Genomic DNA, 230686 nt, shown 5'->3' on the forward strand with positions numbered 1-230686 from the left:
GCCGGAGCGTTGTCGCCGACGGAGCCGGCGGACGCCACGGCCAGGGGAAGTGCGAGGACGAACGCCACGACGCCGACCAGCGCCATGAGACGAACCCTTCGAGGGTCGGCCCCGCCGCGCGGCGGCGTCGAGGCCCCGTGCCCCCCAGAATTGCGCTGCATGGTGCGGACGATAACGAGCCTGGGCGGGCGCGCGGTTCACCGCGCGCCGGACGCCCCTACAACTCGGGTGCGCTCACACCCGTACGAGTGAGTGCTTCGACGACGGCGTCCACCACGGCCTCCACACCTGGTACCCAGGGTGCGGCCGAGCCGGGCAGCGGAGCGCGCTCCCAGCGGATCTGGCCCTGGCCGGTCTCGGACGGCGGCAGTGCGATGTATCCGCCGTCGCCGTGGAACCGCAGGGAGCCGGGGACGAAGTCCTTGGCGTAGAGCAGCTCGCCGAGCTGCTCCATCGAGTACGGGGCGACGAGGATCGCCCAGCGGGTGGGCGACGCGACGACCGGGCCGAGGCGCATGCCCGCACGGTCGAGGGCATCGAGAGCGCGGGCCGCGGCGAGAGCCGGCAGGCTCACCGCGCACGGGGCGCTTCCCCCGGTGGCCAGCACGATGGGCGCCGAGGGCCGGTTGCCCCACCACCAGCGCACCATGCGCTCGTCCGTGGTGGCCGCGAGGAGGCCGGGGTCGAAGGGATGGGCACCGGGCACCGTGCACTCCGGGTCGGGGCATCCGCAGCGGGCACGCCCCTGCGGGTCGGCCGCCACACCCGGGAGAACGGGCCACTGCCATGAGGTCGCGAAGGTCAGGGCCGCGCTGAGCATCTCAGGCCTCCCCTTGTCTCGCCTGGACAGGAGCCTGCGTCGCCTTCCGAGGATCTCGCGCATGAGCGCTCGTTCCTTTCCGTTGCACGCCTGGCAACACCGAGGATCACATCACACCATGTGTCGATCTCTTCACTGTGCGTACCTGCTGGCGCATCACACCCCTGCTGGAGACAAGGGGAACCCCTCTGGGCCGAGCATGTGGCTGCGTCCGCGCCCACACTGCGTACATCCAAAGCATGGGCATGGCGTGGGGTGGCGGCGCCTGGCGTTTTACGTCCCGCAGTATTTCTTGCCGCCTCCGCCACGGGAGGATGGGGCACGGTCGTCAGTGGTTAAGACGCCCGGGTCCGTCGCCAGGTTCCGGGCGGATCTCAACCGCCCCTGGCCTTCACCGAGTACGTACCCACCACGACCGCTGTGACGCTCCGTCGAACGAGGCCAGTCGACCTCAATAAGCCGTTACCCGAGTCAGTTTTAGGCCAACTTAGTTTTCCCGCAAGGGTTACCGCCGGTCTCATGGACACCAGGAATCCCAGCAGGACAATGCTGGACATCTCCTCACGAGTGCGTGTACATGTGGAGACACTGCTAGCGGCGCAGAACTACATGGGGGTTTGCGATGCTAACGAGCAAAACGCACCGGCCGGAAAGCCGGACGTCATGAACGCCCCTCACCTTCCGAAAGTGGCCGGAATCGATTCAACGGTTCCCTCGCCCGCACACACTGTCGCGCCCGCGCCTGCTCCCCCGGGTGCCGCCTCGGTCGCGCCGCCCACCGGTCCCGGAGCCGTTCTCCAAGATCGACTCGCGGGCTGGGTCTCGGATCTCACCACCCTCCACGAACTCACCGAGCGGCTGGCGCGCACGTCGACCCTGGACGAAGCGCTCCAGGAGCTGCTGCGCGCCGGAGCGGCCCTCGTGGGCGCCCGGCGCGGCCTCGTCGTCATGGAGCCGGGCGACGGGCTGGGCCCCGACACCACGATCGGCCTCGGCCTCGCCCGCGCGGACCTCGGTCACATCGAGACGGTCCCGCGCAGCTCCATGTCGTACGGGAAGATCCTGGACGGCCTGCCGGGCGGCGAGGGCGAGATCGCCCAGCCGGACCTCCTCTCGGAGGACGGGCTCGACCCCCGCCACCGCGAGGTGGCCGCACGCCTCGGCTACGCCGCGAGCTACGCCCTCCCCCTGACCACCGAGGCCGCGGGCCGGCTGGGCGCCGCCGTCTGGCTCTACGACGAACCCGCGGAACCGGTCGAGCGGCAGCGCCACCTCATCGGCCTGTACGCCCGGTACGCCACCGAGCACCTGGCGCGGCTCCTGGAGCTGGAACGCACGCGCGCGTGCATGACGACGATCTCCGCGGAGCTGCTTCCCCCACGGCTGCCGCGGGTCTCCGGCGTCCAGCTCGCCGCCCGGCACCGCACCGGACCCCGGGGCGGCGGCGACTGGTACGACGCGCTGCCGCTGCCCGACGCCGCGCTCGGCCTGGCCGTCGGCTCGGTCACCGGCTCGGGACCCAGCGCGGTCGCCGCCATGGGCCGCCTGAGAGCCTCCCTGCGGGCGTACGCGGTGATGGAGGGCGAGGATCCGGTCGCGGTGCTCTCCGACCTGGAACTGCTGCTCCGGCTCACCGAACCGGCCCGCTCGGCGACCGCCCTGTTCGCCTACTGCGAGCCCGCCCTGCGCAAGCTCACGCTCGCCGGGGCCGGCCACAGCCCGCCCCTGGTCATCGGCCCGCGCCGTACCGAGTTCGTCGAGACCTCCCTGTCGGCGCCGCTCGGGATGCTCGCCTGCTGGGAGGCCCCGAGCGTCGAGATGACCGCCGAACGCGGCGAGACCGTGCTCATCTACACCGACGGGCTGCTGCACCGCACGGGGGACCCGATGGACCGCGCCTTCGCGCGACTGCACGCGGCGGCGGCCGGGGTCCCGAAAGCCGTGCGGGACGACCCCGGGGCGATCGCCGACCACGTCCTGCGCACGGTCCTGCCGGACGGTCTCGACGAGGCGGACAGCGACGAGGACGTCGTCCTCCTGGCGGCCCGCTTCGAGTGAGCGCACGGACACCTCGTGTAACAGGCCTTCCGGCCCTGGGCCCCCTTCAGAGCGACCGTACGATGGAGGAGGTCCAGAGTCGTATCTAGGAGGCAGACCGTGTCGGAGGCGCTCACACCGGAGACCCCGGAAGCCGTGCTTGACGAAACCGCTGACGAAGCGGGCGAGGAAGAGCCCATCAAGCAGCGGAAGAACGGCCTGTACCCGGGCGTGTCCGACGAGCTCGCCGACAGCATGAAGTCCGGCTGGGCCGACACCGAGCTGCGCGGCCTCACGCCGATCGCGCAGGCCGAGTACACCGCCGCCCGCCGTGCCGCGCTCTCCGCGCGCTTCCCGGGCGAGCGCCTGGTGATCCCGGCGGGCAACCTGAAGACCCGCTCGAACGACACGGAGTACCCCTTCCGTGCCTCCGTCGAGTACGCGTACCTCACCGGCAACCTCACCGAGGACGGCGTCCTCGTGCTGGAGCCGGCCACCGAGGGCCACAAGGCGACGATCTACCTGCTGCCGCGCTCCGACCGCGAGAACGGCGAGTTCTGGCTCTCCGGCCAGGGCGAGCTGTGGGTCGGCCGCCGCCACTCCCTGGCCGAGGCCGAGCAGCTGTACGGCATCCCCGCCTCGGACGTCCGGGAGCTGCCCGCCGCCCTGTCGGAGGCCACCGGTCCCGTACGCGTCGTGCGCGGCTACGACGCCGCCGTCGAGGCCGCGCTGACCGACAAGGTCACCGCGGAGCGCGACAACGAGCTGCGGGTGTTCCTCTCCGAGGCCCGCCTCGTCAAGGACGCGTTCGAGGCCGGCGAACTGCAGAAGGCCGTCGACTCCACCGTCCGCGGCTTCGAGGACGTCGTGAAGGTCCTCGACAAGGCCGAGGCCACCAGCGAGCGCTACATCGAGGGCACCTTCTTCCTGCGCGCGCGGGTCGAGGGCAACGACATCGGCTACGGCTCGATCTGCGCCGCCGGACCGCACGCCTGCACCCTGCACTGGGTGCGCAACGACGGCCCGGTCCGCTCCGGCGACCTGCTGCTCCTCGACGCCGGCGTGGAGACCCACACGCTCTACACCGCCGACGTGACGCGCACCCTGCCCATCAGCGGCACGTACACGGAGATCCAGAAGAAGATCTACGACGCCGTGTACGAGGCTCAGGAGGCCGGTATCGCGGCCGTCCAGCCGGGCGCCAAGTACCGCGACTTCCACGACGCCGCGCAGCGGGTGCTGACCGAGAAGCTCGTCGAGTGGGGCCTCGTCGAGGGTCCGGTCGAGCGCGTCCTGGAGCTCGGTCTGCAGCGCCGCTGGACCCTGCACGGCACCGGCCACATGCTCGGCATGGACGTCCACGACTGCGCCGCCGCCCGCACCGAGACGTACGTCGAGGGCACGCTGGAGCCGGGCATGTGCCTGACCGTCGAGCCGGGCCTGTACTTCCAGGCGGACGACCTGACCGTGCCCGAGGAGTACCGCGGCATCGGCGTCCGCATCGAGGACGACATCCTCGTCACCGAGGACGGCAACCGGAACCTGTCGGACGGCCTGCCCCGCCGGTCGGACGAGGTCGAGGCCTGGATGGCGTCCCTCAAGGGCTGACATAGTGCCCCACGAGGGCTGATACGAGACTGCTGGCCGGGTGCCCTCCAGGGTGCCCGGCCATCGGTGTGTCCGGGGGTGGGCGGCTCCCGGAGTGCGGTGGCCCGCGGGCGGACCGGTGCGCCCGCGGGTTTTCGGTGTGCCTAGGGGGGCGGCTTTTCGTGGACGACGACTTCTGGTCCGGCGTCGGGGTGGATCTGCATTTGGAGCCGGACGCGGCGGCCGGGCGCAGGGCGGGCCTGGAACGGGCGCTGCGGGACGCTGTCCGCGCCGGGCGGCTCGCCCCGGGGACCCGGCTGCCCGCGACGCGGCGCCTCGCCGTCGAACTCGGCCTCTCCCGGGGCACGGCGAAGGCGGCGTACGACCAGCTCGTCGCCGAGGGCTATCTGACGGCCCGACAGGGTTCGGGCACCGAGGTGGCGTCCCTTCCGGCCGACGGCCCCCCGACGGACGTACGGGCGCCCCACGCGCGTGCACCCCGTTTCGATCTGCGCCCCGGCAGTCCGGACGTCGGCACGTTCCCGGCGGCGGCCTGGCTGCGGGCACTGCGCCGCGCGATCGCCACGGCCCCCTCCCTCGCGTACGACTACGGGGACCCGCGGGGCCGCATCGAATTGCGGACCGCCCTGTCGGGCTACCTGGGGCGGGCCCGCGGGGTGATCGCGCCTCCCGAACGGATCGTCATCACCTCCGGCTACGTCCAGGGCCTCGCCCTCCTCACGCGCGTCCTGGACGGTGGGACGGTGGCCATGGAGGATCCGGGGCTGCCGTTCCACCGGGATGTGGTGCGCAAGGCAGGCGGCACCGTGGTGCCCCTGCCCGTCGACGAACACGGCGCCCGTGCCGACCGGTTGGAGACCCTCGGCGCGGACGCGGTCGTCGTCACCCCCGCGCACCAGTACCCGACCGGCGTCACGCTCCACCCGGAGCGGCGGCGGGCGCTCACCGACTGGGCACGCGCGCGGGACACGCTGATCATCGAGGACGACTACGACGGGGAGTTCCGCTACGACCGGCAGCCGGTCGGCGCGCTCCAGGGCATGGCACCGGGCCATGCCGTCTACCTCGGGACCGCCTCCAAGACACTGGGCCCCGCCCTGCGCCTCGGCTGGATGGTGCTGCCGCCCCAACTGGTCGATCCGGTGGCCGACATCAAGCTGCACAGCGACCACCACACCGAGTCCATCGGCCAGTTGGCGCTGGCGGAGATGATCGTCAGCCACGCCTACGACCGTCACGTGCGCGCGTGCAGGCTCCGCTACCGGCGTCGCCGGGACCAGCTCCTCGACCGGGTGGGGGCGCGCAGGAGCGTACGGGGGATCGCCGCGGGACTGCACGCGTTGGTCGAAGTGACGGACGAGGCGGAGGTGCTGGCGCGCGCGGAGGAGGAGGGGCTGGCGGTGGGACGGCTCGGCGACCACTGGCACGGAGCGGGCGACGGGCGCCCGCAGGGCCTGGTCGTCGGGTACGGGACGCCGAGGGAGCGCACGTATCCCGAGGCGCTGGAGGCACTCGGGCGGGTTCTGGAGGGGGCGGGTCCCGCGGGCCGCGCGGGCGGGTCGGTCGGAACGGCGAGCGCCGGGGCGTTCTGATCCGCGGCCCGTCGGGGGGAGGGTGCGTCCGAGCCGAGACGCCCTGACCGGCCGGGGGCCCAGGACACTGAACCGGGGGCTTGGCCCGGGGCATCACCCGGTCGAGACGCCGTGCCTCGACGTCCTCGGCTGCCCGGGGCGCCAGCACCGAAGGACCGAAAGACCGAGAGACCGACGGACCACCTCGATCCGGGGCTCTCGGTCCGGCCCCTCGGCCCGGGGCCTCGGTCCAGGGCCTTGATGCGGGGCCTCGGCGGCCGTCCGCAGGATCTGACGAATGTCATGGGCGACCCGTGAATTGGGTCATGAAAAGGCGTGAGGAATGGGCCTGCCGAGCGGTCCATCCGAGCCGTAGCGTCGACGACATGACGACTCGCGACGCACGATCCGCAGAGCGCTCGGCCGTGAAGGGGAACGGAGCGCGCCGGGTGTTTCCGCCCGCCGGGCCGCAGCGGGTGCTCGCTCTCGCGCAACTGAGCAACTCCGTGGGTGACGGCGCCTACTACGTGACGTCCGCGCTCTACTTCACGCACGTCGTGGGGCTGTCCGCCGAGCGGGTCGGCCTCGGGTTGACGGTGGCGTGGGCGATCGGCTCGCTGGTGGGGGTGCCGCTGGGCCGGCTCGCCGACCGGCGCGGGCCGCGCGGCACCGCTGTCCTGCTGGCACTCGCCACCGCCACGGCGGTCGCGTCCTTCCTGCTCGTCCGCGGATTCCTCCCCTTCGTCCTCGCGGCCTGCGCCTACGCCTCGGCCCAGTCGGGACTCGGAGCCGCGCGCCAGGCGCTGCTCGCCTCCCTGATACCGGCCGGCGCGCGCACCGGACTGCTCGCACACCTCCAGTCGACGCTGAACGCCGGTCTGGCGGTGGGCGCGGGCCTCGGCGGTCTCGCCCTGCACGCCGGGACCCGGTCCGCCTACCTCGGGGTGTTCGCGCTGGACGCGGTGAGTTTCCTGGTGTGCGCAGCCCTGCTGCGGCAGTTGCCGTCGGTCGAGCCCGCCCGGGTGGAGCGGACGGACGGGAGGCTCGAGGCCGGTCGCGCCGGCGAGAGTCCTCGGGACGGTCGGGGCGGGCGCAGCGGTCGGGGGAGTGAGCGGGGCTCGGCGGACGGTGTGCTGCGCGACCGTCCCTACGTGCTGGTCACGTTCCTCAACACCGTGCTGTTGCTGCGGATGCCGCTTCTCAGTCTCGGCATACCGCTGTGGATCACGGAGCGCACCGAGGCGCCCGCCTGGCTGGTCTCCGCGTTGTTCGTGCTCAACACCGCGGCGGTGATGGTGTTCCAGGTGCGGATGGCCCGCGGTGTGACGGGACTCGTCACGGCGACCCGCTCGATCCGGCGGTCCGGGCTCGTGATGCTGGCGTCCTGCACGGTGTTCGCCCTGTCGTCCGGCGTCTCCCCCTGGATCGCGGCTGCCGTCCTCGTGGCGGGTGCGGTGCTCCAGGTCGTCGCCGAGATGCAGCACTCGGCGGGCTCCTGGCAACTCGCGTTCGACCTCGCCCCCGCCGACCGCATGGGCGAGTACCAGGGTTTCTTCGGCACGGGGGTCACGGTGGCGCGGACCATGGGCCCGCTCGTCCTGACGGCCCTGCTGGTCGGTTGGGGGACGCCGGGCTGGCTGTTGCTCGGCGGCCTGATGCTCGGTGCGTCGTACGCGATGGGCCCGGCGACCCGGTGGGCTGCCTCCCGCAGTTCGGTGCGGCCGGAGCGGCCGGCCGGCGCCGATCACCGGGAGGCGGCCGGACGGGAGGCGTCCGAGAACGCGCGCCGAGAGGGTGGGCGGGAGTTCCGGAGGGGTGAGGTGGGCCGTCGAGAGGGCGGGGTGCGCCACCCGAAGGGCGGGAACCGGATGCGGCTCGCGCCGGCCGGCGCCGCCGGGGCGCAGGGCGCGGAGTGCTGAGCGGAGGACCGCGCTGCTAGGCAGGCAGCAGGGAGGGGGAGTTCCTCCACTTGAGGATCTTGTCGAAGCTGACCACCGCGCCGCCCGGACCCGGGTTGTTGCCGAACTGGACGTGGTCGGCGAGCTCCTGGATCAGGCCGAGGCCCCGCCCGTGTTCGGCGTCCTGGTCGGCGGGGCGCAGTGCGGGGCGGGCGGTCCCGCCGGGGAAGCCGGGGCCGGAGTCGCTGACCTCGATGCGGCACTGGTCGCCGTCGAGGTAGGCGGTCACCCGGTACGCCTCGCCGGCGGCGCCCCGCGCGGTGGCCCCACCGTGCTCGACGGCATTGGCGCAGGCCTCGGTGAGGGCGACGGAGAGGTCATAGGAGACGTCGGGGTCGACACCGGCGCTCTCCATCGTGCCGAGCAGCAGACGTCGGGCGAGGGGAACGCTCGCAGCCTCGCGCCGCAGATGGAGTGACCACCAGATGCTCATGCTCCAGCCTCCCGGCCGCGGCTCGACGTACCGATACGTATTGCCGCAAGCACCCGTGCGCAATCGCATACGTCCGAGGACGGCGCCCATACGGCGGACGCGCGAGTGCCGGAGGCCGGTGTATGCGGTTGCGAGTCGACGTACGGAAGTTCGTGTTCCGGTCCAAGGCGGCGTTGCGGACAGAGCGGTCGTACCTCACCTTGTGGACCTGCCGTGGGTGACGGGTGGGCCCAGTGCGATGATGAGCCCGCCATGACTGCCCCCCACCAGCGTTCGGCGCCCTCCGGAGCCGACCTCCGGATCCTCAGGGCCGCGGTGTTCGCCGCGGTCTGTGTCGCGCTGGCCGCGGCCGGTCATGGCATCGCCTCCTGTGCCGTGGTTCCGCTGTGGACCCTGGGCGTCGGCTTCCTCGTGGTGTTCACCGTCGCCGTCACACTGGCGGGGCGGGAGCGCGCGCTGCCCGGCATCGTGGCGGTCCTCGCGGTCGGCCAGACGGCGTTGCACACGCTGTTCGGGTTCAGCCAGCACGCGGGCGCCACGGCCAGCGGTTCCATGGGCTCGATGACATCGAGCATGCCGGTGTCGGACGCCACCCTGGTGGCCCGGGCCGCCCGCCTGGTGTGCGGTACGACCGCCGCGGCGATCAGTCCCGCACACGCCCAGAAGCTCCTCGCCGACGCGCGGCTCGATACGGGCACGGGCGGCATGACGGCGTCCATGGGGCATGCCACGGACGCGGTGCCGGTCGGCGGCGACGTCGCGATGCCGATGCTGCCCTCCCTGCCGATGCTGCTCGGCCACGTCCTCGCGGCCGTCGCCGCCGGATGGGTGCTGCGCCGCGGCGATCTGGCGCTGCTCCGCCTCATGCGGCTGTCGGCGCAGGGTGTCGCCGAAGGGGCGCTCGTACGGTCGTTGCGCGCCGCTCTGACGCTCGTACGCGCGCTGCGCACGGGCCTTCAGGGGGCGCCCGAGATCGCCCGCCCGCGTCGTAGCGCGCCCCGTACGCTCCGCGCTCCGCGGACGACCGCCCTCCAGCACACAGTGGTCCGACGCGGACCACCCGTCTCCGCTCTCTCCCTCGCCGCCTGACACGACGCGCCACCTCACCGAGCCGGCAGCCCGAAGTCCCCACATCCAGGGACATATCGGGCCTCCCGGACTCTCCCGGAGGGACGCGGTCGTGCCGCACGCGCGCGTACCCGCCGGGTCTCCCGGGCGCGGGCCCACCCCGCACCGGAACGCCGAGGCGTTCGCGCGTCCCCTTCGTCATCGAACTGAGAGTGGAGTGTTCCCTTCCATGAAGGCTTCTCGTATCGCCGCCGTCGGCACCGTCGCCGCCTCGGCCGTTCTCGTCCTGTCCGCCGCGCCCGCGTTCGCGCACGTCAGCGTCTCGCCCGACGGAGCGGCGGCCAAGGGCGGCTACGCCGTCGTGAACTTCAAGGTTCCTAACGAGCGCGACGACGCCTCGACCACCAAGCTCGAGGTGAACCTCCCGACGGACCACCCGCTCGCCTCGGTCATGCCGCAGCCGGTGCAGGGATGGAACGTCGAGGTCACCAAGTCCAAACTGGACAAGCCGGTGACCCTGCACGGCGAGAAGATCGACGAAGCCGTCACCAAGGTCACCTGGACCGCCGACGGCAAGGGCATCCAGCCGGGCTTCTTCCAGAAGTTCCCGCTCTCCGTCGGCGCGCTGCCCGAGGACACCGACCAGCTCGTCTTCAAGGCGATCCAGACGTACGACAACAAGGAGGTCGTGCGCTGGATCGAGCCGCAGAAGGAGGGCGCCGAGGAGCCGGAGAACCCGGCGCCGGTGCTGGCCCTGTCGGCCGCGACCGAGGACCACCACGGCTCCGCCGGTGCCGAGGACGCCTCCGACACGGAGAAGTCCGACGGCGCCGCGAAGGACACCGACCAGGCGGCCGCCTCCTCGGACGGCAGCGACACGACCGCACGGGTTCTCGGCGTCGTGGGCATCGTCGTCGGCGCGCTGGGCGTGGCGTACGGCGTGTTCGCCAACCGTCGGCGTACGAACGCCTGAGACGCCGCTCGGCGTCCGAGGCACTGAGACACACCCGCCTCGGTGCGCACCGGAGGGCCGCGGGAACGCGGCTCTCCGGACGGGTCCGACTCGGCCTCCGGCCGGTCCGGCACGGCTCTCCCGCCCTGCCGGACCTGGCCCTTCGGCCGCGAACGACCCCCGGTGCGCGCCAAGGCACTCACATCTGGGACATTTTTCTATGCGCAAGAAGACGTACGCGGTGGCCGCCCTGTTCGCAGCCGCCGCTCTGACCCTCTCCGCCTGCGGCAGCGGCGACGACAGCAACAAGCCCGTCGCCGACGTGTCCGTCGCCGCCGACTCGGGCAAGGCCGCGACGGTCCTCGACCAGCCGTTCGAGAAGCCGGACCTCGTGCTCACGGACACGAACGGCAAGAAGTTCGACCTGCGCGCGCAGACCAAGGGCCGGCCCACGCTGGTCTACTTCGGCTACACGCACTGCCCCGACGTCTGCCCGCTGACGATGAACAACCTGGCCGTCGCCAAGAAGCAGCTGCCCAAGGCCGAGCAGGACAAGCTGCGCGTCGTGTTCGTCACCACCGACCCCGACCGCGACACCCCCGCGGCGCTCCGCACCTGGCTCAAGGGAATCGACTCCGACTTCATCGGCCTGACCGGTGACTTCTCCACCATCCAGGCCGGCGCCCGCACGCTGGGCATCTCCATCGAGCCGACCTCGAAGGACAAGAACGGCAAGCTCGTCTCCGTGCACGGCACCCAGGTCATCGCGTTCTCGCCGAAGACCGACGGAGGCTATGTGCTGTACGGCGAGGACGCCACGGTCGACGATTACACCAAGGACCTTCCCAAGATCGTCGAGGGGAAGAACCCGTGAGGCGCCGTCCCGGCCGCCCGGCCCGGCCCCTGACTCTCGGCGCCCTGGTCATAGCCGCGGCATTGACGCTCGCGGGCTGCGGCTCGGGCGACGGCGACTCCTCGGGTTCGCTGTCCTCCTCGGGCCGGCCCGACCTCAGGATCACCGGCGCCTACATGCCCGCCCCGAGCATGGCCACCATGGCGGCGGGGTTCTTCACCGTCACCAACTCCGGTGGTGCCGACCGGCTGACCTCCGTCACCAGCGACCTCTCGGACGACGTGACGCTCCACTCCACCAAGGACGGCGCGATGGAGGAGGAGAAGTCCTTCGCCGTGCCCGCCCACGGCACCCTGGACTTCGCGAGCGGCGGCAACCACCTCATGTTCGCAAAGCTCACCCACAAGCCCCGGGAGGGCGAGAAGGTGGCTCTGGAACTGCACTTCGCCACGTCCGGCACGGTGAAGGTCTCCATGCCGGTGAAGTCCGCGACCTACAACCCCGACTCCGGGCACTGAGGGAGGCACTACCGTGACACCGACCATCGCCCCCCGCTTCCGGACCCTCCTGCTGCTTTTCCTCGCCGTCGCCGGCGCACTCCTGGCGGGCGCCGCGCCCGCTTCCGCGCACGCCGCGCTGACCGGGAGCGATCCGCAGCAGGGGACGGTGGTCGCCGAGGCACCCACGCAGATCTCGCTCACCTTCTCCGAGCAGGTCTCGATGAACGACAGCTCGCTGCGGGTCCTCGACCCCAAGGGCAAGCGGGTCGACACCGGCGGTCCCAGCGACCTGGGCGGCAGCACGTACGGCGTGAAGCTCCACGCGGGCCTGCCCGACGGCACGTTCACCGTGACCTACCAGGTGGTGTCGGCCGACAGCCATCCCGTCTCGGGCGCCTTCACCTTCTCCATCGGCGCGCCCTCGCAGACCTCCGTCGCCGCGTCGGGCCAGGACGTCGGGGGCGGAGTGGTGGGCTTCCTCTACGGAGCCGGCCGCTACTTCTCGTACGCCGGGTTCATCCTGCTCGTCGGTGGCGCCGCGTTCGTGCTGGGCTGCTGGCAGCGCGGGTCCGGGGTGCGGCCGGTGCAGCGTCTCGTGGTCGCCGGCTGGCTCACCCTGACGGTCTCCACGCTCGCCCTGCTGCTCCTGCGCGGTTCGTACGTCGGGTCCGGCAAGGTCGGCGACATCTTCGACCTGAATCTGCTCGCACAGGTGCTCCAGACCAAGCCTGGCGCCGCGCTGGTCTCGCGGCTGCTGCTGCTCGCCGCGGCGGCCCTGTTCATCGCCGTGCTGTTCGGCGCGTACGCCAAGCGGGACGAGGACGCGCGCGCGGCCGCCGAGGCACTGGCCGTCGCCACCAGGAAGGCGAACGGCACCAAGAGCGGCCGGGCCAAGGGAACGCGCACCAAGGCTGCCGGGGCGAAGTCCGTCGGCGCCAAGGCGACCGGCGGGAAGACGGCGATCACGAAGACGCCCGCCCCCGAGTCCGCCGAGGAGACGGACGGGACGGACCTCACCCCCGATCCCGCCACGGAGGCGGCCGACCTGGCCGCCGAGAAGAAGGACCTCACCTTCGGACTCGCCATCGGCGGGGTGGTCGTGGCGGCGGGACTCGCCGCGAGCTGGGCCATGGCCGAGCACGCGTCCACCGGTATACAGGCGGGCATCGCCATGCCCGTCGACGTACTGCACCTGCTGGCCGTCGCCGTCTGGCTCGGCGGCCTGACGACCCTCCTGGTGGCCCTGTTCCGGGCACCGGCGGCGGAGCAGATCGAGGCCGCGGCCGTCCACCGCTTCTCCCGCCTCGCGTTCGGGAGCGTCCTCGTCCTGGTGGCGACCGGCGTCTACCAGTCGTGGCGGCAGGTCGGCTCCTGGGCGGCGTTCACCGACACGACGTACGGGCAGCTGCTGCTCGTCAAGATCGGTCTGGTGGCCGTGCTCGTGGGCGTCGCCTCGATCTCCCGGCGCTGGACGGGCGGGCTCGCGGAGGCGGTTCCCCGGGCCGTCGAGGCCGCGCGGGCGGAGCAGCGGCCGGCACGCAGGACGCCCACCACCGTCCCCGCCGACTCCCGGCGGGCCGCCCAACTGGCCCGGCAGCAGGCCGCCGTGGACACCGCGCGCGCCCAGCGCGTCCGCGACGCCGATCCGAACCGCACCGGCCTGCGCCGCTCGGTCCTCGCCGAGGCGGCCGTCGCGGTCGTCCTGCTGGCCGTCACGACCGCGCTGACGACCACCGAGCCGGGGCGCACCGAAGAGGCGGTCCAGCAGGCCAAGGGCGCCGCCGCCCAGCGGTCCGGCCCGCTGTCCCTGAAGATCCCCTTCGACACGGGCGGCCAGGACGGCAAGGGCACGGCCGAGGTCACGTTCGAGCCGGCCCGGGTCGGCGGCAACGAGATGCACGTCTTCGTGGTCCGCCCCAACGGGAAGGCCTTCGACGTGCCCGAGGTGAAGCTCGCCCTCACCCTCAAGGCGAAGGATGTCGGCCCGCTGCCCGTGACGCCCGACCGGATCGCCACGGGACACTGGTCGGCGAGCGATGTACAGATCCCCATGGCGGGCGACTGGAAGATCGCGGTGACCGTGCGCACCTCGGACATCGACCAGGTCACCGTGAACAAGAACGCGCAGATCGGCTGAACCTGACCATGGCTGACCAGTCCACTCCCGGGACGTCCTCCGGCGCCCGCGAGGACGCCTCCGCGAAGGACGACTCCCCGAAGACCTCCCGAGCGACGGCTCCGGAGGCTTCCGCCGGTCCCTCGGAGCCGGCGGCCTCGTCGGAGACCCGCTCGGCGGGAGTCATGTCGCGGCGCCGGCTGCTCGGAACCGCCGGTGCGACAGGGCTCGCCCTCGGCGCGGGCGGGGCAGCCGTGGGCTACGCCGCCGCCCCCTCCGCGGACAAGGCCGTTCCGCTGGCTTCGGTGGGCATGGACACGGTGATGTTTCACGGGAAACATCAGCCCGGCATCACCACCGCCCTCCAGGCGCGCGGCCATCTCGTCGCCTTCGACCTGGCGGCGGGCGCCGGCCGCCGGGAGGCCGCCGCCCTGCTGCGCCGCTGGTCGGCGACCGCGGAGCGGCTGATGGCGGGCGAGAGCGCGAGCCACGACGACACCGACGTCGCCCTCGACGCGGGCCCCTCGTCCCTGACCGTCACCTTCGGCTTCGGCCACAGCTTCTTCGCGCGTACGGGTCTGGAGAAGCAGCGCCCGGTCGCGCTGGACCCGCTGCCCGACTTCTCCTCCGACCGTCTCGACAAGGGGCGCAGCAACGGCGACCTGTGGGTGCAGATCGGGGCGAACGACGCCCTCGTCGCCTTCCACGCCCTGCGCGCCCTCCAGAAGGACGCGGGCAGCGCGGCACGGGTGCGCTGGCAGATGAACGGCTTCAACCGGTCCCCCGGCGCCACCGCGTCCCCCATGACCGCACGCAACCTGATGGGGCAGATCGACGGCACCCGCAATCCGAAGCCGTCCGAGCCCGACTTCGACGGGCGCGTCTTCGTGCCCGGCTCGGGCGACCCGGCCTGGATGGCGAACGGCTCGTACGCGGTCGTACGCCGGATCCGGATGCTGCTCGACGACTGGGAAAGGCTCTCGCGCAAGGCGCAGGAGGACGTCATCGGGCGGCGGAAGTCCACCGGGGCACCGCTCAGCGGCGGCACCGAGAAAACCGCGATGGACCTCGACAAGACCGACGCCGACGGGAACCTGGTCGTCCCCATCAACGCGCACGCCCGGATCACCCGGCCCGACCAGAACGGCGGTGCCACGATGCTGCGCCGTCCGTTCTCCTTCCACGACGGCATCGACGCGGACGGGGTGCCCGACGCCGGGCTGCTCTTCGTGTGCTGGCAGGCCGACCCGTTGCGCGGCTTCGTCCCCGTCCAGCGCAAGCTCGACCGTGGTGACGCCCTCTCCGACTTCGTCCGGCACGAGTCGAGCGGCCTGTTCGCGGTGCCGGGCGGAGCGGCGCGCGGGGAGTACGTGGGGCAGCGGCTCCTGGAAGGCTGAGCGACCCGGTCCGGTTGGCGTCCACCGGGCGCCCTGCACACCTACCGTCCGCCGGGCGTTCGGCACAGCAACGGTCGTCCGGTCGTCCGGTGCAGGTCCCGTCGGCCCGCCCACCCGGCACAGTTCCCCGCGTCCGGTCCGGCGGGCCGGGTGGATTCACCCCTGGGTGCCCTGTTTCCACAGGGGTGAGCCTCGTGGGACGAGGCCCATTAGGGTGACGGTATGTCGGCGACGCGCTACACCTATCTCGGCCCCGAGGGAACGTTCACCGAGGCCGCCCTCCGCACGCTTCCGGAGGCCGCGACGCGGGAGCTGGTGCCGATGGTGTCCGTGCCGGCCGCGCTCGACGCGGTGCGCGGCGGCCAGGCTGCCGGCGCGCTCGTCCCGATCGAGAACTCGGTGGAGGGCGGGGTCACCGCCACGCTCGACGAGCTGGCCAAGGGCGACCCGCTGATGATCTACCGCGAGGTCGTGCTGCCGATCGCCTTCGCCCTGCTGGTCAGGCCCGGCACCACGCTGAAGGACGTCAAGACGGTCACCGGGCACCCGGTCGCCCAGCCCCAGGTGCGCAACTGGCTGGGCGCACACCTCCCGGACGCCCTGTGGGAGTCGGCCGCGTCGAACGCCGACGGTGCCCGGCTGGTCCAGGAGGGCCGGTTCGACGCGGCCTTCGCGGGCGAGTTCGCAGCGGCGACGTACGGTCTCGAACCCCTGGTCACCGAGATCCACGACGCGGCGAACGCCGAGACCCGTTTCGTCCTGGTCGGCCGTGCGGCCAGGCCCGCTGCCCCGACCGGCGCCGACAAGACCTCCGTGGTCATCTGGCTCGGCGACGACCACCCCGGCGCCCTGCTCGAACTGCTCCAGGAATTCGCCGTGCGCGGCGTCAACCTGATGCGCATCGAATCCCGCCCCACCGGCCAGGGCATCGGCAATTACTGCTTCTCGGTGGACGCCGAGGGACATATCACCGACCGCCGGGTGGGAGAGGCGCTGATGGGCCTCAAGAGGATCTGCCCCCAGGTCCGCTTCCTGGGTTCGTACCCGCGTGCCGGCGTCGCACTGAAGGACGTCCGGCCTCTGCGGCCGGGGACCTCCGACAGCGAGTTCTCCGCCGCGTCGGACTGGCTGGCGCGCTGCCAGGACGGCCGTTCCTGACCGACGCGGACCGGCACATACCGTCCGGCCGGCAGCCCCCGGTTCGACCGCGGGACCGGCATGCCCCGGTGTCCCCGCACGTCGAGGGGCCTCCACGTCCTGACCGGCCGATCCACACCCGTCCGGGTTTCCCTCCCCGGTCCTACCTGCCTATTTTCGCCATCCACAGGAGTTATCCACAGGCGCGCTTCTCGACCTGGGGACAAGTCGACAACGAAGCACTACATCGTCGACAAATCGGCCTACAGCACGCAACTTCCTCCACAGGCCCACAGGTCACCCTTCGTCCACCCTTTTCCATTGATCAACTCTATGGAGCGAATCATTTACACCCGAAAGTGGGTGTACGGAGGGTTTGAACCGGGAATTCCTCATCCGCAGAAGTGGGCTCGGAATGATCAATTCCGGCATCCACAGATCTCCCACACAGCCTGTGGATAACTATCTCGACTCCCAGATTCCTGTGGACAACCGGATCCCAAGTCCCGCCTCCCGCAAGGAAATCCAGTCAACCGGCGCCCGGCCGCCTGCCCCGTTTCAGGGAGTAAGACCCTTTCATTGACGATGAGCGATGATCAAGAGATTCGGTCCGGCATTTCACCCATAACGTGACAGACCTCACGCGCCGGAATATCGAGTCGTTCGCCGGAAGCACGCACCGGTAGCCTTGTGGGGTGATTGACCTTCGCCTGCTCCGTGAGGACCCCGACCGTGTTCGCGCCTCCCAGCGCGCCCGTGGAGAGGATGTCGGCCTCGTCGACTCCCTTCTCTCCGCCGACGAGCGGCGCAGGTCGTCCGGCGTCCGCTTCGATGAGCTGCGTTCCGAGCAGAAGTCGCTCGGCAAGCTGATCCCCAAGGCCTCTCCCGAAGAGCGCGCCGAGCTGCTGAAGAAGGCCGAGCAGCTCAAGGCCGACGTCAAGGCGGCCGACGTCGAGCAGCACGAGGCCGACGAGGAGGCCAAGCGCCTCCTCCTCCAGCTCGGCAACGTGGTGCACCCCGACGTCCCGGTCGGCGGAGAGGAGGACTTCGTCGTCCTCGAGACGCACGGCACCATCCGCGACTTCGCCGCCGAGGGCTTCGAGCCCAAGGACCACCTGGAGCTCGGCGAGTCGCTGGGCGCCATCGACGTGGAGCGCGGCGCCAAGGTGTCCGGCTCGCGTTTCTACTACCTCACGGGTGTCGGCGCGCTCCTGGAGCTCGCCCTCGTCAACGCGGCGATCGCGCAGGCCACCGAGGCCGGCTTCGTCCCGATGCTGACCCCCGCGCTGGTCCGCCCGCGCGCCATGGAGGGCACCGGCTTCCTCGGCCAGGCCGCGGAGAACGTGTACCACCTGGAGAAGGACGACTACTACCTGGTCGGCACCTCCGAGGTCCCCCTCGCGGCGTACCACATGGACGAGATCCTCGACGCCGACCAGCTGCCGATGCGCTACGCCGGCTTCTCGCCGTGCTTCCGCCGCGAGGCCGGCACCTACGGCAAGGACACCCGCGGCATCTTCCGCGTGCACCAGTTCGACAAGGTCGAGATGTTCTCGTACGTCGACCCCGCGGACGCGGAGAACGAACACCGCCGTCTCCTCGACTGGGAGAAGCAGTGGCTGACCGGCCTCGAACTGCCCTTCCAGGTGATCGACGTGGCGAGCGGCGACCTCGGCTCCTCCGCCTCGCGCAAGTTCGACTGCGAGGCGTGGATCCCGACCCAGGGCAAGTACCGCGAGCTGACCTCGGCCTCGAACTGCGACGGCTTCCAGGCCCGGCGCCTGTCCGTCCGCATGCGTGACGGCAAGAAGGTCCAGCCGCTGTCGACGCTGAACGGCACGCTGTGTGCCGTGCCGCGCACCATCGTGGCGATCCTGGAGAACCACCAGCTCGCCGACGGATCGGTGCGGGTGCCCGAGGTGCTGCGCCCCTACCTGGGCGGCCGTGAGCTTCTGGAGCCGATCTCCAAGTGACCGGTACCACGGGGTCCACGGGCCCGTCCGAGACCACGGACGGGCGGACCTTCCCGTACAAGCTCGTCGCGACCGACCTCGACGGGACGCTGCTGCGTTCCGACGAGACGGTCTCGGCGCGTACGCGTGAGGCGCTCGCCGCGGTCACCGCGGCGGGCGCGGCGCACATCGTCGTCACCGGGCGCGCGGTGCCCTGGACGCGCCACATCCTCGACGACCTCGGCTACCGGGGTCTCGCGGTCTGCGGTCAGGGCGCCCAGGTGTACGACGCGGGGGAGCACCGCCTGCTCACCTCGGTGACGCTGGACCGGCAGCTCGCCGGTCTCGCGCTCGCCAAGATCGAGGCGGAGGTCGGCCCGCTGCTGCTCGCGGCGAGCCGTGACGGACTCGAGGGCGAGGTGCTCGTCGGCCCCGGCTACCGGGTGCAGGACGGGCCACTGCCGGTCGTGCCCATCAGGGACGCGGCGGACCTCTGGTCGGCGCCGCTGAACAAGGTGTACGTCCAGCACCCGACGCTCTCGGACGACGAACTCGCGGCCGTGGCCACCGAGGTCGCGGGCGGGCTGGTCGGCGTCACGATGGCGGGCGCGGGGATAGTGGAACTCCTCCCCCTCGGACTCTCCAAGGCGACGGGGCTGTCACTGGCGGCCCGCCGCCTCGGCGCGAAGGCCGTGGACACCATCGCCTTCGGCGACATGCCGAACGACATCCCGATGTTCGCGTGGGCCGCGCACAGCGTGGCCATGGCCAACGCCCACGCCGATCTCAAGGCGGTCGCGGACGAGGTGACGTCCACGAACGAGGAGGACGGCATCGCGGTCGTACTCGAGCGATTGCTGCCGCGGTCCTAGCGGATCCCGTGCGGTGCCGGCAGTCCGCGGTGACGACCGCGGGAGTCGCCATGCCTGACGAGTACTGTCACGACGTTCCGCGTGCGCGGTGCCGCACGCGGAACGTGTTGCGGAGGATGCGCGGATCGAACGCGCGCGGGGTTTCACCCCCGACCACGGCTTAGCAAGCCGGTGCCTTCCCACTCGGCCAATCCTCCGGGTGGGCGGCCCGCGCGACACGCGCGCTCGAAGCGGCCGCCCCGGGCAGCCCCCCGTGCGGAGCGGGTTCGACGGAGGGGTAACTACTCCGGAACCCGCCGCGGGCTGCCCTGTCGGGAGCTCGACGAACTGCTCCTGATGAACATCGTCGCGCTCCTCTCCCAGAGTGTGGCGCCGGACGGCTCCGGCGGTGGGGACACAACTACTGTGCCCGTCGGCCGACTTGGGCGCCACTGGTTAAAGGCCGTCGCCCGAGGGACCGACCGCGGGTCTCACCTGCGGCGCCATCTGCGCCGACGGCTCTTGCTGAAGAACCATCCCGCGGGCGGCTCGTCCGAACGCCACGGTTCCGGTTCGGGTCCCTCCGCGCGCCAGCGCGCGGCGAGCATACGGGCCCGCGCCGAGGGTTCCGCCGTCTCAGCGGCCCGGACGAAGCTCTCGTCGAGCACCAGGTCGTCCCACTGGTCACCGGCCGCGTCCCCGGGTCGGTCTCCGGCCTGATCGTGGCCGTCACCTCGCGGTTCCTCTGCTGCCATCCCCGTTCCTCCTGGCCGTACGTCCTCGTTCGCCCAGTCTGCCCGGACCGAGGTGAAGCCCCCGTCAAGAAGAACCGTGACGGAAAAGAGGCTCCCCGCGCGCGCGTGCCGTCGATCGGCGGCACGCGCGCGGGGAGCCTCTTTTCGCGGTTCGGCGCTCCGTTCCGGCGTTCAGCCGGTGCCGGGGACTCCGTCCTCCGCGGTCACAGCGGGTGGCTCACTCCTCGCCGGCCAGGGTCAGCGACCGCAGCCGCTGCCCGGCGTACCAGGTGGCGGCGACGGTGACCACGACCAGCAGGACGGTCGCGGTCGGCAGGCCGACGTCCGAGGTGACGAGGTCGCCTCCGGTCACCTTGTGGCCCACGGCGAGCGCCCACTGCTGGACGCTGAGGGTGCGCGCGCCGGAGACCAGTGAGCCGAACAGCGCCTCCCAGACGAGCGCGTAGACGAGTCCGAAGACCACGGCGTGCCGGGTCACGGTCCCGAGGAGCAGGAACATCGCGGCGTAGGCGATCGAGGCGACCAGCGCCGCGACGGTGTAGGCGACGGCGATCTGCTGGCCGTTGCCGTTGAGGATCATGCCCGCGATGAAGGTGGGCACCGCCGAGAACGCCATGGTGACGGCGATCGCGACGATCAGCTTGGTGAAGATGATCGTGGGCCGCTTCAGGGGCTTGGCCAGCAGGTACACCACCGAACCGTCGTCGATCTCGGGTCCGATGGCGCCCGTGCCGGCGATGACGCCGATGATCGGCACCATCGTGGCGAGCGCGAACCCGCCGAGCAGGTCAGAGGCCACCTGGTCGTCGGCACCGGAGAAGCTGCGGACAGCCACCGAGATGACGATGAGCAGGACAGGCAGGATGCCGAGGATGAGGGCCCGGCGGCGGCCGAGCAGGCCGCGGTAGGTGAGCCGGGCGACTGTGGGGTCGTACATCTTCGGCCTCCTACGCCGCGACAAGATACGAGAAGACGGATTCCAGGGACTCGTCGGACGGCGACACCGTCAGCAGCCGGATGCCGTGCTCGCGCGCGACCTTGGGCAGCAGGGCGGTGAAGCGGCCGAAGTCCACGGCCTGGATGCGCAGCGCGCCCTCGGCCAGGTCGACCTCGATGCCGGACGTCGACGGGTCGGCGATCAGTGCGGCGGCCAGCAGACGGTCGTCGCTGGAGCGGATGAGGTAGCGGTGCGGGCGGTCGGTCATCAGGCGGCGGATCCGCCGAAAGTCGCCGCTCGCCGCGTGCCGTCCGGCGACGATCACCTCGATGTGGGAGGCGAGTTGCTCGACCTCTTCGAGGATGTGGGACGAGAACAGCACCGTGCGGCCCTCGTCGCCCATGCGGCGCAGCAGGTCCATGAGCTGCATGCGCTGACGCGGGTCCATGCCGTTGAACGGTTCGTCGAGCAGCAGCAGCGACGGGTCGTGGACCAGCGCGGACGCCATCTTCACGCGCTGCCGCATGCCCTTGGAGTATGTGGAGATCTTGCGGTCCTGGGCGTACTCCATCTCGACGGTGGCGAGCGCCCGCTGGGCGGACTTCGCGCCGAGGCCGTGCAGTTCGGCGTTGGCGACGACGAACTCGCGTCCGGAGAGGAAGTCGTACATCGCCTCGCGTTCGGGGACGATGCCGATGTGCCGGTAGATGTCCTCGTTGCGCCAGGTCGGGCGGCCGTCGAGCGTGACGGTGCCCGTCGACGGAGCGAGGAAGCCGCCCATCATGTTGATGAGGGTGGACTTGCCGGCTCCGTTCGGGCCGAGCAGGCCGGTGACGCCGGGGCCGATCGTCATCGTGATGTCGTTGACCGCCACCACGTTGCCGAACCAGCGTGAGACGTGGTCGATGTTGAGGGTGGTCACAGCCCGACCTTTCGGTAGCGGCGCATCAGGATGCCGTAGCAGCCGGCGATGAGACCCAGGACGACGACGAGGTAGACGACGCCCTGGCCGGACGAGGGGCCCACCTCGCCGGGGAAGGCGGAGGAGGCGCCCAGGAAGGCCGTCTGCACGCCGTCGATGAGCGTGATGGGCGAGAAGAGCCCGAGCCAGGGGACGGCCCCGCTGCTGGACTGCTCGAAGGCGATGGCCTGGACGGTGGAGACCGCTCCGTAGGAGATGGTCAGCGCGGCGATGACGGCCGCGATGCCGAAGCCGCGGCGCGGGGTGACGGCCGAGATGACCAGTCCGATGCCGGCGAAGAGCAGCGAGAGCAGCGCCACGGAGACCAGCCCCTGTCCGAAGCCCTTCGTCTGGTCGGCGAAGTCGAGCTTGGCGAGCAGCGCGCCGACGTAGAGCACGATCAGCGGGGCGGCCGTGAGGATGAACAGGGCCGAGGCGAGCGCCGCGTACTTCGCGCGGACGTAGTCGGCGGTCTCGATGGGGCGCGAGAAGTACAGCGGCACGGTCTTGAAGCGCAGGTCGCGGGAGACGGCCTGGGGGCCCTGCGAGGCGACGTACAGGCCGATGACCGCCTGCATGATCACCGCGTAGCGCGTGTAGTCGACGGGGAGGTCCTTCGCCTTCGTGGCGACCGCGACGGCCACCATGATCAGGGCGGGGACGCAGATCACCACGAAGAGCAGCATCGGCAGGACCTTGGACTTGACCGAGCGGCCGAGTCCGTAGGCGCCGCGCAGGGACTGCGAGTAGAGGGACCGGCGGGCGTAGGCGCGGCCGAGGCGCGGGCCGTCGTAGTTGCGATAGCCGATGTTGTGGATGCGGGACTGCTCACCGGGCTGGGTGAGGGGCTGCTCAACTGCCATGGCCGACCGCCTCCTTCCGCTGGTCGTCGCCGGTGCGCGGCTGCGTGCCCGCCGCGCGCTCGTCCTTGGTGCGCTGTTCGTCGCTGTCGTTGAAGACCTCGGCGATGTGGTGCCTGCGCTGTTCCATCCGCACCAGGCCCAGGCCCAGGTCGGCGACCAGGTCGCGGACGAGGTCGTAGGTGTCCTCGCTCTCGGTGGTCAGCAGCAGGATGTGTCCGGCGCCCGGCAGGCCGCTGCCGTCGTGCGTCTCGATCCCGCGCGCGTGGAGCGCCTCGCGGACCGCGCGGGTGCCGTCCGGGTGCTCGTCGTTGTCGGTGACCTCGATGGCGAGGGTCGTGGTCGTCTGGGTGAAGTCCGTGGTGGAGCTGGAGCGCAGCAGCTTGCCGCCGTCGACGACCACGACGTGGTCGCAGGTGCGTTCCAGTTCGCCCAGCAGGTGCGAGGTGACCAGGACCGAGATGCCGAAGTCCGTGTGGATGCGGCGGATCAGTCCGAGCATGTCGTCGCGGCCGACCGGGTCGAGGCCGTTGGTCGGTTCGTCCAGGAAGACCAGCTGGGGGTCGTGGACGAGGGCCTGCGCGAGTTTCACGCGCTGCTTCATGCCCGTGGAGTAGCCCCCGATGGGGCGGTACCTCTCCTCGTAGAGCCCGACGTGGCGCAGGGTGTCCGCGGTGCGCTCGCGGGCCGCGGCCGGCGGGAGCCCGGACATGCGCGCCATGTGGACGACGAACTCGGTGGCCGAGACGTCGGGCGGCAGGCAGTCGTGCTCGGGCATGTACCCGACCCGCTCACGGATGGCGGCGCCTTCGGTGGCGACGTCGAGGCCGAGCACGCGTGCGTGGCCCTCGGTGGCGGGGGACAGACCCAGCAGGATCTTGATCAGTGTGGACTTGCCGGCTCCATTGGCTCCGACGAGTCCGGTCACACCGGGCCCGACGTCCACGGAGAGCCGGTCAAGCGCGGTCACCCGGGGGAACCGCTTGCTCAGGCTTTCGGTCGCGATCACAGTCACGATTCGAAGGTAGTGGCGCAGACCACAGGGGTCGTCAACCCGTGGAGGTGGATCCGTGTCAGCCTCCAGGCGTACGGGTCCTTAGGGGTCCCCCTGAGGTACACCTACCGCGCGCCGGTTGTCCACATCCGTCCGGTTGTCCACAGGCGGGGCACCCGTCTATTGACGTGGCCTCTAACAACTGTCACATTCACCAGTGTCAAGTTACGGGCACGTACCGCAGTCGGTGTGGACAGGGTGGGGCGGTGGCATGACGACGGCAGTGGCAGGCGAACTCTCCGTGGAGCTGCGGGGGTTCAGAGAGGTGCAGCGGCTCGCCTACGAGTGCGCGGAGGCGGTCGCGGCCCAGCTGAAGCCCGGCGTCACCGAGCGCGAGGCGGCGCGGATGCAGCGGGTCTGGCTGCGCGAGCGCGGGGTGCGGGACTGGTTCCATCTGCCCTTCGCCTGGTTCGGCGACCGCACGGCGTTCGTCGGTTTCCGGGTCCCGCTCCAGTTCTTCCCGACCAACCGCCGGCTGGAGCCGGGGATGCCCTTCATCCTCGACATGGCTCCGGTGTACAAGGGCTGCACGGCGGACATCGGCTACTCGGGCTCGCTCGGGCTGAACCCGGTGCAGGACAGACTGCTCGCCGACCTTGAGGCGCACCGGGAGCTGATCCTGCGCGAGGTCCGCGAGCGGCGGCCGCTGCGCGAGATCTACGAGGACGTGGACCGCCTCATGGTCCGCCAGGGGTATGCCAACCGGCACCGCGCGTATCCGTTCGGCGTGATCGCGCACAAGGTGGACCGGGTGCGGGAGCGGCCCTGGTCGCCGCGCCTGTTCGGGTTCGGCACGCAGTCCCTCAAGGGGCTGGCGAGCGACGCGCTGCACGGGCACCGGGACGGCTGGTCTCCCCTGTGGTCGCCCTACACCTTCTCCGACCACCCGCCCCACCCGGGGCTGTGGGCGGTCGAACCGCACCTCGGGTTCCGGGGTACGGGCGCGAAGTTCGAGGAGATCCTGGTCGTCACCGACTCCAGGGACCCCGAGCAGAGCGCGTTCTGGCTCGACGACGATCTGCCGCACGTGCGGCGCTGGACGGAGGACACGTGAGTCTCGTGGGCGCGCGCGAGCGCTGGGTGCGGACGGGCGGAATCGAGCTGTGCGTCGCCGAACTGGGTGACGACAGGCAGCCGACGGTCGTGCTCGTGCACGGCTATCCGGACTCCAAGGAGGTGTGGTCCGAGGTGGCCGTCCGGCTCGCCGACCGCTTCCACGTCGTGCTGTACGACGTCCGGGGCCACGGCCGTTCGACGGCGCCGCAGCCGCTGCGGGGCGGGTTCACGCTGGAGAAGCTGACGGACGACTTCCTGGCGGTCGTCGACGCGGTCAGCCCCGACGAACCGGTGCACCTGGTGGGCCACGACTGGGGTTCGGTGCAGTCCTGGGAGTTCGTCACCGTCGCACGCACCGAGGGCCGGATCGCGTCCTTCACGTCGATGTCCGGGCCCTCCCTCGACCACTTCGGCCACTGGATCAAGCAGCGGATGAAGCGGCCCACGCCCCGCAGGGCGGCCCAGCTCGTCGGCCAGGGAGCCAAGTCCTGGTACGTGTACATGCTGCACACTCCGGTACTGCCGGAGCTGGCCTGGCGCGGTCCCCTGGGCAGGCGCTGGCCGAAGATCCTGGAGCGGGTCGAGAAGGTGCCGGCGGGCGACTACCCGACGGCGTCGCTGCCCACCGACGCGGCGCACGGCGCATGGCTGTACCGCGACAACGTACGGCCCCGGCTCAGCCGCCCCCGCGACGACGCGTACGCGCACGCGCCCGTGCAGCTCATCACGCCTCTCGGGGACGCCTTCCTCTCCGAGCGCCTCTACGACGGGCTGGAGGAGTGGGCTCCGCGGCTGGTGCGCCGCACGATCCCGGCCAAGCACTGGGTTCCGCGCACGCGCCCCGACCAACTGAGCGCATGGATCACCGAGTTCGTGACGGCCAACGAGGGGCGCGATGCGGGGATACCCGCGCCCGCGACCGTCGCCGGCGGCCGGTACGCCGAGCGGTTCGGCGGCCAGCTGGTGCTGGTCACCGGGGCGGGCAGCGGCATCGGCCGGGCCACGGCGTTCGCCTTCGCGGAGGCCGGTGCCCGGGTGGTGGCCGTCGACCGGGACGCGGAGAGCGCGGCCCGCACGGCGGAGATGTCCCGGCTGATCGGCTCTCCCGCGGCCTGGGCCGAGACCGTCGACGTCTCGGACGAGCAGGCCATGGAGAAGCTCGCCGAGAAGGTCGCCACGGAGTACGGCGTGGTGGACGTGCTGGTGAACAACGCCGGCGTCGGACTCTCCGGCTCCTTCTTCGACACCACTCCGGAGGAGTGGAAGAAGGTCCTCGACGTCAACCTGTGGGGCGTCATCCACGGCTGCCGCCTCTTCGGCAAGCAGATGGCCGACCGCGGACAGGGCGGTCACATCGTCAACACCGCGTCGGCGGCGGCGTTCCAGCCCTCGAAGGCGCTGCCCGCGTACAGCACCTCCAAGGCCGCCGTCCTGATGCTGAGCGAATGTCTGCGGGCCGAGCTGGCCGGCCAGGGCATCGGCGTCTCGGCGATCTGTCCCGGCCTGGTCAACACCAACATCACGGCGACCACACGCTTCGCGGGAGTCGACGCGGCCGAGGAGAAGCGGCGCCAGAAGCGGTCGACGCGGCTGTACGGACTGCGCAACTACCCGCCGGAGAAGGTCGCCGACGCGATCCTGCGCGCGGTGGTGCGCGACGAAGCGGTGGTTCCGGTCACTCCGGAGGCGCGCGGCGCCCACCTGCTGCACCGCTTCGCGCCCCGGGCCCTGCGCGCGATCGCCCGGCTGGAGCCTCCGCTGTGACCGGCCGCGCGCCCGGAGACGGCTCGACGGCTCCTTCAGAGGGGAGGGTCCATGGACAGACCGGCCGGTAGCCACGGGGACGAGGGGCGCCACGCGATCGCCCCGCGGCGGGTGTCCTTCGACTGGGAGGACACCCCGCTGCACTGGATCCCGGACGAGCCCACCGCGACCCACGTGATCAACGTGCTGCATCTGCTGCTGCCCGCGGGGGAGCGGTGGTTCGTGAAGGTCTTCAAGGAGGCGCTGCCCCTGGTCCGCGACCCCGAACTCCTCAAGGACGTGAAGGGGTTCATGGGCCAGGAGGCGACGCACAGCGTGCAGCACGCGTACGTCCTCGACCACCTCGCCGCCCAGCGGCTCGACACCGCCGACTTCACGAAGTACGTCGACTTCCTCTTCGAGAAGCTGCTCGGCGACGAGCCGCCCCGCGGGGTTCCGATCCCGGCAGAGGAGTGGCTGCGGTTCCGGCTCTCGGTGATCGCGGCGATCGAGCAGTTCACGGCGGTGCTGGGCGACTGGGTGCTGGCGGCGGAGGGACTCGACCTCGCCGACGCCGACGAGGTCATGCTGGACCTGCTGCGCTGGCACGGCGCGGAGGAGGTCGAACACCGCGCCGTCGCCTTCGACATGTACCAGCACTGCGGCGGCGAGGGTGCCGCGCGGTACGCCCGCCGGCTCGCCGGCATGGCCGTCACCGCGCCGATGATGCTGTACCTGTGGGGCTGGGGCGCCGCCTACCTCATCCGCCGAGACCCCCGGCTGGCCGGGCGCCTGCGCTACTCCCTCGCCGAGCACAACAGAGCGGTCCGCAAGGGTTTGCTGCCCACCTGGCGGGAGCTCGGCGCGGCCGTGCCGCGCTATCTGCGGCGGTCCTATCACCCGTCGCGGGAGGGCTCACTGCGCAGGGCGGTGGAGTACCTCGCACAGTCCCCGGCCGCACGCTCGGCGCTGGGCGCGATGACCCGGGCGGCGACGGCGTAGGACCCGGCGGGGTGGACAGGCGAGAGGCGGCGGGGGAGACACGTACGGCGGGAGGGCGGAGAGATGAGTGAGGAGCCGGGCGGGGCGGCGTACCGCATAGAGGACCTGGCGCACCGCAGCGGAGCCACGGTCCGTACGATCCGCGCCTACCAGGACCGGGGGCTGCTCCCCCGCCCCGAGCGGCGCGGCCGCGCCAACGTGTACGCGAACGCCCATCTGGCCAGACTGCGGCAGATAGCCGACCTCCTCGACCGCGGCTACACGCTCGCGTCGATCAAGGAGCTTCTGGAGGCGTGGGACGCGGGGCGGGGACTCGGCGGTGTCCTCGGGCTGGTCGCGGAGGTCGACGGACCGTGGACCGACGAGGAGGCCGCGCGGATCTCCCGGGCGGAGCTGGACGAACGGTTCGGTGGACGTCACGACGACGCGGCAGTGGCGGACGCGGTGGAACTCGGCGTCCTGGAACCGGTTGCGGGGGACGAGGACAGCTTCCTCGTGCCGAGCCCCCAAGAGCTCTCCGCCGCAGCGGAGTTGCACAAGGCAGGTGTCCCGCTGTCGGCGATCTCCTCCCACCTGAGGGAGTTGAGGGGACAGGTCGAGCACATCGCCTCCCGTTTCCTGGAGTTCACCACCGAGCACGTCTTCGCGCGCTACCTGGGGGAGCATCCGCCGAGTGACACGGAAGCCGCCGAAGCCGCCTCGCTCGTCCGACGGCTGCGACCGCTCGCCCAGCAGACGGTGGACGCCGAACTGGCGCGGGCCATGCGGACGTTCGCCACACGCCACCTGCGGCAGCACCTGGCCAAGGAAGAACCTCCGGAGCAGCGGAAGGAAATGCGTGCGGTGGAGATACCGGTCGGCACAATGCGCGCTGTGGAGAGGCTCGTTGGCGCGGAGCAGGCGGCCGAATTCATCACGGCCGCCACCGAACGAGAGCTGCACGCACGCTCCTTGGACCGACTGACCGCAAATCACATTAATGACAGCATTATTGACGAAACGCCATAAAAGACGGGCCTGTTGTCCACAGAACGATCAATCCCCCTGTGGATAACAGGACTTGGTTGTGGATCAAACCTCAGAGCCAAAATCACCTGCGTGATCCGCCTCTCGCCAGGCACGCTGGACGCATGAAGGAACAGAACGAGGAGCGGTCCGCTGATCCGACGGTCGGACCAGCGGATGAACCGATGGACGCCAGACGCACCGTGAAGGTGTCCAAGTACTTGTCGAAGCACCTGCGGCACCAGCCCGAGCGGATCGGTCTCGCCCTCGGCGAGGGCGGCTGGATCGAGATCGACACCCTGATCGCCGCCGCGGCCGCGCACGGCTTCCGGTTCACGCGCGACGAACTCGACCATGTGGTGGCCCACAACGACAAGCGGCGCTTCGCCGTGGAAGGCACCCGGATCAGGGCCAGCCAGGGCCACTCCGTGGAGGTCGACCTCGGCCTGCCCGAGGCGACACCGCCCGCGTACCTCTACCACGGGACCGTCTCCCGCACCCTGGACGCGATCCGTGCCGAGGGCCTGCGGCCCATGAACCGGCACGCCGTGCACCTCTCCGCCGACCGGGAGACCGCCACCCGCGTAGGCGCCCGCCGCGGTCGGCCCGTCGTCCTCTCCGTGGACGCCGCCGCCATGCGCCGCGACGGCCACGTCTTCCACGTCAGCGCCAACGGTGTGTGGCTGACCGAGGCCGTGCCCCCGCGCTACCTGCGGTTTCCCGGCCCGCACTGAGACCGGCACCTCGGGGACCGCGCCCTGCGCGACAGGGAGACGCCGTCCCCGGGATGCGAACCCGCCGGATACCGGCACGACACGGACCGCCGTGCGGGGCGGCCTCCCCGGGTCCGGGTCCGCGGTCACGTCCCGTTCCGCTTAGGCTCGATTCATGAGTCTGCGTCTGAGCACCGTGATCCTGCCCCACGTCCGCTGGCACGAAGGCGGCCGTGCCACCTGGCAGCGCGCGGAGCAGCTCGGCTTCCACACCGCGTTCACCTACGACCACCTGTCCTGGCGGACGTTCCGCGAGGGCCCGTGGTTCGGAGCCCTCCCGACGCTGACGGCCGCCGCGGGTGTCACCGAGCGGCTGCGGCTCGGCACCCTGGTGACATCACCGAACTTCCGCCACCCGGTCCCCCTCGCCAAGGAACTGATCTCCCTCGACGACATCTCGGACGGCCGGATCACCCTGGGCATCGGCGCGGGAGGGTCCGGCTTCGACGCCACCGCGCTCGGCCAGGACCCCTGGACCCCCCGGGAGCGCGCCGACCGCTTCGGTGAATTCGTCCCGCTGCTCGACCGCCTCCTCACCGAGGACTCCGTCTCCTACAGCGGCAACTTCTACTCGGCGCACGAGGCGTACGACATCCCCGGGTGCGTCCAGCGCCCCCGGCTGCCCTTCGCGGTGGGGGCCACCGGGCCCCGCGGGCTGAAGCTCGCCGCCCGCCACGGCCAGGCCTGGGTGACCACGGGCGACCCCAAGCTGTACGAGACGGGCACCCCGGACCAGTCGGTTCAAGCCATTCGCGGACAGATCGACAAGCTGGCCGACGCGTGCGCCGGAATCGGCCGGGACGTGGCGGAGCTCGACAAGATCCTGCTGACCGGCTTCACCCCCGACCGGGCCCGACCGCTGGAGTCCGTCGACGCGTTCGTCGACTTCGCGGGGCGGCATGCCGCGCTGGGCTTCACCGACCTCGTGATCCACTGGCCGATCCCCGACTCGGACTTCGCCGCCGACCAGAAGATCTTCGAGCGGATCGCCATGGAAGCGGTCGCACAGCTCCCCTGAGGCCCGTCGCAGCGCTCCCGCCCCCGTCGCGCCGTGCACGGTCCCGACGGGCTGTAACCGCCCTGGTGAGGACGGTAACCACTCAAGTGTGCGGACCGCCGCACGACCGTGCGCGCATATGCGGGAGAATGGGCGCGTGACCTCAGCGACTCGCCGGCCCGAGACTCCGGCCTCCACCGTCCCGACCCGGCTGATCGCCACGGACCTCGACGGCACCTTGTTGCACGACGACAAGACGGTGTCGGCCCGCACGATCGCCGCCCTCGCCGCCGCCGAACAGGCCGGCATCGAGGTCTTCTTCGTCACCGGCCGCCCGGCCCGGTGGATGGACGTCGTCAGCGACCACGTCCACGGGCACGGCCTGGCGATCTGCGGCAACGGCGCCGCCGTGGTGGACCTGCACGGCGGCCCCGGCGCCCACCGATTCGTGAAGGTCCGTGAACTGGCCCCGGACATCGCCCTCGACGTCATCCAGCTCCTGCGCGCCGCCGCGCCCGGCACGGTGTGCGCCGTCGAGCGGACGTTCGGCCTCCATCTCGAACCGGGCTATCCCCTGATGCACATGGAGCCCCCGGAGATCGTCTCGCCCGCCGAGAAGCTCCTCGCGAAGGACGCGCTCGACGCCGACCAGCCCGTGCTGAAGGTGCTGACGTTCCACCCGGAGATGGACCCGGACGACTTCCTCACCGTCGCCCGCACCGCCATCGGCAGCCGGGCCAACGTGACCCGGTCGAGCCCCAGCGCACTCCTGGAGATCAGCGGCCCCGGCGTCTCCAAGGCCAGCACCCTCGAACTGTGCTGCGCCGAGCGCGGGATCGCCCCCGAAGAGGTCGCCGCCTTCGGTGACATGCCGAACGACGTCGAGATGCTCACCTGGGCCGGGCGCTCGTACGCGATGGGCAACGCCCACCCCGCCGCCGTCGCCGCCGCCTCCGGCCGCACCGCCCCGAACAACGAGGACGGCGTGGCGATCGTGATCGAGCGGATCCTGGCGGAGCGGCTGTAGCCCTCCTCCGCCGGCCGCGGGTTCCGGCGCCGGTCGGTCGCCGCCGACACCGAGCGGCGCGCCGCGGCAGCGCGGCTTGACGTCCTTGCCGGCGCGGGGCGCGGGGCGCCTGGCGCGGGCCGCGGCGCTCGGCTTCGGCGAGGGCGGTCCTGTCGGACGGGCGGCGCCAGGGCCGCCGCCTGCCGGAGTCCGGTGGACCTACACGACCACCCCGTGCTCGGCCAGCCACGGCACGGGGTCGACCGCCGAGCCCATCTCCGGGGTCACCCGCACCTCGAAGTGCAGGTGCGGGCCGGTCGAGTTGCCGGTCGTGCCGGACTGAGCGATCCACTGGCCGACCGCCACCTGCTGGCCCTGGTCGACGGTCACCGCGGCGAGGTGCGCGTACTGCGTGTAGTAGCCGCCCGGGTGCTCGATCACGATCTCGATGCCGAAGGCTCCGCCGCAGGTCACCTTCACCACCCGGCCCGCCCCGGCCGCGCGCACCGGCGTGCCGATGGGGACGGCGAAGTCCTGCCCGGTGTGACGGTTCGCCCAGCGGTCGCCCCCGCTGCCGAAGCCCGCTGACAGTTCGTACGTCTCCACCGGTGTGACCCACGCACGGGTCGAGTCCGGCGCCGGCTGGTCGAGCCGGACCGCGCCCCGGCAGGCCCCCGCGGCCACCGAGGCGTCCGCCTGGCTCTGCAGGGTCGACCGTGCCTCCTCCAGCTTCGCCTGGATGGCCCCCTTCATCCTGGCGAGTTCGCCCGTCCGTTTCTCCAGCGCCTGCCACGCCGACCGCGCCTTCTCCTCGTCGGCGGCGAGCCGTTCCTCCGCACGCCTGCTCTTTCCGACGGAGTTTCCGACGGCCAGGTCGGCCCGCCAGATGGCACGCTGACCGCGCATCAGGTCGTCGGGATCCTTCGCGAGGAGGATCTGCGCGGTGTAGGGGAGGTCGCCACCCTGCCGGTACTGGGCGCGTGCGATCCGGCCCAGGTCCTCGTGCAGCACCGCGATCTCCTGCCGCTCCCGCGTCAGCAGCTCTTCGGCCCGCTCCGCCCGGCCGCGCTGCGCCTCCGCGTCGAGCCGCCCCGCCTCGTACTGCCGCGTCGCCACGGCGGCGTCCTCGTACAGCCGCGCCACCTGCGCGCTGACACCCGGTTCCGCGCCGTCGCCCTCGGCCACCGCCGGACGGGCCACGACCATCGCGGCCGCGCACAACAGCGCGGGGACGAGCAGGGGATGGCGACGAGGAGAGCGCATGGAAGCGATCGTGTCCCGCCCCGCCGGACCCGGCCTGTTCTAGGGGTGCACCCGGGGGACGGACCGTCACCAATGGCTCAGCGACGGGGTGGCACGGGAGTCCATCGCAACGCCCCCTGTGCGTAAGGGCGATCAGTGCGGCACCTGCCACACCACCGTCGTACCGCCCCCGTTCTCACCCAGCCCGGGCCCGTACCAACTCGCACCGCCCAGCGACTCGGCGCGCCGCTTGAGGTTCCTCAGGCCACTGCGCCGGCCGCCCTCGGGGATGCCTACGCCGTCGTCCGCGACCGAGAGGCGCACCGCGGGTCTCCCGTCCGGCAGCACGACGTTCGCGTCGACCGTGACATCGATGCGAGACGCCCCTGCGTGCCGGAAGGCGTTGGACAGGGCTTCGCGCAGGGCGGCGATGAGGTTCTTGCCGGTGAGTTCGCCGACCACGGTGTCGACGGCGCCGACGAAGCGGTGGCCGGGCTTGAAGCCAAGGGGGACGGCGGCCATGTTGATCTCGCGCAGGACGCGGGTGCGCAGGCCCGACGGCACCTCGGCGGGACCCTGCTGGAGGGCGAAGATGGCGGTGCGGATCTCCTGGATGGTGATGTCGAGTTCGTCGACCGCCTTGCCCACGCCCCGCTGCACCTCGGGCACGTTCGACCGGCGCTGCGCGCTCTCCAGCATCAGCCCGGTGGCGAACAGCCGCTGGATGACGAGGTCGTGCAGGTCACGGGCGATCCGGTCGCGGTCCTCGTAGACCGCGAGCCGTTCCCGGTCGCGCTGCGCCTCGGCCATCATCAGCGCGAGGGCGGCCTGGGAGGCGAACTGCGCGGCGAGGGTCCGTTCCGACTCGGAGAACGGGCGCTCCCCGCGGCCCCGGGGGGTGACGAGGGCACCGACGACCCTGCCGCCGCTCTGCAGGGGGAGCAGCATCGCCGGCCCGTAGGCACGGGCGAGATCCGTCAGCATGCGCGGATCGGTGGCCGCGTCCTCGACGAACACCGGCTCGCCCTCGCGGAGTTCCGCGACCACCTGGCTCTCCGGCGGGACGACCACGCCGAGAGCCTTCGAGGGGTGCTCCGAGGCGACGGCGACGATCTCCAGGCCGCCGTCCTCGGCCGGCAGCAGCACGATCCCGGCGGCGGATCCGGAAAGCCGGCGTGCCTGTTCGGCGACGACCTGCAAGGCGTCCTCGGCATCGCCGCCGGCCAGCAGCGCGGTGGTCACGGCGACCGAGCCGTCGATCCAGCGCTCGCGCTGCTTGGCCGCCTCGTAGAGCCGGGCGTTGCCGATGGCGATCCCGGCCTCCGTCGCCAGCACCCGGACCATGTTGAGGTCGTCGTCCCCGAAGGCACCACCGCCGCGCTTCTCCGCCAGGTAGAGATTGCCGAAGATCTCCCCCTGCACGGTGATCGGCACCCCGAGGAAGCTGCGCATCGGGGGATGGTCGGCGGGGAAACCGCACGAGCGCGGGTCCTCCGCCAGATTCGTGAGGCGGACGGGATCGGGGTCGTGGACGAGCGCTCCCAGTAGTCCCTTGTGGCCGTCGGGGAGCCGTCCGATGCGCTGCGCGGTCCCGTGGTCGACGCCGTGGAAGACGAAGTCGGTGAGTCCGTGGCCGGTCTCCGACACGACGCCGATGGCCGCGTAGCGCGCGTCCGTGAGGTCGGCGGCGGTCTCGCAGATCCGGTCCAGCGTGGAGTGGAGTTCCAGTCCCGACCCGACCGACCGCATCGCCTCCAGCAACCGCGGCACCCGGGCGGCCAGCTCGGTGTCCGGGCCACCGGGGCCGGAGCCGGACCCGGCTGTCCAGCCCGGCACGCCGGTGCCGTCGTCCGGAGCGGGAGAAGCGGAAGCTGCTGACATGCTCCGAGCCTAGTTAGTCCCATTTGCCAGGGAAAGTCGGCCCCGGGCGGCGGCGTTGTCCAGGATCACCCGGGAGCGTCCCGGACCGCCCGGAGTCGGCGGTGGCTCGGCAGCGCGTCACCCTCCCGGCAGGGGGAGGAAGTAGGCGCCCTTCCCGAGCCGCCCCCGACAGCCCGGGGCGCGGTCACCTCACCACCGCACCCACCAGCAGATCTCCGGCGGTCTCCCGCTCCACCATCTCCCGCAGCGGTCCCTCGACGGCCGACAGGTCCGCGAAGGGCCCGCGCTGGACCACCGCGCCGTCCGCGAGCACGATCACCTCGTCCACCGCGTCGAGCCCGGCGAGCCGGTGTGTGATCAGCAGTGTCGTACGGCCCTCGGTCGCGGCCAGCAGATCGGCGGTGAGCGCGTCGGCCGTCGCCAGGTCGAGATGTTCCGCCGGTTCGTCGAGAACGAGGACGGGGAAGTCGGCGAGGAGCGCGCGGGCGAGCGCGAGCCGCTGGCGCTGGCCACCGGACAACCGCGCCCCGTGCTCCCCGATCAGCGTGTCCAGGCCGTCCGGCAGTCCGTCCACCCAGTCGATGAGCCGGGCCCGCCCGAGGGCGTCGCGCAGTCCGGCCTCGGTCGCGTCCTTGCGGGCGAGGAGCAGGTTCTCGCGCACGGTGCTGTCGAAGAGATGCGCGTCCTGCGCGCACAGTCCGACGAGGCGCCGCACAGAGTCCCCGTCCATGCCGTACGCGTCCACGCCGCCCAATGTGTACGTCCCCCCTTCCGCGTCCAGGAACCGCAGCAGCACCTGGGCGAGCGTCGTCTTGCCCGCCCCGGAGGTACCGACCACGGCGATCCTGCGGCCCTCGTCCAGGGTCAGATCGAGACCGGCCAGCGCGTCCCGGTGCTGTCCGGCGTGGCGCGCTCGCACCCGTTCCAGCCGCAGCGGGAAGGGCGAGGCGGGCGCCTGTCGCGGCTGCTCCGGTTCCCGTACGGGATCAGGGGCGTCCAGCACCTCGTACACGCGCTCCGCGCTCTTGTGCACCCGTTGCCGGTACTGCACGGCGAGCGGCAGCCCCATGACGGCTTCGAAAGCGGCCAGCGGGGTGAGGACGACGACGGCCATCAGGACGCCGTCCAGCCGTCCGGCGGCGACGGCCTGGGCGCCGACAAGCGCGGTGGCCGCGACGGTCAGGCCGCAGACGAGCGCGGTGAGTCCGTCGCCGAGGGCGGTCGCGGTCGCGGCCCGCGAGGAGATCCGCGTCAGGACACCGTCGGCCCGCCGGGTTTCGGCGGTGCGGGCGGGCAGGGCGCCCGCGACGGTCAGCTCGGCGGTACCCGTGAGCAGGTCGGTCACCTGCGTCGCCAGCGCTCCGCGGGCGGGAGCCAGCCGTCGCTCGGCGCGGCGTGCCACGGCGCCGGTCACCAGGGGCACACCGGCGCCGGCCGCCAGCAGCCCCACGGCGAGAGCCGCTGCGGCCTCGGGCAGCAGCCAGGCGGTGAAACCGACGGATACGGCGGACACCATGACCGCCGCTCCGGCGGGCAGCAGCCAGCGCAGCCAGTAGTCCTGCAGCGCGTCGACATCGGCGACGAGCCGCGACAGCAGGTCGCCCCGCCGGGTGGTGCGGAGCCCGGCGGGCGCGAGACGTTCCAGGCGCCGGTAGACGGCGACCCGGGTGTCCGCCAGCATCCGCAGCACGGCGTCGTGGGACACGAGCCGCTCCGCGTAACGGAACACCGCCCGCCCGATGCCGAACGCCCGGGTGGCGGTGACCGCCACCATCAGATAGAGCACCGGCGGGTGCTCGGAGGCCCGCGAGATGAGCCACCCGGAGGTCGCCATCAGACCGACGGCGCTTCCCAGCGCGAGGCTGCCCAGGAGCAGGGCGAGCGCGAGCGGCCCCCGTCGGGGAGCGGCCATGGCCCGGACGCGGGCGAGGACGCCACCCTGACTGCTCGGCACCGGCGTGGTCCCGTCTCCGGCCGCCCCGACAGGAGCAGTCGGTTCGATGCCCCGGGCCGCCTGCACGCCGGCCCCGAGGAGGGCGAGGTCCGTGGCCGAGTCGGTGACCAGCCCCGCGAGCCGGTTGTCCTCGGGCGGCGCGGCCTCCAGACGGATCACGCGGTCCGCGACCGCGAGCAGGGCCGGCCGGTGCACCACCAGGAGTACCGTGCGCCCGACGGCGAGACGCCGAACCGTCTCGACGACCTCCGCCTCCGTCGCTCCGTCGAGCGAGGCGGTCGGCTCGTCGAGGAGCAGCAGGGGCCGGTCCGCGAGGAACGCCCGGGCCAGCGCGAGGCGTTGGCGTTGTCCGGCCGACAGGCCGGCGCCGTCCTCGCCGAGAAGGGTGTCCGCACCGTCCGGGAGCGCGTCGACGAATCCGGCCGCGCCCGCATCGACGAGAGCCTCGCGTACCGCCGCGTCGTCCGCGTCGGGGCGGGCCAGCCGTACGTTCTCCGCGATGGAACCCGCGTACAGATGCGGTCGTTGCGGCACCCAGGCGATCCGGGAGCGCCACTCCGTCAGGTCCGCCGCGGAGAGATCGACTCCCCCGGCTCGCACCCGGCCCGCGGTGGGCTCCACGAACCCGAGCAGGACGTTCAGCAACGTCGACTTGCCCACGCCGCTGGGTCCGACGAGGGCGACCGTCTCACCGGGCGCGACGGTGAAGGAGACGTCCGAGACCGCGTTCGTGGAGCGTCCCGGGAACCGCACGGTCACACCCTCGAAGCCGATCTCCCCCGCCGGTGCGTGCAGCGATCCGACGGCCGGCGCGGGGGTCTCCAGTACCGCGAAGATCTCCTCCGCGGCGGCGAGCCCCTCGGCGGCGGCGTGGTACTGGGCCCCCACCTGGCGCAGCGGCAGATACGCCTCGGGCGCCAGGACGAGGATGACGATCCCCACGTACAGGTCCATCTCGCCGTGGACGAGCCGCATACCGATGGTCACGGCGACGAGGGCGACCGAGATGGTGGCGAGCAGTTCCAGGGCGAAGGAGGAGAGGAAGGCGATCCGCAGCGTCCGCATGGTCGCCTGCCGGTACTCGCCGGTGATCTTCCGGATCGACTCGGCCTGCGCCTTGGCCCGGCCGAAGACCTTCAGTGTCGGCAGTCCGGCGACGACGTCCAGGAAGTGCCCGGAGAGACGCGACAGCATGCGCCACTGGCGGTCCATCTGCGCACGGGTGGCCCAGCCGATCAGGACCATGAAAAGGGGGATCAGGGGAAGCGTGCCGACGATGATCACCGCCGACACCCAGTCCTCGGTGACGATGCGCGCCAGCACCGCGACGGGGACGACCACCGCGAGTCCGAGTTGCGGCAGGTAGCGCGAGAAGTAGTCGTCGAGGGCGTCGACTCCCCGCGTGGCGAGGGCGACCAGCGAACCCGTCCGTTGGCCGCTGAGCCACCCCGGGCCGAGAAGTGCGGCGCGTTCCAGCAGCCGCCCCCTCAGCTCGGACTTGACCGCGGCACTCGCCCGGTGAGCGGCCAGCTCGGTGAGCCAGGCCACCACGCCCCGCCCGATCGCGACCGCCACCAACAGCACGATCGGCGAACGGAGTTCGGTCGCCGACAAGCCGTGCTGGAAGGCGCCCACCACGACTTCGGCGATGAGCATCGCCTGGGCGATGACCAGCGCCGCTCCGACGGCACCCAGCACCACGACCGCCAGCAGGAAGAGGCGGGTGGCTCGGGCGTAACGGAGCAGACGCGGATCGATTGGTTTCACGTGAAACACACCCTTGGCTCATCAGGCATGTTTCACGTGAAACACGCCCACTACGTCGGACTCAGTGCGACACATCCGCGGCGATGTGGTGCGTACCGATGCGCTTGCGGAACACCCAGTAGGTCCAGCTCTGATAGAGCAGGACGATCGGCGTGGCGATGCCGGCACACCAGGTCATGATCTTGAGGGTGTACGGGCTCGACGACGCGTTGGCGACCGTGAGGCTCCAGTCGTCATTGAGCGAGGACGGCATGACGTTCGGGAAGAGCGTCAGGAAGAGCATCGCGACAGCAGCCACGATGGTGACTCCCGAGAGCATGAACGCCCATCCCTCCCGGCCCGCGTTGACCGCCACCAGCGCCGCGACGAGTGCGACAACAGCGACGATCAGCGCGGCCAGCGATCCGCCGTCACCGTTGTCGGCCTGGGTCCAGAGCAGGAAGGCCAGCGCCAACAGCGCCGTGACCAGGCCGAGTTGCATGGCCAGCTTGCGGGCCCGCTCACGGATGTCACCCACCGTCTTCAGTCCCACGAACACCGTGCCGTGGAAGGTGAACAGGGTCAGGGTGACCAGGCCGCCGAGAATCGCGTACGGATTGAGCAGATCCCAGAAGTTGCCCACGTACTCGAAGTTCCGGTCGATCTTGACCCCGCGCACGATGTTGCCGAACGCCACACCCCACAGGAGCGCCGGGATCAGCGAGGTCCAGAAGATCGCGGTCTCCCAGTTGCGCTGCCAGTGCTCCTCGGGCCGCTTCGCCCGGTACTCGAAGGCGACACCGCGCACGATCAGGCAGACCAGGATGATCAGCAGCGGCAGGTAGAAGCCGGAGAAGAGGGTGGCGTACCACTCCGGGAAGGCCGCGAAGGTCGCGCCGCCCGCCGTGAGCAGCCACACCTCGTTGCCGTCCCACACGGGACCGATCGTGTTGATCAGCACCCGCTTCTCGGTACGGTTCCGGGCCAGCAGCTTCGTGAGGATGCCGACTCCGAAGTCGAAGCCCTCCAGGAAGAAGTAGCCGGTCCACAGGACCGCGATGAGGACGAACCAGACGTCGTGAAGTTCCATGACTCAGCAGCTCCCTGGGCCTAGTAGGAGAAGGCCATCGGCTTGTCGGCGTCATGGGAGTCGCCGCCGATCTTGGTGGGCGGGTTGAGGTCGGCGTCCGTCAGCTCGGGCGGCCCTGCCTTGACGTACTTCACGAGCAGCTTCACCTCGATGAAGGCGAGGATCGCGTAGAGCGTCGTGAAGACGATCATCGACGTGAGGACCTCGCCCTGCGAAACGGTGGGGGAGACCGCGTTCCGGGTCTGCAGAACGCCGTACACCACCCAGGGCTGACGACCCATCTCCGTGAAGATCCATCCCCAGGAGTTGGCGATCAGCGGGAAGCCGAGGGTCCAGATGGCGATGCGCCAGGCCCAGGTGGTCAGCTTCGGACCGAGTGCCTTGCTCTTGAAGAGGACGAGATGCGGCACCTCGTCGTCACCGACCCTCAGATGCTGGGGGAGCATGAATTTCTTGCGGGTCACCCAGAGTCCGAACAGGCCGATCACGAAGGACGCCATGCCGAAGCCGATCATCCAGCGGAACGCCCAGAAGGTCACCGGAATGATGGGCCGGTAGTCGCCGGGGCCGTACTTCTGCTGTTCGGCCTTGTTGGTGTCGTTGATGCCCGGGACGTACGAGTTGAAGTTGTCGTCGGCGAGGAAGGACAGTATCCCCGGGACGGAGAGTTCGACGGAGTTGTGGCCCTTGCTCACGTCTCCGTAGGCGAAGATCGAGAACGGTGCCGAGTTCTGGCCGTCCCACAGCGCCTCCGCGGCGGCCATCTTCATCGGCTGCTGCTTGAACATGACCTTGCCGAGCAGGTCCCCGCTGACCGCCGTGAGCAGGCCCGCGATGACGACGGTGACGAGGCCGAGCCGCAGCGACGTCTTCATGACGCCGATGTGCTTCTTGCGGGCCAGATGGAACGCGGCGATGCCCACCATGAAGGCGCCACCGGTCAGGAAGGACGCCGTGAGCGTGTGGAAGGCCTGGGTCAGCGCGGTGTTCTGGGTCAGCACGTGCCAGAAGTCGGTGAGTTCCGCACGCCCCTTCGCCTTGTTGATCCGGTAGCCGACGGGGTGCTGCATCCACGAGTTGGCCGCGAGGATGAAGTACGCCGACAGGATCGTGCCGATCGAGACCATCCAGATGCAGGCCAGGTGGATCTTTTTCGGGAGCTTGTCCCAGCCGAAGATCCACAGCCCGATGAACGTCGACTCGAAGAAGAAGGCGATCAGGGCCTCGAAGGCCAGCGGCGCGCCGAAGATGTCGCCCACGAAGCGTGAGTAGTCGGACCAGTTCATGCCGAACTGGAACTCCTGCACGATGCCGGTGACGACGCCCATCGCGATGTTGATCAGGAAGAGCTTGCCCCAGAACTTGGTCGCCCTGAGGTACTTCTCGTTCTCCGTCCGCACCCAGGCCGTCTGCAGGCCGGCGGTGAGCGCGGCGAGCGAGATCGTCAGGGGGACGAAAAGGAAGTGGTAGACGGTGGTGATACCGAACTGCCATCGCGCCAAAGTTTCCGGCGCCAGAGCCAATTCCACGTCGCAGTCTCCTTACGTCACCGTGGTCACAGCGGCAGTTTGCCCGCTTCATCACGGACATCACGGGAGCAACCAGGACACGTTTGTGAACGCGTTCACATTCACAAGCAATTATGACGCATGCCCGTTCGAGCTTTGACACGTGGGGGTCCCTCAGCGGGAGCGGCGGCCACGATCTTGATCGCCCTGACGGATCGGCGCACGGGCCGGGGCGCGGACCGGGACCTTACGCCGAAGATCACGCACACGACGTATCCGCCCCGATATCGGACAGAACCGGGCCCGCCCGGAACGAGCCCGGGCCGCGCGGCCGGGCGAGACGAGCCGCTCCCCGGAGGAGACGGATGCGGATGCGGGGACGAGGACGACGGCCACCGGCCACCGGCCACCAGCCACCAGCCACCAGCCACCAGCCACCAGCCACCAGCCACCGGCCACCGGCCAGGAAAACGCGGCGGGGACGGTATCGGCACCCGCCGTTACCGTCCCCGCCGCGATGACGACGCCTACAGCTCCTGGCGGAACGCCTCACACGCCTTGACGAAGATGTCGTTCGCCTCGGTCTCGCCGATGGTCACACGGACGCCCTCGCCCGCGAACGGACGCACGACGACACCCGCCTGCTCGCAGTGGGCCGCGAAGTCGACCGTCCGCTCCCCCAGGCGCAGCCACACGAAGTTGGCGTGCGTCTCGGGAACCGTCCAGCCCTGGCCGCGCAGGGTGTCGACCACCCGGCTGCGCTCGGAGACGAGGGAGCCGACCCGGCCGAGCAGCTCGTCCTCGGCGCGAAGGCTCGCCACTGCGGCGTCCTGCGCCAGCTGGCTCACGCCGAACGGCACGGCCGTCTTGCGCAGCGCGGCCGCCACCGGCTCGTGGGCGATCGCGAAGCCGACCCGGAGGCCGGCCAGACCATAGGCCTTGGAGAAGGTGCGCAGCACGCAGACGTTCGGCCGGTCGCGGTAGATCGCCACGCCGTCCGGAACCTCGACGTCCCGGATGAACTCGCGGTACGCCTCGTCCAGCACGACGAGCACATCGCTCGGCACCCGGTCGAGGAAGCGCTCCAGCTCGGCCCGGCGCACCACGGTGCCCGTCGGGTTGTTCGGGTTGCAGAGGAAGATCAGCCGGGTCCGGTCCGTGATCGCGTCTGCCATCGCGTCCAGGTCGTGCACCTCGTCCGGCGTGAGCGGCACCTTCACTGAGGTCGCGCCGGAGATCTGCGTGATGATCGGGTACGCCTCGAAGGAACGCCACGCGTAGATGACCTCGTCGCCCGGTCCGCTCGTGGCCTGCAGCAGCTGCTGCGCGACGCCGACCGAACCGGTGCCGGTCGCGAGGTGGGATACCGGGACGGCGAAACGGTCCGCCAGCTCGTTCATCAGCCCGGTGCACGCCATGTCCGGGTAGCGGTTGAACGAGTCGGCCGCGGCGGTGACGCTCTCGATGACACCGGGCAGCGGCGGATACGGGTTCTCGTTGGAGGACAGCTTGTAGGCCACGGCACCGGTCGCGGCGGGCTTGCCGGGCTTGTAGGTGGGGATCCCCGCCAGCTCGGCACGCAGCTTGGGGCTCGTCTCGCTCACCGCAGTCCTCCTCGTGACCACCAGCGGCTCAGACCGCCACCGGCTACCAATGCTTCTCACCTTATGAGGATTCGGCTCCTGTGCGAATGGCCTGTGGACAACCGGGCACCGTGCGGCCTTCCCCGCAGCGATCCACGCGGAAAGGGGCGCCGCCCGGGGTGCCGTCCGAAACGGCCGGGCATCCGTGTACGAAGGTGTACGAATAGGGGGGCGCGTCGGCGTTCATCACATGCGCCGGTGGCCCGCGCCGTGGCGCGCATCCCTCGTACAGGTGAGTTGAGACCTCTTCGAAACATGGCCCACTTGGCAGGCCCATGCGCGTGGACAAGTCACGTACTGGCATTGGATCGTTCAACTACCTTCCTTTCCAAGGAAGTTAGCGCTTTTTGACCATGCAGAAACGTGCCTGTCAACGCGTGCATATGCGTCCGCACTACCCCACCGCATGAGCCCTACTATCGGCTCGCCATGACAGCAGCAGGGAAGCACCAGGTGAGCCGGGCGGAGACCACCCGCCGCGGCGGTCGGCCGGGCCGGGCGGGTATCAGAGACGTGGCCGCGGCCGCGGGGGTCTCCATCACGACCGTGTCCGATGCCCTCAACGGCAAGGGCCGGCTCCCGGACGCCACCCGACGCCATGTCCGCGAGGTCGCCGACCGACTGGGTTATCGCCCGTCCGCGGCGGCCCGAACCCTCCGTACCGGCAAGTCCGGCCTGATCGGCCTGACCGTGACCACCTACGGGGATGAACCTTTCACCTTCACCGAGTTCGCGTACTTCGCCGAGATGGCGAGAGCCGCCACCTCGGCCGCACTCGCGCGGGGATACGCCCTGGTCATCCTCCCTGCGACCTCCCGCCACGACGTGTGGTCGAACGTGGCCCTGGACGGAACCGTGGTCATCGACCCGTCCGACCAGGACCCCGTCGTCAGCGAGCTGGTCCGCCAGGGCTTACCCGTCGTCTCCGACGGCCGCCCGGCCGGAGCCCTCCCGGTCACCGCCTGGGTGGACAACGACCACGAGGCCGCCGTCCTCGGCATCCTCGACCACCTGGCCGCCGCCGGCGCGCGCCGCATCGGCCTGCTCACCGGAACCACCACGGACACGTACACCCACCTCTCGACCACCGCCTACCTGCGCTGGTGCGAGCGCGTGGGCCAGGATCCGGTCTACGAGGCCTATCCGGCGCACGATCCGTGCGCGGGAGCCGTCGCCGCCGACCGCCTCCTCGCGCGGCCCGACCGCCCCGACGCCGTCTACGGTCTCTTCGACCCGAACGGCACCGACCTGCTGGCCGCCGCCCGCCGCTACGGCCTGCGCGTACCCGACGACCTGCTCCTGGTGTGCTGCAGCGAGTCCACGGTCTACGCCAGCACCGAGCCGCCCATCACCACCCTCTCCCTCAAACCGCGCAGAATCGGCACGGCCGTCGTCCAGCTGCTGATCGACGCCATCGAGGGGGTCGAATCGGACCAACCGGTCGAGCAGGTGATACCGACGGAGCTCATCGTGCGGACCTCGTCGCAGCGCAGGCCGCCCCGGACGACGGTCAGCCCGCCCCGATCACCCGAAGAGGGCTGACCCCGAAGCGGCAAGGGCGGGGAAAGCCCCGCCCAATTCGGGCGAAAACCACGGTGGACCGGCCTCCTGTTCCGATTCACCACCCCTGGGTCATCACATGGCGCGATCCGCATTCCTATGATGGGCGGACGACACCGCGGGCCGCTGCGACCAGGCAGTCCGAACAGGTGCAGATGCGGCGCGATGGTGGTGGAGGGGTCGATGACTCAGGGGGCCGGTCAGGGACCCGAGGTGACGCGGACGGCGACGTTGCGCGACTTCCGCGTTCCCGCTTACGTCCACGAGACCGGTCCGTACGCGCAGAACACGCCTCAGGGCGAGGGCGCGGGACCCGTCGGGCAGTCCGGGCTGTACCCGTCGGGGGAGCCCGCGCCGTACGCGGTCATGGACTCCACCGAGGACTTCCCGGGCGAGTTCCCGGGAGAATTCCCCGAGGGATACACGCCCACTCAGCGCGATCTGCCGGTCATCAACCGAGGTGACACGGTTCAGGTCTCCGTCGACCCGGCGGCCGCCCCGGCACCCGAAGAGGGCCCCGGGCCGCTGTACGTCGTCGGCGACGTGCACGGCTACCTCGACCAACTGGTCGCCGCGCTCCAGGAGCAGGGTCTCCTCGACGCCGCGGGCAACTGGTCCGCGGGCACCGCGCGTCTGTGGTTCCTCGGCGACTTCACCGACCGCGGCCCGGACGGCATCGGCGTGATCGACCTCGTGATGAGGCTCTCCGCCGAGGCGGCCGCGGCCGGCGGCTACTGCAAGGCGCTCATGGGCAACCACGAGCTGCTCCTGCTCGGCGCCAAGCGGTTCGCCGACACCCCCGTCAACTCCGGCGCGGGCACCGCCACCTTCCAGGCCGCCTGGCTGCTCAACGGCGGCCAGAAGACGGACATGGACCGCCTCCAGGACCACCACCTCCAGTGGATGGCCCGCCTCGACGCCATGGAACTCGTCGACGGACACCTGCTGGTGCACTCCGACACGACCGCCTACCTCGACTACGGCGACTCGATCGAAGCGGTGAACGACACCGTCCGCGAAACCCTCACCCGCAACGACGCCGACGAGTGCTGGGACGTGTTCCGCAAGCTCACCAAACGCTTCGCCTTCCGCGACGACGGCGGCTCCGAAGCCGTCCGCGAACTGCTCGGCACCTACGGCGGCAGCCGCATCGTCCACGGTCACAGCCCCATTCCATACCTCCTGGGCGAGGTCGGCACGGAAGAGGGCGAGGACAACACGGGCCCCGTGGTCGAGGGGCCGCACGTCTACGCCGACGGACTCGCCATCGCGATGGACGGCGGAGTGACCATGGCCGGAAAGCTACTGGTTCAGCAACTTCCGCTGGATATCTGACCGTTCAGCGGGCAGGCGTCCCCCGGGTGGAGCGCGTCGGCCAGGGGCCAATTTCTGGAAACCCCCTGTCACGGCGTGCCGTCACCGCTCTACCATCGGCTTATCCGTAGCAGGCTCCCCTCCGTTTCTGCCCAACGGCTCGTCAGCGTGCGAGCCATCAGCCCTACGGAGCATCGGGGGATGCAGATGAACAGCGTTCCGCAGCACCTGCTGAGCGAGGACCGCCAGGATTTCGAGCGGATCCTCGATGAGGCGCTGCGCTCCGCACCACACCGCCCGGAACTCGCCGCTGTCGGCCAGCGGCTCAATCTCGAACAACTGCGCACCATGGCGCTCAACGCCACCGCCCTCATCACGACGGCCGCGGCGGACGAGTACGCGCACTACGTGAAGGCCCGCGAGGAAATGCGCCGCCCGGTGGCGTCCACCTCCGTCGTGAGCGAGGAGACCGGCTCTCCGGAACCCGGCGCCGGAGCGATGGGACTCGCCGCCACCGTGGGGGAGGTCACCGAGACCGCGGGTGCCGGCGCCATCGCCGTCGTCGCGGTGCTCGCCCCCGTCCTCGCCGGGACAGCCGCGGCGATATTCCTGCTCGTGGGCTACATCCTCAAGATGCTCAACCCCGAGCCGGCCATCGCCCAGACCCTGCTCACCACCGGATGGGTCTTCGGCGCGGTCACCGCGGCGGCGATCCTCGTCGCCGCGGCCGGACTGCTCCTGACGGCCCTGCGCAACAGTTCGTCCTCGCTCCTCGCGGGAGCGGGCGGCGAGGTGACCGAACAGGTCGCCCGGGCCAGGGACGCCTGGCACGACGCCCTGCTGGAGCGCGGCATCCTGCCGTTCTTCCGGGAGGCCCTCGCGGATCCGGGCTCGGTGGCCCTGGACCGCGCCACACCGGCGCCCAGCCGCATGCCGCACCTGGGCTACGACCGGCCGGGGTTCAGCAGCCCCGACGGCGGCCCCGCAGCCGGTCCGCGCCCGAGCTTCTCCAGCCCGGACTTCTCGAGCCCGGACTTCGGGGGGCCCGAACACCAGCCCGAGTGATTCCGGACGGTCGACGGCCGGAACCACGGGAGAAGGGCCCGCGCAGGCGCGCGGGCCCACAAGGCTGCCCGGGGCGGGTGACGGCCGGCCTCCGACGCCCCGCCACGTCCTCTCAGACGATGCCGAGTCGCCGGGCCTCGCGCATCCAGGACGGAAACTCGGACAGCAGCCGGTCGTAGAGCTCCGCGTCGGGTACGTCGCTGATGTCGTCGACGGCGAAGAAGCCGACGTTGTCGACGCGCCGGCCCGGCAGGGTGTCGAACCGCTCCAGCACTCCGTAGTTGGAACGCCCCAGCCCCACGAACTGCCAGAAGACCGGCTCGTCGACCGCCTCGCGCAGCTCGGTCTCGATCTCCTTGTTGCGGTAGACGCCGCCGTCGGAGAAGAACAGCACCAAGGTGGGGGCGGCGGCGGGGTGGTCACGGACGTACGACCGCACCTCCGCGATCACCTTCTGCTCCTCGTTCTGGATCCCCACCGCGCGCATGTCCACCTGGCCCGGCAACAGACCCTTGCGTGGCTTCTTGCGGCGGAACAGCGTCAGTTCACCGACCCGGACATGCCGCTGCAGCCACTCCGGCAACTCTCCCAGCGCGAGGTCCGGCAGCCGGGCCGGATTCGAGGCGAACGTCCAGGCCTGCATCTCTCCGTCGTCGTCGAGCTGCGCGGCCACCGCGGCCATCCGCTCCACGACATCGGCCACGACCCCCTTCGAGTACAGGAAGGACATGGACCCGGAGGCATCCAGAACCAGGATGACGCGCGCCGTCACCCCCTCCGCCCCGTGCTTGCGCAGGCTGACCGCCACCTGCTCCTTCCGCAGGGAGAGCCGCTTGCGCATGTCCACCGGAAGCTGCTCCTCGCCCTTGACCAGCCGCGGAGCGGTGGCACCGGCCGAGGCCGGTGCCACGGGCGGGCGGGGCGGTACCGGAGGGGCGGACGGCGACGCAGCGCTCCCGTACGGCGAGCCGACGGGCGGAGGCGGGGCGGCCGGCCCGGCTGCCGGCGCGGGCCAGGTCGCGGCGACGTGCGGAGGTGCCGGAGCCGCGGGAGCCGGCGGGAACGCGGCGGCGGGCGTGGGGGCTGACGTGGGCGTCGAGGACGCCGGCGTCCCGGTGGCGTCCGGCTCCTCGTCCACGCTGATCCCGAAGTCGGTTGCCAGACCCGCGAGTCCGGACGCGTACCCCTGACCCACCGCGCGGAACTTCCACTGACCGGCCCGCCGGTACAGCTCACCGCCGATGAACGCCGTCTCCGTCGTGGCCTCCATCTCGAACAGCGCCAGTTCCCTGCCCGTCCCTGCGTCGAGCAGCCGAAGCCGCAGACCGGACAGCCCGCCGAAGGTGCCCCCGTCCGCCGAGGCACCGAGGACGACCCGCTCGATCCCCGGTTCCAGGGACGCCAGATCCACTCCGACGGTGTCCGTCGTGGCGCCGCCGTCCCGCCGCTTGCCCAGATGACGTACGGAACCCGAGGCGTGCTGGGGCTGGTTGTAGAAGACGAAGTCACCGTCGTCCCTCACCCGGCCGTCGGCGCCGAGCAGAAGTGCCGAGGCATCGGCGTCCGGCGCGCCGGGGCCTCCGGACCAGCCGAGCTCGACCTGTACCGCGTCGACGGCGACGGGAAGGTTGCCGCCCTTGCTCATGGATGTCGCTGTCATACGCCCAGTCTGCCCAGAGAACCGCGCGCCGGGCCCGCCCGATGCACAACCAGGTGCACGCGCCTTCGTCCTTCGGCCCGTCTCCGCCTGGAGCGCTTACGCCGGCCCCGGCCGCGTCCGCTCGGAGCGGGACCCGCCTCAGCCGGACCTGGTCGCGTCCGTTCGAAGCGGTCCCGCCTCAGAAAGGGCTGGTCGCGTCTGTCGCGGCCCGTACGAACGCGCGCAGCCGCTCGGTGGTGTTGGCCTCACTCCAGATCAGCCCCCTCTCGATCGGCGGCGCGTCAAGCAGGGGCACGTAGGCGACATCGGGCCGGGGGTAGTACTGCCGGGAGTGGTCCCCCACCGGCAGAACGCCCCGCCCCATCGCGACGAGGGTCAACATCTCCGAGAACGACTCGCCGACCGGACCCTTCGGAACAGGTCTGCCCGACGGGGTGCGGTCCGGCGTACGGTCCCGCTTGAACCCCGCCGAGGTCACGTGCGGGTACTGCACGACGGGATACTCCGCGAGCACTTCGACGGACACACCCTTCTCGCGGGCGAGCGGATGACCGGCGGCCACGGCGAGGACTCGTCTCTCCCGCAGCAGCGCGGGCCCGCAGGCCATCCCGTCGAAGGGGTACGACGCGAGCAGGACGTCGATCGAGCCGTCCACCAGACTGGCCCGCGAGTTGGCCAGCTGGACCTCCCGCACGTCGACACGGCACTCCGGGTGGCGCTCCCCGAACAGCGCGACCGCCCTGAGCAGTGCCGGTGCCGTCCACTCGCCGAGGAAGGCGACCCGCAGCTCCCCGGAGACCCCGCGGCTGGCGTCCTTCGCCCGCCGCAGCGCCTCGTCCATCGCCGCGACCAGGGGCACCAGGTCGTCGGCCAACCGGCGTCCGATCGGGGTGAGCCGGACCGAGCGGCTGTTACGTTCGAACAGCGCGCCGCCCACCTGACGCTCGACCTTCTTGATCACCTGACTGACCCGTCCGGTCGTGATCAGCAATCGCTCGGCGGTGCGGCCGAAGTGCAGCTCCTCGGCCAGGGCCAGGAAGGTCTCGATCTCCAGCCGCTCCAGCACGATTCCTCCCGGCGTTAAATCTCGCTCAACGGTCGTACACCGATCCTGCCTTGATGGCGGCTGCCGTACGGCGGATCGTAGAAGGCATCATCACGGCCTTTCGGGACAATCCCGGCCGGTCCCCCGCTCCTCACCCTTCGCCTGAGCCCCTCCCAGGGGCTCCCTCCTGAACGGGAAACCGCATGACTGCCTCGGACATCACCTCCTACCTGGACAAACTCGACGGTCCGCTGCGCGAGATCGCCGACAAGATCCGCCCCGTCATCGACTCCGCCCTCCCCGAGGCTTCCGGCGCCCTGTGGCACGGACACCCCACGTGGAGCCTCGGCGACAGACCCGGCCGGACACCGGTCTGCCTGCTCAAGGCCTATACGTCCTACGTCACCTTCGGTCTCTGGCGCGGTCAGGATCTGGCCGACCCCTCGGGGCGGCTGGTGGCCGGGGCCCGCCGAATGGCCTCCGTGAAGATCAGCCGGGTTGACGAGGTCGACCCGGCCCTGTTCGCCGAGTGGCTCCGCCGCGCCGTGGCACTGGAGACGTCATGAGCTCCGTGCGCGTGAAGGCCTTCGACCACTTGGTGCTCACCGTCGAGGACGTCGAGCGTTCCCTGGACTTCTACATCGGTGTCCTGGGTCTGGAACCGGTCCGTGTCGCCGAGTGGCGGATCGGTCAGGCCCCGTTCCCGTCGGTGCGGGTCACCGAGGAGACCATCATCGACCTGGTCGCCGGCGCCCGGGGGGAGGCGAACGTCGACCACATCTGTCTCGCGGTGGAACCGCTGGACTGGGACGAGGTGGTCGCCGCCGGTACCTTCACCGTCCTCGACGGCCCCGCCCCGCGCTTCGGCGCCCGGGGCACGGCCACCTCGCTCTATGTCCGCGACCCGGACGGCAACACCGTGGAACTGCGCTGGTATCCGCAGGACGCCCAGGCATGACCGACCGACACCCACCGACTGCCGCTGGGCTGCCCGCCAGCCACGGCCCGGGGCTTCGACTCCCCGGACCATGACCCACGGGGCAGGTCAGTCGGCCAGGGGCAGATAGACGCGGTTGCCCGCCTCCGCGAACTCCCGCGACTTCTGGAGCATGCCCTCCGAGATCTCCGCCTCCGAAGCACCCGCGGCCTTGTCGCCACCGAACCGTTCGTTGATGCTCTGGCTGATCTTCATCGAGCAGAACTTCGGTCCGCACATCGAGCAGAAGTGGGCGGTCTTGGCCGGCTCGGCCGGAAGAGTCTCGTCGTGGAACTCCCGCGCCGTGTCCGGATCGAGGGCCAGATTGAACTGGTCCTCCCACCGGAACTCGAAGCGGGCATCGGACAGCGCGTCGTCCCAGTCCTGCGCACGGGGGTGGCCCTTGGCGAGATCGGCCGCATGAGCGGCGATCTTGTAGGTGATGACGCCGGTCTTGACGTCGTCACGGTTGGGCAGCCCCAGGTGCTCCTTGGGCGTCACGTAGCAGAGCATGGCCGTGCCCCACCAGGCGATCATGGCGGCACCGATGCCGGAGGTGATGTGGTCGTACGCGGGCGCGACGTCGGTGGTCAGCGGGCCGAGCGTATAGAACGGAGCTTCATCACAGATCTCCTGCTGAAGGTCGATGTTCTCCTTGATCTTGTGCATCGGGACATGTCCCGGGCCTTCGATCATCGTCTGTACATGGAAACGCTTCGCGATCGTGTTGAGTTCCCCGAGCGTCCTCAACTCCGCGAACTGGGCTGCGTCGTTGGCGTCCGCGATGGAGCCGGGCCGCAGACCGTCGCCGAGCGAGTAGGTGACGTCGTACGCGGCGAGGATCTCGCAGAGTTCCTCGAAGTTCTCGTACAGGAACGACTCCTGGTGGTGTGCGAGGCACCAGGCCGCCATGATCGAACCACCGCGCGAGACGATGCCGGTCTTGCGGTTCGCGGTGAGCGGCACGTACGCCAGGCGGACACCCGCGTGGACCGTCATGTAGTCCACGCCCTGCTCGGCCTGCTCGATGACCGTGTCCTTGTAGATCTCCCAGGTGAGCTCCTCGGCACGGCCGTCGACCTTCTCCAACGCCTGGTAGAGCGGCACGGTTCCGATGGGCACGGGGGAGTTGCGCAGCACCCACTCGCGCGTGGTGTGGATGTTCCGTCCGGTGGACAGGTCCATGACAGTATCGGCGCCCCAGTGGGTCGCCCAGGTCATCTTCTCGACCTCCTCCTCGATGGAGGAAGTGACCGCGGAGTTGCCGATGTTGGCGTTCACCTTCACCAGGAACCGCTTGCCGATGATCATCGGCTCGATCTCGGGGTGGTTGACGTTCACGGGCAGTACCGCCCGGCCTGCGGCGATCTCCTCGCGCACGACCTCCGGTTCGACGTTCTCCCGGATGGCGACGAACTCCATCTCGGGGGTGATCTCACCGCGGCGGGCGTACGCGAGTTGCGTGACCGCCTGCCCGGAACGCCCCCGTCGGGGCTGACGCGGCCGCCCCGGGAAGACGGCGTCGAGGTTGCGCAGACCGCCGCGCGGCGACGTGTGCTTGATCCCGTCGTCCTCCGGGCGGACGGGACGGCCCGCGTACTCCTCGGTGTCGCCGCGCGCGATGATCCAGTTCTCCCGCAGCGGCGCCAGCCCCCGGCGGACATCCGTGTCGATGCTCGGATCGGTGTACGGACCGGAGGTGTCGTACAGCGTCACGGACTGCCCATTGGTCAGGTGCACCTGACGGACCGGCACGCGCAGATCGGGGCGCGTGCCCCCGACGTACCCCTTGTGCCAGCCGATGGACTTCCCGGCCTCGTCGTCCGGAGACGGCGACGAAGTGCCGTCCGTCTGGCTGGAGGCAGGCGTGCGTACGTCCTTGTTGGTCATGAGACCTACTCCCTACGCCGGCATTACCCGGTAACAGGTTCGGCGGTCGACGCAGCGGCTTCCGTTCGCCGATGTTTCATGTGAAACATCGCGAAGACGGAGGTCAGCGCCCTCTCAGCCCGGTGCTCCGAGCTCCCGCGTGTGCAAAGGTGACTCCACGCTAGCGTCATATCTGGCGCGGTGAACAGGGGGCCCTTGCCGTTCTTGCGATGATCGGTCGGTGACGACGACCCAGCAGCCCTCGTTCCCACCGTCCGAGCCGCCTCGCCGGCCGGGCTCCGACGACGGCCGCGGACGTGGTCCCGGCAACGGTCGCGGACGCGGGGCTGGACCGGCCGAGGGTCAGGGATACGGGCACGGTCCGGGACCCGGAAACGGTCCGCGTCCGAGACCGGGCGGGGGAAACGGCGACTCAGGTGACGGTGACCCGCAGGGGCAGGACCTCGGCCGGGGCCGAGGCCCGGGAGGTGGGCAGGGTCCTGGAGACGGGCACGGGCACGGCCCGGGCGGCGGCCATGGACAGGGCTCGGGGGGTGGGCACGGCCACTCGCACAGCCACAACCACGGCCCGGCGGCGCCCGTCTCGAAGCATCTGCGCAAGGTCATCGCAGCGGTGCTGATCCCCTTCGCCGCCGCGGTCGCCGTGGGCCTCGTGGTGCTGTGGCCCGGTGGCGCACCGGCTCACGAGCGCTCCGGTGTCGGCTTCGACCGGCAGACCCAGAACGCGACGGTCACCAAGATCGTCCAGGTGGACTGCAAATCCGTGAACGCCTCGGGGGAGACGCCGACCGGCGACACCTCCACGGCCGAGGGCTCCTCCGCGCAGCAGCAGGCGACGGGCGAGTGCAAGCGGGCGACCATCCGGATCGACACCGGCAAGGACAAGGGCCGTACGTTCACGGAGATCGTCCAGCCGGACCAGTCACGGCAGTTGCATCAGGACGAGAAGGTCATCGTCGCCTATGAGCCCTCGGCCCCGAAGGACCTCCAGTACTCGGTGACGGACGCGAACCGAAAGCTGCCCCTGACGCTTTTGGCGGGCCTGTTCGCCGTGGTCGTCGTGGTGGTGGGACGGATGCGCGGCGTCATGGCGCTGGTCGCCCTGGCCATCAGCTTCATGATCCTGAACTTCTTCATCCTGCCCGCGATCCTGCAGGGGTCGAACCCCCTGGTCGTGGCGGTCGTCGGCTCCAGCGCCATCATGCTGATCGCCCTCTACATGTGCCACGGACTGTCGGCCCGAACATCCGTCGCTGTGGTGGGCACCCTGCTCTCCCTGCTGCTGATCGGCATCCTGGGCTCCGTCTTCATCGAGTGGGCGGTCCTGACCGGCAACACGGACGACAACACCGGTCTGATCCACGGCCTGTACCCGTCGATCGACATGAGCGGTCTGCTGCTGGCCGGGGTCATCATCGGTTCGCTCGGTGTGCTCGACGACGTGACGGTGACGCAGACGTCGGCTGTCTGGGAACTGCACGAGGCGAATCCCACGATGGGCTGGCGCGGCCTGTATCGGGCGGGCATCCGGATCGGCCGGGACCACATCGCGTCCGTGGTCAACACGCTCGTCCTGGCGTACGCGGGTGCCGCACTGCCTCTGCTGCTGCTGTTCTCGATCGCGCAGAGCAGCGTGGGGACCGTCGCCAACAGTGAACTGGTCGCGGAGGAGATCGTGCGCACGCTGGTCGGGTCGATCGGTCTGGTCGCCGCGGTGCCGGTGACGACCGCGCTGGCCGCTCTGGTGGTCGCGGCGGACCGTGAGGGGGCCCCGGCCGTCTCCCTGGAGCCCGCGGGCGCCAAGATGCCGGCCCGGAGCGGGAAGGGCCGTCGCCGCAAGCGCTGAGCCGTCCCCGACGATCGTGTGGACCCGGCTGTCCGCGGCGAGCTCCCCGCTGAGGAAGCGTTACTCCGCCCGGGGCTGACGAGGTTTCAGCCTGCGCTCTGCTCCTCCGCCAGAATGCGGTCGAGCGCGTCGTCCAGGTAGGTGTCGAACCCGTCGAGAGACCGCTCCTGACCGAGCGGCACGAGCTTGTCCGTGCGGTCGAGGAAGGCGACGAGTGGCGCCGTTCCCGACCGGAACAGGGCGTGGTCGGAGCCGACCTGAAGCCGGATCAGTACTTCGCCGAACGCCTCGGGGTCGGCCGGCGCGATGTGCACGTCGCCGTCACCGCATGCCCTGCCCACTCCGTCGATGAGCAGCTCCCGCCCGAACGCCCAGGTCACCGGCGCGTCGCCGGGGAGGTGGAACGTCAGCCGCACGGCGTACGGATCACGGGTCTCGTAGCGCAGTTCCACCGGAATGCGGAAGGACAGCTCCTCGGACACGAGGAAGCTCATCATGACTTCTGCCTGCACCGACTCGCGCATCGTCTACCCCGTCGTTCGCTGTCACCTGGCCAGGAATCGTCCCCCTGACACAGCTGAAATATTGCTCAACGTGCACGACAGATCACAAGGAGTGAGTTTTCAGATACTGATAGAGATGCCGAGTGACCCCAGGACCAGGCCGATTTCACTCTGCAACTTTCGCGTCGCGAGGAGCAGTCGGTCGGCTTGGTGAGAGGGCAGGGAAAGGCCGATTGACCCGGCAGTACTGCCCACGGTGATCGGGATCGCGGCGCAGACGGCGCCCAGCGCGTACTCCTGCCGCTCGATCACCGGTTCCATGCGCCCGGTCCGTTCGAGGCGGCGCAGCAGCCGGTCTTCGTCACGCACCGTGTACGGCGTGAGGGACTGCACGGGATACCGGGAGAGGTGGTCGCGCCGCGACTTCTCGTCCAACTGGGACAGCAGGCACTGACCGATCGCGTGCGCGTGTCCGGTCTCGCGGAAGTCGGCCCATTCCTCGACCGCGGGGTTCGCGGGATTGTCGGCGACACACATGACCTCGATCTCGCCCTCACGGTAGATCGCGTAGTAGACGGGGGCGCCGACCGCGTCACGCCAGCGGGCGAGTGTCTCGCTCACCGTGCTGCGACGTTTCTGCTGGGCGCCGCTGCTGCTCAGGCGTTCGGCGGCGTCCCCGAGGAAGAACAGGCCCTTGTCGCGGCGCAGATAGCCCTCGTGAACGAGGGTGCGCAGCAGGTGGTACGCGGTCGGCAGGGCGAGTCCGGCTTCCCGGGCGAGCTGTTTGGCGGGGGCACCCTGGTCACGCGAGGAGACCGCCTCGAGCAGGCGCATGGCCCGCTGCACCGAGCCGATCAGCGTGGTGGGGTGCGGGTCCAGGGGGGCGACTTCGGGCTCCGGAGCAGGGACGCGCGGGGTGCGTACCGCTCCGGACACCGCGGCGGGGGGCGTGGGGGCCTGCGGACGTACGCCCCTCATGGGCGCGTCCGTCGGCCTCGTCCGCGGTGCGGGGGATTCCGCCGTCGGGGCGCGCGGAGTGGTCTGGTCCCTCAGAGAGACCGAGGTGCCCGGCGCCGACCGGGACACGGGCGTCTCCCCCGGAGACGTACGCGGTTGCACCGGAGGGACACGAGCGCCCGTAGGCTCGCCCGATCGCTGAAGGGGTGGAGCGGCGGATGGTGCGGGTGCGGTGTCAACCGTGGCCAAGGGGCACTCCCGAAGCGCGAGGAGGACCGCCCGTGCGGGGGAACACGGGAGGGGTGTGCGCTGCCCGCGGGAATCGACACCCGCGTCGAATTCCGGACTTTAACCGTCAGCCGCCGCTCAGAGCCGTCCTCGCCGGAAACTTCCCCCGCCCGAGGGAACCTTGGGTTCCCTTTCCCCCCGCACCGTTACCGATCGGCTGCCCGCCCACACCTCACCAGTCGCTGCGCGAGGACGAACTCGACATGAACTTCCGCACGATGTAGATCAGTCCGCCGACCAGCGCGACGAAGACGAGCAGCTTGAAGAGCAAGCCGATGACGAAGCCGACGACGCTCGCTATCAGGCCACCGAACACCACCAGTGCGATCACCGGCACCGCGACCCACTTCACCCACCACGGCATACCGTCGAAGATCTCTCGCATCGTCTTTGTCCTTGCCTCTTCTCGCCCGTGGTCCCAACATCGGGATGCCGATTCCGGGTTCTCTGATGTCCTGCGTCGATGCTAGGTCGCCGAAGGGGCCGCACGGGGGCCTCGCGCCCCTTGTCCTCCCCTGACCGTCCCCCTAGGGAACCCTGAGACTCCGGGTCAGCTCTCGGGGGGAGAGAACATCACCAGGACCCGGAGGTCCTCGGTGATGTGGTGGAATTTGTGGGCGACGCCGGCGGGCACGTACACGACGCTGCCGCGTGCCACCGGGGTGGTCTCCAGGCCGACGGTGATCGAAGCGCGACCGCTCACCACGAAGTACACCTCGTCCTGGGCGTGCGGGTTCTGGGGGTCGTGCTCCCCCGCGTCGAGGGCGTACAGCCCGACCGACATGTTCCGCTCCCGCAGGAACTGCAGGTACGCCCCGTCGTTGGCGGCGCGTTCCGCCTCCAGTTCGTCCAGCCGGAATGCCTTCATCGTCCTCGTCCGCTGTCGTGCACCGCGGGCCTTGTCCACAGCCGCTACGTGCTTGTCGATCTCGTCTGCCACGATCAGACACATGAAGAATTTCGTAGTCAAGACGATCGCCAACGCAGGGGCCCTGGCCGTCGCCGTATGGCTGCTCGACAAGATCACTCTGACGGGCGACAGCACAGGCAAGAAGATAGGCACCCTGCTGCTCGTCGCACTGGTCTTCGGACTGGTGAACTTCCTGGTCAAGCCGGTCGTGAAGGTGCTGACCTTCCCGCTCTTCATCCTCACGCTGGGCCTGATCACCCTCGTGGTGAACGCCTTGATGCTGCTGCTCACCTCATGGCTCGCCGACAAGCTCGACCTGAGCTTCCACGTGGAGGGCTTCTGGACCGCCGTCCTCGGCGGGCTGATCATCTCCGTCGTGTCCTGGGCGCTGAACGTCGTCCTGCCCGACGGCGACGACGACTGAGAGAGCCATGTCCTATCGCGTCTGTTTCGTCTGCACCGGCAACATCTGCCGGTCGCCGATGGCGGAGTCCGTCTTCCGTGCCCACGTCACGGACGCAGGGCTTGCCGAACTGGTCGAGGTCGACAGCGCGGGCACGGACGGCTGGCACGAAGGCGATGGCGCCGACGAGCGCACGGTCTCCGTCCTCGAGGCCAACGGCTACCGGAGCGACCACGCGGCCCGGCAGTTCCAGGTCTCGTGGTTCTCCCGACTCGACCTCGTCGTGGCGCTCGACCTAGGCCACTTCAGGGCACTGCGCCGGCTGGCACCGACCGCCGAGGACGCCGAGAAGGTCCGTTTGTTCCGGTCCTACGATCCCGCGGCGGGCGACGCCCTGGACGTCCCCGATCCGTATTACGGACATATGGACGGCTTCGACGCATGTCTTGAGATGGTGGAGGCGGCGAGCCCAGGACTGCTCGCCGCGGTACGAGAGCAAGTGGAAGGACGAGCGGCATGACGTCTGGGGATTTCGTCACGGGAGACGGCGCCGGCGCGGCGGGGCAGGGCGAGGGCACCGCTGCGCGGGGCGACGGCACCAGGGCGGTACGCGCCGGCCTGCCCGAGCCCGTCAAGTACGAGCCGACACTGCCCGGTCCGGTCTTCGCAGCACACTTCCATCTGCCCGGTGAACCGACCGGCCCGTACACCTACGGCCGCGACGAGAACCCCACGTGGACGCTCCTGGAGCGGGCCATCGGCGAACTGGAGGCGCCCGGGCAGGGCGGCGTCGAAACACTCGCCTTCCCGTCGGGCATGGCAGCCATCTCCGCCGTGCTCTTCTCCCAGCTGCGCGCCGGCGACGTCGTCGTGCTGCCCGACGACGGCTATCAGGTGCTGCCGCTCGTGCGCGAACAGCTGACGGCGTTCGGTGTCGAGGTGCGCACCGCGCCCACGGCCGGGGACGCCCAGCTGGAGCTGCTCGACGGGGCGAAGCTGCTCTGGATCGAGACACCGTCCAACCCGGGGCTCGACGTGTGCGACCTCCGACGCCTCGTCGAGGCCGCCCACGCGCAGGGCACCCTCGTGGCCGTCGACAACACGCTGGCCACCCCGCTCGGCCAGCGCCCGCTGGAGCTCGGCGCCGACTTCTCCGTCGCCAGCGGCACCAAGATGCTCACCGGACACGGCGACATCCTGCTGGGGTACGTCACCGGACGCGACGCCGCCCTGATGGCTCCCGTCCGACGCTGGCGCAAGGTGGTCGGCGCCATCCCCGGCCCGATGGAGGCCTGGCTGGCCCATCGTTCGCTCGCGACGCTGCAACTGCGCGCCGACCGGCAGACCGCCAACGCCCGGACGATCGCCGAGGCGCTGCGGGACCGGCCCGAGGTGACCGGGCTGCGCTACCCCGGACTGCCCGATGACCCCTCGTACAAGATCGCTTCACAGCAGATGCGTCGGTTCGGCTGTGTGGTGTCCTTCACGCTGCCCACGCGTGAGCACGCGGACCGTTTTCTCGACGCGCTGACCCTGGTGGACGACGCCACCAGTTTCGGCGGGGTGCGGTCGACGGCCGAGCGACGTGGGCGCTGGGGCGGGGACGCGGTCCCGGAAGGCTTCATCCGTTTCTCTGCGGGCGCCGAGGATCCGGAGGACCTGGTAGCGGACGTGCTGCGGGCTCTGGACGCATCCGCGGAGTAGGAAGAGCGTGACGGCGGGATCAGTAGGCCCGCCACGGACGACGGACGGTCCGAGCCTCCCCCCTCGTGGCTCGGACCGCCCCGGTTCTGCGCGCGAAGAACCGCGCGCACAAGGCTAGTTGACTCTGTGTCAGTGTCCAATCACGGTAGCGACAGAGGCCTATCGACTTATTTATAGTTGGGGCTCGCGCGGAGGTGCTGGGAGGGGAGGGGCACCATGGACTTGGCCTTGCTGCGCACTTTTGTGACGGTGCACCGGGCCGGTTCCTTCACTCGTGCCGCCGCACTGCTCGGGCTCTCGCAACCGGCCGTGACCTCACAGATCCGCACACTGGAGCGGCAGCTGGGGAGGCCCCTGTTCCTGCGCCAGGCCCGCGGGGTGACCCCCACGACGATCGGCGACGAACTCGCGCACAAGGCGGCGCCGCATCTCGACGCGCTCGTCGAGATCGCCGAGACCGGCCTCGACGAGGACTCCCACGTCCGCACGCTGCACCTCGCGGGGCCTCCTGAGTTCACCGCCGAGCGGGCGCTGCCCGCTCTCACGGAACTGACCGGGGAGGACGGCCAGGGATTCGCGTTGCGGGCCTCGTTCGGCAACGCGGAGGAGACCCTGGAGGGACTCGGGGCCGGACATCATGATCTGGCCATCACAACAGCCCGTCCACGGGGTGCGCTCCTCACCGCGACTCCGCTCTGCGACGAAGAACACGTCCTGGTCGCCGCCCCGCGCTGGGCCGCCGAGGTCGGCCCCGGCAAACTCCGCCGCAAGGGTGCCCGCGCGCTGGAGGACGTCCCCGTCGTCGAGGTCCACGAGTCGTTGCCGCTCGTCGCCCGCTACTGGGCCTCGGTCTTCGACTGCCGTCCGGCTTCGTCGGGCATGGTCGTCGTCCCCGATCTGCGAGCCGTCCTCGCCTGCGCCGCCGCGGGTGCCGGCCTCGCCGTCCTGCCCGCCTATCTCTGCTCCGACGCCATCGCACGCGGTGAGGTCGTTGCCCTTCTCGATCCCGCGGTGCCGCCCCTGCGTACGTACTTCCTCGTCGTCCGGACGGGCACGCTGGCGATGCCGCACATCGCACGCGCCCACGAGTGGCTGCTGCGAGCGGCCGCCGACTGGAGCTGAGAGCTCGGTTCGCCCGGGACCCCGCGCAGGACTTCCGGAGGTTTCACGCGAAATCGCGCCCCGGTGATGTTTCACGTGGAACCAGCCGGGCCACATTCCTCCCATGACCGTCCGACCCGTGGTCAAGCGCACCGCCCGTGCCGTTCTGCTCGATGGTGACGACCTGATCCTGATCAAGCGCACCAAACCCGGCGTCGATCCCTACTGGCTCACCCCGGGCGGCGGGGTCGAGCCGGAGGACACGACTGTCGTCGAGGCGCTCCACCGCGAAGTGCACGAGGAACTCGGGGCCAAGATCATTGACGTGGTCCCCTGTTTCGTGGACACCGTCGAGCACATCGGCGACGACGACGGCGCGACCGGAGTGAAGGTCCAGCACTTCTTCGTCTGTCACCTGGAATCCATGGATCCGTCCCTGCGGCACGGTCCGGAGATGGACGAGCCCTGTGGCGAGTACGAGATCGTCCGCGTCCCGTTCACCCGGGTAGGCATCGCTTCGGTCCATCTCGTTCCGCTGTCACTGAGGCACTACCTCGACGGGAACATCGAGGGCGTGCGCGCCATGCACGCACCGGACCTGGGCTGATCCCTGGCAGACGGCGTCGGGTCAAGGCCCCGTCGGTCAGTCGCCGGCCGCAGCGACGAGTTCCTCCACCGAGTCGTGGCGGATACGGTCCGACGGGATACCGATGTCCCTGAGCGCGTCGACACCGCTGCGGATCATGCCGGGCGGACCCGAAAGGTACGCGTCGTACTCGTTCCACGGCCCGTACTCACGCACGACGTCCGGCAGCTGCAGATGTGCCTGCTGGTCGACGACCGGGCGCACCGCGAGCCATGGGTGGCTCTGCTGGAGCCGCAGCATGGTGTCGATGTCGTACAGGTCGTGGTCGGTGCGTGCCCCGTAGAAGACCTCGACGCGGCGTCGGTGCCCGTGCTCGGCGACATCCTCGACCAGTGCCTTGATGGGCGCGATGCCGGTGCCGCCCCCGAGGCAGAGCAGGCCGCTGTCGGTGGTGTGGTCGACCGTCATCGAGCCGGACGGAGGGCCCAGCCGGACGACGTCACCGGGCCGGGCACGGTGGACGAGCGCGTTGGAGACCCAGCCGGCCGGTACCGCCTTCACGTGGAACGTCAGCAGCCCGTCGGAGCGGGGGGCCGAGGCGAAGGAGTAGTGGCGCCAGACCCGCGGCCACCACGGCGTCTCCACGCTCGTGTACTGGCCGGCGAGGAACGGATAGGGCTGGTCGGGCCGGACGGTGATGACGGCGACATCCGGTGTCCTCAGGTCGTGGGACACCACCTCGGCGTACCACCACGCGGGAGCCCGCAACTCGTCGGCGGCGGCCGCGTCGATCATGACCTGGGAGATCGTGGTGTACGTGCGCACCCAGGCGGCCTCCGTCTCGGGATCCCAGACGGCCGCGGCGTAGTGGCTGAGCGATCCGATGAGGCACTCACCGACGGCCGGGTAGTGCTCGGGCCGCGTCCCGTACTTGCGGTGTCCGCGTCCGAGGTTTTGCAGATACGCGACGAGGACATCGGTGTTGTCGATGTGCTCGGCGGCGGTCAGGAGCGCCTTGAGCAGGCGGTCCCGCTGGGTGTCCATCGCCGCGGGGAAGAGAGGGCGGAGCTCCGGGTGACGCACGAAGAGCAGCGCGTAGAAGTACGACGTGACCTTGTCGGCGACCGGGCCGACCTCCGCCATGGTCCGGCGGACCAACACGGCGTCAGGAGAGGGCCGACGCGAGGCGGCGGGCTGCGCCGCCGCCAGCGGCTCGGGCCGGGCGACCGGCATGGGGGCGCCGTGGAACGGCTGTGTGGCTCTGTCTCCGGGCCCAGAGCCCTCTGAGGGCCGTGGAGCGTGTTGCTCCGGCTGTCCGGCACCGGAGCGGTGCCGGACGCCTTCGTGAGCGGGCTCCGGCTCGAACCGCTGCGCCTCCGGCCGCGCCGGCGGCGCAGGACCCTCCTCGGGCGGTGCAGAGGGCGCAGGACGCGCCCCGGACAGCGCCGACTCGTGCGGGCCCAGAGTGCGGTGGGGCGTCCCGTCAGCTCGCGCCGTAGCAGGAGTCCCCGAGCGGGACGCCGGTGCCGCACCCTGCCGAGCCATGGCTGTCTCGCCTGTGGATATTCGTTCCTGCTCGGACGTTTCCCGCTCAGGGGCCGTCTGCTGGGGGGCGGCTTGCACCTGTTCCTCGGGCGCCGCGGCCGAACGGCCCATCGGGCGCATCGCGGCCAGCCGGCGGCCGTCCGACGGCGCCTGGTCCCCACTGGGAGCCTCGGGCTCCTTGCGTGGAGTGAACCAGCCGCCCCCGCCGTTGCCGCCTGAGGTGCCGTTGTCGGCCGACGTGGTGGTCGGAGCGTCCATGTTCTGCCTCGCCTCGAACATCTTTCGGTCGGTCTGCGCACCTCCACGATCGGAAGATGCCTGCTTTCCCCCCGCAGACGGCGTGTTCTCTTTCCCGGTTCAGTTCCGTTGTCCCAATGCGGCCACATTGAACCTGGATTCCTGCCCAGCATGGACAAGTAAGGAGAGAATGTGACATTGGCCGCAGTGCTCTCACCGCAGCATCCCACTGCGGGTCGACACCCGACCGCATAACGGAAAATACGGGTCTTCGATCTCTCCATCCCGTTACGCTGCTTTGGCCTGCGTTCGTTCCACCACGACGGGTACACATGTCGGTGGACGCGAACCGGAGTCGACCATACCGGCAGTAGCTCCCCGCACAAGTCCCCTCTTCGCTCTCCGCGAATCCACGGACGCCGGACCTGCCAATTGCCTCAATTACCGTGCTCGGTAGCCCAATTGATAGGTGTCCCACAGATTTCGGCTCGCGGACGAGGGAGCGGTGGGACCGCACGGATGCCGCCGCGCAATGGCCGCGACGGACAGCGGGACGATGCCCAAAAGGCCCGCCTGACGGGAGTCACCACAGACCGGCGCAGTCGATTCGGCTCCTCCCGAACCCTTCACAAAGCCGGTTCGCGATCTGCACCTTCACCGCAGAGCTGAGGACCTTCGCCCAGTGGCGCACAGCCGGACGTTTCACGTGAAACTCACCTGTGCGGTGGCCACATGCGGCCCGCCTGAGCGTCCGAACTGGCATGTCTGGGCATGGCTCTGGTCACCGAGCGGCGTGCACGAACGCATCGGGCGGACGACTGCTGCCCCAGTCGTCACCGGGGTCCCTGACCTGCAGGGTGACCGGACGCGTCGCTTCGCACCGTTCACGGCTGTCCGCCCGGAACTCGCCCGACGTCATGACAGAAGTGCCGGACCCCCGCACATGTGGGATCCGGCACTTCGGGTCTGCAGAGCGCCCGGAAAGACGCTGCGGCACCGTGAGGTCAGACGAGTGCCTCGACGGCGGTGACGGCGAAGCCGTGGTCCTGGTCGGGCATGCCGCCGCCGACCCCGACCGCGCCGATCAGACGGCCATCGCGGTGCACGGGCACACCACCCGCGATGAAGAGCAGGGGACGGTCGAGCGCGGTCGGCAGGGTGTGGAAGAGACCACCAGGCTGCACGGCTTCCACCAGATCGGCGGTGGCCGAGTTGAGCTGAAGGGCCGTGTAGGCCTTGCGGGTGCTGGTCTCTCCCGAGATCAGCACGGCCTGGTCGTCGCGCCGGAAGGCGAGCAGGTGTCCGCCGGCGTCGAGGACGGTGACGCTGACTCGCACACCGGCGGCCTCGGCGGCACGCCGGGCCGCGGTGACGAGGGCCTCGGCGTCCTCGATGGTCAGGGGGGTGACGGCGGTGACGACGGTACTCATCGGGGTTTCTCCTTGTGGGGGCGTGCTGTTCGGGGTGTTGAGGAACTGCTGAGTCGAGGCATCCCTGGGACGGCCCTGGCCCAGGGCGGCTCGATCTCGGTCAGGAGTGGACGGCGGTCCGCTGATCGGCGGGAGTCCCGCCGGCGACGACAGTGCCGGGGGCGGACGCCCGCCGCTCCAGAGCGGCCGAGAGGACGGCGAGGACGAGTGCGCCTGCGGCGAGGGCCGCGCCGACCCAGTTGGGGGCGGTGTAGCCGAGACCGGCGGCGATCACGATCCCGCCGAGCCAGGCCGACAGGGCGTTGCCGAGGTTGAAGGCACCGATGTTCACGGCCGAGGCAAGCGTCGGGGCGCCGTGTGCCTGGTCGAGCACGCGCTTCTGCAGCGGAGGAACCGTCGCGAAGCCGAGGGCACCGATCAGGGCGATGGTGACGGCCGCGAGGATCTTGTTGTGTGCGGTGAAGGTGAACAGCGCCAGCACTACCGCGAGGCCACCGAGCGACACGTAGAGCATCGGCATCAGGGCACGGTCGGCGAACCTGCCGCCGACGAGGTTGCCGCCGACCATGCCGAGACCGAAAAGGACGAGCAGCCAGGTGACCGATCCGTCGGCGAAGCCCGCCACATTCGTCATCATCGGTGCGATGTAGGTGATGGCGGCGAAGACCCCGCCGAAGCCGAGCACGGTCATCGCCATGGCGAGCAGTACCTGGACGTTCTTGAACGCGGCCAGTTCATGGCGCAGGTGCACGCCCTCGGGCTTCGGCATCTCCGGGACCAGCTTGGCGATGCCCAGCAGCCCGACCAGTCCGAGCACGGCGACGCCCGCGAACGTGACCCGCCAGCCCGCGGACTGACCGATCAGCGTGCCCAGCGGGACACCGACGACGTTGGCGATCGTGAGACCGCTGAACATCATCGCGATCGCGCCGGCCTTCTTCTCGGGCGCGACGAGTTCAGCGGCGACCACCGAGCCGATGCCGAAGAACGCACCGTGGGCGAGGGAGGCGACCACCCTGCCGACGAGCATCAGGCCGAAGACCGGAGCCACGGCGGAGAGCAGGTTCCCGAGGACGAACAGCGCCATCAGCGCCATCAGCATGCGCTTGCGGGACACCTTCGTACCCAGCGCGGTCATGATCGGCGCGCCGATCACCACTCCGAGCGCATAGCCGGTGACCAGCAGTCCGGCGGTGGGAATGGAGACGCCGAAGTCTCCGGCGACCTCGGGCAGGACGCCCATGATGACGAACTCGGTCGTTCCGATTCCGAAGGCCCCGATCGCGAGGGCCAGAAGCGCGAGAGGCATGGTGGGGTACACCTTCCAGAAGATTGCAGGAGCGCTTTACGCGCACCCACAATAGTTGCAGACGCGGGCTATACGCAACAGCGGGCTATTGCGTCCGTGCTCTATCCTGTTTTCAGCCGCCCCGGGACGGAGGAAACGTCATGACAGCCACGGACCCCGCGCTCACCGCCCTCGCTCAGGGATGGTGCGCCCTCTCCTTGCTGCACGGGAGGATCGAGGCGCACATCGAGCGGGCCCTGCAGGCCCATCACGGACTCAGCGTGCGCGAGTACTCCCTGCTCGACGTGCTCAGCCGACAGCACGACGGTGAGGGCGGTCATCTGCAGATGAAGCAGGTCGCGGACGCGGTCGTGCTCAGCCAGAGCGCCACCACCCGCCTGGTCACCCGGCTCGAGGACCGAGGGCTGCTCGCCCGCTATCTCTGCCCGACCGACCGCCGAGGCATCTACACGAACGTCAGCGAGGCGGGCCTGGATCTGCTGGCCGCGGCACGGCCGACCAACGACGTCGCGCTTCGCGAGGCGCTCGACGACGCCGCCGAGGTCCCGGAGCTGGCACCGCTGGTCCGCGTCGTGGAGTCGGCGAACGCGCCCGTACAGCCGATGTCGTCAGCGGGCGTGCCCTCGTAGGGTGCGCTCATGGCAGATCTTGAAATACGAGCCGCAGTCGCCGACGACGTGCCCGCCATCGTCGCGATGCTGGCCGACGACCCACTGGGAGCGCGGCGGGAATCGCCCGACGCCCTGACCCCGTACCTGGATGCTCTGAAGCGTCTGAGTGCCGACCCGAACCAGCACCTCGTCGTCGCCGTCCGCGAGAGCCGAGTCGTCGGCACTCTGCAGCTCACGGTGATCCCCGGGCTCTCCCGGAAGGGAGCGACCCGCTCGATCATCGAGGCCGTTCGCGTTCACGCCGACGAACGCGGCAGCGGTCTCGGAACACAGCTCATCGAGTGGGCGATCGATGAATCACGCCGTCAGGGCTGCCAGTTGGTCCAGCTCACCTCCGACTCCTCCCGCGCCGACGCCCACCGCTTCTACGAACGGCTCGGCTTCGAGGCCTCCCACGTCGGCTTCAAGCTCGCCCTCTGACCCGAGGAGCCGGGGCGCACCTGAGCGCGCCCTCGTGGGCGCCGTAGGGCACATGCAGCGGCACGGAGGCAGTTTCCGCAGCTCACCTACGCGTGGAGGTGGCCTGTTTCACGTGAAACAGGCCACCTCTACGACAACGGTGGCTACTTGATTCCTCGCCAGCCGGCCGCGTCCACTCCACCGGGCACCTGAGCCTCCTTGTCGTACGGCTGACGCGTGAACACGAACGACCCGAGGTCCAGGTGGCTCACTGACCCGTCATCGCGCCGGACGGGCTGTAGAAGCTCGCCCGCGTAATAGCCGTCGAGCCCGGTCCACGTCCCGTCGCCGTTCGCCCTGAACCGGGCGCCACGGCCGATCCCCGACAGCGGCTCCAGCACCAGCCCGCCGGTCGCCGGCACCCGCAGGCCAAAGGGGTGCGTCCCCCAGTACCACTGACCCGCGAGTTCCAGAACCGCCCGGTCGACCTCGGCGATCGGCCGCCAAGGCTCGGGAATCCGCGGTTCGGCCTCCGCGACGATCCGCACCAGATCGGCGGCGACGGCGAACGTGGGAGGTCCCGAGGTGCAGTTGGACAGCACGACGGCCGCCACGTCGTCGTCCACGCTGATCACCAGCCCGGCAAGGAAGCCCGGCAGGGATCCGGAATGCCCGACGAGGGTCCGTCCGTCACGATGCAGGATCTGCATCGCGAGCCCGTAGCTGGTTCCCACAGCCAGGTCCGCGGTCTCCGAGGGAGCCGCGGGCGTCCGCATCTCCCGCACCGACTCGGCGCTCAGGACCCGGTCGTCACCCTCGATCAAGAAGGCGGCGAAACGGGCCAGGTCCCCCGTGGTGGACCAGAGCTGCCCTGCCGGAGCCATGCGCCCGAGGTCCTCCGTGGGCTCGGGCATCATCACGTCGGCCCAGGGATGGACCGCCCAACCTCCCGCGTGCGGGGCTTGCGGGTCTCCACTCGTACGGTGCAGGCCGAGTGGTTCGAGTACTTCGCGGCGCAGCACGTCCTCCCAGGGGGCACCTCGTACCTCCTCCACGAGGGCCCCGAGCAGCGTGTAGCCGGGATTCGAGTAGTGGTGGCGTCGGCCGACCGGATGCCGGAACGGCTGCTCGCCCAGCACATCGGCCAGATCGGGGCGGAGCGATCCGGGTGTGCGTTCCCACCAGGGTGCGGGCGACTCGGCCGCCAATCCGCCCGTGTGCGCGAGCAGTTGGGCGATGGTGATCTCCCCCGCGCCGGTACCCGAGAGATGCTTCTCCAGCGGGTCTCCGAGGTCCAGGAGACCCTCGTCCCTCAGCCGAAGTACGAGCACCGCCGTGAACGTCTTGGTGATGGAGCCGATCCGGTACTGCACGTTCTCGTCCGGCCCGTGACCGTCCACCGAAGTCCGCGCTCCGTGCCACACCGCCTTCCCGCCGCGGACCACCGTCGCGACGAGTGATGGCGCCCGCCCTTCGCTCTGCGCGACGGCGATGCGATGCAGCAGGGCTCGGCGTGTGCGGGGGAGCAGATCGTCCTGAGGTGTCGTCATGGCACCAGTCCACCCGTCCTGTCACCGGACGTCGAGCGGATTTGTCCGGCGTGGCTCCGCCGGCCTTCCGGATCAGGTCTGCGCCATGTCCACGAAGCGGGAGTAGTGACCCTGGAAGGCCACCGTGATCGTGGCGGTGGGACCGTTACGGTGCTTGCCGACGATGATGTCCGCCTCGCCGGCGCGCGGTGACTCCTTCTCGTACGCGTCCTCGCGATGGAGCAGGATGACCATGTCCGCGTCCTGCTCGATGGAGCCGGATTCACGCAGGTCGGAGACCATGGGCTTCTTGTCGGTGCGCTGCTCGGGACCACGGTTCAGCTGCGACAGCGCGATCACCGGCAGCTCCAGCTCCTTGGCGAGGAGCTTCAGGTTTCGCGACATGTCCGAGACCTCCTGCTGACGGCTCTCGGAACGCTTGCCGCCCGACTGCATCAGCTGGAGGTAGTCGATGATGACGAGCTTCAGGTCGCTACGCTGCTTGAGGCGGCGGCACTTGGCGCGGATCTCCATCATCGACAGGTTCGGGGAGTCGTCGATGTAGAGGGGAGCAGCCGACACGTCCGGCATACGGCGGGCCAGTCGGGTCCAGTCCTCGTCGGTCATCGTGCCGGACCGCATGTGGTGCAGAGCCACGCGAGCCTCGGCGGAGAGCAGGCGCATCGCGATCTCGTTGCGGCCCATTTCGAGCGAGAAGATCACGCTCGGCATGTTGTGCTTGATCGAACAGGCCCGGGCGAAGTCCAGCGCGAGCGTCGACTTACCCATGGCGGGACGAGCCGCGATGATGATCATCTGGCCCGGGTGCAGACCGTTCGTGAGGGAGTCGAGGTCGGTGAACCCGGTGGGCACACCGGTCATCTCCCCCGAGCGCGATCCGATCGCCTCGATCTCGTCGAGCGCGCCCTCCATGATGTCGCCGAGCGGCAGATAGTCCTCCGTGGTGCGCTGCTCGGTGACGGCGTAGATCTCGGCCTGGGCGCTGTTGACGATCTCGTCGACGTCCCCGTCGGCCGCGTATCCCATCTGGGTGATGCGGGTGCCCGCTTCGACGAGACGCCGGAGGACCGCGCGCTCGTGCACGATCTCCGCGTAGTACTCGGCGTTCGCCGCGGTCGGGACGGTCTGCACCAGCGTGTGCAGATACGGGGCGCCGCCGACCTTGGTGATCTCGCCGCGCTTGGTGAGCTCGGCCGCGACCGTGATGGGGTCGGCGGGCTCGCCCTTCGCGTACAGGTCGAGGATCGATCCGTAGATCGTCTCGTGCGCCGGCCGGTAGAAGTCATGACCTTTGAGGACCTCGACGACGTCGGCGATGGCGTCCTTCGACAGGAGCATGCCGCCCAGGACGGACTGTTCGGCGTCCAGGTCCTGCGGCGGAACGCGCTCGAACGACGAACCGCCGCTCTCCCACGAACCGTTGTCCCGATCGCGGTCGTGCTGCTCGTCCCGGCCTCGGCCGCCGCTGCCGCGCTGGCGGGACGAAGGCAGACGATCACTGGGACCACTGTCCGCCCAGGGGTCGTCCAAGGGCTCGGAAATACTCACCGAGCCACCTCCTCCCGTCCGCCGGAGCGGACCTAGCCGTGCCCCTTATTTCTACGGCACGGCACTGACAACTGAGCTGCCCAACTCCGGTTCTCACGCGTCGGTTTTGCGTGGATTCCGAGGACGGAGGAGAGAACGGGCGCCGCACCACGTTAGGCCCGCGGGCACCGTCAGCCAATCTGGTTATCCACAGGCCATGTGGACGACGGCCCTGATGCTGTGGAGAACCCCACAAAACCTGTGCACGACTCGGTGGACAGCCCTGTGAACAAGCCCTCACCTCTTTCACAGAACCAGCCCTGACCTGCTCATTTACCGTCCACCGGTTGTGCAGAAGAAAAACTTTTCCTGCCGGATCAAGATCGGCTCGAACGGTCCGCGGCGACACGCCGAGCGAGGCCGACAGTAAGGGTCCTTTGGGGATTGCATCTCTTACCTGTGGAAGATTAGATTGGTGCTCATGACACAGGCTCCAGCGGCACCCCGGACCGCCCGGCGTCGGCATGACCGAGAGATCGTCGCGCTGGCCGTCCCGGCCTTCGGTGCACTCGTCGCCGAGCCTCTTTTCGTCATGGCCGACAGCGCCATCGTCGGCCATCTGGGCACCGCGCAACTGGCCGGACTCGGCGTCGCCTCCGCGCTGCTCATGGCAGCGGTCGGCGTCTTCGTCTTCCTCGCCTACGCCACCACAGCCGCTGTCGCGCGACGCGTCGGCGCGGGCGATCTCGGAGCCGCGATCAAACAGGGGATGGACGGCATCTGGCTCGCCCTGCTCATCGGTGTGGCCGTCATCGTCGTCACGCTCCCCGCGGCGCCTTCCTTGATGGCACTCTTCGGCGCCTCCGACACCGCGGCTCCGTACGCAACGACATATCTGCGGATCTCGGCGTTCGGCATTCCCGCCATGCTCGTCGTCCTCGCCGCAACAGGGGTGCTGCGCGGACTTCAGGACACCAGGACTCCGCTGTATGTCGCCGTCGGTGGCTTCGTCGCCAACGCGGCTCTCAACGGACTCCTCGTCTATGGAGTCGGCCTCGGTATCGCCGGCTCCGCCTGGGGCACCGTCATCGCTCAGTGGGCCATGGCGGCCGTCTACCTCTACGTCGTCGTGCGAGGTGCCCGGAAACACGACGCGTCCCTTCGACCGGATGCCGACGGTATACGCGCCTGCGCCCAGGCTGGGGCGCCCCTGCTCGTCCGCACTCTGTCGCTCAGGGCGATCCTGCTGATCGCCACCGCGGTCGCCGCCCGGCTGGGGGACGCCGACATGGCCGCGCACCAGATCATCCTGTCGCTGTGGAGTCTGCTTGCTTTCGCTCTCGACGCCATCGCCATAGCGGGCCAGGCCATCATCGGACGCTACCTGGGCGCGGGCGACGCAGACGGTGCCCGCGAGACATGCCGACGCATGATCCAGTGGGGCATCGCCACCGGTACCGTCCTCGGTCTGCTGGTCGTGGCGACCCGCTCCGTGTTCCTTCCGCTGTTCAGCGGCGACACGGGTGTGCAGGACACGGCGCTGCCGGCCTTGGTGGTGATGGCTCTCGTGCAGCCGATCTGCGGCGTTGCCTTCGTGCTGGACGGAGTCCTGATGGGCGCGGGGGACGGCCCGTATCTGGCGCGCGCGATGCTGCTGACACTGGCGGTCTTCGCCCCCGTCGCGTTGCTCGTCCCCGTACTCGGCGGCGGGCTGACCGCACTCTGGGGCGCCATGGCACTGATGATGGCGATGCGCATGGTGACGTTGTGGCTGCGTTCCCGTTCGGGCCGCTGGATCGTCACGGGCGCAACACGCTGACGACGCCGACCGCGTCGTCGTTTCACGTGAAACGACGACGCGTTTCACGTGAAACACCAGAAACGCCATGCTCCGTCACAGGTGGGTCGCTCGGTTTCTCTCGGCTTCTTCCACGATCCGATCGCAGCAACGCAGAAAGGGCCGCACCCCAAGGGGTGCGGCCCTTCTCTCAGCTATGCCGAGCGCTGCACTCAGGCAGCGACGACCTCGACGTTGACCTTGGCGGCAACCTCGGGGTGCAGACGCACGGACGTCTCGTGGGCGCCCAGGGTCTTGATGGGCGAGCCCAGCTCGATGCGGCGCTTGTCGACCTCGGGGCCACCGGAAGCCTTGATCGCCGAAGCGACGTCGGCCGGGGTGACGGAACCGAAGAGACGACCGGCGTCGCCGGAGCGAACGGCCAGGCGGACCTTGACACCTTCGAGGCGGGCCTTGATCTCGTTGGCCTGCTCGATGGTGGCGATCTCGTGGATCTTGCGAGCACGACGAATCTGCTCGACGTCCTTCTCGCCGCCCTTGGTCCAGCGGATCGCAAAGTTCCGCGGGATCAGGTAGTTGCGAGCGTAGCCGTCCTTGACGTCGACGACGTCGCCCGCGGCACCGAGGCCGGAGACCTCGTGGGTGAGGATGATCTTCATTTGTCGGTCACCCTTCCCTTATCGCGCGGTGGACGTGTAGGGCAGCAGCGCCATCTCACGGCTGTTCTTCACAGCCGTGGCGACGTCACGCTGGTGCTGCGTGCAGTTGCCGGTCACGCGGCGGGCACGGATCTTGCCGCGGTCGGAAATGAACTTCCGCAGCATGTTCGTGTCCTTGTAGTCCACGTACGTGACCTTGTCCTTGCAGAAAGCGCAGACCTTCTTCTTCGGCTTGCGCACAGGCGGCTTCGCCATGGTGTATCTCCTGTGTGATCAAGAAGTGGGGGTACGACCCACCCTCGGCCCGAGGGCCTAGAAGGGGGGCTCGTCCGAGTAGCCGCCGCCGGAACCGCCGGCACCGCCGGAGTTTCCGCCCCAGCCGCCACCGCCACCGCCGCCGCCCTGGTTGCCACCGGCGGGAGCGCCGGTCGCCCAGGGGTCGTCGGCGGGAGCGCCGCCGCCCTGCGGAGCGCCGCCGGAGCCACCGCCCCAGCCACCGCCCTGCTGGCCGCCGCCACCGCCGTAACCACCCTGGCCGCCCTGGCCACTTCGACCCGTGGTCTTCGTGACCTTGGCCGTGGCGTTCTTCAGGCTGGCGCCGACTTCCTCGACGTCCAGCTCGTAGACCGTGCGCTTGACGCCCTCACGGTCCTCGTAGGACCGCTGCTTCAGCCGGCCCTGCACGATGACGCGCATGCCTCGCTGGAGCGACTCTGCGACGTTCTCCGCCGCCTGACGCCAGACCGAGCAGGTCAGGAACAGGCTCTCGCCGTCCTTCCACTCGTTGGTCTGACGGTCGAAGGTGCGGGGAGTGGACGCGACACGGAACTTCGCGACCGCCGCACCGGAAGGGGTGAAGCGCAGCTCGGGGTCGTCGACAAGATTGCCGACAACCGTGATGACGGTCTCGCCTGCCATGGGGGTACCTCTCGGCGGGTTTGCTGCTGGCTGCTGGTGCTGCTACTCGATGCCCGAGATCAGCTGAGCTGGAAGCTCAGTGGGTCTCGGGACGGAGGACCTTGGTCCGGAGGACCGACTCGTTCAGGTTCATCTGGCGGTCGAGCTCCTTGACGACCGCAGGCTCGGCCTGCAGGTCGATGACCGAGTAGATGCCCTCGGGCTTCTTCTTGATCTCGTACGAGAGACGACGACGGCCCCAGGTGTCGACCTTTTCGACCTTTCCGGCGCCCTCACGGACGACGGAGAGGAAGTTCTCGATCAGGGGGGCGACAGCGCGCTCCTCCAGATCGGGGTCGAGGATGACCATCACTTCGTAGTGACGCATGTGGAACCCACCTCCTTTGGACTCAGCGGCCACGGTCGTTCCGTGGCAGGAGGGTTGTGATGCGTACGCAACGGTATCGGCCGCCACTGACAATCGGGGTCCCCGTCGGTGAAACCGAGCGGCAATCCCTGTCGTGACCTGGCCATGAGCCTGGGCAGACACCGGTGCAGACGGTACAGACTACCTGCACCCTGCCTTCCGGTTGAAATCCGACCGGGTTGACCCCCAGTCTGTACACATCGGGTGTGTATGGCGCTACGATGCGCCGCCTTCCGCAGGAGGTGCCTTATGGCACAGGTATTGCGACCGAACACCACCGGCTCACTCTTCGCCACGGACGGCAAGCCTCATCCCCTCCAGGACACCTTGCTCGCGGTCACGCTGGTGCTCGGGATTCTGGCGTTCGTCACGTCGATGTTCCACAGCCTCCATCTGGTCAGCTCGTGGGCCGGCCTCGTCGGGATCCTCACCGGCGCCTACGGGCAGTTCATCTCCGTGACGACCCGGGAGCGCTTCGGACTGATCCTGGGACTCGGTCTCGCGGGGGTCGGTTTCTACCTCGGTCTGGCCCATGGCGGCCTCTTCGGTGGGACGTTCTGAGTCGAACGTCCGTTTTCCCCTGACCCCGGGACGCTCCACGCTCTCTTCCCGGGGCTCAGGTTCCATACGGCCAGACGGGGCGCTCGCAGGGCGCAGTAGGCTTCGGCGCGAGAGCCGGAGCCCTTGTACCCATGGGGACACACCAGCCCGAGGAGCGCCCCTAATGAGCCTGACCCTGAGGACCATCAGCCGTGAGCAGCATCTGGCGTACATCCAGAGCCTGCCCGCGGCCAGTCACATGCAGGTCCCCGCATGGGCAGACGTAAAGGCCGAATGGCGCTCCGAGAACCTCGGGTGGTTCGACGACCGGACCGGCGAGATGGTCGGCGCGGGCCTGGTGCTCTACCGCCAGCTGCCCAAGATCAAGCGTTACCTGGCCTACCTTCCCGAGGGCCCGGTCATCAACTGGTTCGCGCCGAACCTGGACGACTGGCTGCAGCCGATGCTCGCGCACCTCAAGCAGCAGGGCGCCTTCTCCGTGAAGATGGGCCCGCCGGTGATCATCCGGCGCTGGGAGGCCACCTCCATCAAGGGCGGCATCCAGAACCCGGACGTGAAGCGTCTGCGCGACATCGAGGCCGACTTCATCGAACCGCGCGCCTTCGAGGTGGCCGACAAGCTGCGCCGCATGGGCTGGCAGCAGGGCGAGGACGGCGGCGCCGGCTTCGGTGACGTCCAGCCCCGCTACGTCTTCCAGGTGCCGCTCGCCAACCGTTCGCTGGAAGAGGTCCACAAGAACTTCAACCAGCTCTGGCGCCGCAACATCAAGAAGGCCGAGAAGGCCGGCGTCGAGGTCGTCCAGGGTGGCTACCACGACCTGGAGGAGTGGCAGCGGCTCTACGAGATCACCGCGGTCCGCGACCACTTCCGACCGCGCCCCCTGTCGTACTTCCAGCGCATGTGGACGGCCCTCAACACTGAGGACCCGAACCGCATGCGGCTGTACTTCGCGCGTCACAACGGCGTGAACCTCTCCGCCGCGACGATGCTCGTCGTGGGCGGCCACGTCTGGTACTCCTACGGCGCCTCGGACAACATCGGTCGCGAGGTCCGGCCCTCGAACGCGATGCAGTGGCGCATGCTGCGCGACTCGTACGCTCTCGGTGCCACGGTCTACGACCTGCGCGGCATCTCCGACTCGCTGGACGAGACCGACCACCTCTTCGGCCTCATCCAGTTCAAGGTGGGCACCGGCGGCGAAGCCGCCGAGTACCTCGGCGAGTGGGACTTTCCCCTCAACAAGCTGCTCCACAAGGCGCTCGACATCTACATGTCGCGCCGCTGAGCCGACCCGGAACACGTGCCGGGCCCCCGATCGGGCCCGGCACCTCCCCATCGGCCCGAGAAATCAGCGACAATTCGCTTTCGTACCTCTGAACACACGGCAGCCACGAGAAAGGTTCCGGGACCGGCCATGGCGCTCACGCTCTACGTCGACACCGCGCGCTGGCGGGCACACCACAAGCAGGTGTCCGAGCAGTTTCCGGGGCTGGTCCCCGTCTGCAAGGGCAACGGCTACGGCTTCGGCCACGAACGGCTCGCGGACGAGGCCACCCGCCTGGGCTCGGACATCCTCGCCGTGGGCACCACGTACGAGGCCGCCCGGATCAAGGACTGGTTCGGCGGCGATCTCCTGGTGCTGACGCCCTTCAGGCGCGGCGAGGAGCCCGTGCCGCTGCCCGACCGTGTCATCCGGTCGGTGTCGTCCATCGACGGCGTCTACGGCCTCGTGGGAGCCCGCGTCGTCATCGAGGTCATGTCCTCGATGAAGCGGCACGGTGTGAGCGAGCAGGACCTGCCGCATCTGCACGCCGCGATCGAGAACGTGCGACTCGAGGGTTTCGCCATCCACCTGCCGCTGGACCGCACAGACGGCTCGGACGCCGTCGAGGAGGTCATCGGCTGGATGGACCGCCTCCGTGCGGCCCGCCTGCCGCTGCACACGATGTTTGTGAGCCACCTCAAGGCGGACGAACTCGCGCGGCTTCAGCAGCAGTTCCCGCAAACCCGCTTCCGCGCCCGCATCGGCACGCGGCTGTGGCTGGGGGACCACGAGGCGACCGAGTACCGCGGAGCCGTTCTGGACGTCACGCGCGTCTCCAAGGGCGACCGCTTCGGCTACCGGCAGCAGAAGGCCGCCTCGGACGGCTGGCTCGTCGTCGTGGCGGGCGGTACGTCGCACGGAGTGGGCCTGGAAGCCCCCAAGGCGCTGCACGGCGTCATGCCGCGTGCCAAGGGCGTCGCGCGCGCCGGCCTGGCCACGGTGAACCGCAACCTCGCGCCGTTCGTCTGGGCGGGCAAGCAGCGCTGGTTCGCGGAGCCCCCGCACATGCAGGTGTCGATCCTCTTCGTGCCCTCCGACGCCTCGGAGCCGAAGGTCGGTGACGAGCTCGTCGCGCACCTTCGGCACACTACGACGCAGTACGACCGGGTCGTCGAGCGCTGACAGCGGGATCGGTTGCTATCACTCCGACTCATGTGAAAGGCCGTACACGGGCTCCGTGTACGGCCTTTCACCTGCCCTCTCGACCCTCCCGGGTCTGTTCGCTCAGAGCGAACCACCTTCGGGAGGTCCGCTCCGGGCACCCCATTCGACCGGAGGCTGACCGTCGAAGTGCGCCGCATGCCGCGGCGGGTGGGCCGCGGCGCCCAGGACGAACACGTCCTCGGCGCCGTCCAGGATCCCGCCAGAGGGATCGTCGTCTCCGGCCCGCCGCACCACGTCGCGTTCGGGCATGAAGATGTCCCGGATCACCACCGCGCAGAGGTAGAGCGTCCCCAACAGGTGCACGGCGATCGCGACTTGGTACCCGTCGGTCGGTAGACCCTTGTGAGCGTCCCCGCTGGTCGTGTACGCGAGGTACATCCAGATCCCCAGGAAGTACGCGACCTCGCACGCCTGCCAGATCAGGAAGTCCCGCCAGCGCGGCCGTGCCAGCGCGGCGAGAGGGACGAGCCAGAGCACGTACTGCGGCGAGTAGACCTTGTTCGTCAGGATGAAGGCCGCGACGATCAGGAAAGCGAGCTGGGCGAACCGGGGCCGACGGGGTGCGGTGAGCGTGACGGCGCTCAGGCCCGCGCACAGCAGCAGCATCATGATCAGCGCCCAGGTGTTGGCCGTGTCGGGAGTGATCGTGATCTTCAGCCACTGCGAGATGAACAGAAAGACCGAGCCGAAGTCGACCCCACGCTCCTGGCTGAAGGTGTAGAACTTCGACCACCCTTCGGGCGCGAAGTACATGACCGGAAGGTTCACCACGAGCCAGGCACCGACGGCCCCGAGAAGGGCTGTTCCGAACTCCCGCCACTTGCCGGCCCGCCAGCACAGCAGGAAGAGCGGGCCGAGCACGAGGAACGGATAGAACTTGGCGGCCGTGGCGAGCCCGACCAGGATGCCGAAGGCCAGCGCGCGTCCCCGCGACCACATCAGCATCGCGGCGGCCAGGAGGGCCACAGCGAGGAGATCCCAGTTGATGGTGGCCGTGAGCGCGAAGGCGGGCGCGAGGGCCACCAGGAGGCCGTCCCAGGGGCGCCGCCGGTGGGTGCGGGCGGCACACACGGCGATGACTGCCGCGCACACCATGAGCATCCCCGCGTTGACCATCCAGTAGATCTGCTCCTGGTCCTGGATGCTCCCGCTTCCCGGAGTGAGCCAGGCCGCCACCTCCATGAACACGCCGGTCAGTACCGGGTACTCGAGGTAGTCCATGTCGCCGGGGAGCTTGTCGAAGTAGGGCACGAGCCCGTCGGCGAATCCGCGGCCCTGATAGAGGTGCGGAATGTCCGAGTAGCACGCGTGCGTGTACTGCGAACTGGCTCCGAAGAACCAGCCTCCGTCGTAGCAGGGCAGCTTCTGGACCATGCCGAGGGCGAACATGCCGATCGCGATCAGGGCGACGACCCGCACGGGCGTCCACCAGGACGTCCCGAGCAGGGCTCGCCGCCCGATGGGACCGCCGATCAGTTCGCTGCCGCTGGCGGCGACCTCGTCATCCTTGGTCGGCCGCACCAGCTCCGGCTCGTGCGCGCTCACGCGCGTCGTCTCTGCACTGGGCATGCCGCACATCCTGCCGTACGTGTCCAGGAACGCGCTGAGGGCCGCCGCACCTAATCGGTGCGGCGGCCCTCGTTTCACGTGAAACGGTGTGTTTCACGTGAAACACACACGGTGACGACTATCCGGTGCCTCCGAAGAGGCCCCCGCCATTGCCGTTGCCTCTGTTGGTCCCGTCAGTCGCGGACTCCGTCGGCGTTGACGTCACGCCTCCGTCGGTGCCTCCGTTGTCGGTGCCACCGTTGTCCGTCCCGCCGTTGTTGTTGCAGGACCAGTCGAACTTGCCACAGGTCTCACTCGTCGAGGGCGAGGGTGACGTGAGCGTGGGGGTCGGCGTCGGGGTCGGCGTCGGGCTCGGCGACTCGCTCTTGCTGACCGTCGGGGTCGGCGTCGGGCTCGGGGTGTCGTTGAGCACCGTGCCGATCTCTTCGGGCTTCGGGAAGTGTGCCGCCTTCTGTCCCTTGAGAGCCACTTCCATGTAGTCCCGCCAGATCTGCGACGGGAACGAAGCACCGTGGATGGTCTTCTCGCCACCCGTGCCGTACATCTGCAGGAACTTGCGGTTCTTCTTGGTCTCGTCGTCGTCCAGGCGGTACATGCTGATCGCCGTGGACAGCTGCGGGGTGTAGCCGACGAACCAGGCGGACTTGTTGCCGTCCGTCGTACCGGTCTTGCCCGCCACCTCGCGGCCCTTCAACTGGGCGTTGGTGCCGGTGCCCTTCTCGACCACGGTCTTCAGGACGTCGGTGACGTTGTCGGCGACCTTCGAGGTGAAGGCTTCCGTGGTCTTCTCGACGTCGTCGTGCTGGAAGACGTTGCCGTCCTTGTTCGTGATCTTCTCGACCGAGTACGGGTCACGCTGCTTGCCACTGGCGGCGAACGTGGCGTACGCGCCGGCCATGCGAATCGCGCTCGGCGACGAGGTACCCAGAGAGAAGGACGGGAACCTGGAGCTGGCGAGACTGGATTCCTTGATGCCAGCTCGCAGAACAGAGTCCTTCACCTTGTCCAGGCCGACATCCATGCCCAGTTGCACGTAGGCGGAGTTGACGGACTCGCGCATCGCCTCACGCAAGTCGATCTTGTAGCTGGGCGGGTTGTACGACTGCTGGCCGTCGTTCTGCTGCAGCCACTCCTTGCCCTTGTCGTCCTGCCAGTCGGTCCCGTTGTAGTCCTTGATCTTCAGCTTGTTCTTGCCGCTGTAGAGACTCTTCGGGGACACGATGGTGCGGTCGTCCTGGGGCTGGTCCTCCGGCCCGTCAGGATTCCTGGCACCCCAGGTCATGGCCGCCGCGAGAACGAACGGCTTGAACGTGGAGCCCACCTGAGCACCGGTCTGGTCGGCGTTGTTGGTGAAGTGCTTGGTCGCGTCCGAACCGCCGTAGATGGCCTTGATCGCGCCGGTGGCCGGGTCGACGGATGCTCCGCCGAACTGGACGTATTTGTCCGTCTTCGGGCGCAGCTTCTCCTTGATGTTGGCCTTCTGCACCTTCTTCACCGAGGCCTCAAGGGCGTCGATCTTCGCCTTGTCGAAGGTCGTGTGGATCTCGTAGCCGCCCTGCCGAAGCTTGGTCTCGGTGATTCCGGTCTTGTCGCTGTTGTTCACGATGTACGAGTTGGCCAGGTCGACCAGATAGCCGATCTGCCCGCCCAGTGCCGCGTTGGACCGCGGGCTCTGGACTTTGGGGAACTTCTCGTACTTGGCGCGTTCTGTCTGGCTCAGGCGCTCGTCCTTGACTTCTTCGTCGAGGATCCACTTCCAGCGGGCCTCGGCACGCTTGCGGTTGGCCTCCGCCGTGGCGGCGGGGTCGATCGACGGTGACCCCGCGGGGTCGTAGTACGTGGCGCCCTTGAGCACGGCTGCCAGGAACGCGCACTGACTCGGGTTCAGCTTTGTGGCTTCCGTGTCGAAGTACGCGCGCGCGGCGGCCTGGATGCCGTAGGCGTTACGTCCGTAGTAGGCCGAGTTCAGGTAGCCGGCCATAATGTCTTCCTTCGGCACCGAGGCACCGACCTTGACGGAGACGAACAGCTCCTTGAACTTGCGGGAGATCGTCTGCGACTGATCGTCCAGCATGGCGTTCTTCACGTACTGCTGGGTGATGGTGGAACCACCCTGCGTCTGACCGCCCTTGGCCATGTTCACGAAGGCTCGAGCGATACCCATGGGGTCGACACCACTGTCGGACTCGAACGTCTTGTTCTCGGCCGACATCACCGCATAGCGCATCTCCTTGGGAATCTGCGCGTACCCGATGATCTGGCGGTTGGTCTCACCGCCCGTCGCGACCATCTGCTCGCCGCTCGCCCAGTAGTAGACGTTGTTCTGCGCGGTCGCGGTCTTGGCCTCGTCCGGGACACCGACCAGGGCGTACGCGACACCTGCTACCGCGACAAGGCTGCCGCAGAAACCGATGAAGAGGCCCGTCACGAGCTTCCAGGACGGCACCCAGCGCGCGGCTCCGTACTTGCCGGCGCGCGGGTAGTCGATGACGCGCTTCTTGGAGGGTTCGGGGGCGCGGCCACGACCGCGTCCCGGCCCGCCGGGTCCCGGAGGACCACCACGTCGGCCACCCCCGCCTCCAGGGCCGCCGGGGCCGCCACGTCCGGCGCCGTCGGCGGCACGGCGGCGGCCGCCGCTGCCTTTCTGCGCGGCTCGCCGTGCCTCGGCACGACTTCCGTACGGGCGCTCTTCACCCCCCGACTCGTATGAATCGGAAGGAGACCCGGTGGCGCCTCGCGGTGCCGCGCGGCGGCCTGCGGACGGGTCGGGCTGACCGCGTCGGGCCGCGGCACGCCCGCCGCCCTGCGGCTGCGACGGTTTGCGACGGTGCTCGCTCATCGAACGATTACTCCTCGGGCAGGCGCACCTTTGCGCGCCTGGAAACGGCGGCTGGTTTCCGGTCCCCCCGAAGTACGGATGCGGTCGATCGCGCATTCACCCGTACTGCACCGAAGACGATGACGTCCTCAGTCGTCACTCGGTTCCCGGTGGTGTGCATGCCGCACAGACTACGCACCGTCAAAACCCGCCTAGCACCGAAGTTCACCCCAAATCAGGCAACTTGCTTCGTATGAATCAGTGATGTGACGCCGTTCACCCTGACCCCTCTTGTCGCGACCGCAGAGGCGTTCTATCGTGCTGATGTATCGAGTCGATACATCAGCACGACATAAACGTCGCGCTGACGAGGCAGCGACAGGGAGGAGGCGACGATGAGCCGGCGTGCCGGGATCCTCGAGTTCGCCGTACTCGGCCTGCTCCGCGAGTCTCCGATGCACGGCTATGAGCTGCGCAAACGACTCAACACATCACTGGGTGTGTTCCGTGCCTTCAGCTACGGAACGCTCTACCCCTGCCTCAAGACGCTGGTCGCCAACGGCTGGTTGATCGAGGAAGCGGGATCCACACCCGAAGACGCTCTCACGGCAACACTCGCGGGACGTCGCGCCAAGATCGTCTATCGATTGACGGCGGAAGGTAAGGATCACTTCGAGGAACTTCTCGCGCAGACGGGTCCCGACGCCTACGAGGACGAGCACTTCGCTGCTCGCTTCGCCTTCTTCGGGCAGACGTCACGCGATGTGCGCATGCGCGTACTGGAAGGTCGCCGCAGCCGTCTGGAGGAGCGCCTCGAGAAGATGCGCGCCTCACTGGCGCGCACCCGAGAGCGCCTCGACGACTACACGCTTGAGCTCCAGCGCCACGGAATGGAGTCCGTGGAGCGCGAAGTGCGCTGGCTGAACGAGCTCATCGAGAGCGAGCGAGCCGGACGGGACATCAAGACTTCCGCCTCCGAAGGCTCCGCTCAGCAGGACAACACATCTGGAGAGACGGGCGGCCTGCCCCGGCACCGGGACAGCACCCGGCCGGATCCGTCCGACGACACCGTCACGTGAGACCCATTCGGGGTTTCACCGATACACACAGGGAGCAACCGGAATGGGTTCGGTTCGCGTAGCCATCGTCGGCGTGGGCAACTGCGCCGCCTCGCTGGTTCAGGGCGTCGAGTACTACAAGGACGCCGACCCGGCGGCCAAGGTCCCCGGCCTGATGCACGTCCAGTTCGGCGACTACCACGTCGGTGACGTCGAGTTCGTCGCCGCGTTCGACGTCGACGCGAAGAAGGTCGGCCTCGACCTCTCCGACGCCATCGGTGCCAGCGAGAACAACACCATCAAGATCTGCGACGTCCCGAACAAGGGCGTCACGGTCCAGCGCGGTCACACCCTGGACGGTCTCGGTAAGTACTACCGCATGACCATCGAGGAGTCCGCCGAGGCGCCGGTCGACGTGGTCCAGGTCCTCAAGGACAAGCAGGTCGACGTCCTGATCTGCTACCTGCCCGTCGGTTCCGAGGCCGCGGCGAAGTTCTACGCCCAGTGCGCCATCGACGCCAAGGTCGCCTTCGTCAACGCTCTCCCGGTCTTCATCGCCGGCACCAAGGAGTGGGCGGACAAGTTCACGGAGGCCGGCGTCCCGATCGTCGGCGACGACATCAAGTCCCAGGTCGGCGCCACCATCACGCACCGTGTGATGGCGAAGCTGTTCGAGGACCGCGGTGTCCGCCTTGAGCGCACGATGCAGCTCAACGTCGGCGGCAACATGGACTTCAAGAACATGCTGGAGCGCGACCGCCTCGAGTCCAAGAAGATCTCGAAGACGCAGGCCGTCACCTCGCAGATCCCCGACCGCGACCTGGGCGAGAAGAACGTCCACATCGGTCCGTCGGACTACGTGGCCTGGCTCGACGACCGCAAGTGGGCGTACGTCCGCCTCGAGGGCCGTGCCTTCGGTGACGTCCCGCTGAACCTGGAGTACAAGCTCGAGGTCTGGGACTCCCCGAACTCGGCCGGTGTCATCATCGACGCCCTGCGTGCCGCGAAGATCGCCAAGGACCGCGGCATCGGTGGCCCGATCCTCTCCGCGTCGAGCTACTTCATGAAGTCCCCGCCGGTCCAGTACTTCGACGACGAGGCCTTCGCCAACGTCGAGAAGTTCATCAAGGGCGAGGTCGAGCGCTAAGCACAGCTCTTCGTGCTTGCTGTCGAAGGTCCCCGGGCACTGTGCCCGGGGACCTTCCCCGTATGTGAGGCTGTGCCCCATGGCTGTCGTGCGTGACGTGCGCGTCCTCCTGAGCTTTCAGGGGTTCAGACGCCTGCTCGCCGTACGGCTGCTGTCGCAGGGCGCAGACGGCGTCTTCCAGGTCGCGCTGGCCACCTACGTCGTCTTCTCCCCGGAGAACCAGACCTCCGCAGCCTCCATCGCCTCCGCGATGGCGATCCTGCTGCTTCCGTATTCACTCATCGGTCCCTTCGCGGGTGTCCTGCTGGACCGGTGGCGGCGGCGGCAGGTTTTTCTGTACGGCAATCTCCTGCGCACGGCCCTCGCGTGCCTGACAGCCGTTCTGATACTGAGCCATGTCCCCGACTGGCTCTTCTACGTCTCGGCGCTCTGCGTCACCGCGGTCAACCGCTTCGTCCTGGCCGGGCTGTCTGCGTCACTGCCCCGCGTCGTCGATGCGGATCGTCTGGTGCTGGCCAACTCCCTTTCTCCCACCGCCGGAACGTTGGCCGCCACGACGGGCGGAGGAATCGCTTTCGTCGTACGGCTGCTCGTCGCGGACTCCGACGCGGCGGTGGTCCTCGTAGGAGCCTCGCTGTACCTCTGCGCCGCCCTCGCCGCCGCCCGCATCGCTCCGGAACTCCTCGGGCCTGATCGCGAGTTGCTTCACCCGCGTATCGCCAAGGCGCTCGCCGGCACCGCACGCGGCCTCGCCGCAGGCGTACGTCACCTCGCCCAGCCCCCGCGACGGGAGGCGGCCTGGGCTCTGATGGCGATGACGTTGCTGCGCTTCTGCTACGGCGCCCTGACCGTCATGCTGCTGATGCTCTGCCGCTATGCCTGGGCGTCCGGATCGGACGACGGGCTCGCTCTCCTGGGAGTCGCGGTGGGCGTCTCGGGGGCGGGTTTCTTCGTCGCCGCCTTGGTGACGCCCTGGGCGGCAGGGCGGCTGGGCCCCGGCCGCTGGATCGCGGTCTGCGCCGCCGGCGCCGCGGTCCTGGAGCCCGCTCTCTGCCTTCCCTTCGCACCAGCACCGATGCTGGTCGCCGCATTCATCCTGGGAGTGACCACTCAGGGCGCGAAGATCGCGACGGACACGATCGTGCAGTCTTCGGTGGACGACGGCTTCCGCGGCCGGATCTTTTCTGTCTACGACGTCCTGTTCAACGTCGCGTTCGTGGGAGCGGCCGGAGTGGCCGCGCTGATGCTGCCTTCTGACGGCCGGTCGACTGCCCTGGTGGTGACGGTGGCGGCAATCTACGCGGGCATTGCGGCAGCTATGGCCCGCTTTGAACTCCAGTAAGTGTCACATCAGTGCCACAGAGCCAATCCTGGCTACTGCGTTGTCACTGGGGCCCGATAACTTATGTGCGTCTTATACGCACCACGCGCCAGCGTTCCAATGGGGGGACTCCCAGTGACCACACCGCCGCCTCAGGGCCAGAACCCGTTCGCTCAGGGCCAGCAGCCTTACGGGCCGCCGCCCCAGGGGCAGAACCCGTACGCCCAGCAGCCTCCGCAGGGCTACCCGCAGCAGCCCGGCCAGCCCGGCTTCCCCCAGCAGCAGGCCGCAGGCTTCGCCCCGGTGCCGCCGCAGCAGCGGAAGCGGGGCTTCAAGCAGTACCTGCGAATCGGCATCGTCGTCTGTGTGGTCATAGCCGCTGGCGTGGGCTGGCTGACGAGCCGGCACGACGCGGACACAGCCAAGGTGGGTGACTGCATGAGCATCAGCAACCCTGACAGCTCCACAGACCCGGGCCTGAAGGTCGTTGACTGCGGCAACTCCAAGGCGAAGTACAAGGTGGCGCAGAAAAAGAGCGACAACTCCGGCTGCGACCGCACCAAGTATGCCGAGTACACGGAAACGGGTGGCAGCGACGACTTCACCCTCTGCCTGTCGGAGTACTCCGCGAAGTAGGTCCTTCTCCAACGCGAAGGGGCGGTGTTTCACGTGAAACACCGCCCCTTCGCGTTGTCCGTCGGCGATGTTTCACGTGAAACATCGCCGACGGGCTCGTCAGGTCTGCTCGGCCCACCACTCCTTAAGTGCCGCTGTCGCCGCTTCGTGCTCCATCGGGCCGTTCTCCAGGCGCAGCTCCAGCAGGAACTTGTACGCCTGGCCGATCGCGGGACCCGGTCCGATGTCCAGGATCTCCATGATCTGGTTACCGTCGAGGTCCGGACGGATCGCGTCGAGTTCCTCCTGCTCCTGGAGTTGGCCGATGCGCTCCTCCAGGCCGTCGTAGGCGCGGGAGAGGGCGGCGGCGCGGCGCTTGTTCCTGGTGGTGCAGTCGGAGCGTGTCAGCTTGTGAAGGCGACCGAGGAGCGGGCCGGCGTCCCGGACGTAGCGCCGCACGGCTGAGTCCGTCCACTCGCCGGTGCCGTAGCCGTGGAAGCGCAGATGCAGCTCGACCAGACGTGAGACGTCCTTCACGAGATCGTTCGAGTACTTGAGCGCCGTCATCCGCTTCTTGGTCATCTTGGCGCCGACGACCTCGTGGTGGTGGAACGACACCCGCCCGTCGTTCTCGAAGCGACGGGTCCGCGGCTTACCGATGTCGTGCAGCAGCGCGGCAAGCCGGAGGACCAGATCGGGTCCCTCCTCCTCGAGCGCCATCGCCTGTTCCAGGACGATCAGCGTGTGCTCGTAGACGTCCTTGTGCCGGTGGTGCTCGTCACTCTCCAGCCGCAGCGCGGGAAGCTCGGGCAGCACATATTCGGCGAGGCCGGTGTCGACGAGCAGGGTGAGGCCCTTGCGGGGGTGCGCCGACAGAATGAGCTTGTTCAGCTCGTCCCGTACGCGCTCCGCCGAGACGATCTCGATACGTCCGGCCATGTCCGTCATGGCCGCCACGACCTCGGGCGCCACCTCGAAGTCGAGCTGTGCGGCGAACCGCGCCGCCCGCATCATGCGCAGCGGATCGTCGGAGAAGGATGCCTCCGGAGTGCCGGGGGTGCGCAGGACGCGTCCCTCCAGGTCCTCCAGGCCTCCGTGCGGGTCGATGAACCTCTTCTCCGGCAAGGCCACAGCCATCGCGTTCACCGTGAAGTCGCGACGGACGAGGTCCTCCTCCATGGAGTCGCCGTAGGACACCTCGGGCTTGCGCGAGGTCCGGTCGTACGCCTCGGACCGGTACGTGGTGATCTCGATCTGGAACGTCTGCTCCACATCGCCCACGCGGGCGTCCTTCTGAGCCCCCACGGTTCCGAAGGCGATCCCGACCTCCCACACGGCGTCCGCCCACGGTCGGACGATCTTCAACACGTCCTCGGGCCGGGCGTCCGTCGTGAAGTCCAGGTCGTTGCCGAGCCGGCCGAGGAGCGCGTCCCGGACCGAGCCGCCCACCAGGGCAAGCGAGAACCCCGCCTCCTGGAAACGGCGGGCGAGCTCGTCGGCGACAGGGGACACCCGCAGCAGTTCACTCACCGCGCGGTGCTGCACCTGACTCAGGGCGCTGGGATTGTCTTCATTGGCGTTCGGCACAACAGAAAAGGGTACGTGGCCGGGACGCCGGGAAGCGCCTCCATAAATCTTGTACCGCCGTCCTCCATTTCACGGGCCCAGATAGGCCCACATACAGGACAGTCGGCGCTCTCCGCCGATCTTGTGGACCACTCCGCGGCACTTCCCCTCGGCGCGCATCGTTACCATGCGTGGACGCACATTCCGACGACCACTGACGACGACGAGGACGGGCGAGCGCGTGGCCGAGGCGGCAGACTTCCAGGGGACGAGTCCCTCACCTGCCCGTCGGTGGCTCCGGCGCAGCGGTGTACTGCTGGCCGGGACGCCGTTGCTGGCCGGGCTGCTCCAGCTACCCCTCGGCGCGCCCGCACAAGCCGCCGAGAAGGCCTCTGTGGCCGATGCCGCGAGCTCGGGCGGGGTGGACATCAACATCGCGTCCCTGAGCCCCAGTGCCCCCACGGACGGCGACACGGTCACCGTCTCCGGTTCGGTCACCAACAGGAGCAAGCAGACCGTCACGGATGCCCACGTGGGTATCCGTGTGGGCTCGTCCCCCCTGACCACGCGTTCCGCCATCGACACCGCCGCGAAGCTCACCAGCTTCCAGCCCGGCCTCGACGCGGCCGAGGTCGGCGGGAAGTACGTCGAGAAGGTCGCCCGGCTCGCCGCGGGCAGCTCGCAGAACTTCAGCATCTCGGTTCCCGTCAAGGATCTCGATCTGGGGGACGACGGGGTCTACCAGCTGGGTGTCTCCCTCACGGGCCGGACGACGGCCCAGCAGTGGGACCAGGTGCTCGGCATCAAGCGGACGTTCCTTCCGTGGCAGCCCGACGCGGCGGACACGAAGACGAAGACGACGTACCTCTGGCCGCTGATCTCCTCGGTCCACCTCACGGCTGAGACCGGTTCGGACGAGCAGCAGACGCGTGTCTTCAAGAACGACGACCTGGCCAAGGAGATCGCCCCGGGCGGCCGGCTGGACCAGCTCCTGTCGCTGGGCAGTGGGCTCGACGTCACGTGGGTGCTGGACCCGGACGTGCTGGCCTCGGTCGACGCCATGAGGGGCGGCTACCGCGTCCAGCAGCCCGACGGCAAAACTGTGGCGGGGAGCGAGAAGAACCGCGAGCTGGCCAAGGCCTGGCTCGACAGGCTCGAGAAGACGGTCCAGGGCCAGAAGATCGTCGCCCTCCCCTTTGCCGACCCCGACATCGCGTCCCTCGCCCACAGCGGCAAGGTCACCGGTTCCCTCAGCCGCCTCAAGGACGCCACCGACGTGGCTTCCAAAACGGTCGAATCGATCGTCCACGTGAAGCCCAGTACGGACTTCACCTGGCCTGTGGACGGAGCGATCGACCCGTCGATCGTGAATGTGGCGACCTCTGCCGGGGCGGACAAGGTGATCGCCCGCAGCGACAGTCTGCAGGAGACGGGTGGGCTGGCGTACACGCCCAGCGCCGCCCGCCCCATCGGGGGCGGCACGACGGCCGTCGTCGCCGACGAGCGGCTGTCGACCGCGTTCCAGGGCGACATGCTGAAGGCCGGCAACTCCACACTCGCCGTCCAGAAGTTCCTCGCTCAGAGCTTGATGATCAACCTTCAGGACGCGAACCAGCGCAGCATCGTCGTCGCGCCGCAGCGTATGCCCACGGCCAGCCAGGCACAGTCCATGGCCGCGGCCCTGAGGACGCTCCAGCAGGGGAACTGGTCGGAGTCCCAGGGGCTGGCGGCTGCAGCCAAGGCCAAGCCGGACCCGGGCGCCACCACGCGAGTTCCCTCAGCCTCTTCGTACCCGCGCGCCCTGAAGAGTCAGCAGCTGCCGGCCTCGGCCTTCGACTGGATACAGGGCACGCAGACCAAGCTCGACAAGTTCCAGGTGATCCTGACCGACAAGTCACGCGTGGCGACGCCCTTCGGCCTGGCCATGAACCGGGGGATGTCGACGTCCTGGCGCGGCCGCCCCGCCGAGGGCAAGGTCTTCCGCGACGCTGTGGACTCCTACCTCGACGGACTCACCGGGCTGGTGCATCTCATCGAGAAGTCGGACGCGAAGCTCTCGGGCCGTAGCGCCACGATCCCCGTGACCGTCCAGAACAACCTGGTCCAGGGTGTCGACCACCTCACGCTGCGCCTCACGTCCATGCAGCCCACCCGCCTCAAGATCGGCAACGGGCCGTTCGACGAGAAGCTGATCAAGGTCGCTGGTGAACACAGCCAGTCGGTGAAGTTCACCACCTCCACCAAGGCCAACGGCCCGGTGAAGGTCGTCGCCCAGCTGTACACGGAGGACGGGCAGCCCTACGGCGCCGCGGTGCCCTTCGAGGTCAAGGTCACGGAGATCACCTCCACCGTGATGCTCGTCATCGGTGGCGGCGTCCTGCTCCTCGTGCTCGCCGGTTTCCGGATGTACACGCAGCGCAAGCGGGCTGCGGCGCAACAGGCCGAGCAGGGACCCGAGGATGGTCCCGAGGCCGAGGGCGTGAACAAGGACACCGATGGCACCGTAGAGACTGGGGACGCCGAAGACTCCGAGGCCGGTCAGGAGATCACGACCGGCCCGAAGTCGGGGGCTGACGACCCGGGGCACCCGAGTGACCCGACACCGGACACCGCTCCGGAAAGCGCCGACCCGTCCGGCACGGGTGAGAGAGTGGACCGTTGAGCGATGTCGTGGCCGGTGGGCCCGGGGACGATGAGGTGGGGTAACCATGAACGCGCCGTACGACGGTGACCGCGGTCAGGGCGCGGGACCCTCGGGTTATCCCGAGGAGTACCCGGACCAGGACGCGGGCCGCTCCGGCTACCCCGAGGGCACGCCGGAGCCGGGCCAGATGCCGCCGGGACATCCCGCGGACATGTATCTCCAGGACGCCTACGACCAGGATCCCTACCGGGAGCAGGACCTCTCGGCACAGGACCCGGTGGCCGAGGCGCTCTACGACCGCGCCGCGCACCCTCCGCCGCCTCCTGGCTCGTACTACCCGCAGCAGCCGCTCTACGCCCAGCCGCCCACGCCGCAGTACGCCCCCGACCCGCGGGTGTGGGCCCAGACGCCCCCTCCCGAACCCTCGGGACCGACACGGCACCTGCCGTACGGCGACGACGCCCGGACCACCCAGTACGTGGGGGTGGACGACCTCGTCACCCAGGCCGGCGAGGAGCAGCATGAGCCCGACGCCTTCGCGCACCTCTTCCGCGACCAGCAGCAGGGTGGCGTCCGTAACGCCTACGCCGCGTCCTCCGTCCCGGCTCCGGCACCCGAAGCGGCTCCGTCTGTCGCCGAGCCTCCCGTGGCCCCGCCGCCGGCTTCGGCCGCGAAGTCGGGTGGCCGGGCCTCGGGCTTGCTGAAGTCCAGCGCGGTGATGGCGGCGGGCACCCTGGTGTCCCGTCTCACCGGCTTCGTCCGCACCATGATCATCACGGCGGCTCTCGGCGCGGCGACGCTCGGTGACGCCTGGACCGTGGCGTACACGCTGCCGACGATGATCTACATCCTGACGGTCGGCGGCGGACTCAACTCCGTGTTCGTGCCGCAACTGGTGCGGTCCATGAAGGAGGACGACGACGGGGGTGAGGCCTACGCCAACCGCCTGCTGACCCTCGTCATGGTCGCTCTCGGCGTCATCGTCACCGCGGCGGTGTTCATCGCGCCGCTGCTGATCCAACTGATGTCGGACCCCATCGCGAGCAACGCGGCCGCCAACAACGTGGCGGTCACCTTCGCCCGCTACTGCCTGCCCACGATCTTCTTCATGGGCGTCCACGTGGTCATGGGCCAGATCCTCAACGCCCGCGGGAAGTTCGGCGCGATGATGTGGACTCCGGTCCTGAACAACATCGTCATGATCTTCACCTTCGGGACGTTCCTCTGGGTCTACGGCACCGCGCGGCACTCCGGCATGACGGTGAGCAACATCCCGCCGGACGGCGTCCGCCTCCTGGGCATCGGCACCCTGCTCGGCCTCGTCGTGCAGGCCGGGGCGATGGTTCCCTACCTGCGCGAGGCGGGTTTCCGGTTCCGTCCGCGCTTCGACTGGCGTGGTCACGGCCTCGGGAAGGCCATCCATCTGGCCAAGTGGACCGTGCTCTTCGTCCTCGCCAACCAGGCGGGCGTCATCGTCGTCACCCAGCTCGCGACCGCGGCACAGAAGGCTTCCGGCAAGGGCGGAACAGGCATCCTGGCCTACTCCAACGCCCAGCTGATCTGGGGCATGCCGCAGGCGATCATCACGGTGTCCGTCATGGCGGCCATGCTTCCGCGCATCTCGCGAGCGGCCCATGACGGTGACCCGGGTGCCGTCCGCGACGACATCTCGCAGGGTCTGCGGACCTCGGCAGTGGCGATCGTCCCGGTGTCCTTCATGTTCATCGCGCTCGGCATCCCCATGTGCACCCTGCTGTTCGGTTCCAGCGGCCTCCAGGCCGCCGAGTCCCAGGGCTACGTGCTCATGGCCTTCGCGCTCGGCCTGATCCCGTTCTCGGTGCAGTACGTGATCCTGCGCGGTTTCTACGCCTACGAGGACACGCGCACCCCCTTCTACAACACGGTCATCGTGGCCGGCGTCAACGCCGCCGCGTCCGCTGTCTGTTACGTGGTGCTGCCCGCACAGTGGGCCGTCGTCGGCATGGCCGGCGCGTACGGCCTGGCCTACGCCGTGGGCGTCGGAGTGGCCTGGCAGCGCCTGCGCAGGCGGCTCGGCGGCGACCTGGACGGCGCGCGCGTGCTGCGTACGTACGCGCGTCTCTGCCTCGCGTCGATTCCGGGTGCCGTAGTGGGCGGGGCCGTCGGCTTCGCGGTCACCCGGGTTCTCGGACACGGAGCGATCGGCTCGATCGCGGCGCTCGTCACCGGAACGATCGCCCTGCTGGGCGTGTTCTACGTCGCGGCGCGCAAGATGCGTATCGAAGAGCTCAATTCAATGGTCGGAATGGTCCGCGGGCGCCTGGGGCGCTGAGGCGGGGGTACGCGCACAACCATCGTCCGTCGCCGCGTGTCGTGCATAGCGCCGGACTGTGGGCACAATTGGTTTCTGCGTCGGACAGTGCGCAACGGATGGGGAGGCAGGGACGACGGTGGCGGAACGGAGCACGTCTGCCGTCGACGTGGCAGACAACAGCGGTGACGAACCGCTGACCGCTAAGGCGGGCCAGTCCACGTCCGACGGGGTGGCCCAGGACCGGGAGCGGGAAACGGACAGCGAAGAGGCACAGGGGAGTGGCGGGACCGAGAGTCCCGGGAAGGCCTCACCGCCCGAACTGCACAGTGGTCACAAACTCGCGAGGCGCTATCGCCTCGAAGAGTGCGTCACCCGTCTGGACGGCTTCAGCAGTTGGCGTGCGGTGGACGAGAAACTCCGCCGTGCCGTCGGTGTCCATCTGCTGCCCGCCGACCATCCGCGGGCCCGTTCAGTACTCGCGGCGGCCCGTTCCTCGGCCCTGCTGGGCGATCCCCGCTTCGTCCAGGTCCTGGACGCGGTCGAGGAGAACGACCTTGTCTACGTGGTCCACGAATGGCTGCCGGACGCCACGGAACTGACCGCACTCCTCGCCGCGGGCCCTCTCGAGGTGCACGAGGCCTACCAGATGGTCAGTCAGGTCTCCCAGGCGATGGCCGCCGCGCACCGTGAGGGGCTCGCGCATCTGCGGCTCACGCCGGGTGCCGTGCTCCGCACGTCGTCCGGTCAGTGGCGCATCCGCGGGCTCGCCGTGAACGCTGCCCTGCGGGGTATCAGTTCCGACACCCCCCAGCGCAGCGACACCGAGGCGCTCGGTGCACTCCTGTACGCCTCGCTCACCCAGCGCTGGCCGTACGAGAACGATGCCTACGGCCTCTCGGGGCTGCCCAAGGACGTCGGCCTCATCGCACCCGACCAGGTGCGCGCCGGAGTCCACCGCGGCCTGTCGGAACTCGCCATGCGCGCGCTCGCCAATGACGGGGCGACCGCCTCCCGGCACGAGTCGCCGTGCACGACGCCGGAGGAGCTGGTGAAGGCGATCAGCGAGATGCCCCGCATCCGCCCGCCGGAGCCCGCGTTCACCGCCCCGCCCGAGTACCAGCGCACGTCGTACCAACAGGGCACCTACGGCCGCCAGGGTCCCCCCGGCGCCCCCCAGCCCGTGGCGGCGCCGCCCCCACCATTGCAGAGCCGTACCGGCAAGGCTCTCAAGTGGGCCGTGTCCGCGCTGCTCATCGCCGCGCTGGGACTGGGTAGTTGGCAGCTCGCCGACGCCCTCATGGACCGGGGCAACAAGTCCGACGACACCAAACAGACGCACACGACCGACGGCAACGACAAGAACGGCGACCAGACCAGGCCGGTCAGGCCGATCAAGATCCAGAACGCGCAGGAGTACGTTGCCGAGGGCTCCGCGCAGGCCGCTGGAGACGTGGGCAAGACCTTCGACGGGGACAGCACCACGTACTGGCGCACCAAGAAGTACAACGCCGGTCCCAAGCTCGCGCCGTACAAGCCCGGCGTGGGCATCGTCTATGACCTGGGTTCGGCGCAGACGGTGTCGGCCGCCTCGATAGGGCTTCGGTACGCGGGTGACCACACGACCGTCCATCTCTACGCAACCGATTCCCTGACGCCCTCGACGTCCGTCGACGGGATGAAGGAGATCGGCACGGCCACCACGGCCGGCACCACCATGAAGGTGAAGGCGTCCAAGTCGGTCAAGACCCAGTACGTCCTCCTGTGGATCACCGACGTGCCGAATGCTCCCAGCGACGGCTACAGCAGCGCCGGCTACAAGCAGGCCGTCACGGACGTGAAGTTCACCGGCTGACGTACGTCGACGAGGGGGAGGGGGTCCGATGGCCGATGAAGCCGTGTTCGGTGAAGCAAGCGATCAGGATCTCCTCGCCCGTCACGTGGACGGCGATCCCGACGCCTTCGGCGAGCTTGTACGGCGCCATCGCGACCGCCTCTGGGCAGTGGCCCTGCGGACGCTGGGAGACCGCGAGGAGGCCGCTGACGCCGTCCAGGACGCCCTCGTTTCCGCCTACCGGGCCGCCCACACCTTCCGGGGTCAGTCGGCCGTCACGACCTGGCTGCACCGCATCACGGTGAACGCGTGTCTGGACCGGGCCCGCAAGGCCGCGTCACGGCGGACCTCCCCCGTCGACGACACTCAGCGTCTGGAACAGCTCCTCGAGCCGCACGAGTCGGCTTCCGCTCCGGCCGAGCGCAACGACCTGCACCGCGAACTCATCGCCGCGCTCAGCACGCTCCCCCCTGACCAGCGCGCCGCCCTCGTCCTGGTGGACATGCAGGGCTATCCCGTGGCGGAGGCAGCTCGCGTGCTCGATGTGCCGACCGGCACCGTCAAGAGCCGCTGTGCTCGTGGCAGAGCCAGACTCCTCCCCCTCCTCACGCATCTCCGTACGGCAAACGCGGACGAGGCGGGGACCAAGAAGCCGGGCGAGGGAAGGAACCGGACGCAGGGGACATCCGTCCCACCGGCAGCGGGTCCCCCCTGCGGGGGCCCCAGTGATGCGGGACCGAGCGATTCAGCTGCTGTGAAGGGCGGAGGTGGGCGAGCGTGACATCCACGACGGACAAGGCCGGACACCCGGACGTCGCGGAGATCTCCGACCTCACCGAAGGTCTGCTTCCATCGTCCCGATCGGAGGACGTGCGACGGCATCTGGAGGACTGTGTCCTGTGTGCCGACGTGTACGACTCCCTGGAGGAGATTCGCGGACTGCTCGGCACGCTGCCCGGTCCTCACCGTATGCCGGACGACGTGGCCGGCCGGATCGATGCCGCCTTGGCCGCGGAAGCCCTGTTGAGTGCGACGGCACCCGATGAGACATCCGGTACGGACGCTCCGGGAGCCCCTGTTTCACGTGAAACATCGACAGCGGATCGCCCCTCCGGGCACCCGCGCGCCGGTACCGGTCCAGGCCGCCGCCCTCATCGAGCGCGCCGCGGACGACGCGGAACCGTCGCGCTCCTCAGCACCGCCTTCGCCGCCGCCGCGCTGGGAGTGAGCGTCATCCTCGTGCAGACGCTGAGTGACGACGACTCCGGCAAGGACACCCCCAGCGCCGGGCGGCAGGAGTCGAGCGCACGGGACACCCTCTCCGAGGGCTCGCTGAGGAGCGACGTCTCCGATCTTCTGGCGAAGAACAAGAAGTCGCCCGCTCCCTCCGGCAGCGCCAAGCCGTGGGGTGTGCAGTCGGAGGACGGCGGCGTCGGCACGTTCATGACGCCCACGCTTCCCGTCCCGGACTGCGTCGAACAGGGGGCCGGAACGAGTGGAACCCTCCTCGGCGCGGAGGCGGGCACGTACCAGGGGAAGGACGTGTTCCTCCTGGTGCTGACCGACCCTTCGGACAACACGAAGGTCTCGGCTCGCATCGTCGACGCCGCCTGCGCGAAGCAGGCCTCCGCGAAGCCGGGCAAGCTGCTGCTGACGCGGTCGTACGCCCGGTCTTGAGCTCGTCGACCAAGCAGTCCCGGCGGCGCGGAGACATCCCTCGGCCCCCTTCAGGGCACCCTTGGAATCAGGTGGGCCGCTGCCCGGAGAGTGCCTGGGATCTCTGTGCGGGAGCTCGTCCCCGTGTGCCCGGACACAGCGGGAATTGAAGCCCCTTAGGATCCGTTGGGTGGGGTGAGAGTACTGAGTGAGGCTCCCACCGGAACGCAGCAGTCTCCAGAGACGAGGAATGAAGCCGTGAGCGACGTCCGTAACGTGATCATCATCGGGTCCGGGCCCGCCGGCTACACGGCGGCGCTCTACACCGCGCGCGCGTCGCTGAAGCCGCTGGTGTTCGAGGGCGCCGTCACCGCGGGTGGCGCGCTCATGAACACCACCGAGGTCGAGAACTTCCCCGGCTTCCAGGACGGCGTCATGGGACCGGACCTGATGGACAACATGCGTGCTCAGGCCGAGCGCTTCGGCGCCGAACTGGTGCCGGACGACGTGGTCGCCGTCGACCTGACGGGTGAGATCAAGACCGTCACGGACACCGCCGGTACCGTGCACCGCGCCAAGGCCGTCATCGTCACCACCGGCTCGCAGCACCGCAAGCTGGGCCTGCCGAACGAGGACACGCTCTCCGGGCGCGGCGTCTCCTGGTGCGCGACCTGCGACGGCTTCTTCTTCAAGGACCAGGACATCGCTGTGATCGGCGGCGGTGACACCGCGATGGAGGAGGCGACCTTCCTCTCGCGCTTCGCGAAGTCCGTGACCATCGTGCACCGCCGGGACAGCCTTCGTGCTTCCAAGGCGATGCAGGAGCGCGCCTTCGCCGACCCGAAGATCAAGTTCGTGTGGGACAGCGAGGTGGCCGAGATCAAGGGTGACCCGAAGCTCGCCGGCCTGACGCTGCGCAACCTCAAGACCGGTGAGACCTCCGAGCTGCCGGTGACCGGTCTGTTCATCGCGATCGGTCACGACCCGCGCACCGAGCTCTTCAAGGGTCAGCTCGACCTCGACGGGGAGGGCTACCTGAAGGTTGCCGCACCCTCGACCCGGACGAACCTGACCGGAGTCTTCGGCGCCGGTGACGTCGTCGACCACACGTACCGCCAGGCGATCACTGCGGCCGGCACCGGCTGTTCCGCCGCCCTCGACGCCGAGCGCTACCTCGCTGCCCTTGCGGACAGCGAGGCGGCCACCGCGGCCGCCACCGTCTGATCCCCCGTCCGCCCCACCGCAACAACGAATTAAGGAGCCCGCCGTGGCCGGCACCCTGAAGAACGTGACCGACGACTCCTTCGAGCAGGACGTCCTCAAGAACGACAAGCCCGTTCTGGTGGACTTCTGGGCCGCCTGGTGCGGGCCCTGCCGCCAGATCGCCCCGTCGCTGGAGGCCATCGCCGCCGAGTACGGCGACAAGATCGAGATCGTCAAGCTCAACATCGACGAGAACCCGGGCACGGCCGCCAAGTACGGCGTCATGTCGATCCCGACCCTGAACGTCTACCAGGGTGGCGAGGTCGCCAAGACCATCGTCGGCGCCAAGCCGAAGGCCGCGATCGTGCGGGACCTCGAGGACTTCATCGCCGAGTAGTCGAAGACGGGCGCACACGCGGCGCATGTTTCACGTGAAACACGAAAGGGCCGACCCGAAGGGGTCGGCCCTTTCGTGTGCCTCACTTCTCGTTCGTCTGTCTCACTTCGCGCCGGCTCTCAGCTTCACGTGCTGTCCGTGAGTCGGCAGCAGCGGACAGGACGGGCCATCGGAGGTCACAGCGGACGGAGTGCCGGTTCCTTCTGTACGGCTCCGAGAAGGCGGTCCAGTGCCATCTCCACGTCTTCCTTCCAGGAGAGCGTCGTCCGCAGCTCCAGCCTCAGGCGGGGGTAGGCGGGATGGGGCCGCACCGTCTTGAAGCCCACCGCGAGGAGATGGTCGGCGGGGAGCACACAGGCGGGCTCCTTCCACCGGGCGTCCCCGAAAGCCTCGATCGCTTTGAAGCCTCGCTGGAGCAGGTCTTTGGCCACCGTCTGGACCATCACTCTGCCGAGTCCCTGCCCCTGATACCCGGGCAGGATGAACGAGGTGATCAGCTGCACCGCGTCCGGCGACACGGGGCTCGTGGAGAACGCTGTCGAACGCGGGACATAGGCCGGCGGCGCGTAGAGGATGAAGCCCACCGGGATGTCGTCCACGTAGACCACCCGGCCACAGGATCCCCAGTCCAACAGGACCGCGGAGATCCATGCCTCCTTCTCCGACGCCGCGGTGCCCGCCTTTACCGCAGCCTCACCACTGACGGGATCCAGCTCCCAGAAGACACACGACCGACAGCGCTGGGGAAGGTCCGGAAGGTTGTCCAGCGTGAGCGGTACGAGCCGACGCCCCATGAAGGATGTTCCTCGCTTCCTTCCCCCGCGGCCTCACGGGCGGATGTCAGATGGCTCCGCTCCTTGAGCAGGCTGCCGACGAACCCTCCGACGGCCCCCAGGCCCAGCCCTGCGGTGAGCAGTCCTGTACGGCTCACGGTGTGCATGGCCCCCGCCTCCCCTATGAAGGTCCTGCCAGGTGAATGCGCCATACCCATCGCATCGTATCCACGTTGCGATTCCCTCGATACCGACAGAAAGCAAAGAGCGGGCCGTGACCGGTGTGTACCGGTCACGGCCCGCTCCACGCTGGTGGACCGACAGGAGATCGATCCGGGGCAGCCGACTCAGGCTTACGCGTCGTCGGAGCCGTCGTCCATAAGGCTCTTCTGAAGGACTGGGCCCTCGCCAGGAGCGAAGGAGCCGAGGATGCGTTCAAGGTCTTCCATCGAAGCGAACTCGACGGTGATCTTGCCCTTCTTCTGCCCCAGGTCGACCTTCACCCGCGTCTCGAAACGGTCCGACAGACGCGTCGCCAGCTCGCTCAGCGCAGGAGAGACCCGACCGCCGGCCCGCGGACCCTTGGCTCGCTGAGCCGACTGCGGACGCGACCCCATGAGGGTGACGATCTCCTCCACGGCTCGCACCGAGAGTCCCTCGGCCACGATGCGGTGGGCCAGGCGGTCCTGCTCCTCCGAGTCGTCGACAGAGAGCAGCGCGCGGGCGTGACCGGCGGAGAGCACCCCGGCGGCGACGCGACGCTGAACGGACGGCGAGAGCTTCAGGAGACGCAGCGTGTTGGAGACCTGCGGACGCGAACGTCCGATCCGGTCGGCCAGCTGGTCGTGCGTGCAGTTGAAGTCCTTGAGCAACTGGTCGTAGGCGGCTGCCTCTTCCAGCGGGTTCAGCTGGGCACGGTGGAGGTTCTCCAGCAGTGCGTCCAGGAGGAGCTTCTCGTCGTCCGTGGCGCGGACGATCGCGGGGATGGCCTCGAGCCCCGCCTCGCGACAGGCCCGGAAGCGCCGCTCACCCATGATGAGCTCGAAGCGCGACGGACCGACCTGCCGGACGACGACGGGCTGGAGGAGTCCGACCTCCTTGATGGAGGTGACGAGCTCGGACAGGGCGTCCTCGTCGAAGACCTCACGCGGCTGACGCGGGTTGGGGGTGATGAAGTCCAGGGGCAGCTCGGCGAAGTGAGCACCGACCGGCGCCTGCAGCTCATCCGGCGACCCGCTCGCAGACGGCTCCTCGGTTTCATGTGAAACAGGCGCCAGCGTCGTCACCTTGGCCGCCGCCACCCCACGCTCCGCGGTGAGGACGGGACCGGAAGCCGACGTCGTGGACGCCCCGCTCGCCGAACCGCCTACACGCTCACCTGTAGGAGCCGCGGGGATCAAGGCACCAAGACCCCGTCCCAGCCCCCTTCGTCGCTCGCTCACTGGATCCCCTCCGCCGTGTTCCGATCGTTCTGTGCGCCCACGTGGGCATGTTGTGCGTCGTACGACACTCCGGCTCCGCGGAGAGCGATCTCTCGGGCCGCTTCCAGGTACGAGAGAGCACCGCTCGAACCCGGATCGTAGGTCAGGACCGTCTGCCCGTAGCTCGGGGCCTCGGAGATGCGCACCGACCGCGGGATGCTCGTCCGCAGCACCTCTTCGCCGAAGTGGCTGCGCACCTCGTCCGCGACCTGGGACGCCAGACGCGTCCGGCCGTCGTACATGGTGAGCAGAATCGTCGAGACGTGGAGGTTGGGGTTGAGATGCCCGCGCACCAGGTCGACGTTGCGCAGGAGCTGTCCCAGACCTTCCAGTGCGTAGTACTCGCACTGGATGGGGATGAGGACCTCGGCGCCGGCGACGAGCGCGTTGACGGTCAGCAGGCCGAGTGACGGCGGGCAGTCGATGAGGATGTAGTCCAGCGGCTGCTCGTACGCCAGGATCGCTCGCTCGAGCCGGCTCTCGCGGGCCACCAGCGACACCAGCTCGATCTCCGCACCGGCGAGATCGATCGTCGCGGGAGCGCAGAAGAGACCCTCGACATCGGGGACCGCCTGAACGACTTCGGAGAGCGGCTTGCTGTCGATCAGCACGTCGTAGATCGATGGGACCTCGGCGTGGTGGTCGATGCCCAGCGCGGTGGAGGCATTGCCCTGCGGGTCGAGGTCGATCACCAGGACACGGCCACCGTGCAGGGCCAGGGAGGCGGCAAGGTTGACCGTGGTCGTGGTCTTACCCACCCCACCCTTCTGGTTGGCGACCACCATGACTCGGGTCTGCTCGGGCCGTGGCAGGCCCTCACCGGCGCGACCTAGCGCCTCCACAGCCAGTTGGGCAGCACGACCGATGGGAGTGTCGTCCATAGGGGGCGGTGTTTCACGTGAAACATCCTCCCCCATCGACTCGGTACGGGGACCGGGGACCGGATCGGTCATCGGTCCCGCGATGTTGGCGTCGGACCGCAAGGATTCACTCTCCTCGACTTCAGGCTCGCAATGAACAGAGCCTCCCATGCGATCGGGGTCGTGAACCAGCGAGGCCCGTTGTTCTGTGGAGAAATCCACCTCTGTGGACAACCCCGCACCCTCTCCGAGTGAACCGAGAGGCTTTCGGTCGCGAGGTTCGGCCGCAGCGCGGCCACGACTGATGATGCCGTGCAACAGTGAGCGACGTTTCACGTGAAACACGATGCCCAGCCGCTCGGGTCATCGCGGCGCGACACTCCGAGATGCGTGGGTTTGGCTGCTTGTGTGGAGTACGGCCCACTCTGAAGGCCGTCCTGTGGGAGTGACAAAGAACTCCTCGCCCGGAACAGCAGAACTCCCGGCTCCCTTCGACAGGGAACCGGGAGTCGCGATGTTCATACCGCCGGGCGTCAGCGGCGACGACGCGTTCGGCCCGTCCTGGCCGCCTTCGCTCGCTTGGCCGCGAAACGCACACCGCCGGGGCTCTCCCCCACCTCGACGCGCACGACGGTGGACAGCGGGTCCACGACCCCCTCACCCACATGCAAGACGGAGGTCTCCACCGCACCGAGCTTGCTGAGCGCCGTGGAGGCGGCTTTCAGCTCCTCCTCGGCGGTGTCCCCCTTGAGGGCGAGCATCTCGCCGTACGGGCGCAGCAGCGGGATGCCCCAGCCGGCGAGGCGGTCGAGCGGGGCGACCGCCCGGGCCGTCACCACGTGCACCGGCTGAAGCGTGCCCATGACCTCCTCTGCGCGGCCGCGCACGACGGTCACATGGTCGAGGCCGAGGAGTTCCACGACCTCGGTGAGGAAGGTGGTCCGACGCAGCAGCGGCTCGAGCAGCGTGATCTTGAGGTCCTCACGGACGAGTGCCAGCGGGATACCGGGGAGCCCGGCACCGGAGCCGACATCGCACACGGTCACACCCTCGGGCACGACCTCGGAGAGCACTGCGCAGTTCAGCAGGTGCCGCTCCCACAGTCGGGGCACCTCGCGAGGGCCGATCAGCCCGCGCTGCACTCCCGCCTCGGCCAGCAGTTCCGCGTACCGGACCGCGTCAGCGAAGCGATCGCCGAATACCTCGCGCGCCTGCTCGGGCGCGGGGGGAAGCTCCGCTGCCTCCGTCACGGGGGACCGTCCTTCCGTACCGCTTGAGCGCTCTGGGCGCTGATCACCAGGACTACCAGGGACTGACAGCTGTCGAGGACCGCAGGTGCGGGTACCGCGGCCGGCGTTCCGTGTCGGGGACCACAGCTGCAAGGGACTACCAGGCTGACAAAGTTCGGCCCCGTCTGCGCAACAGACGGGGCCGAGGGAGCGTACGTACCGATCAGGCGGGGAGCACGACGACGAAGCGCTGCGGCTCCTCGCCCTCGGACTCGCTGCGCAGGCCCGCGGCCTTGACCGCGTCGTGCACCACCTTGCGCTCGAAGGGGGTCATCGGGTCCATCTTGACCGGCTCGCCGGAGCTCTTGACCTCGGCGGCGGCCTTGGCTCCCAGCTCGGAGAGCTCCTCACGCTTCTGGGCGCGGAAGCCGGCGATGTCGAGCATCAGCCTGCTGCGGTCCCCGGTCTCCCGGTGCACGGCCAGGCGCGTGAGCTCCTGGAGTGCTTCCAGCACCTCGCCGTCGCGGCCGACCAGCTTCTGCAGGTCGCGGCCGCCCGAATCGCTGATGATCGAGACAGCGGCGCGGTCGGCCTCGACGTCCATGTCGATGTCGCCGTCGAGGTCGGCGATGTCGAGCAGACCTTCGAGGTAGTCCGCCGCGATCTCGCCTTCCTGCTCCAGGCGGGTCAGGGTGTCGCCCTCAGCGGCGGCGGAGGTGGTGCCTTCCGTCACGGGATGGACTCCTTCTTACTTCTTGGACGGGGACTTGGGCCGCTGTGGGCCCTTGCGCTGTCCGGACTGGGCCTTGCTGCGGGTACCGGCGGCGGGCTTGGCCGCGGAGGGCTTGGTGTCCTGTGGCTCGTCGGACTTGCTCAACGAGGTCTTCGGCTCGGACTCGTCCGCAGGCTTGGCCCCGCCGGCGGTCACGGCCGACTGCCGCTGCGACTTGGACTGCCGCTTGGGCTGCTGACGCTTGGGAGTGGCCGGAGCCGTCGTCGTGGTGCCGTCCTCCGCCTCGATGACCGTCGCGGCGTCGCCCTTCGTCACGACCCCGTCGGGCTGGGCCACGAGACCCGCCTTCGTGAGGCTGTTGATGAACTTGCGCTCGAACTCGTTGCGGTCGCGGCCCTTGGAGACGATGGCCTTGACGATGGCCTTCTCGCTGCGCCGGCGCGTCTTGCCGTGGCTGGTCACGTGCTTCTGCAGGCGCTCCAGGTAGGCGGCCTGAGCCTTCGAGCCCGGGGTCGGGTTGTTGCGGATGACGTACATCTGCTGACCCATGGTCCACACGTTGGTGGTCAGCCAGTAGACGAGGACACCGACCGGGAAGTTGATGCCGAAGACGGCGAACATGACCGGGAAGACGTACATCAGCATCTTCTGCTGCTGCATGAAGGGCGTCTTCACCGTGGTGTCGACGTTCTTCGTCATCAGCTGACGCTGGGTGTAGAACTGCGAACCCGACATCAGCACGATCATGATCGCGGTGACGACTCGGACATCCGTGATCGTGGCACCGAGCGCAGCGACCTTGTCGGCGCTGTCCGTGAACTTCGCGGCGAGCGGGGCACCGAAGATATGGGCCTGACGAGCGCTGGCCAGCAGCTGATCGTCGATGACGCCGATCGTCTTGCCCGTCGCGATGCCGTTGAGCACGTGGTACAGGGCGAAGAAGAACGGCGACTGGGCCAGGATGGGAAGGCACGAGGAGAGCGGGTTGGTACCCGACTCCTTGTACAGCTTCATCATCTCTTCGGACTGGCGCTGCTTGTCGTTCTTGTAGCGCTCCTGGATCTTCTTCATCTCGGGCTGCAGCGTCTGCATGGCCCGAGTGGCCTTGATCTGCTTCACGAAGAGCGGGATCAGGCAGATACGGATCAAAATCACCAGGGACACGATGGACAAGCCCCAGGCCCAGCCCGTGTCGGGGCCGAAGATCTGCCCGTACACGGAGTGGAACTGGACGATGACCCAGGAAACGGGTGTCGTGATGAAGCTGAAAAGACTGGCAATCGTGTCCACTAATCAGGCTCCTTGAGCATGGGACGGGGTCTCGGCGGCCGGGCTCGGGGCAGTGGTCTCCCCGGTGGCCGGTTCGGCGGCGGAGTTCCCGCCCTTGCGTGCACGCCATGCGTTACGCAGCAATTCGTGCCACCGCGGACGCTTGCGTTGCGGAACATGGTCCACACCGCCCAGCGACCACGGATTGCACCGCAGGATGCGCCAGGCGGTCAGTGCCGTGCCCTTGATCGCACCGTGCCGGTCGATGGCTGTGTAGCCGTAGTGGGAGCACGACGGGTAGTACTTGCAGACCGGCCCGAGCAACGGGCTGATCGTCCACTGATAGATCTTGATCAGAGCAAGCAGTGGGTACTTCATCGCGCGCCCCCTCCCAGTAGCCGCTCGATGGCGGCGTCCAGGTCTCGGGCCAGCTGTTCATGGTCGGCGTCACCCGCACCGGGCAGCGCTCGTACGACTACCAGGCTACCGGGGGGCAGCAGGGCGACTCGGTCACGCATCAGATGGCGAAGCCTGCGCTTCACCTTGTTGCGTACGACCGCTCCGCCCACGGCTTTGCTCACGACGAAACCCGCACGCGTCGGGGGAGCGCTCTCCCCAGGCGCGTGCGGGTCCGGTGCACCGCTACGAAGGTGGACGACGAGGAGCGGGCGTCCGGCCCGGCGTCCTCGACGTACCGCGGTCGCGAAGTCCTCGCGCCGCCTCAGCCGATGCTCGGTAGGCAGCACGAGATCATGACCTGTAAGTAATCAGGCGGACAGGCTGGCGCGACCCTTGCCACGGCGGTTCGCGAGAATCGCGCGGCCGGCACGGGTGCGCATCCGCAGGCGGAAGCCGTGGGTCTTGGCGCGACGACGGTTGTTCGGCTGGAAGGTGCGCTTGCTCACTCGGGGGCTCCAGAAAGAATCGGTGGTGGCGGGGTGCCGTCCTGGCTGTCACCGTGCGCCCACGAGGAAACTCGTATTACGCCCGAGTGCACCGCTTCCCGATCGCTCTTCGCGATCTGTGCCCATCGGAGGCAGGCGGCAGCAGCCATCGACAACTCGACCTGGTTACGGTACGCGCGGCTACGCCATCCGGTCAAACCAGTCCCTGGCAGGGGACACTATCCACAGGCTGGGGACAACAACTTGAACCGCACGGGTCGCCCTGACTACCGTGGCTGAACTCCGATTCGTTCCGTTCTCACCGCCCCAGCGGTTTTGTTCCTCCGCCCCGCCTGATTTTCCAACCCGTTCCCAGAACCACACGTTCGTGGGACCCGTGAGAGAGCGTGCCCTGTGGCTGACGTACCTGCCGATCTTGCCGCAGTGTGGCCACGAGTACTGGAACAACTCCTCGGTGAGGGCCGCGGGCAGGGCGTCGAGGTCAAGGACGAGCACTGGATCAAGCGCTGCCAGCCCCTGGCCCTGGTCGCGGACACGGCTCTGCTCGCCGTCCCGAACGAGTTTGCGAAGGGCGTCCTGGAAGGCCGCCTCGCGCCGATCGTCAGCGAGACGCTGAGCCGTGAGTGCGGCCGCCCGATCCGGATCGCGATCACCGTCGACGACTCGGCCGGCGAGCCGCCCCCCACTCCTGCCGCTCCTCGCTACGAGGAGTCGGAGCACTCGGCCGGACAGGGCCGCGACGCGTACGAGAGCCAGGGACGCGAAGAGCGCGGCCCGTACGACAACGGTCAGGCACGCGAGGAACGCGGCCCCTACGAGGGCGGCCCCGTTCGTGACGACCGGAAGTCCTACGAGGGACAGCGCGACGATCGCGGCGCCTACGACGGCCAGAGCCGTGACGACCGCGGCGGTTACGAGGGCGGCCAGGACCGCGACGACCGCAGCCCGTACGAGCCGCAGGGACGCGAGGAGCGCAACCCGTACGAGCCCCAGCGCCGCGACGGATACGAGGGGTACGGCCGCCACCGCGCCGACGACCACCGCGGCGGCCGTTCCGAGCCGCTGCCCGGAGCTCCCGGCGACCAGCTGCCGACCGCGCGTCCCGCGTACCCGGACTACCAGCGCCCCGCGCCGGGTGCCTGGCCGCGCCACTCCCAGGACGACTACGGCTGGCAGCAGCAGCGCCTCGGATTCCCGGACCGCGACCCGTACGCCTCGCCCCAGCAGGACTACCGTCCGCAGTCGATGGACCGCTCGCCCTACGAGCAGCAGCGCCAGGACTACGACCAGGCGCGCTCGGACTACGACCAGCGCCCGGACCGCCGCGACCTCCAGGACCCCTCCGGCAACGGACAGGTGCGCAGGGGCGGGCCCTCGAGCGGTGCTCCCGGACCGAAGGCGGCGCAGCCCGCGCCAGCGTCGGGTCCGGGCGAGCCCACCGCGCGACTGAACCCGAAGTACCTCTTCGACACGTTCGTGATCGGCGCCTCGAACCGCTTCGCGCACGCCGCCGCGGTGGCCGTCGCCGAGGCGCCGGCGAAGGCGTACAACCCCCTCTTCATCTATGGAGAGTCGGGTCTCGGCAAGACGCACCTGCTGCACGCGATCGGGCACTACGCGCGCAGCCTCTACCCGGGTACGCGGGTGCGGTACGTGAGCTCGGAGGAGTTCACCAACGAGTTCATCAACTCCATCCGCGACGGCAAGGGCGACAGCTTCCGCAAGCGGTACCGGGAGATGGACATCCTGCTCGTCGACGACATCCAGTTCCTCGCGGACAAGGAGTCGACGCAGGAGGAGTTCTTCCACACCTTCAACACGCTCCACAACGCGAACAAGCAGATCGTGCTCTCCAGCGACCGGCCGCCCAAGCAGCTGGTCACGCTGGAGGACCGCCTGCGGAACCGTTTCGAGTGGGGTCTGATCACGGACGTCCAGCCGCCCGAGCTGGAGACCCGGATCGCCATCCTCCGCAAGAAGGCGGTGCAGGAGCAGCTCAACGCCCCGCCGGAGGTCCTGGAGTTCATCGCCTCGCGGATCTCGCGCAATATCCGCGAGCTTGAGGGGGCGTTGATCCGGGTGACGGCGTTCGCGTCGCTCAACCGGCAGCCGGTGGATCTCGGGCTGACCGAGATCGTCCTCAAGGACCTGATCCCCGGCGGCGAGGACTCGGCACCGGAGATCACGGCGACCGCGATCATGGCGGCGACCGCCGACTACTTCGGGCTCACGGTGGACGACCTGTGCGGTTCCTCGCGCAGCCGCGTCCTGGTGACGGCGCGCCAGATCGCCATGTACCTGTGCCGTGAGCTGACCGATCTGTCGCTGCCGAAGATCGGGGCGCAGTTCGGCGGCCGCGACCACACGACCGTGATGCACGCGGACCGCAAGATCCGCGCGCTGATGGCGGAGCGCCGCTCCATCTACAACCAGGTCACCGAGCTCACGAACCGCATCAAGAACGGCTGACACAGCCGGCCGCAGCACAGCCTGTCGAGGGCGCCCCGGAACACACCGTCCCGGGGCGCCCTTCGTCGTTCCCGGAGGCTCCGCGGGCGCGGGCGTCGGCTCGGTCACCCGAGAGACAGCGCTCCTCAGCACACCTCCCGGGACCTGCGGCGCCCCCGTACGAGGGACGCAGAGCCCTTGCCCAGTGGACGCGCGCCTTCCCGGAAGTGCTCTGGACGCGTCCTGCGAGCGCCCGGAAACGCGTTCCGACGCCTTCTGACGGCCTTTTCGAGGGCTCGGACCGCGCTGTCACCGCTACCGGCCCGACACCTGCTGTTCGAATCCGGGCGGGGTTACGGCCACCCTCCACAGATTGGGCGACTTTCTGGCGTCCACATCCTGGGGACCGGGAAGTTGTCCAGATCGTGTCCACAGGACAGTCTGTTGAAAGACCATCAGACCAGGTCAACCGCCTGTGGATTCGTGGACGAAGATTCTCCACAGGCTGTGGACGAAGAAAAGATCCACAGGGTGTGGACCGAGTTGTCCACGGGCGGCCCACAGGCAGGAGCCCGTTGTCCCCAGCGATCTCCAGCTTCTCCACACCACTGTCCACTGTTCGGCAACGCGACGCGCGATCTCACCGGGTCGAGTGAAAGGCGTCACACCAAGGTGCCTGATTGGGCTGTGGGGAACGGGGGTAAAGCTGGGGACGGCGCTGGGGAGAAGTGGCCTCAGGCTGTGCATCGAGTGTGCAGAACTTTTCGCCGTCCACAGAGAAGCCTGGTTGTCCACCGTCTCCGCCCACAGGGCCAGTGGACAAAAAACCGCCTCTGAGCTGCGAAAACGGGGTTATCCACGGTTTCCACAGGCCCTACTACTAAGACCAACTAGAGAGAGCCTGAGAAACGTTTCGAAGACGGGGCTGTGCACAACTCGCTCCCGGCGGCTCGACTGCCGCTCGGTACGACTTGACCCCGAGGGGCACCGACTGTCAGCGCGGTGCGTCAGACTGGTCCCCGGTGTCCTTCCCCTCACAGGACCGAACGACACCGAGTCAGACGACGAAGGCCAGCAGGGCGAGAGCGCCGGCAACAGACGGAGGCGGCAACGGTGAAGATCCGGGTGGAACGCGACGTACTCGCGGAGGCAGTGGCCTGGGCGGCACGCAGCCTCCCGGCCCGTCCGCCGGCTCCTGTGCTCGCCGGCCTCCTTCTGAGGGCCGAGGAGGGCGCCCTGAGCCTCTCCAGCTTCGACTACGAGGTCTCGGCGCGGGTCTCCGTGGACGCGGAGATCGACGAAGAGGGCACGGTCCTCGTGTCCGGCCGTCTCCTCGCCGACATCTGCCGTGCGCTCCCCAACAGGCCGGTGGAGATTTCCACAGACGGTGTACGGGCGACCGTGGTCTGCGGCTCCTCGCGCTTCACCCTCCACACCCTGCCTGTGGAGGAGTACCCGGCGCTGCCGCAGATGCCGTCGGCGACCGGTACCGTCCCCGGTGAGGTCTTCGCCTCCGCCGCCGCTCAGGTGGCCATCGCCGCCGGGCGCGACGACACGCTGCCCGTCCTCACCGGTGTGCGGATCGAGATCGAGGGCGACACCGTCACCCTGGCCTCCACCGACCGCTACCGCTTCGCGGTCCGCGAGTTCCTGTGGAAGCCGGAGAACCCCGAGGCGTCCGCGGTGGCCCTGGTGCCCGCCAAGACGCTCCTGGACACCGCCAAGGCCCTCACGAGCGGCGACAGCGTCATCCTGGCGCTCTCCGGCTCCGGCGCGGGCGAGGGCCTCATCGGCTTCGAGGGCGCCGGCCGGCGGACGACCACCCGTCTGCTCGAAGGCGACCTCCCGAAGTACCGCTCGCTGTTCCCGACCGAGTTCAACTCGATCGCCGTCATCGAGACCGCCCCGTTCGTGGAGGCCGTCAAGCGCGTGGCCCTCGTCGCCGAGCGGAACACCCCGGTGCGGCTGAGCTTCGAGCAGGGCGTGCTGATCCTCGAAGCCGGTTCCAGTGACGACGCACAGGCTGTGGAAAGGGTCGACGCGCAGCTTGAGGGCGACGACGTCTCGATCGCCTTCAACCCGACGTTCCTGCTCGACGGCCTGAGCGCCATCGACTCGCCGGTGGCCCAGCTGTCGTTCACGACGTCCACGAAGCCCGCGCTGCTGAGCGGCAAGCCCGCCCTGGACGCCGAGGCAGACGAGGCCTACAAGTACCTGATCATGCCGGTCCGCCTCTCCGGCTGACCCCCGGAGCCCGCCGGTCCTCAGGGGTCGGCGGGCTGCACCGCGGACGGAGTACACGTCTGAGCGGCTATGCCCCCAGATGCGCAGGTGTTCCCCCGGTGCCCGAAAGGCGTGGGTGGTACCCCCAGGTCTAGGCTCGGACCAGGTACGAGAGTGCCCTCACGCCACGTCGCAACCCTAAGGAACAACTGATGGAGCTCGGTCTCGTCGGCCTCGGCAAGATGGGCGGCAACATGCGCGAGCGGATCCGCCGCGCAGGCCACACCGTCATCGGATACGACCGCAACCCGGACCTCGCCGACGTCCACAGCCTGGAAGAACTCGTGGGCAGGCTCAAGGGCCCCCGCGTGGTGTGGGTCATGGTCCCGGCCGGTGCCGCGACCCAGGCCACCATCGACGAGCTGGCCGCTGTGCTGGAGCCCGGCGATGTCGTGGTGGACGGCGGCAACTCCCGCTGGACGGACGACGAGAAGCACGCCGTCGAGCTGGGCATCAAGGGCATCGGCTTCGTCGACTGCGGCGTCTCCGGCGGTGTCTGGGGCCTGAAGAACGGCTACGCGCTGATGTACGGCGGCACCCCCGAGAACGTCGAGAAGGTGCAGCCGATCTTCGACGCGCTGAAGCCGGAGGGCGACTTCGGTTCGGTGCACGCCGGCAAGGTCGGCGCGGGCCACTTCGCGAAGATGGTCCACAACGGCATCGAGTACGCCATGATGCAGGCCTACGCCGAGGGCTGGGAGCTGCTGGAGAAGGTCGACTCCGTCACGGACGTCCGTGAGGTCTTCCGCTCCTGGCAGGAGGGCACCGTCATCCGCTCCTGGCTGCTCGACCTCGCCGTCAACGCGCTGGACGAGGACGAGCACCTCGACAAGCTCAGGGGCTTCGCACAGGACTCCGGCGAGGGCCGGTGGACGGTGGAGGCCGCCATCGACAACGCGGTGCCGCTCCCCGCGATCACCGCGTCGCTCTTCGCCCGCTTCGCCTCGCGGCAGGACGACTCGCCGCAGATGAAGATGATCGCCGCGCTGCGCAACCAGTTCGGCGGCCACGCCGTCGAGAAGGCCTGATCGACACCCCGGGTTCTCCACACCCGGGGTGACCCGGTTGTCCACAACTGGGGAAAGAACTTGGGGACCGGGGAGACCCGGACCCTGGGCAGAACCCGAAACACCACGCTGGGGGAGGTCGGCGAACGACCATGCACGTCACGCATCTGTCGCTGGCCGACTTCCGCTCGTACGCCCGGGTCGAGGTTCCGCTCGACCCGGGCGTCACCGCGTTCGTCGGCCCCAACGGACAGGGCAAGACGAACCTGGTCGAGGCCGTCGGCTACCTCGCCTCTCTCGGCAGCCACCGCGTCTCCTCCGACGCGCCGCTGGTCCGCATGGGCGCCGAGCGGGCGATCATCCGGGCCAACGTCCGGCAGGGCGAGCGCCAGCAGCTCATCGAGCTAGAGCTGAACCCCGGCAAGGCCAATCGCGCCCGCATCAACAGGTCCTCGCAGGTCAGGCCCCGTGACGTGCTCGGTATCGTGCGCACGGTGCTGTTCGCGCCCGAGGACCTCGCCCTCGTCAAGGGCGACCCCGGCGAGCGGCGCCGCTTCCTGGACGAGCTGATCACCGCGCGCTCCCCGCGCATGGCGGGCGTCCGCTCCGACTACGACCGCGTCCTCAAGCAGCGCAACACCCTCCTGAAGTCGGCCGCGCTGGCCCGTCGGCACGGCGGCCGCACCATGGACCTCTCCACCCTCGACGTGTGGGACCAGCACCTCGCGCGCGTGGGCGCCGAACTGCTCGCCCAGCGCCTCGACCTGGTCGCCGCGGTCCAGCCGCTGGCCGACAAGGCGTACGAGCAGCTGGCCCCCGGCGGCGGCCCCGTCTCCCTGGAGTACAAGGCGTCCTCGCCCGGCATCGTGGGCCACGCGCGCGAGGAGCTCTTCGCCCAGCTGATCGCGGCCCTGGAGGAGTCCCGCAAGTCCGAGATCGAGCGCGGCGTGACCCTCGTGGGCCCCCACCGCGACGACCTCGTGCTCAAGCTCGGCCAGCTGCCTGCCAAGGGATACGCGTCCCACGGCGAGTCCTGGTCCTACGCGCTGGCGCTGCGCCTGGCCTCGTACGACCTGCTCCGCGCCGAGGGCAACGAACCCGTGCTGGTGCTCGACGACGTCTTCGCCGAGCTGGACAGCCGCAGGCGCGAGCGGCTCGCGGAACTCGTCGCGCCGGGCGAGCAGGTGCTGGTGACGGCAGCCGTGGACGACGACGTGCCGGGGGTCCTGAGCGGGGCGCGGTACGCGGTGTCCGAGGGCACGGTGGAGCGCGTATGACGGAAAACACATCGGGAGCGGGTGCCGAGGGCGGGTCCGCGGACGCCGTCCCCAAGAAGACCCCCGAACCGTCCGGCGTCGACCTCGCGCGCGTGGCGCTGCGCGCGGCGAAAGAGCAGGCACGCGCGCGTGGGGACGCGGCCCAGCAGAAGAAGCAGGCCCGCCGGGGTGGCGGCCTGCGCTCCGGCTCCGGCGCCGACGGCCGCGACCCCATGGCGCTGGGCGCCGCCATCAACCGGCTGCTCACCGAGCGCGGCTGGGAGACCCCGGCCGCGGTGGGCGGCGTGATGGGGCGCTGGCCGCAGATCGTCGGCGAGGACCTGGCCAAGCACTGCGTCCCGCTGCGCTACGACGAGGATCCGGCCGAACGGGTCCTGACCGTGCAGTGCGACTCGACCGCCTGGGCGACCCAGCTGCGCCTGCTGGCCCCCCAGCTCGTCGCCCGGCTCAACCAGGACCTCGGCCACGGCGCCGTCCGCCTGATCAAGGTCCTGGGCCCCAACGGGCCCGCCCGCCGCTACGGGCCCCTGCGCGCCCCCGGCAGCAAAGGTCCCGGCGACACCTACGGATGACCTGACCGCGGTGATCGCCCGGGCCCGACGACGCCTCTGCGGCTCCCGCGGGTACACGGCGGTTCACCCCGTGCCTCCTCCGTCACTCCGCTTCACGGGTGTCGCGCGGCCTCCCCGGGGCGACCCCGCACTGCGCGCCGCGGCGGGCGACGTGCAGACGCCTCCTCCGCCCGAGTCTTGCGCGTGACCCGTTCTTCCTGTTCAGAGGCGTGCCGGGCTCATTTCGACGGCTGCTCCGCGCCCCTCGTACCGCCGATCCCGGCGTGCCCGGCAGGGCCGTCGAGGGCAACCGGATGCGGTTGCGAAGACCGACCTGACTTGCCAGTAGCCAAGGGTTGACACCCGGAAGCGCTGAGTGCCGCTGTGAGCCTCTTTGGGCCCGGGTCCGCATATGGGGAGTCGGGCGAGACCGGTTCAGGGCGGCACATGCGGACTCAGGTACCGGCAAACCCCCATCACTGTCGGCGCTACCGGTAGACTGGAAGCTAATCCCGCCCCACTTGTGGGACGCACCGAGCAACGCTGACTAAGGCTTACCAACGCAACACGCCGCAGCCGCTCCGGCCACCCGCCGGGAGTTCGGCTTGTGCTGTGCCAGAAAGGGCGCTTCGTGGCCGATTCCGGCAACCCCAACGAGAACATCCCGTCCATCGACGCCGGCGCGAACGGCGAGGTCACAACCTCGTACGACGCCAGCGCCATCACCGTCCTCGAGGGTCTGGACGCGGTCCGCAAGCGACCCGGCATGTACATCGGCTCGACCGGTGAGCGTGGGCTCCACCACCTCGTCTACGAGGTCGTGGACAACTCCGTCGACGAGGCGCTGGCCGGCCACGCCGACACGATCGACATCACGATCCTCCCGGACGGCGGCGTCCGCGTCATCGACAACGGCCGAGGCATCCCGGTGGGCATCGTCGCCTCGGAGGGCAAGCCGGCCCTCGAGGTCGTGCTCACCGTCCTCCACGCCGGCGGCAAGTTCGGGGGCGGCGGCTACGCGGTCTCCGGTGGTCTGCACGGCGTCGGCGTCTCCGTCGTGAACGCCCTGTCGAGCAAGGTCTCCGTCGAGGTCAAGACGGACGGCCACCGCCACACGCAGGAATACAAGATGGGCGTCCCGACCGCCCCGCTGGTCCAGCACGAGGCCACCGAGGAGACGGGCACGTCGGTCACCTTCTGGGCCGACGGGGACATCTTCGAGACCACGGAGTACTCCTTCGAGACGCTCTCGCGGCGTTTCCAGGAGATGGCGTTCCTCAACAAGGGCCTGACGATCAAGCTCACGGACGAGCGTGAGTCGGCGAAGGCCACGGCGGGCGCGGACGAGGCGGGTGCGGACGAGAAGGACGAGGTCAAGACCGTCACGTACCACTACGAAGGCGGCATCGTCGACTTCGTGAAGTACCTCAACTCCCGCAAGGGAGACGTGGTGCACCCCACCGTCATCGACCTCGAGGCGGAGGACAAGGACAAGAGCCTGTCCCTCGAAGTCGCGATGCAGTGGAACAGCGGATACAGCGAGGGCGTGTACTCCTTCGCCAACATCATCCACACGCACGAGGGCGGTACGCACGAGGAGGGCTTCCGTGCTGCGCTGACCTCGCTCATCAACAAGTACGCGCGCGACAAGAAGCTGCTCCGCGAGAAGGACGACAACCTCACGGGTGACGACATCCGCGAGGGTCTGACGGCGATCATCTCGGTCAAGCTGAGCGAGCCGCAGTTCGAGGGCCAGACGAAGACCAAGCTGGGCAACACGGAGGCCAAGACCTTCGTCCAGCGCGCGGTCTACGAGCACCTCAACGACTGGCTGGACCGCAATCCGAACGAGGCCGCGGACATCATCCGCAAGTCCATCCAGGCGGCCACCGCGCGCGTGGCGGCCCGCAAGGCGCGTGACCTCACCCGCCGCAAGGGACTGCTGGAGTCGGCGTCCCTGCCCGGCAAGCTGTCCGACTGCCAGTCGAACGACCCCACCAAGTGCGAGATCTTCATCGTCGAGGGCGACTCCGCCGGCGGCTCGGCCAAGTCCGGCCGTAACCCCCAGTACCAGGCGATCCTCCCGATCCGAGGAAAGATCCTCAACGTCGAGAAGGCGCGGATCGACAAGATCCTGCAGAACCAGGAGATCCAGGCACTGATCTCCGCCTTCGGCACCGGAGTCCACGAGGACTTCGACATCGAGAAGCTCCGCTATCACAAGATCATCCTGATGGCGGACGCCGACGTCGACGGCCAGCACATCAACACCCTGCTGCTGACCTTCCTGTTCCGCTTCATGCGGCCGCTGGTCGAAGCCGGGCACGTGTTCCTGTCGCGCCCGCCGCTCTACAAGATCAAGTGGGGCCGGGACGACTTCGAGTACGCGTACTCGGACCGCGAGCGCGACGCCCTGATCGAGCTGGGCCGGCAGGCCGGCAAGCGGGTCCGTGAGGACTCGATCCAGCGCTTCAAGGGTCTCGGTGAGATGAACGCCGAGGAACTGCGCATCACGACCATGGACCAGGAGCACCGTGTCCTCGGTCAGGTCACGCTCGACGACGCCGCCCAGGCCGACGACCTGTTCTCGGTCCTCATGGGCGAGGACGTCGAGGCGCGCCGCGCGTTCATCCAGCGCAACGCCAAGGACGTCCGCTTCCTCGACATCTGAGTCGGTCTCAGCTGACCGCGTCAGAAAGGATCTTCACCAGCAATGACCGACGAGAACACTCCGAGCATTCCTGTGGAGGGCGAGATCGCCCTGCGCGTCGAGCCCGTCGGGCTCGAGACCGAGATGCAGCGCTCGTACCTCGACTACGCGATGTCCGTCATCGTGTCGCGTGCGCTGCCCGACGTGCGGGACGGTCTCAAGCCCGTGCACCGTCGCGTCCTCTACGCCATGTACGACGGCGGCTACCGGCCCGAGAAGGGCTTCTACAAGTGCGCCCGCGTCGTCGGCGACGTCATGGGCACCTACCACCCGCACGGTGACTCCTCGATCTACGACGCGCTGGTCCGTCTCGCGCAGCCGTGGTCGATGCGGATGCCGCTGGTGGACTCCAACGGCAACTTCGGCTCCCCCGGCAACGACCCGGCCGCCGCCATGCGGTACACCGAGTGCAGGCTGAAGCCGCTGTCCATGGAGATGGTCCGCGACATCGACGAGGAGACCGTCGATTTCACGGACAACTACGACGGCCGCAACCAGGAGCCGACGGTCCTGCCGGCCCGCTTCCCGAACCTGCTGATCAACGGCTCGGCGGGCATCGCGGTCGGCATGGCCACCAACATCCCGCCGCACAACCTGCGCGAGGTCGCGGCGGGCGCCCAGTGGTACCTGGAGAACCCCGAGGCCTCCCACGAGGAGCTCCTGGACGCCCTGATCGAGCGGATCAAGGGCCCCGACTTCCCGAGCGGTGCCCTGGTCGTGGGCCGCAAGGGCATCGAGGAGGCGTACCGCACGGGCCGCGGCTCCATCACGATGCGCGCGGTCGTCGACGTCGAGGAGATCCAGAACCGCCAGTGCCTGGTGGTCACCGAACTCCCCTACCAGACCAACCCCGACAACCTCGCGCAGAAGATCGCCGACCTGGTCAAGGACGGCAAGATCGGCGGCATCGCGGACGTCCGGGACGAGACCAGCTCCCGTACCGGCCAGCGCCTCGTGATCGTGCTGAAGCGGGACGCGGTCGCCAAGGTCGTCCTGAACAACCTCTACAAGCACACCGATCTGCAGACGAACTTCGGCGCCAACATGCTGGCGCTCGTCGACGGCGTGCCGCGCACCCTCTCCCTGGACGCGTTCATCCGTCACTGGGTGACGCACCAGGTCGAGGTCATCGTCCGCCGGACGAAGTTCCGGCTGCGCAAGGCCGAGGAGCGCGCGCACATCCTGCGCGGCCTCCTGAAGGCCCTGGACGCCATCGACGAGGTCATCGCCCTCATTCGGCGCAGTGACACCGTGGAGATCGCGCGAGAGGGCCTGATGGGCCTCCTGGAGATCGACGAGATCCAGGCGAACGCGATCCTCGAGATGCAGCTCCGCCGGCTCGCCGCCCTGGAGCGCCAGAAGATCATCTCGGAGCACGACGAGCTCCAGGCCAAGATCCGCGAGTACAACGAGATCCTCGCCTCGCCCGTGCGCCAGCGCGGCATCATCAGCGAGGAGCTCGCCGCGATCGTCGAGAAGTTCGGCGACGACCGACGCTCCAAGCTGGTGCCGTTCGACGGTGACATGTCCATCGAGGACCTGATCGCCGAAGAGGACATCGTCGTCACCATCACGCGCGGTGGCTACATCAAGCGGACGAAGACCGAGGACTACCGCTCGCAGAAGCGCGGCGGCAAGGGTGTCCGCGGCGCGAAGCTGAAGCAGGACGACATCGTCGACCACTTCTTCGTGTCGACGACGCACCACTGGCTGCTGTTCTTCACCAACAAGGGCCGCGTCTACCGGGCCAAGGCGTACGAACTTCCGGACGCCGGCCGGGACGCGCGCGGGCAGCACGTCGCCAACCTGCTGGCCTTCCAGCCGGACGAGGCGATCGCCGAGATCCTCGCCATCCGTGACTACGAGGCCGCGCCGTACCTGGTGCTGGCCACGAAGGGCGGACTGGTCAAGAAGACGCCTCTCAAGGATTACGATTCGCCCCGTTCCGGCGGCGTCATCGCGATCAACCTCCGCGAGACGGAGGACGGTTCCGACGACGAACTGATCGGAGCCGAACTCGTCTCGGCCGAGGACGATCTGCTGCTGATCAGCAAGAAGGCCCAGTCGATCAGGTTCACCGCTACGGACGACGCTCTGCGACCGATGGGCCGTGCGACCTCGGGCGTCAAGGGAATGAGTTTCCGCGAGAGCGACCAGCTTCTCTCGATGAATGTTGTTCGACCCGGTACGTTCGTGTTCACTGCCACAGACGGCGGGTACGCGAAGCGCACCAACGTCGACGAGTACCGCGTCCAGGGTCGCGGTGGCCTGGGCATCAAGGCCGCCAAGATCGTCGAGGACCGCGGTTCTCTCGTCGGTGCGCTGGTGGTCGAGGAGACCGACGAGATCCTCGCCATCACGCTGTCCGGCGGTGTGATTCGTACGCGAGTCAACGAGGTCAGGGAGACGGGCCGTGACACCATGGGCGTCCAACTGATCAACCTGGGCAAGCGCGATGCCGTGGTCGGTATCGCTCGTAACGCCGAGGCCGGTCGTGAGGCGGAGGAGGTCGACGGCGGAGACGCTGTCGACGACGTCGCCGAGGGCGTCGAGGCCGTCGGTACGGAAGAGGGCGATCCGTCCTCGGCCGAGTAGCGCGAGGAGTGAGTTCATCGTGAGCGGAGCCACGGGCGCCGGATCGACCGGCACGGAAACGGACGGCGGCCGTGGCCCCGCCATCGAGGGGGACGACTCCCATGACTCTCATGGATCCCAGGGGGGAACTGTGACGGACACCCGAGGCCAGCAGGCCCAGCAGTACGCGGGCGGGCAGGCGGCCCCGGCCGGGGCGACCTCGGCGCCGAGCGCGCCGGGGGCGGGACCGGCAGGGCCGGGTTCACCGCTGCCGGGCGAGCGGAACGGGCAGCAGCCCGCCCAGCCGTATCACCCGCCGCAGGCGTACCCGGCGCAGGCGCCTTCGGGCGCGGTTCGCCGGCCACGCACCGGCGCCCGGACCACGCCGCGCACCCGCAAGGCACGGCTGCGGGTGGCCAAGGCCGACCCGTGGTCGGTGATGAAGGTCAGCTTCCTGCTCTCCATCGCGCTCGGCATCTGCACGATCGTGGCGGCCGCCGTGCTGTGGATGGTCATGGACGCCATGGGCGTCTTCTCGACCGTCGGCGGCACGATCTCCGAGGCGACGGGCTCGAACGAGTCGAACGGCTTCGACCTGCAGTCGTTCCTCTCGCTGCCGCACGTCCTGATGTTCACGTCGATCATCGCGGTCATCGACGTCGTCCTCGCGACGGCTCTCGCGACCCTCGGCGCGTTCATCTACAACCTCTCCGCCGGCTTCGTCGGCGGCGTCGAGCTGACCCTCGCCGAGGACGAGTGAGGGCCCTCTCAAACGGCCTCTGACTATCGATTTTGGGACTGGCCACGTCGTGCGCTAATCTTCAGAGGTCAGCGCGCGGGACACACACCGCAAAGCGCGGCGGGGCTATAGCTCAGTTGGTTAGAGCGCATCCCTGATAAGGATGAGGCCACAGGTTCAAATCCTGTTAGCCCCACAGCATCAAGACCCCCAACCGGTCCCGGTTGGGGGTCTTTGCGTCGCGCGGACGGGCGTTGTGGCGCGCTGCGCCGGGGCTTCAGGAAGTGCGGACGCCGGGCCCCTGAGGCTGCGCACGGACGTCCAGTGCAAGCACGGTCCTGCTGCTGCCGCCGCTGCGCTGTGCGACATGGCCGGCGCCGCCGCGGTCTTCGCCGTCGTCGTCACCGGGGGCTGCAGGGGACCCCACATCGGACGCCGTGCGGGCGCGGCGTACGGCTTCGTCCTGGTGGGGCGACGGTGCGCTCGGATGCCGGCCATAGGGTGATACGTGAAAGGCCCGGCAACTCGTGGGAGTCGCCGGGCCTTTGCCCTGGGTGCTTTGTACGCAAGTTCGCCGCTACGTCAGGGAGTCTGCGGGGGCTGCCGTGCAGGGTGAGGTCGGTGGATGGGCGCAGCTGGGAAAGAGAGCAGCACTGATCGGCGCTGGAGGGCGCGGCAAGGTGCTGAGGGTGTTGATAAAGGGCGGTGCCGAAGAAGAAGGAGTACGTGAGGCGGGAAGCTGGGGGCGCCAGGTTCGAGGAAGGGCCAGGGGCGACGCTCAGGCAGGGACGGTGTCCCCTACGCGGTGCTGTCCTTGGTTCCCGCACTCGTTCTCGGACCGGCTCTCGTACGGTGTCGTGCCCCGTACGGTCTCAACCCCGTGTTCGTGGCGCGCTGGTCAGCGCTGGAGGGGCACCGGAGCCCTGAGGGGCGCGATCGGGGCCGTGTCGGTCGCCGCGAGGGTCGCGGGGTCGGAGCAGGCCGTGGGATCGCTCAGTCCTTCCGCCTCGGCCATTCCCTCCGTCTCGCTGAGGGCGGCGCTGTCCGTCGCGTCCTCCTCGGCCGGCGCGCGGTGGCGGCAGCTCGGCGAGGAGCCGTGGGCCTCGGCGCGGATCCGTTGCTTCATCGTCGGGGGGAGTGCCCGGCTGAAGGACAGGGTCCAGGGGGAGGCCGCCGGGGCGGTCACGGTGGCCTCGGTGTTGCGGGCCGGGATGGCCTGGGGTACCGCGGCGGCCGCGGTGGTGGTGATGAGTCCGAGCGTCGTGCACAGAGCCAGGAACGCGGTGACGATCACGGTCCACAGCTTCATGACCTTGTTCTGGGTCATGGCCCCTCACTTTCGGGTCAGGCGATTTGCGTACTTTCCTCATGATGTGTATGCGGACCGCGAAGTGGTGGACCGACGCCCGTGGCGCGTCGATGTTCAGATGAACACCACCCGGATGGCCGCAAGAGACCGGGAAAGTCCCTAGATGCCACCGAAAGTCACTTTCTGTGACATGTGATCACCCTCAGATCGGGACGGTCAGGTCCGGTCCTACCGCCGCTCTCAGGGCCGGAGTTGAGGGCGGAACCAGGTCACCGATCGGTATCGGTCGGTGTGTATAGTCGGGCGCCAGAAGTCCCCCACGTCAACGAAAGACGAGGTCTCGCGGTGAAGAAGCTTCTCCTGGTCGCACTGGCCGCCATCGGCGGGCTCCTCGTGTACCGCCAGATCCAGGCGGATCGCGCCGAGCAGGATCTGTGGACGGAGGCGACCGACTCCGTGCCTACGGGTTCGTGAGTACCGACAACAGTCTCAGAGCAGACCCCGGCCGCCCTGGTGGTCGGGGTTTTGTGTTGTCCGGGGGGCCCTCCGGTTGCCGGAAGCAAGCGGACGGGATGCCGGGGCAACGGTTGACCGTCGTACGGCCGTTCCCTTTCGGCCGCTCCCCGGAATAGCCCGGGTGCGGCCGTGGCCGAGGGGGCAGGATGGGGCCACGCCAGGGGGCTACGACGAGGGGTGGCGCGTGATGGGGGTGCGCACGGAGAGCCGGCGTGCGAGAACGTGGCACGGCCGGGTTTTCGCGGCCGTGGCGGCCGTCGCTCTGTGCGGGGCGCTCACCCCCGCCGGCTGGGCCGCGGACGGGACGCCGAGCCCGTACGCCTTCGCCGAGGCCGCCACCGTTGTACGGGGTGCCGAGGGAACCACCGACTCCGCGCGACTTGAGGCGGGCCACACTTACAAGAGCTCCATAGAGCCCTCCGGACGGGGCGGCAGGCTCTACTACCGTCTCGAACTCGACGCCGCGTCCACCGCGTACGTGTCCGCCACGGCCGTTCCCCGGGCCGGTGCGAGGGTCGCGTACTCGGACGGGCTCAAGGTCTCTCTGCAGGACGGCAACGGCCGCAACTGTTCCCCCTCCGGCAGTGCCCACTTCGGCGCCACCCAGAGCCCGCACCCCATCGCGGCATGGGCGGCGCGGGAGACGGGAGGCAAGCAGTACGCCTGCCAGACCGCCGGGACGTACTACGCGGTCGTCGAGCGCAGCGGCGCGGGCCCTTCGAAGGCCTCCCCGGGAGCTACGCCGGGAGGGACCGCGGATCCGAAGAGCTCGGCCTCGCGGGTGTGGGACCTGGAGATCGGCTACGTGTCGGAGCCGGGTCTGAAGGAGGCGCGCTCCACCACCGCGCCGGAGACCTGGGACTCCGCGACCCCCGAAGCCCTCGCGGGCACTCCACGGCACCGCGACGGCGGAGCCGGCTTCAGCACCGCGACCACCCTCGGACAGGGCGTCTGGCGGGACGGCATCAGTCCCGGACAGACCCGGTTCTACAAGGTTCCGGTCGGCTGGGGGCAGCAGTTCTCCGCCACCGCCGACCTGGGCAGTTCGAGCGGTGGCGACGGTTACGTCGGCACCGCCCTCGCCCTGTCCCTCTACAACCCGGTCCGCGGCTTCGTCGACGACGTCGGCTCCGGATACGACGGCAGGCAGCGATCCGCCGTGCTCGCCGCCGTTCCTCCGGTCGCCTACGAGAACCGCTACGCGCTCAGCGACCGCATGAGCGGTATGCGGTTCGCCGGCTCCTACTACCTCGTGGTCCATCTCGCCGCGCAGGTCGCCGACCGGTTCGGCGACGGCCCGCTCGGGCTGACGCTGCGGGTCCGTGTGGCCGGAGCGGCGCGGTCAGGGCCTGCCTACGCGGGGCGGCCCCTGCCGCATGACGTGTTCGACGTGGCGGTGGGCGCCGACGGCACGGCGGGTGGTTCGACGGGCATGGGGAACGGCGCGGGCCGCGTCACGACCATGAAGCTGCTGGCGGTGGGCGGCATCGGTCTCGGGAGCCTGCTGGTGCTGACGCTCGGAGCATGGACCGTGGCCGCACGACGGCGGCGGCCGATACGGGCTCCCTGGCCGGTATCGGCGGAGGCGGAGACCGTTCCGGCTCCCCTGCCCGCACCCGAGCCCGCGCCGTGGGACCACGGCGCACCACGGAGCTGGTGACGCGCTCTCTGCGGGGAGAGCTGTCGGCTGACGCGCTCCGCGGGGAGAGGAGCAAGGCGCCGTGCCCGGGCTGTCCGAGCCGGGTCCGTCCTCAGATCTGACTGAGTGCCCAGAACCCCACCGCGAAGCAGGCCAGTGCCAGGACCAGCATCGGGACCGCGATCTTCGCCGGCGGTCCCGGACGCGGTCGTGCCCGCCTTCCCCGGTGCCCGGGCGCCGCCGCTGCCGGAAGTGAGGCCTGTGGAAGCGGAACCTGGGCGGATCGAGCGGTGTATGAAGCAGTAGGGGCGTACGCGTGGTGCTGCATGGCGGCGGCTGGAGGCTCGGGGCGGTGGGGGAACGACGTATGCGGAGTCGGAGCCGGGGTGGGCTCCGATCCCGGGGGAACGGGCTGAACGACCGCCGGCGGCGACAGCGGTGGCAGCGGGACCGAGGCGGGGGGAGTGGGCGTCTCGGTCGCGCTTCCGGACTCGTGCGCCGGGGGCTGAGGGGGTGTGTAAGGGGGTTCGGCCTGCGGCCGGGGCAGAGCCTGTGGGTTTGCCTGCTGTCGTGGCGTCGAGTCGGCCATATCGGTGGGCCTCGGCGGCGGCAAGTGGAAGCTGCCGGTGTCGGACATCGAGGAGTGCGGGGAGGGAGCGTGATCCGATCGCCCCGGACTGCCGACGCCGGACTCCGGAAGGCTTGGCGCGTCCTCGTCGGTGACGTCGTCGGCGGTCCCGTCCGCGGCGACTCCGGCTGGGGGGACCGGGTCTGCGGGGGACGAGCCATCGGTGCCGAGGTCGGCGCCGGGGTCGCCGTCCGTGTGGGCACCCGACAGGAGGCCGCTGTCGTCACCCCACAGGGAGCCCGTACCGGTACCCGGGCGAGAAGGGACCCTGTCCGACGCTCTGTCCGCGCCGCCGCCGGGACTGTTGTCCGAGCCGGGGCCGAGATGCGCCGCCGTGCTGTCCGGGTGCCCGGGGGAGAACAGGGCCGCCGCGTTCCCGTCCGGCGTCGCCGACGTCGGCCCGTTTCCGAAGGGCCCCTCCGGTCCGAATCCCATCGGCAGCGGACCGAGTTGGTCGAACACCTCGATGAGTTCGTCGTCCGGCCCGGGTTCCGGGAGCAGTTCGGCGGCCGCGGCAAGTGCCTTGCGCGCCCCGGTGGCGGTGCGGAAGCGGGCCTGTGGATCCGGTTGGAGGAGGGTCGCCACCACCTGCCACAAGGGCTCGGGTATGCCCCGGGGGGCGGGCGGTGTGCCGTGCTCGGCGAAGTACTCGATCAGCGCCTTGGCGTCCGGCCTGGCGCCTTCCAGGAGGTAGAGGGCGACCAGGCCCACGGCGAACAGGTCCGCGGGGAAGTCGGGCTCGGATCCCAGCATCTGTTCGGGAGCGAAGTAACCGGGCGTCCCCACCACGTAGTTGGTCTCGGTGAGCCGGGGCTCACCGAGCCGCATCGCGATGCCGAAGTCGGACAGCCGCAGCCGCGGCCGGGCGGTGCCGGTGGCTTCGAGGAGCACGTTGGCGGGCTTGATGTCGCGGTGCACGACCCCTTCCGCGTGCACGGCCGCGAGGCCCGCGAGGAGTTGGTCGACCAGCGTGCGGACGAAGACCGGAGGCAACGGCCCGTAGTCGTTGACCAGGTGCACCAAGGAGCCTCCGGCGACCAGGTCCATGGTGAACAGGACCTTGTCGTCGTCGGCCGCCCAGCTCGCGGGAGCCAGCACGTGCGGATGATCGATCCGCAGGGCCTGCTCCCGTACGAAGCGCAACAGGGCGTGCGCGTCGCTCTGTTGGAGCACCTTGGCGGCGACATAGCGGCGTCGCCGGTGGTCCCAGGCGCGCCAGACGGCGCCGACTCCCCCGCGTCCGATCGGGTCGACCAGTTCGTACCGGCCTGCGAAGACCTCACCCATGGTCGTGCGTCGCTCCCCTTCGGCGGTCGCTCCGGAGACCTCTTCCGAGGTGCCCGGCTGCCTGACGTGCGGCGGCTGGAAGGTCCTGCGGGCCTTCGGTGGCCGGAAGTTCGGCGGCCGGGCGGCCTGCTCAGTTCTGGTGGGACTGGTAGTGCGCGACAGCGTCCGAGGTGCGGCCGGCGCCGTAGACCCGGAGGAACTCTGCCAGTTCCGGATGGGTCGGGGCGAGGGTGTCCGCCGCGTCGATGATGTCCCCCGCGGCGGCGACCGACCGCAGCAGGGACTGGATCTCACGGACCACACGCTTGACCGTCGGGGCGCCCGAACTGGTCGTGGACTGCGTGGTGTTGCTGAGCACCGATCCCCCCTGGGACTTCTTGATCTCGTCCATCCGCTCGGTCGCCTCGGCGGCGCTGACGCTGCCGTCGGCGACCTGGCCCGCCAGATCCTGCAGGAGCTGAACGCGCTGGACCACCGCGGGATTGCCGATCTTGGCCCGCTGGCCGCTCATCAGCTGCGACAGCATCGGTGCGGAGAGGCCCAGCACCCCGGCGAGGCGGGCCTGGTTCAGGCCCAGGTCCTCTATGAGCCTACGGAAGAGCGCCCCCAGCGGCTCCCCGTACCAGTTCCGCTGCAGCTCCCGGGCTCTCGCGGTTGCTTCCTGCTGTGCGGCGTCCATTGCGTCTCCCCATCGCTTCCCCAAGTACCGCGGTTCGCTGTCGCGAACCACGTCGAGCATCTTACGGAGAGTGGTCGTCCACGGGGACCCCCAATCTTTTTGCGAGATCCCGGGGGTGACCCGGTACTCTGGTCTGCGGCGCCCGTCGGCAGGTGGTTCCTGTGGCTGGACGCTTCTTTTTCGGGGCCTTAGCTCAGTTGGTAGAGCGCTGTCTTTGCATGGCAGATGTCAGGGGTTCGACTCCCCTAGGCTCCACAACCCGGACCGGCCAGACGCCCTCAGTGGCGACTGGCCGGTTCTTTGCATGTCCGGCTTTCGCCGACCCGTGCCGGGGCGTCGTGAAGCGCCTTCCGGGTGAGATCCGGGTCAGAGAAGGCCGCCGGTGAACTGCGTCACGCCAGTTCTCTTTGCAGTCGTTGCATTTCTTTGCGCAAACATGGACTGGGAGAGAGGTGCTCGGCGTGACCGTGCGGGCCCTGGTGGCGACCTCTCGGTCGCGTGGGCGGAGTTCGAGCCCCTGTGTGAGCTGGTGTGCAACCGGTCGCGTAGCCGTGTGGGTGCAGCCCGTCAACAACATCTCCACGGATGCTGCACACGAAGAGCGTTGCAAACGTCATCGGGATCGGGGCGGGTAAACGGAGCCGCGCGAGACCCGGCGGGTGTTCCACGTGAAACATCGCCGCGGGGCAGGAGACCCTCAAGTCTCCTGCCCCGCGGCGATGTTGTCAGTCGGTCGGGCTCAGCGCAGGTCGTCGCGCTCAGCCGCGTCCTCCTGTGCTTCCTTGATCTGGACCTCGGGGTCCAGGTCGGACTGGCCGCTGCCGTCGACCGACGTCAGGCGCCCGGTCTCGGGAACCTCGGTCGCGGCCGGCGGTTCGACCAGCCAGTCGGGGTTGGCCTGCTTGTCCCACCACTTCCAGGCGGCGAAAGCGCCGCCCGCCAGGATCCCCAGTACGGCCAGTCCCTTAACGAGACGGCCGGTCCTCGCCCGCCGCTCGTGCTTGCGGACCAGCTTCTGGATCTCCTTCGGTGATACCTGGCCGCGCAGCGCGGCGATGGCCGCCGCACCACGGGACGCGGCCTCCTCGCCGACGGGCTGGGCGGCTGCCACCGCCTGCTCGATCTTCGGCTTGGAATAGACGGCGGCCTGGCGGGCCGCCTTCCGGGTGCGTACAGCTGCCTCCTGGGCAGCCTGGTCGACCTTCGGCGGAACGTGCGTGCGGGCCTGCTCAATGCGCGGCGCGAGATGGGCGTCGTACTGCACGCGGGCCTGCTCGGCGGCCTGCGACACTTTCGGCGCCAGCCGTACGCGTGCTTCGGTCGCGTAGTAAGCAGCCCTGTCCTTGGCGGTGTCGGCGTAAGGCGCCACCACTTCCGCGGCGTGCAGCACGCTGTCCTTCGCCGAGCCGGTCGCGGCGCGCACGCTGTCGATGCGGGTCACGGGTTTCCTCCTCCTCGGTGGCGTACGTCGGGGGTTCGGGTACCCCCAAAGACACACAGTTCACCTTTCCACCCCTACGGGGATCATGCCCGCCTGACAGGGCCGGGGCATGTGAGGACGGGCATCCGGGTCACGGGTGGTTGAGTCCCGGGGAGACGGACCCGCCTCGGTCGGTCAGGTGTCGATCACATGAGATAGCGGAAAAATACGGGCAACGGGAGCTTGTCGTCGACAATGCCACGGATCGGCGCCCCTCGCCCCCGTCCCGGAGGTACTCGGCCTGTTTTCTCCAAGCCCGTTGCGCGGATGCCCGCCCGACGGTGGCGGACGGGCGTCCGGGGTCCCTGTCCGTGCGAGGATCGGTCAGTCAAAAGAAGGCAACGGAAGGCAGATCGTGGCCGAGCAGCTTTACGCCACCCTGAAGACCAACCAAGGCGACATCGAGATCCGGCTCCTGCCGAACCACGCGCCCAAGACGGTCCGGAACTTCGTCGAGCTCGCCAAGGGTGAGCGTGAGTGGGTCAACCCGGAGACGGGTGCGAAGTCGACCGACAAGCTGTACGACGGCACGGTCTTCCACCGGGTGATCAGCGGCTTCATGATCCAGGGCGGCGACCCCCTCGGCAACGGCACCGGTGGCCCCGGCTACCAGTTCGAGGACGAGTTCCACCCGGACCTGTCCTTCAACAAGCCCTACCTGCTCGCCATGGCCAACGCCGGCCCGGGCACCAACGGCTCGCAGTTCTTCATCACCGTCTCCCCGACGGCCTGGCTGACGCGCAAGCACACGATCTTCGGCGAGATCACGGACGCGGCCAGCCAGAAGGTCGTGGACACCATCGCAGCCGCTCAGACCAATCCGCGCACAGATCGCCCGGTCAACGACGTCGTCATCGAGTCGGTCGTCGTCGAGACGCGCGAAGGCTGAGCCGGCCGAACCCGAGCCGTCAGGCGCGAGGGCCCGGAGCAGGACAGCCCCGGCTTCGACCGCGCAGGCGGGGAACCAAACGCCCCGTTCATCCGTAAGGATGGACGGGGCGGCGCGTTGTGCGCACGAACCCGTGGTGAGCGTGTGCGAGCCGCCGTACGGAGATGGAGGGGACCCCATGGACCAGCCGCCCGGCAGCCCGCAGGGGCCGCGGGACCAGGGATCGCAGGAAGCCCACGACCTGCCGACCTGCTACCGGCACCCGGACCGTGAGACAGGTGTGCGCTGCACCCGCTGCGAGCGTCCGATCTGCCCCGAATGCATGGTCAGCGCCTCCGTCGGATTCCAGTGCCCCGATTGCATCCGCGGCGGCTCGGGCACGGGCCACGCGCCCACGGCCACACAGCCCCGGACCATCGCGGGTGGCACGGTCGCGCGGGATCCACGGCTCGTGACCAAGGTACTGATCGGGCTCAACGTGGCGTTGTTCGCCGTGCAGCTCGCGGTGGGGGATGCCTTCACCGAACGGTTCACCCTCTTCGGGCGCGCGTTCCTCAACGGTGAGATTCAGGGCGTGGCCGAGGGCCAGTGGTACCGGATGCTGACCTCGATGTTCCTGCACGAGCCCAGCAACTTCATGCACATCGTCTTCAACATGCTCAGCCTGTGGTGGCTCGGCGGGCCTCTGGAGGCGGCCCTGGGCCGCGCCCGCTATCTCGCCCTCTACTTCATCTCGGGACTGGCGGGCAGTGCCCTCTGCTATCTGCTCGCCGCGCCCAACCAGCCGTCGCTCGGCGCCTCGGGCGCGATCTTCGGCCTGTTCGGCGCCACGGCCGTTTTGATGCGCCGGCTCAACTACGACATGCGACCGGTGATCGCCCTCCTGGTGATCAACCTGATCTTCACCTTCGGCTGGAGCGGTATCGCCTGGCAGGCGCACATCGGCGGTCTGGTGGCCGGCGTGGTGGTCGGATACGCGATGGTGCACGCGCCGCGCGAGCGGAGGAACCTCGTCCAGTACGGGGTGTGCGCACTCTTCCTGGTGGTCGTCGTGGGGACGACCCTGCTCAGGACCGCTCAGCTCACCTGAGGGCGCCCTCGGCTCAGGTGAGGCGTGATGTTGTCCACAGACCGTGGCGGATCTTGTGCACGCTGTGCGGGAACAGCTGTGCCCCCTGTCACTGACCTGAGTTTCCGCAGGTCGGACAGGGGGCGAACAGGTTTCCGGATCCCGGTAGGTCAGTCACACCGGCGTCAACCGCTGATGAGTTATCCACAGATCGTCTTTCTTTTCCACCTGTGGACAACTGCTGTGGATAACTCAGTGGATAGCCGTGGGCAGAGCTGGTGCCCGACTGCTCACCTGTGCGTGGAAGCAGTCACTTCCACTGCGTGGAGACACCGAACCCGGCAGCGATGAAGCCGAAACCGACCACGATGTTCCAGTTGTCGAGCGCGTCGATCGGCAGGGATCCGTCTGTCACGTAGAAGACGACGATCCAGGCGAGGCCGATGAGGAACATGGCCAGCATGACCGGGGCGACCCAGGTGTTGCTGGTCAGCTTGATGGTGGACGCCTGCTTCGCCGGGGGCGGCGTGTAGTCGGCCTTCTTGCGGATACGTGACTTCGGCACGAGGGTCTCTCCTGTCGATGCGCTGCGTGGCCGCGCAGGGAACTGGGGCGGGCTCCGGGGCAGCGTACAAGGGGACACTGAGTGCTCCCCCGGGCGTCCGTTAGCGTAGTGCTTCCGCGGCGCCTAAGGAGATAAGGGTACGTTGAGCAATTCTGCCGACTCCCCCGGGACGGGTCCCAGTCCTGCCGGAAAGCGCCGTTTCCGGCCTGTACGCGTACTCACGGCGGCCGTCTTCGCCCTGGCCGGGCTCATCTTCTTCACGAGCTTCGACACGGCCAAGGGCACGAACATTCGCACGGACACCTCCCTGCTGAAGCTGTCCGACCTCATTCAGGAGCGCAGTCACAAGAACGCCACCCTGGACGAGTCCAACGGCACCCTGCGCGACGACGTGGACTCCCTCGCCGGCCGTGAGGACGGCAGCAGTGAGGCCGAGGACGCCAAGCTCGCCGCCCTGGAGCAGCACGCCGGCACCAAGAAGCTCAAGGGCAAGGCCGTCACGGTCACACTCAACGACGCTCCGCCGAACGCCACGGCCAAGCTGCCCGGGTATCCCGAACCGCAGCCGGACTACCTCGTCATCCACCAGCAGGACCTCCAGGCCGTGGTGAACGCCCTCTGGCAGGGCGGAGCCGAGGGCATCAAGGTCATGGACCAGCGGCTGATCTCCACGAGCGCCGTGCGCTGCGTGGGCAACACCCTGATCCTCCAGGGCCGCGTCTACTCGCCGCCGTACAAGATCACCGCGATCGGTGACCCGAAGAAGCTGCAGGACGCGCTCGCCGCTTCCCCGGCGATCCAGAACTACATGGTCTACGTCAACGTCTACGGGCTCGGCTGGAAAGTCGCTGAGGACGGGACGGTGACTCTTCCCGGCTACTCGGGCACAGTGGATCTCCACTACGCGAAGCCCGTGGAGTAACCGCACGCCGTCGCGGAGCAGTGGGCGAAGCCTGTTGAGCGAGCTGCCGCCGGGGGGACCTTGTGTCGGTACGAGTGGTCGTCAGGACCATCAGTGAGCTGTGCATCACCGTGGGCAGTGTGATCGTGCTCTTCGTGGTCTACGTGCTCTTCTGGACCGGCGTGAAGGCCGACAGCGCGATGGACCACCAGATCGACGTCCTGCAGAAACAGTGGGCGAAGGGCGCGGTCACCCCGAAACCGGGCTCCACCGGGGATCCCTCGGCCTCCCCGGCCCCCGCCGGCTCCGCCGGTTCCTCGGGAACTCAGGCCGGGGCCGTGACCCCGAAAGAGCCCGGCCCGTACAAGTACGGGGGGCCCTTCGCGGTCATGTACATCCCCCGGCTTGGTTTCACGTGGAACAAGCCCGTGCTCGAAGGCACCGCCACCGACGTCCTCAAGAAGGGGCTCGGCCACTACCGGGGCACCGCCCAGCTCGGCCAGGAGGGCAACTTCTCCGTCGCCGGCCACCGGCGCACGTACGGCGATCCCTTCAAGGACTTTCCGCGGCTGCGGCGCGGAGACGCGGTGGTGCTCACCGACGGGACGACCTGGTTCACGTATCGGATCGACAAAGGCCCCTACAAAACCGTGCCGTCGGACATTGAGGTGATCGACCCTGTGCCACGTAAATCCGGGTACACGCGGCCGGGGCGCTATCTCACGCTGACCACGTGCGATCCGGAGTGGGGTCACAGTCACCGGTTGATCGTCTGGGCGCACCTCGATTCCACACAGCCTGTGGAGGCAGGGAAACCGGGGGCTCTGCGCCGTTAGTCTGTTGACGTACGGCGACGGAAGGGACGGCATGTACGGCTGGATCTGGCGGCATCTGCCGGGGACCGTGTGGGTGAAGGCCCTGGTCTCCCTCGTGCTCGTCCTGGCAGTGGTCTACGTGCTGTTCCAGTACGTCTTCCCCTGGGCCGAACCGCTGCTGCCCTTCAATGATGTGACGGTGGACAACCAGTGAGCACGCGCATCCTCGTCGTGGACAACTACGACAGCTTCGTCTTCAACCTGGTCCAGTACCTGTACCAGTTGGGCGCCGAGTGCGAGGTGCTGCGCAACGACGAGGTGTCGACCGCGCACGCACAGGACGGCTTCGACGGCGTTCTCCTGTCCCCGGGGCCGGGCGCTCCCGAGCAGGCCGGCGTCTGCGTCGACATGGTCCGGCACTGCGCCGCCACCGGGGTCCCCGTCTTCGGCGTCTGCCTCGGGATGCAGTCGATGCAGGTGGCGTACGGCGGGGTCGTCGACCGGGCGCCCGAACTGCTGCACGGCAAGACCTCGCTCGTCGAGCACCACGGCAAGGGCGTCTTCGCCGGACTGCCGTCGCCGTTCACGGCCACCCGCTACCACTCGCTGGCGGCGGAGCCGGAGACGGTTCCGGACGAGCTCGAGGTCACGGCCCGTACGCACGACGGCATCGTGATGGGGCTCAGACACCGTGAACTTCCCGTCGAGGGCGTGCAGTTCCACCCCGAGTCGGTACTCACCGAGCACGGCCACCGGATGCTCGCCAACTGGCTGAACGAGTGCGGTGACAAGGTCGCCGTGGCGAGGTCGGCGGGGCTCGCCCCGGTGGTGGGCAGGGCCACGGCGTGACCGCGCTGCGCCCCGAGCGCGACAGTTCCTCCTACGGCGGCGAGGCCGCGTACGGGGGCGCCGACGCGTTCGAGGGTGCGGACACCCGGGCCTTCGGCGGCGCGGGCGGCTTCGAGACGACGGTCGCAGGCTTCGCCGACCCGCTGACGGATCCGTTGCCGGGCCAGGCGCAAGGCCGGGCTCAAGGACACGGCCAGGCTCAAGGACGGGGCCACGCCCGGCCGCCGGGCCAGGCTCAAGCATCCGGGTACGGCCCGGACGGCCCAGCACTCCAGTGGTCCTCGGGTCAGCCTCCGGCACCGCAAAACGCCCGGAGCGCCTCGTCGGCCCCACGTCCTCCGTCGTCGTACGAGGAAGCGGTCGCCGCGCTGCCCCTGGACGACGAGACCGTCGCGTTGCGGCTGGCCGATCTGCCGGGCACCGGCGAGGGAAGCGCGGCCGGGACTGCGGGCACCCCCGCACCCGGCGGCCGCGCGGCCCGTCGTAAGGCGGCCAGGCGCCGTGGACGGCACGGTGGCGCCCAGGAGCCACAGGAGCCCCAGGAGTCCGCTCAGGGGGCCGCTGAGGCCCCTCGGAGCCGGATGGAGGCCCGCCGGGCCGCCCGGGCGCGCAAGCCCAGCGCGGGCGTCCTCGTGAGCCGGATGATCGGCGAGGTGTTCATCACCACCGGTGTACTCATGCTGCTGTTCGTTACGTACCAGCTGTGGTGGTCGAACGTGCGGGCGCACCAACAGGCGGGCAGCGCCGCTCATCACCTCCAGCAGGACTGGGCGGACGGCAAGCGGAACCCCGGGACGTTCTCGCCCGGCCAGGGGTTCGCCATCCTGCACATCCCGAAGCTGGACGTCGTCGCGCCGATCGCCGAAGGCATCAGCAAGACGCAGGTGCTCGACCGCGGCATGGTCGGCCACTACGGCGAGGGCGCTCTCAAGACGGCGATGCCGGACGCCAAGACGGGCAACTTCGCGCTCGCCGGGCACCGCAACACCCACGGGGAGCCGTTCCGCTACATCAACCGGCTCCAGCCGGGCGACGAGATCGTGGTCGAGACGCAGGACGACTACTACGTCTACAAGATGTCGTCGATCCTTCCGGTCACGAGTCCCAGCAACACCAGCGTGCTCGACCCGGTCCCCAAGGGGTCCGGGTTCACGGCACCGGGCCGCTACATCACACTGACCACCTGCACACCGGAGTTCACCAGTAAGTACCGGATGATCGTCTGGGGCAAGATGGTCGAGGACCGGCCACGCAGCAAGGGAAAACCGGACGCGCTGGTCGGCTGACGGCGCCGGCCGGGCAGCGGGCGGGGACGTACGAAACGCATGAACGCACCTAGCGTGCGCACAGGACGCGGGCGCGGGCGTGCACGCGGCACACGTACGCGAGACAACCAGCGGGACAGAACCAGACGGGGCGGATGAACAGTGGCAGCGAGCACCGACCACGACGAGCGCGCCGCGGCGGAGGCCGGATCCCCACCGGACGGTGAAGCGACCACGGACCGTCGGCGCATCGGATGGTTCGCGATGATCGTCAGCGTCTTCGGTGAACTGCTGATCACCACGGGCCTGGTGCTCGGACTGTTCGTCGTCTACTCGCTGTGGTGGACGAACGTCGTCGCGGACCGGGCGGCCCACCAGCAGGGCGACAAGGTGCGCGACGACTGGGCGCAGGGCAGAGGACCCGGCGGCCCGGGCGCCCTGGACACCAAGGCGGGCATCGGCTTCCTGCACGTCCCGTCGATGAAGAACGGCGAGGTCCTCGTCGAGAAGGGCACGTCGACGAACATCCTCAACGACGGTGTCGCCGGCTACTACACGAACCCCGTCAAGTCGTCCCTCCCGACGACCGGCAAGGACGGCAACTTCACGCTCGCCGCGCACCGGGACGGCCACGGCGCGAAGTTCCACAACATCGACAAGGTCAGGAAGGGCGACGCGGTCGTCTTCGAGACCAAGGACAAGTGGTACGTGTACAAGGTCTTCGGCATCCTCCCGGAGACCTCGAAGTACAACGTCAAGGTTCTCCAGGCGGTGCCCAAGCAGTCGGGGAAGACGAAGCCGGGGCACTACATCACGCTGACCACGTGCACGCCGGTGTACACCTCCCGCTACCGCTACGTGGTCTGGGGCGAACTGGAGCGCGTCGACAAGGTCGACAACGCCCGGACGCCGCCTAAGGAGCTGCGCTGACTTCACGGTCACAGCGACAGCTACGGCTACGGGCCCGGGTACGAGCACGGCCAAAAGTACGAGCGCGGACATACGGAACATGACATAGGGGCCCGGTACTCCGAGGAGTACCGGGCCCCTATGTGATGGCCTTGCCTGCTCAGGGGCTAGTTGCCGCCGATGAACCCGCCACCGCCGTTGTTGTTACCGCCGTTGTTGTTGCCCCCGATGTTGACGGTCGTAAGGGTGACCGTCGTGTTGTCGGGGCTGTCGACCGGGCTGTTGCCGCCGGGGTCCTGCTGGATCACGGTGGCGCCGTCGCTTCCGTCACTGCCCGGGGCGAACTGGATGTTGTTGAAGCCGGCCTGCTGCAGGATCTGCTTGGCCTCGTTCACCTTCTTGCCCACGACACTCGGAACGGTGGACTTCTGCTTGGCCTTGCCGATCTGGATCGTCACCTTCGAGCCTGGGTCTGCCTTGTTGCCGGCAGGGGGTGAGGTGGCGATGACCTTTCCGACCAGGTTCTGGTCGTCGGTCTCGACGTCCTGGCACTCGCCCACGAGGTTGTTCTGCGTCATCTGCGCCTTGGCCTGGTCGCAGTTCTTGCCGGAGACGTCGGGGACGGTCGACTGCTTCTTCTCCCGGGCGACGGTCAGCGTGATCGTCGAGCCCTTCTGCACCTCTTCGCCGAGGTCGGGATTCTGCTCCAGGACGGTACCGGGCTCCTCCGTGGACTCCTTGTACTTCGTCTCGACCTCGAACTCGTACTTGTCGGCCTGGAGGATTTCCTTGGCCTTGTCCAGCTTCTCGCCCGTGACGCTCGGAACCGCCACCTTCGGCGCTCCGGTCGAGACGACGACGTCGATCGTGTCGCCCTTCTTCACCGTCGAGCCCACGGCCGGGTCCTGGGAGCAGACGTTGCCCTTCGGCTCCTTCTCGCAGGGCTTCCGCGTGGGGGAGAGCGTCAGATCGCGGTTGTCCGCCATCTTCTGGGCGTCCGCGTACTTCTGGCTGACGAAGTTGGGCACGTCGAACGACTCGTCACTGCCGGCTCCGTTGCCGCCGACCAGGTACTTGCCGATCAGGATGGCGCCGATCAGCACCAGGACACCCGCGACGACCAGAAGGATCGTCGAGGTGTTGTTGTTGCCGCTCTTCTTCTGCCGACGTCGGTCCGGGCGGTCGTCGTAGCCGTAGCCGCCGTCGTCCGGGTTCATCGGCGGCAGCATCGACGTCGCCTGCGCGTCCGAGGAGCGCAGGGCCGTGGTCGCCTGGTCGTCGCCGTACCCGCCGTAGCCGACGGAACCCATCGCGGCGGACGCGGCGACGGGCTGGCCGTCGAGGGCCGCCTCGATGTCGGCGCGCATCTCGTCGGCGGACTGGTACCGGTAGTCGGGGTCCTTGACGAGGGCCTTCAGCACGATCGCGTCCATCTCGGGCGTGATCTCGGGGTCGAAGACCGACGGGGCCTGCGGCTCCTCGCGGACGTGCTGGTACGCGACGGCGACCGGGGAGTCGCCCACGAAGGGCGGCCGCACCGTCAGCAGCTCGTACAGCAGGCAGCCCGTGGAGTAGAGGTCCGAGCGGGCGTCGACCTGCTCGCCCTTCGCCTGCTCCGGGGAGAGGTACTGGGCGGTGCCGATCACCGCGGCGGTCTGCGTCATCGTCATGCCGGAGTCGCCCATGGCGCGGGCGATGCCGAAGTCCATCACCTTGACCTGGCCGTTGCGCGTCAGCATGACGTTCGCCGGCTTGATGTCCCGGTGGACGATGCCCGCGCGGTGCGAGTACTCCAGGGCCTGGAGGATGCCGATGGTCATCTCCATCGACCGCTCGGGCAGCAGCCTGCGGCCGGAGTGCAGCAGCTCTCGCAGCGTGGACCCGTCGACGTACTCCATCACGATGTACGGGATGGAGGTGTTGTCGATGTAGTCCTCACCCGTGTCGTACACGGCGACGATCGCGGGATGGTTGAGCGAGGCGGCCGACTGGGCCTCCCGGCGGAACCGAGCCTGGAACGACGGGTCACGCGCGAGGTCGGCTCGCAGCGTCTTCACCGCCACCGTGCGCCCGAGCCGGGTGTCATGCGCGAGGTAGACCTCCGCCATGCCACCACGGCCGAGCACGTGGCTCAGCTCGTACCGGCCGCCGAGGCGACGCGGCTCTTCCATAGCTACCTACCAGCCCTCTCCGTCGGTCCCGACCGCACCTTTGTACGGTCGGGCGGTGTGCTGTCCGGGCATACCGTACCCGGATCGCGTTGTGTGACCTGGCCAAGACCGTCACCCGTGACAGGACCGGTATCGCAACGTGCACCGATGTGAAGGGGACGTGATCGGGGTCACTTCTTGCTGTCGATGACTGCCTTCATCACGTCCCTTGCGATGGGAGCGGCGAGACCGCCACCGGAGATGTCGTCACGGTTGGCGCTGCCGTCCTCGACGACCACGGCCACGGCCACCGGCGAGCTGCCGTCGGAGAGCTTCGCGTAGGAGATGAACCAGGCGTACGGCTTCTCGCTGTTGTCGATGCCGTGCTGGGCGGTGCCGGTCTTGCCGCCGACGGTGTAGCCCGGGATCGCGGCGCTGGTGCCGGTACCGCTCTTGACCACCGTCTCCATCATCGACTGGAGGACCTGGGCGTTCTTCTCGCTGAGCGGCTGGCTCAGCTTCTCGGGGTCCGTGTGCTCGATGACGTCGAGGTTGTGGGTGCTCAGCTCGCTCACCATGTACGGCTTCATCAGGGCGCCGTCGTTGGCGACCGCGGAGGCCACCATCGCCATCTGGAGCGGGGTGGCGGCGGTGTTGTACTGGCCGATCGAGGAGAGCGCGGTCTGCGACGGGTTCATGTCGTCCGAGAAGACCGAGGCGCTGGAACGGATCGGCGTGAACTGCTCGGAGCCGAAGCCGAACTTCTTGGCCTCCTCCAGCATCTTGTCGTTGCCGAGGTCCGAGCCGACCTTGCCGAAGACCGTGTTGCAGGACACCCGGAGCGCGGTGCGCAGATCGGCGTTCTTGCAGGGCAGGTTGCCCTCGTTGGGCAGCTTGGTCGTGGTGCCCGGCATGGTCCACGGGTCCGGGGAGTCCGTCTTGGTGTCCGCGTCCGGGACGAGACCGTTCTCCAGCGCGGCGGCGGCGGTGACGACCTTGAAGGTCGAGCCCGGCGGGTAGGTCTCACGCAGCGCCCGGTTGAGCATCGGGTCGTCCGGGTTCTTCTTCTTCTGCAGGCTCTCCCACGCCTTGGAGTCCGTGGTCGTGGAGTTGCCCGCGAAGGTCGACGGGTCGTACGACGGCGTCGAGGCCAGCGCCAGGATCGCGCCCGTCTTGGGGTCGATCGCGGCGACGGCGCCCTTCTTGGCTCCGAGTCCCTGGAAGGCCGCCTTCTGCGCGGCGCCGTTCAGGGTCGTGACGACGTTGCCGCCCTGCTTCTTCTTGCCCGTGATCATGTCGAGCGTGTTCCGGAAGAACAGCCGGTCGTCGTTGCCGGTGAGGATGCCGTCGTCGATCTTCTCGAGCTGGTTGGCGCCGAAGGCCTGCGAGGCGTAGCCCGTGACGGGCGCCCACATCGCGCCGTCCTTGTACGTGCGCTTGTACTCGTAGTCGCCCGTCTTGGACTTCACGGACCCGGTGATCGGGTTGCCGTCCACGATGATGTCGCCGCGCGGAGTGGCGTACCGCTCGATGTTCACGCGGCGGTTGGCCGTGTCCGTGCGCAGCTCGTCCGCCTGGACGTACTGGAGCCAGTTGTCACGGAGGAGCAGGGCGAGGACGAGCAGCCCGCAGAAGATCGCGATTCGGCGCAGGGGCTTGTTCACGGTCGGACCACCTGGGTCATCTCGGCGTCGGGGCTGGGGGCGGGCGCGGGGGCCGGCCTGCGCGCGGTGTCACTGATGCGGATCAGGATGCCGATGAGTGCCCAGTTGGCGATGACGGACGAACCGCCGTATGCGAGGAAGGGCATCGTCATGCCGGTCAGCGGGATGAGGCCCATCACACCGCCGGCGACCACGAAGACCTGGAGCGCGAAGGCGCCGGAGAGGCCGACGGCGAGGAGCTTGCCGAAGGGGTCGCGGGCGGCGAGGGCCGTGCGGACGCCGCGCTCGACGATCAGGCCGTAGAGAACCAGGATCGCCATGATGCCGGCGAGGCCCATCTCCTCGCCGAACGTGGCGAGGATGAAGTCGGAGTTGGCGGCGAACCGGATCAGCTCGGAGTGGCCCTGGCCGAGGCCGGTGCCGAGGGTGCCGCCGGAGCCGAACGCCCACAGGGCCTGCATGGCCTGCTCGGAGTGGACTCCGGGCGCGCCCGACTGGCTGAGCTTGTACTCGCCCATGGGGTTGAGCCATGCCTGGACACGCTGCTGGACGTGCGGTTCGAAGGTCGCCACGCCGACCGCGCCCGCCGCGGACATCAGCAGACCGAAGACGATCCAGCTGGTCCGCTCGGTGGCGACGTACAGCATGATGATGAACATTCCGAAGAACAGCAGCGAGGTACCGAGGTCGGTCTCGAACACCAGGATGAGGATCGAGATGAACCAGACGACCAGGATCGGGCCCAGGTCGCGGCCGCGCGGCAGGTAGAGGCCCATGAAGCGGCGGCTGGCCAGGGCGAGCGCGTCGCGCTTCACCATCAGGTAGCCGGCGAAGAAGATCGCCAGGACGATCTTCGCGAACTCACCGGGCTGGATGGAGAAGCTGCCGACGTGGATCCAGATCTTGGCGCCGTAGATGTTGGCGCCGAGGCCGGGGACGAGCGGCAGGAGCAGCAGCACCAAGGCGCCGACCATGGAGATGTAGGTGTAGCGCTGCAGGACGCGGTGGTCCTTCAGGAACACCAGGACGACCACGAACAGGGCGATGCCCAGCGCGGTGTACATCAGCTGGCGTGGCGCCGCGGTGCCGGCCTGCTTGATCTGCTGGAGCAGTTTGGACTGGTCGAGGCGCCAGATGACGACGAGACCGAGCCCGTTCAGCAGCGTGGCCACCGGCAGCAGCAGCGGGTCCGCGTACGGAGCGAACTTCCGTACGACGAGGTGGGCGACGGCCGCGAGCAGGCCGAGACCCAGGCCGTAACTCAGCAGCCCCGCGGGCACCTGGTCGTCGATGGCGAGGCCCACGTTGGCGTAGGCGAACACCGGAATGACAACGGCGAACACCAGCAAGGCCAGTTCGGTGTTGCGTCGGCTCGGTGCGCCGATCGATCCGATCGTGGACGTGTGGTGCGTCGGCGTGTTCGTACTGCTGCTCATCGTGTGACAGGGCCCCTCACGGCTTCTTACTGCTTACCGCACAGCGAGACCAGCTTCTGCTCCTCGTCGGAGAGGCTGGGGCCGGGTGTGGGAGTGGGTGCGGTCGTGGACTGGGATGACGAAGGTGTCGGGCTCGGGCTGGACGTGGCCTTGGACGTCAGGGAGGTCTTTGTGGTTCCCGTGGTCCCACCGGCCTTGCCCTCACCGGTCTTCGCGTTGTTCTCGCTCTCGGCCGCGCGGCGCTGCGCGTCCTTCTTGCATGCGGAGGCCTGGACGGAGAGCTCGTCGACCTTCGACCTGGCGTCGCCGAGGCCGCCTTCGGCGATGGTCTCCTTGACCTGCTTCTGCTGGTACGGCGGCAGGTACTTGAGTTCGATCTCGGGGTGATCCTTCTCCACCTTCGAGAGCGAGACCCAGGCGAGGTCCTGGCTGATGCCGCGGTACAGGGCCACGTGCTCGCCCTTGGTGCCGACGTAGTACTGCGTCTGCGTCCAGCGGTAACCGCCGTACAGACCACCGCCGATGACGGCGAGCGCCAGGACGGTGTAGAAGGATCTCTTCAGCCACCTGCGGCCCTTGCGCGGCTTGACGAAGTCCTCGTCCGAGTAGTCGCCGAAGCCGGCCGTGGAGACGTAGCCGGTGGTGTCGCCGCTGCCGGGCGGGCCGAACTCGCCGCCGCCGCCCTGTCCGGGGACCTGCCGGCCGAGGCTGGAGGCCCGTCCCGCGGGCGTCTGCATCGCGCCGTTGTCCTGGAGCTGCAGCTGGTTCTCGGCGACGGCGCCGACCACGACCGGGGTGTCGGAGAGCTGGGCGGCGAGGGTGTCGCCGGAGTCGATGTCGAGGACGTCGGCCACGATGACGGTGATGTTGTCCGGGCCGCCGCCGCGCAGCGCGAGTTGGATGAGCTCCTGGACGGTCTCCTGCGGGCCCTGGTAGCTGGCGAGGGTCTCCTCCATCGTCTGGTGGGAGACGACGCCGCTGAGGCCGTCGGAGCAGATCAAGTAGCGGTCGCCGGCGCGGACTTCGCGGATGGAGAGGTCCGGTTCGACGTGGTCGCCGCTGCCCAGCGCGCGCATCAGCAGGGAGCGCTGCGGGTGGGTGGTGGCCTCTTCCTCGGTGATGCGTCCCTCGTCGACGAGGCGCTGCACCCAGGTGTGGTCCTGCGTGATCTGCGTGAGCACACCGTCGCGCAGCAGGTAGGCGCGGGAGTCGCCGACGTGGACGAGACCGAGGCGCTGGCCCGTCCACAGCAGGGCGGTGAGCGTGGTGCCCATGCCCTCCAGCTGCGGGTCCTCCTCGACCATCAGCCGGAGCTGGTCGTTGGCGCGCTGCACGGCGGTGCCGAGCGAGGTGAGGATGTCGGAGCCGGGCACGTCGTCGTCGAGCGCGACGATGGTGGAGATCACCTCGGAGCTGGCGACCTCACCGGCGGCCTGGCCGCCCATCCCGTCGGCGATCGCGAGCAGCCGGGGACCGGCGTAGCCGGAGTCCTCGTTGCCCTCGCGGATCATGCCTTTGTGCGATCCGGCGGCGAAGCGCAGTGACAGACTCATGCGCACCTCGCCCGTCGGCTCCGGGTACATCCGCACGGTGCCCACCCTCCGGTCGGGAGCGCGCCGGGATCCACCACGTGGACCGCCGCCGCGTGCTCGCTCCGCTCGCGCTCATTCATGACGTGGCACTACTTCCGCAGCTCGATGACTGTCTTGCCGATGCGGATCGGCGCGCCCAGCGGAACGGGCGTGGGGGTCGTCAGTCGGCTCCGGTCGAGATACGTGCCGTTCGTGGAGCCGAGATCCTCGACGATCCACTGGCCGTCCCGGTCCGGGTAGATCCTGGCATGCCGGCTCGACGCGTAGTCGTCGTCCAGCACGATGGTGCTGTCGTGGGCACGTCCCAGGGTGATGGTCTGCCCCTGGAGGGCGACGGTCGTGCCCGTGAGGGTGCCCTCCGAGACGACCAGCTTGGACGGGGCGCCACGGCGCTGCCGGCCGCCGCCGCTGCTGGGCGGTTGCTGCTGTTGGCGCTGTTGCGGAGGCGCGGCCTGTCGCGCGGCCTGCTGAGGCCGTTGGGCCTCCCGGCGCGAGCCGCGCTGCGTGACGCGCGTTCCGAACAGGTCGCTGCGGATGACCTGCACGGCCACGATCACGAACAGCCACAGTACGGCCAGGAAACCCAGCCGCATGACCGTGAGGGTCAGCTCTGACATTGCCCCCGCTTCACCCTTCGGCTTGCCGGTAAATGATGGTGGTGCTGCCCACGACGATCCGCGAGCCGTCGCGGAGCGTAGCGCGGGTGGTGTGCTGCCCGTCCACCACGATGCCGTTGGTGGACCCGAGATCCTGGATCGTCGGGGGCGTTCCGGTCCGGATCTCACAGTGCCGGCGCGATACGCCGGGGTCGTCGATCCGCACGTCGGCTTCGGTGCTGCGGCCGAGCACCAGCGTCGAGCGGGAGATCTGATGGCGTGCGCCGTTGATCTCCACCCAGTGCCGCATACGGGCACCCGCCGCCGGAGCGGCCGGGGGCCGGGCACCCGAGGGTGCCGCGCCCGGACGGCCGCCGGGCGGCGGCGCGGACGGCATGGGAGGAGCGGCCGCGGGCGGATAGCCGTAGCCACCCTGGGCGCCGCGGGGTGCCGCCGGGGCGGGGCCGGCGGGGGCACGCTCCGGGGACTGCTGGTTGGCGGAGGAGGCGAGCGTGCGGCTGCGTACCCGGTAGAGACCGGTGTCGAGGTCGTCCGCCTTCTCCAGGTGGACCTTGATGGGTCCCATGAAGGTGTAGCGCTGCTGCTTGGCGTAGTCGCGGACCATGCCGGCGAGCTCGTCGCCCAGCTGGCCGGAGTACGGGCTGAGGCGCTCGAAGTCCGGCGTGCTCAGCTCGACGATGAAGTCGTTGGGGACGACCGTCCTGTCGCGGTTCCAGATCGTGGCGTTGTTGTCGCACTCGCGCTGCAGCGCTCCGGCGATCTCCACGGGCTGGACCTCGGACTTGAACACCTTGGCGAAGGTGCCGTTGACCAGACCTTCGAGACGCTGCTCGAACTTCTTCAGGACTCCCATGGGGCACCTCCTCCTGCGTAGCCGTCCTGGTACAGCTTGCTGTCGTCTACCTGATCCTGCTGGCGTTGCTCGTACTGCTTACTGATCGTATCCACGCGTCGGGAAATCGGCTGGTTCCCCCTGTCGGCCCGGTCGACAGGTTGTCGACGCCTTCGGAAGTCCCCTCCGCACGTTCCCTGGGAGGGCCCTCTTCGAACTCTTCCCGGCACTACTCGTGCCATGGATCGTAGAGGCGCCCCGCGACCAGTGTCCCGCACCTGACTGTGCGGCCCGTCCGGCTCCTGGGGAGATGGGCAGGACCGGTACGAGGTTGATACGTGACCCGGCTCGGTCTGAGACGCGTGGGGCGGAACGGTGTCCATGTGACGGAGCCGGTCGGCACCGGAGGCAAGGCCGCGAGGGGTACAGGCCGGGCGCCGCACGGGCACCAGGCCCGGAGCGCCCCACGCCGGGGCGGTGGACCGTGGGTGCCCGGGGCTGGGAAAAGGGATGTGAATCCACCCCTGACAGCGTGCTAATCTTCTGGATGTCGGCAGGCGCTCGCACCACTCGGTGAGAGACGGACGACACACCCAATGCGCGGGTGGCGGAATAGGCAGACGCGCTGGATTCAGGTTCCAGTGCCCGAAAGGGCGTGGGGGTTCAACTCCCCCCTCGCGCACAGCTGAAAGCCCCGCAGGTCTTCGGACCTGCGGGGCTTTTGCGTTGTCCGTGGCCGTGCCTCAGGTGGTTCCGGTTGATGCGCCGGCCGTTCTCCGGTCCGGGGCCGGCCTGGAACCGGCCCGGAGTCCGGCCGATCACCCCCGCGGATCGCGTGATGGATCGTCACGGCCGCCCTGTCGCGGATCGGTCGCCCGGCCCGGGGTCCCGCCTGGCGGGCCGGGGCGGGCCGAGCTAAGTGTGACGATGCTCTCAGATGACCAGTGGCGGGGCTCCTGTGTCGTTCACCGGTGAGCCGTTTCCCGCGAAGTCCCGCAAAAAGTGGACGGAGTCACCCGGAAAACGCGACGGGCCCCGCAGGGTGAGGGATGGGCCCTGCGGGGCCGGGTGACGTCGTCGGCAGGTGGGTCGAGGAGCGCCGGCAATCGGCCGCCCCGGACGCCGGATTAGGCGGCGAGGCGCTGGGCGACGGCCTTCGCCTTGGCGGCCGCGTCCTGGAGGGCCTTGTCGCGGGACGCCTCGAAGAGGGGGACCAGCTCGGACATCGCCGGGTTGCTCGGCGCCATGGTGAGCTCCGGGACGATGAAGTCGAGGTCCAGTTCGAGCATGTCGCGCAGCACGGCCTCCAGGTAGTTCTGCACGTACTCGAAGCCCGCGCGCGGGGTGCCCGGCGCGTACGAGCCGCCACGGCTGGCGACCACGGTCACCGGGGTGCCCTTGATCCGCGACTCCTCGGTCATGGCGGTGCGGCCGACGAGGACCACGTTGTCGAGCCATGCCTTGAGGGTCGAGGGGATCGAGAAGTTGTACATCGGGGCGCCGATCAGGATCGCGTCCGCGCGCTCCAGCTCCTCGATGAGCTGCACGCGCGCGGCGAAGGCCTCGGCCTGCTCGGGGCTGTGGGTGTCCGGGGCGGCGAACCCGGCGGTGTGGGCCTCGGCGGTGATGTGCGGCACGGGCTCGGCGGCGAGGTCGTGGTAGATGACCGTGCCGTCGGGGTGCTGCTCCTGCCAGGCGGTGCGGTAGGCGTCCGTCACGGCGCGCGAGGTGGAGGCGCTGCCCGGGAAAACGGACGAGTCGATGTGGAGGAGGGTGGCCATGGGGATCTCCAAGAAGAGCGGGGTGAACCGGTGGAGCCCGCCGGCCCGGGGAGGGCCGTGGGGCGGAGCCCTGGCGGGCTCCTGGTGCCGAGTCCGGTCGACCTGGTGAGGACGGGCCCGGGCAGGGCTTCGGAAACGGATCCAGGGCAGGGCGACGCACGGACGGCGACGGGACGCCCTGGAGGGCTTCTCATTCGTACCTAACTAGAGATAACACAGCTACTTACTTTTTTTCATCCCCTTGTGTGGACGCAGTACTCTGGAGGCATGGCAGAACCGGGAAGCCACGACGCGGGGCCGTGCCAGAAGGTCGACGACGGCATGACCCGCGTCTTCACGCTGCTCGGAAAGCGCTGGACGGGACTGGTCGTCGCCGTTCTCATGCAACATCCCGTCCACTTCGCCGAGTTGCGCAGAGCGATCCCCGGAATCAGCGAGCGGATGCTCTCCGACCGGCTGACCGAACTCGGCGTGGCCGGTCTGGTCGTGCGCGAGGTCAACGAGGGGCCTCCACTGCGGGTTGCGTACCGCCTGACGGAGGCCGGTGCGGCGCTGGAGCCCGCGCTCAAGGAACTGGGCGCCTGGGCGGAGACGTATCTGCCGGGAAGCGGGCCGTGCCCGGGAGAACTGCGGAAGTAGGCCGGGGCGGCCTCACCGACGTCTCGCCGGCCGCCTGCGGGCGGTCTGCCGCCGTGGACGCCGACAGCGCCGAGGTGCGCGCCGCCCGCACCGATGACCCGGGGCCGGTGCGGCCACGTCCGGGTGCCGGCCGAGTTGTCCACAGGGTCTGACGCGTTTTCGCGGCCGGCTGTACGGTCGGCACGAGTGGATGTTCGTGTGCGGGGGAGGCGGTCTTCATGGCCGAGGTCGGTTCAGCGGGGGCGGGGCAGCAGGCGGTCGAGGCCGTGCCGGACGGGCGGTCCGAGGTCGTCCGGGCCGCGGGGTCCGATCGGCGGGAGGGCGGTGGCCGGGCCGAGCACCCCGTCTCCGGCATGGAGCCGGGGGAGCACGCGGCGCGGCCGGACGCACCGTCCACGACCGGGACCGCGCCGCTGCCCAGGGTGGTGTCCCTGGCCGAGCGCCGATCGGCGGCGGAGGGCTTCGGGCGCCGGGGATTCGGCGTTCCGGGCTTCGCCGCCTGGCCGGTGCAGGGGTCGCCCAAGGCGGAGGGGAAGGCCCTGCGCGGGCGGGTGCCGCACGCCGCGCACGCCGAGCTGACGTCGGACGCCGACCGGCCCGACGCCGTGTCCGCGGTCGAGGAGTCCAACCGCGGCAGGCTCTCCGACCTCACCCCGATCCGGGTCGGCAGGATGGCCGCCACCCCCTTCGCCTTCTTGCGCGGTTCCGCCGGCCTCATGGCCCACGACCTCGCCCGCACCCCCATGACCGGCATCAACGCCCAGATCTGCGGCGACGCCCACGCGGCGAACTTCGGCCTGTACGGCGACGCCCGCGGCGGCCTCGTCATCGATCTGAACGACTTCGACGAGACGGTGCACGGCCCCTGGGAGTGGGACCTCAAACGGCTCGCGACCTCCCTCGTGCTGGCCGGACGGGAGGCGGGGGCGGACGAGGACACCTGCCGTGCCGCCGCGTACGACGCCGTGGGCGCCTACCGCCGCACCATGCGCCTGCTGGCCAAGCTGCCGGTGCTGAACGCCTGGAACGCCATCGCCGACGAGGAACTCGTCTCCCACGCCGATGCCCACGATCTGCTCGGCACCCTGGAGCGGGTCTCCGAGAAGGCGCGGGCCAACACCAGCGGGCGGTTCGCGGCCCGGTCGACCGAGGCGGTGGACGGGGGCGGGCGCAGGTTCGTCGACGCCCCGCCCGTGCTGCGCCGGGTGCCCGACGCGGAGGCGGCGGCGGTCGCCGCGTCGCTGGAGCACTATCTGTCGACGCTGTCGGAGGACCGTCTCCCCCTGCTCGCGCGCTACGCCGTGCACGACGTCGCCTTCCGCGTCGTCGGCACGGGCAGCGTCGGCACCCGCTCGTACGTCGTGCTGCTCCTCGACCACCGGGGCGAGGCGCTCGTCCTCCAGGTGAAGGAGGCCCGCGCCTCGGCCCTGCTGCCCCATCTGGCGACGGCCGGGCACCGGATACCCGAGGTGGCGCACGAGGGCCGCCGGGTCGTCCTCGGCCAGAAGCGGATGCAGGTGGTCAGCGACAACCTGCTCGGCTGGACCTCGGTCGACGGGCTTCCCTTCCAGGTGCGCCAGTTCCGCAACCGCAAGGGCAGCGTCGACCCCGCCGCTCTCGCGGCGGACCAGATGGACGACTACGGCCGCATGACCGGTGCGCTGCTGGCCCGCGCCCACAGTCACAGCGTCGATCCGCGTCTCGTCTCCGGCTACTGCGGAAAGAAGGAGGCACTGGACGAGGCCGTCGCCTCCTTCGCCGTCGCCTACGCGGACCGCACCGAGGCGGACCACGCGGCTCTGGTGGAGGCGGTCAGGACCGGTCGGATCGCCTCCGAGCCGGGAGTCTGACCCCGCCGCCCCCGTCGCCGCCCCGTCGGCGGTCCCGGTGACGGTGAAGCCGTCGGGACGATCGGGGCGGTTGGGGTCTTCGGGGCCGTTGTGGCCGGTCAGGTGGGTGGAGAGGCGGGGAAGACCGTGAGCCGCGGGGGAGCGTGGCCTACGCTGGTCGGGTGACGACCCCGGAAGCCGATCAGAGCCAGTCCGAGCCCACCATCGAGGGGGCCCGGGAACAGTCCGGTGCTCCGACCGACGCTCCGGCGGGCGAGACGCCGAAGGACTCCCCGGGCGAGGGCGGCGGTCCCTCGGACGCGCAGGCCACGCAGGGGACGGAGACCTCCCCGGCCGCCGAGAACTCCGCCGCGAGCGGGACCGAAGGCGAAGCCGGCACCGACGGGGAAGCGGCCGCCGAGGTCCTGAGCGAGGACGCTCGGCCCGAGGCACGGCTGGAACGGGCCGTGCGGGCCGCCGAGCAGGCGTTGATCGAGTTCGAGATCGCCGTGGAGACCTTCCGCGTCGAGGTCGACAACTTCTCCCGGCTGCACCACCAGAGGCTCGGCCCGATGTACTCCCGGCTCGACGAACTGGACGCCGACATCGCCGAGGCGCGCGCCGCCCGCACCGGTGACGCGGAGGACCTGCGCAAGGCGCAGGAGGCGCGGGCGCGGGTCATGCCCATGCCCGGTGTCGAGGAGTTGCTGCATGGCTGGATGGACTCGGACGGCTTGTTCCCCGAGGCCGTCGCGATGCTCACGGAGCAGCCGGTGCGGCCCCCGCAGCGGGTGCGCCCCAGCGAGGAGGCCCGCAAGTTCTTCCGCGAGCTGGTCCGCAAGGCGCACCCCGACCTCGCGCAGGACGAGGACGAGCGCAAGCGCCGGGACGAGTTCATCGCCCGCGTGAACGCCGCGTACGCGCGGGGTGACGAGAAGCTGCTGCGGGAGCTGGCCGAGGAGTGGGCTGCCGGACCTGCCCCGCAGGCGTGGAAGCCGAGCCGCAGCGAGGAGCTCTACGCGCGCCTCGAATGGCTCGCCCAGCGCAAGGAGATGCTCGCCTTCGTCGCGAGCGAGCTGGAGGAGAGCGCCATCGGCGCGATGCTCAAGCTCGCTCCGGAGGACCCGGACAGGCTGCTGGAGGAGATCGCCGAACAGCTGCTGACGCAGGTCGGTGAGCGAGAGGCCGAGCTGGCGGAGCTGATCGCCCAGGCTCCCTGAGTGCCCCGCCCTCCTGTGAGGCGCCCCGGGCTGTTCCGTCGGCGCGGTCGGGTAGCGTCGGAGGCATGAGTTTCGGAGCTGGTGTGCCCACCGTCGGAGTCGACCATCTCACCGTCGACGACTTCCTGCTGGACGTCCGGGAGGACGACGAGTGGGAGGCAGGTCATGCTGAGGGGGCGCTGCACATCCCCATGAGCGAATTCGTGGCCCGGTACGGCGAGTTGACCGAGGCGGCTCCGCAGGACGGCCGGGTCAACGTGATCTGCCGCTCCGGGGGACGGTCGGCCCAGGTCACGCAGTACCTGGTCCAGCAGGGCATCGACGCGGTGAACGTCGAGGGCGGCATGCACCACTGGGAGGCCACCGGCCGCCCCGTGGTGAACGACAAGGGCGAGTCCGGCTTCGTGCTGTAGCCGCACCCACAGCTGTAGGCGTGAGGGTCCCGGTTCCGTGCCGCGGCCGTAGCGGTCGCCCTCGTGATGAGGCCCCGGAACCGGGTCTCCGCCACGACCCGCGTCGTGGCCTGGCGGAGGGTCGGACAGGCGCGTCGGCGCGGTGGCTGCGCGGGCTTCAGCCCAAGGGGTGCGCCGCCAGCAGATCGCCCAGCGCCTCCTCGTGGGCTGCCGCCGGGCCCAGGGACAGTTCCAGCTGCTTGGCCCAGGCGTGATAGCGGTGCAGGGAGTAGTCGGTGTCGGCGCCGAATCCGCCATGCAGGTGCTGGGCGGTCTGTACGACCCTGCGGACACCCTCGGAGGCCCAGATCTTGGCGACGGCCACGTCACCGGAGGCCGGGAGCGGGCCGCCGGCCCCCGTGTCGATCCGCCAGGCGGCCTGCCAGAGGGTGGCCTCCATCGCCCGCAGGTCGATGTAGCGGTCGGCCGCCTGCACGGCGACCGCCTGGAAGGTGGCGACGGGGAACCCGAACTGCTCCCGCTTTCCCGTGTATGCACTCGTCATCCGGAGCACCGCCTCACCGAGACCCAGCGCCTGCGCGCAGGTCCCGGTGGCCAGCAGTTCGCGCAGCCACTCCCACGCGCCCTCCGCGGTGATGACATCCCGGGGGGCGATCCGTGCGGAATCCAGATGCAGCAGGCCGAGCCGCTCGCCGGTCGTGGAGATCTGCTCGGCCAGTACGACCCCGTCGAGATCACGCGGGACCAGGGCGAGGACGGTCCGGCCGGTGTCGGTGTGCGCGGGAACGACGATGACGTCGGCGCCGTAGGCCCAGGGGACGGCGGTCTGGGTGCCGTCCAGCAGCCAGGTGTCACCGTCCAGCCGCGCGCTCGCGGCCCGTTCTGCCGGTTCGTGCCCGGTCCTGCCGCTGGCGGCGACCGTCATCACGAGCTCGCCCCGACCCGCCCGCGCGAGCAGATCGGCCTTGGCCTCCGGTCCGCCGTACCGCTGTACGGCCAGGGCCGCCGCGCTGCTCTCCAGCAGCGGAACCCGTGCCAGCACTTTCGCGGACTCCCGCAGCACCAGGCACAGGGCGACGGCGTCGAGGCCCGCCCCGCCGTACTCCTCGTCGAGCAGCAGGCTCAGCAGGTCCGCGTCGGCGAGCTTCGCCCACACCGGCCGGTCGAAGTCCGCCGCGACGGCGCCCGCGGTGAGCGCGGGGCTGGGGACGCCGTCCGGAGCGACACCGGCGAACACCGCCTTCGCCGCCTCGACCGCCGCCTGCTGCTCCTCGGTGAAGGTGAAGTCCACGATCCCGTCCTCCCGCACGCGCCGGACCATCGATCAGACAGGACGCCTGATCTGACGGAGCGTCAAGATAGAACAGGTTCTACGAGAAGGGAACGGCCGGGGAACGGACACGGGTGGCCGGTGGCGGGAGCCGTCGGCCGTCGATCGCCTGCGGTTGGCCGTTACGGTGGCGGTCGCGCGCCGAGGGGGCAGGGCCACCGGCGAGGCCGACCCAAGGGCCGGCCTGCACGGGCTCAGCGGTCGAAGTCCAACTCCACCTGTTCCGTGGACGGGTGGGACTGACAGGCCAGGACATAGCCCGCCTCCGTCTCCTCCGGTTCCAGCGCGAAGTTGCGGTCCATCCGGACCTCGCCCGAGACAAGGAAGGCGCGGCAGGTGCCGCACACGCCGCCCTTGCAGGCGTAGGGCGCGTCCGGCCGGTTGCGCAGCACGGTGTCCAGCAGGGACTCGCCGGCCTGGACGGGCCACGTTCCGCCGCGTCCGTCGAGCCGCGCCGTCACCGTGCTGTGCGCGGGCGCCGGTAGGACCGAGACGGTCGCGGTGCCCGCGTCCACGTGGAAGATCTCCTGATGGATCCGTCCCCTGGACACTCCCAGCCCGCGCAGCGCCTGCTCGGCGCCCTCCACGAGGCCCATGGGCCCGCACAGGTACCAGCCCGCGACCTGGTCCACGGGGAGCATCGCGGGCAGCAGGTGGGTCAGCCGCTCCTGGTCGAGCCGTCCGGACGGGAGTCCGGCCTGCTGCTCCTCCCGGGAGAGGACCGTCACGAGCTGGAACCGCCGCGGATAACGGTCCTTGAGGTCCGCGACCTCCTCCAAAAACATCGTCGACGCCGAGGTGCGGTCGCTGCGGATCAGGCAGAACCTGGCGTCCGGGCGGTGGGCGAGGAGGGTGGACGCGATCGACAGCACCGGGGTGATCCCGCTGCCGCCCACCACCGCCGCGTACAGACCGGCCGAGGGTTCCAGCGTGAAGCGTCCGGCCGGGGTCATCACCTCGACCTCGTCCCCGACGGCGATCTCCTTGAGCGCGTGCGTCGAGAACACCCCGCCGTCGACCAGGCGCACGCCGACCCGCAGGGTGCGCGGCGCCTCCCCGCCGGGGGCGGGTGCCGGTGAGCAGATCGAGTAGGTGCGCCGGATCTCCGTACCGTCGATCGTCCGGCGCAGGGCGAGGTGCTGGCCGGCCGCGTGCCGGAACTCCTCGCGCAGGCCGTCGGGCACCGCGAAGGTCAGGGCCACGGCGTCGTCGGTGATCCGGTCGACCGCGGCCACCGGGAGCGGGTGGAAGCGGGCCATCACAACTCCTTGAAGTGGTCGAACGGTTCGCGGCACGACAGGCAGCGGCGCAGTGCCTTGCACGCGGTGGACGAGAAGCGGCTGAGCAGCTCGGTGTCGGCCGATCCGCAGGTCGGGCAGAGGATCGGCTCCAGCTCCGGCTCGGGGGCTTCGGTTCCGGGAGTGGAGTCGGCGACGGTGCGGGTGGTGCCCAGGGACAGCGTCACGGGTCCCGCGGGGCGGCCGCCGCGGGGCGGCGCGATCCCGAACTCCCGCAGCTTGCGGCGCCCTTCGTCGGAGATGTCGTCGGTGGACCAGGCGGGGCTGAGCACGGTGCGCACGGACACGTCCCGTATCCCGCGCTCGTGCAGCACCCGCTCGATGTCGGTGGACATGGCCTCGACGGCCGGGCAGCCCGTGTACGTCGGGGTCAGCTCGACCTCGACGGAGTCCGCGCCCTTCACGTGCACCGCGCGGACCACGCCCAGCTCGTCCAGCGTGAGGACGGGCAGCTCGGGGTCGAGCACGGAGCCGGCCAGCCGGCGCAGCTCCTCCTCCAGGGCGGTGGCCGTCACCATGACGCCCCCGGGTGGCTGCGGTGCAGGTGCTGCATCTCGGCGAGCATCCGCCCGAAGGACTCGGTGTGCACTCCCTGGCGTCCGGCGCCCGCGGTCCAGGCTCCGGACCGCGGTCCGTCGGGGACGGACAGGGTGGCTCGGCCGAGGACGTCCGTCACGGACTCGAGCCAGGCGGCGCGCATGGCTTCCCCGTCGACGTCGAGGCCCTCGACGGGCTGGAACATCTCGTCGGTGAACCGCCACAGCGCCCGGCAGGCCCGGTCCATCCGCTCATGACTGACGTCCGTGCCGTCGCCGAGACGCAGGGTCCACTGCTCGGCGTGGTCCTGGTGGTAGGCGACCTCCTTGACCGCCTTCGCGGCGAGGGGCGCGAACTCTCCGTCCCCGGCGGCCAGCTGGGCGTACAGGAGTCGCTGGTAGGTGGAGAAGTAGAGCTGGCGGGCGATCGTGTGGGCGAAGTCGCCGTTCGGCTGCTCGACCAGCTGGAGGTTGCGGAAGGCGCGCTCCTCGCGGAGATACGCCAGCTCGTCCTCGTCGCCGGCGAGGGACAGCAGCACCCGGGCCTGGCCGAGCAGGTCCAGCGCGATGTTCGCCAGGGCGACTTCCTCTTCGAGGACGGGTGCGTGTCCCGCCCACTCCCCCAGGCGGTGCGAGAGCACCAGGGCGTCGTCGCCGAGGGTCAGGGCGGCGGTGGTGTTCACGGCGGTCGTCACAGGTGCTTCACCCCGTCCGGGATCTCGTAGAACGTCGGGTGGCGGTAGGGCTTGTCCGCGGACGGCTCGAAGAACGGGTCCTTCTCGTCGGGCGAGGAGGCCGTTACGGCTGCCGACGGGACGACCCAGATCGAGACGCCTTCTCCGCGGCGCGTGTACAGGTCGCGCGCGTTGCGCAGCGCCAGCTCGGCGTCCGGCGCGTGCAGGCTGCCGGCGTGCGTGTGCGAGAGTCCGCGGCGCGAGCGCACGAAGACCTCCCACAGGGGCCAGTCGGTGTTCGTCATACTCGGGTCGCTCCTGTCTCGCCGGCCGTGCTCGCGGCGCCGCCGGTTCCGCTCGTGTGCTTCTTCGCGTAGACCGCGGCCGCCTCCCGGACCCAGGCGCCCTCCTCGTGGGCTGTCCGGCGCTGGGAGATCCGCTGTTCGTTGCAGGGGCCGTTGCCCTTGAGGACCTCGCGGAACTCCGTCCAGTCGATGGCACCGAAGTCGTGCTGTCCGCGCTCCTCGTTCCAGACGAGGTCCGGGTCGGGCAGGGTCAGGCCGAGGGACGCCGCCTGCGGCACGCAGATGTCGACGAACCGCTGGCGCAGCTCGTCGTTCGAGTGGCGCTTGATCTTCCAGGCCATCGACTGCGCGGAGTGTGAGGACTCGTCGTCGGGCGGGCCGAACATCATCAGGGAGGGCCACCACCAGCGGTCCACGGCGTCCTGCGCCATCGCGTGCTGCTCGGCCGTCCCCCGGCTCAGGGCCAGCAGCAGCTCGTACCCCTGGCGCTGGTGGAAGGACTCCTCCTTGCACACGCGGACCATGGCGCGCGCGTACGGGCCGTAGGAGCAGCGGCACAGGGGGACCTGGTTCGTGATCGCGGCGCCGTCCACCAGCCAGCCGATGGCGCCGACGTCGGCCCAGGTCAGCGTCGGGTAGTTGAAGATCGACGAGTACTTCTGGCGGCCGGAGTGGAGCTTGTCCAGCAGCTCCTCGCGGCTCGTGCCGAGGGTCTCCGCCGCGCTGTACAGATACAGGCCGTGGCCCGCCTCGTCCTGGACCTTCGCCATCAGGATCGCCTTGCGGCGCAGCGAGGGCGCGCGCGTGATCCAGTTGGCCTCCGGCTGCATGCCGATGATCTCGGAGTGGGCGTGCTGCGCGATCTGGCGGACCAGGGTCGACCGATAGGCGTCGGGCATCCAGTCGCGGGGCTCGATGCGGTCGTCCGCCGCCACCGCGGCGTCGAAGACCGCCTCGTACGCCGCTGTGCGGGCCGCCTCCTCGGCGGCTTCGTCCGCCTGTGTGCGGGCCGTGTGGTGCGCTGCTGCTGTCGCCATGCGGTCCCCCTCGACCTCTCGTTCCCGACCGACCGATCGTTCGGTTTGCTCGCAACAATGGTCGGTCGCGCGCCGTAAGGTGTCAACCGCTGTGGATGACCTCGTGGGCGTCCGCGTGACCGTTGTGACGCACGGGGCTGTGCCGGGCGGCCGGTGCTGAGTACGGTTCGCTTGCGAAACGCCGTGGTGAGGCGCGATGTGGCGGTGCGGCGCCCGCGGCCCGGCGGCCGGCAGTCGGATTCGGGATCGTGAATCGGGGCGGAATGGACGCGAACGACGAGGGCCCCATGACCGGGCCCGGCCCGGACGTGCCCGATCACGCGAGGCCCGATCGAGTGCCGCCCGACCAGGCGGGCCCGGGTGGGGCGGGCCCCGATCGCGCAGACGATCCTGCCGGATCCGAGCACGCCGGCTCCGGCGACGCGGGCCCCGATCGCGCAGACGACCCCGCCCGCCCCGATCACGCCGGCAACGGGACCGACCACGCAGGCGCCGACCCCGCCGACGTCTACTCGTCCGTGCCCGACGACGAGCCGTCCGACGGAGGGGCGACCGGCCCCGCGATCCCCGGTCGCCGTCGTCCCTCTCCGGGCGGCGGCGCGCTCGATGGTGCCGTGCCCGACCGGGGAGCGCCCGGCCGCGACGGCCGCATGTCCTTCCCCGATCTGTCGACGGCGGACGACGGCGGGCAGGATGAGCCCTCTCCCCGGGGTCGTCCGCGGACCCACGACGCCCTCCCGGACCCGGACCCGGACGCCTCCCCGGACCCCGACCAGGACGACGGGCAGAGGCCCGCGGGCCTGGCCGCCCTCTCCCTCCGCTATCAGATCGCCGCCGCCTTCGCCCTCGCCGTGGTCGCCGTCGCCTCCTGTGTGCACCTCGGCATGGTGTTCCTGCACGTCGCGCCGTCGAACACGGTGACCAAGCAGCACGGCCGCGTGATCGACGAGTGGATCTACCCCGAGTTCGAGCAGAACTGGAAGCTCTTCGCACCCAACCCGCTCCAGCAGAACATCGGGGTCCAGGTCCGCGCCCTGGTCCGGTCCCCGGACGGCACCAGCCGCGAGACCGGCTGGTACGACCTGTCGGCGCTCGACGGACGCGCCATCGACGGGAACCCGCTGCCGAGCCACACCCAGCAGAACGAACTGCGCCGTGCCTGGGACTTCTACGTCGGTACGCACGACGCCGAGAACCGTCCCGCCGGTCTGCGCGGCGACCTCTCCGAGCGCTACCTGCGCCGCATCGCCGTGCTGCGTCTCGACCGCGAGCACGCGGGCGGCGCCGGGGCGGTCGTCGAACGCGTCCAGTTCCGCTCCCGCACCACGGACGTGCGGCCGCCCCGGTGGAGCGACGAGAAGGTGTCCGACCGGCCTGTCGTCCGCGAACTGCCCTGGTGGCCGGTCCCCGCGGCCGACCGCGCGGATGGCCTGACGGAGGCGAGCGCCCGATGAACCGATTCGCTCCGACGCTCTCGCGCGGCATCGCCCGCGTCACCGAGTCGGCCCTCGGGCCCTACCAGACCGCGACGATCCGCATCGGCTTCGCCGCCACCTGGCTGCTGTTCCTGGTGCGCGAGTTCCCCAACCGGCAGGAGATGTACGGGCCCGACGGACCCTGGAGCTGGGATCTCGCGCAGCGGCTCGTCGCGAGCAACCACGCCTTCACGGCCCTGCTCTGGTCCGACAGCCAGGTGTGGTTCGAGATCGTCTACGCCCTTGCCGTCCTGTCCGGCGTCCTGCTGCTGGCGGGCTGGCGGACCCGGACGATGTCCGTCCTCTTCATGATCGGCGTGCTGTCCCTGCAGAACCGCAGCGTCTTCATGGGGGACGGCGGCGACAACGTCCTCCACCTGATGGCGATCTATCTGGTGTTCACCCGCTGTGGCCGGGTGTGGTCCCTGGACGCCCGCCGCGAGCGCCTCGCCCAACAGGCACGCGGGCGGGGAGAGTGGTCAGCGCCCGACCGGGTGGGGCCCGCGCTGTGGACGGTGCTCGGTGTCCTCCTGGCGACGGCGACGGGCGCCGGGCGGATCGAAGGCGGTCTGCTCGGCGGCTGGCTCACGGTGTTCTGGGGGCTGTGGGCGGCCCAGGGCCTGTGGTGGGCGGTCGGCCGGTTCGCGCGGAGCGCGGAGCCGCGCGTCCTGCTGGACGTCGTCGCCAACCTCGCGCACAACGCCGCTTTGTCGATCATCATGGCCGAGGCGTGCCTGATCTACGCGACCGCCGGCTGGTACAAGGTCCAGGGTTCGCGCTGGCAGGACGGCACCGCCGTCTACTACCCGCTGCACCTCGACTACTTCTCGCCCTGGTCGGCCCTGTCCGGCGTGCTGTCCGCGCACGGCACCCTCGTCATGCTGGTCACCTACGGCACGGTGATCATGCAGGTCGCCTTCCCGTTCACCCTGTTCAACCGGCGGGTCAAGAACGTCCTGCTGGTGGCGATGATGACCGAGCACGCGGTGATCGCCGTGGTCCTCGGCCTGCCGTTCTTCTCGCTCGCGATGATCGCCGCGGACGCGGTGTTCCTGCCGACGTCCTTCCTGCGCCGCCTCGGTGGATGGACGGCACGCACGCGTGGACGCCTGTCCGCTGTCGGAGGCCGTACGGTGCCGGGTCCCCGGGCGGCCGAGCCGGGCGTTCCGGAGGGGGCCGAGCCGACGCACGTAGGCTTCAGCGCATGAACGACCCCGTACGTGTCTGGCGCCGGATCGCCGACGAGTCCGTCCTGCTCGACGGCTTCCACGCCCTCAAGCACGCGGTGCGCTTCGGGGCCGACATCCCGGTCGCCGTCACCACCGACCGGAGGGCGACGCTGGAGCTGGCCGCGGAACTCGCCCCCGACGTCCGCGGGGCCCTCGACAGCCTGCTGGCCGAGGTCCCGGAGGCGGCGTTCACCCGCCTCGTGACGCGTCCCCACCCCACTTCGGTGGCCGCTCTCGCCGTACGTCCCTCACGGGGCGCCCATCTGGAGACGCTGGCCCGCACCCCCCGCACCGCACCCGTCGTCGTCCTCGACGACCCGCGCAACCTGGGCAACGCCGGCGCGGTGATCCGGCTGGCGGCGGGATTCGGCGCGACCGGTGTGGTCACCACGGGCACGCTGGACCCCTGGCACCCCACCGTCGTGCGCGGCGGGGCCGGACTGCACTTCGCGACCGCCGTGGAACGCCTGACGATGGACGAACTGCCGCAGGGCCCGGTCTTCGCGCTCGACCCGGAGGGCGAGGACATCCGCGGATCGAAGATCCCCGACGACGCGGTGCTCGCCTTCGGCTCGGAGCGCAGCGGGCTGTCGGCCGGACTGCGCGCGCGGGCTGACCACTTGGTGGCGCTGCCGATGCGCCCCCAGGTCTCCAGCTACAACCTCGCGACCAGTGTGGCCATGACGCTGTTCCACTGGAGCGCGACCGGGGGCGCACCCGCTTAGGGACGCCGGGCCTCCGGCCGGCTCACGCCTCCCGGCGCACCTCGACGACCCGGAAGCGGTTCGCGACGAACGCGCCGTCGCACAGGGCCGCGTTCGCCGCGCCGTTCCCGCCCGATCCGTGGAAGTCCGAGAACGCGGCCGTCTGGTTCACGTACACCCCGCCCGTCAGGTTCAGCGAGAGCTGGGCGCACTCCTCCAGACAGGCCTCCCGCACCTCGCGCTCGACCTCCTCGTCGGTCGTGTACGCGCCGACGGTCATCGCGCCCTTGTCCCTGATCGTGCGCCGCAACAGCTCCACGGCGTCCGCCGCGGAGTCGACCGCGACGGCGAAGGAGACCGGGCCGAAGCACTCGCTCATGAAGGCGGCCTCGTCGGCGCTCTCGCCCTCCCAGTACTTGCGCGCGCCGTCGAGCTTCACGATCACGGGGGTGCGTACGACGGCGTCCGGGAACTCCGGGTTCTCGATCTCCCTGGAGGGCAGGGCGACTTCGCCCAGTCCGGCGGCCGCCTCCAGGCGGGCCTTCACGTCCGGGTTCACGATGGCGCCCAGCAGCGCGTTCGCCCGGGCGTCGTCGCCGAGCAGGCCGCCGACCGACTTCGCGAGGTCGGTGACCACCTCGTCGTACGACTTGGGGCCCTCGTCCGTGCGGATGCCGTCGCGCGGGATCAGCAGGTTCTGCGGGGTGGTGCACATCTGGCCGCTGTACAGCGACAGGGAGAACGCGAGATTGGACAGCATCCCCTTGTAGTCGCCGGTCGACTCCACGATCACCGTGTTCACGCCGGCCTTCTCCGTGTAGACCTGCGCCTGGCGGGCGTTGGTCTCCAGCCAGTCGCCGAACGCGGTGGAGCCGGTGTAGTCGATGATCCGGATCTCGGGGCGGGTGGCCAGCGTCTTCGCGATGCCCTCGCCGGGTCGCTCGGCGGCCAGCGCCACCAGGTTCGGGTCGAAGCCCGCCTCGGCGAGCACCTCGCGCGCGACCTGGACGGTGAGCGCGAGCGGCAGCACCGCGCGCGGGTGGGGCTTCACGAGGACCGCGTTGCCCGTGGCCAGGGAGGCGAACAGGCCCGGATAGCCGTTCCACGTCGGGAAGGTGTTGCAGCCGATCACCAGCGCGATGCCGCGCGGGACGGGCGTGAAGTCCTTGGTCAGCGCGAGGGGGTCGCGCTTGCCCTGGGGCTTGGTCCACTCCGCGGTGTCGGGGGTGCGGACCTGCTCCACGTACGCGTACGCCACCGCCTCCAGGCCGCGGTCCTGCGCGTGCGGTCCGCCCGCCTGGAACGCCATCATGAAGGCCTGGCCGCTGGTGTGCATGACCGCGTGCGCGAACTCGTGGGTGCGGTCGCTGATCCGCTTGAGGATCTCCAGGCAGACCGCGGCACGGATCTCCGCGCCCGCGTCCCGCCAGGCGCGCTGCCCGGCGCGCATGGCGGGCAGCAGCGTGTCGACGTCGGCGTGCGGGTAGGTCACGCCCAGCTCGATGCCGTACGGCGAGATCTCGCCGCCGACCCAGTCGTCCGTGCCGGGCTGGCCCAGGTCGAGGCGGGTGCCCAGCAGGGCGTCGAAGGCGGCCTTGCCCTCGGCCATGCCCAGGCTGCCGTGCTCGCCGTACGCCTTGGGGTGCTCGGGGTGCGGGGACCAGTACGCGCGCGTGCGGATCGCTTCCAGCGCCTGGTCCAGGGTGGGCCGGTGCTGGGCGATCAGCTGGTGCGCGGTGAGTTCGGCGGCCATCAGGGACCAACTCCTCGTCTCAGGAGCTCTTCGTCGAGCTCGCGAGCTGGGCAGGAAGGGACAGTCAGGGTTAGAGTAACCGAACGATCGGTCGGGACAAGGGGGTCCGCCGCATCTGTGGAAAACGCCGTGCGGGAGGATCGCGCACATGACAGCACTCGACCTCAGCAGCCCCGTGGCAGTCGTCGGAACCGGCACCATGGGCCAGGGCATCGCCCAGGTCGCGCTGGTGGCGGGCCACCCCGTACGGCTCTACGACGCGGCTCCCGGGCGGGCCGAGGCGGCGGCCGAGGCGATCGGCGCCCGGCTCGACCGGCTCGTCGCCAAGGACCGGCTCTCCGGCGCCGAACGGGACGCCGCCCGCGCCCGGCTCCACCCGGCCGCCGTCCTCACCGACCTCGCGGACTGCATGCTCGTCGTCGAGGCGGTGCTCGAACAACTCGACGCCAAGCAGCAGCTGTTCAGCGACCTCGAGGACATCGTCGGGGAGGACTGCCTGCTCGCGACCAACACCTCGTCGCTGTCCGTCACGGCCATCGGCGGCGCGCTGCGCAACCCGGGCCGTCTGGTCGGACTGCACTTCTTCAACCCGGCGCCGCTGCTGCCCCTCGTGGAGGTCGTCTCCGGGTACGCGACCGACGTCACGTCGGCCACGCGCGCGTACGAGCTGGCCCGCGCCTGGGGCAAGACCCCGGTCGCCTGCGCGGACACGCCCGGCTTCATCGTCAACCGCATCGCGCGGCCCTTCTACGCCGAGGCCTTCGCGGTCCACGAGGCGCAGGCCGCCGACCCCGCCACCATCGACGCGGTGCTGCGCGAGTCCGGCGGCTTCCGGATGGGCGCCTTCGAACTCACCGACCTGATCGGCCAGGACGTCAACGAATCCGTCACGCACTCCGTGTGGCAGTCGTTCTTCCAGGACGTGCGTTTCACGCCCTCGCTCGCGCAGCGGCGGCTCGTCGAGTCGGGCCGGCTCGGCCGCAAGACCGGCCACGGCTGGTACGACCACGGCGACGGAGCCGAGGCCGCCGAGCCCCACACCGCTGAGAAGGCACAGGCGCCCGCGTACGTCGTCGCCGAAGGGGACCTGGGGCCCGCCGCCGACCTCCTCGACCTCATCCGCGAGGCGGGCATCCCGGTCCGTGGTGAGGAGGAGGACCACGGCACCCGGCTGGTGCTGCCCAGCGGCGGGCAGCTCGTCCTCGCCGACGGTCAGACCTCGGTCGAGTTCCGCGACGTCGTCTACTTCGACCTGGCGCTCGACTACCGCAGGGCGACCCGCATCGCCCTGTCGGCGTCCCAGGACACCGGCGCCCGGACGCTGTCCGAGGCCGTCGGACTCTTCCAGGCGCTCGGCAAGGACGTCAGCGTCATCGGGGACTGCCCCGGCATGATCGTGGCCCGCACGGTGGCCCGCATCATCGACCTCGCGCACGACGCCGTCGCCAAGGGCGTCGCCACCGAGGAGGACATCGACACCGCGATGCGCCTCGGCGTCAACTACCCCCTGGGCCCGTTCGAATGGAGCCGCAGGCTCGGTACGAACTGGTCGTACGACCTCCTGGACGAGCTGCACGTACGGGATCCTTCCGGGCGCTACGCGCCGTCCCTGGCGCTCTACCGTCACGCGTACGCCACCGAGAAGCGCGAGGGCACCCCATGACCACGGCCAAGCGCGACACGTACACCCCGGAGACGCTCCTGTCCGTCGCCGTCCAGGTCTTCAACGACCGCGGCTACGACGGCACCTCCATGGAGCACCTCTCCAAGGCCGCAGGCATCTCCAAGTCCTCGATCTACCACCACGTCGCGGGCAAGGAGGAGCTGCTGCGGCGCGCCGTGAGCCGGGCGCTCGACGGCCTCTTCGGGATCCTCGACGAGGAGGACGCGCGCGTGGGGCGTGCCGTGGAGCGCCTGGAGTACGTCGTCCGGCGCATGGTCGAGGTCCTCACCTCGGAACTGCCCTACGTGACGCTGCTGCTGCGGGTGCGCGGCAACACGGGCACCGAGCGGTGGGCGCTGGAGCGGCGCCGCGAGTTCGACCACCAGGTCGCCGAGCTCCTGAAGGCCGCCGCGGCCGACGGGGACGTCCGCGGCGACGTGGAGGTCAGGCTCGCGACCCGGCTGGTGTTCGGAATGATCAACTCGCTCGTGGAGTGGTACCGGCCGGACGCGCGGGGCATGGGTGCGCGTGAGGTCGCCGACGCCGTGGTGCTGCTGGTCTTCGGAGGGCTCCGTAAGGAGGCCTGAGGGCCCGCCGGCCGCCCGGTCCGGACAGCGAGGACCCGAACGGGTGAGTCCGGGGATCCGCCGTGGGATCCGGGCCCCGTCGGGTCAGCTCTCCGGCTCCAGGTACTCCTCCTCGAAGACGAGCAGCGTCCTGCTGCTGAGCACCTCCGGAATGGCCTGGAGGCGGGTGAGGACCAGCTCGCGCAGGGCCCGGTTGTCCGGGGTGTGCACCAGGAGCAGGACATCGAAGTCCCCGCCCACCAGGGCGATGTGGGACGCCCCGGGGAGCACCCTCAGCTGCTCGCGCACCGTGCGCCAGGAGTTCTGCACGATCTTGAGGGTGATGTACGCCGAGGTGCCCTGACCAGCGCGTTCATGGTCGACGCGGGCCCCGAACCCGCGGATCACGCCGTCCTCGATGAGCCGGTTGATCCGCGCGTAGGCGTTGGCCCGGGAGACGTGGACCCGCTCGGCCACGGACCGTATCGAGGCGCGGCCGTCCGCCTGGAGCATGCGGAGGATGTCCCGGTCGATCGCGTCGAGGGGCCGGGCGGGCGGATCTACGGGGCCGGGCTCCGGCGGCTCGGCCATTTGTTCAGGTGCCATGTCCCCCCGCCTCCCTACCGTGGACGTACTGCGTCCATCTCAGGCTGTGCAGAACCGTTTGTCCACAGCCTGGCGCCGCCTGTAGCCAAAATGTGCCGACGACCGAACAATCGGTAGGTGAGGCGCATCACACCCGTGACGCGCCTGAAGCCGCTCCCACGAGGAGGTGCCGTCATGACGGTCATGGAGCAGCGAGGGGCCTACCGGCCCACGCCGCCGCCCGCCTGGCAGCCCCGCACCGACCCCGCGCCGCTGCTGCCCGACGCGCTGCCCCACCGCGTGCTCGGCACCGAGGCGGCCGCGCAGGCCGACCCGGAGCTGCTGCGCCGTCTGCACAAGGAGCTGGTCCGCGGCCGCCGCTACAACACGCAGGCCACCGCTCTCACCAAGCAGGGCCGTCTCGCGGTGTACCCCTCCAGCACCGGGCAGGAGGCCTGCGAGGTCGCCGCCGCGCTCGTCCTGGAGGACCGCGACTGGCTCTTCCCGAGCTACCGCGACACCCTCGCCGCCGTCGCCCGCGGCCTCGACCCCGTCCAGGCCCTCACCCTGCTGCGCGGCGACTGGCACACCGGCTACGACCCGCGAGAGCACCGCGTCGCGCCCCTCAGCACCCCGCTCGCGACCCAGCTGCCGCATGCCGTGGGCCTCGCGCACGCCGCCCGCCTCAAGGGCGACGACGTGGTCGCGCTCGCCCTGGTGGGCGACGGCGGCACCAGCGAGGGCGACTTCCACGAGGCGCTGAACTTCGCCGCGGTGTGGCAGGCCCCGGTCGTCTTCCTCGTCCAGAACAACGGCTTCGCCATCTCGGTGCCGCTCGCCAAGCAGACCGCCGCCCCGTCGCTGGCCCACAAGGCCGTCGGCTACGGGATGCCGGGCCGCCTGGTCGACGGCAACGACGCGCTGGCCGTGCACCAGGTCCTCGGCGAGGCCATCGCCCACGCGCGCGCCGGCGGCGGTCCCACCCTCGTCGAGGCCGTGACCTACCGCATCGACGCCCACACCAACGCCGACGACGCCACCCGCTACCGCGGCGACTCCGAGGTCGAGACCTGGCGCGGGCACGACCCCGTCACCCTCATCGAACGCGAGCTGACCGAGCGCGGTCTGCTCGACGAGGCCGCCCTCAAGGCGGTGCGCGACGACGCCGAGGTGATGGCCGCGGACCTGCGCGAGCGCATGAACCAGGACCCGGTGATCGACCCCATGGACCTGTTCGCCCATGTCTACGCCCGGCCCACCCCGCAACTGCTGGAGCAGGAGGCGCAGTTGCGCGCGGAGCTGGCGGCGGAGGCGGACGGTTCGCACGAAGCGGGCCCGCACGGCCCGGAAGGAGCCGGGCGATGACCACGGTTGCCCTCAAGCCGGCCACCATGGCGCAGGCGCTCGGACGAGCGCTGCGCGACTCCATGGCGGCCGACCCGACCGTCCACGTCATGGGCGAGGACGTCGGCACCCTCGGCGGTGTCTTCCGGGTCACCGACGGGCTCGCCGCGGAGTTCGGCGAGGACCGCTGCACGGACACCCCGCTCGCCGAGGCGGGCATTCTCGGCGCGGCCGTCGGCATGGCCATGTACGGCCTGCGCCCGGTCGTGGAGATGCAGTTCGACGCGTTCGCCTACCCGGCGTTCGAGCAGCTCGTCTCGCACGTGGCGAAGATGCGCAACCGCACCCGCGGTGCCATGCCGCTGCCCATCACGATCCGCGTCCCCTACGGCGGCGGCATCGGCGGCGTCGAGCACCACAGCGACTCCTCCGAGGCGTACTACATGGCGACCCCGGGTCTCCATGTCGTCACCCCGGCGACGGTCTCCGACGCCTACGGGCTGCTGCGCGAGGCCATCGCCTCCGACGACCCGGTCGTGTTCCTGGAGCCCAAGCGGCTGTACTGGTCGAAGGACTCCTGGAACCCCGACGAGCCAGCGGCCGTCGAACCGATAGGCCGCGCGGTGGTGCGGCGCCCGGGCCGGAGCGCCACCCTCATCACGTACGGGCCGTCCGTGCCCGTCTGCCTCGAAGCCGCCGAGGCGGCGCGGGCCGAGGGCTGGGACCTCGAAGTCGTCGACCTGCGCTCCCTGGTGCCGTTCGACGACGAGACGGTGGCGGCGTCGGTCCGGCGGACCGGACGCGCGGTCGTCGTGCACGAGTCGGGCGGCTTCGGCGGTCCGGGCGGGGAGATCGCGGCCCGCGTCACGGAGCGCTGCTTCCACCACCTGGAGGCGCCGGTGCTGCGCGTCGCGGGATTCGACATCCCGTACCCGCCGCCCATGCTGGAGCGGCACCACCTGCCCGGTGTCGACCGGATCCTGGACGCCGTGGGGCGTCTGCAGTGGGAGGCGGTGAACTGATGGCCCAGGTGCTGGAGTTCAAGCTCCCCGACCTCGGGGAGGGACTCACCGAGGCGGAGATCGTCCGCTGGCTGGTGGAGATCGGCGACGTCGTCGCCGTCGACCAGCCCGTCGTCGAGGTCGAGACGGCCAAGGCGATGGTCGAGGTGCCCTGCCCCTACGGCGGCGTGGTCACCGCCCGCTTCGGCGAGGAGGGCACGGAACTGCCGGTCGGCGCACCGCTGCTGACCGTCGCCGTGGGCACGCCGGCCCCCGGCGAGGACGAGAAGGCCCAGGACGACGAGGGCTCGGGGAACGTGCTGGTGGGCTACGGCACGGGAGCGCCCCCGGCGCGGCGCCGCAGGGTCCGGCCTTCGGGCGGTCCCTCGGCCGGCGAGCAGCGGACCCCGGGCGGACCGGCCGCCGGAGGCCGTCGTCCGGCGGGCGCACCGTCTCCGGCGGGCACACCGGCGCGCGAGGGCGCGACGGACCGGAGCGGTTCCGGAACTCCCGTCGCTTCGGCCGTCCCGGCGGCTCCTGGCGCGGTGGCCGGTTCGCGTGAGCCGGGACGGCAGGAGCAGGCAGGCGCGACCGGGACGTCCGCGGAGGCGGACACACGGTCCTCCCGGGACGGAACCGCTCGGGGGGACGGACCCGTGCCGGTCATCTCGCCCCTCGTGCGCCGGCTCGCCCGGGAGAACGGCGTGGACCTGCGGGAGCTGGAGGGCTCCGGCCCCGACGGCCTGATCCTGCGGGCCGACGTGGAGTACGCGCTGCGCGCTGCGGCGGGTGGCCGGACGGCTTCCTCGTCCGTCATGGAACCGCTCGGCGTCCCGGCGACCGCGGACGAGTACAAGGACGCGGCCTCGCTGGGCGCGGCACGGAACGGCGCATCCTCGTACGCGGACATCACCGAGGTCGTGCCGGGCGCGTCCGGTGTCTCCCGGGGCACCGCTCCGAGCGGAGTCCGTGTTCCCCTGCGGGGCGTGCGCGGAGCCGTCGCCGACAAGCTCTCCCGGAGCCGGCGGGAGATCCCCGACGCGACCTGCTGGGTGGACGCCGACGCGACGGAGCTGATGCGGGCCCGCACGGCGATGAACGCCGCGGGCGGCGCGAAGATCTCGCTGCTCGCCCTGCTGGCCCGGATCTGCACCGCCGCGCTGGCCCGGTTCCCCGAGCTCAACTCGACGGTCGACCTGGAGGCCCGTGAGATCGTCCGGCTCGACCGGGTGCACCTGGGGTTCGCGGCCCAGACCGAACGGGGGCTCGTGGTCCCGGTCGTGCGGGAAGCGGACGGTCGGGACGCCGAGGCACTCAGCGCGGAGTTCGCCCGGCTGACCGAGGCGGCCCGCACCGGCACGCTGACCCCCGCCGATCTCACCGGAGGCACCTTCACCCTGAACAACTACGGGGTGTTCGGCGTCGACGGCTCCACACCGATCATCAACCACCCCGAGGCGGCCATGCTCGGCGTCGGCCGCATCATCCCCAAGCCGTGGGTACACCAGGGCGAGTTGGCGGTGCGTCAGGTCGTCCAGCTCTCGCTCACCTTCGACCACCGGGTGTGCGACGGCGGTACGGCGGGCGGCTTCCTGCGATATGTGGCGGACTGTGTGGAACAGCCGGCGGTGCTGCTGCGCACGCTCTAGCACCGGTGGGCAGATCCTCCCCGTCCACATGCTGTGTACGGGGGTGGCAATGATCCTTCGGGCGCCCATACTCGGGGGATGACCGCGAACGAGCGACCGGATGCGCCGGGGCGACCGCCCGCGACCGGGCGACCGGGCGGGTCCGGCCTGCCCGATGTGCCCGACGGCGCCGTCGCGTACGACGCCGTGGTGCTCGCGGGCGGGTCCGCTCGGCGGCTCGGCGGCGCGGACAAACCCGGGGTGCGTGTGGGCGGCCGGGCCCTGCTCGACCGGGTGCTCGCCGCGTGCGCCGACGCGGCGGTCACGGTGGTCGTGGCGGAACCCCGGGCCACCGCCCGCCCCGTGCGGTGGGCCCGCGAGGACCCGCCGGGCGGCGGACCCGTCGCCGCGCTCGACGCCGGCCTGCGGCACACCACGGCGCCGTACGTCGTCGTGCTCTCGGCCGACCTGCCGTTCCTGGACGAGAAGACGGTACGGCGCCTGCTGGACGCTCTCGCCGGCGCGGACGCCGCCACGGTCCCCCACGCCGCTCCGGGAGCCCCCGAGGGCGGCTCAGTGGCTCTCATGGCCCCTCCGAGTTCCTCCGGAGAGGTGCGGGGAAGCCCGGGAACCCTTGAGGAAGCCCCTCCCACCCTCGACCCCGCCTCCGCCGAACGCCGGAGCACGGACGCCGCCGGCCCGGCCGGCTCTCAGCGCGAGGGCGCCTCGGTCGCCGCGCCCTGCCCCGGCACACCGCCCGAGCAGGCGGCCCCGGCGGCCCACGGCGCTTCCGTCGACGCGGTCACCCCGTCCGATCGGGGATCCCGAACCGCGGAAGGACTCTCGCCGTCCGCCGGGAAAAAGCAGGTCACCGGCGCCGACGCCCGTCCGGACGGCGTCGTCCTCACCGACCCCGACGGACGCGACCAACCCCTCGTGGCCGCCTACCGGGCCGATGCGCTGCGCCGTGAACTGGCCCTGCTGGGAGCCGCCCACGGCGGACTCGGCGGCCTGCCGCTGCGCCGGCTCGTCGGCGCGCTCGACCTTCTTCGCCTCTCCGACCCCGTCGCGTCCTTCGACTGCGACACCTGGGACGACATCGCCGCCGCGCGGGCACGCATCAGGGAGCATGGGCACGTGTTGGATGAATGGATTTCCGCAGTCAAGGACGAGCTGGGCATCGACCTGGACGTCGACACCGGCGTGCTGCTCGACCTGGCCCGTGACGCCGCCCACGCAGTGGCGAGGCCGGCGGCACCACTGACCACGTTTCTCGTGGGGTACGCGGCCGCCCGGGCCGGTGGCGGACCCGAAGCGGTCGCCGAGGCGTCCCGGAAGGCCACGGCGCTCGCACTCCGCTGGGCCGCCGAGGACGCCCCGGACGCCGCCAAGGGCAGCTCGCCCACGGCCGCCACCGAGCCGGACGCCGGATGACCGCCGCCCGCTCCACCCGGGACGGCCAGGACGCCGACGAGTTCGACGTCGAGGAGGCGCTCGCGCTGGTCAGGAACCCCGGGCCGCGCCAGGCCGCCGAGCAGCCCCGCACCGGGGAGGCCTCGAGGGCACCCCGCGGAGGCGATCGCCCTTCGGCCCCGGGGACCGGAGCGCAGGAAGGCACCCCCGGCCCGGACCAGCGGGCCGAGCACAAGGCCACCCCCTGGCCCGAGGCGCGCGTCGTCGCCGAGCGGGCCGCCCGGTCCGCACCGCGCAGGGCCCCGATCTCCGTCCCCCTCGACGCGGCCCTCGGCCTCGTCCTCGCCGCGCCGCTGACAGCGCTCACCGACCTTCCCTCCTTCGACACCTCGGCGATGGACGGCTGGGCCGTCGCGGGCCCCGGACCCTGGGAGGTGCGGGGCGACGGTGTGCTCGCCGGAAACGCGGCACCCGAGCGGCTCACCGACGGCGAGGCCGTCCGCATCGCGACCGGCGCCCGCGTTCCGCGCGACGCGACCGCCGTCCTGCGCAGCGAGCACGGGCGGCTCGACGACAAGGGGCGCCTGCACGCCCGTCACGCCCAGGGCCACGGCCCCGCCCGGCAGGCCGGAACCCTGGACGTGGCGCACGGCCAGGACATCCGCCCCCGGGGTCAGGAGTGCCGGAGCGGAGACCGACTGCTGCCGCTCGGCACCCTGGTGACCCCTGCCGCGCTGGGCCTCGCCGCCGCGGCCGGCTACGACACCCTCACCGTGATCCCCCGCCCCCGCGTCGACGTACTCGTCCTCGGGGACGAGTTGCTCACCGAGGGTCTGCCTCGCGAAGGCCTCATCCGGGACGCGCTCGGCCCGATGCTGCCGCCGTGGCTGCGGGCGCTCGGCGCCGAGGTCGTCGCGGTGCGCCGTCTCGGTGACGACGCCGCGGCCCTGCACAAGGCGATCACCGGCTCCCGCGCCGACCTGATCGTCACCACCGGGGGCACCGCCTCCGGCCCCGTCGACCATGTCCACCCGATACTGCGCAGGCTCGGCGCCGAACTGCTGGTGGACGGCGTCAAGGTGCGGCCGGGGCATCCGATGCTGCTGGCCCGCATCGAGGAGGGCCGGCACCTCGTCGGCCTGCCCGGCAACCCGCTCGCGGCCGTGTCCGGCCTTCTGACGCTCGCCGAGCCGCTGCTGCGCACGCTGGCCGGGCGCGCTGCCCCGGAGCCGTACACGATGCCCTGCAGGGAGGCCGTGCAGGGGCATCCGTACGACACCCGGCTCGTCCCCGTCTCGTTGCGCGGCGAGCGTGCCGTGCCGTTGCACTACAACGGTCCGGCGATGCTGCGGGGCATCGCCGCGTCGGACGCCCTCGCCGTCGTACCGCCGGACGGCGCGCGGGCGGGGCAGGAGCTGGAACTCGTCGACCTGCCGTGGGCGTCCGCGGGGATCGACGCGTGCTTCGTCTGAGATGGGGCCGGGCAGGGACCGAAGCGGCAGCGGGACGACGGTGGTACCGCGGTGACGGCGGTGCAGGGGCGGCGTGACGTCCGGGGTGGGAGCGGCATGAATCCGAACGGGGTGTGTTTCACGTGAAACTTCCGGGCCATGATGCGATCGCCCGCCAGGCGGACGAGCATCTCGTGACCCACCAGGTGAAGCTGCCGCGGAAGGTCGTCGAGCGTCCGATCCGGCAGGTCGCCAAGCGGCTGGCGATGGCCTTGCTGGTGCTGGTCGCCACCGCGCTGATCGTCTGGTTCGACCGCGACGGATACACCGACAACTCGGACGGAAGCGTCGACCTGCTCGACTCCTTCTACTACGCGACGGTGACCCTCTCGACCACCGGCTACGGCGACGTCACCCCGACCAGCGACGGCGCCCGCCTCATCAACATCCTGGTCATCACGCCGCTGCGGGTGCTGTTCCTGATCATCCTGGTCGGCACCACGCTGGAGGTCCTCACGGAACGCACCCGTGAGGAATGGCGCCTGAACCGCTGGAGGGCGGCCTTGAGAGATCACACCGTCGTTGTCGGCTTCGGGACCAAGGGCCGGTCGGCCGTCGAGACCGTGTGCGCGACCGGGCTGAAGAAGGAGCAGGTCGTGGTCGTCGACCCGAGTCCCCGGGTGGTCGACGCGGCGACCGCCGAGGGCTACGCGGGTGTGATCGGTGACGCCACGCGCAGCGATGTCCTGATGCGCGCCGAGCTGCACCGGGCGCGACAGATCATCATCGCCACGCAGCGCGACGACACGGCCGTGCTCGTGACCCTGACGGCCCGGCAGCTCAACCGCGGGGCGAAGATCGTCGCCGCCGTGCGCGAGGAGGAGAACGCGCCCCTGCTCAAACAGTCCGGCGCCGACGCCGTCATCACCAGTGCCAGCGCGGCCGGACGCCTGCTCGGCCTCTCCGTGCTCAGCCCCGCCGCCGGCATGGTGATGGAGGACCTGATCCATCAGGGCAGCGGGCTCGACATGGTCGAGCGACCCGTCATAAAGGCCGAGGTGGGCAAGGGGGTGCGGGAGACTTCCGACCTGGTGGTCAGCGTCGTCCGGGGACATCGCGTCCTCGGGTACGACGATCCGGCCGTCGGCACCCTCCAGTTGACGGACCGGCTCATCACGATCGCGCGGGTCACGCCGGGCACCCAGGTGACACCGGGGAACCGGATCCGCCCGCAGGACTAGGGAGCCACCACCCAGGAGTAGCGTCGTCCTCATGTACGCGATCACGATTCCTGAACCTGGTGGGCCCGAGGCGCTGGTGTGGGACGAGGTCCCCGATCCGGTGGCGGGCGAGGGCGAAGTGCTGGTCGAGGTGGTGGCCAGCGCCGTCAACCGTGCCGATCTGCTGCAGCGGCAGGGCATGTACAACCCGCCGCCCGGAGCCTCCGCCTACCCCGGCCTCGAATGCTCGGGCCGCGTCGTCCAGGTCGGCACCGGGGTCTCGGGCTGGGCCGTCGGCGACGAGGTGTGCGCGCTGCTCGCCGGCGGCGGATACGCCCAGAAGGTCGCCGTTCGGGCGGGGCAGCTGCTCCCCGTCCCCAAGGGCCTGAACCTGTTGCAGGCGGCGGCGCTGCCCGAGGTGACGTGCACCGTCTGGTCGAACGTCTTCATGGTCTCCCACCTGCTCCCCGGCGAGACGCTGCTCGTGCACGGCGGATCCAGCGGCATCGGCACCATGGCGATCCAGCTGGCCAAGGCCGTCGGCGCGAAGGTCGCCGTCACGGCGGGAACGAAGGAGAAGCTCGACTTCTGTGCCGAGCTGGGCGCGGACATCCTGATCAACTACCGCGAGCAGGACTTCGTCGAGGAGATCGAGCGGGCCACCGACGGGGCGGGCGCCGACGTCATCCTCGACAACATGGGTGCCAAGTACCTCGACCGGAACGTGCGCGCCCTCGCGGTGAACGGACGGCTCGCCATCATCGGCATGCAGGGAGGGGTCAAGGGCGAACTGAACATCGCCACCCTCCTGAACAAGCGCGCCGCCGTCAGCGCCACCTCGCTGCGTGCCCGGCCGCTCAGCGAGAAGACGGCCATCGTGGCGGCCGTACGCGAGCATGTGTGGCCGTTGATCGACGGCGGTCACGTCCGGCCGGTCGTGGACCGCGAGCTGCCGATGAGCGAGGCGGGCGCGGCGCACCGGGTGCTGGAGGAGAGCGGCCACATCGGCAAGGTCCTGCTGGTCGCACCGCAGAGCTGAGTCCACGCGGCTTCGAAGGCGCACCGTGTCCCTCGCGGTGTGCCTCAGCCGCGGCGGACGCGCAGGCCCACGAAGGCGAGGCCCAGCCCGAGACCCACGAGGATCAGGCCGCCGCCCAGCGGCAGTACCTGCCACACCGGCTCGGTGGTGGACCCGGGGCTCACGACGCTCTGCTGCACGGGAGCCGGGTCGTCCCGCGCCTCGGGAACGTCACCCACCTGGCTGAGCCCGGAGTCGATGCCGCTGCCGATGTCCGTGCCGGAGTCCGAGTCCTCGGGTTCGGGTGAGTCCTCGTCGGGGCGTCCCGGTCGCACCCGGCCCTCGCCCGCGAGGCTCCCGGCGCGTGAGGCGTCCGGCGTCGGAATGGCCCGTCCGGGCTCGGGGGCGCCCGGTCCGGGCTGTCCGAGGGACCCGGTGGACGCGAGGATCCCGGCGGCCGGCGGGGCGGCGTTCGCCGCCGGGCCGGTGCCGCAGAGCAGGGCGGCAGCGAGCAGCCCGGCCGTGGGCAGGATGCGGAGCCATGGAGTCACGCCGGTGACCCCCTCCCGGTGCGGTTCGCCAAGACGAGTGCCGTGATCGACGGGACAAGCCTCACATGAGGGATCGTTCGCGGCATCCCGGCAGAAAGTGGCGCTCCGTGAGCGCCCGCGGACCGTCCGCGTGGCACCGGACGGCGAACGGCCGCTCCCGTACCTCGCGGATCACCGTGTGGAGGGGGCGCCACCGTGATGGAGTGCACGGGTGCGAGAGAATGGCGGCATGGAGATGCCGAGGAACGAAAGGTCGCCGGAGAACCCTCAGATCCTGGTTGTCGGCCAGGACGGTATGGCTCTCGGTGGCACCGGAGACGAGGACTCCCGCGAGGTCCCGGTCACGGAGATGGTGGAACAGCCCGCCAAGGTGATGCGTATCGGCAGCATGATCAAGCAGCTGCTGGAGGAAGTGCGCGCGGCACCTCTGGACGAGGCGAGCAGGGCCCGGCTCAAGGAGATCCACGCCAGTTCCGTGAAGGAGCTGGAGGACGGGCTGGCCCCCGAGCTCGTCGACGAACTGGAGCGGCTCTCCCTGCCCTTCGCCGACGAGACGACGCCCAGCGACGCGGAACTGCGGATCGCGCAGGCCCAGTTGGTGGGCTGGCTCGAGGGACTCTTCCACGGGATCCAGACGACCCTCTTCGCCCAGCAGATGGCGGCGAGGGCACAGCTGGAGCAGATGCGCCGTGCGCTCCCGCCGGGTGTCGGCGGGGCGGAGGGCGACGAGGATCCCCGGACGGGGGGCCGCTCGGGCGGCCCGTACCTGTAGCCCCACGGATCACCGGGTCCTCCCGGACACCTGATCCGCCCACGTCACCCCGAACGGGACGGGCCCGGCACGGAAGTGCCGGGCCCGTTCACGTCGGTGCGGGTGCGGGGTGCCTCAGGAGGGGTCGCCCGACGACACCTTGAGCTCGATCTCCGGCATCTTCTTGGGGTCGACGTCCGTGCCCGACGACGGGAACTGATCCATGATCGTGTCCTCGCCGTAGGTGTTCTCGTCGACGCGGGTGACCTTCATCTGCCAGCCGGCCGCCTGGAAGCAGGACTTCACCGAGGTGAGGTTCTTGAACTGGAAGTCCGGGACCTGGATCTTGTCCGGGTCGTTGTAGGACTCCTGGGCGTCCGTGCACACGTCGGTGTCGACGGTCTTCGACGTGTCCGGACCCTTGTGGCCGCTCACCACGGAGGGCGACGCGCTGGTGGTGTCATCGCCGCCCTTGGTGTCGTCGCCGCTGCCGCCGCCGTTCAGGACGAGCGCCGTGATCAGGCCGCCGATCGCGATGAGGGAGACGACGATCGCGCCGATCACCACACCCCTGTTGCTCTTCCCGCCGCCCGAGCCGGGCGTCGGGTGCTGCGGGGTGAGGTTGTACGGCGGCGGGGTCGACGTGCCGTGCTGCGGGGCGTAGGCGGAGGTCTGCTGGGCCGGCGTCTGGTAGCCGCCCTGCTGCGGGTAGCCGTAGGAGGGGGCGGGTGTGCCGTACGGGCCCGGCTGGTACGGGGTCTGGACGGGGCCCGGGGCCGGGGTGCCCTGATCGACGGGCGGGAAGACGGCCGAGGCGACGCCCGCGCCGCTCGGCGTCTGGGCGCCCGGCACGATGCTGGGCGGGGCGGCGTGGAAGGACTGGGCGACCCGCAGGCACTCGTCGCGCATGGCCTCGGCGCTCGGGAAGCGCTCGTTCGGGTTCTTCTTCAGCGCGCGGGCGACCAGCGCGTCCACCCCGGGGGGCAGCGAGCGGTTCACCGAGGAGGGGGCGACCGGCTCCTCCTGGACGTGCGCGTACGCGATGGCCAGCGGGGAGTCCGCCTCGAACGGCAGGCGTCCGGTCACCAGCTGGAACAGCATGATGCCCACCGAGTAGAGGTCGGACCGGGCGTCGACGCCCCGGCCCAGCGCCTGCTCGGGGGAGAGGTACTGCGGGGTGCCGACGACCATGCCGGTCTGGGTCATGGAGGTGACGCCGGACTGCATGGCGCGGGCGATGCCGAAGTCCATGACCTTCACGACGTTGCGCTTGGTCATCATCACGTTGCCCGGCTTGATGTCCCTGTGGACCAGGCCCATCTCGTGGCTGATCTCCAGGGCCGCCAGCACGTCCGCGGTGATCTTCAGGGCCTTGTCGGCGGGCATCGCGCCGTACTGCTGGATGTCCGCCTCGAGGACCGAGCCGAGCGGCTTGCCCTCGATGTACTCCATGACGATGTACGGCGTCGTCATGCCGTCGAGGTCGTCCTCGCCGGTGTCGAAGACCGAGACGATGTTCGTGTGGGTGAGCTTGGCCACCGACTGGGCCTCGCGGCGGAAGCGCTCGCGGAAGGCCTGCTCGCGGCCGAGTTCGGTGTGCAGCGTCTTGATCGCGACCTGCCGGTCGAGCACCGAGTCGTACGCGAGGTGCACCGAGGCCATGCCGCCCTCGCCGAGCAGATCGCGCAGCTGGTAGCGGCCGCCGGCGACCGCACGCCCCGCATACCGGCCCTGTGCGCCGTCCTGGCTCATCTTCTGCGTCCCCCGCGGCCGTGATCGATTGGCTTATTCCGGGCCAAGTCTGCCCGAGGCCACTGACACGTCAAGCGCGGTGCCCGTTCCGTGACCGTCTGCGAAAGAAGCGTCGCGGAAGCGTTACAGGTGCCGCGCGGCCGGTACACAGAATTTGCACGCACGGACCTGGGACGGGTTGGATGGCCCGTCCATCTCACTTTCATCTCGGGCCGACGCCTTGCGCGGAGCCTGTAGCGTGGCCCGACGGAGACCGTAACAACCACCGCGCAGACCGCGGGCAGAAACGACGGCGAGGACTGATGGCACAGCAGCAGCGCGCTCAGGGCCCGTCCGACCCCGAGGCGACTGGCGGCGGTATGTCAGATGCGCCCGAGTTGTGGGGTAACGGCGGGCTGGTCGGCGACGGCCGATATCGGCTGACACGCAGACTCGGCCGGGGCGGCATGGCCGAGGTGTTCGCCGCCGAGGACGTGCGCCTCGGGCGGACCGTCGCGGTCAAGCTGCTCCGGTCCGATCTGGCCGAGGACCCGGTGTCCAAGGCGCGCTTCACGCGCGAGGCCCAGTCGGTCGCGGGGCTCAACCACCACGCCGTCGTCGCCGTGTACGACTCCGGCGAGGACGTGGTCGGCCACGGCGTCGTCCCGTACATCGTGATGGAGATCGTCGAGGGTCACACGATCCGCGACCTGCTGATCAACGCCGAGGCCCCCGGGCCCGAGCAGGCGCTGATCATCGTGTCCGGTGTCCTGGAGGCGCTCGCCTACTCGCACCAGCACGGCATCGTGCACCGCGACATCAAGCCCGCGAACGTGATCATCACGGAGACCGGCGCGGTCAAGGTGATGGACTTCGGTATCGCGCGCGCCCTGCACGGCGCGCAGTCGACGATGACCCAGACCGGCATGGTCATGGGCACCCCGCAGTACCTCTCCCCGGAGCAGGCGCTCGGCAAGGCCGTCGACCACCGTTCCGACCTGTACGCGACCGGCTGTCTGCTGTACGAACTCCTCGCGCTGCGGCCCCCGTTCACCGGCGAGACGCCGCTCTCGGTGGTCTACCAGCACGTCCAGGACACCCCGGTGCCGCCGTCCCAGGTGTCGAACGCGGCGCCGCCGGAGCTCGACGGGCTCGTCATGCGTGCCCTCGCGAAGGAGCCGGACGACCGGTTCCAGACCGCCGAGGAGATGCGCGGTCTCGTGCAGTACGGGCTGCAGATGCTGTACGACCAGGGCAGCCACACCGGCACCTGGAACACCGGCCCGGTCACCGTGCACGACGGCCTGAACACCCCCGCGGCCGGATTCGCGGGGACGGCCGCGCTGCCGCACCCCGGCGACTCCGGGACCGCGCAGATCCCGGCGCCGATGATCCCGCCCTACGGCGGCGGTGACGACGGCGGCTTCGAGGGGCGCGGCAACAGGGGTGGCGGCCGCGGAAAGCTGTGGATCCTCGCGGTGTTCGCCGTGATCGCGATCGCGGCGGGTGTCGCGCTGGCGCTCAACAACACCGGCGGCGGTGGAGGCGGAGGGACGGGCACGTCGGAGAAGCCGACCAGCACGCACTCCACCAAGGACAAAGACTCCGACCAGACGCCCAGCGACGACACTACGGACCAGTCGACGGACGACACGTCGGGCGACAACTCGACGGGCACGGGCGACACCCCGGACTACACGCCCTCGGACACGCCGTCGGAGACCGATCAGCCGACCGACAAGCCGACCGACAAGCCCACGGACAAGCCCACGAAGCCGACACACAGCGCCACTGAGGAGCCGTCCGAAGACCCGCCGTCGCCCACTCCGACTCCGCCGGCGGAGTCGGAGGACCCGGGCGGCGACGGCGACGGAGGCCTCACGAGCGGCGCCGCCGGGCTCTGAGCCCAGCCGGCCCGCGACGGCCGGACGGTGTCCGGACGGTCCTGAGACGACAGCACGCGCGCGTGGAGCCCGGGAAGGGCTCCACGCGCGCGTGTCTGTGTCACCGGGGAGCCACGGGGCCACAGGGGCGGGCCGGCCGTCACAGGACGGGGCTCAGGTGCCCTCCCGCGTCGCCGTCCGTCGAGTTGACGCTCGCGAACTGCGGCTCGATGCAGAGATAGACCGGCTCGTAGGGGGCGCCGTCGACGAGCGGCGGCGCGGGGCCGAACAGTTCCAGTTCGGCGGCGGTCGGCTCGACCGGCTCGCACCGGCCCACGATCTGCACGGACCACAGACCCTCGCCGCGCCGCGCGCAGCTCAGGTTGTCGGTGCCGTACGCGACGACACTGCCGGCGCACGCGAGGTGATAGCCGCAGTTCAGAGGCATGCGCAGCAGGACGCGGCCGTCCACGACGATGTGGCGGGCGAACGCGAGGAAGGGCATCGCGCGCATGCTGGTGGCCACCCGGCCGTAGTCGGTGCGGGCGATCAGTTCCACGGCGAGCCGCTCGTCGGCGTGCCGCCGGTGGTCCGGACGTTCGTCGGTGGGCATGACCCCAATGTCCGGGACCGGCCGGGCGGGGAAAAGGGGCACCCGCCCTGCGAGGAGGGGCCTTAAGTCCCTAAAGGGCCGTCTTCCCCGCCGGTCAGCGCTGTTGCTGTTCCGCCTGCATGCGCGCCACATAGGCGGCCGCCTGCGACCGGCGTTCCATTCCCAGCTTGGACAGCAGGCTCGACACGTAATTCTTGATCGTTTTCTCGGCGAGGTGCAGTCTTTCCCCGATCACGCGATTGGTGAGCCCCTCACCGATCAGGTCGAGGATCCTGCGCTCCTGGTCCGTGAGCCGTTCCAGTTTTCCGTCGCCCTTGGGGGCCCCGCCGTCCCGCAGCCGCTCCAGGACGCGGGCGGTGGCCACCGGGTCGAGCAGGGACTTTCCGGCCGCCACGTCCCGGACGGCCGCGAGCAGCTCGTTGCCCCGGATGTCCTTGAGGACGTAGCCCGAGGCGCCCGCCATGATCGCGTCGAACAGGGCCTCGTCGTCGGAGAACGAGGTCAGCATCAGACACTTGATGTCCTCGTGCGCGGAGCGGATCTCGCGGCAGACCTCCACGCCGCTGCCGTCGGGAAGGCGGACGTCGAGGACGGCCACGTCCGGGCGGGTCGCCGGGATGCGGGCCAGCGCGTCGGCCGCCGTTCCCGCCTCGCCGACCACCTCGATGTCGTCCTCGACCGAGAGCAGTTCGTGGACCCCGCGGCGGACCACTTCATGATCATCGAGGAGAAATACGCTGATTTTCCCGTTTTCCGGCACGGTGTCAGTGTCACACACGATCATGGCCATTGCCCTCGGGTGAACTCTTCCCGTGCCCGGGGTGGCCGGGATAACGTGCCGGTGTTCCGGCCCCCTGCAAGGCTGTGACCAGTGCTGTGACCAGCGAGTGTTCCCGACCGGCGCGGTTTACTAGGAAATCCACGTTTCGAAGTACTTGGATTTCCAATCAAAATCGCAGGTCAGGATAGGTTTCACAGAATTGTGAAGCACTGGGTAACGTGACTTGTGCAGGGCGCTCGCCGGGGCACCTGTCACGCCTGTTCCCGGCCGAGTGGCACCCACCCCGTGCACGGGTGCCGGAACAGGCGAGCCGATCCCCCGAGCCCAAAAAGCGGGCGAGGGGGACCCCAGCCTTCCGGCAATCCCGGGGGCCGGACCGACGGAGGAGCACACGTGACCGTGGAGAGCACTGCCGCGCGCAAGCCGCGACGCAGCGCCGGTACGAAGAGCGCCGCGAGCGCCAGTACGACCGGTACCAAGAGCGCCGCGAGCAAGCGCACCGGCGCGGCCGCCAAGAAGTCCCCGGGGGCGTCGGGCGGCGAGCCGGAGCTCGTTCAGCTGCTGACCCCGGAGGGCGAGCGCGTCCAGGACGCCACGTACGACCCGTACATCGCCGACATCACCTCCGAGGACCTGCGCGGGCTGTACCGGGACATGGTCCTGAGCCGCCGCTTCGACGCGGAGGCGACGTCCCTGCAGCGTCAGGGCGAGCTGGGCCTGTGGGCCTCGATGCTCGGCCAGGAGGCCGCCCAGATCGGTTCGGGCCGCGCCACCCGCGACGACGACTACGTCTTCCCGACCTACCGCGAGCACGGCGTCGCCTGGTGCCGCGGGGTCGACCCGACGAACCTGCTCGGCATGTTCCGCGGCGTGAACAACGGCGGCTGGGACCCGAACAGCAACAACTTCCACCTGTACACGATCGTCATCGGCTCGCAGACGCTGCACGCCACCGGCTACGCCATGGGCGTCGCCAAGGACGGCGCGGACTCGGCCGTGATCGCGTACTTCGGTGACGGCGCCTCCAGCCAGGGCGACGTCCTGGAGGCCTTCAACTTCGGGGCGGTCTACAACGCGCCCGTCGTGTTCTTCTGCCAGAACAACCAGTGGGCGATCTCCGAGCCGACCGAACGCCAGATGCGCGTGCCGCTCTACCAGCGCGCGCAGGGCTTCGGCTTCCCCGGCGTGCGCGTGGACGGCAACGACGTGCTCGCGAGCCTCGCTGTGACCCGCTGGGCGCTGGAGCGGGCCCGTTCGGGCGAGGGCCCCACCCTCGTCGAGGCCTTCACCTACCGGATGGGCGCGCACACCACCTCCGACGACCCGACCAAGTACCGGGCCGACGAGGAGCGCGAGGCGTGGGAGGCGAAGGACCCGATCCTGCGCCTGCGCACGTACCTGGAGGCCGCACACCACGCGGACGAGGGATTCTTCGCGGAACTCGAGGCCGAGAGCGAGACGTTGGGCAAACGAGTACGCGACGCCGTGCGGGCCATGCCGGACCCGGACAGCCTCGCCATCTTCGAGCACGCGTACGCGGACGGGCACGCGCTCGTCGACGAGGAGCGAGCCCAGTTCGCCGCCTACCAGGCGTCGTTCGTGGACGAGGGGGGTAACTGACATGGCCGTGGAAAAGGTTGCGCTCGCCAAGGCGATCAACGAGTCGTTGCGCAGGGCCATGGAGTCCGACCCCAAGGTCCTGATCATGGGTGAGGACGTCGGCAAGCTCGGCGGTGTCTTCCGTGTCACCGACGGGCTCCAGAAGGACTTCGGCGAGGAGCGGGTCATCGACACCCCGCTCGCCGAGTCGGGCATCGTCGGCACCGCGATCGGTCTGGCCCTGCGCGGGTACCGCCCGGTGGTGGAGATCCAGTTCGACGGCTTCGTCTTCCCGGCCTACGACCAGATCGTCACGCAGCTCGCCAAGATGCACGCGCGCGCACTGGGCAAGATCAAGCTCCCCGTCGTCGTCCGCATCCCGTACGGCGGCGGCATCGGCGCCGTCGAGCACCACTCGGAGTCCCCCGAGGCGCTGTTCGCGCACGTCGCCGGCCTCAAGGTCGTCTCGCCGTCGAACGCCTCGGACGCCTTCTGGATGATGCAGCAGGCCATCCAGAGCGACGACCCGGTGATCTTCTTCGAGCCGAAGCGGCGCTACTGGGACAAGGGCGAGGTCACCTGGTCCACGAGCGGCTCCGACGCGGACGACGCCATCCCCGGACCGCTCCACAAGGCGACCGTGGTGCGCGAGGGCAGCGACCTGACCCTCGTCGCCTACGGCCCGATGGTGAAGGTCTGCCTGGAGGCCGCCGCGGCCGCCCAGGAGGAGGGCAAGTCGATCGAGGTCCTGGACCTGCGCTCGATGTCCCCCATCGACTTCGACTCCGTCCAGGCGTCGGTCGAGAAGACCCGTCACCTGGTCGTGGTGCACGAGGCCCCGGTGTTCCTCGGCACGGGCGCGGAGATCGCGGCCCGCATCACCGAGCGGTGCTTCTACCACCTGGAGGCGCCCGTCCTGCGCGTCGGCGGCTATCACGTCCCGTACCCGCCGGCACGCCTGGAAGAGGAGTACCTTCCGGGCCTGGACCGGGTGCTCGACGCCGTCGACCGCTCGCTGGCGTACTGAGGAGAGGGTCGTGACGACGATGACTGAGAACGCGTCGGGACTCCGCGAGTTCAAGATGCCCGATGTGGGCGAGGGACTCACCGAGGCGGAGATCCTCAAGTGGTACGTCCAGCCCGGTGACACCGTCACCGACGGCCAGGTCGTCTGCGAGGTCGAGACCGCGAAGGCGGCGGTCGAGCTGCCGATCCCCTTCGACGGAGTGGTGCACGCGCTGCACTTCCCCGAGGGCACGACGGTGGACGTCGGCCAGGTGATCATCGCGGTGGACGTGTCCGGCGGAGCCGCCGCACCCGCGGCGCCCGCCGCGGAAGCCGTGGCCGCGCCGTCCGCGCGGCCCGCTCCCGCCGAGGAGGCCAAGCCCGAAGGGCGCAAGCCCGTCCTCGTCGGGTACGGCGTGGCGGAGTCCTCCACCAAGCGCCGCGCCCGCAAGGGCGTCGAGGTCCCGGCCCAGCAGGGCGAGACGCTCTACGCGGCCACCGCGCTCCAGGCCGAGCTGAACGGCCACGGCGCCGCCCCCGCGCAGCGCCCCCTGGCCAAGCCGCCGGTCCGTAAGCTCGCCAAGGATCTCGGGGTCGATCTGGCGACGATCACCCCGTCCGGTCCGGACGGCATCATCACGCGGGAGGACGTGCACGCGGCGGTGGCCCCGGCGCAGGCACCGGCTCCGGCCGCCGTGCCGGCTCCGCAGGCCACCGTGGAGGCCCCGGCCCGCGTCCAGGCGCCGGCTCCGGCCGCGTCGTACGACGGCGCGCGGGAGACCCGCGTCCCGGTCAAGGGCGTCCGCAAGGCGACGGCCGCCGCGATGGTCGGTTCGGCGTTCACCGCGCCGCACGTCACCGAGTTCGTGACGCTCGACGTGACGCGCACGATGCGCCTGGTCGAGGAGCTCAAGCAGGACAAGGACATGCAGGGGCTGCGGGTGAACCCGCTGCTGCTCATCGCCAAGGCCCTGCTGGTCGCGATCAAGCGCAACCCCGGGATCAACGCGTCCTGGGACGAGGCGCATCAGGAGATCGTCCAGAAGCACTACGTGAACCTGGGCATCGCCGCCGCCACGCCCCGCGGTCTGATCGTGCCGAACATCAAGGACGCGCACGACAAGACCCTGCCGCAGTTGGCGGAGGAGCTGGGCGCCCTGGTGGCGACCGCCCGTGAGGGGAAGACGTCCCCCGCCGCGATGCAGGGCGGCACCGTGACGATCACCAACGTCGGCGTGTTCGGCGTCGACACGGGCACGCCGATCCTGAACCCGGGCGAGTCCGCGATCCTCGCGGTCGGCGCGATCAAGCCGCAGCCCTGGGTGCACAAGGGCAAGGTGAAGCCCCGTCAGGTCACCACGCTGGCGCTCTCGTTCGACCACCGTCTGGTCGACGGGGAGCTGGGCTCCCGGGTGCTGGCCGACACGGCGGCGATCCTGGAGCAGCCCAAGCGGCTGATCACCTGGGCGTAGCCCGCAGGACGAACGGAAGGGGCCTGCCGCGCGATGGCGCGGCAGGCCCCTTCCCGTGCGCGGGACCATCGGCCCCGCACGCGTGACTACTTGGCGAAGGCGTAGCTCATGAGCTTCTTCGCGTCCGACTCACGAGCCGGGATGGACGTCGAGGCGAGGACCGTGCCGATGACGGTCTTGCCGTTGCGGGTGGCGGCGAAGACGAGGCAGTACTTCGCCTCGGGGCCGGAGCCGGTCTTCACGCCGATGGTGCCGCTGTAGCTGCTGAGCAGACCGTTGGTGTTGGTCCACGCGGCCATGGTGCGGGTGGTGCCGGTCTTCGTGACGGTCTTCGCGGAGTACGACTTCGTCTTCACGATCGACTTGAACGTGGAGCTCTTCATCGCGCTGCTGGCGATCTTCGTCAGGTCGCGCGGCGTCGAGTAGTTGGAGCCGTTGCCGATGCCGTCGAACGAGTCGAAGTGCGTGTTCGTCAGGTGCAGGCTCGACGCGGCGGAGTTCATCTTGCCGATGAACGACTTCACGCGGGCGGCACGGGTCGAACCCGATCCGAACTTGTCGGCCAGCGCGTAGGCGGCGTCGCAGCCCGAGGGGAGCATCAGACCGTAGAGGAGCTGGCGGACGGTGACCTTGTCGCCGACGATGAGGTGCGCCTGCGAGGCGTTGTTGGCGACGACGTAGTCGCTGTAGGCCTTCTGGATGGTGACCTTGGCGTCCAGGTTCAGGTTCGGCTGGGCCAACACCACCTTGGCGGTCATGATCTTGGTCGTGGAGCCCGTGGAACGCCGGGTGTCCGCGGCCTTGGTGTAGAGGGTCTTGGCGGTGCCGTTGTTCATCACGTAGCCGCCCTTGGCGGCGATCGTGGGGGTGGCGACGGCGCCGGCGGGTGCTGCCCCGAAGGCTCCGGTGGCCAGCACGGCGCCGGTGGTGACGGTCACAGCGGCGGCCCTGCGGAAACGCGTGCCCTTAATGCCGGTAATCAAAATGAACGCTCCGTATGCGCGAAATGCCCCTGGGAGAACGGCACATGACAATGCCGTCTGGTGTACCGACTCCCCAGAACGGCAAAGGGATGTACGGCGAAACGGTGAAGTTCATGTGACCTGCGTTACATCAAGTGCCGGGCGGGGTCCGCATGCTGGAACTCGGGCCGTCATGCGTACGTGTTGTATCTATGATGTGCGCATGCCTTCAGCCCCACCTGCCCCGGCGCGACAGCCCGTGAAGCAGCCGCCCGCCGCCGACCGCGTCTACGCACACGTCAAGCAGGGCGTCCTGGAACGCCGTTACGAGGGCGGCACCCTGCTCACCGAGGGCGAACTCGCCGACGCGGTGGGCGTCTCGCGCACCCCGGTCCGCGAGGCCCTGCTCCGCCTCGAGGTCGAAGGCCTCATCAGGCTCTACCCGAAGAAGGGCGCACTCGTCCTGCCCGTCTCCGCCCAGGAGATCGCGGACGTGGTCGAGACCCGTCAGCTCGTCGAGGAGCACGCCGCCCGCAAGGCCGTACCGGCGTCGCCGCGGCTCATCGCCCGCCTCGAAGAACTGCTCGCCCAGCAGAAGGAGCAGGCCGCGGCCGGAGACCTGGCCGCCGCCGCGGTCACCGACCGCTGCTTCCACGCCGAGATCGTCCGCAGCGGCGGGAACGAGATCCTCTCCCGCCTCTACGACCAGCTCCGCGACCGCCAGTTGAGGATGGGAGTCGCCGTGATGCACGCCCACCCCGACCGGATCACCAAGACCCTCACCGAGCACGAGCAGATCCTCCAGGCACTGCGCTCCGGCGACGCCGACGCGGTCGTCGGCCTGATCCACGGACACGTCAGCTGGTTCTCCAACCTCGCCCGGGGCGAGGTCCGATGAGCTCCTCGGCCACGCTGCCCGGCGACCCGCCCGGCGGCCGGCGCGCCATCGCCGTCTGGAGCATCGGCGTCGCGGTCTACTTCGTCGCCGTCATCTTCCGCACGTCCCTCGGCGTGGCCGGGCTCGACGCGGCTGACCGCTTCCACGTGGGCGCCTCCGCCCTGTCCACCTTCTCCATCCTCCAGCTCCTCGTCTACGCGGGCATGCAGATACCGGTCGGACTCCTCGTCGACCGGCTCGGCACCAAGAAGGTGCTGACCATCGGCGTCCTGCTGTTCACGGCGGGACAGCTGGGCTTCGCCTTCTCCTCCTCGTACGGCATGGCGCTCGCCTCGCGCGCGCTGCTCGGCTGCGGTGACGCGATGACCTTCATCAGCGTGCTGCGGCTCGGCACCCGGTGGTTCCCCGCCCGCCGAGGCCCCCTCGTCGCCCAACTCGCGGGCCTGGTCGGCATGGCCGGCAACCTCGTGTCGACGCTCGTCATCGCCCGCCTGCTCCACGGCGTGGGCTGGACCGCGGCGTTCGCCGGCAGCGCGGCCGCCGGTGTCGTCGTCCTCGTCCTGCTGCTGCTCTTCCTGAAGGACCACCCCGAGGGGCACGAGCCCGAACCGTTCCCGCACCGCGGCGCCGCGTACGTCCGTCGGCAGATCGCAGCGTCCTGGCGGGAACCCGGCACCCGGCTCGGCATGTGGGTGCACTTCACCACGCAGTTCCCCGCGATGGTGTTCCTGCTGCTGTGGGGGCTGCCGTTCCTCGTCCAGGCCCAGGGACTCTCCCGGGCCACCGCCGGTGAACTGCTCACCCTCGTCGTCCTGTCCAACATGGTCGTCGGACTCGTCTACGGCCAGATCGTCGCCCGGCACCACCAGGCGCGGCTGCCGCTGGCGCTCGGCACCGTCGCGGCGACGGCGGTCGTGTGGGCCACGGTGCTGGTGTACCCCGGCGAACACGCGCCGATGTGGACCCTGATCGTGCTGTGCACCGTCCTCGGGGCCTGCGGACCCGCCTCGATGCTCGGCTTCGACTTCGCCCGCCCCGCGAACCCGCCGGAGCGTCAGGGCACGGCCTCCGGGATCACCAACATGGGCGGTTTCGTCGCCTCGATGACCACCCTGCTGGCCGTCGGCGTGCTGCTCGACGCCACCGGTGACAACTACCGCATCGCCTTCGCCGCGGTGTTCGTCCTGCAGGCGCTCGGCCTCAGCCAGATCTTCCGGCTGCGCGGCCAGGCGGCCCGCCGCGAGCGGGAACGGCTGGTGGCGAGCCGGGTGGAGACGGTGCACGTGCCGGCGTAGTCACGGGACGCGGGACGCCTCAGGGCCCTGTGCCGCCTCCCGGCACGGGGCCCGCCCGCACTGGCCCTACTGTCCCGCCCGCCGTCCGCCCGTCCGGACGGCCCCGTGGTCCGAACGGCTACGGCGTGACCGTGAAGTTGCGCAGGATCGCCGCCGTCAGCTCGGGGTCGCCCTCGGTCTTGATCCGGTCGGCCACCGCGTCCGCGGTCACCCGGCCACAGGCGAGACGGACGTAGGTCTCCCAGTCCAGCGAGAGGCTCGCGGCGGGACCGAGGGAGGGCGCACCGTCTATCGAACCGCGCCCGTCCGCGTCGATCCGGACCGTACGGAGGAACTCCACGGGTCCGTGCACGTCGAAGACCACCGCGGAGTTGGCCGGCGCCCCGGCGTCCTTGGCGACCACCTTCGGAAGCGCCGCCAGCAGGTCGTCCCGCACGATCAGCGAACCGGGGGAGTCGAGATTCCCCGGCTGCCCCAGGGTGACGCGCAGATCCTGCTCGTGCACCCACACGTCGAACGCGCGGTTGCGCATGGCCTGTTCGAGCGTGACCTCGGTACCGAGCGGGCCGCGCACCTTGGCGTCGGGCTGCCGCGTCTCGTTCCGCAGCTGGCGGTTGCGGCGGATGACCGTGTACTCCAGCTCGGAGGTCATCTCCGGCGCCGTGTGGTGACGGCGCACGTCGACCTGCATCTCCATGTACCGCTGGTGCTCGTTCGACACGTGGTAGAGGTCGCGGGGGAGCGTGTGGATCGGCCGCGGGTCGCCGAGCATCTCGCAGTCCAGCCCGATGACATGCGAGACGATGTCACGGACCGACCATCCCGGGCAGGGAGTCCGCCGGTTCCACTCACCCTCCACAAGCGGCTGCACCAGCTCGGATATCGCATCGATCGAGTGGGTCCAGGCGTCGGCGTAGGACTGAAGGCTGGGATGCAGACTCACGGAACGGGACCCCTCGGGCGGTTGGACGCGGGCAGTGCACAGGCAGCGGGTGTCTTGGGACGCTAAGTTACGCTGCTGTGAGGCACCCCGGCAGTGCTTTCGTGTGACGATCGTAGGCCCGTATCGACGGCTCGAATGCCAGGACGGTGGTAGTGTGCGCGCCTCTCTCCTCCAGATCGACGTAAACGACGACGAATCGGTCGCCGCACGCCGGCGTCGTGTGGCAGATCTGGTACGAGATCAGGCCGGAGTCGATCTCGTCGTGCTCCCCGAGCTGTGGACCACGGGTGCCTTCGCCTACGAGGAGTTCGCGGCCGAGGCCGAACCGCTCGACGGCCCGACGCACGAGGCGATGGCCAAGGCGGCGAGCGACGCGGGCGTCTGGCTGCACGCGGGCTCGATCCCCGAGCGGGCCCCCTCCGACGGCTCCCCCGGCGAGACCCCCCTCTACAACACCTCCCTCGTCTACTCCCCCTCCGGTGACCGCGTCGCCGCCTACCGGAAGATCCACCGCTTCGGCTTCGACAAGGGCGAGGCCGTCCTGATGGCGGCGGGCGGCGAACTGGTGACGGTCGGGCTCCCGCAGACCGTCATCGGCGTCGCCACCTGCTACGACCTCCGCTTCCCCGAGCTGTTCCGCGGCCTGGTCGACGCGGGGGCGGAACTCCTCGTCGTCCCGGCCGGCTGGCCCGAGCGGCGCCGTGCCCACTGGACCCTGCTCGCCCAGGCACGCGCCGTCGAGAACCAGTCGTACGTCCTCGCCTGTGGAACGGCCGGTACGCACGCGGGAGTTCCGCAGGCCGGACACTCGATCGTCGTCGACCCGTGGGGAGAGGTCCTCGCCGAGGCAGGCTCCGGTGAGGAGATCCTCACGGTGGAGTTCGACCCCGCGAAGGTCGCGACGACCCGGGAACAGTTCCCGGCGCTCAAGGACCGCATGCTGGGCCTCGAACCGCCGCGCCGCTGACCCTCGGCCGGGCCCGCCCTGCCCGCCGCCCGCTGTCAGTCGTCCCCCCGCTCCTTCTCCGCCAGGTGGATCACGCACACCGCCACCGCGATCAGCAGTGCCTGGTCGGCGTCCTCCCGGACGACGTCCACGCCGTACGTGTCGCGGAGGTGCAGCCAGCGCCGGGAGATCTGCGCCAGCAGCTCGTTGTCGTAGTCGATGGCGAACTCACGGTCGAGGATCTTGCCGCTGACGTCGAGTTCCGTGCCGTCGACCAGGGCGACCCGGTAGTGGTTGCGGAGCAGGGACAGGCGCTTGCGCTTGATGGTCGCCAGCGGTTCGCCGTCCCGCTCGATGATCATCGTGTCGCGCAGCGCGAGCATCTTCTGGTGGATGTCGATCAGAACGCGCCCGCGGGTGTCCTTCAGCTCGAAGGTGTCCCGCAGCCGCATCGCCTTGCCGTCGACGAGGAAGACCTTGTTGCCGTGGTCGTCCTCGATCCAGTAGTCGTCACCGAAGCCGAGCAGCCGGTCGCGCACGAGGTATCTCATGCCTTCACCGGTTCCCCGACGACCGCCACGCAACGCCGTCGGTAGGCCGACGGGCTGAGAGGGACGGGCGCGAGCGGGGGCTCGCGGGGGACGCAGCGCGAGGTCAGGGCCCGCGGGACACGGGCCCTCGACCGAGTGTCCGTGGCAGGTGGCACCCTTGATCCATGAACGACTCCGCCCCGACGTCCACCCCGACGCCCACCTCCCGCCGTGCCCGTGTCCGTGCCCCCGAGCTGATCGGCAAGGGCGGCTGGCTGAACACGGGCGGTCAGCAGTACACCCTCGCCGACCTGCGTGGTCGGATTGTCGTACTGGATTTTTGGACCTTCTGCTGCATCAACTGCCTGCACGTCCTGGACGAACTGCGGGAGCTGGAGGAGAAGCACCGGGACACCGTGGTGATCATCGGGGTGCACTCGCCGAAGTTCGTGCACGAGGCGGAGCACCAGGCCGTCGTCGACGCCGTGGAGCGGTACGGGGTCGAGCATCCGGTGCTCGACGACCCGGAGCTCGCGACGTGGAAGCAGTACGCCGTGCGGGCCTGGCCGACCCTCGTCGTGATCGACCCCGAGGGGTACGTCGTCGCGCAGCACGCCGGTGAGGGGCACGCCCACGCGATCGAGCGGCTGGTGGAGGAGCTGGAGGCCGAGCACGGGGCGAAGGGCACGCTGCGGCGCGGTGACGGGCCGTACGTGGCGCCCGAGCCGGAACCGACCGTGCTGCGCTTCCCCGGCAAGGCACTGGCCCTGCCGAGCGGGAATCTGCTGGTCAGCGACACCACCCGGCATCAGCTGGTGGAGCTGGCGGAGGACGGCGAGACGGTGGTCCGGCGGATCGGATCCGGCGTCCGGGGCTTCCTTGACGGTCCGGCGGACGCGGCCGGGTTCAGCGAGCCGCAGGGTCTCGCGCTGCTCGACGAGGGCACGGTCGTCGTCGCGGACACGGTGAACCACGCGCTGCGCCGGGTCGATCTGGCCTCCGGCGAGGTCGGCACGCTCGCGGGTACCGGCCGCCAGTGGTGGCAGGGGTCGCCGACCTCGGGACCCGCGCGCGAGGTCGACCTCTCCTCGCCGTGGGACGTCGCCCTCTTCGGCGGCAGGGTCTGGATCGCCATGGCCGGTGTCCACCAGCTGTGGGCGTACGACCCGGCCACTCAGACGGTCGGGGTCGTCGCGGGCACGACGAACGAGGGTCTGGTGGACGGGCCGGGCCCGGAGGCCTGGTTCGCGCAGCCGTCCGGGCTCGCCGCGACCGAGGAGCGGCTGTGGCTGGCGGACTCCGAGACGTCGGCGCTGCGCTGGGTCGACCGGGACGGGGCGGTGCACACCGCGGTCGGCACCGGTCTCTTCGACTTCGGTCACCGCGACGGTGCCGCGGACCAGGCGCTGCTCCAGCATCCGCTGGGCGTGACCGCACTGCCGGACGGTTCGGTCGCGGTCAGCGACACGTACAACCACGCGCTGCGCCGGTACGACCCGGCGACGGGCGAGGTGACGACGCTGGCCACGGATCTGCGGGAGCCGAGCGACGCGGTGCTCGTCGGGGACGACATCGTGGTGGTGGAGTCGGCCCGGCACCGGCTGACCCGGCTGCGGCTCCCCGAGGAGGCGGTCCGGGTGGAGTCGGTCGCCCACCGCACCCAGCGCGCGGCGACCGAGGTGACCCCGGGCGCGGTCCGGCTGGACGTCATCTTCCAGGCGCCGGCGGGGCAGAAGCTGGACACCCGGTACGGGCCGTCCACGCGGCTGCTCGTCTCGGCGACGCCGCCGGAGCTGCTCCTCGCCGGTGAGGGGGCGGGGACGGATCTCGCGCGGTCCGTCGAGTTGAACCCGGCCGTCGAGGAGGGGGTGCTGCACGTCTCGGCGATGGCCGCGTCCTGCGACGACGACCCGGCGAACGAGTACCCCGCCTGCCATGTCCACCAGCAGGACTGGGGTGTCCCGGTCCGCCTCGTCGAGGGCGGCGCGGACCGCCTGCCTCTGGTGCTCGCCGGAATGGACGGCTGAGCGGCGGCGAACGCCGGGTCGGCAGGGCCGGAGCGGATGGCGTGGCCGTCCGGTTCGGACCTGCCGACCGTGGGTGTCGGACCGGGTCGGACGCCCGGAGGCGTCCCGTTCCGGTCAGACGCCGTAGCCGTCGTGGTAGCCGTCGCCGCGGTGGTGACGCTCTTCCACCACGGTGGTGCTGGTCGGTTCCATGACCACGCGGCGCCGGCGGGCGACGCTGCTGAAGGTGGCCACGCCGATCAGACCGGCGATCATGAGGATCACGCCGACCACGTGGAGGTTGACCCCCGCCATGTGCCAGTCGGTCGCGAACGTGAGGATCGCACCTGCGGCGATCAGGATGATGCATCCGCCCAGGCCCATGGGTGTCCGCCTCCTTGAAGTAGCAACTCGGAGTCTTTCGGGGCTTGTTCCGGGTACCCGGGACCCCGCGAGCCATGCGGAGGCGAGCGCTCACGTCACAGGCCGCCGGTCCCGGACGCGGGGCGGCGGCCTGTGACACGGGGTGGGGGTCATCCCTCCAGGAACGCCACCAGCGCGTTCGTCAGGAGGAACGGGTCGTCGGCGCCGCAGAGTTCGCGGGCGCTGTGCATGGAGAGGATGGCCACGCCGATGTCGACCGTCCTGATGCCGTGCCGGGCGGCCGTGATGGGGCCGATCGTGGTGCCGCAGGGCATGGAGTTGTTGGACACGAAGGACTGGAAGGGGACGCCGGCCTTCTCGCAGGCGGCGGCGAACAGGGCGCGGCCCGAACCGTCGGTGGCGTAGCGGTTGTTGACGTTCACCTTGAGGATGGGGCCGCCGTTGACGCGCGGGTGGTGCGTCGGGTCGTGCCGCTCGGCGTAGTTGGGGTGCACGGCGTGGCCGGTGTCGGAGGACAGGCAGACGGTGCCGGCGAAGGCGCGGGCCCGGTCCTCGTAGGAGCCGCCGCGGGCGAAGACCGACCGTTCGAGCACGCCGCCGAGGAGCGGTCCGTCGGCGCCGGTGTCGCTCTGCGAGCCGTTCTCCTCGTGGTCGAAGGCGGCGAGGACGGGGATGTACGACAGGCCGGTGTCGGTGGTGGCGACGGCGGCCAGGCCGGCGGTGCCGGCGTGCACGGACAGCAGGTTGTCCATCCGGGGGCCCGCGAGCAGTTCCTTGTCGCGGCCGAGGTAGGCGGGTCTCTCGACGGAGTGGGTCATCAGGTCCCAGCCGGTGACCTCGCCCGCGGGCAGTCCCGCCTCGTCCTCCAGGAAGGCGATCAGGTCGCCCTCGCGGGGGTCGCCGAGGCCCCAGATCGGCTGGAGGTGGCGCTGCTTGTCGAGCTTGAGGCCGTCGGTGCTCACCGACCGGTCGAGGTGGATGGCGAGCTGTGGCACGCGCAGCAGGGGCCGGTCGATGTTGACGAGGCGGGTGGAGCCGTCGCGCAGGGAGAGGCGTCCGGCGAGGCCCAGGTCGCGGTCGAGCCAGGAGTTCAGCAGGGGGCCGCCGTAGATCTCGACGGCGACCTGGCGCCAGCCGTGCGCGCCGGTGTCGGGCAGCGGCTTGACGCGCAGGTTGGGGGAGTCGGTGTGCGCACCCACGATCCGGAACGGCGTGTGGGGCTCGGCGCCCTCCGGCACGTACCAGGCGACGATCGCGCCGCCGCGCAGCACGTACTTGCCGCCACTGGTGGCGTCCCACGCGTCGGTCTCGGCGACCTGACGGAATCCGGCCTTCTCGAGCCGCTCGGCAGCGGTCGCCACGGCGTGGTACGGCGTCGGGCCGGCCGCGAGGAAGGACATGAGGTCGTCGGTGTGGCCGCGGTCGAAGCGGGAGGGTGCACTCATGGGTTCACCTTAACGACGCACGAGGGCCCGCTCCCGGGGATGGGAGCGGGCCCTCGTAAGGGGGATGTGAAGGGCGGACACCTTGGGACACCTGACTGGATGGACAGGTTCCGGTTCGGTGGGCCGCCCGGGGTCCGAGGGGCCGGCGGCTCCTAGAAGGCGGCCTCGTCCAGCTCCATGAGGTCCAGCTCGACGCCCTCGGCGAGCTTGCGGGCGCCGGTGACGCCCGGCAGGACGTTGGCGGCGAAGAACTTCGCGGCCGCGATCTTGCCGGTGTAGAAGGCCTTGTCCTTGGCGGCGGCCGTCTCCAGCTTCTCGGCGGCGACGGCGGCACCGCGCAGCAGCAGGTAGCCGACGACGACGTCGCCGGAGGCGAGCAGCAGGCGGGTCGTGTTCAGGCCCACCTTGTAGATGTTCTTGACGTCCTGCTCGGTGGCCGCGAGGTCGGTGAGCATGAGGCCGACGATGGCCTCCAGCTCGACGGCGGCCTTGGCGAGCTGCTCACGGGCGGCGGAGAGGTCCTCGCCGCCGGTGCCGAGCGCCAGGAACTTCTTGATGTCCTCGGCGAGGGAGTTCAGCGCGGAGCCCTGGTTGCGGACGATCTTGCGGAAGAAGAAGTCCTGGCCCTGGATCGCGGTGGTGCCCTCGTACAGGGTGTCGATCTTGGCGTCGCGGATGTACTGCTCGATCGGGTATTCCTGCAGGAAGCCGGAGCCGCCGAAGGTCTGGAGCGACTGGGCGAGCTGCTCGTAGCCCTTCTCGGAGCCGTAGCCCTTCACGATCGGCAGGAGCAGGTCGTTGAGGGCCTCCAGGGCGGCGGTGTCCTCGCCGGAGGCCTCCTTGACCTGGATCTCGTCCTGGATCGCGGCGGTGTGCAGGACCAGGGCACGCATGCCCTCGGCGTAGGCCTTCTGCGTCATCAGCGAGCGGCGCACGTCGGGGTGGTGCGTGATGGTGACCTTGGGGGCGGTCTTGTCCATGAAGTTCGCCAGGTCTGGGCCCTGGACGCGCTCCTTGGCGTACTCCAGCGCGTTCAGGTAGCCCGTCGACAGGGTGGAGATCGCCTTCGTGCCGACCATCATGCGGGCGAACTCGATGATGCGGAACATCTGGCGGATGCCGTCGTGCTTGTCGCCGATCAGCCAGCCCTTGGCGGGGTGGCGGTCGCCGAAGGTCATCTCGCAGGTGTTGGACGCCTTGAGGCCCATCTTGTGCTCGACGTTCGTCGCGTACGCGCCGTTGCGCGCGCCCAGCTCGCCGGTCTCGAAGTCGAACTCGTACTTCGGGACGAGGAAGAGGGACAGGCCCTTGGTGCCCGGGCCGGCGCCCTCGGGGCGGGCGAGCACGTAGTGGAGGATGTTCTCCGACATGTCGTGCTCACCGGACGTGATGAAGCGCTTCACGCCCTCGATGTGCCAGGAGCCGTCGTCCTGCTGGACGGCCTTGGTGCGGCCGGCGCCGACGTCCGAGCCCGCGTCGGGCTCGGTGAGGACCATGGTGGAGCCCCACTGCTTGTCGACGGCGATCTTCGCGATGTGCTTCTGGACGTCGTTGCCCTCCTCGAAGAGGATGCCGGCGAAGGCCGGGCCCGAGGAGTACATCCAGACGGCCGGGTTGGCGCCGAGCACCAGCTCCGCGTAGGCCCAGATCAGGGAGCGGGGGGCGGTGGAGCCGCCGATCTCCTCGGGCAGGCCCAGACGCCAGTACTCGGAGTCCATGAACGCCTGGTACGACTTCTTGAAGGAAGCCGGGACCGGGGCGGTGTTGGTCTCGGGGTCGAAGACGGGAGGATTGCGGTCGGCGTCCGCGAAGGACTCGGCCAGCTCGTTCTCCGAGAGGCGCGTGAGCTCCTCCAGGATGCTCTTGGCGGTGTCCGTGTCCATCTCCGCGAACGGGCCGGTGCCGTACAGCTTGTCGCGTCCGAGCACCTCGAAGAGGTTGAACTCGATGTCGCGGAGATTCGACTTGTAGTGCCCCATGGCGACGGCTCCGTTAAGGGATCGGCGAGGCACTGACTCCTCGCGCCTAGATTCACGTACCAGCAAGTAGCTACGATGATGCTACCCGTCAGTAATAAGAAGCAACCCCGGATGGGCCATATGTGGCCCACTACTCTTTGACGCATGTACGGCTACGAGCAGAGCGCAGGCGCCCAGCAGGGGTACGTCCCGCCGCAGCAGCAGATGCCCGGGCAGATGCCGGGCGGGCAGATGCCCGGTGGGTACGGGCAGCAGCCGCCGCTGTATCCCGAGCCGTCCCCGCCGTCCCTCGCGGACGCGGTCCGCGCGTTCACCACGGGCTCGATGGCCGCCGAGGACTTCCAGCAGGTCTTCGCGACGTCCAAGGTGTACTGCCCGCGCGGAGACAACCCCGGGTTCCTGGCGCTGCACAACACGCAGCAGCCGGTCATCCCGATGTTCACCTCGCTCAAGGAGCTGCGCCGCTACGCCGGCAAGGAGTCCAAGTACTTCGTGATCACCGGCGCCGAGGTCATCGACCTGCTGCCCACCGGCTACGGCTTCGTGATCGACATGGAGGGCGAGCACCGAATGGTCTTCGACGCGAAGGCCGTGGAGCAGATGGTGGACTTCGCGATGCGCCGTATGTACGGCTGACCTGCGCCCCTCGTACCGCTGACGTGCGCCCGCCCCGCGGCCGCACGTGCCGCCGCGCGCCCGGCCCCGGGCCGGTGCCCGGCTCGTCCGGCTCGTCCGACCTGCCCTGCCCTGCCCGACAGGGACGCCCGGAGGGAATGCCCTCCGGGCTTTCGTCGTTACGGGTGGCAGAAAGTTCAACGCTCAACTAAACTCGAAGCACAAGGAGGTACCGACATGCCTGCAGTGACCGTCGAGAACCCGCTGGCCCTGCCCCGAGTGGCTGCGCCGGCCGACGCCGTGGACCGTCCCGTGCTGACCGTGACGACCGCGCCCAGCGGCTTCGAGGGCGAGGGTTTCCCGGTCCGCCGCGCGTTCGCCGGGATCAACTACAAGCACCTCGACCCGTTCATCATGATGGACCAGATGGGCGAGGTGGAGTACGCGCCGGGCGAGCCGAAGGGCACCCCCTGGCACCCCCACCGCGGCTTCGAGACCGTGACCTACATCATCGACGGCGTCTTCGACCACCAGGACTCCAACGGCGGCGGCGGCACCATCACCAACGGTGACACCCAGTGGATGACGGCGGGCTCGGGCCTCCTGCACATCGAGGCGCCCCCGGAGTCCCTCGTCATGTCCGGCGGTCTCTTCCACGGCCTCCAGCTGTGGGTGAACCTCCCCGCCAAGGACAAGATGATGGCCCCGCGCTACCAGGACATCCGCGGTGGCACGGTGCAGCTCCTGAGCACCCCGGACGGCGGCGCCCTGCTGCGCGTCATCGCCGGTGAGCTCGACGGCCACCAGGGCCCGGGCATCACGCACACGCCGATCACCATGGTCCACGCCACGGTGCGGCCGGGCGCCGGGATCACCCTGCCCTGGCGCGAGGACTTCAACGGCCTCGCGTACGTCCTCGCCGGACGCGGCAGCGTCGGAGCGGACCGCCGGCCGGTGCACACCGGCCAGACCGCCGTCTTCGGCGCGGGCTCCTCGCTGACCGTCCGCGCGGACGAGAAGCAGGACTCCAACACCCCGGACCTGGAGGTCGTCCTCCTCGGCGGGCAGCCGATCCGCGAGCCCATGGCCCACTACGGCCCGTTCGTCATGAACACCCGCGACGAGCTGCAGCAGGCCTTCGAGGACTTCCAGAAGGGCCGCCTCGGGACCGTCCCCGCGGTGCACGGCATGTCGGAGGGCGGCCTCTGAGCCGGGCCGGGTCCTCCTGAGCGCGCGGCCCGGGCCGGGCCGTCACGGGCGTTGAACACGGGAAGCCCCGTCCGCGACCGCGGACGGGGCTTCCTGGTGCGCCGGGCCGGCCTCCCCCCCGATCGGCCGTCCCGGAGCGCCGCCCGGACTGACGCATGGTCAGGTGGGGAGGTGCAGCTACTCCCCGAAGGCGCCCGGCGGTTGGCGGCCTGGTGCGTCGTGATCCTCCTCGCGGCCGGGGTGGGATGGGTCGGAATCCTGCTCTGCGGGGAGTTCAGGACGGCGGTGGTGCCGGTGCTGCTCGCCCTCCTCGGGACCGCCCTGCTCGGGCCGCTGTACCGGCGGATGCTGAAGATGCGGGTCAACCAGTCGCTGGCCGCCGCGCTCACCTGCGTCGCGGTGGCCGTGGTGGTCGGCGGCGCCGTCTACATCGTCGTCGCCGCGCTCATCCACACCGGCGGACAGATCGTCACCTCGCTGCGCCAGGCGGCCCGTTCCGTCGCCGAGCACTTCGGCGCGGCCGGGACCTCCCTCGACGATCTCGCCGCCCATTCCAAGGACCTGCTGGCCAAGTTCGGCGGAACGGCCGCGGCCAACGTCATCAGCGGGGTCAGCGTCGTGGGCGAGACCCTCGCCATGGCCGTCCTCGCCCTGCTGCTCGTCTTCTTCTTCCTGCGGGACTCGGACCGCGTGGCCGGTGCCCTGCGCACGCTGGCGCCCCGGGGGACCGCCGACCTCGTCGAGGCCATGGCCCGGCGGGCCTTCGGGGCCGTCGAGGGGTTCATGCGCGGAACGACCCTGATCGCGCTCATCGACGCCCTCTGCATCACCGTCGGGCTGCTGATCCTGCGCGTCCCGGGCGCGGTGGGGCTCGGCGCGCTCGTCTTCGTCGGCGCGTTCCTGCCCTACCTCGGCGCGTTCATCTCCGGCGCGGTCGCCGTGCTGGTCGCCCTCGCGGACCGCGGGTTCGTCATCGCGCTGTGGGCGCTCGGGGTGGTCCTCGCCGTGCAGGTCCTGGAGGGGCACGTCCTCCAGCCGATGATCCAGAGCCGGACGGTGCAGATGCATCCCGCGGTGGTGCTCCTGGCGATCACCGCGGGCGCGTCCGTCGCGGGGATCCTGGGCATGCTGCTCGCCGTCCCGCTGACCGCGGCGGTCTTCGGGGTGGTGCACGAACTCCGGGCGCTCTACGGGCCGGACGGGCCGGAGACGCCCGGAGTGCCCGGCGTACCGGGGCCCTCGGAGGCGCCGTAGCCGGCGGGCCCTCCCCGGCCGGCCTCCGCGGCCTTCCCGAGGTCACCCGCGCCCGCGGGGTCCGGCGACCGCCCCGGGGCGCCGGGAGCACCGGGCCCGCCGAGCCGCGTGGTCTCCCCGAAGCCTGCCGTGTCCTCGAAGTCCGCCGCGTCGCCGAACGCCTCCAGGGCCTCCAGCATGGCCGCGTCCCGGGAGGCCTCCGTCCTGGCGGCCTCCGGCTCCTGCTCCTGTTCCTCGGAGAACTCGAACCAGATGCTCTTCCCCTCGCCGCGCGGATCCACCCCCCAGGCGTCCGCGAGCAGTTCCACGAGGACCAGTCCTCGTCCGGACGAGGCCAGCTCGCCGGGATCACGCCGGTGTGGCAGGTCGTCGCTGCCGTCGGTCACCTCGATCCGCATCCGCCGCTTCCCCGGCTCACCCGTCACCGCGGCCGCGAGCAACGCGTCGGCGTCGGTGTGCACGAGGACGTTGGTGATCATCTCGGAGACGAGGAGGACCGCGGAGTCGAGCTGGTCGGCGGAGGACCAGTCGTGCAGCAGCTCGCGCAGCTGCTGGCGGGCGCTCGCGATCCGCTCCGGCTCGGCCTGGGCCACGGTGAGCATCGTGCGGCGCACCGTCGGCCGCACGGCGGGTGTCGCGCCGCCGTAGCCGCGCTCCGCCTCCCGGGACAGCAGCAGCACGGCGATGTCGTCCTCGCGCCGGTCCGCCAGCGGGCCGGTGGTGTGGTGCGAGGAAGGTCCGTGCACCGCCTGGACGAGCGCGTCGGCGAGGGCCTCCATGTCGCCCTCGTGGGATTCGAGAGTCCGGCGGATCCGGCGCCAGCCGGTGTCGAGGTCGTGGCCGCCGGTCTCGATGAGACCGTCGGTGCAGACGAGCATCGTCTCGCCCGGCTCCAGGACGAGCCGGGTGGTCGGGTAGTCGGCGTCCGGGTCGATGCCGAGCGGGAGACCGCCCGCGGTGGACCGCATCAGCACCGTCCCGTCCGCCATGCGTATCGCGGGGTCGGGGTGCCCGGCGCGGGCGATGTCGAGCGTGCCGGTGGCCGGGTCGACCTCGACGTAGAGGCAGGTCGCGAAGCGCAGGTCGCCGGGTTCGCCGTCCCCGTCGTCGGCGCCGCCGCTCGACCCGTACGTCACCGAGTCCATGACCCCGTAGAGGAAGCGGGAGGCCCGGGACAGCACCGCGTCCGGGCGGTGGCCCTCGGAGGCGTACGCGCGCAGCGCGATCCGGAGCTGGCCCATCAGGCCCGCGGCCCGCACGTCGTGGCCCTGGACGTCGCCGATGACCAGTGCGAAACGGCCGGTCGGCAGGGGGATCACGTCGTACCAGTCGCCGCCGACCTGAAGGCCGCCGCCGGTCGGGACATAGCGGGCCGCGACGCTCATCCCCGGCATCTGCGGGCCGAGCGTCGGCATCATCGAACGCTGCAGACCGTCGGTCAGCTCCCGCTCGGTCTCGGCCGCGCCGGCGCGCGAGAGGGCCTGGGCGAGCATGCGGGCCACGGTGGTGAGGACCGAGCGTTCGTCGGGCGTGAAGGAGACGGGATACGTGAAGGCCGCCATCCAGGCACCCATGGTGCTGCCGGCGACGGTGAGCGGCAGGAACGCCCAGGACTGCCGCCCGAAGTGCTGCGCGAGCGGCCAGGACGCCGGGTAGCGCTCCTTGTAGGCCTCCGGGGAGGAGAGATAGACCGCCCGGCCGGTGCGGACCACCTCGGCGGCCGGATAGTCCGTGGCCAGCGACATGTGGGTGAAGGGGCCCTCGTCGCCCGGCTGGTGCCCGTGGTGGCCGATGATCGTCAGCCGGTCGCCCTCCGCGCCGAAGACCGCGAGCCCGTCCGGTGAGAAACCGGGCATGGACAGCCCGGCCGCGACGCGCAGCACCTCCGCGGTGGAGCGGGCCTCGGCGAGCGCCCGCCCCGCGTCCAGCAGGAACGCCTCCCGCGAGCGGCGCCAGTCCCCGGTGACCGGCGTGCGGGCGGCGGCCCCGGGAGGCTGCTCGGTGACCTCCTGGAGGGTGCCGACCAGTTCGTAGTGGCCCGTCTCGGCGTCCATCGTGGGTCTGGAGCGGCTGCGGACCGTGCGCAGCACCCGCCCGTGCCCGTCCATGATGCGCATCCGGGCCTCGGCGAGCGTGCCCTCGGCCACCGCGAGCTGGACCACCCCGTCCATCTCGTTCCAGTCGACGGGGTGCACGTGGGAGCGCACGCCCGCCTCGGTGAGGGTCGTCCGCTCCGCGGGCAGGCCCATGAGGCGGGCTGCCTCCGCGTCGAAGGTGACGAGGCCCGCGGCGTTGTCCCAGCGCCACAGACCGGTCGCCAGAGTGGCCAGGACGTCCCCCACAGCGGGCAGGGGCTCACCAGTGCGCATGGGCCCACTGTAGGAACAGGTGATCGGTGGCTGCCACCGAAGCCGTCCGGGACGGGGGCTGCGCGGTCCGCCGAGGGGCCAGGAGCGCGGGCTGGTGCCGGGGCGCGGCGCCGTCCGGCCGGGGGTCCCCGTGCCGGACGGGGCGTCGAGCCGTAATTGGTGGGGAAGTGATCGTGGGCTGCCCGGTACGCTGGGGTTGTTTCACGTGAAACACGCCCCCAATCCGCGAAGACTGGATGAAACGACGATGCATCGGTACAGGTCCCACACCTGCGGCGAGCTCCGCGCCTCTGACGTCGGCAGCGACGTCCGGCTGAGCGGCTGGCTGCACAATCGCCGAGACCTGGGTGGCATCCTCTTCATCGATCTGCGCGACCACTACGGCATCACGCAGCTCGTCGCGCGTCCCGGCACGCCTGCCTACGAGGCCCTCGACAAGGTCTCCAAGGAATCGACCGTCCGAATCGACGGCAAGGTCGTCTCCCGCGGCACGGAGAACGTGAACCCGGAGCTGCCGACCGGCGAGATCGAGGTCGAGGTCGGTGAGGTCGAGCTGCTCGGCGCCGCCCAGCCGCTGCCCTTCACGATCAACGCCGAGGACGGGGTCAACGAGGAGCGGCGCCTGGAGTACCGCTTCCTCGACCTGCGCCGCGAGCGCATGCACCGCAACATCCTGCTGCGCACGGCCGTGATCTCCGCGATCCGTCACAAGATGACGGCGCTGGGCTTCAACGAGATGGCGACCCCGATCCTCAGCGCCACCTCCCCCGAGGGCGCGCGCGACTTCGTGGTCCCCTCCCGGCTGAACCCGGGCAGGTTCTACGCGCTGCCGCAGGCGCCGCAGCAGTTCAAGCAGCTGCTGATGATCTCCGGCTTCGACCGGTACTTCCAGATCGCGCCCTGCTTCCGCGACGAGGACGCCCGCGCGGACCGTTCGCCGGGCGAGTTCTACCAGCTCGACGTCGAGATGTCCTTCGTCGAGCAGGAGGACGTCTTCCAGCCCATCGAGAAGCTCATGACGGAGCTGTTCGAGGAGTTCGGCGGAGACCGTCACGTCACCTCGCCGTTCCCCCGCATCCCGTTCCGCGAGTCGATGCTGAAGTACGGCTCCGACAAGCCGGACCTGCGGGCCCAGCTGGAGCTCGTCGACATCACCGACGTCTTCGAGGGTTCCGAGTTCAAGGCGTTCGCCGGCAAGCACGTGCGCGCCCTGCCGGTGCCGGACGTGTCCGGTCAGTCCCGCAAGTTCTTCGACGGCCTCGGTGACTACGCGGTCGAGCAGGGAGCCAAGGGCCTGGCCTGGGTTCGGGTCGGCGAGGACGGCGCGCTGTCCGGTCCGATCGCCAAGTTCCTCACCGAGGCGAACGTCGCCGAGCTGACCAAGCGCCTCTCCCTGGCGCCGGGCCACGCGGTGTTCTTCGGCGCGGGCGAGTTCGAGGAGGTCTCGAAGATCATGGGCGCGGTGCGGGTCGAGGCCGCCAAGCGCTCGGGCAACTTCGAGGAGAACGTCTTCCGGTTCTGCTGGATCGTCGACTTCCCGATGTACGAGAAGGACGAGGAGACCGGGAAGCTCGACTTCTCGCACAACCCGTTCTCGATGCCGCAGGGCGGTCTGGAGGCCCTGGAGACCCAGGACCCGCTGGACATCCTCGGCTGGCAGTACGACATCGTCTGCAACGGCGTGGAGCTCTCCTCCGGCGCGATCCGGAACCACGAGCCCGAGATCATGCTCAAGGCCTTCGAGATCGCGGGCTACGACCGGGAGACCGTCGAGGAGCAGTTCGCGGGCATGCTGCGCGCGTTCCGCTTCGGCGCCCCGCCGCACGGCGGGATCGCCCCGGGTGTCGACCGCATCGTCATGCTGCTCGCGGACGAGCCAAACATCCGCGAGACCATCGCGTTCCCGCTGAACGGCAACGCCCAGGACCTGATGATGGGCGCCCCGACGGAGCTGGACGAGACCCGGCTGCGCGAACTGCACCTCTCGGTGCGCAAGCCGCAGCCGAAGTAGACCCCGGCCCTCCGGGGTCGTCCACCGTACGAGAGTGGCCCGGAACCGTCGTCGGTTCCGGGCCGCTTCGCGTACCCGGGGAGACCACAGCCCGGACCACCCATGCTGCCGACTGTTCAGTTGTGCTGGGCCTTGGTGATGCGGGCCAGTTCCTTGCGGATCAAGGGGAGGGGGAAGCGGTCGTCCTGGTCCATGTTCAGCATCGTGAAGTACGCGGTGACGTTGCCGACGCGGACGAGCACGTGTTGTTCGCTCCGGACGGAGACGCGCTTGCCGCTGCGGAGGCCGGGCGGCTGCTTGACCGGGATGGTGATCCGGAGGGCGATCGACTCGTCGCCGAGGCGGGGGATCTTCTCCCCTTCGACGTGTGCGGTGTACTTCCCCGTATACGTGACGCCCTTGAAGCCGGAGCAGGTCGTCAGGGACGCGCGGACCTGGGCGACGGCCTTCTCGGCGCCGTTGCCCTCGTAGGAGGCGAGGGTGCCGCCGCCGGGCCAGACGCTGCCCTTCCAGTTGAAGACCTGGTCCACCGCGGCCGAGGCGCCGGGGGCGTCGAGAGCGTCCAGCATCTTCTGGCAGGTGGCGTCCGAGGCGGGCGGGAAGGTGTTCTTGGCGCGGGCGGGCTTCCGCTCGTCCGCCGAGACGCCGAGACTGCCCGGCACGTCGTCCTCGGTGAGGGCGGCCGACTTCAACGCCGCCGAGGAGAGGGGCGGTTGGTGAGCGGCTGCCGTGGAGGTGATGGAGGGCGTGGAGGCGCCAGAGGCCCTGGGGCTCGGTGCGGCGGATGTTCCTCCGTCGCTGTCACCGCCCGCGCAGGCCGTGAGCCCCCACCCTGTCAGGACAGCACCGATCAGCAGCCAGTTGCTTCCCCGCACCCGAACCCGTATCCCCATCTGAGCCCCCCGGACCGCTCGCCTCGTGCGCCTCGTGCGCCTCAACGGTCGGCATCGTACGGGGCGTTCGCTCAGGTGTCGTACGAGCCGTCCCAGGGGGCGGCGAAGCCCAGGCGGTCGGGGTAGAGCTCGGCCCAGGGCTCGCCCTCGTCGACTCCGGTCAGCAGGCCGAACAGCACGCCGTCGACCGTCAGTTGGAACGGGCGGATCGCGATGTCCGTGTACGAGCGCCGGGGCAGGCTGCGCAGCAGCTTCGCCAGGTGGACGCGGGCGCGCGAGAGCACGGAGGTGTCCCCGTGCGGGTCGCTCTGCTGCTCGGCCCAGGTGCCGGCACACCAGACCTCCGAATCGCGGTAGCGCCCCTCGGAGTCGAAGGTGTGGAGCACGGTGTAGAGCCGTTTGTGCTCTTCCCAGCCGTCGTCGGGACGGAACCCTTCGGGGAAGGCGTACGTGATCGACGCCAGGAACTGACCGTCCGCGTACCGGCCGATGGTCTCGGTGCGGTGCTTCGGTTCGTAGGCGATCGGAATGACCTCGGGGACTGCCATGGCGGAAACCATACGGGTGATCGGGGTCATGCCAGAAGTCAGGGCCACCCCACGGACGGTGGGTGCCCGAGGGGCCCCGCACCACCGTGTGGTCCGGGGCCCCTTGGCCTGAATCAGGTGCCTATTCGGGGGCGCCGCCGAAGCGCTCCTTGTAGGACTCCAGGTCCTCGTCGGTGATCTTCGCGAAGAGGACCGGGGGAACCGTGAACGGGGTGCCGGAGGGCACCGAGGACAGGGCGCGGACCTCGTCCTGCGTCACCCACGTCGCCGTGTCCTCGGCGAGGGCGAAGGCCGAGCGCATGGCGCGGGCGGACGACGGGATGAAGGGCTCGGAGACCACCGAGTACAGGTGGATCAGGTTCATCGCCGTGCGGAGGGTCAGCGCCGCGCCCTCGGGGTTCGTCTTGATCTCCAGCCAGGGGGCCTTCTCCTCCAGGTAGGAGTTGCCTGCCGACCACAGGGCGCGCAGCGCGGCGGCCGCCTTGCGGAACTGGAGGGCCTCCATCTGGGTCTCGTACTCGGCGAGCAGGCCCGCGATCTCCTCGCCCAGCCGGGTCTCGGCCTCCCCGGCCTCCGCGCCCGCCGGGACCTCCTCGCCGAAGCGCTTCTTGGAGAAGGACAGCACCCGGTTGACGAAGTTGCCGAGGGTGTCGGCCAGGTCCTTGTTCACCGTGGCCGTGAAGTGCTCCCAGGTGAACGACGAGTCGTCCGACTCGGGGGCGTTCGCGATGAGGAAGTAGCGCCAGTAGTCGGCGGGCAGGATGTCCAGGGCCTGGTCGGTGAAGACACCGCGCTTCTGGGACGTGGAGAACTTGCCGCCGTAGTACGTCAGCCAGTTGAAGGCCTTGACGTAGTCGACCTTCTTCCACGGCTCGCGCACGCCCAGCTCGGTGGCGGGGAACATGACGGTGTGGAAGGGCACGTTGTCCTTCGCCATGAACTGCGTGTAGCGGACCGGGTTCTCGCCGGAGTCCGCGTCGTACCACCAGGACTTCCAGTCCCGGTTCTCGGCATCCTGGTCTGCCCACTCGTTCGTCGCGCCGATGTACTCGATCGGGGCGTCGAACCAGACGTAGAAGACCTTGCCCTCGGCCGCCAGCTCGGGCCAGGTGTCGGCCGGGACCGGGACGCCCCAGTCCAGGTCACGGGTGATCGCGCGGTCGTGCAGGCCCTCGGTCAGCCACTTGCGGGCGATGGAGGAGGCGAGCTGCGGCCACTCGGACTCGTGACGCGCCACCCACTCCTCGACCTCGTGCTGCAGCTTCGACTGGAGGAGGAAGAGGTGCTTCGTCTCACGGACCTCCAGGTCCGTCGAGCCGGAGATCGCCGAACGCGGGTTGATCAGGTCCGTGGGGTCGAGGACGCGCGTGCAGTTCTCGCACTGGTCGCCGCGGGCCTTGTCGTAACCGCAGTGCGGGCAGGTGCCCTCCACATAGCGGTCCGGGAGGAACCGGCCGTCCGTCGGCGAGTACACCTGACGGATGGCACGCTCCTCGATGAAGCCGTTCTCGTTCAGGCGGCGCGCGAAGTGCTGCGTGATCTCGCGGTTCTGCGCGCTGGAGCTGCGGCCGAAGTAGTCGAAGGCCAGCTCGAAGCCGTCGTACACCGCCTTCTGCGCGTCGTGCGCCTGCGCGCAGAACACGTCGACGGGCAGACCCCGCTCCTTGGCCGCCAGTTCCGCGGGGGTGCCGTGCTCGTCCGTCGCGCAGATGTACAGGACGTCGTGACCGCGCTGGCGGAGGTACCGGGCGTACACGTCCGCCGGGAGCATGGACCCCACCATGTTGCCCAGGTGCTTGATCCCGTTGATGTACGGAAGGGCGCTGGTGATGAGGTGTCGAGCCATCGCGGGCTGCTCCCAAGTCGCTACGTGGGGTGACGACCGCCTCGGTTCCCCGGCCGGCGCGTCGTCATCGGTGAACCTTGAAATCGTAGCCGACACGCGCGGGCCGCCCGCTTCCCGTTCTACAGGGTGGGAAGGGGGCGGCCGGGCGCTGCGATACGGGGTGGCCGGTGATCTACGGGCGCCAGTTCTCCAGCAGGCCGTCGTAGACCTCGGCGTCCGTCAGCTCGCGCGGGGTCGGGCCCGCGTGGAAGAAGGCCGTGTTCCCGGTCTTCAGCCTGCGGAGGTAGTCGAAGGCCTTGTTCTCCGGCCCGCCGAACGCGACGAAGGAGAAGAAGACACCGGGGTGGTCCTTGGCCGCGTTCGCGAGGGACTGGGTGGCCGGGGTCTTGGCGTCGGGGGCGCCGTCCACCTGGAAGATCACCAGGGCAGGGTCCGTGGAGCCGGACTTCTGGTAGTGCGTGACGACTTCCTCGACCGCCGCGTGGTAGCTCGTACGGCCCATGCGGCCGAGGCCGGCGTGCAGGTCGTCGACCTTGTTCTCGAACTCGGTGAGGCTGAGGGTGCCGGTGCCGTCCAGCTCCGTGGAGAAGAAGACGACGTGGACGGTCGCCTCCGGGTCCACGTGGGCGGCGAGGGCGAGGGCCTGCTCGCCCAGGGCCTGTGCGGAGCCGTCCTTGTAGTAGGCGCGCATCGACGAGGAGCGGTCGAGCACGAGGTAGATCGTGGCGCGGGTGCCTGTCAGGTCCCGCTTCTTCAGCGCGGTACCCGCTTCCCTGTACGCCGTTGCCAGCGCCGGGGCCTTCGACTTGACCCTGGTCATGGGGACCGCCGGGGCCGCGGCGGGCACCGGGGCCACCGGGGTGACCTCCGCCGCGACCGGCGCGACCGAAACCTCCGGCTCCGCCTCGGCAACGGGCGTGACCGGCTCGACCGGGGTCTCCGGCTCCGCCTCGGCGACGGGCGTGACCGGCTCGGCCGGGGTCTCCGGCTCCGCCTCGGCGACCGGCGCGACCGGCTCGGTGACCGGCTCGGCCGCCTCGGCTTCGCCTTCGGCGGGAGTGCTCCCACCCGCAGCACCCGTGCTGCCTTCGACAACCGGCTCGGGTCGATCCTGTGGATCCTCCCCGCCGTCGGCGACCGCGGGCACGATCGCCGCGGGTTCCACCACGGGCTCGGCCTGGACCACCGGCTCGGGCTGGACCACCGGCTCGGGCTCGATCACCGTCGCCGGCTCGATGGGTGCCTCGGGCTCGGTGACCTCGACCGGTTCGACCACCGCGTCCGGCGTCGCCGTCGGCTCGGGCTCGATCACCGCGACGGGGCCCGCCTCGGCGACGACGACGTGCTCGGCCTCGATCACCGGCCCGGCGTCGGCGACCGGCTCGGCCTCGGTGGCCGGGGTCTCGGACTCGACGGCCGGGGGCTCGGCCTCGGCGGCCGGCTCCGGCGTGATCGGCTCGGTCGGTTCGGGCTTGATCGGTTCCGGGGCCGACGGGGACTCCTCCTCGGGGGAGGACGTCTGCTTCGGGACCGTCACGTTGTCGAAGGCCGCCGAGACGAGGTCGTCGACGACGGACGGGTTCGGCTCGGTCGACTGGGACGGGATCTTCGGCTCGGGGTCAGGGAGCCGGGTGGAGACCGGGTCGGTCTCCGGAGCGGGGGCCGGAGTCGGTTCGGCCTCCTGGGAAGGAGCCGGAACCGTCGGCGTCACCTCTCGCGAGGTCTCCGCGTCGGCGTCACGACCCTTGCGTGAGCGGCCGAACGCATTCCGCAGGAGAGTGAGAATGCCCATGTGCGCAACCCTTCGCGTGAGTTGATCCCGTCAATCCCTGGCCAGGACGGACACGTAAGGTTAGCGGCCACAGAAGGTGATCTTCGGCAGGGGCGGCACGCTGGTCAGAAGGCACCTCAACCCCCCTTGTGGGCGGGACCCGTTCACTCTGCGTTCGCCCTCAGTGCGGTGACGCGATGGTGCGGGCCGCCGCGACCTCCTGGCGCACCGGTTCGAGCACGCTGCCCGACGGGCCGCTCAGATCGGTGCGGACGGCGACGAGGACGTCCGACGCGCGCAGACCGTCCGAGAGCTCCCGCAACTGGCGCGCGATGGTGGTGATCTCGTCGGCGGACGGTTCGGCCGATCCCCCGCGGACCCGGACCCGGGCGGCGGTCGTCGCGTCCACGATCCGTTCGACGGCGACGACCAGGGGCATCCAGGCGGCGGCCCGGCGCCCGTTGGGCGGCGGTTCGGTCAGGGCGCGCTGGAACTCCGTACGGATGGAGGACAGGTCGCGGTACAGACGCCGCCTGGAGCGCGCGCGGGCCGCGGGGTCGGCGAGGTCGCCGAAGGCCAGCTCGACGTACTCGGCGGTGTCCGCGACCGCGTCCGCGAGCCGGTCGCCGACCCGGGCGTGCCAGCTCTCCGGCCACAGCAGATACCCCGCCACCAGGGCGATCGCGCAGCCGACGAGGGAGTCGACGAGGCGGGGGACGACCAGGCCGGTGCCCTGGTGGTTGAGGATGTCGGACAGCAGGAGGATCACCGGGGTGATCGCGGCCGTCTGGTACCCGTAGCCGCGCGGTGTCAGGGCCGGGATCAGCGGGGCGAGCAGCAGGATCACGCCGACGTCGGCCCAGCCGCGCGGCACCACGGTCAGCACCGCCGCGGCGACGACGAGCCCGGCGACCGTGCCGAGTGCGCGCAGCAGCGCCCGGGAGAACACGGACCCGAAGTCGGGCTTCATGACGAAGGTGATGGTGAGCGCGACCCAGTAGGAGCGCGGCACGGCGACCGTCGAGACGAGGATCTGGGCGAGGCCGATGCACAGGGCGAGCCGGATGCCGTAACGCCAGGAGGCGGCGGACATCAGGACGCCGCGGGCGGCGCGCGCGGTCCGCACACGGAGGGTGGCGGGCCGGCCGAGACGGTCGTCGAGCGTGTCCGGCGACACGTCCGTGACGACGCCCGCCGCGTGCCGCACGGCATGGTCGACGGCCCGGCCGGTCTCGTCGGCCGGCGCGGGCAGCCGCAGCTCGACAGGGGTGGTGGAGCCGGTCTCGACGGCCTCGGCGAGCCGGTGCACGGCGGCGGGGATCGCGGCGGGCAGCCGTTCGCCCCGCTGGTGGGCGGCGGGGGCGGACTCGACGACGGGGGTGACGGCGTTCAGCTGGGCGAGCAGCCGCACCAGGTCGGGGCTGCGGCCGTGGTGGAAGACGCGACGGGCGAGGACGGCGTCGTAGGAGTCGTTGAGGGAGCGGGTGACGGTGAGGCGGAGGTCCTCGTAGGCGTCGGTGCCGCTCACGGCGAGCAGGTCCCCGACCTTCCGGTAGGTGTCGGCGACGGCGGCCCGTTCCGGCACCCCCGACCGCAGGGGCCAGGCCAGCAGTGCCAGCAGGAGGACGAGCAGGCCGCCGCCGGACATCAGGACCGGGGCGAGCCACCAGGAGCCGGGCAGCGGAAGTCCGGCACCGATCACGCAGTTGAGGAGGAGCAGCAGCCCGCCGACGGAGGCGACCGCGCCGATCGAGGACATCATCCCGGAGACGAGGGCGACCCCGGTGACGGCGGCGACGGCGGTCCAGCCGTGGCCGAAGACGAGGGCGCCGATCGTGACGCCGACCGCGCCGAAGAGCTGCGGCACCGCGATGTTGAAGATCCGCATGCGGTACGCGTCGGCCGTGTCGCCGATGACGCCGGACAGCGCGCCCATGGAGGCGAGGGCGCCGTAGGCGGGTTGTCCGCAGGCGAGGCCGACGGCGAGCGGCAGCGCCATGGCGACGGCGGCGCGGGCGACGGCGGGCCGGTTGACGGGGGCCCGCTGCGGGGTGAGGTTCCTGACTAGCCAGTCGGGCGGGGTGAGGCCGATGGGGAACGCGCGGGACATGGCCCAAGTATGAGGCTCTCCCGCGGTTCGGCCGGGTCGTCGGGGCCTCATCGCCGCTGGTGGAGCGTGAGATCGACGACGAGGGCGCGGTGGTCCGTGTCGCGGATCCGCAGGAAGGCGGCCCGTCGGGCGGAGAAGTCGGCGGAGACGAGGACGTGGTCGATCTGCGCGCCGAACTCCGGCGTGGTCCTGGCGGGCCAGCTCGGTGTCCGCGGTGACCCGGACAGCCGCGCGCTGTCGCGCAGCCCGGTGTCGAGGACGCGGCGGAAGGCGGCGTGGTCCTGGGTGGCGTTGAAGTCCCCGGCGACGATCGTCGGCCCGCGGCTGTTCGCCGCGTAGTGGCGCAGCGCGCCGAGTTCCCGCCGCCAGACGCCGACCTGCCCCGGGAGCGGGGGCATCGGATGGGCGAGCTGCAGCCCGACGGTGTGGCCGTGCACGTCGGCGACGGCTCCCGGCATGCCCATGGTGCCGCGCACTCCGTCGGCGCCGCGCAGCGGGAAGCGGCTCAGCACGACCGATCCGTCGGACCCCGCGCCCTCGACGGCCTCCCGGTACGGGTAGGTGCCGCCGTTGCCTCCGAAGGCGTCCTCCAGGGCACGCGAGCAGCCGTACTCGCACTCCTGAACGAACAGGATGTCGGGCTTGCGCCGGCGGACGGTGTCGATCAGGGAGCCGGTCCCCTGCCCGAACTCCACGTTGGACGTCATCACGCGCAGTGCGGCGAGTGCCGGCCCGACCGGTTCGGCGGTCCTGCCGTAGGGCTCGATGTACCAGGCGAGGAGGCCGAGGACGAGGACTCCCCAGACCAGGCCGGTCCGCCATCGGGCGAGCAGGGTCAGCAGCACCGCGAGGCCGGTCGGCACGAGCAGCCACGGCAGGAAGGCGAGCAACTGCGGTACGGGCGTGATCCCGTCGAGGTCGGCTACCCGGCAGCCGGCGACGACGCTCACCCCGGCGAGCAGCAGTCCGGCGAGCCACGCCGCGACGGTGCGGCCGCCCCGCCGCCTGCGCTCGCGGTAGGCGGGTTCCTCCGCGCCCCGTCGGTCAGCCGACGCAGTGTCCACCTTCCGGCCTTCCGCTCGTCCGCGTGGGATGTCCGCATCCTCCCCCGAGGACGGGGCGCGCGGGGGGAGGGTTGCCGGGTGGCGGGACGCGGGGCGCGTGTGGTGGCCCCCCGCTCGCGGCGGGCGGGGCCCGCCCCGGCGGGTTTCGGTGCGCGGTCGGTGTGTCGCCGGTGCGTCCCCGTCCGGTGCCGGTCGCCCGAGCGGTGGACCGGGTCCGGCACGGGGAGCGGATCAGGCGCCGACCCGGGTGGACTGTTCCGCCGGAGTCTGCGCGGGTGCCGCGGCCGTCCGCCGGTAGCGGACGTACGCGCCGGTGAGCGCGGCGCCCAGGGCGACCGTGAGGCCGGCGGCCAGAAGCAGCCAGGAGACGAACCGCAGGGTCTCGGTGAGGGCGTCGTAGACCGCGCCGGCGGCCGTGCGGGACACGCCGTCCGGCAGGCCGGAGAGGGTCAGGCCGCGGCCGACGGCGACCGCCGCGCCGAGCAGCGCGGCGCCGAGCGCGGTGCCGATGCCCGTCGCGAGGACCGCGCGGCGACGGCACAGGGCGAGGACGATCCCGGTCGCCGCGAAGACGACCGACGCCACGGGCAGCCAGAAACCGGCGACTTCGAGCACGTGGAACCCCTTCCGGAGCCGGGCCAGGTCCGCGGCCCCGAGCACGGTGATTTCCGTGTGCTCGACGGGGATCCGGTCGGCCAGCGGCATGTGGTCGGCGGCGAGCCGGCGCTTGACCCGCTCGGTGACGGGCGCGAGGTCGACGGTCACCGCGCCCTCGCGGTCGTCGCGCAGGGCCCGCATCACCGCGTCGTGGGCGGCCATGTTGGCGGTCTCCCACGCCGTCCGGTACGCCTCGGTCTCGGTGAACGAGCGGACGGCGTCGCGGACGAAGTGGTTGACGGGTCCCTGGAGCCCCTGGCGTACGTGGACCTCGCGGAGGATGCCGTCGGTGACACCGGCGGCGACCGCGTCCCGCACGTCGGCGTCGGCGGCGAGCGGTGCCACGGTGGCCTCGTAGCGGCCGGAGTCGCCGAGCCCGTACATCGCCCACGTCGACAGCGCGCCGAGCGGCGCGAGGAGGCAGGCGAGGACGATCAGCACCGCCGACAGGACGCTCCGGAGACGAGGGGACACCTCTCCAGGCAAGGCCTCCGCACCGCCGTACGCGAGCGGGTTGACTGCAAATGGGCGCAGACGACCAGCCGTACGGGGCCCCCGGTCTCCGGGGTCGGCGGATCGCCTCGGCCGGCGGCCCGGCTCCGGACGCCCGCCCGCGCCGGGTCCGATCCCCGCGTCGCCCAGTGGCCCCAAGGCCTCCGTGCGCTCCGGTGGAGCCCTCACTCGAACGGGTGTTATCTGGACCTGGGAAAACTGGGGAGAAGGAGGCCGATATGCGCACCACCCCGGCCCTGCGGACTTTGGCCGCGGCCCTGCTCAGCGGCGGTGTCCTCACCGTCGCGGCCGCCGGCACCTCCATGGCGGCGGCCCCGTCGGCGCCCGCCAGCGGCGGTGGCGGCTCGGACGGCCCCGTCTGGGGAACCGTCGTCTCCGGCGGCGAACTGAACGTCAGGCTGCAGCCCAGCACGACCTCCCCGGTCGTCGCGGCGCTCTCACCGGGCAGCCAGGACCGCGTCCAGTGCGCGGTGAGCGGGCAGAGCGTCTTCGGCGACACGACCTGGTACTGGCTCGTGGGCGCGCACGCCTGGGCGAGCGCCGCCTTCGTCGACACCGGCGGCCACTGGGTGCCGAGCTGTTCGGACCCGTGTCCCGGAGAGAAGGACGGTGTGTGGCACAACGCGCACTGGGACCACAACGACCGGGACCTGAGCCAGGACCCGGGCTGGAGCTCGAACGGCAACGGCTCCTGGAGCTTCAGCGTCTCCAGTTCGTGGACCTGGACCGTCTCCGGTTCCGGTTCCTCCCCGAACTCCTGGGACTGGGTCCCGGGCGGCAGGTGAGCGGGTGAGGCGAGGGAACGCGGGAGGCCCCGGCCGTCGGCCGGGGCCTCCTTCCTGTACGCGTCACGACCTCCTGCACGCGTCACGACCCGCCGTCGAGGCGGTCAGGGCGTCGCCGTCACCGCCTCCGTCCCTGCGCGTCCTCGTGCGTGTAGTAGTGGTAGAAGGTCGTGGCGAACACGCCGACGGAGACTCCCAGGGACATGAAGACCGACCGCAGGATCGTCGCGTCCGTCTGGCTGTAGATGAATCCGAACGCACAGCCCGCGAAGACGGTCCAGGCCAGGGCGTGCAGGGCGGGATGGGTCGCCCTCGTCAGCGTGAGGACGGCGTAGAAGGCGGCCGCGAAGACGATCGCGGACACGAAGCCGAACAGCACGTTCCAGCCCGTGAAGGCGCCGGCGTCCCGGTTGATGTTGGCGGCCCAGAAGCCGTAGACGAGACCGGTGGCGACGGGCACCGCCCACTTGCCGACGCTGTGGGCGCGGGGCCCGAACACGTCGATCGGTCCTGAGGTGCGCGGTGTCCCTGACACGGGTGCGGCTTGCGCCATGGGAGGACTCCTCTCTGCTCGCCCCCGCCTTCCAGGTCACACCCCGTCCGGGCCCCCGGCAAGTCGGGACGGGAGCGCCCCGGCACCACTCCTTCGGCGGGAGGATGCCCCCGCGCGCGGCGGCCCCGCGGGGGCGTGCGGGAGTGCTCCTTCCGGCGGCATGCCGGGATGCGGTGATCATGGCCGCGTGCTTCGCTGAGGTCCATGAAGCTCGTACTCTTCGGCGCCACCGGCATGGTCGGCAGCCGTATCGCCACGGAGGCCTCGGCGCGCGGACACCAGGTCGTCGCGGTGAGCCGGTCCGGGCAGTCCCCCGTGCCCGGTATCGCCGCCACGGCGGCCGACGCCTCGGACCCTGCGAAGGTCGCCGAACTGGTGGCCGACGCGGACGCGGTGGCGTCGGCGTGTGTGCCGCCCCGGGACGGTTCGGACCCGCGCGAACCCTTCCTCGCCCTCAACCAGTCCCTGGTGGACGGGGTGCGGGCGGCCGGGGTGCGGCGGCTGGTGATCGTCGGCGGCGCGGGCACCCTGGAGGTCGCGCCCGGTCAGGCCGCCTGCGAGCAGCCCGACTTCCCCGACGCGTACCTTCCGGAGGCGCTCGCCCACCGCGACGCCCTCGCCTTCTACCGGAGCGACGCCGACGACCTCGACTGGACGTACGTCTCGCCCGCCGCGGAGATCGGCCCGGGCGAACGGACGGGCGAGTTCCGGATCGGCGGCGACCGCATGCTCTTCGACGCGGAGGGCGACAGCCGGATCAGCGCCGAGGACTACGCGATGGCGTTCGTCGACCAGCTGGAGATGCCCGTCCACCCGCACGCCCGGGTCTCGGTGGCGTACTGAGCGAGCCGGCGGCTGTCGCCCGGATCAGCCCGGGTCCGCGACGCCCGGCCCTGGAGGAAGAGGCGGTACGGCACGGTGGCCGCCCGGAGATCCCTGCTCGACCAACTCCCGCGCGCTGGACGGCGGGACGCCGTCCAGCGGCAGAAGCCACTGCTGCTGCGCGGGCGCAGTGTCGCCTGGATGCCCCCGGTCCTGCTGCTCATCGGCATCGCGCTGCTCGACGCGAACACCTCCGGGCGGTTCCGGATCATCTCCTGGGTCGCCCTGGTGCCCGCGATCGCCGCGGCGCTCTGCGGGGTGTGGGGCACGGCCGCCCTCGCGGTGCTGTCCCTGCTCACCTACGTCGTCATCGACAGCTCCTGGCCGCACCAGCTCCGGACCGGCCTGCCCGACTTCATCCTCGTGCTGGCCGGCGGGGTGCTCGCGGTGCTGGCCTGCTCGGTGCGGGTGCGCGGGGAGCGGCGCATGCTGCACATGCAGGACGTCGCCGAGACGACCCGGCGCACGGTGCTGCGCCCGATGGCGCCGGGCTGGGGCGGCCTGGACCACGCGGCCGTCTACCTCACCGCCGACAGCGAGGCCCGCGTCGGCGGCGACTTCTACGACATCCAGCCGGGACTGCACGGCACCCGGCTGCTGCTCGGCGACGTCCAGGGCAAGGGGCTCGGCGCGGTGGAGGCGGCGGCCGCGCTGCTCGGCACGTTCCGCGAGACGGCGTATCACGAGCCGTTCCTGGAGACGGTCGCCGGACGCCTGGAGGTGCGCATGCTGCGGCATGTCGCCTACTGCGCGGCGCTCGGCCGTGACGAGGGGGACCGGTTCGCGACCGGGGTCCTGGTCGCCTTCCCCGAGGACACCCCGGCCACCGTCGAGGTCATCAACTTCGGCCACGAACCACCCCTTGTGGTCGGTCCCGCGGGGGTACGGAGTCTGCCGCCCGGCGACGGACTGCCGCTCGGCCTGAGCGAGTTGGCGACCGAGCCGCCGCCGGTGCTCCGCGTCCCGCTCGCCGCCGGGGAGACGCTGCTGCTGGTCACCGACGGGGTGACCGAGGCCCGTGACGCGTCGGGCGAGTTCTTCCCGCTGCGCGAGCGGGTCACGGCCGCGGTGACCCGTGACCCGGCCGCCGCCGACCCGGAGTTCCTCGTCCAGCTCGTCCGCGACGGGACCCTGAGGCACTCGGCCGGCCGCCTCGCCGACGACACGACGATCTTCGCCGTACGACGCCGGGCGCGCGGCTACGCGGCGGACCTGAACGACGTCACCTAGGGCGGGCCGTTCGGATCGCGCGGCCGGACGCGGATCCCGGCCGGGCCGGAGCGCGGCGGGGTGATGGTTCCCGGCCGTCACGTCCCCCCTTTGCAGGCGCAGCGGTTACGGTGCTGACGTACGTGATCGATGGGGGAGGGAACCGATGCCCGGAACCGTGCTGCTTCTCGCGGCCTCGCCGGTGGGCAAGGGGTGTCTGGTGGACGCCGCGTCCGTGCTCCCCGTGCTCGCGGCCGTCGCCCCGGCGGTGCTGTCGGGCACCGAGACCGCGAACGTGGTGGAACTCGCCGACCCGTTGGAGCCGCAGGCCGTGCTGACCCGGCTGCGGGCCGCGGCGACGGCGCCGGGACCGCTGACGATGTTCGTGACCGGTCAGCTCCAGCTCGACCGCCGGCAGCGGCTTCCCCATCTCGCGCTGGCCCGCACCACCCCGGCGACGGTCCGCTACACCGCTTTCCCCTGGCACTGGATCACCGAGGAACTGCGGCTGCGTCCGCCGGGCCTGACCAGCATCTTCGTCGATCTGCACGCGGACACGGACACCTGGTCCCTGCTCTCCGGGCGCCCGCTCACCGCGGGTCCGTCGACCGCGCTGTACGGCAGGGTCGCGCCGCCGCCCCCGCGCCGTACCGTGGCTCACCCGGCGTACATGAAGGCCGTCGCCACCCTGCTGCGCAGCGGCCACCGGCCGCCGCTGCCCCAGCTGCACGAGCAGGCCCTGACGAGGACGTCGGGCGAGGAGACGGGACGGCCGGGACCGGCGGACCTCGTGCTCGCACCCGGGCAGAAAGGCCCGGTCGGTTCCGTCGTTGCGGCTGCCGCCGTCGCCTCCGTCGCTCCTGTCGCCTCGGGCGGTCCGGTCGGGGCCACGGTGATTCCGGCCGCGACAGTTCCGGCCGCGACGGTCCCGGAGGCCGGGGCGTCCGCGTTCCGGCCCGCCCCCGGCCAGTCCTGGGCCGGGCAACCCTGGCCGCCGGCACCGGAGTTCACGCCGGTGGCCCCGCTGCCCCCGTTCGCTCCCCCGGAGCCGGGCCACACCGGCCGGACCCCGTCCGTCGTCACGGCGCCGCCTCCCTCCGCACCGCCGATGCCCCTCGCGCCGCCCGGCGGCGGGCCGCCCACGGCCCCGGCCGCGCAGGCGGCTCCGCGGTCACCCGCGCCGGGCACGGCGCCCTCAGCGCCCACTCCGGCGGGACGACTTGACGGCGCCGCCGCTGTGGCACTCCCCAACCAGACAGCACAGCAGCGGAGTTCGGCTCCGCTCGATCCCCACGAGACGATCACCACCGCCGTGCGGGCCGGCCGCCACGACGAGGCGCTCGCCCTCGCGGGGACGTGGGAGGAGGAGGCGGCCCGTGTGCACGGGCCCGGCTCCGAGCAGGTGCTGCACTGGATGGAGGTACGGGCCGATCTGGCGATGTTCGCGGGGGATCCGGAGCGCAGCTGCCGCACCTGGCTGGCGGTCGCGGTGGCCCGGCTGGACGCGGGCCAGGCTCCGGACGCACCGGACGTGGAGTCGGCCGTGGACCGCGCCCACCATCAGTGGGGCCGCGTCGACGCACCGGCGCGGGCCCGCGAACTCGGCTCGGAGCTCGCCGCCCTGCGGCTCCGGGTGCCGGGACGCCGGGAGGGCGCCCTCGACCATGTGCGGCAGCAGTTGCGCCAGTTGCAGACGCAGGCCTGAGCGGACGAGGACGACGGCCCGGTGCCGGGAAGGGGCCGGCGGCGCCGCGGGGACGTTCGGGCGGACCGCTCAGGCGGACAGCGAGGCCAGCGCCCCCGACACCAGGGTGCGTACGCCCGGCGCGACCGTGGAGAGGTCCGGGGCGAAGTGCGGACTGTGGTTGCTGGGCACCGCCTCCAGCCGGGCCATGAGGTCGTCGCCGCCGGGGGCCGCGTTCCAGACGTCGGCCGGGGTGCCGGTCACGAACCAGAAGGAGTAGGGGAGTCCGCCGGCCGCGAGGCGGGAGAAGTCCTCGCTGCCCATCGCCGGACCGGGGTCGAGGATCGTCCCGGCGCCGAAGACCTCGCCGTGCACGGCGGCGATCCGCCGGTCCGTCTCGACGTCGTTGACCGTCACGGGGAAGTCGTTGCCGACGGTGACCTCGGGCTCGCTCGGGCAGCCGGCCGCGGCGCACTCGCCGGCCGCCACCCGCCGTACGGCGGCGATCATCCGCTCCCGCACCGCCGGCGACTGGGTCCGCAGGTTGAGGGAGATCCGGGCCTCGGACGGGATGATGTTGTGCCGGGTGCCCGCCTCGATCCGCCCGACCGTCAGCACGGCCGAGTCACGGGCTGCGATCTCCCGGCTGACGACCGTCTGGAGCCGGGTCACGATGTACGCGGCCGTCACCACCGGGTCGACGGTCGACTCGGGGCGCGAGCCGTGCCCGCCCCGGCCGTGCACCACGATGTCGATGTCCGTCGAGGCGGACATGATCAGCCCCGGGGAGTGCGCGTACAGGCCCGCGGGGCCGGGGGCCACGTGCTGGCCGAGCAGGACGTCCGGCCGCGGGAAGCGTTCGTGCAGACCGTCCCCGATCATCCGGGCCGCGCCCGCGCCGGTCTCCTCGGCGGGCTGACCGACCAGGACGAGCGTGCCGGTCCAGGTGTCGCGTCCGGCGGCGAGCGCGGCGGCGGCCCCGGCCAGCCAGGTGACGTGCAGGTCGTGGCCGCAGGCGTGCATGACCCCGTCGGTCTCCGAGGCGTACGACAGGCCGGTCTGCTCGGGAACGGGCAGTGCGTCCATGTCGGCGCGCAGCAGGACGGTGGGCCCGTCCCCGTTGCGCAGGACGCCGACCACGCCCGTGCCGCCCACGCCCTCGGTCGTCTCGTACCCGGACGCGCGGAGACGTCGCGTGAGGGCGGCGGCCGTGCGGTGCTCCTGGAGCGAGAGTTCGGGATGCCGGTGCAGGTCCCGGTAGAAGTCCTCCAGGCCGGAGACCGGGAGGTCGGCGGTGAGGTCCAGTGCGGTGCGGGCTGCGGCTGAGGTCACCGGGTCAGCCTATGCCGCGCTCCCTGCCGTGGGCAGGGAGCGGCGCGGTGGGCGCCGTCCGGCGGGAGAGGACGCGCGGACGGCGCCGACCGGCAGTCGGTCGGCCGGGGCCGACGGGTCCGGCGCGGGCCCGGTCACCGTCCGGCCGGCAGGGCTCCCTGCTCGGACGGGTGCGCGGCACCGGTCGGTACGGCCGCCCTCGCCGGGCCGACGTTGGCCACCGTCACCAGCGCGGCGACCGCGAGGAGCGCGGCGAGAAACCCTCTGGAGTAGCGCGCGGAAATACGTCGGAGCATGGTGACCTCACAACAACAGCGGCGTATTAAGCATGCTTAATCCGCCGCTTAACGTAGAGGCTTCCGGGCTCACCTCGCAAGGGGGCCAAGGGAGTTGGACAATAGTCAAAAGCTGGACCGACGTAACTCGGCTTAATGGCATGCTTAACCCATGGCGGAGCGGGACGGCCCGGAGATCATCGGGCGCAGGGTGCAGCAGTTGCGGACGAAGCGCGGCCTGACGCAGAAACAGCTGGCGGAACCCGCCTACACCCCGGCGTACATCTCCACCCTGGAGGCGGGACGCGTGCGGGCCTCCGAGCCGGCGCTGCGGCACATCGCGGAGCGGCTCGGGATCGCGTACGAGGAGCTGGCGACCGGGCGGCCCGCCCACCTCGCCACGGACCTGCGGCTGCGGCTGACCGACGCGCAGCGCACGCTCGCCACCGGAGAGGCCGAGGTCGCCGCCGAGGCGTACACCGCGCTGCTCGCGGAGGCGGTCACGCACGGGCTGGCGGCCGAGGAGGCGGCGGCGCTACTCGGGCTCGGCGAATGCGCCCTGGACACCGGGGACCTGGAGACGGCCCGCCGGCGCTTCGAGGAGTCGGAGCAGCGGCTCGGCGACGCCCCGCTGCCGCAGCGGGTGCCGGCGGTGCGCGGCCGGGCGACCTCCCACTATCTCGCCGGTGAACTCCGGTACGCCTGCTACCTGTTCGAATCCACGCTGGATGAGCTGAACCGGACCGGCCTGCACGACCCCGACGCCCTGCTCCTCCTCTACACGGGCGTCATAGCGCCCTACATGGACATGGGTGCGCACGCCCGGGCCGCGCAGGCCGCCGAGTTCGCCCTCGCCCTCGCGCCGCAGGTCGGCGATCCGGCTCTGGTGGCGCGCATGCACCGGTCGGTGGCGCGGACGATGATCGCCGAGGGCCGGATCGCCGAGGCCGACGTGTCCCTCGGCAAGGCCGCCGAGCTCTACCGGCAGCTCCAGATCCGCACCGAACTCGCGAACTGTCACTGGATGCGCGGGTACCTGTACGCGCAGAACGGTGAACTGGAGCGTGCGGAGACGGAGTTGCGCGAGGCGCAGGCCATGCTCTCGGCCAAGCGGGCCGCCCTCTACACCAGCCAGGTCGCGGTGGAGCTGGCCGACGTGCTGCACCGCCGGGGCAAGTCCGACGAGGCGGGCACCCTGCTGCGCCAGGTGCTCGGGGACCTGAGTTCCGAGCGGGGTGCCATCCACTCCGCCGCCGCGCACCGGCTGCTCGGCATCATCGCGGAGGACGCCCGGGACACGGAGGCCGCGGAGGAGCACTACGTCCGGGCGATGAGCCTCCTGGAACGGGCGGGCGCGGCGGGCGACCTCGCCGACCTGTGCAGGCTGCTGGGCGACCTGCTGCGCCGCACCGGCCGCGTGGAGGCGGCCCTGGACGCCTACCGCACGGGCCTCGGCCACCGCACGGCCCCCGGGACCACGACCCTGGGCCCGGCCCCGGCGCAGCCGCCGCTCTGACGGCGACGACCGGCCGGCTGTGCCCGGTGTCCCGGCCCCGACGACGGATGCCGGGCGTCGGGCCGAGGACCCGGGAGCGGCGGGCGTCCCGGTGAGGTGCCCGCGCCCAGCGGGCTGGTGGGGCGGGGTGGCCGCTTTCGCGGAGCCTGCGGCGTCCGCGAGCGCGAGCGGACGTCGCGTCGGGCCGGTACCGGGCCTGTCCCGCCGGCCGGGACGCCGGCCCGGGCGCAAGGCCGCGACCGGCGACCGGCGGCCGGCGACCGGGTGTCAGTCCATCCGGTCCACGGCCTGCTTCGCCTCCAGGAGTCCCGCTCCCGTGGCCTCCCGGTACGCCTTGATCGCCTCGATCTTCTTGCCGTCCCGCAGCAGCTCGGCGACCCGCGGCAGCGACGGCTGCTCCTCGTGGATGCCGAGATGGCCGAGGATCAGGTCGAGTTGCCGCTCGACGCGCTCGATCTTCCGCTGGGTGCGGCCGAGTCGGGCTTCGAGACCGGCGAAGCTCGCGATCATCAGGGCGGCGAGAAAAAGACCCCATATTTCCATGGTCATGGATCCTAGGGGGCCTCGACCGCAGTGCCCACGCGGCGCAACAGGGCCAGCAGCGTGGCCCGTTCGGGCTCGGTCAACGGACCGAAGGACGCGGCGAGGACGTCGCGGGTGACGGTGCGGCCCGCGGCGAGCACGCGTTCGCCGGCCTCCGTCAGATGGTGCTCGATCCGCCGTCCGCGGCCCGGACGGCGCTCGACGAGGTGCTGCGCCGCGAGCCGTGAGGCCAGGGTGCCGAAGGCCTGGTCGCCCTGGAAGGTGGCGACCGCCAGCTCGTGCGCGGAGGCGCCGGGCGACCGGGCGATCGCCCGGAGCGCGTCCCACTGGGCCAGCGTCGTGCCGACCCCGGCGAGTCGCGTGTCGAGCGCGCGGTGGTGCCGGTACTGCGCCTCCTTCACGGCGCGGCCCAGCTCTTCGAGATCGGCGGGGCGGTGACGGGACCCGGCGTCCACGGCCCCCGCTCCTCCATGGTTCGCGGTCATGGCCCCATCCTAATCCAGTATCTAAGCTTGCGTATATACGTATGCGTAGATACCGTGGAACGCATGACCGAGACAGATATCCAGACCCGCACCCGAACCGTCTTCCCGCGCCCCGACCTCCCCCTGAACCTCACCGAGAGCGGCCCCGTCGACGGCCCGCTCGCGCTCGTCCTGCACGGCGGTGGCGGCCCCGCCACCGTCCAGGGCATCGCCACGCACCTGGCCGGCCGGCACGGCCTGCGCGCGGTCGTCCCCACGCACCCCGGCTGGAACGGGACGGAGCGCCCCGACTGGTTCACCGGTGTCGACGACCTGGCGATCGCGTATCTGCACTGGCTGAAGGACGAGGGTCACCGGGACGTCCTCGTCGTCGGCTCCTCGCTCGGCGGCTGGACCGGCGCCGAGATGGCCTTCCGCGACGACGGCGCGGTCATCGGCTCGCTCGTGCTGGTGAACGCCGCGGGCGTGGCCGTCCCGGGGGAGCCGGTCCGTGACGTCTTCGGGCTCCGGCCGGACGAGCTCGCCGCGTACGCGTTCCACGACCCGTCCCGCTTCGCCGTGGACCCCGCCGCCCTCGGCGAGGAGCGGATCGCCGCCCAGCGGGCCGACATGGCCACCATGCGGATCCTCGCCGGCGATCCGTACATGCACGACCCGAAGCTGCTGAACCGGCTCGGCCGGGTGCGGATCCCCACCCTCGTGCTGTGGGGAGAGAGCGACCGCGTCGTCACACCGGCGTACGGACGGGCCTTCGCGGCGGCCTTCGCGCGGGCCCGCTTCGAGACGGTCGCCGAGGCAGGACACCTGCCGCAGATCGAGCGGCCCGCCGAGACGTTCGCCGCGCTCGACGCCCATCTCGCCGCGCTCGCCGACGGCAAGAGCGCGTCCGTCGCGTGACCCCGTCGGGCGCGGGAGACGCGTCGTGCCGCCCGCGCGGGACCCGGCGCCCGGAGTCGGTGCCCGAGGCCCCCGAGCCGCTGCCCGGCCACCTCACCGCCTCGGGCCCCTACCTCCGCCAGAACCCGAAGGCGAACCTCCACGGCGGCCGGCGGAACGTCACCCACGGCTGCGTCGTACTCGCCACCGACGGCACCGCGAAGCGCTTCTACGACGAGGTCGTCCCCGGCGACGTCATCAAGGTTGTCGGCTCCCGCGACACGGTCACGGCCGGCCACGGCTACGGCGACTGGAACCTGAACTGGGACCAGTGGCGGGAGACGAGCGCGCTCGACTGACGCGGCGCCCGGGGGAATTGATCGCGGACGGTGTCATCCGATCCCGGGGTGACCGGAGTTTGTACGGGGGGAGAGGCGCCCTCCCTCGTCCGAACGTTGCGTACACCGCGAGGAGTTGTCCGTTCCATGCCAGGGATCAAGAAGTACGTGGCCGCGACCGCCGCCACCGCCGCACTGCTCGGGCTGCCCACGGTGTCGTACGCCGTCCCACAGGGGAGGACGGCGCACGACACCGCCCGGGCCGCCGTGGAGCGGGGAACCACCGGCACGGTGACGAGGACGGTCCCCGCGGCGAAGGCGCCCACGGCCCGGATCGTCGCACCGGGGCAGCGCGTCCGGGTCTCCGACGGATCGCGGATCTGGCTCACGGAGGAGGGCAAGCACTGGACGACGCCCGACGACCCCGAACCGCGGTTCCGCAGCGTGGTCGACGGCAACATCGACCTCGGCGCACCCGGGGTGTCGCTCCAGGCCGAGGGCCTGGGCGGCCACTACCTGCTCTCCGGCCTGTACTACGGCGGCACGGGCACCGCCTCGCGCGTCACCGTCCGCACCACGGCCGGCACCGTGCACGGCAGACTCCTCGAACTCGGGGGCAGCCCCGGCTGGGGCGTCTGGTACGCCACCGTCGACCTGCCGGCGGACCGTGGCAAGGACGGCCTGGACTTCCTCTCCGTCGTCGTCCGGGACACCGAGGGCAGGATCTACGCCCGGCTGGGCCTGAACTGAACGGACCCCGACCGCAGGGAAAGCGCGGGCGGGGGAGCCGGTCGTCCAGGTCCGGCTCTCCCGCCCGGCCCACCTCACGCATCCGATCCGAGGGACCGCAGGTCGTGCCCCAGCACCCCACCGTCACTTCCCCGGTCCTCGCGAGCGGCGCGTTCGGCGCCGACAGCGGGGACTTCGCCGCGTACGCCACCGCGGCATGGCCCCGGCTGGTGCGTACCGCGCACATGCTCACGGGGGACTTCCACGAGGCCGAGGACCTCGTCCAGACCACCCTGGCCAAGGTGTACGTCCGCTGGCGGCGCATACCGGGGGACGAGATCGACTTCTACGTACGCCGCTCGCTGGTCAACAACAACCTCAGCCGGACCCGCAAGAGACGGGTCGCGCACCTGCTGATGCCGTTCGTCCCCGAACGGGCCCACCGGCCCGACCCCGGTCACGCGGAGGCGGTCACCCAACGAGCCGCTCTGGAAGCCGCGCTGGCCGATCTGTCGGCGCGGCAGCGCGCCGTCCTCGTGCTGCGCTTCTGGGAGGACCTGGGGGAGGGCGAGACGGCCGAGCTGCTCGGCTGCTCGGTCGGCACCGTCAAGACCCACACGCGGCGCGGTCTGGAAGCGCTGCGCGCCCATCCTCTGTTCGCCGGCCGCCTTCCCGTTCCCGGAGCACGCCCATGAACGACTCGTCCCGCTCCGCGCGCGCGTCGGCGGAGGCCGAGCGGCTGCGCGAGGTGTTCGCCGAAGCGGGCCAGGACCTCACGCCGTCGGCCGTGCCGCTGCGCGCCATCGAACGCGCGGGCCGTCGCCGGCTGCGCCGTCGCAGGGCGGCCGTCCTCGGGGCCGCGTGCGGAGGCCTGCTGGTGCCGCTCACCCTGTTCGGGTTCCGCGACGGTTCGGGCCCGGATCCCGCCCGGTCGGTGAAGCCGTCCCCCAGCCGTACCGCGAGCGCCTCCCCCTCCCCGTCCGCCCCGGCCCCGACGGTGCGGACGGTCGCCCCCGGCGAGCGGGTGCGGGTGGCGTCCGGCATCCGGATCTGGCTGACCCCGGAGGGCAAGCACTGGTCGGAGCCGGACCAGCCCGACGAGTTCCGCAGCGCCGTCGACGGCAATCTGGACCTCACCCGGCCCGGCCTCTCCCTCCAGTCCTCCGGACAGGACGACGGCCGCGTCTTCTACTCCGGGATCTTCTACGGACCCGGCACACCGTCCCGCGTCGAGATGACGACGGACGCGGGCCCGGTCGCCGCCGTCGGCCTCACCCTCCCGGGCAGGCCCGGCTGGGGCGTCTGGTACGCGCTCACCGAACGGCCGGTGTCGGCAGACGGCAGGGAGAACCCGGCGGACACCGTCTCGAAGGTCACGGTGTACGACGCGAAGGGGCGGGTGATCGCGAAGGGGTGAGCGTGTGGGCGGGCATGGGGGGAGCGGCAGGCGACGGCCGGGGGCAGGAGTCCCGTGGCCGGTTCCGGCCCTCCTGGCCGGATCGGCCCGCCGGTCCGACATCTCCGGGTCCGCGGGACTCCCTGCCCTGTACACCCGGAGTTTGTTTCAACGGCCAACCATCCGGGACATGAAGATCGCTTCCCTCACCGGTGTCGTGCTCGCCCTGACGGCCGTCGCCGTGACCGCCCCGGCCGCCTCCGCCGCTCCAGCCCACGCGCCGGTCCGGCACGGCTCGGGCCAGCACGCAGCCTCCCAGCGCATCCCGTTCACCGGCGCGACCGTCACCGCGGGGGGCGACGGTTCGTACCGCGTCGTCTGGACGGCCCCCGGGGTGCGCCACGTGGTCGTGCGGGCCGCCGGACGGGTCGTCGCACGCGGTGGCGCCACGGGGGACGTCACGGTGCGCGGGCTGCCCGCGGCCGACCGGCAGTGGTTCGACCTGGTGCCCGAGCACGGCGGCTCCCTGCGCCTCGCCGACCGCCTGATCAAGCTCGACGGCGCGGTCAACTTCCGGGACGCGGGCGGCTACCGCACCGCCGACGGCCACTGGGTGAAGATGGGCGAGATCTACCGCTCCGACGCCCTGGACAAGCTCACCGCCGCCGACCTCGCGAAGCTGGAGCGGCTCGGCATCCACGCCGTGTACGACCTGCGGATGGGGTCGGAGCGCTCCTCCGCCCCCGACCGCGTGCCGTCGGGCGCCACCTACACGGTCGCGGACGTCCTCGCCGGATCCCCGGCCTACTCCGCGATGCCGACCACCGAGGCCGAGGCCGTCGGGATGATGGTGGACGGCGAGAAGTTCATGGTCGACGGAGATTCCGCGCGAGCCGCGTTCGGCACCGTCTACGCCGGTGCCGCCCACGGTGACGGGGTGCTCTACCACTGCACCGCGGGCAAGGACCGCACCGGCTGGTCCAGCGCCGCCCTGCTCACCGCCCTCGGCGTCCCGCGCGCCACCGTGATGAACGACTACCTCGCCAGCAACACCTACCGCGCCGCGGCCAACGCCGCCGCGCTCGCCTCCATGCCCCCGGCGCAGGCGGCCGTCTACAAGCCGCTGCTGGACGTCCGCGCCGAGTACCTCAACTCCGGCTTCGACGAGGTCCGCTCCACGTACGGCGACTTCGGTTCCTACCTGAGGAAGGGCCTGCACATCGACTCCGGGGAACTGCGCGACCTGCGCCGCGAGCTGCTCGTCGGCTGATCCCGCCGGACCGGGCGGGGCGAGCCGCCCGGTCCGCCCCCGGCCGTCCTCGGGATCTCCGGGTGTCCGCGCGGTGCGGGACCGCCCGCTTCCTCGAATCCAAGTGCGACAGTTCCGGCGTCCCGCCCGGCCGCGGTCCCGGACGGGGACGGCCTCCGGCCGCCAGCCGCCGAAGATCCACCCGACGGTTCCCGGCGGGGCCGGAGCGGGCCGCGCCACGGGCCTCCGGGACCACTGCGGCCGCAGCGTCCTGCACCCCGCACGCCCGGCGACGCGCGGGCGTGCGCCCCCTGAGCCCCGCCCTGCCGCGCACCCGCGGTCCCGGGTCCGCCCGGCCCCGGACCCGCCACGGAGATCTCTCCCTCGTGCACGGCGCCCTCGCCCGGCGGACCGGTCCACGCACCAGGATGATCACCGAGGCCGACCCCCGCGGCTGACCTCAGCGAACGCGGGACGGGACCGGCCGGGACGCCGGTCCGGGCGCCCGTCCCACCCGCGTTCCGGGGTGCCCCGGGACACCGAGTCGGAGCGGGATCGAGACCATCAAGCCCTACCGCGCGCCGGAATAGGGCCCATACTGGCAACACGATGACGAAACCCTCCGCGCCCCGGCGCCACCTGCCCACCAGCCCCTTCGCCGCCCCGGTCGTCCCCGTGGCCAAGGAGTTCAGCCTCGGAGACCGTGTCTCCCACGACCAGTACGGCCTGGGCACGATCGTCGGCGTCGAAGAGGGCATTGCGATGCTCGTCGACTTCGGCGCTCGCCAGGTCCGCGTCCTGAGTCCCTACACCCGGATGGACCGGCTCTGACGCACATCTCCTGACACCACGCCCCGCCCGCCACCTCAGCCCGCGGCAGCCCCCACCACCGGCTGCCGGGGCCGCGGTGCGCGCCTGTCGAGGTTCTCCACGACCGACGTGTGGAAGCGGTCGACGGAGTCGTCGACGCTTCGGATGAAGCCCGACTCCGCGTTGCCCCGGGTGTTTCCCGTGCCCCGGAAGAGCGACGGCCGGAACCCCGTGATCTGAGCGCCGTCCCTGGGCAGCATGTCCGCCGGTTCCGGCCGCAGCCGCTCCGGAGAGTCCGCGTCGCCCTCCCCCGTCGGACCGCTCCAGCCCGGACCCGCCATCACCGGGCCGACGTCCGCGCTCGACGACGTGAGACCGACGTCGGCACCCTTGATCATCTCGTGCATGAGACCCCCCGGATGCACAGCCGCGCGAGCGTGCCGCAGCGGCCTGTTTCCCCTCGTCGTGTGTGACGCGCCCCACACGCCCTGCGCATCGGTGGAACCCTGTCCCCCGCTTTCGGCCACCGGCGTCGGAACGCCCCGATTGCTTCCGCGGCCGTGCGGGCCCGTCCCGTGGACCCCGCACGGCGGTGCGATGGAGGGGGAGGCCCGTCGCTCAGCCCTGGGTGGGCTGCGGGGACTTTCCGTCCAGCACGTCCTTCAGACGGTCGGCGCCCGCCGCGGTGGCCTGGGTCGTGGAGTCGTGTTCGGCTCCGGAGAGGCCGCCGTTCGTGAGCGAGAGGGCGCTGTCGCCGACGCGGACCGCTGCGAAGTCGAGTGTCAGGGTGTCGGGGTTGTCGTCCAGGTCGCCGGTCATCTTGATCTGGAGGCCCTTGCGGGCGTCCCCCGCGTCGTCCAGGTCCGTGTGGACGACCTGGACCGTCTGCCGCCCGCCCTTCGGGCTGACGGCCGTGAACTGGTCGCACTTGTCCGGCAGCGAGTCGAGCCACCTGAACCGGTCGTCCAGCGCCTGTTTGCCGTAGGCGGCGACCTCGTAGCGCATCTGCGCCTCGTCGTCGCTGTCGTCGAAGCCGGTGTCGGCGCTCTCGCCCTTCGGCTTGCCCAGCAGGTCCTCGGCGTACAGGCCGTCCAGGAGCTGCTGGCAGTCGGCCGCGTTCCCCTTGTCCGTGACGAACTGCGACGCGTCGACCTTGCTCTTCAGCAGCGCGTCGCGCCAGGTCGCCGCCCCCTCCGAGGTCGTCCACTGCGAGCCGAGGTCCGTGTTGGTGATCAGCGCCGTGCGCGCCTCGTCCTTGGTCAGCTCGCGGACGGCCGGCGAGGCGGAGGCGGAGCTGGAGGAGGCCGCGGCGCGCGGCGCGTCCGCCACGGGCGACGCGGAGACGGGGGAGGCCGAGGCGGCGGCGGGGGACGCCGAGCGGTCCGTGCGGCCGGAGGCGCCGCCGTCGTCGCCGGAGCAGGCTGCCGTCGACAGCAGCATCCCCGCGGTGAGGGCGGACGCGAGGAGACAGGACGGACGGTTCATGCGGAGGCCTCCCGAGGACGGTCCCGAGGTCGGGCGTGTGTCCTCCCACGCCACCACCGGCCACCGTCCCCCACCAGCGCACCGGGCCGTCCGGGTGAGCGGGTGCCTCTGCCGTCCCGCTCCGTCCTCCCGGGCGGATTCCGGTCGCGGCGGGCCCGGATCTGCCAGAGTGGAAGGTGATGCACGCGCTCCAGGGAAGCACCATGAACGCCAACGACCGGTTCGACGACGACGAGTACCCCGCCTACACGATGGGCCGTGCCGCCGAGCTGATCGGCGCCACCCCCGCCTTCCTGCGGGCCGTCGGGGAGGCCGGACTGATCACCCCGCTGCGGTCCGACGGCGGCCACCGGCGCTACTCCCGCAGCCAGCTCCTTGTCGCGGCCCGCGCCCGCGACCTCGTCGACCAGGGCACGCCGGTCGAGGCCGCCTGCCGGATCGTCTCGCTGGAGGACAGCCTCGACGAGGCGCTGCGGATCAACGAGAAACTGCGGGGCACCAGCCGGCAGGACGCGTGAGGGCGGCGGGACCGGACAGGCCGTGCGGCCACTGGGCGCGCTCGGTGAGCGTTTCTTCACCAGGCGGGTATATCTGCTTCGGCCGTTGCAGAATTTGGGCAGCGAACCCGCGAGGTTTTGATATTCCCCACGCCGGGGTGAGATAGTGCGCGCCCTTCGAGGCTCGTAGCGTGCTACTGTCGATTTCAGTTGCAGTTGTGGTTCCCAAAGTTTTTCCGGTGCATTCCGGTTGGGGCAATCATTGCGGCGACGCAGGTCCACACAGTGTGGGCCTTCGAGCTTTGCCCCGAAGGAGATTTGACATGGCTACTGGCACCGTGAAGTGGTTCAACGCGGAAAAGGGCTTCGGCTTCATCGAGCAGGACGGCGGCGGCGCCGACGTCTTCGCTCACTACTCGAACATCGCCACCTCTGGCTTCCGTGAGCTCCAGGAAGGCCAGAAGGTGACCTTCGACGTCACGCAGGGCCAGAAGGGCCCGCAGGCGGAGAACATCGTCCCCGCCTAGTCCGGGACACCAGTCGGCCGGGGTCCGTACCGCAAGGTGCGGGCCCCGGCCTTCTGTATTTGCGCTCAAGCGCCGAATGAAATTCCGACGAAATTTTCAGCGGCTTCTTCCCGTTTTCCGTGAAGCCAAACGCCGATGATCGGTTCGGTCGAAGCGCGTCGTGCGCACGCCGCCGGCGGTGGCGTGCGGTCGTCACATCGCGAGGACGGCCCGGACGGTCTTCCCGCCGAATCCCGTGCTGACGACCTCCAGGCTGTGAGCGAGCTGCTGGACCATCGCCAGCCCCCGGCCGCTCTCCGATTCGGTGTCCAGGACGCCGACCTTCGGCCGACCGGGACTGTCGTCGTGGACCTCGACCGTCACCACACCGTGCCCCAGCTGGAGCCGCAGCCGGCAGCCCGTACGTCCGTATCGCACGGCGTTGGCGACCAGCTCGGAGGCGATCAGTGTCGCGTCGTCCACCTGGTCGGCGGTCGGTGACGCGAGAAGTGGCCGTGGCCGGGTCAGGAACGCCGTCGTCAGCTTGCGGGCCCTGCCCGCCGAGACGGCCGTACGCGGCAGGGTGTACTCCACACGGGCGGTCGGCCTGACGGTGCGCTGGTGCGCACGCATGACTGACACCTCTCTTCCCCCTCCCAGGACATCCGGCACCCGCCCGACGGCTCCGTCCCCGTCGGCCGGGACCCCGCGCCGAACGGTGCGCGGCCGGTCCTGCCCACGGGTGATGCCCCACCCGGATGATCCGCAACCAACGACGTACGTCACAAAGGCGTCCCGGGACCGCCGCCGCGCCCTCACGTGCCGGGTCGGCGGCCCGATCCGCCGTCGAAGTCGTCAGTCCAGCAGGCGGAAGTCCTCGTAGTCGAAGCCCGGCGCGACCACGCAGCTGACCAGCACCTCCTCGTCGCCGGCCGGACGTGCCGACTGCCAGACGCCGCCCGGCACCAGGAGTTGGGGATGTTCGCCCGCCTCGACGCGGGGACCGAGACGGACGACCTTCGGCGGCGAGCCGGGGGTGGAGCCCGCCCCGCCGAGCAGCAGGTCCAGGGGGCCACCGCGGTGCCAGAGCCACAGTTCGTCCGAGCGGACGGTGTGCCAGGCGGAGGTGTCGCCCGGGGTGAGGAGGAAGTAGATGGCGGTGGCGGCGGCGCGGGAGCCGGGGTAGCCGTCGGGCCGGAAGGCCTGCGGCGCCGTCCAGGTCTCGACGAACCAGCCGCCCTCCGGGTGCGGCCGCATGCCGAGAGCGGCGGCGAGGTCGGGGATCACGGTGTCGGGAGAGGTCACCCCCTGCCTCTATCACGGAGGCCGACGGGGTTCAACGAACGCCCGGTGGACAGGGGTTGGAGTCTGCCAGGGTGGGGGACATGGCGACCCTTCACCGAAAGCTGCTCGGTCTGCTGCCCCGCCTCGGGGTGCGGGTGCTGGACCTCGGATCGGGTACCGCGCTGGTCTACCGGCGCGGAGTGCGCAGACGCGTCGCGCTCGGCCGGGGCGCCGATCTGGTGCTGAGCGGGCGGACCGCCGCCTACCGGCACGTGCCCCTCGGGGACAGCGGAGCCCGGCTGCTGCTCGACGAGAAGAGGGCCGCGGCGGACGAACGCGGGTTCCAGCTGGCGGCCGCCTCCTATCTGTGCGGCCAGCACGTCACGGCCCTGCTCGACCGGTACGCCGTGAACTGCGTCTTCGACGTGGGAGCCAACTCCGGCCAGTACGCGCGCCAGTTGCGCCGCCTCGGCTACACCGGGCGGATCGTGTCCTTCGAGCCGACCACGGAGACCTTCGGCAGGCTCCGGAAGGCGGCCGAGGGCGACTCCGACTGGCTCGTCTTCCAGATGGGCCTGGGGCGGGAGGACACGAGCCTGTCCATCCACGTCGGCTGGAAGTCCATGAACTCCCTGCTCCCGCCCAGCGACTACGGCAAGGACCGCTACAAGCGCTTCGCCAGGTCGCGCACGGAGGAGATCGAGGTACGCCGTCTCGACGGCATGATGGACAAGGCGCTCGACGGGATCACCGACCCCCGCCCCTACCTGAAGATGGACACCCAGGGGTACGACCTGGAGGTGTTCGCGGGTGCGGGGGAGCGCGTCGCGGAGTTCGTCGGGATGCAGTCGGAGGTCGCGGCGCTGCGGTTGTACGAGGGCAGCCCGCGGATGGACGAGGCGATCGCGCTGTACGAGGAGAACGGCTTCGAGATCACCGGCATGTATCCCGTCACGCGGGAGGAGGCGACGGGCCGGGTCGTCGAGTTCGACTGCGTGATGGTGCGCGCGGCGGCGATCCCGGCGGACGACGGGTAGCGCGGGAGTGCGGCCCGTCGGCGCCCCCCTCGGGGGTGCTTACCGGGCAGCCGGTCGGACAGGCCCTAGGCCGGGTAGGCGTGGGTCTGGGTCGCCTTGACGGTGGCCCAGACGGGGGCGCCCGGGCGCAGGTCGAGTTCGGCCGCGGCGACCGTGGTCAGGTCGGCAGCGAGCGGGAGTTCACCCGTGAGGTCCGTGCGGATCTGGTCGCCGTGGGTCTCCAGACCCCGCACGTTGCACTGCCACACGTTGCGGGCGCTGGAGCCGGTGGGGCGGTCGCGGTGGAGGGTGACGGCGCTCGGCGGGAACGCCACGAAGACGGGCCCGTGCAGTTCCTCGGTCGTGGTGATCTCCGGGCCCGAGTCCAGACGTACGGTGTGGCCCGCGGCCTCGCCCCGGTAGAGATTGAGGCCCACGAGCTGGGCGATGTAGTCGGTGCGCGGCCGGCGGGCGATCTCCGCGGGGCCGCCCTCCTGGACGACATGGCCGTCCTCGATGACGACGAGCCGGTCGGCGAGCACCATCGCGTCCAGCGGATCGTGCGTCACGAGGACGGCGACCGCCTCGAACGCGGCCAGATGCTGCCGCAGTTGGGACCGGACCTCCAGGCGGGTGCGGGCGTCCAGCGCGGCGAGCGGCTCGTCGAGCAGCAGCAGCCGGGGGCGGGTGGCGAGGGCGCGGGCGACGGCGACGCGCTGCGCCTGGCCGCCGGACAGCCGCCGCGGCTTGGCCCCCGCGTGGTCGGCCAGGCCCATGCGCTCCAGCCAGGCGGCCGCCTGCGCGCGGGCCTCCGCCTTCGGCACCCCCTGACAGCGCGGCCCGAAGGCGACGTTGTCGAGGGCGGAGAGGTGCGGGAAGAGCAGGTAGTCCTGGAAGACGACGCCGACGGGGCGGGACTCGGGGGGTGTGCGGTCCAGGGAGGCGCCGTCCAGCCGCAGTCGGCCGCCCTCGGACAGGGGGGTGAGTCCGGCCAGCGCGCGCAGGGCCGTGGTCTTGCCCGCGCCGTTCGGGCCGAGGAGGGCGACGACGTCACCGGGGGCGGCGCTCAGTTCGACGTCGAGGCGGAACGCGCCGCGCCGGACGACGAGACGGGCGTCCAGCCCCTTCCCGGACGGCGCGGCCGGGGCCGGGGTCGTCTCGGTCATCGCGTGTCCTCCCTCGCGTGGGCGCCGGTCACGACGCCGTGATCCAGCGGTCCCGCAGCCCGGCGAGCACCGCGATCGACACCGCGAGCAGGACGAGGCTCAGGGCGATCGCCGCGTCGGGGTCGCTCTGCAGGGCCAGGTAGACGGCGAGCGGCATGGTCTGGGTGCGGCCCGGGAAGTTGCCCGCGAAGGTGATCGTCGCGCCGAACTCGCCGAGTGCGCGGGCCCAGGCGAGGACGGCACCGGCGGCGATGCCCGGGGCGATGAGCGGCAGGGTGACCCGGCGGAAGGCGGTGAAGCGGGAGGCGCCGAGTGTCATGGCGGCCTCCTCGAAGCGCGGGTCGGCGGCCCGCAGGGTGCCTTCGACGCTGATGACGAGGAACGGCATCGCCACGAACGCCTCGGCCACGACGACTCCGGCCGTCGTGAAGGGCAGGGTGACGCCGAACCACGCGTCGAGGAGTCTGCCGACCACGCCGTTGCGGCCGAGGGCCAGCAGCAGGGCCACACCGCCGACCACCGGGGGCAGCACGAGCGGCAGGGTGACCAGGGCCCGGACGAACCCGCGTCCGGGGAAGTCGGTGCGGGCCAGCAGCCAGGCGAGCGGCACGCCGAGCACCAGGCTGACCGCGGTGGCCGCCGTGGCGGAGAAGAGGGACAGCTGGAGGGCCTGCCACACCTCGGGCTTGGCCAGCTGGTCCGGGAGCGTGCGCCAGGGCGCCCGCACGATCAGCGCGAGCAGCGGCAGGAGCAGGAACACCAGCCCGACGAGGGCCGGCAGCAGCAGGGGCAGCGGCGCCCCGCCCCGGAGCCGGCCGCCGGTCCCGGCCCGGCCGCGGACACGCCGGGCCCGCGGCCCACCCGTCAGGGTGTCGGCCGGGGCGTCGGACTTGTCGAGCGCGGGCACGGGATCACTCATGTCTTCAGGAGGCGGTCTTCGGCGCAGCGGCGGCAAGGGGGCTGTGCCTCACGGCACGCGCCGGACGACGCGTGCCGTGACGGACGGAGCGGACGGGTCAGGCGGTGGGCTTCAGGAACCCGGCCGCCGTCAGCACCTTCTGGCCCTCCGGGGACTGCACCAGGGCGATGAACGCCTTGGCCGCCTCCGCGTTGGGCGCGTCCTTGAGCAGGGCGATCGGGTAGTCGTTGATGGCGTCGGCGGACTCGGGGAACTCCACGCCCTCCACCTTGTCACCCGCTGCCTTCACGTCGGTCTTGTACACGACCGCGGCGTCGGCCTCCTTCAGCTCCACCTTGGTCAGGGCGCTCTTGACGTCCTGCTCGTAGGAGACGGGGGTGAGCTTCAGGTGGCTCGCGTCCAGCGCCTTCTGCGCGGCGGCGCCGCACGGCACCGTCTTGTCGCAGAGCACGACCTTCAGGTCCGACTTGGTGAGGTCCTTCAGGGAGGAGACCTTGTCCGGGTTGCCGGGGAGGGTGGCGATCTCCAGCTGGTTGCGCACGAAGGTCGCGGGGGTGGTCGCCGCGTCCTTCTTGTCGGTCACGATCGCCATCGTCTTCGGGCTGGCCGCCGCGAAGACGTCCGCCGGGGCGCCGCCCGTGATGCTCGCGGCGAGGGTGTCGCTGCCACCGAAGTTGAAGGTGACCTTCGTGCCCGGGTGGGCCTGCTCGAACTCCTTGCCGAGGGAGGTGAAGCTCTCCTTGAGCGAGGCGGCGGCGAAGACGGTCACGGTGCCGGTGAGCTTCGGCGAGGAGGAGGCCGAGGACTTCGGCGTCGAGGAGGCCTCCGACGACGCGTCGTCGGAGGAGGAGCAGGCGCTCAGGGCCAGCAGCGCGGCGGCACTGACGCCGGCCACCTGAAGGCTCCGGGTGGTGCGGCGGGTCCGGCGCGCGGATCGGGTCATCACGGATCTACTCCCTCGGAAAACGAAAGACGGAAAACGCTGCAGCTCGCTGTCGCTGAAGCCTCCGTCGTGCTCTTCAGTCCTGAGCTTTCTTCAGCATGCCCAGAACATAGTGACGCAGATGCGAGCGAGAAGTCTTCTGTTGCATCGCATGAGCTGTGGGTTCGCGGTTGGGATGTACGCATGTGCGTTTGTACGGGACCTCTCGCTGGGTACCGTTCTGCGGGAGGTGCTGCCCGTGAGCCAGTCCCTGACACAGCCGACTCCGCCCGCGCCGTCGCTCGCCGAACTCGCGCTGACCGGCGATCTCGCCCGGCCCGCCCGGCTGACGGTGCCCGACCTGCTCGCCTGGCCCCAGCACCGGGTGCGGGTCAGCTTCGACTGCGCGACCAGCGGTGTGCAGCACCACGGTTTCGCGGGGCCCCTGCTGCACGACGTGCTGCGGGACGCCGGACCGCACTTCGATCCGGGCCGCCGCAAGGACCGGCTGCGCTTCCTGATCGCGGTGACGGGCGCGGACGGTCACCACGTCCTGCTCACCTGGGCCGAGATCGACCCCGACTTCGCCGACGCCCCCGTCCTGCTCGCGGTGGGCATCGACGGCACACCGCTGGACCGGGCGGGCCCGCAGCTGGTCCTGCCGCAGGACCGGTGCGGGGCCCGGCACATCAGCGGCATCAACGCCATCCGGGTGGACGGCTGTTACCCGGCCTGGTCCCCGGCCGGAGCGGGCCGACCCGCCTGACCCGTCTGACCCGCCCGACCGGGCTGACCGGGCCCTCCGTCCCGCCCGGACCGGTGCAGGGCCAGCCAGACCCGGTCCCGGGTGACCGGAAGCTCCGTGAAGCGCAGCCCCGTCGCGTCGCGCAGGGCGTTGGCGAAGGCCGGGGCGACCGGGTTGAAGGGGCTCTCGCTCATCGACTTGGCGCCCAGCGGTCCGATGGCGTCGGCGGTCTCCATGAAGTGGACCTCGGTGCGCGGGATGTCGGCGTACTGCGGGAGCCGGTAGCGGCGGAAGGCGGCCGTCTCGACCTCGCCGCGCGCGTCGAGCCGGACGTTCTCGAAGAGGGTCGCGCCGAGTGCCTGGGCGACGCCGCCCTCGACCTGGCCGCGGCACTGCATCGGGTTGATGACCTTGCCGGCGTCGGCGGCGTGCACGCTGCGCAGGATGCGGATCTCGCCGGTGCCGGGGTCGACGGCCAGCCGGAACCACTGGGCGTTGAAGGCGACCGAGCGGGGGGTGCCGCCGAAGTGCCCGTCGGCGGCGAGCGTGACCCCGACGGCGCCGGCCGCCTCGTACAGCTCCTTCAGGGTCAGCCGGCCGCCCGGGTGCGCGACGGCCTCCTCGACGAGCCGGCAGTCGGCGCGCGGCACGCGCAGATGGGCGGCGGCGAAGTCGAGGAGCTGGTCGGCGAGGGCGCGGGAGGCGCGCAGGGTGGCCTTGCCGGCGACGACGGTGCCGGTGGAGGCGAACGCGCCCGTGTCGTGGCGGACGACGTCGGTGTCGGACTGCCGGATGGTGATGCGGTCGACGGTGGTGGCGAGTTCACCGGCGGCGATCTGCCGGTGGACGGTGGTGGTGCCGTTGCCGAACTCGGCCGTCCCGACGGCGAGGTCGAAGCCGCCGCCCGGCAGCAGGGCG

The 230686-nt window shown here is 70.4% G+C and carries 202 protein-coding genes, 4 tRNA genes, 2 pseudogenes and 1 riboswitch (2 of these 209 running past the window's edge); of the genes and pseudogenes, 114 read left to right on the top strand and 94 right to left on the bottom strand.

The window, feature by feature from the left end; genetic code table 11:
• Positions 1-86: the start of a hypothetical protein gene (locus tag B0675_RS08790; RefSeq protein WP_179165268.1), read on the bottom strand. Its footprint begins 424 nt before the window's first position; only the first 86 of its 510 coding nucleotides appear in the window; its start codon is at positions 84-86; the stop codon falls past the left edge of the window.
• A 131-nt stretch (positions 87-217) separates the two neighbouring features.
• The gene (locus tag B0675_RS08795; RefSeq protein WP_081218257.1) at positions 218-883 is read right to left on the bottom strand and encodes a bifunctional DNA primase/polymerase; all 666 of its coding nucleotides are present in this window, start codon (positions 881-883) and stop codon (positions 218-220) included.
• A 483-nt stretch (positions 884-1366) separates the two neighbouring features.
• On the opposite strand from B0675_RS08795, the gene B0675_RS08800 reads away from it, so the two are divergent.
• The 4 genes from B0675_RS08800 (at position 1367) to B0675_RS08815 (ending at position 7955) form a co-directional block, all read left to right on the top strand.
• The gene (locus B0675_RS08800; protein WP_179165389.1) at positions 1367-2878 is read left to right on the top strand and encodes a PP2C family protein-serine/threonine phosphatase; all 1512 of its coding nucleotides are present in this window, start codon (positions 1367-1369) and stop codon (positions 2876-2878) included.
• A 135-nt stretch (positions 2879-3013) separates the two neighbouring features.
• Entirely contained in the window at positions 3014-4465 is a 1452-nt protein-coding gene (locus B0675_RS08805) for an aminopeptidase P family protein (RefSeq protein ID WP_241539736.1), read from the top strand.
• A 161-nt stretch (positions 4466-4626) separates the two neighbouring features.
• Positions 4627-6057, top strand: coding sequence for a PLP-dependent aminotransferase family protein (locus B0675_RS08810; protein WP_081218260.1), 1431 nt, complete (start codon positions 4627-4629; stop codon positions 6055-6057).
• Between the two features lie 365 nt (positions 6058-6422).
• Positions 6423-7955: an MFS transporter gene (locus B0675_RS08815; RefSeq protein ID WP_081218261.1), complete on the top strand. Its 1533-nt coding sequence runs from the start codon at positions 6423-6425 to the stop codon at positions 7953-7955.
• Positions 7956-7971: 16 nt separating this feature from the next.
• On the opposite strand, the gene B0675_RS08820 is transcribed toward B0675_RS08815, so the two are convergent.
• On the bottom strand, positions 7972-8427 hold the full coding sequence (locus B0675_RS08820) for an ATP-binding protein (protein ID WP_081218262.1): 456 nt from the start codon (positions 8425-8427) through the stop codon (positions 7972-7974).
• A 252-nt stretch (positions 8428-8679) separates the two neighbouring features.
• On the opposite strand from B0675_RS08820, the gene B0675_RS08825 reads away from it, so the two are divergent.
• From B0675_RS08825 to B0675_RS08865, 9 genes are all read left to right on the top strand, one after another.
• Positions 8680-9516 (top strand): hypothetical protein, encoded by an 837-nt coding sequence (locus B0675_RS08825; protein ID WP_081218263.1) that lies wholly within the window; start codon positions 8680-8682, stop codon positions 9514-9516.
• 208 nt (positions 9517-9724) lie between these two features.
• Positions 9725-10468, top strand: coding sequence for a YcnI family protein (locus B0675_RS08830; protein ID WP_081218264.1), 744 nt, complete (start codon positions 9725-9727; stop codon positions 10466-10468).
• Positions 10469-10667: 199 nt separating this feature from the next.
• Entirely contained in the window at positions 10668-11321 is a 654-nt protein-coding gene (locus tag B0675_RS08835) for an SCO family protein (RefSeq protein ID WP_081218265.1), read from the top strand.
• Positions 11318-11818 (top strand): copper chaperone PCu(A)C, encoded by a 501-nt coding sequence (locus B0675_RS08840; protein WP_081218266.1) that lies wholly within the window; start codon positions 11318-11320, stop codon positions 11816-11818. Before B0675_RS08835 ends, B0675_RS08840 begins: the two co-directional genes overlap by 4 nt.
• A gap of 13 nt (positions 11819-11831) precedes the next feature.
• On the top strand, positions 11832-13937 hold the full coding sequence (locus tag B0675_RS08845; protein ID WP_081218267.1) for a copper resistance protein CopC: 2106 nt from the start codon (positions 11832-11834) through the stop codon (positions 13935-13937).
• Positions 13938-13945: 8 nt separating this feature from the next.
• Complete coding sequence (efeB, locus tag B0675_RS08850; protein WP_081218268.1) at positions 13946-15313, top strand: iron uptake transporter deferrochelatase/peroxidase subunit; 1368 nt, start codon at positions 13946-13948, stop codon at positions 15311-15313.
• Positions 15314-15535: 222 nt separating this feature from the next.
• Entirely contained in the window at positions 15536-16471 is a 936-nt protein-coding gene (gene pheA / locus B0675_RS08855; protein ID WP_081218269.1) for a prephenate dehydratase, read from the top strand.
• Positions 16472-17145: 674 nt separating this feature from the next.
• Positions 17146-18423 (top strand): serine--tRNA ligase, encoded by a 1278-nt coding sequence (gene serS / locus B0675_RS08860; RefSeq protein ID WP_081218270.1) that lies wholly within the window; start codon positions 17146-17148, stop codon positions 18421-18423.
• Positions 18420-19274 (top strand): HAD family hydrolase, encoded by an 855-nt coding sequence (locus B0675_RS08865; protein ID WP_081218271.1) that lies wholly within the window; start codon positions 18420-18422, stop codon positions 19272-19274. Before serS ends, B0675_RS08865 begins: the two co-directional genes overlap by 4 nt.
• A 110-nt stretch (positions 19275-19384) precedes the next feature.
• Here the strand turns inward: B0675_RS08865 and B0675_RS08870 are convergent.
• From B0675_RS08870 to B0675_RS08895, 6 genes are all read right to left on the bottom strand, one after another.
• Positions 19385-19471 (bottom strand) — tRNA-Ser (locus B0675_RS08870).
• Positions 19472-19744: 273 nt separating this feature from the next.
• Positions 19745-20008 carry a hypothetical protein gene (locus B0675_RS08875; RefSeq protein WP_081218272.1) on the bottom strand — a complete coding sequence of 88 codons (264 nt, stop codon included), beginning with the start codon at positions 20006-20008 and terminating at the stop codon, positions 19745-19747.
• Positions 20009-20225: 217 nt separating this feature from the next.
• Positions 20226-20945 carry an ABC transporter permease gene (locus tag B0675_RS08880; protein ID WP_081218273.1) on the bottom strand — a complete coding sequence of 240 codons (720 nt, stop codon included), beginning with the start codon at positions 20943-20945 and terminating at the stop codon, positions 20226-20228.
• 10 nt (positions 20946-20955) lie between these two features.
• Complete coding sequence (locus tag B0675_RS08885; protein WP_081218274.1) at positions 20956-21867, bottom strand: ABC transporter ATP-binding protein; 912 nt, start codon at positions 21865-21867, stop codon at positions 20956-20958.
• The gene (locus B0675_RS08890) at positions 21864-22769 is read right to left on the bottom strand and encodes an ABC transporter permease subunit (protein ID WP_081218275.1); all 906 of its coding nucleotides are present in this window, start codon (positions 22767-22769) and stop codon (positions 21864-21866) included. The genes B0675_RS08885 and B0675_RS08890 overlap by 4 nt, the downstream gene beginning before the upstream one ends.
• A complete protein-coding gene (locus B0675_RS08895) occupies positions 22759-23775 on the bottom strand; it encodes an ABC transporter ATP-binding protein (RefSeq protein ID WP_081218276.1) in 1017 nt (338 codons plus the stop codon). Before B0675_RS08895 ends, B0675_RS08890 begins: the two co-directional genes overlap by 11 nt.
• A gap of 256 nt (positions 23776-24031) precedes the next feature.
• Between B0675_RS08895 and B0675_RS08900 the strand changes: the two genes are divergently transcribed.
• From B0675_RS08900 to B0675_RS08930, 7 genes are all read left to right on the top strand, one after another.
• Positions 24032-24874 carry a M24 family metallopeptidase gene (locus tag B0675_RS08900; protein ID WP_081218277.1) on the top strand — a complete coding sequence of 281 codons (843 nt, stop codon included), beginning with the start codon at positions 24032-24034 and terminating at the stop codon, positions 24872-24874.
• Positions 24871-26640 (top strand): SDR family oxidoreductase, encoded by a 1770-nt coding sequence (locus B0675_RS08905; protein WP_081218278.1) that lies wholly within the window; start codon positions 24871-24873, stop codon positions 26638-26640. The genes B0675_RS08900 and B0675_RS08905 overlap by 4 nt, the downstream gene beginning before the upstream one ends.
• Positions 26641-26691: 51 nt before the next feature.
• Entirely contained in the window at positions 26692-27621 is a 930-nt protein-coding gene (locus tag B0675_RS08910) for a metal-dependent hydrolase (RefSeq protein WP_081218279.1), read from the top strand.
• 63 nt (positions 27622-27684) lie between these two features.
• Complete coding sequence (locus B0675_RS08915; RefSeq protein ID WP_081218280.1) at positions 27685-28629, top strand: MerR family transcriptional regulator; 945 nt, start codon at positions 27685-27687, stop codon at positions 28627-28629.
• 182 nt (positions 28630-28811) lie between these two features.
• Positions 28812-29360: an RNA 2'-phosphotransferase gene (locus tag B0675_RS08920; RefSeq protein ID WP_081218281.1), complete on the top strand. Its 549-nt coding sequence runs from the start codon at positions 28812-28814 to the stop codon at positions 29358-29360.
• 154 nt (positions 29361-29514) lie between these two features.
• Entirely contained in the window at positions 29515-30417 is a 903-nt protein-coding gene (locus tag B0675_RS08925) for an LLM class flavin-dependent oxidoreductase (RefSeq protein ID WP_081218282.1), read from the top strand.
• A gap of 136 nt (positions 30418-30553) precedes the next feature.
• The gene (locus B0675_RS08930) at positions 30554-31423 is read left to right on the top strand and encodes a Cof-type HAD-IIB family hydrolase (RefSeq protein ID WP_081218283.1); all 870 of its coding nucleotides are present in this window, start codon (positions 30554-30556) and stop codon (positions 31421-31423) included.
• Positions 31424-31621: 198 nt separating this feature from the next.
• On the opposite strand, the gene B0675_RS08935 is transcribed toward B0675_RS08930, so the two are convergent.
• From B0675_RS08935 to hisC, 6 genes are all read right to left on the bottom strand, one after another.
• Complete coding sequence (locus tag B0675_RS08935) at positions 31622-32665, bottom strand: M23 family metallopeptidase (protein ID WP_081218284.1); 1044 nt, start codon at positions 32663-32665, stop codon at positions 31622-31624.
• A 132-nt stretch (positions 32666-32797) separates the two neighbouring features.
• A complete protein-coding gene (locus B0675_RS08940; protein ID WP_241539916.1) occupies positions 32798-34393 on the bottom strand; it encodes a GAF domain-containing protein in 1596 nt (531 codons plus the stop codon).
• A 316-nt stretch (positions 34394-34709) separates the two neighbouring features.
• A complete protein-coding gene (gene cydD / locus B0675_RS08945) occupies positions 34710-38246 on the bottom strand; it encodes a thiol reductant ABC exporter subunit CydD (RefSeq protein WP_081218286.1) in 3537 nt (1178 codons plus the stop codon).
• 61 nt (positions 38247-38307) lie between these two features.
• Positions 38308-39315, bottom strand: coding sequence for a cytochrome d ubiquinol oxidase subunit II (gene cydB / locus B0675_RS08950; protein ID WP_081218287.1), 1008 nt, complete (start codon positions 39313-39315; stop codon positions 38308-38310).
• Between the two features lie 20 nt (positions 39316-39335).
• The gene (locus tag B0675_RS08955; protein ID WP_081218288.1) at positions 39336-40844 is read right to left on the bottom strand and encodes a cytochrome ubiquinol oxidase subunit I; all 1509 of its coding nucleotides are present in this window, start codon (positions 40842-40844) and stop codon (positions 39336-39338) included.
• 506 nt (positions 40845-41350) lie between these two features.
• On the bottom strand, positions 41351-42427 hold the full coding sequence (gene hisC / locus B0675_RS08960) for a histidinol-phosphate transaminase (RefSeq protein WP_081218289.1): 1077 nt from the start codon (positions 42425-42427) through the stop codon (positions 41351-41353).
• 468 nt (positions 42428-42895) lie between these two features.
• Between hisC and B0675_RS08965 the strand changes: the two genes are divergently transcribed.
• The 3 genes from B0675_RS08965 to B0675_RS08975 all read left to right on the top strand — a co-directional run bounded on the left by B0675_RS08965 (position 42896) and on the right by B0675_RS08975 (position 46405).
• Complete coding sequence (locus B0675_RS08965) at positions 42896-44008, top strand: LacI family DNA-binding transcriptional regulator (RefSeq protein WP_081218290.1); 1113 nt, start codon at positions 42896-42898, stop codon at positions 44006-44008.
• 201 nt (positions 44009-44209) lie between these two features.
• Complete coding sequence (locus B0675_RS08970) at positions 44210-45361, top strand: metallophosphoesterase (protein ID WP_081221682.1); 1152 nt, start codon at positions 44210-44212, stop codon at positions 45359-45361.
• A 180-nt stretch (positions 45362-45541) separates the two neighbouring features.
• The gene (locus B0675_RS08975; RefSeq protein WP_081218291.1) at positions 45542-46405 is read left to right on the top strand and encodes a hypothetical protein; all 864 of its coding nucleotides are present in this window, start codon (positions 45542-45544) and stop codon (positions 46403-46405) included.
• 112 nt (positions 46406-46517) lie between these two features.
• Here the strand turns inward: B0675_RS08975 and B0675_RS08980 are convergent, their stop codons facing one another.
• Both B0675_RS08980 and B0675_RS08985 read right to left on the bottom strand, forming a co-directional pair.
• A complete protein-coding gene (locus B0675_RS08980) occupies positions 46518-48065 on the bottom strand; it encodes a VWA domain-containing protein (protein WP_081218292.1) in 1548 nt (515 codons plus the stop codon).
• A 178-nt stretch (positions 48066-48243) separates the two neighbouring features.
• Positions 48244-49131 (bottom strand): LysR family transcriptional regulator, encoded by an 888-nt coding sequence (locus B0675_RS08985; protein WP_081218293.1) that lies wholly within the window; start codon positions 49129-49131, stop codon positions 48244-48246.
• 182 nt (positions 49132-49313) lie between these two features.
• On the opposite strand from B0675_RS08985, the gene B0675_RS08990 reads away from it, so the two are divergent.
• The gene (locus B0675_RS08990; protein WP_081218294.1) at positions 49314-49676 is read left to right on the top strand and encodes a DUF1801 domain-containing protein; all 363 of its coding nucleotides are present in this window, start codon (positions 49314-49316) and stop codon (positions 49674-49676) included.
• 5 nt (positions 49677-49681) lie between these two features.
• Entirely contained in the window at positions 49682-50068 is a 387-nt protein-coding gene (locus B0675_RS08995; RefSeq protein ID WP_081221683.1) for a VOC family protein, read from the top strand.
• Positions 50069-50155: 87 nt separating this feature from the next.
• Here the strand turns inward: B0675_RS08995 and thiC are convergent, their stop codons facing one another.
• Positions 50156-51976: a phosphomethylpyrimidine synthase ThiC gene (gene thiC / locus B0675_RS09000; RefSeq protein ID WP_081218295.1), complete on the bottom strand. Its 1821-nt coding sequence runs from the start codon at positions 51974-51976 to the stop codon at positions 50156-50158.
• Positions 51969-52125, bottom strand: a riboswitch (TPP riboswitch). Its footprint overlaps the gene before it by 8 nt.
• A gap of 71 nt (positions 52126-52196) precedes the next feature.
• Here thiC and B0675_RS09005 point away from each other — a divergent pair.
• Positions 52197-53822 carry a YibE/F family protein gene (locus B0675_RS09005; RefSeq protein ID WP_081218296.1) on the top strand — a complete coding sequence of 542 codons (1626 nt, stop codon included), beginning with the start codon at positions 52197-52199 and terminating at the stop codon, positions 53820-53822.
• An 86-nt stretch (positions 53823-53908) separates the two neighbouring features.
• Here B0675_RS09005 and B0675_RS09010 read toward each other — a convergent pair whose 3' ends face one another.
• From B0675_RS09010 to B0675_RS09025, 4 genes are all read right to left on the bottom strand, one after another.
• Positions 53909-54346: an SsgA family sporulation/cell division regulator gene (locus B0675_RS09010; protein WP_081218297.1), complete on the bottom strand. Its 438-nt coding sequence runs from the start codon at positions 54344-54346 to the stop codon at positions 53909-53911.
• 99 nt (positions 54347-54445) lie between these two features.
• Entirely contained in the window at positions 54446-55303 is an 858-nt protein-coding gene (locus B0675_RS09015) for a helix-turn-helix domain-containing protein (RefSeq protein WP_179165270.1), read from the bottom strand.
• 439 nt (positions 55304-55742) lie between these two features.
• Positions 55743-55955, bottom strand: a complete 213-nt coding sequence (locus tag B0675_RS09020; RefSeq protein ID WP_081218298.1) for a DUF5326 family protein — start codon at positions 55953-55955, stop codon at positions 55743-55745.
• 165 nt (positions 55956-56120) lie between these two features.
• Complete coding sequence (locus tag B0675_RS09025) at positions 56121-56438, bottom strand: cupin domain-containing protein (protein ID WP_081221685.1); 318 nt, start codon at positions 56436-56438, stop codon at positions 56121-56123.
• Positions 56439-56520: 82 nt separating this feature from the next.
• Here B0675_RS09025 and B0675_RS09030 point away from each other — a divergent pair, with 82 nt between their 5' ends.
• The 5 genes from B0675_RS09030 to B0675_RS09050 all read left to right on the top strand — a co-directional run bounded on the left by B0675_RS09030 (position 56521) and on the right by B0675_RS09050 (position 60295).
• On the top strand, positions 56521-56904 hold the full coding sequence (locus tag B0675_RS09030) for a phage holin family protein (RefSeq protein ID WP_081218299.1): 384 nt from the start codon (positions 56521-56523) through the stop codon (positions 56902-56904).
• A 7-nt stretch (positions 56905-56911) separates the two neighbouring features.
• Complete coding sequence (locus B0675_RS09035; protein WP_081218300.1) at positions 56912-57403, top strand: low molecular weight protein-tyrosine-phosphatase; 492 nt, start codon at positions 56912-56914, stop codon at positions 57401-57403.
• The gene (locus tag B0675_RS09040) at positions 57400-58587 is read left to right on the top strand and encodes a cystathionine gamma-lyase (RefSeq protein WP_081218301.1); all 1188 of its coding nucleotides are present in this window, start codon (positions 57400-57402) and stop codon (positions 58585-58587) included. Before B0675_RS09035 ends, B0675_RS09040 begins: the two co-directional genes overlap by 4 nt.
• A 216-nt stretch (positions 58588-58803) precedes the next feature.
• Positions 58804-59709: a LysR family transcriptional regulator gene (locus tag B0675_RS09045; protein WP_081218302.1), complete on the top strand. Its 906-nt coding sequence runs from the start codon at positions 58804-58806 to the stop codon at positions 59707-59709.
• Positions 59710-59812: 103 nt separating this feature from the next.
• Positions 59813-60295, top strand: a complete 483-nt coding sequence (locus B0675_RS09050; RefSeq protein ID WP_081218303.1) for an NUDIX hydrolase — start codon at positions 59813-59815, stop codon at positions 60293-60295.
• A gap of 36 nt (positions 60296-60331) precedes the next feature.
• Here B0675_RS09050 and B0675_RS09055 read toward each other — a convergent pair whose 3' ends face one another.
• From B0675_RS09055 to B0675_RS09065, 3 genes are all read right to left on the bottom strand, one after another.
• Positions 60332-62098: a globin domain-containing protein gene (locus B0675_RS09055; RefSeq protein ID WP_081218304.1), complete on the bottom strand. Its 1767-nt coding sequence runs from the start codon at positions 62096-62098 to the stop codon at positions 60332-60334.
• A gap of 962 nt (positions 62099-63060) precedes the next feature.
• The gene (locus B0675_RS09060) at positions 63061-63486 is read right to left on the bottom strand and encodes a heme-binding protein (RefSeq protein WP_081218305.1); all 426 of its coding nucleotides are present in this window, start codon (positions 63484-63486) and stop codon (positions 63061-63063) included.
• Positions 63487-63586: 100 nt separating this feature from the next.
• The gene (locus B0675_RS09065) at positions 63587-64795 is read right to left on the bottom strand and encodes an MFS transporter (RefSeq protein ID WP_081218306.1); all 1209 of its coding nucleotides are present in this window, start codon (positions 64793-64795) and stop codon (positions 63587-63589) included.
• A gap of 140 nt (positions 64796-64935) precedes the next feature.
• Between B0675_RS09065 and B0675_RS09070 the strand changes: the two genes are divergently transcribed.
• On the top strand, positions 64936-65424 hold the full coding sequence (locus B0675_RS09070; RefSeq protein WP_081218307.1) for a MarR family transcriptional regulator: 489 nt from the start codon (positions 64936-64938) through the stop codon (positions 65422-65424).
• Positions 65425-65433: 9 nt separating this feature from the next.
• Positions 65434-65886, top strand: a complete 453-nt coding sequence (locus B0675_RS09075) for a GNAT family N-acetyltransferase (RefSeq protein WP_081218308.1) — start codon at positions 65434-65436, stop codon at positions 65884-65886.
• A 143-nt stretch (positions 65887-66029) separates the two neighbouring features.
• On the opposite strand, the gene B0675_RS09080 is transcribed toward B0675_RS09075, so the two are convergent.
• Positions 66030-67415 carry a serine hydrolase domain-containing protein gene (locus tag B0675_RS09080; protein ID WP_081218309.1) on the bottom strand — a complete coding sequence of 462 codons (1386 nt, stop codon included), beginning with the start codon at positions 67413-67415 and terminating at the stop codon, positions 66030-66032.
• A gap of 72 nt (positions 67416-67487) precedes the next feature.
• Complete coding sequence (dnaB, locus tag B0675_RS09085) at positions 67488-68963, bottom strand: replicative DNA helicase (RefSeq protein WP_081218310.1); 1476 nt, start codon at positions 68961-68963, stop codon at positions 67488-67490.
• A gap of 460 nt (positions 68964-69423) precedes the next feature.
• On the opposite strand from dnaB, the gene B0675_RS09090 reads away from it, so the two are divergent.
• The gene (locus tag B0675_RS09090; protein ID WP_081218311.1) at positions 69424-70761 is read left to right on the top strand and encodes an MATE family efflux transporter; all 1338 of its coding nucleotides are present in this window, start codon (positions 69424-69426) and stop codon (positions 70759-70761) included.
• 191 nt (positions 70762-70952) lie between these two features.
• Here the strand turns inward: B0675_RS09090 and rplI are convergent, their stop codons facing one another.
• The 4 genes from rplI to rpsF all read right to left on the bottom strand — a co-directional run bounded on the left by rplI (position 70953) and on the right by rpsF (position 72684).
• The gene (gene rplI, locus B0675_RS09095) at positions 70953-71399 is read right to left on the bottom strand and encodes a 50S ribosomal protein L9 (RefSeq protein ID WP_081218312.1); all 447 of its coding nucleotides are present in this window, start codon (positions 71397-71399) and stop codon (positions 70953-70955) included.
• A gap of 18 nt (positions 71400-71417) precedes the next feature.
• The gene (rpsR, locus tag B0675_RS09100; RefSeq protein ID WP_003949403.1) at positions 71418-71654 is read right to left on the bottom strand and encodes a 30S ribosomal protein S18; all 237 of its coding nucleotides are present in this window, start codon (positions 71652-71654) and stop codon (positions 71418-71420) included.
• Positions 71655-71711: 57 nt separating this feature from the next.
• Positions 71712-72317, bottom strand: a complete 606-nt coding sequence (locus B0675_RS09105; RefSeq protein ID WP_081218313.1) for a single-stranded DNA-binding protein — start codon at positions 72315-72317, stop codon at positions 71712-71714.
• Positions 72318-72393: 76 nt separating this feature from the next.
• The gene (gene rpsF, locus B0675_RS09110; protein ID WP_037615007.1) at positions 72394-72684 is read right to left on the bottom strand and encodes a 30S ribosomal protein S6; all 291 of its coding nucleotides are present in this window, start codon (positions 72682-72684) and stop codon (positions 72394-72396) included.
• Positions 72685-72972: 288 nt separating this feature from the next.
• Here rpsF and B0675_RS09115 point away from each other — a divergent pair, with 288 nt between their 5' ends.
• From B0675_RS09115 to B0675_RS09125, 3 genes are all read left to right on the top strand, one after another.
• The gene (locus tag B0675_RS09115; protein WP_081218314.1) at positions 72973-73284 is read left to right on the top strand and encodes a hypothetical protein; all 312 of its coding nucleotides are present in this window, start codon (positions 72973-72975) and stop codon (positions 73282-73284) included.
• A gap of 163 nt (positions 73285-73447) precedes the next feature.
• Positions 73448-74569 (top strand): peptidoglycan bridge formation glycyltransferase FemX, encoded by a 1122-nt coding sequence (femX, locus tag B0675_RS09120; protein WP_081218315.1) that lies wholly within the window; start codon positions 73448-73450, stop codon positions 74567-74569.
• 129 nt (positions 74570-74698) lie between these two features.
• Positions 74699-75730: an alanine racemase gene (locus tag B0675_RS09125; protein ID WP_081218316.1), complete on the top strand. Its 1032-nt coding sequence runs from the start codon at positions 74699-74701 to the stop codon at positions 75728-75730.
• Between the two features lie 102 nt (positions 75731-75832).
• Here B0675_RS09125 and B0675_RS09130 read toward each other — a convergent pair whose 3' ends face one another.
• On the bottom strand, positions 75833-77341 hold the full coding sequence (locus B0675_RS09130; protein ID WP_081218317.1) for a glycosyltransferase 87 family protein: 1509 nt from the start codon (positions 77339-77341) through the stop codon (positions 75833-75835).
• A 118-nt stretch (positions 77342-77459) separates the two neighbouring features.
• Entirely contained in the window at positions 77460-80180 is a 2721-nt protein-coding gene (locus B0675_RS09135; RefSeq protein ID WP_081218318.1) for a transglycosylase domain-containing protein, read from the bottom strand.
• A gap of 374 nt (positions 80181-80554) precedes the next feature.
• Between B0675_RS09135 and B0675_RS09140 the strand changes: the two genes are divergently transcribed.
• The 4 genes from B0675_RS09140 to B0675_RS09155 all read left to right on the top strand — a co-directional run bounded on the left by B0675_RS09140 (position 80555) and on the right by B0675_RS09155 (position 84321).
• Complete coding sequence (locus tag B0675_RS09140; protein WP_081218319.1) at positions 80555-81238, top strand: PadR family transcriptional regulator; 684 nt, start codon at positions 80555-80557, stop codon at positions 81236-81238.
• 43 nt (positions 81239-81281) lie between these two features.
• The gene (locus B0675_RS09145) at positions 81282-82364 is read left to right on the top strand and encodes an inositol-3-phosphate synthase (protein WP_081218320.1); all 1083 of its coding nucleotides are present in this window, start codon (positions 81282-81284) and stop codon (positions 82362-82364) included.
• A gap of 79 nt (positions 82365-82443) precedes the next feature.
• Positions 82444-83706, top strand: coding sequence for an MFS transporter (locus B0675_RS09150; protein ID WP_081218321.1), 1263 nt, complete (start codon positions 82444-82446; stop codon positions 83704-83706).
• Positions 83707-83820: 114 nt separating this feature from the next.
• Entirely contained in the window at positions 83821-84321 is a 501-nt protein-coding gene (locus tag B0675_RS09155; RefSeq protein ID WP_081218322.1) for a hypothetical protein, read from the top strand.
• 99 nt (positions 84322-84420) lie between these two features.
• Here B0675_RS09155 and B0675_RS09160 read toward each other — a convergent pair whose 3' ends face one another.
• On the bottom strand, positions 84421-85887 hold the full coding sequence (locus tag B0675_RS09160; protein ID WP_081218323.1) for a CCA tRNA nucleotidyltransferase: 1467 nt from the start codon (positions 85885-85887) through the stop codon (positions 84421-84423).
• A gap of 220 nt (positions 85888-86107) precedes the next feature.
• Between B0675_RS09160 and B0675_RS09165 the strand changes: the two genes are divergently transcribed.
• The 7 genes from B0675_RS09165 (at position 86108) to trxA (ending at position 95890) form a co-directional block, all read left to right on the top strand.
• Positions 86108-88528: a DUF6049 family protein gene (locus B0675_RS09165; RefSeq protein ID WP_081218324.1), complete on the top strand. Its 2421-nt coding sequence runs from the start codon at positions 86108-86110 to the stop codon at positions 88526-88528.
• Positions 88529-88574: 46 nt separating this feature from the next.
• The gene (gene murJ, locus B0675_RS09170) at positions 88575-90821 is read left to right on the top strand and encodes a murein biosynthesis integral membrane protein MurJ (RefSeq protein WP_081218325.1); all 2247 of its coding nucleotides are present in this window, start codon (positions 88575-88577) and stop codon (positions 90819-90821) included.
• Between the two features lie 118 nt (positions 90822-90939).
• Positions 90940-92655, top strand: a complete 1716-nt coding sequence (locus B0675_RS09175) for a protein kinase family protein (RefSeq protein ID WP_081218326.1) — start codon at positions 90940-90942, stop codon at positions 92653-92655.
• Positions 92656-92683: 28 nt separating this feature from the next.
• Positions 92684-93415: an RNA polymerase sigma factor SigM gene (sigM, locus tag B0675_RS09180; RefSeq protein WP_081218327.1), complete on the top strand. Its 732-nt coding sequence runs from the start codon at positions 92684-92686 to the stop codon at positions 93413-93415.
• A gap of 458 nt (positions 93416-93873) precedes the next feature.
• On the top strand, positions 93874-94311 hold the full coding sequence (locus B0675_RS42540) for a hypothetical protein (protein ID WP_347108423.1): 438 nt from the start codon (positions 93874-93876) through the stop codon (positions 94309-94311).
• 237 nt (positions 94312-94548) lie between these two features.
• Entirely contained in the window at positions 94549-95514 is a 966-nt protein-coding gene (gene trxB / locus B0675_RS09190; RefSeq protein WP_081218329.1) for a thioredoxin-disulfide reductase, read from the top strand.
• A gap of 43 nt (positions 95515-95557) precedes the next feature.
• On the top strand, positions 95558-95890 hold the full coding sequence (gene trxA, locus B0675_RS09195; protein ID WP_081218330.1) for a thioredoxin: 333 nt from the start codon (positions 95558-95560) through the stop codon (positions 95888-95890).
• Positions 95891-96066: 176 nt separating this feature from the next.
• On the opposite strand, the gene B0675_RS09200 is transcribed toward trxA, so the two are convergent.
• The 9 genes from B0675_RS09200 to rpmH form a co-directional block, all read right to left on the bottom strand.
• Positions 96067-96684 carry a GNAT family N-acetyltransferase gene (locus B0675_RS09200; RefSeq protein ID WP_081218331.1) on the bottom strand — a complete coding sequence of 206 codons (618 nt, stop codon included), beginning with the start codon at positions 96682-96684 and terminating at the stop codon, positions 96067-96069.
• A gap of 332 nt (positions 96685-97016) precedes the next feature.
• On the bottom strand, positions 97017-98105 hold the full coding sequence (locus B0675_RS09205; protein ID WP_081218332.1) for a ParB/RepB/Spo0J family partition protein: 1089 nt from the start codon (positions 98103-98105) through the stop codon (positions 97017-97019).
• Complete coding sequence (locus B0675_RS09210) at positions 98102-99175, bottom strand: ParA family protein (protein ID WP_081218333.1); 1074 nt, start codon at positions 99173-99175, stop codon at positions 98102-98104. Before B0675_RS09210 ends, B0675_RS09205 begins: the two co-directional genes overlap by 4 nt.
• Before the next feature lie 362 nt (positions 99176-99537).
• Positions 99538-100254 carry a 16S rRNA (guanine(527)-N(7))-methyltransferase RsmG gene (gene rsmG / locus B0675_RS09215; protein ID WP_081218334.1) on the bottom strand — a complete coding sequence of 239 codons (717 nt, stop codon included), beginning with the start codon at positions 100252-100254 and terminating at the stop codon, positions 99538-99540.
• Between the two features lie 202 nt (positions 100255-100456).
• Positions 100457-100966: a R3H domain-containing nucleic acid-binding protein gene (locus B0675_RS09220; RefSeq protein ID WP_081218335.1), complete on the bottom strand. Its 510-nt coding sequence runs from the start codon at positions 100964-100966 to the stop codon at positions 100457-100459.
• A gap of 15 nt (positions 100967-100981) precedes the next feature.
• On the bottom strand, positions 100982-102256 hold the full coding sequence (gene yidC, locus B0675_RS09225; RefSeq protein ID WP_081218336.1) for a membrane protein insertase YidC: 1275 nt from the start codon (positions 102254-102256) through the stop codon (positions 100982-100984).
• A gap of 3 nt (positions 102257-102259) precedes the next feature.
• Positions 102260-102613 (bottom strand): membrane protein insertion efficiency factor YidD, encoded by a 354-nt coding sequence (yidD, locus tag B0675_RS09230; protein ID WP_081218337.1) that lies wholly within the window; start codon positions 102611-102613, stop codon positions 102260-102262.
• The gene (rnpA, locus tag B0675_RS09235; protein ID WP_081218338.1) at positions 102610-102981 is read right to left on the bottom strand and encodes a ribonuclease P protein component; all 372 of its coding nucleotides are present in this window, start codon (positions 102979-102981) and stop codon (positions 102610-102612) included. The genes yidD and rnpA overlap by 4 nt, the downstream gene beginning before the upstream one ends.
• 21 nt (positions 102982-103002) lie before the next feature.
• Positions 103003-103140 (bottom strand): 50S ribosomal protein L34, encoded by a 138-nt coding sequence (gene rpmH, locus B0675_RS09240; protein WP_006381191.1) that lies wholly within the window; start codon positions 103138-103140, stop codon positions 103003-103005.
• Between the two features lie 393 nt (positions 103141-103533).
• Between rpmH and dnaA the strand changes: the two genes are divergently transcribed.
• The 9 genes from dnaA (at position 103534) to B0675_RS09290 (ending at position 116925) form a co-directional block, all read left to right on the top strand.
• Positions 103534-105609: a chromosomal replication initiator protein DnaA gene (dnaA, locus tag B0675_RS09245; protein ID WP_081218339.1), complete on the top strand. Its 2076-nt coding sequence runs from the start codon at positions 103534-103536 to the stop codon at positions 105607-105609.
• A 1092-nt stretch (positions 105610-106701) separates the two neighbouring features.
• Positions 106702-107832: a DNA polymerase III subunit beta gene (gene dnaN, locus B0675_RS09255; RefSeq protein ID WP_081218341.1), complete on the top strand. Its 1131-nt coding sequence runs from the start codon at positions 106702-106704 to the stop codon at positions 107830-107832.
• A gap of 191 nt (positions 107833-108023) precedes the next feature.
• Entirely contained in the window at positions 108024-108899 is an 876-nt protein-coding gene (gene gnd / locus B0675_RS09260; protein WP_081218342.1) for a phosphogluconate dehydrogenase (NAD(+)-dependent, decarboxylating), read from the top strand.
• Positions 108900-109030: 131 nt separating this feature from the next.
• Complete coding sequence (gene recF, locus B0675_RS09265; protein ID WP_081218343.1) at positions 109031-110155, top strand: DNA replication/repair protein RecF; 1125 nt, start codon at positions 109031-109033, stop codon at positions 110153-110155.
• Positions 110152-110727 carry a DciA family protein gene (locus B0675_RS09270; RefSeq protein ID WP_081218344.1) on the top strand — a complete coding sequence of 192 codons (576 nt, stop codon included), beginning with the start codon at positions 110152-110154 and terminating at the stop codon, positions 110725-110727. The genes recF and B0675_RS09270 overlap by 4 nt, the downstream gene beginning before the upstream one ends.
• A gap of 586 nt (positions 110728-111313) precedes the next feature.
• A complete protein-coding gene (gyrB, locus tag B0675_RS09275; protein WP_081218345.1) occupies positions 111314-113377 on the top strand; it encodes a DNA topoisomerase (ATP-hydrolyzing) subunit B in 2064 nt (687 codons plus the stop codon).
• 42 nt (positions 113378-113419) lie between these two features.
• Complete coding sequence (gyrA, locus tag B0675_RS09280; protein ID WP_081218346.1) at positions 113420-116011, top strand: DNA gyrase subunit A; 2592 nt, start codon at positions 113420-113422, stop codon at positions 116009-116011.
• Between the two features lie 19 nt (positions 116012-116030).
• Entirely contained in the window at positions 116031-116750 is a 720-nt protein-coding gene (locus B0675_RS09285; RefSeq protein WP_081218347.1) for a DUF3566 domain-containing protein, read from the top strand.
• Between the two features lie 101 nt (positions 116751-116851).
• A tRNA-Ile gene (locus B0675_RS09290) sits at positions 116852-116925 on the top strand.
• A gap of 702 nt (positions 116926-117627) precedes the next feature.
• Here the strand turns inward: B0675_RS09290 and B0675_RS09295 are convergent.
• Entirely contained in the window at positions 117628-118056 is a 429-nt protein-coding gene (locus B0675_RS09295) for a DUF6344 domain-containing protein (protein ID WP_081218348.1), read from the bottom strand.
• 327 nt (positions 118057-118383) lie between these two features.
• Here B0675_RS09295 and B0675_RS41905 point away from each other — a divergent pair, with 327 nt between their 5' ends.
• On the top strand, positions 118384-118512 hold the full coding sequence (locus tag B0675_RS41905; protein WP_003999697.1) for a DLW-39 family protein: 129 nt from the start codon (positions 118384-118386) through the stop codon (positions 118510-118512).
• A 289-nt stretch (positions 118513-118801) separates the two neighbouring features.
• Positions 118802-120214: a hypothetical protein gene (locus B0675_RS09305; protein WP_241539737.1), complete on the top strand. Its 1413-nt coding sequence runs from the start codon at positions 118802-118804 to the stop codon at positions 120212-120214.
• Between the two features lie 91 nt (positions 120215-120305).
• Here B0675_RS09305 and B0675_RS09310 read toward each other — a convergent pair whose 3' ends face one another.
• Positions 120306-122108: a serine/threonine-protein kinase gene (locus tag B0675_RS09310; protein ID WP_081218351.1), complete on the bottom strand. Its 1803-nt coding sequence runs from the start codon at positions 122106-122108 to the stop codon at positions 120306-120308.
• A 130-nt stretch (positions 122109-122238) separates the two neighbouring features.
• Entirely contained in the window at positions 122239-122787 is a 549-nt protein-coding gene (locus B0675_RS09315) for a transcriptional regulator (protein ID WP_037689714.1), read from the bottom strand.
• 182 nt (positions 122788-122969) lie between these two features.
• Between B0675_RS09315 and B0675_RS09320 the strand changes: the two genes are divergently transcribed.
• Positions 122970-123042 (top strand) — tRNA-Ala (locus tag B0675_RS09320).
• 484 nt (positions 123043-123526) lie between these two features.
• On the opposite strand, the gene B0675_RS09325 is transcribed toward B0675_RS09320, so the two are convergent.
• The gene (locus B0675_RS09325) at positions 123527-124228 is read right to left on the bottom strand and encodes a DUF5324 family protein (protein WP_081218352.1); all 702 of its coding nucleotides are present in this window, start codon (positions 124226-124228) and stop codon (positions 123527-123529) included.
• Between the two features lie 394 nt (positions 124229-124622).
• Here B0675_RS09325 and B0675_RS09330 point away from each other — a divergent pair, with 394 nt between their 5' ends.
• Together B0675_RS09330 and B0675_RS09335 are read left to right on the top strand one after the other, a co-directional pair.
• Positions 124623-125156 carry a peptidylprolyl isomerase gene (locus B0675_RS09330; protein WP_081218353.1) on the top strand — a complete coding sequence of 178 codons (534 nt, stop codon included), beginning with the start codon at positions 124623-124625 and terminating at the stop codon, positions 125154-125156.
• A 178-nt stretch (positions 125157-125334) separates the two neighbouring features.
• On the top strand, positions 125335-126246 hold the full coding sequence (locus tag B0675_RS09335) for a rhomboid family intramembrane serine protease (protein ID WP_081218354.1): 912 nt from the start codon (positions 125335-125337) through the stop codon (positions 126244-126246).
• Positions 126247-126535: 289 nt separating this feature from the next.
• Here the strand turns inward: B0675_RS09335 and crgA are convergent, their stop codons facing one another.
• Positions 126536-126790 (bottom strand): cell division protein CrgA, encoded by a 255-nt coding sequence (gene crgA, locus B0675_RS09340; protein WP_081218355.1) that lies wholly within the window; start codon positions 126788-126790, stop codon positions 126536-126538.
• A 142-nt stretch (positions 126791-126932) separates the two neighbouring features.
• Between crgA and B0675_RS09345 the strand changes: the two genes are divergently transcribed.
• The 6 genes from B0675_RS09345 to B0675_RS09365 all read left to right on the top strand — a co-directional run bounded on the left by B0675_RS09345 (position 126933) and on the right by B0675_RS09365 (position 131550).
• Positions 126933-127712 (top strand): DUF881 domain-containing protein, encoded by a 780-nt coding sequence (locus B0675_RS09345; RefSeq protein ID WP_081218356.1) that lies wholly within the window; start codon positions 126933-126935, stop codon positions 127710-127712.
• A 62-nt stretch (positions 127713-127774) separates the two neighbouring features.
• A complete protein-coding gene (locus B0675_RS09350) occupies positions 127775-128527 on the top strand; it encodes a class E sortase (RefSeq protein ID WP_081218357.1) in 753 nt (250 codons plus the stop codon).
• Between the two features lie 31 nt (positions 128528-128558).
• Positions 128559-128720, top strand: a complete 162-nt coding sequence (locus tag B0675_RS40475; RefSeq protein ID WP_107482591.1) for a hypothetical protein — start codon at positions 128559-128561, stop codon at positions 128718-128720.
• Positions 128717-129355 carry an aminodeoxychorismate/anthranilate synthase component II gene (locus B0675_RS09355; protein WP_081218358.1) on the top strand — a complete coding sequence of 213 codons (639 nt, stop codon included), beginning with the start codon at positions 128717-128719 and terminating at the stop codon, positions 129353-129355. Before B0675_RS40475 ends, B0675_RS09355 begins: the two co-directional genes overlap by 4 nt.
• Positions 129352-130641, top strand: a complete 1290-nt coding sequence (locus B0675_RS09360) for a class E sortase (RefSeq protein WP_081218359.1) — start codon at positions 129352-129354, stop codon at positions 130639-130641. Before B0675_RS09355 ends, B0675_RS09360 begins: the two co-directional genes overlap by 4 nt.
• 243 nt (positions 130642-130884) lie before the next feature.
• A complete protein-coding gene (locus tag B0675_RS09365) occupies positions 130885-131550 on the top strand; it encodes a class E sortase (protein ID WP_107482769.1) in 666 nt (221 codons plus the stop codon).
• Positions 131551-131696: 146 nt separating this feature from the next.
• Here B0675_RS09365 and pknB read toward each other — a convergent pair whose 3' ends face one another.
• The 6 genes from pknB to B0675_RS09400 form a co-directional block, all read right to left on the bottom strand.
• Positions 131697-133700, bottom strand: a complete 2004-nt coding sequence (gene pknB / locus B0675_RS09370; protein ID WP_081218361.1) for a Stk1 family PASTA domain-containing Ser/Thr kinase — start codon at positions 133698-133700, stop codon at positions 131697-131699.
• Between the two features lie 170 nt (positions 133701-133870).
• On the bottom strand, positions 133871-135343 hold the full coding sequence (locus B0675_RS09380; protein ID WP_081218362.1) for a penicillin-binding transpeptidase domain-containing protein: 1473 nt from the start codon (positions 135341-135343) through the stop codon (positions 133871-133873).
• The gene (locus B0675_RS09385) at positions 135340-136779 is read right to left on the bottom strand and encodes an FtsW/RodA/SpoVE family cell cycle protein (protein WP_081218363.1); all 1440 of its coding nucleotides are present in this window, start codon (positions 136777-136779) and stop codon (positions 135340-135342) included. Before B0675_RS09385 ends, B0675_RS09380 begins: the two co-directional genes overlap by 4 nt.
• A gap of 26 nt (positions 136780-136805) precedes the next feature.
• Entirely contained in the window at positions 136806-138332 is a 1527-nt protein-coding gene (locus B0675_RS09390; RefSeq protein WP_241539738.1) for a Stp1/IreP family PP2C-type Ser/Thr phosphatase, read from the bottom strand.
• Between the two features lie 128 nt (positions 138333-138460).
• A complete protein-coding gene (locus tag B0675_RS09395) occupies positions 138461-138988 on the bottom strand; it encodes an FHA domain-containing protein (RefSeq protein ID WP_081218365.1) in 528 nt (175 codons plus the stop codon).
• A gap of 10 nt (positions 138989-138998) precedes the next feature.
• Positions 138999-139841: a DUF3662 and FHA domain-containing protein gene (locus B0675_RS09400; protein WP_081218366.1), complete on the bottom strand. Its 843-nt coding sequence runs from the start codon at positions 139839-139841 to the stop codon at positions 138999-139001.
• Between the two features lie 577 nt (positions 139842-140418).
• On the opposite strand from B0675_RS09400, the gene B0675_RS09405 reads away from it, so the two are divergent.
• A tRNA-Leu gene (locus B0675_RS09405) sits at positions 140419-140502 on the top strand.
• 445 nt (positions 140503-140947) lie between these two features.
• On the opposite strand, the gene B0675_RS09410 is transcribed toward B0675_RS09405, so the two are convergent.
• Positions 140948-141601, bottom strand: a complete 654-nt coding sequence (locus B0675_RS09410; protein WP_081218367.1) for an NAD(P)H-dependent oxidoreductase — start codon at positions 141599-141601, stop codon at positions 140948-140950.
• Positions 141602-141868: 267 nt separating this feature from the next.
• On the opposite strand from B0675_RS09410, the gene B0675_RS09415 reads away from it, so the two are divergent.
• From B0675_RS09415 to B0675_RS09430, 4 genes are all read left to right on the top strand, one after another.
• The gene (locus B0675_RS09415) at positions 141869-142240 is read left to right on the top strand and encodes a helix-turn-helix domain-containing protein (protein WP_081218368.1); all 372 of its coding nucleotides are present in this window, start codon (positions 141869-141871) and stop codon (positions 142238-142240) included.
• A gap of 353 nt (positions 142241-142593) precedes the next feature.
• Positions 142594-144090, top strand: a complete 1497-nt coding sequence (locus tag B0675_RS09420; protein WP_081221686.1) for a DUF2252 domain-containing protein — start codon at positions 142594-142596, stop codon at positions 144088-144090.
• A 404-nt stretch (positions 144091-144494) separates the two neighbouring features.
• Positions 144495-145289 carry a hypothetical protein gene (locus B0675_RS09425; RefSeq protein WP_241539919.1) on the top strand — a complete coding sequence of 265 codons (795 nt, stop codon included), beginning with the start codon at positions 144495-144497 and terminating at the stop codon, positions 145287-145289.
• Positions 145290-145354: 65 nt separating this feature from the next.
• Positions 145355-145702, top strand: a complete 348-nt coding sequence (locus B0675_RS09430) for a rhodanese-like domain-containing protein (protein WP_081218370.1) — start codon at positions 145355-145357, stop codon at positions 145700-145702.
• Positions 145703-145859: 157 nt separating this feature from the next.
• On the opposite strand, the gene B0675_RS09435 is transcribed toward B0675_RS09430, so the two are convergent.
• From B0675_RS09435 to paaA, 6 genes are all read right to left on the bottom strand, one after another.
• A complete protein-coding gene (locus tag B0675_RS09435) occupies positions 145860-146993 on the bottom strand; it encodes an acyl-CoA dehydrogenase family protein (protein ID WP_081221687.1) in 1134 nt (377 codons plus the stop codon).
• 233 nt (positions 146994-147226) lie between these two features.
• Positions 147227-148291 carry a 2Fe-2S iron-sulfur cluster-binding protein gene (locus B0675_RS09440; RefSeq protein ID WP_081218371.1) on the bottom strand — a complete coding sequence of 355 codons (1065 nt, stop codon included), beginning with the start codon at positions 148289-148291 and terminating at the stop codon, positions 147227-147229.
• Positions 148291-148848 carry a 1,2-phenylacetyl-CoA epoxidase subunit PaaD gene (gene paaD, locus B0675_RS09445; RefSeq protein ID WP_081218372.1) on the bottom strand — a complete coding sequence of 186 codons (558 nt, stop codon included), beginning with the start codon at positions 148846-148848 and terminating at the stop codon, positions 148291-148293. The genes B0675_RS09440 and paaD overlap by 1 nt, the downstream gene beginning before the upstream one ends.
• Positions 148842-149561, bottom strand: a complete 720-nt coding sequence (gene paaC, locus B0675_RS09450; RefSeq protein ID WP_081218373.1) for a 1,2-phenylacetyl-CoA epoxidase subunit PaaC — start codon at positions 149559-149561, stop codon at positions 148842-148844. The genes paaD and paaC overlap by 7 nt, the downstream gene beginning before the upstream one ends.
• A complete protein-coding gene (paaB, locus tag B0675_RS09455) occupies positions 149558-149845 on the bottom strand; it encodes a 1,2-phenylacetyl-CoA epoxidase subunit PaaB (RefSeq protein WP_081218374.1) in 288 nt (95 codons plus the stop codon). The genes paaC and paaB overlap by 4 nt, the downstream gene beginning before the upstream one ends.
• The gene (paaA, locus tag B0675_RS09460) at positions 149842-150882 is read right to left on the bottom strand and encodes a 1,2-phenylacetyl-CoA epoxidase subunit PaaA (RefSeq protein ID WP_081218375.1); all 1041 of its coding nucleotides are present in this window, start codon (positions 150880-150882) and stop codon (positions 149842-149844) included. Before paaA ends, paaB begins: the two co-directional genes overlap by 4 nt.
• Before the next feature lie 650 nt (positions 150883-151532).
• Between paaA and B0675_RS09465 the strand changes: the two genes are divergently transcribed.
• The 3 genes from B0675_RS09465 to B0675_RS09475 are packed head-to-tail and all read left to right on the top strand — an operon-like array spanning position 151533 to position 154311.
• Positions 151533-152336 (top strand): DUF5819 family protein, encoded by an 804-nt coding sequence (locus B0675_RS09465; protein WP_179165392.1) that lies wholly within the window; start codon positions 151533-151535, stop codon positions 152334-152336.
• A complete protein-coding gene (locus B0675_RS09470; protein ID WP_081218377.1) occupies positions 152333-153565 on the top strand; it encodes an HTTM domain-containing protein in 1233 nt (410 codons plus the stop codon). Before B0675_RS09465 ends, B0675_RS09470 begins: the two co-directional genes overlap by 4 nt.
• Positions 153562-154311, top strand: a complete 750-nt coding sequence (locus B0675_RS09475) for a TrmH family RNA methyltransferase (RefSeq protein ID WP_081218378.1) — start codon at positions 153562-153564, stop codon at positions 154309-154311. The genes B0675_RS09470 and B0675_RS09475 overlap by 4 nt, the downstream gene beginning before the upstream one ends.
• A gap of 22 nt (positions 154312-154333) precedes the next feature.
• Here the strand turns inward: B0675_RS09475 and paaN are convergent, their stop codons facing one another.
• The gene (gene paaN / locus B0675_RS09480) at positions 154334-156043 is read right to left on the bottom strand and encodes a phenylacetic acid degradation protein PaaN (RefSeq protein WP_081218379.1); all 1710 of its coding nucleotides are present in this window, start codon (positions 156041-156043) and stop codon (positions 154334-154336) included.
• 148 nt (positions 156044-156191) lie between these two features.
• On the opposite strand from paaN, the gene B0675_RS09485 reads away from it, so the two are divergent.
• The gene (locus B0675_RS09485) at positions 156192-157706 is read left to right on the top strand and encodes a 3-hydroxyacyl-CoA dehydrogenase (protein WP_081218380.1); all 1515 of its coding nucleotides are present in this window, start codon (positions 156192-156194) and stop codon (positions 157704-157706) included.
• Positions 157703-158293 carry a TetR/AcrR family transcriptional regulator gene (locus B0675_RS09490; protein ID WP_081218381.1) on the top strand — a complete coding sequence of 197 codons (591 nt, stop codon included), beginning with the start codon at positions 157703-157705 and terminating at the stop codon, positions 158291-158293. The genes B0675_RS09485 and B0675_RS09490 overlap by 4 nt, the downstream gene beginning before the upstream one ends.
• 84 nt (positions 158294-158377) lie before the next feature.
• On the opposite strand, the gene B0675_RS09495 is transcribed toward B0675_RS09490, so the two are convergent.
• The gene (locus B0675_RS09495) at positions 158378-158863 is read right to left on the bottom strand and encodes an Lrp/AsnC family transcriptional regulator (RefSeq protein ID WP_081218382.1); all 486 of its coding nucleotides are present in this window, start codon (positions 158861-158863) and stop codon (positions 158378-158380) included.
• Positions 158864-159052: 189 nt separating this feature from the next.
• Here B0675_RS09495 and pdhA (B0675_RS09500) point away from each other — a divergent pair, with 189 nt between their 5' ends.
• The 7 genes from pdhA (B0675_RS09500) (at position 159053) to B0675_RS09530 (ending at position 167953) form a co-directional block, all read left to right on the top strand.
• Positions 159053-160222 carry a pyruvate dehydrogenase (acetyl-transferring) E1 component subunit alpha gene (pdhA, locus tag B0675_RS09500; RefSeq protein ID WP_081218383.1) on the top strand — a complete coding sequence of 390 codons (1170 nt, stop codon included), beginning with the start codon at positions 159053-159055 and terminating at the stop codon, positions 160220-160222.
• On the top strand, positions 160219-161223 hold the full coding sequence (locus B0675_RS09505; RefSeq protein ID WP_081218384.1) for an alpha-ketoacid dehydrogenase subunit beta: 1005 nt from the start codon (positions 160219-160221) through the stop codon (positions 161221-161223). The genes pdhA (B0675_RS09500) and B0675_RS09505 overlap by 4 nt, the downstream gene beginning before the upstream one ends.
• Positions 161223-162851 (top strand): dihydrolipoamide acetyltransferase family protein, encoded by a 1629-nt coding sequence (locus B0675_RS09510; RefSeq protein WP_081218385.1) that lies wholly within the window; start codon positions 161223-161225, stop codon positions 162849-162851. Before B0675_RS09505 ends, B0675_RS09510 begins: the two co-directional genes overlap by 1 nt.
• A 147-nt stretch (positions 162852-162998) precedes the next feature.
• The gene (locus tag B0675_RS09515) at positions 162999-164264 is read left to right on the top strand and encodes an NTP transferase domain-containing protein (protein WP_347109713.1); all 1266 of its coding nucleotides are present in this window, start codon (positions 162999-163001) and stop codon (positions 164262-164264) included.
• Positions 164261-165715, top strand: coding sequence for a molybdopterin molybdotransferase MoeA (locus tag B0675_RS09520; protein WP_081218387.1), 1455 nt, complete (start codon positions 164261-164263; stop codon positions 165713-165715). The genes B0675_RS09515 and B0675_RS09520 overlap by 4 nt, the downstream gene beginning before the upstream one ends.
• A 122-nt stretch (positions 165716-165837) precedes the next feature.
• Complete coding sequence (locus B0675_RS09525; RefSeq protein WP_081218388.1) at positions 165838-166935, top strand: potassium channel family protein; 1098 nt, start codon at positions 165838-165840, stop codon at positions 166933-166935.
• Positions 166936-166966: 31 nt separating this feature from the next.
• Positions 166967-167953, top strand: a complete 987-nt coding sequence (locus B0675_RS09530) for an NAD(P)H-quinone oxidoreductase (protein WP_081218389.1) — start codon at positions 166967-166969, stop codon at positions 167951-167953.
• Positions 167954-167997: 44 nt separating this feature from the next.
• Here the strand turns inward: B0675_RS09530 and B0675_RS09535 are convergent, their stop codons facing one another.
• Positions 167998-168483, bottom strand: a complete 486-nt coding sequence (locus B0675_RS09535; RefSeq protein ID WP_081218390.1) for a hypothetical protein — start codon at positions 168481-168483, stop codon at positions 167998-168000.
• Between the two features lie 229 nt (positions 168484-168712).
• Here B0675_RS09535 and B0675_RS09540 point away from each other — a divergent pair, with 229 nt between their 5' ends.
• A complete protein-coding gene (locus tag B0675_RS09540) occupies positions 168713-169255 on the top strand; it encodes a bacterial proteasome activator family protein (RefSeq protein ID WP_081218391.1) in 543 nt (180 codons plus the stop codon).
• Between the two features lie 114 nt (positions 169256-169369).
• On the opposite strand, the gene B0675_RS09545 is transcribed toward B0675_RS09540, so the two are convergent.
• Positions 169370-170986, bottom strand: coding sequence for a protein kinase (locus tag B0675_RS09545; protein ID WP_081218392.1), 1617 nt, complete (start codon positions 170984-170986; stop codon positions 169370-169372).
• Positions 170987-171288: 302 nt separating this feature from the next.
• Between B0675_RS09545 and B0675_RS09550 the strand changes: the two genes are divergently transcribed.
• Positions 171289-172869: a protein kinase gene (locus tag B0675_RS09550; RefSeq protein WP_081218393.1), complete on the top strand. Its 1581-nt coding sequence runs from the start codon at positions 171289-171291 to the stop codon at positions 172867-172869.
• A 139-nt stretch (positions 172870-173008) separates the two neighbouring features.
• Here B0675_RS09550 and B0675_RS09555 read toward each other — a convergent pair whose 3' ends face one another.
• Entirely contained in the window at positions 173009-173461 is a 453-nt protein-coding gene (locus tag B0675_RS09555; protein WP_081218394.1) for a pyridoxamine 5'-phosphate oxidase family protein, read from the bottom strand.
• 94 nt (positions 173462-173555) lie between these two features.
• Positions 173556-174221, bottom strand: a complete 666-nt coding sequence (locus B0675_RS09560; protein ID WP_081221688.1) for a response regulator transcription factor — start codon at positions 174219-174221, stop codon at positions 173556-173558.
• 414 nt (positions 174222-174635) lie between these two features.
• Here B0675_RS09560 and pdhA (B0675_RS09565) point away from each other — a divergent pair, with 414 nt between their 5' ends.
• Genes pdhA (B0675_RS09565) through B0675_RS09575 form a run of 3 tightly spaced genes read left to right on the top strand, consistent with a single transcriptional unit; the run spans position 174636 to position 178318 of the window.
• Positions 174636-175862, top strand: coding sequence for a pyruvate dehydrogenase (acetyl-transferring) E1 component subunit alpha (gene pdhA / locus B0675_RS09565; protein WP_081218395.1), 1227 nt, complete (start codon positions 174636-174638; stop codon positions 175860-175862).
• 1 nt (position 175863) lies between these two features.
• Positions 175864-176868: an alpha-ketoacid dehydrogenase subunit beta gene (locus B0675_RS09570; protein ID WP_081218396.1), complete on the top strand. Its 1005-nt coding sequence runs from the start codon at positions 175864-175866 to the stop codon at positions 176866-176868.
• A 10-nt stretch (positions 176869-176878) separates the two neighbouring features.
• Entirely contained in the window at positions 176879-178318 is a 1440-nt protein-coding gene (locus B0675_RS09575; RefSeq protein WP_081218397.1) for a dihydrolipoamide acetyltransferase family protein, read from the top strand.
• Between the two features lie 86 nt (positions 178319-178404).
• Here the strand turns inward: B0675_RS09575 and B0675_RS09580 are convergent, their stop codons facing one another.
• Positions 178405-179301, bottom strand: coding sequence for a D-alanyl-D-alanine carboxypeptidase (locus B0675_RS09580; RefSeq protein WP_081218398.1), 897 nt, complete (start codon positions 179299-179301; stop codon positions 178405-178407).
• Between the two features lie 202 nt (positions 179302-179503).
• Here B0675_RS09580 and B0675_RS09585 point away from each other — a divergent pair, with 202 nt between their 5' ends.
• Both B0675_RS09585 and B0675_RS09590 read left to right on the top strand, forming a co-directional pair.
• The gene (locus tag B0675_RS09585) at positions 179504-180178 is read left to right on the top strand and encodes a GntR family transcriptional regulator (protein ID WP_081218399.1); all 675 of its coding nucleotides are present in this window, start codon (positions 179504-179506) and stop codon (positions 180176-180178) included.
• Positions 180175-181473, top strand: coding sequence for an MFS transporter (locus tag B0675_RS09590; protein ID WP_081218400.1), 1299 nt, complete (start codon positions 180175-180177; stop codon positions 181471-181473). The genes B0675_RS09585 and B0675_RS09590 overlap by 4 nt, the downstream gene beginning before the upstream one ends.
• Positions 181474-181591: 118 nt before the next feature.
• On the opposite strand, the gene B0675_RS09595 is transcribed toward B0675_RS09590, so the two are convergent.
• Positions 181592-182416 carry a maleylpyruvate isomerase family mycothiol-dependent enzyme gene (locus B0675_RS09595; protein ID WP_081218401.1) on the bottom strand — a complete coding sequence of 275 codons (825 nt, stop codon included), beginning with the start codon at positions 182414-182416 and terminating at the stop codon, positions 181592-181594.
• Between the two features lie 154 nt (positions 182417-182570).
• Here B0675_RS09595 and B0675_RS09600 point away from each other — a divergent pair, with 154 nt between their 5' ends.
• Positions 182571-183383, top strand: coding sequence for a carbon-nitrogen family hydrolase (locus B0675_RS09600; RefSeq protein ID WP_081218402.1), 813 nt, complete (start codon positions 182571-182573; stop codon positions 183381-183383).
• Between the two features lie 35 nt (positions 183384-183418).
• Here the strand turns inward: B0675_RS09600 and B0675_RS09605 are convergent, their stop codons facing one another.
• Positions 183419-183913 carry an LURP-one-related family protein gene (locus tag B0675_RS09605; protein WP_081218403.1) on the bottom strand — a complete coding sequence of 165 codons (495 nt, stop codon included), beginning with the start codon at positions 183911-183913 and terminating at the stop codon, positions 183419-183421.
• A gap of 164 nt (positions 183914-184077) precedes the next feature.
• Here B0675_RS09605 and B0675_RS09610 point away from each other — a divergent pair, with 164 nt between their 5' ends.
• A complete protein-coding gene (locus B0675_RS09610; protein ID WP_081218404.1) occupies positions 184078-185919 on the top strand; it encodes an NHL domain-containing thioredoxin family protein in 1842 nt (613 codons plus the stop codon).
• Between the two features lie 114 nt (positions 185920-186033).
• Here B0675_RS09610 and B0675_RS09615 read toward each other — a convergent pair whose 3' ends face one another.
• From B0675_RS09615 to B0675_RS09625, 3 genes are all read right to left on the bottom strand, one after another.
• On the bottom strand, positions 186034-186282 hold the full coding sequence (locus tag B0675_RS09615; protein WP_081218405.1) for a DUF6458 family protein: 249 nt from the start codon (positions 186280-186282) through the stop codon (positions 186034-186036).
• A 149-nt stretch (positions 186283-186431) separates the two neighbouring features.
• On the bottom strand, positions 186432-187727 hold the full coding sequence (locus B0675_RS09620) for a M18 family aminopeptidase (RefSeq protein WP_081218406.1): 1296 nt from the start codon (positions 187725-187727) through the stop codon (positions 186432-186434).
• A gap of 152 nt (positions 187728-187879) precedes the next feature.
• Positions 187880-189706: an acyl-CoA dehydrogenase gene (locus tag B0675_RS09625; protein WP_081218407.1), complete on the bottom strand. Its 1827-nt coding sequence runs from the start codon at positions 189704-189706 to the stop codon at positions 187880-187882.
• A gap of 144 nt (positions 189707-189850) precedes the next feature.
• Between B0675_RS09625 and B0675_RS09630 the strand changes: the two genes are divergently transcribed.
• The 3 genes from B0675_RS09630 to B0675_RS09640 all read left to right on the top strand — a co-directional run bounded on the left by B0675_RS09630 (position 189851) and on the right by B0675_RS09640 (position 192784).
• The gene (locus tag B0675_RS09630; protein ID WP_081218408.1) at positions 189851-190342 is read left to right on the top strand and encodes an SseB family protein; all 492 of its coding nucleotides are present in this window, start codon (positions 189851-189853) and stop codon (positions 190340-190342) included.
• A gap of 216 nt (positions 190343-190558) precedes the next feature.
• Positions 190559-191530, top strand: a complete 972-nt coding sequence (locus tag B0675_RS09635) for a pirin family protein (protein ID WP_081218409.1) — start codon at positions 190559-190561, stop codon at positions 191528-191530.
• A 171-nt stretch (positions 191531-191701) separates the two neighbouring features.
• A complete protein-coding gene (locus B0675_RS09640; RefSeq protein ID WP_081218410.1) occupies positions 191702-192784 on the top strand; it encodes an AI-2E family transporter in 1083 nt (360 codons plus the stop codon).
• Here B0675_RS09640 and B0675_RS09645 read toward each other — a convergent pair.
• Positions 192718-195153, bottom strand: coding sequence for a SpoIIE family protein phosphatase (locus B0675_RS09645; RefSeq protein WP_241539739.1), 2436 nt, complete (start codon positions 195151-195153; stop codon positions 192718-192720). The genes B0675_RS09640 and B0675_RS09645 overlap by 67 nt on opposite strands.
• A 247-nt stretch (positions 195154-195400) precedes the next feature.
• Here B0675_RS09645 and aspS point away from each other — a divergent pair, with 247 nt between their 5' ends.
• The gene (gene aspS / locus B0675_RS09650; RefSeq protein WP_081218411.1) at positions 195401-197164 is read left to right on the top strand and encodes an aspartate--tRNA ligase; all 1764 of its coding nucleotides are present in this window, start codon (positions 195401-195403) and stop codon (positions 197162-197164) included.
• 116 nt (positions 197165-197280) lie between these two features.
• Here the strand turns inward: aspS and B0675_RS09655 are convergent, their stop codons facing one another.
• The 7 genes from B0675_RS09655 to B0675_RS09685 form a co-directional block, all read right to left on the bottom strand.
• Positions 197281-197856: a hypothetical protein gene (locus B0675_RS09655; RefSeq protein ID WP_081218412.1), complete on the bottom strand. Its 576-nt coding sequence runs from the start codon at positions 197854-197856 to the stop codon at positions 197281-197283.
• Positions 197857-198128: 272 nt separating this feature from the next.
• Positions 198129-198605 (bottom strand): hypothetical protein, encoded by a 477-nt coding sequence (locus tag B0675_RS09660; protein ID WP_081221689.1) that lies wholly within the window; start codon positions 198603-198605, stop codon positions 198129-198131.
• A 121-nt stretch (positions 198606-198726) separates the two neighbouring features.
• Entirely contained in the window at positions 198727-200451 is a 1725-nt protein-coding gene (gene metG / locus B0675_RS09665) for a methionine--tRNA ligase (protein ID WP_081218413.1), read from the bottom strand.
• A gap of 172 nt (positions 200452-200623) precedes the next feature.
• The gene (locus tag B0675_RS09670; protein WP_081218414.1) at positions 200624-202243 is read right to left on the bottom strand and encodes a VWA domain-containing protein; all 1620 of its coding nucleotides are present in this window, start codon (positions 202241-202243) and stop codon (positions 200624-200626) included.
• Between the two features lie 160 nt (positions 202244-202403).
• A complete protein-coding gene (locus B0675_RS09675) occupies positions 202404-204332 on the bottom strand; it encodes an FUSC family protein (protein WP_081218415.1) in 1929 nt (642 codons plus the stop codon).
• A gap of 47 nt (positions 204333-204379) precedes the next feature.
• The gene (locus tag B0675_RS09680; RefSeq protein ID WP_081218416.1) at positions 204380-205396 is read right to left on the bottom strand and encodes an endonuclease/exonuclease/phosphatase family protein; all 1017 of its coding nucleotides are present in this window, start codon (positions 205394-205396) and stop codon (positions 204380-204382) included.
• A 231-nt stretch (positions 205397-205627) separates the two neighbouring features.
• Positions 205628-206527 (bottom strand): hypothetical protein, encoded by a 900-nt coding sequence (locus B0675_RS09685; RefSeq protein ID WP_081218417.1) that lies wholly within the window; start codon positions 206525-206527, stop codon positions 205628-205630.
• A gap of 257 nt (positions 206528-206784) precedes the next feature.
• Between B0675_RS09685 and B0675_RS09690 the strand changes: the two genes are divergently transcribed.
• Entirely contained in the window at positions 206785-207351 is a 567-nt protein-coding gene (locus tag B0675_RS09690) for a hypothetical protein (RefSeq protein ID WP_081218418.1), read from the top strand.
• Between the two features lie 118 nt (positions 207352-207469).
• On the opposite strand, the gene B0675_RS09695 is transcribed toward B0675_RS09690, so the two are convergent.
• Complete coding sequence (locus B0675_RS09695) at positions 207470-207904, bottom strand: hypothetical protein (protein ID WP_107482593.1); 435 nt, start codon at positions 207902-207904, stop codon at positions 207470-207472.
• A 204-nt stretch (positions 207905-208108) separates the two neighbouring features.
• Between B0675_RS09695 and B0675_RS09705 the strand changes: the two genes are divergently transcribed.
• From B0675_RS09705 to B0675_RS09715, 3 genes are all read left to right on the top strand, one after another.
• Positions 208109-208747: an NAD(P)H-binding protein gene (locus B0675_RS09705; protein WP_081218420.1), complete on the top strand. Its 639-nt coding sequence runs from the start codon at positions 208109-208111 to the stop codon at positions 208745-208747.
• A 75-nt stretch (positions 208748-208822) separates the two neighbouring features.
• Complete coding sequence (locus B0675_RS09710) at positions 208823-210016, top strand: PP2C family protein-serine/threonine phosphatase (RefSeq protein ID WP_241539740.1); 1194 nt, start codon at positions 208823-208825, stop codon at positions 210014-210016.
• Positions 210017-210161: 145 nt separating this feature from the next.
• Positions 210162-211700: a hypothetical protein gene (locus tag B0675_RS09715; protein WP_081218421.1), complete on the top strand. Its 1539-nt coding sequence runs from the start codon at positions 210162-210164 to the stop codon at positions 211698-211700.
• A gap of 69 nt (positions 211701-211769) precedes the next feature.
• Here B0675_RS09715 and B0675_RS09720 read toward each other — a convergent pair whose 3' ends face one another.
• A complete protein-coding gene (locus tag B0675_RS09720) occupies positions 211770-213011 on the bottom strand; it encodes an amidohydrolase (RefSeq protein ID WP_081218422.1) in 1242 nt (413 codons plus the stop codon).
• Positions 213012-213145: 134 nt separating this feature from the next.
• Positions 213146-213307, bottom strand: a complete 162-nt coding sequence (locus B0675_RS41335) for a hypothetical protein (RefSeq protein WP_179165274.1) — start codon at positions 213305-213307, stop codon at positions 213146-213148.
• A 151-nt stretch (positions 213308-213458) separates the two neighbouring features.
• On the opposite strand from B0675_RS41335, the gene B0675_RS09725 reads away from it, so the two are divergent.
• The gene (locus B0675_RS09725) at positions 213459-214802 is read left to right on the top strand and encodes a helix-turn-helix transcriptional regulator (protein WP_081218423.1); all 1344 of its coding nucleotides are present in this window, start codon (positions 213459-213461) and stop codon (positions 214800-214802) included.
• A gap of 267 nt (positions 214803-215069) precedes the next feature.
• Here the strand turns inward: B0675_RS09725 and B0675_RS09730 are convergent, their stop codons facing one another.
• Complete coding sequence (locus tag B0675_RS09730; protein ID WP_107482594.1) at positions 215070-215345, bottom strand: ribosomal protein L7/L12; 276 nt, start codon at positions 215343-215345, stop codon at positions 215070-215072.
• Between the two features lie 11 nt (positions 215346-215356).
• Positions 215357-215830 (bottom strand): MarR family winged helix-turn-helix transcriptional regulator, encoded by a 474-nt coding sequence (locus B0675_RS09735; RefSeq protein ID WP_081218425.1) that lies wholly within the window; start codon positions 215828-215830, stop codon positions 215357-215359.
• A gap of 63 nt (positions 215831-215893) precedes the next feature.
• Here B0675_RS09735 and B0675_RS09740 point away from each other — a divergent pair, with 63 nt between their 5' ends.
• The 7 genes from B0675_RS09740 (at position 215894) to B0675_RS09770 (ending at position 221249) form a co-directional block, all read left to right on the top strand.
• Positions 215894-216727, top strand: a complete 834-nt coding sequence (locus B0675_RS09740; protein WP_081218426.1) for an alpha/beta fold hydrolase — start codon at positions 215894-215896, stop codon at positions 216725-216727.
• A 59-nt stretch (positions 216728-216786) separates the two neighbouring features.
• The gene (locus B0675_RS09745; protein WP_241539741.1) at positions 216787-217065 is read left to right on the top strand and encodes a L,D-transpeptidase; all 279 of its coding nucleotides are present in this window, start codon (positions 216787-216789) and stop codon (positions 217063-217065) included.
• Positions 217066-217191: 126 nt separating this feature from the next.
• Positions 217192-217794, top strand: coding sequence for a hypothetical protein (locus tag B0675_RS09750; RefSeq protein WP_081218427.1), 603 nt, complete (start codon positions 217192-217194; stop codon positions 217792-217794).
• Positions 217795-218000: 206 nt separating this feature from the next.
• Complete coding sequence (locus tag B0675_RS09755; RefSeq protein ID WP_241539920.1) at positions 218001-218468, top strand: SigE family RNA polymerase sigma factor; 468 nt, start codon at positions 218001-218003, stop codon at positions 218466-218468.
• Positions 218465-219190, top strand: a complete 726-nt coding sequence (locus tag B0675_RS09760; protein WP_081218429.1) for a hypothetical protein — start codon at positions 218465-218467, stop codon at positions 219188-219190. Before B0675_RS09755 ends, B0675_RS09760 begins: the two co-directional genes overlap by 4 nt.
• 169 nt (positions 219191-219359) lie before the next feature.
• On the top strand, positions 219360-220439 hold the full coding sequence (locus tag B0675_RS09765; RefSeq protein WP_107482596.1) for a tyrosine-protein phosphatase: 1080 nt from the start codon (positions 219360-219362) through the stop codon (positions 220437-220439).
• Between the two features lie 588 nt (positions 220440-221027).
• A complete protein-coding gene (locus B0675_RS09770; RefSeq protein ID WP_081218430.1) occupies positions 221028-221249 on the top strand; it encodes a hypothetical protein in 222 nt (73 codons plus the stop codon).
• A 35-nt stretch (positions 221250-221284) separates the two neighbouring features.
• Here the strand turns inward: B0675_RS09770 and B0675_RS09775 are convergent.
• Together B0675_RS09775 and B0675_RS40965 are read right to left on the bottom strand one after the other, a co-directional pair.
• Positions 221285-221515, bottom strand: a pseudogene (locus tag B0675_RS09775) (TerD family protein); the annotation flags it as partial.
• A gap of 331 nt (positions 221516-221846) precedes the next feature.
• Positions 221847-222713 (bottom strand): hypothetical protein, encoded by an 867-nt coding sequence (locus B0675_RS40965; protein WP_081218431.1) that lies wholly within the window; start codon positions 222711-222713, stop codon positions 221847-221849.
• A 179-nt stretch (positions 222714-222892) separates the two neighbouring features.
• Between B0675_RS40965 and B0675_RS09785 the strand changes: the two genes are divergently transcribed.
• Both B0675_RS09785 and B0675_RS09790 read left to right on the top strand, forming a co-directional pair.
• Positions 222893-223231, top strand: a complete 339-nt coding sequence (locus tag B0675_RS09785) for a MerR family transcriptional regulator (protein ID WP_081218432.1) — start codon at positions 222893-222895, stop codon at positions 223229-223231.
• A 302-nt stretch (positions 223232-223533) separates the two neighbouring features.
• Positions 223534-223737 carry a cold-shock protein gene (locus tag B0675_RS09790; RefSeq protein ID WP_020871138.1) on the top strand — a complete coding sequence of 68 codons (204 nt, stop codon included), beginning with the start codon at positions 223534-223536 and terminating at the stop codon, positions 223735-223737.
• A 192-nt stretch (positions 223738-223929) separates the two neighbouring features.
• On the opposite strand, the gene B0675_RS09795 is transcribed toward B0675_RS09790, so the two are convergent.
• Together B0675_RS09795 and B0675_RS09800 are read right to left on the bottom strand one after the other, a co-directional pair.
• A complete protein-coding gene (locus tag B0675_RS09795) occupies positions 223930-224349 on the bottom strand; it encodes an ATP-binding protein (protein ID WP_241539742.1) in 420 nt (139 codons plus the stop codon).
• A 222-nt stretch (positions 224350-224571) separates the two neighbouring features.
• Positions 224572-225021 (bottom strand): cupin domain-containing protein, encoded by a 450-nt coding sequence (locus B0675_RS09800; RefSeq protein ID WP_206602716.1) that lies wholly within the window; start codon positions 225019-225021, stop codon positions 224572-224574.
• Positions 225022-225101: 80 nt separating this feature from the next.
• Between B0675_RS09800 and B0675_RS09805 the strand changes: the two genes are divergently transcribed.
• A complete protein-coding gene (locus B0675_RS09805; RefSeq protein ID WP_081218433.1) occupies positions 225102-226037 on the top strand; it encodes an FkbM family methyltransferase in 936 nt (311 codons plus the stop codon).
• A gap of 65 nt (positions 226038-226102) precedes the next feature.
• On the opposite strand, the gene B0675_RS09810 is transcribed toward B0675_RS09805, so the two are convergent.
• From B0675_RS09810 to modA, 3 genes are all read right to left on the bottom strand, one after another.
• Positions 226103-227182 carry an ABC transporter ATP-binding protein gene (locus tag B0675_RS09810; protein ID WP_081218434.1) on the bottom strand — a complete coding sequence of 360 codons (1080 nt, stop codon included), beginning with the start codon at positions 227180-227182 and terminating at the stop codon, positions 226103-226105.
• A 28-nt stretch (positions 227183-227210) separates the two neighbouring features.
• Entirely contained in the window at positions 227211-228101 is an 891-nt protein-coding gene (modB, locus tag B0675_RS09815) for a molybdate ABC transporter permease subunit (RefSeq protein WP_081218435.1), read from the bottom strand.
• A 97-nt stretch (positions 228102-228198) separates the two neighbouring features.
• Positions 228199-229044, bottom strand: a complete 846-nt coding sequence (modA, locus tag B0675_RS09820) for a molybdate ABC transporter substrate-binding protein (RefSeq protein ID WP_081218436.1) — start codon at positions 229042-229044, stop codon at positions 228199-228201.
• Positions 229045-229282: 238 nt separating this feature from the next.
• Between modA and B0675_RS09825 the strand changes: the two genes are divergently transcribed.
• A complete protein-coding gene (locus B0675_RS09825) occupies positions 229283-229789 on the top strand; it encodes a molybdopterin-dependent oxidoreductase (RefSeq protein ID WP_241539743.1) in 507 nt (168 codons plus the stop codon).
• On the opposite strand, the pseudogene B0675_RS09830 reads toward B0675_RS09825, so the two are convergent.
• Positions 229747-230686: pseudogene (locus tag B0675_RS09830) on the bottom strand (molybdopterin cofactor-binding domain-containing protein) (its annotated part continues 65 nt past the right edge of the window); the annotation flags it as partial. The gene B0675_RS09825 and the pseudogene B0675_RS09830 overlap by 43 nt on opposite strands.

It is taken from the genome of Streptomyces sp. M41(2017) (assembly GCF_002078175.1).
Classification (GTDB): Bacteria; Actinomycetota; Actinomycetes; order Streptomycetales; family Streptomycetaceae; genus Streptomyces.

Bases quoted from the DNA above. Each gene is read 5' to 3' on its own strand.
- B0675_RS08795 (WP_081218257.1), bottom strand. From the start codon at position 883: ATGCGCGAGATCCTCGGAAGGCGACGCAGGCTCCTGTCCAGGCGAGAC.
- B0675_RS08800 (WP_179165389.1), top strand. From the start codon at position 1,367: ATGCTGGACATCTCCTCACGAGTGCGTGTACATGTGGAGACACTGCTA.
- B0675_RS08815 (WP_081218261.1), top strand. From the start codon at position 6,423: ATGACGACTCGCGACGCACGATCCGCAGAGCGCTCGGCCGTGAAGGGG.
- B0675_RS08820 (WP_081218262.1), bottom strand. From the start codon at position 8,427: ATGAGCATCTGGTGGTCACTCCATCTGCGGCGCGAGGCTGCGAGCGTT.
- B0675_RS08825 (WP_081218263.1), top strand. From the start codon at position 8,680: ATGACTGCCCCCCACCAGCGTTCGGCGCCCTCCGGAGCCGACCTCCGG.
- B0675_RS08830 (WP_081218264.1), top strand. From the start codon at position 9,725: ATGAAGGCTTCTCGTATCGCCGCCGTCGGCACCGTCGCCGCCTCGGCC.
- B0675_RS08835 (WP_081218265.1), top strand. From the start codon at position 10,668: ATGCGCAAGAAGACGTACGCGGTGGCCGCCCTGTTCGCAGCCGCCGCT.
- efeB (WP_081218268.1), top strand. From the start codon at position 13,946: ATGGCTGACCAGTCCACTCCCGGGACGTCCTCCGGCGCCCGCGAGGAC.
- pheA (WP_081218269.1), top strand. From the start codon at position 15,536: ATGTCGGCGACGCGCTACACCTATCTCGGCCCCGAGGGAACGTTCACC.
- B0675_RS08875 (WP_081218272.1), bottom strand. From the start codon at position 20,008: ATGGCAGCAGAGGAACCGCGAGGTGACGGCCACGATCAGGCCGGAGAC.
- B0675_RS08880 (WP_081218273.1), bottom strand. From the start codon at position 20,945: ATGTACGACCCCACAGTCGCCCGGCTCACCTACCGCGGCCTGCTCGGC.
- B0675_RS08890 (WP_081218275.1), bottom strand. From the start codon at position 22,769: ATGGCAGTTGAGCAGCCCCTCACCCAGCCCGGTGAGCAGTCCCGCATC.
- B0675_RS08900 (WP_081218277.1), top strand. From the start codon at position 24,032: ATGACGACGGCAGTGGCAGGCGAACTCTCCGTGGAGCTGCGGGGGTTC.
- B0675_RS08910 (WP_081218279.1), top strand. From the start codon at position 26,692: ATGGACAGACCGGCCGGTAGCCACGGGGACGAGGGGCGCCACGCGATC.
- B0675_RS08915 (WP_081218280.1), top strand. From the start codon at position 27,685: ATGAGTGAGGAGCCGGGCGGGGCGGCGTACCGCATAGAGGACCTGGCG.
- B0675_RS08920 (WP_081218281.1), top strand. From the start codon at position 28,812: ATGGACGCCAGACGCACCGTGAAGGTGTCCAAGTACTTGTCGAAGCAC.
- B0675_RS08925 (WP_081218282.1), top strand. From the start codon at position 29,515: ATGAGTCTGCGTCTGAGCACCGTGATCCTGCCCCACGTCCGCTGGCAC.
- B0675_RS08935 (WP_081218284.1), bottom strand. From the start codon at position 32,665: ATGCGCTCTCCTCGTCGCCATCCCCTGCTCGTCCCCGCGCTGTTGTGC.
- B0675_RS08940 (WP_241539916.1), bottom strand. From the start codon at position 34,393: ATGCGGTCGGTCGGGTCGGGACTGGAACTCCACTCCACGCTGGACCGG.
- cydB (WP_081218287.1), bottom strand. From the start codon at position 39,315: ATGGAACTTCACGACGTCTGGTTCGTCCTCATCGCGGTCCTGTGGACC.
- B0675_RS08965 (WP_081218290.1), top strand. From the start codon at position 42,896: ATGACAGCAGCAGGGAAGCACCAGGTGAGCCGGGCGGAGACCACCCGC.
- B0675_RS08970 (WP_081221682.1), top strand. From the start codon at position 44,210: ATGACTCAGGGGGCCGGTCAGGGACCCGAGGTGACGCGGACGGCGACG.
- B0675_RS08975 (WP_081218291.1), top strand. From the start codon at position 45,542: ATGCAGATGAACAGCGTTCCGCAGCACCTGCTGAGCGAGGACCGCCAG.
- B0675_RS08980 (WP_081218292.1), bottom strand. From the start codon at position 48,065: ATGACAGCGACATCCATGAGCAAGGGCGGCAACCTTCCCGTCGCCGTC.
- B0675_RS08990 (WP_081218294.1), top strand. From the start codon at position 49,314: ATGACTGCCTCGGACATCACCTCCTACCTGGACAAACTCGACGGTCCG.
- thiC (WP_081218295.1), bottom strand. From the start codon at position 51,976: ATGACCAACAAGGACGTACGCACGCCTGCCTCCAGCCAGACGGACGGC.
- B0675_RS09010 (WP_081218297.1), bottom strand. From the start codon at position 54,346: ATGCGCGAGTCGGTGCAGGCAGAAGTCATGATGAGCTTCCTCGTGTCC.
- B0675_RS09015 (WP_179165270.1), bottom strand. From the start codon at position 55,303: ATGAGGGGCGTACGTCCGCAGGCCCCCACGCCCCCCGCCGCGGTGTCC.
- B0675_RS09020 (WP_081218298.1), bottom strand. From the start codon at position 55,955: ATGCGAGAGATCTTCGACGGTATGCCGTGGTGGGTGAAGTGGGTCGCG.
- B0675_RS09025 (WP_081221685.1), bottom strand. From the start codon at position 56,438: ATGAAGGCATTCCGGCTGGACGAACTGGAGGCGGAACGCGCCGCCAAC.
- B0675_RS09030 (WP_081218299.1), top strand. From the start codon at position 56,521: ATGAAGAATTTCGTAGTCAAGACGATCGCCAACGCAGGGGCCCTGGCC.
- B0675_RS09035 (WP_081218300.1), top strand. From the start codon at position 56,912: ATGTCCTATCGCGTCTGTTTCGTCTGCACCGGCAACATCTGCCGGTCG.
- B0675_RS09040 (WP_081218301.1), top strand. From the start codon at position 57,400: ATGACGTCTGGGGATTTCGTCACGGGAGACGGCGCCGGCGCGGCGGGG.
- B0675_RS09045 (WP_081218302.1), top strand. From the start codon at position 58,804: ATGGACTTGGCCTTGCTGCGCACTTTTGTGACGGTGCACCGGGCCGGT.
- B0675_RS09050 (WP_081218303.1), top strand. From the start codon at position 59,813: ATGACCGTCCGACCCGTGGTCAAGCGCACCGCCCGTGCCGTTCTGCTC.
- B0675_RS09055 (WP_081218304.1), bottom strand. From the start codon at position 62,098: ATGTTCGAGGCGAGGCAGAACATGGACGCTCCGACCACCACGTCGGCC.
- B0675_RS09060 (WP_081218305.1), bottom strand. From the start codon at position 63,486: ATGAGTACCGTCGTCACCGCCGTCACCCCCCTGACCATCGAGGACGCC.
- B0675_RS09065 (WP_081218306.1), bottom strand. From the start codon at position 64,795: ATGCCTCTCGCGCTTCTGGCCCTCGCGATCGGGGCCTTCGGAATCGGA.
- B0675_RS09070 (WP_081218307.1), top strand. From the start codon at position 64,936: ATGACAGCCACGGACCCCGCGCTCACCGCCCTCGCTCAGGGATGGTGC.
- B0675_RS09075 (WP_081218308.1), top strand. From the start codon at position 65,434: ATGGCAGATCTTGAAATACGAGCCGCAGTCGCCGACGACGTGCCCGCC.
- B0675_RS09080 (WP_081218309.1), bottom strand. From the start codon at position 67,415: ATGACGACACCTCAGGACGATCTGCTCCCCCGCACACGCCGAGCCCTG.
- B0675_RS09090 (WP_081218311.1), top strand. From the start codon at position 69,424: ATGACACAGGCTCCAGCGGCACCCCGGACCGCCCGGCGTCGGCATGAC.
- rplI (WP_081218312.1), bottom strand. From the start codon at position 71,399: ATGAAGATCATCCTCACCCACGAGGTCTCCGGCCTCGGTGCCGCGGGC.
- rpsR (WP_003949403.1), bottom strand. From the start codon at position 71,654: ATGGCGAAGCCGCCTGTGCGCAAGCCGAAGAAGAAGGTCTGCGCTTTC.
- B0675_RS09105 (WP_081218313.1), bottom strand. From the start codon at position 72,317: ATGGCAGGCGAGACCGTCATCACGGTTGTCGGCAATCTTGTCGACGAC.
- rpsF (WP_037615007.1), bottom strand. From the start codon at position 72,684: ATGCGTCACTACGAAGTGATGGTCATCCTCGACCCCGATCTGGAGGAG.
- B0675_RS09115 (WP_081218314.1), top strand. From the start codon at position 72,973: ATGGCACAGGTATTGCGACCGAACACCACCGGCTCACTCTTCGCCACG.
- femX (WP_081218315.1), top strand. From the start codon at position 73,448: ATGAGCCTGACCCTGAGGACCATCAGCCGTGAGCAGCATCTGGCGTAC.
- B0675_RS09125 (WP_081218316.1), top strand. From the start codon at position 74,699: ATGGCGCTCACGCTCTACGTCGACACCGCGCGCTGGCGGGCACACCAC.
- B0675_RS09130 (WP_081218317.1), bottom strand. From the start codon at position 77,341: ATGCCCAGTGCAGAGACGACGCGCGTGAGCGCGCACGAGCCGGAGCTG.
- B0675_RS09135 (WP_081218318.1), bottom strand. From the start codon at position 80,180: ATGAGCGAGCACCGTCGCAAACCGTCGCAGCCGCAGGGCGGCGGGCGT.
- B0675_RS09140 (WP_081218319.1), top strand. From the start codon at position 80,555: ATGAGCCGGCGTGCCGGGATCCTCGAGTTCGCCGTACTCGGCCTGCTC.
- B0675_RS09145 (WP_081218320.1), top strand. From the start codon at position 81,282: ATGGGTTCGGTTCGCGTAGCCATCGTCGGCGTGGGCAACTGCGCCGCC.
- B0675_RS09150 (WP_081218321.1), top strand. From the start codon at position 82,444: ATGGCTGTCGTGCGTGACGTGCGCGTCCTCCTGAGCTTTCAGGGGTTC.
- murJ (WP_081218325.1), top strand. From the start codon at position 88,575: ATGAACGCGCCGTACGACGGTGACCGCGGTCAGGGCGCGGGACCCTCG.
- sigM (WP_081218327.1), top strand. From the start codon at position 92,684: ATGGCCGATGAAGCCGTGTTCGGTGAAGCAAGCGATCAGGATCTCCTC.
- B0675_RS09200 (WP_081218331.1), bottom strand. From the start codon at position 96,684: ATGGGGCGTCGGCTCGTACCGCTCACGCTGGACAACCTTCCGGACCTT.
- B0675_RS09210 (WP_081218333.1), bottom strand. From the start codon at position 99,175: ATGGGAGGCTCTGTTCATTGCGAGCCTGAAGTCGAGGAGAGTGAATCC.
- yidD (WP_081218337.1), bottom strand. From the start codon at position 102,613: ATGAAGTACCCACTGCTTGCTCTGATCAAGATCTATCAGTGGACGATC.
- gnd (WP_081218342.1), top strand. From the start codon at position 108,024: ATGGAGCTCGGTCTCGTCGGCCTCGGCAAGATGGGCGGCAACATGCGC.
- recF (WP_081218343.1), top strand. From the start codon at position 109,031: ATGCACGTCACGCATCTGTCGCTGGCCGACTTCCGCTCGTACGCCCGG.
- B0675_RS09270 (WP_081218344.1), top strand. From the start codon at position 110,152: ATGACGGAAAACACATCGGGAGCGGGTGCCGAGGGCGGGTCCGCGGAC.
- gyrA (WP_081218346.1), top strand. From the start codon at position 113,420: ATGACCGACGAGAACACTCCGAGCATTCCTGTGGAGGGCGAGATCGCC.
- B0675_RS09295 (WP_081218348.1), bottom strand. From the start codon at position 118,056: ATGACCCAGAACAAGGTCATGAAGCTGTGGACCGTGATCGTCACCGCG.
- B0675_RS09310 (WP_081218351.1), bottom strand. From the start codon at position 122,108: ATGGGTGAGGTCTTCGCAGGCCGGTACGAACTGGTCGACCCGATCGGA.
- B0675_RS09315 (WP_037689714.1), bottom strand. From the start codon at position 122,787: ATGGACGCCGCACAGCAGGAAGCAACCGCGAGAGCCCGGGAGCTGCAG.
- B0675_RS09335 (WP_081218354.1), top strand. From the start codon at position 125,335: ATGGACCAGCCGCCCGGCAGCCCGCAGGGGCCGCGGGACCAGGGATCG.
- B0675_RS40475 (WP_107482591.1), top strand. From the start codon at position 128,559: ATGTACGGCTGGATCTGGCGGCATCTGCCGGGGACCGTGTGGGTGAAG.
- B0675_RS09365 (WP_107482769.1), top strand. From the start codon at position 130,885: ATGATCGTCAGCGTCTTCGGTGAACTGCTGATCACCACGGGCCTGGTG.
- pknB (WP_081218361.1), bottom strand. From the start codon at position 133,700: ATGGAAGAGCCGCGTCGCCTCGGCGGCCGGTACGAGCTGAGCCACGTG.
- B0675_RS09385 (WP_081218363.1), bottom strand. From the start codon at position 136,779: ATGAGCAGCAGTACGAACACGCCGACGCACCACACGTCCACGATCGGA.
- B0675_RS09390 (WP_241539738.1), bottom strand. From the start codon at position 138,332: ATGAGTCTGTCACTGCGCTTCGCCGCCGGATCGCACAAAGGCATGATC.
- B0675_RS09395 (WP_081218365.1), bottom strand. From the start codon at position 138,988: ATGTCAGAGCTGACCCTCACGGTCATGCGGCTGGGTTTCCTGGCCGTA.
- B0675_RS09400 (WP_081218366.1), bottom strand. From the start codon at position 139,841: ATGGGAGTCCTGAAGAAGTTCGAGCAGCGTCTCGAAGGTCTGGTCAAC.
- B0675_RS09410 (WP_081218367.1), bottom strand. From the start codon at position 141,601: ATGGCCACCCTCCTCCACATCGACTCGTCCGTTTTCCCGGGCAGCGCC.
- B0675_RS09415 (WP_081218368.1), top strand. From the start codon at position 141,869: ATGGCAGAACCGGGAAGCCACGACGCGGGGCCGTGCCAGAAGGTCGAC.
- B0675_RS09420 (WP_081221686.1), top strand. From the start codon at position 142,594: ATGGAGCCGGGGGAGCACGCGGCGCGGCCGGACGCACCGTCCACGACC.
- B0675_RS09430 (WP_081218370.1), top strand. From the start codon at position 145,355: ATGAGTTTCGGAGCTGGTGTGCCCACCGTCGGAGTCGACCATCTCACC.
- B0675_RS09440 (WP_081218371.1), bottom strand. From the start codon at position 148,291: ATGGCCCGCTTCCACCCGCTCCCGGTGGCCGCGGTCGACCGGATCACC.
- paaD (WP_081218372.1), bottom strand. From the start codon at position 148,848: ATGGTGACGGCCACCGCCCTGGAGGAGGAGCTGCGCCGGCTGGCCGGC.
- paaB (WP_081218374.1), bottom strand. From the start codon at position 149,845: ATGACGAACACCGACTGGCCCCTGTGGGAGGTCTTCGTGCGCTCGCGC.
- paaA (WP_081218375.1), bottom strand. From the start codon at position 150,882: ATGGCGACAGCAGCAGCGCACCACACGGCCCGCACACAGGCGGACGAA.
- B0675_RS09465 (WP_179165392.1), top strand. From the start codon at position 151,533: ATGTCCTTCCCCGATCTGTCGACGGCGGACGACGGCGGGCAGGATGAG.
- B0675_RS09470 (WP_081218377.1), top strand. From the start codon at position 152,333: ATGAACCGATTCGCTCCGACGCTCTCGCGCGGCATCGCCCGCGTCACC.
- B0675_RS09475 (WP_081218378.1), top strand. From the start codon at position 153,562: ATGAACGACCCCGTACGTGTCTGGCGCCGGATCGCCGACGAGTCCGTC.
- paaN (WP_081218379.1), bottom strand. From the start codon at position 156,043: ATGGCCGCCGAACTCACCGCGCACCAGCTGATCGCCCAGCACCGGCCC.
- B0675_RS09485 (WP_081218380.1), top strand. From the start codon at position 156,192: ATGACAGCACTCGACCTCAGCAGCCCCGTGGCAGTCGTCGGAACCGGC.
- B0675_RS09490 (WP_081218381.1), top strand. From the start codon at position 157,703: ATGACCACGGCCAAGCGCGACACGTACACCCCGGAGACGCTCCTGTCC.
- B0675_RS09495 (WP_081218382.1), bottom strand. From the start codon at position 158,863: ATGGCCGAGCCGCCGGAGCCCGGCCCCGTAGATCCGCCCGCCCGGCCC.
- pdhA (WP_081218383.1), top strand. From the start codon at position 159,053: ATGACGGTCATGGAGCAGCGAGGGGCCTACCGGCCCACGCCGCCGCCC.
- B0675_RS09505 (WP_081218384.1), top strand. From the start codon at position 160,219: ATGACCACGGTTGCCCTCAAGCCGGCCACCATGGCGCAGGCGCTCGGA.
- B0675_RS09510 (WP_081218385.1), top strand. From the start codon at position 161,223: ATGGCCCAGGTGCTGGAGTTCAAGCTCCCCGACCTCGGGGAGGGACTC.
- B0675_RS09520 (WP_081218387.1), top strand. From the start codon at position 164,261: ATGACCGCCGCCCGCTCCACCCGGGACGGCCAGGACGCCGACGAGTTC.
- B0675_RS09530 (WP_081218389.1), top strand. From the start codon at position 166,967: ATGTACGCGATCACGATTCCTGAACCTGGTGGGCCCGAGGCGCTGGTG.
- B0675_RS09540 (WP_081218391.1), top strand. From the start codon at position 168,713: ATGGAGATGCCGAGGAACGAAAGGTCGCCGGAGAACCCTCAGATCCTG.
- B0675_RS09545 (WP_081218392.1), bottom strand. From the start codon at position 170,986: ATGAGCCAGGACGGCGCACAGGGCCGGTATGCGGGGCGTGCGGTCGCC.
- B0675_RS09550 (WP_081218393.1), top strand. From the start codon at position 171,289: ATGGCACAGCAGCAGCGCGCTCAGGGCCCGTCCGACCCCGAGGCGACT.
- B0675_RS09555 (WP_081218394.1), bottom strand. From the start codon at position 173,461: ATGCCCACCGACGAACGTCCGGACCACCGGCGGCACGCCGACGAGCGG.
- B0675_RS09570 (WP_081218396.1), top strand. From the start codon at position 175,864: ATGGCCGTGGAAAAGGTTGCGCTCGCCAAGGCGATCAACGAGTCGTTG.
- B0675_RS09585 (WP_081218399.1), top strand. From the start codon at position 179,504: ATGCCTTCAGCCCCACCTGCCCCGGCGCGACAGCCCGTGAAGCAGCCG.
- B0675_RS09590 (WP_081218400.1), top strand. From the start codon at position 180,175: ATGAGCTCCTCGGCCACGCTGCCCGGCGACCCGCCCGGCGGCCGGCGC.
- B0675_RS09605 (WP_081218403.1), bottom strand. From the start codon at position 183,913: ATGAGATACCTCGTGCGCGACCGGCTGCTCGGCTTCGGTGACGACTAC.
- B0675_RS09610 (WP_081218404.1), top strand. From the start codon at position 184,078: ATGAACGACTCCGCCCCGACGTCCACCCCGACGCCCACCTCCCGCCGT.
- B0675_RS09615 (WP_081218405.1), bottom strand. From the start codon at position 186,282: ATGGGCCTGGGCGGATGCATCATCCTGATCGCCGCAGGTGCGATCCTC.
- B0675_RS09620 (WP_081218406.1), bottom strand. From the start codon at position 187,727: ATGAGTGCACCCTCCCGCTTCGACCGCGGCCACACCGACGACCTCATG.
- B0675_RS09625 (WP_081218407.1), bottom strand. From the start codon at position 189,706: ATGGGGCACTACAAGTCGAATCTCCGCGACATCGAGTTCAACCTCTTC.
- B0675_RS09630 (WP_081218408.1), top strand. From the start codon at position 189,851: ATGTACGGCTACGAGCAGAGCGCAGGCGCCCAGCAGGGGTACGTCCCG.
- B0675_RS09635 (WP_081218409.1), top strand. From the start codon at position 190,559: ATGCCTGCAGTGACCGTCGAGAACCCGCTGGCCCTGCCCCGAGTGGCT.
- B0675_RS09645 (WP_241539739.1), bottom strand. From the start codon at position 195,153: ATGCGCACTGGTGAGCCCCTGCCCGCTGTGGGGGACGTCCTGGCCACT.
- aspS (WP_081218411.1), top strand. From the start codon at position 195,401: ATGCATCGGTACAGGTCCCACACCTGCGGCGAGCTCCGCGCCTCTGAC.
- B0675_RS09660 (WP_081221689.1), bottom strand. From the start codon at position 198,605: ATGGCAGTCCCCGAGGTCATTCCGATCGCCTACGAACCGAAGCACCGC.
- metG (WP_081218413.1), bottom strand. From the start codon at position 200,451: ATGGCTCGACACCTCATCACCAGCGCCCTTCCGTACATCAACGGGATC.
- B0675_RS09670 (WP_081218414.1), bottom strand. From the start codon at position 202,243: ATGGGCATTCTCACTCTCCTGCGGAATGCGTTCGGCCGCTCACGCAAG.
- B0675_RS09675 (WP_081218415.1), bottom strand. From the start codon at position 204,332: ATGTCCCGCGCGTTCCCCATCGGCCTCACCCCGCCCGACTGGCTAGTC.
- B0675_RS09690 (WP_081218418.1), top strand. From the start codon at position 206,785: ATGCGCACCACCCCGGCCCTGCGGACTTTGGCCGCGGCCCTGCTCAGC.
- B0675_RS09695 (WP_107482593.1), bottom strand. From the start codon at position 207,904: ATGGCGCAAGCCGCACCCGTGTCAGGGACACCGCGCACCTCAGGACCG.
- B0675_RS09705 (WP_081218420.1), top strand. From the start codon at position 208,109: ATGAAGCTCGTACTCTTCGGCGCCACCGGCATGGTCGGCAGCCGTATC.
- B0675_RS09715 (WP_081218421.1), top strand. From the start codon at position 210,162: ATGCCCGGAACCGTGCTGCTTCTCGCGGCCTCGCCGGTGGGCAAGGGG.
- B0675_RS41335 (WP_179165274.1), bottom strand. From the start codon at position 213,307: ATGCTCCGACGTATTTCCGCGCGCTACTCCAGAGGGTTTCTCGCCGCG.
- B0675_RS09725 (WP_081218423.1), top strand. From the start codon at position 213,459: ATGGCGGAGCGGGACGGCCCGGAGATCATCGGGCGCAGGGTGCAGCAG.
- B0675_RS09730 (WP_107482594.1), bottom strand. From the start codon at position 215,345: ATGGAAATATGGGGTCTTTTTCTCGCCGCCCTGATGATCGCGAGCTTC.
- B0675_RS09735 (WP_081218425.1), bottom strand. From the start codon at position 215,830: ATGACCGCGAACCATGGAGGAGCGGGGGCCGTGGACGCCGGGTCCCGT.
- B0675_RS09740 (WP_081218426.1), top strand. From the start codon at position 215,894: ATGACCGAGACAGATATCCAGACCCGCACCCGAACCGTCTTCCCGCGC.
- B0675_RS09750 (WP_081218427.1), top strand. From the start codon at position 217,192: ATGCCAGGGATCAAGAAGTACGTGGCCGCGACCGCCGCCACCGCCGCA.
- B0675_RS09760 (WP_081218429.1), top strand. From the start codon at position 218,465: ATGAACGACTCGTCCCGCTCCGCGCGCGCGTCGGCGGAGGCCGAGCGG.
- B0675_RS09765 (WP_107482596.1), top strand. From the start codon at position 219,360: ATGAAGATCGCTTCCCTCACCGGTGTCGTGCTCGCCCTGACGGCCGTC.
- B0675_RS09770 (WP_081218430.1), top strand. From the start codon at position 221,028: ATGACGAAACCCTCCGCGCCCCGGCGCCACCTGCCCACCAGCCCCTTC.
- B0675_RS40965 (WP_081218431.1), bottom strand. From the start codon at position 222,713: ATGAACCGTCCGTCCTGTCTCCTCGCGTCCGCCCTCACCGCGGGGATG.
- B0675_RS09785 (WP_081218432.1), top strand. From the start codon at position 222,893: ATGCACGCGCTCCAGGGAAGCACCATGAACGCCAACGACCGGTTCGAC.
- B0675_RS09790 (WP_020871138.1), top strand. From the start codon at position 223,534: ATGGCTACTGGCACCGTGAAGTGGTTCAACGCGGAAAAGGGCTTCGGC.
- B0675_RS09795 (WP_241539742.1), bottom strand. From the start codon at position 224,349: ATGCGTGCGCACCAGCGCACCGTCAGGCCGACCGCCCGTGTGGAGTAC.
- B0675_RS09805 (WP_081218433.1), top strand. From the start codon at position 225,102: ATGGCGACCCTTCACCGAAAGCTGCTCGGTCTGCTGCCCCGCCTCGGG.
- B0675_RS09810 (WP_081218434.1), bottom strand. From the start codon at position 227,182: ATGACCGAGACGACCCCGGCCCCGGCCGCGCCGTCCGGGAAGGGGCTG.
- modB (WP_081218435.1), bottom strand. From the start codon at position 228,101: ATGAGTGATCCCGTGCCCGCGCTCGACAAGTCCGACGCCCCGGCCGAC.
- modA (WP_081218436.1), bottom strand. From the start codon at position 229,044: ATGACCCGATCCGCGCGCCGGACCCGCCGCACCACCCGGAGCCTTCAG.